Raw genomic sequence first — 227529 nt, 5'->3', positions numbered from 1 at the left:
GACGGATATCCTGACGGGCCGCCTGATCCGGCGACATGACCATCACGCCTTCGTTCGTGAGAACGTCATAGGCGGGCAGGTCAGAAGGGATCTTGATCGGCATGTCGTGTCCTTTGGTCTATGCTCCGCCCGTTCTGGACGGAGTCTTGGCGCTGTGATGTAGAAGGCCTAGCCGCGCGCCTCAAGAGCGCCCGCAATCACATCTGTGAAATCGGCCTCGTTGCGGATGCCCGAAATCTGATCCGCCGTGACCGTCACGCCCCAGTTCTTAGCCATGGCGGCATAGCGGGGCTGGCGATGGGCCAGCGCCTGGGCATAGGTCCAGCGGATGAAGCTGTCAGGGTCCACCTCGTTTTCAGATAGGTGGTTTTCCTTTAGATACTCTTGCCAGACGCGGGCGAGGAAAGCCGGTTCATAGGCCATGGGCTTGGGGGCGCGATCGAACCGGCGGATCAGCTCCTGGGTATGGGCGTCGTCCCCCTTGATCCAGACCATCAGCGTGTGTTTAGCAAGCTCGCTCAGCAGCGGATCGCTTGGATCACTGGCATCGACCCATTCGCAGATGCTGCCGCCGGTGTCGCAGATGAAATTCGGATAGTCATAGAGCCGCTCGGCCCGGTCGATGAAATAACCGGTATCGCGCAGCGCGTTCAGTTCCGCGGTGCGAAACTGGTCCTGGCGGCGGGTATATTCCGCCATTGCCAGCCCGCCCTTGGCCGGATTGCCGGGCTTGCCCAGATAGGAGGCAACGGGTGTCAGGTTTTCAAAGCTGATATTGGAGCCGATATAGATCGAATCCGACAGCAGCAGATCGCGTAGAAACGGCACTTTCATCGCCTCTGCCTTGGCGTTGTCGGCGATATATTCGCCCATGTATCGGGTGCCGATCCGATAATCGATCGAGTAGTGGAACCAGCTGCCCGCGCCGCGCAGAATATTGCTGATATAGGTTTTGCCCAGTCCGGACATGCCAAAGAACAAAACCCGCTTATGCGCCGCATTGCGCCAATCTTCGGCAGACGAATAGAGCATGTGAAATCCGGTCCCTTCTGGTTCCTTGCCTTGCTAATCGCCCCGGGCCTGCGGGTCAATCGGCAGCGCTGGAGGACCTGGGCGCGGCGGCTGGCGATGGACCACGCAAAACCCCCGCACCATAGGATGCGGGGGAGAACTGGTCCTGTACCTGTCTTTGTTCCAGCGCTGCCTGTGGCGCACGCAGGTCTACGCCAGGATCAGAAGTAGTAGCCGAACTTCACGCCAACGCTGACCGCCTTGTTGCCGCTGAAGGAGGCGCGGGCGACATCCGGCGTTCCGGTCTCAGCAAAGGCATCGCCAAGGTCGGTATAGCGCACGCCGCCCGAGATCTTGAACTGATCCTTGGTGTATTGCAGCCCGACTGAGATGCTCTTGTAGCCATTGGTCGGGGCCAGCGGCGACACCAGATTGTCGCTGTCTTCGGCTTCATAGCCGAGGCTGATCGAGCCGACTAGATTTTCGTTGAACCGGCGCGCGACACCCAGCGTGTAGGACACCGAGTCAGACAGGTCGATCAGATCGACATTGGCAGTGCTGGGGCGTAGTTTGACGACACTATGCTCGGCCCAGCGAATACCGGCCAGCAGGAGCGTGTCCTTAGCAATACCGGTCTGGAAATCAACGTTAAGCGACTGAGGAGTCTTGGTTGTCGTCGATCCGTTGAAGGTCGTGCCCGGGACATCCGGCAGACTTTCGGTGGTGGCGAAGGTATGCTCGATCTCAGATTGATAAGTCACAGCCAGGCGCAGGGCGATGTCGGGACGCTCATAGGCACCACCAACCAGCCAGCCAACCGCGCCATCACGCGCTACTCTGACGTTATAACCGTCGAGATCATTGCCGGGTGTCAAGGGGCTGTTGTAGGCAAGCCCTTTCAGGGTGATGTCGCCCTTGATCTGCTGGTAACGAATACCACCGTGCACGCTGAAATTCTCGTTGAACTTGTAGCGAACGATCCCGGTGATTGCTTCTGAATCGGCAATCGCTGTGGTTCCGCCAAGCAGGAAAGAGCCGGGTGTGATCGGGTTGGCATCTGCGCTCGGATACCTGATGTCCGACCCCCACGGCTGGTCAAAAATCATCGAGAACGATACGCGGTCGTTCAGGTCGTATTTGATGCCACCGGAAATCTGGTTGAAGCTCAGTGCGACATTGCCGCTCGGGGTTCCGGCAGGGTTGAGCGTCCGCACGTCCGTGCCGGTTACATCCGGGTTGGTGTGCGAGAACGAGAGCTCTGCGTAGTTCCCTTTTTCAAAGATGATCCCAACGGGCTGGCCGGTGCGGTCAAGACCGCCTGCCATAGCTGCGCCGGAAGCCAGCGCCAGCGCTGCTGACGTTGCAAGATAGCGTTTCATTGTTCCTCCCTGTCCAGACTTGGGCGCCTGGTTTTACATTGCGAAACGCTAGCAAGGGGGATTTTTTCGGTCAATGTTGACGCAAAGGCAATCAACGGCAAGAAAATCAGGCAGAATGACCGTGTCGGCGGGGCGCGCGGAAACGTCCGGCGGCATCCAGAATATTGATGTAGTTTGCGCAGAAAATGACCGCAGCCCCGATCAGTACCCAGAGGTTAAGCGCTTCACCGTAAATCAACATTCCGGCCACGGCGATGGTGGGCAGTCGGGCGAAATCAATCGGCACCACAACGGTGGCCGGGGCAATGGAGAGCGCCTTGGTCATGCAGAAATGCGCCGCAAGCCCGGCGCAGCCGATAATCAGCAGCCAAAGTGCCGTTGCGGCATTTGGGAGAGTGATCTGCCTGTCCCACCCCGATATCACCAGCCCCATGCCGAGTTGCAGCAGCGTGAGCCAGAGCAGAATGGAGCTGATGGGCTCGTGCCGGGTCAGCCTTTTGGTGAAGAGGATGGTCAGCGCAAAGAAGATGGCTGAGGCCGCTGCCGCAAAAACGCCAAGGCTCAGCGTCTCCGGGCTGGGGCGGGCCACGATCAAAATGCCGACAAAGCCTAGCGCGGCGGCCAATACGCGGGGCTTCGTCAGCCGCTCGCCCAGCAGCAGCGGTGACAGCAGCAGCACCCAGAGCGGCGAGGTGAACTCCAGCGCAAAAACCTGTGCAAGCGGGATCAGCGTTACCGCAAGGAACCACAGGTTCTGTCCGGTGAAATGGGCGGCATTGCGGATCAGATGCAGGCCCAGCCGATCACGCCGCACCTGGCCCCAGCTGCCGGTGGCGGTCAGACAGATGACAACAATCACCAGCCCGACGGCGCTGCGATAGGTCATGATCTCAAAGGTGTCGAGGCTCAACCCGGCTTCGCGGCCAGCGATGGCCATCGAGGAAAACGAGACAATCGCCCCGACCATCCAGAGCGCAGCCGTGCCTATTCTTAACTCACCCTGCGCCATGGCCTCCCCTTTGCCCGTTGGTCACGAAGAAGGGCTAATTTAGCAGGCGGGTCAAGTCATCTCTGCGCGGCTGCCGTCGCGGGGCCGGGCCGCGCAGAACAGGCGTTTATTCGGCGGCAACCGTCTGCTTGAGCATTGCCGCGTGGGGCAGTGAGGGGAGGTCCAGCCGGTTCCCGCGCTCGATATACTCCTTCGCTATCGTGTCGGCAGCAAACCCCAACCGTGACAGCAGCGTCTCGATTTCCTCAACCAGCGCATTGGTCGTGGCGCTGCCTTGTGGCGACGCATTGACCTTCTGCGGCAGGATCGCTCCTGCGGTGTGGCCCTGCTCTTGCAGCAGGTTTCGAGCGCCATCCGGCGTCGTGGCCTGCTCCAGCGTGGTTTCGATAAAGTGAAGTTGGTCGCCGTAGAGTTGTTTGTAGTAGGCGTAGCGCACTTCCATCTCCAGCGCATACCAGATCGCCATGCCGATTTCGCCCATTTGCTCGAACGGCGCGGGGTCGAGGATCTTGTGATTGTAGGTCGGATGCAGGTACCATTGCCAAGGTATTGTAATATTGCAAAAATCATTACGGTTCACATAGCTTGCGATTTGTTTGCCAAGGTTGCGGCGCAGGATGATCACGCGGGTTCGCGGCGCTAAACCGTGTTCCACCAGCGCCTCAATCAACCCGCATTTGCCCAATGTATGGTTGCTTTCCGCATAGGGGGCTTGCAGGTTGCCCAGTTTGCCCTCCCAGAAGTCGCAGACATTCGCGTTCATCCCGTAGGTATTGAACCCACGCATGTGTCCAATACTGGGCGTACGAATGCCATAGTCATTCGCGCCAAGCGGCTCATGCACCGACGGTATATTCAGGTTCTCACCCAGAAATTTCGCAAGCCATGCGGTGCCCGTACGTCCGGCAGAGAGGGTGAAGATGAATTCAGGCTTTAAGCGTTGTTGAGCGTTTTCTGACACCTGCGTGGCAAGAGTTGGGACTGCGGCAGCCAGTGCCGGGCGGGTGTAGCCGAACCGGGAAATTTCGCCAACGGCCTCGACCTCGATCACGTCCGCCGCTTCCGGGTGGGCTGTGAAGAGCCTGGTCGCATCAGCGCCAGTATTCGCAGGCATCGGCGCCTTGGCGTTCAGGTTTGAAAGCCGCTCCCAAAGCCCGTCGATATCAAGCGCATTTATATTCTCCTCAAGATGCTCATAGCGCAGCACGACATCTGCGGAATTCGGACCATCCAGTGGTGCAATACGGCGGTTTTCGCTCAACAGGCTGCGGTAGCGCCCGACAAAGATATCAAGCGGAACATCTCTCTGATCCATCGCCTCGTTGTAGTAGCGGGAAACCATAGCATCGTAGGGATCACGCCGGATCGTTACTTTGGTATAGGTCTCCCAGATATCCTGAGGAACTGCGGCGCGGATCTGTCCGGCGGTCATGTGATCGAAGAAAACCTGCGTGCCCTCGTTTCCATCCGGCCAGGTCTGGGTCTGATGGTTCTGAGGACCGGGCTAGCCCAACGCCCTCCGCTTCTCTTCATCCTTTGGGCTGATTGGTGTGATGATGCTGCTTTCATCACAATAGCTGGACAGTGCGATTTCAAACGAGGTTCCACCAACCTTCTTGGTCTTAATGAAAATCAGTTTGAGAGGGTGGCAAATAATCATTCAAATGTGCTTCGTTTCAGACATGTCCGAAACCTCGCAGCCAGAACTGATCAAAACGTTAAAAGTCTAAATGAAACATATGATTACGCGTCGTCGTCGTAGAAAACCCCGGCCAGTTGGCCGGGGTTTCAGGGGCTTAGATCATTCCCACTCGATCGTGCCCGGAGGCTTCGAGGTGATGTCATAGGTGCAACGGTTGATACCCTTGACCTCATTGATGATCCGCGTGGCGGTTTCACCCAGGAATTCGTGGCTGAACGGGTAATAATCGGCAGTCATACCATCGACAGATGTCACCGCGCGCAGGGCACAGGCGTAGTCATAGGTGCGGCCGTCGCCCATCACGCCGACGGTGCGAACGGGCAGGATCGCCACAAAGGCCTGCCAGATTTCATCATAGAGACCATGCTTGCGAATCTGGTCGATATAGATCGCATCCGCCTCGCGCAGGATTTCCAGTTTTTCACGGGTGATTTCGCCGGGGCAGCGGATCGCAAGGCCCGGTCCGGGGAAGGGGTGGCGACCGATGAAGCTTTGCGGCAGGCCCAGTTCGCGGCCAAGCGCGCGGACTTCATCCTTGAATAGCTCGCGCAGCGGCTCGACCAGCTTCAGGCCCATCTTCTCCGGCAGGCCGCCGACGTTGTGGTGCGACTTGATGGTGACAGACGGCCCGCCCGAGAAGGACACGGATTCGATCACATCCGGGTAGAGTGTACCCTGCGCCAGGAAGTCGGCGCCGTCGATCGTGTCGGCGTGTTTCTGGAACACGTCGATGAACAGTTTGCCGATGATTTTGCGCTTGGTTTCCGGGTCGGACTGGCCGTCCAGTTCGCCCAGGAACAGATCGCTTTCATCTGCGTGGATCAGCTGAATATTGTAGTTGTCACGGAACATCGTGACGACCTCTTCGGCCTCGTTCTTGCGCAGCAACCCGTGGTCCACGAACACACAGGTCAGCTGGTCGCCGATGGCCTCGTGGATCAGGATCGCCGCAACCGAGCTGTCAACGCCGCCGGAGAGGCCGCAGATGACTTTCTTGTCGCCCACCTGATCGCGGATCGCCTGGATCGCCTGTTCGCGGTAGGCACCCATGGTCCAGTCGCCGGTGAAACCTGCGATCTTGACAAAGTTCTCATAGAGTTTCGCACCATTGGGGGTGTGATGCACCTCCGGGTGGAACTGAACCGCGTAGAAATTGCGCGACACATCGGCGGTGATGGCAAAAGGCGCGTTGGGCGAGGTGCCGTAGACCTCAAAACCGGGCGCGATTTCGCTGACATGATCACCGTGAGACATCCAGACCTGTTCGCGGTCGCTGTCATCTGCAAACCAGCCATCCAGCAGCGGCAGGCTGCTGACCGTCGGCGTCACATAGGCGCGACCGAACTCAGCGGTGCCATGGCCGGAGAGCACCTTGCCGCCCAGCTGGTGCATCATCACCTGCTGACCATAGCAGATCCCCAGGATCGGCACGCCAAGGTCAAAGATTTCCTGCGGCGCACGGGGGCTGCCTTCGCGGGTCACGCTGTCCGGGCCACCGGAAAAGATCACGGCTTTGGGCGCCATTTCGCGCACAAAATCCATCGTGACATTCTGGTAGGGGTGAATTTCGCAATAGACATTCAGTTCGCGCAGGCGGCGCGCAATCAGCTGCGTGACCTGGCTGCCAAAGTCGATGATGAGAAGGCGGTCGTGGGATGTCTCTGTCATGCACGCGCCATAGGGCAGCGGCGCGAAATTCGCAAGATATTTTCGTGTTTCGGGCCGCGTTTGCACAATCTCTGATCCGGTTGTCGCGCGGCCTCTTACGGCCGATATCGGGCCGCAGGCGCGAGAAACCTGTCGGGAATGTCGCTTTTCAACTTCAATGGCCGTAATCCTGCGGCGGCTTTGGTCTTGGGCGCTATAATCACACCAGCAACGAAATGCCTGTGGTGAGGAACAACCATGACAGAAGCAGCTCCAGCAGCACCGCGCCGTCGCGCTCGTGGAGGCGGCGGTGCCGCCCGTCGCGCAGAACGAACCGGCGTCAAGATTGATACCGCAAAATACATCGAGCGGAATATTCCGAATTTCGAAGTGTTGAGCGAAGAGGCGCTGCAGACCATCGAAGCCAACGCCGAAACCATCCTCGAAGAGGTCGGTGTCAACTTCGTGAACAACCCCGGCGCGTTGGAGCGCTGGCGCGAGGCCGGGGCCACGATTGATGGCGAGCGGGTTCGGATCCCGCGCGGCCTGGCGCGCGAGCTGTGCAAGACGGCGCCGTCCGAATTCACCCAACATGCCCGCAACCCGGAGAAATCCGTGGTCATCGGCGGCAAGAACATGGTGCTGGCACCGGTCTATGGCCCGCCGTTTGTGCGCGATGCCAAGGGCGGGCGCCGTTACGCGACGCTGGATGATTTCCAGAAATTCGTGAAGCTGGGCTATATGTCCAAATGGCTGCACCATTCCGGCGGTACCGTTTGCGAGCCGACCGACGTACCGGTGAACAAACGCCACCTCGACATGCTGATGGCGCATATGACCCTGAGCGACAAGCCGTTCATGGGGTCGGTGACCGAGCCCAGCCGGGCGCAGGATTCCATCGAGATGTGCGAGATCCTTTTTGGCAAGGATTTCGTGCGCGACAACACCGTGATGACCTCGCTGATCAACATCAACTCGCCAATGACCTTTGACGATGTGATGATGGGTGCGCTGGAGGTCTACGCCGCCCACAACCAGGCCTGCATCATCTCGCCCTTTATCGTTGGCGGTGCCATGGCACCGGTCTCGGTTGCCGGTACGCTGACTCAGGTTCTGGCCGAGGTGATGGCAGGCGTGGCCTATAGCCAGCTGATCCGCGCCGGTGCGCCGGTGATCTTCGGCGCCTTTGTCTCCTCGATCGATATGAACTCCGGTGCGCCGACCTTCGGGACGCCGGAAGCCTCGCTGGTGACCTATGGGGCCGGTCAGCTTGCACGCCGGATGAACCTGCCGTTCCGTTCGGCCGGATCGTTCTGTGGCTCCAAGCTGCCCGACGCGCAGGCGGCCTATGAAACCGCCAATTCGCTCAACATGGGCCTGTTGTCGGGCGTGAACTTCCAGCTGCACTCCTGCGGCTGGCTCGAGGGCGGTCTGGTTGCCGATTTCGAGAAGTTCGTGATGGACGCCGATCAGCTGGGCGCGCTGCATGGTCTTGCCAAAGGTGTTGCCGTGGACGAGGAAGCCCAGGCCATGGACGCCATCCGCGAGGTTGGTCCCGGTGGTCACTACCTTGGCTGCGCCCATACGCAGGCGAATTTCAAGACCGCGTTCTGGAAATCCGAGCTGCTGGACTACAAGCCCTTTGAAACCTGGGAAGAAGAAGGTGCGCGTGACACCGTTGCATTGGCCAGCAGCCGGGTGGAAACGCTGCTCGACGCCTATCAGGCGCCGCCGCTCGATCCTGAAGTGCTGAGCAGGCTGGAGGCCTATGTCGCCGAGAAGAAAGCCTCGATGCCCGATGCCTTCATGTAAGACCGGCTGAGATCGGCACTCCGATATATGCCAGCCCGGCTGGCAGGCAGACGGCGGTCCCTCGGGGCCGCCGTTTTGCGTTTCGGGCCGGTGGTCTGCCCTGGGATCCATCCTGTCTGGCGACGGTCTCAGGCGACTTTAAGGGTCGGGCGGCGCAGCCCCTCGGCCTCGCCCATCAGGGCAATCAGCACATCGACATGGCGGGTCAGTGAATACCCGGCATCGCCGGACTCGCGCTGGCGGTTGTAATCGTGTTCGAGATCCAGCAGCCGCATCACCGCAGCGGCCGGTTTCGGCAGGGTGCCATAGCCCAGCACCCGTTTCAAATCGCGCCGCCGGCTATAGTCCCGCGCGCCGATCCGCGCGGTCCGCACCAACAGTCGAGGGCGGCGCAAAGCGGCCAGATGACCAAAGATATCCTGCATCGTCATGTCCTTTCCAGCTCTGTTGATAGCGCTGTGTAACACAACTGAAGCGGGTGTTGCCGAAGGGGCCGGTTCGGCGAACGGTCTATTCGATATTGATTGATGAAAATTTGAAACCAATGATGCTCTGACTGAGACTATCCAGAAAAATCAGGCCAGTACGGTGAATGGTGTCTGTGGATAACACGTAGGCGGCCAGTGGGAGGATAGTTTCGAATGATCACATGTGGGGTGATAAAATGCAAACTATGGCTGTATCCGGCTTGCCGGAATGGGTGCCTGAGGAGGCGTGCCGATATCTTGAACACACCGAAGCGGGCCGTTCGATCCGCAATCTTGCAAAACAGGCGGGCTGCCACCCGTCCACGGTATTGCGACAGGTCCGACGGGTCGAAACCCGACGCGACGATCCGCTGGTCGATGGCGCCTTGGCGTCGCTGGCGGCCCGCCACTACGCCGAAACGATGCCGGGGCCCAGGCCAATGTCGGCCCGTGCTCTGGCCCTGGGCACAGTGCCCGCCTGCGCCGAAGCCTTCGAGAGCGAGGTGGTCGAAATCCTGACCTGTCTGAACCCGCAGGGCGCGGTGCTCGCTGTGGCGGATGGCATGGAGAAAGCGGTTGTCGTGCGGGAGGCGGCAAGCGGTGACAAGAAGGTCGTGGTGGATCGCATCCTGGCCGAGGCCATGGCCCTGCGCGACTGGATCGCCTGTCCGGCGCCGGGGCGGCTCAGCCGCTATCATATCACGCCCGAAGGGCGCACCGCGCTCAGCCAGTTTGTGGCCCGCCGCGAGAACCGCGCCCGTTCCCGACTGGAAAGCGCCAGCCTGGCGACGCGCAAGGTTGGTCGCGGTCCGCGTCGTCCACGCCGGGCGCGCTATGGGCTGGGTGAGACGCCGCTGCATATGCTGGCGCGGCTGACGGATCGTGATGGGACGCCGTTTCTGACCAGCGATCTGGTGCGCGCCGGTGAGCGGCTGCGCGAAGATTTCGAACTGGCGCAGGTCGGCGATCATCTGGCGCAATCGGTGGCGCAGTTTGCCGATGGCGATTGCAGTCCGGCCGCCGCCCGCCGTCGCCGACCCGGACAGGCCGCGGCAGCCGCCAAACGCCGGGCCTCTGCCGCGCTCAACGCGCTTGGCGAGGGGCTGAGCGACATCGTGATGCGCTGTTGCTGCCATCTGGAAGGGCTGGAGGCGGCCGAACGCCAGCTGGGCTGGTCGGCGCGGTCAGGCAAGGTGGTGCTGCGCATCGCGTTGCAACAGCTGAAACTTCACTATGACGCCCAGCAGGCGCAGGATGAGCTTATCGGCTGAACCCATGGCCTGACATAGAAAAACCCGGCGCCATGCGGCACCGGGTTTGCGGATTTTATCTGGCCGGTCCGGACCTGACCGGGGTCGCGCGGATCAGGCGGCGACCTCAGCCTTGGCGGTTTTCAGGTGCTCCAGAACGGTCTCCGGGGAGGAGACGCCATAGGGATCTTCGCCGTGGTTGTCGCACAGGCCCGGCTCTTCGAACCATGCCTCGACAACACCGTTGTTGACGATGGCTGCATAGCGCCAGGACCGGTTGCCAAAGCCCAGGTTATCCTTGGCCACCAGCATACCCATCTTGCGGGTGAATTCGCCCGACCCGTCGGGGATCACGCCAACGTTCTTCAGGTTCTGGGATTCGGCCCATTTGTTCATCACAAAGCTGTCGTTCACCGACATGCAGTAGATCGCATCGATGCCTTCGGCCTGGAAGTCGGCGAAGCCTTTTTCAAAACCGGGCAGCTGATAGGTCGAGCATGTGGGGGTGAAAGCACCGGGCAGGGAGAACAGCACTACGCGCTTGCCCGCGAAATAGTCAGCGGTGGTTTTGTCTTCCCAGCGGAACGGGTTCGGGCCGCCCACGGATTCGTCGCGAACACGGGTGCGGAAGGTCACGTCGGGCAGTTTTACGCCAGCTTTCATCATCGGCTCCTAGTTGATCAATTCGGTGTCGGGCGGTGACTTATAATAGTTCTAAATCGCCCGCAATGGGGTATTCGCGCGCTGGTGCAGCGGTGTCCGGGTGGCGCCGCATCGCTGTGGTCATGCGCCGCTTTCTGACCGACTCGGAGGCGGGTTTGATCCTGCAATAGCGTGGAATGCAAAACCGGCGGGCAGGGTTGTAGATTCTGCATTGCGCGCAAATATCTTAATCAAGACAGATTATTACGGTGCAGAGCTGATCTGTTCTGTCGCCGTCGCCAGGTGCAGAACTGGTCGTGCCAAGCGATTGCAACTATGTTACGAAGACCAAAAGACCATTGCCGCAAGGGAACATCGACGTGCGAGATCTGAAAATCCCCGAGCAACGCCACCCGGAAAAGGCGCATCGTCCTGACAATGCTCAGCCGAAGAAGCCGAGCTGGATCCGGGTCAAGGCGCCAGGGGGAAAAGGCTACGCGGAAACGCATAAGATCATGCGTGAGAACAACCTCGTCACGGTCTGTGAGGAAGCCGGCTGCCCGAATGTTGGCGAATGCTGGAGCCAGGGCCACGCCACCATGATGATCATGGGTGAAATCTGCACCCGCGGCTGTACCTTCTGCAATATCGCCACCGGCCGGCCCGATACGCTGGATGCGTTTGAGCCGGGTCGCGTCGCCCATGCGGTGCAGAAACTTGGCCTCAACCATGTTGTGATCACCTCCGTCGATCGCGACGATCTGGAAGACGGCGGTGCAGACCATTTCGCCCAGACCATTCGCGCGGTCCGCCATCGCAGCCCGACAACCACGATCGAAATCCTGACACCGGATTTCCTGAAATGCGCCCCTGAGGTGCTGGAAACCGTGGTGGAGGCCCGCCCGGATGTGTTCAACCACAATCTGGAAACCGTGCCCGGTCTCTATCCCGGTGTCCGCCCCGGTGCGCGCTATTTCCACTCCCTGCGGCTGTTGCAGCGGGTAAAGGAGCTGGATCCTGCGATCTTCACCAAATCCGGCATCATGGTTGGCCTTGGCGAGAATGCGCAGGAGGTAAAGCAGGTGATGGACGATATGCGCGCCGCAGATATCGATTTCCTGACCATCGGCCAATATCTTCAGCCCACGCCAAAGCACCATGCGGTGGACCGTTTTGTGACGCCGGAAGAATTCGAGAGCTATGAGAAAGCCGCCTATGGCAAGGGCTTTCTGATGGTATCGGCGACGCCGCTGACGCGGTCATCTTATCACGCGGGGGATGATTTTGCCCGGCTGCGTGCGGCACGGAACGCCAAGCTCGGCCAGGCATGACACCGGAGCGTCTGGCGCGGCTGACCGGGCTGCGCCATCGCCTGCACCAGATCCCCGAGGTTTCGGGTGCCGAGGAGAAGACGGCGGAGGTGGTGGCGCGCTATCTGCGCCAATACCAGCCGGACCAGCTGCTGACCGGGCTCGGCGGCCATGGCGTTGCTGCAGTCTATCAGGGCATACAGGCGGGGCCGACCGTCATGATCCGCTGCGAGCTCGATGGCCTGCCAATCGAGGAGCTGTCGGAGCAGCCCTACAGGTCCAGCCATGCCGGGCGTGGCCATCTGTGCGGCCATGACGGCCATATGGTGATGGTCGCCGCGCTGGCAGAGGATCTGGCAGCCCGACGCCCGTCTCGCGGGCGGGTGGTGCTCCTGTTCCAGCCGGCCGAAGAAACCGGCAAGGGGGCAGCTGCGGTGATCGGCGACCCGGCCTTTGCCACTATCGCGCCTGACTACGCGTTTTCATTGCATAATCTGCCGGGGCTGCCGGTTGGGGAGATTGCGCTCTGCGCGGGTGCCGCCAATTGTGCCTCGCGGGGGATGCGGGTGCAGCTGACTGGCCGGACCTCTCACGCGGCGGCGCCGCAGGATGGAATTTCGCCTGCATCTGCCATGGCGCAGCTGCTTCCGGGGCTGGTCGCGCTGGGGGGTGGTGGGGATCTTGGCCCCGATTACGCGCTGGTCACGCTGACCCATGCGCGACTGGGGCAGGCCACGTTTGGCATCGCTCCCGGCGAAGGGGAGGTCTGGGCCACGCTGCGCACGGTGAATGATGCGCGCATGGCGGAGCTGATCACAGCTGCCACGACTTTGGTACAGAGCACCTGCCTTGAGAGCGGCCTTGGCTGTGAGATCAGGTTTGATGATGTGTTCGAGGCCTGCACCAATGACGCCGAGGCGGTGACGCTGCTGCGGCGCGCCTGCACGCGCGCAGGCCATGCCGTTCGGATGCGGGCGCAGCCACAGCGCTGGTCCGAAGATTTTGGCCAGTTTGGCAAGCAGGCCAAGGCAGCTATGTTCTGGCTCGGCTCCGGCATGGATCAGCCGCAGCTGCACAATCCCGATTATGATTTCCCGGATGCGGCAATCCCGGTCGGGGTTGCCATCTTTGCCGAGGTTATCGCCGAGATTTTGAGCGATTAGCGTGTTGCAACAGGCCCTTGCGCGGACCTGTTCAACCCGCTCAGGCGTCAGTTTGTCAGGGCTTCGACCAGTGCGACGGCCCCTACGATTGCCAGCGTGTCACGCACCACCTCATAGATGCGGTCATCCTTGCGCACATAGCGGTGGCCGGGAGCCGGTGGTGCCAGACCCCAACGCGCGTAATCGTCGATATAGATATAGTCGCCGCTGATGCGCTCCCGCGTCTTGTGGCGCTTCTTATACTGTTTCTTGATTTGCCCCGGCGCGTAATGGGCGGCGCTGTTATTATGGCCCGGAGCCCATTTTGGCGGCGCCGCATTGGCGATGGTCGGGGCAAGGGCGGGCGTCAGGCTCAGCGCGGCGGCAGTGGCCGCGGCGGCAAGGTATTTCGTCGTCATGGCGGATCTCCTCGTGATCTCTGCTTTGACCAAGACATGGGGGAGCCTGCCGGTTTTGGCAAATCGCCTGCGCTGCTTTGTGCTGACCGGGGTGCGACAATCGGCAAGGGGCCGCCGGTTCCCTCGCGCATGAAAAAAGGCGCGGTGTCTGCGCGCCTTTCTCGGTGCCCTGTTAGGTGCTCTGATACCGGCCGGGCAGTTCCGTGCGGCGCTCAGGCCTCATCGGTGAGGCGGACCTTGCCGATGAAGGGCAGGTTGCGGTTGCGCTGCGCGTAGTCGATTCCGTAGCCCACCACAAATTCGTCCGGGATCTCAAAGCCGATCCAGTCAGAGCGGAAATCGACCTCACGACGGGAGGGTTTGTCCAGCAACGCGATCGATTTCAGCCGCGCAGGCTGACGGCTGCGCAACAGATGGGTGACATGGTTCAGGGTATGACCGGTGTCGACGATATCTTCGACAACCAGCACGTCGCGCCCTTCAATTGCGCCGCGCAAGTCCTTGAGAATGCGCACCTCCCGGCTGCTTTCCATCGCGTCCCCATAAGAGGACGCCTCGAGGAAATCGACCTCGATCGGCAGGTCAAGTTCCCGCACGAGATCTGCGATAAAGACGAAGCTGCCGCGCAGCAGCCCCACCACCACCAGTTTGTCGGTGCCCTGAAATTCGTCTTGGATCTCGGCGCAAAGCTCTTCGATCCGGGCCGCAATGGCCTTGGCTGAGATCATCACATCGATGACATATGGCCGCTGTGTCATGGGTGCCCCCTTGAAATTCCCGCGCGTTCATATGACATGACGCCGGATGATCATAGCAGGAAATGCGCCACTCATGCCTACCCATTCAGAAACCCGGCCAATGCCCTACACGGCACAGCAGATGTATGATCTGGTGGCTGATGTCGGGGATTATCCGAAGTTTCTGCCCTGGTGTGCGGCGGCGCGGATCCGTAGCCGGGTGCCGCAGGGGGCCGCGGAGGTGATGGAGGCGGATCTGGTGATCTCCTTCAAGGTGTTCCGCGAGCGTTTTGGCAGCCGGGTGACGCTCTACGCCGATGATAAGAAGATCGACACCGAATATCTGGACGGTCCGTTTCGCTATATGAAGTCGAACTGGGCCTTTGCCGACCGTGCGGATGGCGGCTGCGACGTGTCCTTCTTCGTGGATTTTGAGTTCAAGAACGCAGTGTTGCAGGGCATTATTGGTGTGGTCTTCAACGAAGCGATGCAGCGGATCGTGCGGGCGTTTGAGCGGCGCGCGGCGGAGCTGTATGGCTGATCAGGAACGCATTGTAAGTTATTGAAAGAAAACGGGCCCGCGATGCAGGCCCGTTTCTTTTTTATGGCGGATGGTGCTGCGTCCTCAGCTGGTCATATCATAGGCGCGTTCGCCATGGACGGAGATGTCCAAGCCGTTTGTCTCGGTCTCCGGATCGACGCGCAGCGGGGTGATCGCGGCGGTAACCTTGACCAGAACAACAGTCACAACGGCGGTGAAGATACCGACGATCGCAAGACCGCCCAGCTGTGCCAGCCAGGTGCCCTGACCAAAGAGCGCGATCATGATGGTGCCAAAGATGCCGCCGACACCGTGCACGGCAAAGACATCAAGCGTGTCGTCGATCTTGAGCAGGTTTCTGACGACGTTCACGGCTTCCTGACAGAGGATACCCGCGACAGCACCGATCACCAGCGCCTCGACCGGGCCGACAAAGCCGGAGGCAGGCGTGATGGAGGCTAGGCCCGCAATGGTGCCGGTGACCAGACCGACCATGGACGCTTTGCCATATTTGATCTTCTCCCACAGCGCCCAGGTCAGCGAGGCGGTGGCGGCGGAGATATGGGTGACAGTCAGCGCCATCGCCGCGCCACCGTCAGCAGCCAGCTGGGAGCCACCGTTGAAGCCAAACCAACCAACCCAGAGCATGGCCGCGCCGATGAAGACATAGCCGGGGTTGTGCGGCGGTGTGGTACGGTTTTTGCGCGGTCCAAGGAAAACCGCGATGATCAGCGCAGCGAGACCTGCAGTTTCATGCACCACGATGCCACCGGCAAAGTCGCGCACGCCGACCGCGCCAAAGATGCCGCCATCGGCCAGCATGCCACCGCCCCAGATCCAGTGTACGACTGGCGCGTAGCACAAAAGCATCCAGAGGCCGGAAAACACCAGCACAAAGCCAAACCCCACGCGCTCGACATAGGCGCCGACGATCAGCGCGGGCGTGATGATGGCGAAGGTCATCTGGAAGGCAAAAAACAGAACCTCGGGCAGGGTGCCGGAGAGGCTATCGGCGGTGACGCCGGACAGGAACATCTTGTCCAAGCCTCCCCATAGGCCGGAGGTGCCGCTTCCGAAGGCGATGGAATAGCCGAAGGCCAGCCACAGAACGCTCATCAAACAGGCGATGGCGTAGCATTGCATAAACACGCTGAGCACATTTCGGGCGCGGACAAGACCGCCATAAAACAGGGCAAGCCCCGGCAATGTCATGAAGAGGACAAGGGCCGTGGCCACAATAATCCAAGCTGTATCGGCTGCGTTCATCGCCGTTCCTTCCGCATTTCAGGCTGATTTCTATCTGAGGCCTGACAAAGCGGAGTTGCAGCGTTGAAAAAAGCGGCAGGTTTGATGTTGGCGCTAAAAAAGCAGGCTTTTGTCAAAGTGCCGAAAAAATGAGCACAATCGAGGGGGTGCTGCTCAATCTGCGCACAGAATATGAAATTGCGGCAGATGGGCGGTGATTTGCGTCAGCGGGTTCAGAGCACCTGTCGGATCAGTGTCAGCGCATGGTCGCGGGTGGCCCGTCGCACCGCGTCGCGGCCAAGGGCGCCGAAATCGACGGTTTCGACATGGGTGCTGCGGTCCCCGGCTGCCAGCGCAAAACAGACGCGGCCTTCGGGTTTGTGTTCGGAGCCGCCGGGGCCTGCGATCCCGGTCACGGCCACCGCGATATCGACACGGGCGCGGCTGCGGGCGCCTTCTGCCATCTGGATGGCGACCTCCTCGCTGACCGCGCCGAGAGCCTCGAGTGTCGCGGTCTGCACGCCCAACATCTCCTGCTTGGCGCGATTTGAGTAGGTGACATAGCCCCGATCAACCACCGCCGAGGAGCCGGGCACATCGGTGAGCGCAGCGGCGATCATACCGGCGGTGCAGCTCTCTGCGGTGGCGATGGTCAGGCCTTTTGCGCTGGCCTTGCGGATGATGTCGGACGCGTCCATGGACTTACCTCTGCAATTTACAGGCCCAGTACACCATGGGTGAGACCGGCCAGCGCGGCGACACCGATGGCAGCAAGGATGCCTGCGATAATATCATCCATCATCACCCCTGTGGCCCCTTTCTGACGGTCGGCCCAGCCAACGGGGCCGGGTTTCCACACATCAAACAAGCGAAACAGCACAAAGGCGGCAATCCAGCCGGGCCAGAGTGCAGTGATGGCAATGTCATGCGCCCAGGCGGGATAGGAAATCGCCCAGAGGGCAACAAACTGGCCTGCCACCTCATCCAGTACAAATTCGGAAGGATCCATGTTTTCGCGGTTGCGGGTCATCGCCTCCGCCGCCCAGACGCCGACCACCATGCAGATCACGGTTGCCAGCGCCAGCAGGAGGAATCCGCCCAGCTGGTGCAGGACAAAAGCCATGGGCAACGCTGCAAGCGACCCCCAGGTGCCGGGTGCCGGACGCATGTAGCCGATGCCGCCCACGGTGCCGATCAGAAAGGCGAGGCGCGAGCGTTTCATGATTTCACCACGCAGGCGGTGGCGAGGGCGGCGATGCCTTCGCCGCGACCGGTAAAGCCAAGCCGTTCGGAGGTGGTCGCCTTGATCGAGACGCGGGAGATATCAATCGACAGGATCTCGGCCACCGCCGCGCGCATGGCGGGGGCATGGGGCGTGATCTTGGGGAATTCACAGACCAGCGTGCAGTCCACATTGGAGATCTGATAGCCCTTGGAGCGGGTCAGATCGGCGGCGTGGCGCAGAAAGATATCGCTGGCGGCACCTTTCCATTGGGGATCCGAGGGCGGGAAGTGGCGACCGATGTCGCCCTCTGCCAGCGCACCATAGAGGGCATCGGTGATGGCGTGCAGCCCGACGTCGGCGTCGGAATGGCCCTGAAGGCCGCGATCATGGGCCACGGGCACACCGCAGAGCACGACCTCATCCCCCGGTCCGAACCGGTGAACATCATAGCCATTACCAAGCCTTACATCCATGTCGCCCCCTAATATGCGCGCAGCCCGGTCAAAGTCCTCCGGGCGGGTGATTTTGATATTGTCTGGGTCGCCCGGAATGATGGCAACGTCAATCCCTGCCGCGCGGGCCACGGCCACATCGTCTGCAGCGTCGCCGCCGGATGCGGCAAGCTGCTGATGGGCGGCACGGATCTGCGGCAGGTGAAAGCCTTGCGGGGTCTGGGCAGCAAACAGGCCGTCGCGGTTCTCTGTGCCGGTAACCGTCCCACCATCCCCGCGCCACAGCGCATCGGTCACCGCCAGCGCCGGGGCGGCGGCCGGATGGTTATCGAGCGCGGCCATCACATCGCGGATCACCCGTGGAGAGACACAGGGGCGGGCGGCATCATGGATCAGAACCCTGTGGAGCCCGTGCTGATCGAGCAGTTCCACCCCGTTGGCCACCGACTGCGCCCTTGTGTCGCCACCCTTTGTGAGCAGCAGCTCCGCGCGCGATGCAAACTCCTGCCAGTGATCGGTATCCTCAGCAGCGAGCACGAGGGCAATCCGCTGAACGCCTGCGCGTAGGAAGGCATCAATGGTCCAGTCGATTACCCGGCGTCCCATCAGGGGGCGCCATTGTTTTGCCAGACCGCCGCCGGCCCGCAGGCCCTTGCCTGCGGCAACAATCAACGCTGCGGTTTGGTGGGACGCAGGATCAGCTGCGGTGGAAACCGGCGCGGTGGGTAGGGGGGCAGACGGCATGGGATGGCTCTTTCTTGGGTCGCAAATGTTTAGGAGGTGATGCAAGGGGAGGCAATGGCAGCGCGTCACCCTGGGTAAAGTGCCTAAAAATTAGGCAACTGCCAAAAGAAGCAGCCTTGCCGCCAGGGGTTTCATTGTCGCATAGAGGCTGCTTCGGATAGAAACACCACATATGCACAAGGATTAGGCAGTTGTCCTTCACTCTCGGTTCCACCTCTCTGACCCCTCCCATCGCGCTGGCGCCGATGGCTGGAATCACCGATCGGCCGTTTCGCGATCTGGTGCGCAGCTTTGGTGTCGGGCTGATGGTGAGCGAGATGGTTGCCAGTCAGGAAATGGTGCAGGCCAAGCCCGGCGTGCGTGAACGGGCCGAGCTGAGTGCGGATGTGGAGAATACGGCGGTGCAGATTGCCGGGCGCGATGCCTATTGGATGGCAGAGGCCGCGCGGCAGGTGGAAAGCCGGGGCGCAAAGCTGATTGATATCAATATGGGATGCCCGGCCAAGAAGGTGACCAATGGTTATTCCGGCTCGGCCCTGCTGAAGACACCGGATCATGCGCTGTCGCTGATTGAGGCGGTGGTGGCTGCGGTCTCGGTGCCGGTGACGTTGAAGACGCGGCTTGGCTGGGACGACAGCTGTCTGAACGCCGCCAATGTGGCCTATCGCGCGCAGGAGGCCGGGGTGCAGATGGTCACCATCCATGGCCGTACCCGGTGTCAGTTCTACAAGGGCAATGCAGATTGGCAGGCCATTGCAGCAGTGAAAGCTGCGCTAACGGTTCCGCTGCTGGCCAATGGCGATATCGTGGATACGGCCACGGCCCGCAGTGCATTGGCACTCTCGGGTGCGGATGGCGTGATGATTGGGCGCGGGGCGCAGGGCAAGCCCTGGCTGCTGGCTGAGGTGGCGCATGACATCTGGGGCAGTGCAGCCCCAGATGTGCCGACCGGTTCGGATCTGGTTCAGATGGTCAGCGCTCATTACGAGGCGATGATCGCCTTTTACGGCGTGGATCTGGGCCTGCGGGTCGCACGCAAACATCTGGGCTGGTATATGGATGAGGCCGCCACTCCTGCTCAGCTGCGCCGGGAGGTGCTGACAGCCAAGGACCCCAAGACGGTGCTCAGCCTCCTGCCTGCGGCGCTGACCGGGGGCGCTGGGCCGGATCTTGGGCCACAAACCATGGGCGGGCAGGCGGCATGACACAGGCAGAGGGCGGAAAAACCGGCGCCACGCAGGTCGATTGGAACGGTGCAGACAGCGCGCTCTGGGCGTCGCTGCCGATTCCGGCCTTTGTCATAGATCGCGAGGCCCGGATTGCGGATGTGAATTCCGCCGGTGAGGGCTTCCTCAATACCTCGCGCAAGGCGCTGCTGGGCCAGGGCATCTGGCAGCATGTGATCATTGCCCCGGCCATTGACGAGGCGGTGGAGCGCGCCCGCGACAATGGCACGCCGCTGTTTGTGAACGATATCGACGTCGGCACCCCCGGGCGGGCGCCGCTGCAATGCAATGTACAGGTGGCGCGGGTGCAGGGCGTTCAGGGGGGGATGCTGATCCTGCTCTCCCCGCGCGAGCTGGCCGGGCGGTTGACGCAGAACCATTCGGCCAAATCCGCCGCGCAATCCGCAATCGGTATGGCCGAGATGCTGGCCCATGAGATCAAGAACCCGCTGGCAGGGATCACCGGTGCGGCGCAGCTGCTGTCCATGGGGCTGTCGGGGGATGATCTGGAGCTGACCGATCTGATCGTGAGCGAAAGTCGGCGGATCGTGAAACTCTTGGAACAGGTGGAGCAATTCGGCAACCTCTCGGCCCCGGCCTTTCAGGAGGTCAATATCCATGATGTGCTGGACCGGGCGCGCCGCTCTGCGTTGCTCGGGTTTGGTGCGCAGATGACCATCATCGAGGATTACGACCCCTCGCTGCCGATGGCCTGGGGCGATGGGGACCAGCTGTTGCAGGTGGTCCTGAACCTGCTGAAGAACGCAGCAGAGGCCGCCGATCCCGGTGGTGGAACCATTCGCATCCGTACCTTCTATGAGCATTCGTTCCGCCTGCGGCGCAGTGATGGGTCAGGCAAGCTGTTGCCGCTGCAGATTGAGATTTCCGATGACGGTCCGGGTCTGCCTGAGGCGATCCGCGATGATATCTTTGATCCGTTTGTTTCTGGCCGCGAGAATGGCACTGGTCTGGGACTGGCGCTGGTCAGCAAGATCATTGCCGATCATCAGGGCTGGATCTCGGTCAGTTCCGAACCCGGGCAGACGGTGTTTCGCCTGTCGCTGTCGCGCGTGCCGACGGCGCCACGCCCGGCACCGTTTCCACATGATCCCAACCATACCGCAGACGCACCCAAGGAGTAGCACATCATGGACGGCACCGTTCTGGTCGCAGATGACGATCGCACTATCCGCACGGTTTTGACACAGGCCCTGACCCGGGCCGGGTGCAAGGTGCATGCGACCTCCTCTCTGACGACGCTGATGCGCTGGGTTGGCGAGGGCAAGGGTGATGTCGTCATCTCCGACGTGATGATGCCGGATGGCAATGGGCTGGAGATGCTGCCCAAGATCGCCGATGACCGGCCAGGGCTGCCGGTGATCGTGATCTCGGCGCAGAACACCATCATGACAGCGATCAAGGCGGCTGAGGCCGAGGCCTATGATTACCTGCCCAAACCGTTCGACCTGCCGGAGCTGATGAAGCGGACTGCCAAGGCGCTGACGGAGCGGCGACAAGCGCAGGGGCAGGGGCGTTCGACGCCGCAGGGGGAGGGCGCGCGCGATCTCGGCCTTCATAGCGGCGAGACCCATGAGGACCTGCCACTGGTGGGGCGCACCGAGGTGATGCAGACACTTTACCGTCTGGTGGCGCGGGTGATGAACACCGATATCCCGCTGTTGATCACCGGCGAGAGCGGCACTGGAAAATCCCTGATCGCGCGGTCCATGCATGATCTTTCGGATCGGCGCACCCTGCCGTTTGTCAGGGCTGAGGCGGCTGATCTCGCCTCGCTCGATGGTCCGGCGCAGTTGCTGGCGCAGGCCCGTGGCGGCACGCTGCTGCTGGATGAGCTGGCAGATCTCTCCGAGGAGGCACAGGCACGCGTCGTTCGCATGATGGATGCCCCCGGAGACCACCAGCCGCGTTTCATCGCCACCAGCCAGCAGGATCTGACCGCAGCGATGGAGGCCGGACGGCTGCGACAGGATCTCTATTACCGGATCAGCGGCACGGAGCTCCCCGTGCCTGCGCTGCGGGCGCGGGTGGATGACATTCCGCTGCTTTGCGCGCATTTCCTGACGCGGGCCGAAAATGATGGCGCACCGCACCGCCGGTTGAGCGAGGCAGCGCGCGAACCGTTGCGGCAGTTCCCGTGGCCGGGAAATGTGCGCCAGCTGGAGAATGTGATGCGGCGTCTGGCGCTGACCGCCCGCAGCGAGGACATCAGCCTGGATGAAGTCAACGGTGCGCTGGGCGCGCAATCGGGCGGGGAGCCGCTGGCAGCCAGCGGTGCGGCCCTCAGTACCGAGAAACTGTCGGAATCAGTGGCGCGCCATTTGCAGCGCTATTTCGATCTGCACGGCGATATGCTGCCGCCACCCGGCCTATATGCCCGGTTGATGCGGGAGGTTGAGACCCCTTTGATTGAATTATCGCTCGCGATGACCGGCGGAAATCAGGCAAAATGTGCGGATTTACTTGGTATTAACCGCAATACGCTGCGCAAGAAGATCACCGACCTTGATATTGAGGTGACACGCCGTCGCAAACTGATGTAATATAGCCACAGAACCGTGGCAGATCAGCGTTCGCGCTGGTGACGATCACGATATGTGGCGGTCGGCCAGAATGGTCGCACATCAGGATGGGGACGGTACGTGGCGCAGAGGTCACATCTTCGCTCGGCATACGGGCCATTTGCGGCCCTTGACCGCTGGCGCAGAACCCGCAGGGCACGCAATGTCGGCGCGCTTGGGCTGGTTGTTCTGGGACCTGTGCTGGCGCTCTCGACATTTCTGATCATCGGCCCGTTCTCGCAAGGGGTCGCCTCGCTGTCGCTGCGGCTGATCCTGCTGGCTGATCTGATCTATGTGCTGGCTGTCGCGGCACTGGTCCTGACGCAGGTTGGGCGGTTGATCGCAGCCCGACGGGCCAAATCCGCGGGCTCCCGGCTGCATCTGCGGCTGATCGGGGCCTTCGCCTTTCTGGCGCTGACGCCCACCGTGATCGTGGCGCTGTTTGCCGGCCTGACCGTGAACGTGGGCCTTGAGGGCTGGTTTTCGGACCGGGTGCGTCAGGTCGTGGGAAGTTCGCTTGCCGCCGCTGAGGCCTATCAGGAGCAGCAGCAGCGCGACCTGTCGGAGGATGCGGTGGCGCTGGCGCGCTATATCGACAACAGCCGGAACCGCAATTTCTTCATCAGCGACGGGCAGCTGCGCCAGGTGCTGACACAGGGGCAATTGCAGATCCAACGCGGCCTTCAGGAGGCCTATGTGGTGGATGGCGCCGGGGCCATCCGGGCCCGTGGCGAACGCTCCTATGAGTTTGACTTTGAAGAGCCGCGCGCCGCTGACATCAGCAAGGCGTCGTTTAACGGGGTTACGCTGATCCAGGACTGGGAAAACAGCGAACTGCGGGCGCTGGTGCGGCTGGATGCGTTTGTCGACCGCTTCCTGTATGTCAGCCGTGATGTCGACGGTGAGTTGCTGAGCCTCCTGGATGACACCAAGGAAACTGCGCATCTCTACCAGCAGCTGGAGAGCGAACGCGGGCGGGTTCTGTTTGACTTTGTGCTGTTGTACCTCGGGTTTGCGGTGATCCTGATCCTTGCGGCGATGTGGCTGGGCATGTGGTTTGCCGAACGGCTGTCGCGGCCTGTCGGACGGCTGACGATTGCGGCGCGCCGGGTCGGGGCGGGCAACCTCAACGTGCAGGTGCCCGAAGACGACGGCGATGACGAGATTTCGCAGCTGGGGCGCTATTTCAACCAGATGACGCTGGAGCTGCGCGAGCAGCGCGACACGCTGCTTGAAAACACCCGCCAGATCGAACGCCGCCGCCGGTTGTTTGATTCCGTGCTGATGTCGGTGACCTCCGGTGTGGTCGGGCTGGACCCTGAGGGGCGGGTGACCTTTGTGAACCGCTCCGCCGAGCGCCTGCTGGATTGGAATGGCGATCGTCAGTCGCTGGCACTGGCTGTGGCCGTGCCGGAGTTTGGGCCGCTGTTTGTGGAATTGAGCGAAACCGGCGCCGATGTGGTGCAGGATGAGGTCAAGGTGACGCGTCAGGGGCAGCTGGAGAACCTGCTGGTGCGGATGTCGCCACGGCGCAGCGAGGAGGGGCGGCTTGAGGGCTATGTGGTTGCCTTTGACGATGTCACCGACCTGGTCAGCGCCCAGCGGATGGCGGCATGGGGCGATGTAGCCCGTCGGATTGCCCATGAGATCAAGAACCCGCTGACCCCGATCCAGCTGAGTGCCGAGCGTATCAAACGCAAATTCGCGCCCAAGCTGGGTGAGGAGAACAGCGATCTCCTGCAATCCATGACAGATGTGATCGTGCGCCAGACCAATGACTTGCGCCGCATTGTTGATGAGTTCTCAAAATTCGCACGGATGCCGGAGCCGGAGCGCCGCGAAGAGGATCTGGTGAAGCTGTTGCGCGATGCGGTGACCCTGCAACGGGCAGGCCAGCCTGATCTGCGCATCACCGCCGATCTGCCCACCGAACCGATGCTTGCCGATCTGGATGCAACCATGATCGGCCAGGCCTTGACCAATCTGATCAAGAACGCGGGCGAAGCCGTTGAAACCCTGAAGCAAAAAGGTGGCGTGCCGGATCTGGATCCGGAAATTCGCATTGCCGTCACCTCGACGAAAACCGGCTATGAGGTCACCATCGCCGACAATGGCATCGGTCTGCCAGAAGACCGTGCCCGTTTGTTTGAACCCTATGTGACCACCCGTGACGAAGGCACCGGCCTCGGCCTGCCAATCGTCAAGAAGATCATCGAAGAACACGGCGGAACGCTGGTGCTGGAAGACGCACCGGTGTTCGAAGGTCAGGCCCATTATGGCGCCATGGCCGTGATCCGCCTGCCTGCCGCACATGAGGCGGCAGCCCCCAATAAGAGTACAGTGAAAGCAGGTCTGACATGAGTGACATTCTGATTGTTGACGACGAACGCGACATCCGTGAGCTGGTTTCCGATATCCTTGAGGATGAAGGCTATGCAACGCGGAAGGCCGGCAGCTCTGAGGAATGCATGGCCGCGCTCAACGCCGAGCCGCCGGCGCTCCTGATCCTCGATATCTGGCTGAAGGACAGCCAGATGGATGGGATCGACATCCTGAAGGTGGTGAAACGCGACAACCCGGAAATCCCCGTGGTGATTATTTCCGGCCATGGAAATATTGAAATTGCCGTCGCTGCGATCAAGCAGGGCGCGTATGATTTCATCGAAAAACCTTTTAATATCGACCAGTTGCTGGTGGTTATTCGCCGCGCGATGGAGGCTTCGAAGCTGCGCCGCGAAAACTCCGATCTGAAGCGTCAGGATGCCGGCGTGAGCGAGATGATCGGGGCCTCCGCGACCTATCGTGCGCTGATTGGCCAGTTGGACAAGGTGACAAAGTCCAACGGCCGGGTGATGCTGACGGGGCCTGCGGGCAGCGGCAAGGAGATTGCAGCGCGCTATATTCACACCCAGTCCAATCGCGCCTCTGCCCCCTTTGTGACGGTGAACTGCGCCAGTATCGAGCCGGACCGTATGGAAGAGGTGCTGTTTGGTCGGGAAAGCGCCGAACGCGGGGTTGAGCCGGGGCTGCTGGAACAGGCGCATGGCGGCGTGATCTTCTTTGACGAGGTGGCGGATATGCCGCTTGGGACCCAGTCAAAGATCCTGCGGGTGCTGGTGGATCAGCAGTTCCAGCGGGTTGGCGGGGCCGATAAGGTGCGCGTTGACCTGCGGGTTATTTCCGCGACAAACAAGGACTTGGAGCGCGAGATTGAGGCGGATCGCTTCCGTCAGGAACTCTATCACCGCCTGAATGTGGTGCCGATCCCGGTGCCCTCGCTGGCCGACCGGCGCGAGGATATTCCGCTGCTGGCGGATCATTTCATCGCGCATTTCAACCAGAGCCAGGGCCTGCCGCTGCGCAAGCTTAGCGAGGATGCCATTGCCCTGATGCAGACCATGCTGTGGCCGGGCAATGTGCGGCAGTTGAAGAACATGGTGGAACGGGTTCTGATCCTTGGCGAAAGCAGCGGTCCGATTGAGCCAAAGGATCTGCCCCGCGATGAAGAAGCGGTTGATGACCAGAGCCGGGTTGTGCTTTCCGGGGCGCTGGCGACCCTGCCGCTGCGGGAGGCCCGCGAGGCGTTTGAACGCGAATATCTGCTGACCCAGATCAACCGCTTTGGCGGCAATATCAGCCGCACCGCGTCTTTTGTCGGGATGGAACGCTCCGCCTTGCACCGCAAACTGAAATCGCTGGGGGTTGTCACCTCGAACAAGGCAGGCGCGCGGATCGCGCATGTTGAGAAGGAAACCGAAGAGGATATGGTCTGATTCAGGCCATATCCCCTGCTTATCAGTGGGTTGTCAGGGTTTCCTGACTGAAAGCTCGGTACGCCGTGGTTGAGCCTTAGGGCGTCGTCGCCACAATCTGTGGCGACTGACCACGGCGTTCGATCGCACAGGAGGTCTGGCTGAGTTGAGGCAGGGTTGCGGCGCGCCGCGCCCCGACGGCATCCGCCACCGACTGCGGGCAGCGTTTTACGGCGATGTTTTCGTAGCCCTTCGCGGCCATGCAGGACCGCTCGACCCGCTGGCGCAGATCGGCGTTTACGTCCACGGTATAGATGCCGCCATCCTCCCAATAGCCGGCCCGGTGATAGCAACGCCCGTTGCGGCAAACCTCGCCACCGGGGCGAAAGATCGGCGGGTGCTGGCGGATCTGGGTGGCCACCGGGGCGTCGCGCAGGGCGCTGACCTCGCAGGCAAGGAGATCCGCATCGCGCCGGGCCACATCCGCACCGGCGTGGTAATAGACCGGAACCGGGCCACAGGCCGCCAGCGCTGATGTTACCAGCAGTGCGGCAAGCATATGATTTCTTATGGACATCCTTTGATTGTGCGCCAGAACGGGCGGTAAGACAATTGAATTGACCGTTCCGGCGGCTTCTGTCATTCAAAACGCGCGATTTCGCGCAGCAGCGCCCTGAGGAACAAGCACATGAAGGTTATTATCTGTGGCGCAGGTCAGGTCGGCTGGCAGATCGCCCGGCACCTGTCGGGGGAGCACAATGACGTGACCGTGGTGGACAACAATCCCGATCTGGTGCGCCGCGCGACGGATACGCTGGATGTGCAGGGGATTGCCGGGTTTGCCTCCTACCCGGACGTGCTGACCCGCGCCGGTGCCCGTGACGCAGACATGATCATTGCGGCCACACATTCGGATGAGGTCAATATGGTCACCTGCCAGGTGGCTCATTCGGTCTTTTCGATCCAGCGCAAGATCGCGCGACTGCGGTCAAAAAGCTATCTCGAAGCGATTTATTCGGATCTCTACCGCCGCGACCACCTGCCGATTGATGTGGTGATCAGCCCCGAGCGCGAGGTGGCCGCGGCGGCGATGCAGCGTCTTTCGGCGCCTGCCGCCTTTGATACAGAGATGTTCATGGACGGCAAAGCGCAGCTGTTGGGCGTGCAGATTGACGAGGACTGTCCGGTGGTCAACACGCCGCTGCGACAGCTGACGGATCTGTTTTCGACGCTGCGGGCCATCGTTGTGGGCATTCGCCGCGATGGCACTCTGTTTGCGCCAGAGCCGGGAGATCAGCTGTTTGTGGGGGACAGCGCCTATGTGTTTGCCCATGTTGATGACGTGAGCCGCACGATCGAAGTATTTGGCAAACAACAGAAACGTCAGGATCGGGTTGTGATCGTTGGCGGCGGCAATGTCGGGCTTGAGGTGGCCAAGGCGCTGGAGGCCCGGACTGGGCGCACCCGTGCCAAAATGATTGAGCGCAACCGCAAATGTGCCGAACGCGCCGCCGAGACGCTGGAGCGAACCATCGTGCTGAACGGCGATGGTCTGGATCGCAGCCTGATGATCGAGGCGGGGATCGACCGGGCCGACGCCATGCTGGCCGTCACCGATGATGACAAGGTCAATATGCTGGCCGCTGTGCGGGCCAAGGCCGAAGGCTGCCCGCTGGCGATTGCACTGATCAACGATCCGACGCTGGTGCCGCTGATGGCGCCGCTGGGGATCGACGCCTATATCAATCCGCGGGCCACAACGGTGAGCTCGATCCTGCGCCACATCCGCTATGGCCGGGTGCGACAGGTCTATTCCATCGGCGATGCCGAGGCCGAGGTGATCGAGGCCGAGGTGATGTCGACCTCTCCCATGGCCGGGCAGATGATCCGCGACATCGCGTTCCCCGAAGGGGTGCTGGTCGGCGCCGTTAGCAAGAACGGTAAGGTGATGCGGCCGACCGGTGGAATGCGGATCGAGGAGGGCGATGTGATCGCGCTCTTTGCCATGGCTGCGGATGTGCCGGAGGTTGAGCGCCTGATGCAGGTCTCGATTGACTTCTTCTAACATGGCGCGTCATCGCAAACAGCCGATGGAAAAAACAGGCGGCCTGCTGCGTCTGCCGCTCTTTCTGCTGATCCTGATGGTGGCCGCGCTGGCGATGTGGGTGCCTGCCGTTCACGCGCTGATCCTGGATGATCACCAGACCTCGCGCAGTTTCTTCTATTCCGGTGTGCTGGGATTGATGCTGGTTGTGCTGGTCGGGCTGTCGATGGGCAACCGGATGCCACGGTACAGCATGCCGGGGCAGCTCACCTCGCTGCTTGCGAGCTTTGCCGTGTTGCCCGCATTCCTGGCGGTTCCGGTGCAGGATGCCCTGGGCAACACCAGCTATCTCAACGCCTATTTCGATATGGTCAGCGCGATCACCACCACCGGGGCGGATGTATTTGCCGATCCCAACCGCCTGCCGCCGAGCGTGCATCTGTGGCGGGCCATGGTGGGCTGGCTGGGTGGGCTGCTGATGTGGGTTGCGGCCTCGGCCATTCTGGCGCCGCTGTCGCTGGGGGGATTTGAGGTGACCGCGCGGGGGGAGCCGGGACGCGGCACCGAGACGCCGCTCCATATGCAGCGCGCTGATCCACGTCGCAAACTGGTGGTGGTGACCAAAACCCTGGCGCCGCTTTATGCCGGGCTGACGCTGGTTCTGTGGATCCTGTTGATCATCACGGGCGAGACCGCCCTTGTTGCGCTGGGACATGCGATGTCGGTGCTGGCCACCTCCGGTATCTCGGCGGTGGGCGGCGTGGAGAATGGCGCCAGTGGCATCGCCGGGGAAATGGTGATGTTCCTGTTCATGTTCTTTGCCCTGTCGCGGCTGACGTTTTCGACCGATACGGTGACCAGCGGCCATAGCCGGTTGGATCGCGACCCAGAGTTCCGCATCGGCCTGCTGATCGTCTTTGGCGTGCCTCTGCTGTTGTTCCTGCGCCATTGGATCGCCAGTTTTGATGTCGCAACCACCAGTGATCTGATGCAGGGGCTGCACTCATGGTGGGGGGCGACTTTTACCGTGCTGTCGTTCCTGTCGACCACCGGGTTCGAGAGCGCCGACTGGGAAACCGCCCGCCAATGGTCGGGGCTGGATACGCCGGGCATGATCCTACTGGGGCTTGCGGTGATCGGCGGCGGCGTCGCCACCACGGCAGGCGGGGTGAAACTGCTGCGGGTCTATGCGCTTTATCTGAACGGCTTGCGCGAGATGGAACGGCTGGTGCATCCGTCCTCCGTCAGCAACGAGGGCAAGGGCAATCGGCGACTGCAACGCAACGGGGCTTTTGTCGCCTGGGTGTTCTTCATGCTGTTTGCGCTGTCACTGGCGGTGATCAGCATCAGTCTGGCCGCAGTTGGTTCGGATTTCGAACAGGCGCTGATCCTGACCATTGCGACCCTGTCCACAACCGGCCCGTTGACCGAGGTCGCAGGATCCGAACCCATCGCCCTGATCCATCTGACAGCCAGCGCAAAACTGATCCTGTGCTTTGCCATGGTGTTGGGACGGCTGGAAACATTGGCGATCATTGCCCTTATGACACCAAACCTCTGGCGCAGCTGATCAATCATGGTTACCGTGGACGTCATATGAGTAATTTTCGGGTGGAAACTCCGACTATCTGCGTTCATAGTATTCATTAACGGGGCGCTGGTCCGCAGCGCGACAAGAACAAAGGCGAGATAATAATAATGGCTTCGGACAGACAGAATCTTCAGGATGCCTTCCTGAACCACGTTCGTAAAACCAAGGTTCCGGTCACCATCTTTCTGATCAACGGCGTTAAGTTGCAGGGTGTGATCACATGGTTTGACAATTTCTGTGTCCTGCTGCGTCGGGACGGGCAGTCGCAACTGGTTTACAAACACGCCATCTCGACGATCATGCCTGCCCAGCCGATCAGCCTGTATGAAGGTGAAGACGCCTCTTGATGGAGCATGACCGGACGCCCACCCGTGCCTGGGTGGTGCATCCCGATATCAAATCAGACCGCGATCGCCGCGATCCGGTGTCCGCCCTTGCTGAGGGCGTGTCATTGGCCGAGGCTCTGCCCGACATCGAGGTGATCGGATCGGCCGTCGTGCGCCTGCCAAAGGCGCATGCGGGGATGCTGTTTGGATCCGGGAAAATCGAAGAGCTGAAGGCGATGTTCCAGGCCGAAGAGGTGGAGCTGGTCCTGATCGACGGCCCGGTGTCGCCGGTTCAGCAGCGCAATCTTGAGAAGGCCTGGAAGGTCAAAATCCTTGACCGGACCGGGCTGATCCTCGAGATCTTCTCGGACCGGGCGCGCACCCGTGAGGGGGTGTTGCAGGTTGAAATGGCGGCACTCAGCTATCAGCGCACGCGACTGGTGCGGGCCTGGACCCACCTGGAGCGGCAGCGTGGCGGATTGGGATTTGTCGGCGGACCCGGCGAAACCCAGATCGAGGCCGACAGGCGCGCCATTGACGAGCAGCTCGTTCGGCTGCGCCGGCAGTTGGACAAGGTGGTGAAAACCCGGACGCTGCATCGCGCAGCACGGGCCAAGATTCCCTATCCGATTGTGGCGCTGGTGGGCTATACCAACGCCGGAAAATCGACGCTTTTCAACCGGCTGACCGGTGCCGAGGTGATGGCAAAGGACATGCTCTTTGCCACGCTGGATCCGACCATGCGCCGGGTTGAGCTGCCGGATGGGCCGGAAATCATCCTGTCGGATACGGTTGGGTTTATTTCTGATCTGCCGACCGAGCTTGTTGCTGCGTTCCGGGCAACGCTGGAAGAGGTGCTGGCCGCCGATGTGGTCGTGCATGTACGCGATATCAGCCATGACGAGACCCAGAACCAGGCGGCGGACGTCGAGAGCATTCTGACCTCGCTCGGGGTTGATGACAGCCGTGCGCGGATTGAGGTCTGGAACAAGCTTGATCTTCTGGATGAGGAAGAGGCCGAGGCCCGCCGCCAGCGCGCGGAGCGTGAAGATGGCATTCATGCCATCTCTGCGATCACCGGCGAGGGGCTGGATGGGCTGTTGGCGGATATCACCGACAAGCTGCGGCTGATCCGGCACGAGGATGATATCACCCTGACATTCGCGCAAGGAAAGCAGCGTGCCTGGTTGTTTGAACAGGATGTTGTGCAAAGCGAAACCCAGACCGATACCGGGTTTGAACTGACTGTTCTGTGGACCGAGACACAGAAGAATCGCTTCGCGGCGCTCTGATCAGATCGCGCAGTTCGTCTAGAAAATACCCCGCAACCGGACCGGTTGCGGGGTATTTTGTTTTGAAACAGATAGGTTTAGCTGCGGGCGCCGGATCGCCCGCCTCATTCCGCGGGGGCCGCGGGGATCAGCCGGGTGATACCAACGGCTGCTGCCCGGGCCAAATCCTCGTCCAGTGACATCGGGATATATTCGCCGCGCCGCCAGAGCTGGGACATGTCGTCGTAGTGCCGCGACAGGAAATGGCCGGATTGGCCGGTGGCGGTGATGAAAACGGAGCTGTCAGGATCGGCAAAATCATAGACCCCCCGATAGCCGGCGGCGTGAACGTTGCTGAACGGGTGCTCGCCTTTGCCGGAGGTGAGCCCGCGTTGCAGCGTGTTGTCGCCGCCGCTGGTGGACTGACGGATGTTTACAAAAACCCGCAGCAGGGGCACCTCGCCCAGCACTTCGTGGTTCTGGGTGGCCTGATGGGCATCGCCCCAGCGCAAGGATTCCAATGCGGTCCCATAGGTTTCTTCGATCCAGATCAGTGCATCATCAAGGGCCAGGCGGGCCAATTCGGTGCAGCTCTCTGTAGGTGCGCTTTGGCGGATATCGCACCAGACCGAGGCGCCTTCGACATCGCGGAAGACCCGTTCAAGGAACAGCGGGTCGACCTGCGTGAACTCAGCAGCCAGCGGGCCGAGATCGTCAGTGATCAGGCGTTTCTGCAAAGCCCGAACCCAGGCGGCATAGATCAGCGGTTCCGGCAGATGTTCGTTCATCTCACCGTTCCACTCTGACAGCAGGGTCAGGGCGATCTGGCGCTGACGTTCGCGGGTACCCTCGGGGGCGGCCTCTCCCGTGAACCACAGATCGGCACCAATCAGCGGCAGCAGGGTGCGCGCGGTATAGGACACGGTGTCGAGCTGTGCCTCGATAAAGCTGTCACGGGTATGGACCTGGCGGTCCTGCATGAGCTTTTTCCAGCGGTTGATCCGCTGGGTATCGCCCCAGGTGTAGGACACATGGTTGGGGAAGGGGCGGTCCAGTAGCTTGTTGTTGGTATTGCCGAGAATGCCGCCGATGGGCGAGACAAATTCCGGGTTGGCGGCATAGGGTGCGCGGCCCTGCCACTGGTTCTCGGGGCGCCAGCCCTGGCTCGGCATCCGGCCCTGGCTTTGGTGCCGTGCGTCGCGCTGCGGTATGGCGCCCACGGTTTTGAGCGCGACCGTGGTCCTGTCGGCAAGGGTCAGGTTCTGCGAGGGGGCGAAATAGCCTTCGCCGATTTCGATCGCCTCTGCGACCGTATTGGCCCGCATCAGCTCGAGTGCGGCGCTCATCGAGGTGTCTTGCGCGCTAAGGCCGGTCCAGCCGAGGCTGACCACATGACCGGGCGGTGTGATCGACGCAAGATCGAACAGCGAGCGGGGCAGCACCGGGCCATTGTCGGTCCAGCGCAGTGTCAGGGTGACCGGCGTCTCATCCTTGATATTGATGATCGAAGGGCGGCTGGTGAACCGCTTGAAGCCGTCGGCGGTCTTGTATTCCTCGGGATTGTCCGGGTTCAGCTGTTCGATGAACAGATCCTGATCATCCATATAAGAGGAGGTCACCCCCCAGCCGAGCAAGTCCGAGCGGCCGGAGATCACAGCGGGAATGCCGGGAATGGTGGCGCCGATGACACCGCCGGTGCCGAGTTCCAGCCGCGCCAGATACCACAGACCGGGTGCCGTCAGCTCCAGATGCGGATCATTGGCCAGCAGCGTACCGCCCGCCGCCGACCGGCTGGGTGCCGCAGCCCAGGCGTTGGAGGCGCCGGCCAGCCCGCGCGGCGCAATCGGCATGAAGGGCAGCGTCTGGCTGCCATCGGTGCCGGTGCTGGCATGACGGGGCAGCTGGGGAAACAGCGCGGCATATTCCGGCAGGGCCGCCACGCCATTGCCGGGGGCATCGGGCAGGATGTCCTTCAGTCGGCTGGGATCCGGCAGCGCCAGAGAGGTACGGGCGCGTAGGATTTCCTCCTGCATGTGCCCTGATAGCTTGAGGCCCATCAGTTTCATAACCGCGATACTGTCGGCGGGCTGCCAGGGCGCCATGGGCACATTGAACAGGAACATCTCAGGTGCGCCGCGCCCCAGCGCATCCTCGTTGATCTCTTGCAGCCGGGCATTGACCCCTGCGGAATAAGCGCGCAGGGCGGTCATCGTCTCAGGCGTCTGCGCGGCGACCGACTGCTGCGCCAGCCGGTAGATGTCCAGCCGCCGGATCAGCGTGTCGACCTGTACGGTGCGGCTGCCAAAGATCTCCGACAGGCGGCCCATGGCGGTGCGGCGCAGGGTGGTCATCTGCCATAGGCGATCCTGCGCATGGGCATAGCCGAGACCGAAATAGACATCTTCATCGCTGGCGCCATAGCTGCCGAAAATATGCGGCACATTGGCATTGTCACGCACGATCTCCACCGGTGCGAGGAGGCCGGGCAGGGTGATCTCCTTGTCGTAGTCGGGCAGGGATTGCGCGGCGAGGAAATAGACCAGACCAAGCCCCATCACCAGAAGCAGAATCAAAGCGGCGGCAAGGCGCAGGAGCCAGCGAAAGAGAAGTCCCATCGGTGGTGCGTTTCCTCAGGTTTTTGGCGTTATTGGCCCGGTTATGGCGCAGATTGTCGCCCTCGCAGATTGCACCGGGCGGCGCGGCTGCTAGGGTGGCGCCAACATAGGACAAGACGCATCAGGGGGAAAGCAGATGGCGAAGATTGCATTCTTGGGTTTGGGAGTGATGGGCTATCCGATGGCCGGTCATCTGGTGGCCGCCGGTCACGAGGTCACGGTGTATAATCGCACTGCGGCCAAGGCAGAGGCTTGGGCCAAGGAACATGGTGGCCGCGCCGCCGCAACGCCGCGTGCGGCCGCGGCAGGGGCTGAGTTCGTGATGGCCTGCGTTGGCAATGACGATGATCTGCGCAGCGTCTGCTTGGGCGATGACGGTGCCTTTGACGGCATGGACGCGGGGGCGATCTTTGTCGATCACACCACCGTATCGGCGAAGGTCACGCGCGACTTATATGGCGCTGCGGCGGATCTGGATCTGGCTTTTGTCGATGCGCCGATTTCCGGCGGACAGGCGGGGGCGGAGAATGGCGTGCTCTCGGTCATGTGCGGCGGCGATCAGGCCGCCTATGACAAGGCAGAGCCGATCATCGGCGCCTATGCGCGGATCTGCCGCCGGATCGGCGACAGCGGCGCTGGCCAGATGACCAAGATGTGCAACCAGATTGCCATCGCCGGGCTGGTTCAGGGGCTGAGCGAGGCGCTGCATTTCGCCGAGAAGGCGGGGCTGGATGGTCGGGCTGTTGTGGAAGTGATCAGCCAGGGCGCGGCAGGCAGCTGGCAGATGGTCAATCGGCATGAGACCATGCTGGACGATCACTTCGAGCATGGGTTTGCGGTCGATTGGATGCGCAAGGATCTGGGCATTTGTCTGGATGCGGCGGAGGAAACCGGCGCGAGCCTGCCGGTTACGGCGCTGGTCGATCAGTTCTACAAGGATGTCCAGAAATTGGGCGGCGGCCGCTGGGACACCTCCAGCCTGTTCAAACGCCTGAAGGCCTTTGAGTAGGTAGGTATGAAAATGGCCTTTCCTGATGGAAAGGCCATGCCTCCGGCGGGGATATTTCGGGCCAGAAGATAGGCAGCCGCGCGACAGTCGAAACCCTGTTTCATGCTGCGCGCGTTGTCAGCCTGTCTGATCCGCTCCGCCGGGGCGCGCGCGGGCAGGGATCAGGGGATAATGCGGGTGTATTTGGTGCCTTCCAGGGTGGCGCCAAGACGCAGCCCTGCCTGTCCGAAAACCGCTGCCAGGATAGGGCTGTTCAGCGTATTGGTATCGGCGGCCAGCGAGTCGCCTTCGTCGCGGATCACATATTCCAGATCGGCGCCCGCGGCCCAGCCGGAGGAGCGGCGGAAGTTCGACAGTGCTTCCTGGGTCATGAAGAACAGCACATGAGCGTATTGCTGTGCGCCGATCTGCAGGCCTGCATTCCCTTTTACAGTGGAATAATAATCCACCGTTACGCCGTCGATGCGCAGCGCGCCGCGACCGAAGGCACCGCCGACAAGGAAGCCTGCCTCGGTCACCAGTGGCATCACCAGCATGCCGGTTGATTTTTCGGCCAGTGCGACGGCGCCGGGGTATTGGCTGTACATCTGGCTAAGAGTCGCATCGACGCGGGCGTCGATCTTGCTGGCATTGCTGTTGCCGATGCCATTGCCGCAGGCGGCGGTGACACCGGCACCGGCGAGGGCGCCAAGCGCAAAACCGCGCCGGGTCAAACGGGAAGAATAAGAGCTGCTCATCTTGTTTGCCTGTTTTCTGGGGCCGGCGCCGCGCGGGCTGTCATTTCGGCCTGTCACTGTTCAGTTGCGGCCAGTTCTCTGGCTCTGTGGCATGGTATACGCGGAAAGCTGCCGTCTGTCATCACTGCGACCGCCGCAATCAGCGGCTTCCTGCCGTCAATTTTTGGCGATCCGCTGCCCGCGCAATGCACGAAAGCGGCCACCGGTCCGATGCGGATCAGCCGTTCAGCAGCCGCGCCGCAGCCGGGGCGTAATAGCTCAGCACGCCATCGCAGCCCGCCCGTTTGAATGCCATGAGGCTTTCCATCATGATGCGTTCGCCGTCGATCCAGCCATTCTGCGCAGCGGCCTCGATCATCGCGTATTCGCCGGAGACCTGATAGGCAAAGGTGGGTGCGCCAAAGGTGGATTTCACCCGCTGACAGATGTCGAGATAGGCCAGCCCCGGTTTGATCATCACCATATCGGCGCCTTCGCTCAGATCGCGTTCGATCATACGCAGCGCCTCATCGGTATTACCCGGGTCCATTTGATAGGTCTTCTTATCCCCCTTTAGCGCGCCGGAGGCGCCGACGGCATCGCGAAAGGGTCCGTAGAATGCGGAGGCGTATTTGGCCGCATAGGACAGGATGGTGACATTGCGGTGGCCCGCCGCTTCAAGCGCGCGGCGCATGGCGCCGATGCGACCATCCATCATGTCGGAGGGGCCAATGATATCGGCACCGGCATCGGCCTGGGCCACCGTCATCTTAACCAGCGCCTCGACGGTTTCGTCGTTGACGATTTCGCCATCGACGACATAGCCGTCATGGCCGTTGATATTATAGGGATCCAGCGCCACATCGGTCATCACCGCTATATCCGGTGCGGCGGATTTGATGGCGCGGATGGCGCGGTTGACCAGATTGTCGGGGCTCCAGGCTTCTGCGCAATCCTCGGTCTTGAGAGCGGGGTCGGTATAGGGAAACAGACAGATCGCCGGAATACCAAGCGCCTGCGCCTCGACGGCGGCTTCGGCCACCTTGTCGATGCTGCGCCGGGTGACACCAGGCATGGAGGGGATCGGCTCTTCGATCGCCTCGCCGTCGCGGACAAAAACCGGCCAGATCAGATCGTCGCTGGTCAAGGTGGTTTCACGCACCAGATTGCGCAGGGCAGAGGTGCTGCGCAGCCGGCGTGGACGGGCAGCGGGAAATGGGGCGACGGTCGGCTTCATCGGGTCCTCGCAGGTCTTTGGCGCGACCGGGGGCGGTCGCGGTGGTCTCCCTTTGGGTCGCATGGAATGACGGCGGCGACAAGTGACAGATTCGCCGCGCCAAATGTCCCCATCTTATGGCGGCGCGGGGCCACCCCTTGTGCCAGGGCGCCGCGCGGGGGATATAGGGGCGCAAAGACTGGACGAGAGAAGGGCCGCGCAGTGGATCTGTTTCATACCTTGACCGAGCTGATTGATCTGCGGTCCTTTTCCAACCTGTGGTACTGGATCGCGCTGGCCGTTGTCTGGTCCTCTGCCAGCCATTGGGTGATGGGAGTGCCGTTTGACATGGTGTACCGCGCTCGCAAGCAGGGTGGACAGGCAGCGCTGGATCTGGAGGCGATTGCGCGGGTCAATGTGAACCGGATGATGTATATCACCGATGTATCGGGCCACTGGGTGCTGGGCATGACCTGTTTTGTGCTCGCCATGCTGGGGATGCTGGGGTTTTACTACGGTGTTGAATTTGCCCAGGCCGTGTTCCTGCTGGCCTTTCCCATGGGGTTTGTCGGCCTAATTAACTGGAACTCCGCGCGCCGGATCCACCGCGAAGGGCTGGCGGGGGAAACCCTGATCCGGCAGCTGACCCTCAGCCGGCTGTTCATTCAGCTGGTGGGGATGGTGGCGATTTTTGTCACCGCGCTCTGGGGCATGTATCAGAACCTTCAAATCGGGTTCCTCGGCTAATCGCCTGCGGGCAGACGACGAAAGAGAGACGTAGATGGCGCAACGGGCAATCACCGCGGGCGGCGCACCAGAAGGTTTTGATGCGCGGCTGATCCTGAAAGAGGCGGCCAGCAGCAATGGTCCTGTCCTGCATGTGGCGCGCGACGACAAGCGGATGGAAGCGACCCGGGCGGCGCTGGCTTTTTTTGCGCCCGACATGCCGGTGATCAGCTTTCCGGGCTGGGATTGCCTGCCGTATGACCGTGTGTCGCCCAATGCAGATATTGCCGCGGCCCGGATGGCGACGCTGGCGGCGCTTGTGCATCAGATGCCGGGGCAATTTGTGTTGCTCACCACGCTGAATGCGGCGACCCAGCGGGTGCCTGCACGACAGGTTCTGAAGGATTCCGCCTTTACCGCCGAAGTGGACCGTCGCATCGACGAGGAGGCGCTGCGCAGCTACCTCACACGGATGGGATTCACCAAGAGCCCGACGGTGATGGAGCCGGGAGATTTTGCGGTGCGGGGCGGTATCATTGATATCTATCCGCCGGGACAGAGCGGCCCGGTGCGGCTGGATCTCTTTGGGGATGTGCTGGATGGGGCCAGGCGGTTTGATCCCGCCACCCAGCGGACCACCGAAAAGCTGAGCGTGGTTGAATTGGCGCCGGTTTCCGAGGTGATCCTTGATGAGACGGCGGTGACCCGGTTTCGGCAGAACTACCGGATCGAGTTTGGCGCAGCGGGCACGGATGATCCGCTTTACGAGGCGGTTTCAGCCGGGCGAAAATACCAGGGCATCGAGCATTGGTTGCCGTTCTTTCATGAGCGGTTGGAAACGCTGTTTGACTATCTGCCGTCAGCCACGGTGACATTGGACGATCAGGTGACACCGGCTCGGTTGGCGCGTTGGGACAGCATCGCGGACCAATATGAGACGCGCAAGATCGCGATGGCGCAGAAGGGGCGGATGGATACCGTCTATAAACCGGTGCCGCCGGGGCTGCTGTATCTGGATGATGCCGCTTGGGAGGCCGCGATCGCGGATCACCGGGTGATCCAGTTCCATCCGCTGCCACAGGCCAGCGGGCCGGGGGTGATTGATGCCGGTGGGCGGATCGGACGCAATTTCTCGCCGGAGCGACAGCTGGAAAATGTGAGCTTGTTCAGTGCGCTGGCAGATCATATTAAAGCGCGTTTGCAGGTGGGTCCGGTGGTTGTTGCCTCTTATTCAGAGGGCGCCCGAGAGCGTTTGACCGGCCTGATCGAGGATGAGGGCCTGGCCGAGGTGATCGCGATCCGCGATGGCACCCGGATCGGCAAATCTGGGTTGCATCTGGCGGTCTGGGCGCTGGAGCACGGGTTCGAGACCGCCGATCTGACGGTGATTTCCGAACAGGATGTGCTGGGTGACCGGCTGATCCGCGCGCCCAAGAAGCGGCGCAAGGCCGAGAATTTCCTCACCGAAACCCAATCGCTCAGCCCGGGTGATCTGGTGGTGCATGTGGACCATGGGATTGGCCGCTACAAGGGTCTGGAGGTGGTGACCGCCGCTGGCGCGGCGCATGAGTGTATTCTGCTGGAATATGCAGAACAATCAAAGCTGTACCTGCCAGTCGAAAACATTGAACTGCTGTCCAAATACGGCCACGATGAGGGGCTTCTGGATCGGCTCGGCGGCGGTGCCTGGCAGGCCAAGAAGGCCAAGCTAAAGGAACGCATCCGCGAGATGGCGGATCGGCTGATCCGTGTGGCCGCAGAACGGGCGCTGCGCAAGGCGCCGATGATGGATCCGCCGCCGCACGCCTGGGAGGAATTCTCCGCCCGTTTCCCCTATCAAGAGACCGACGACCAGCTGCGTGCCATTGCCGAGGTGATGGAGGATTTGCAGTCCGGCTCGCCCATGGACCGGCTGATTTGCGGCGACGTCGGCTTTGGCAAGACAGAGGTTGCGATGCGCGCGGCCTTTATCGCAGCCATGTCAGGTGTACAGGTGGCGATTGTTGCACCCACGACGTTGCTGGCGCGGCAGCATGCGGCGGCCTTTGCTCAGCGGTTTCGCGGGTTTCCTTTGGAAGTCAGGCAGTTGTCGCGCTTTGTTACAGCAAAGGAAGCTGCCAAAACCCGCGAAGGTATGGCCAAAGGGACGGTTGATATCGTGGTTGGCACCCATGCGCTTTTGGCCAAATCGATTCGGTTTCAGAACCTTGGCCTGCTGATCATCGACGAGGAACAGCATTTCGGGGTCGCGCATAAAGAACGGCTGAAACAGATGCGCAGCGACATTCACGTCCTGACGCTAACCGCGACGCCGATTCCGCGTACGCTTCAGCTGAGCCTCACCGGGGTGCGGGACCTCTCGATCATCGGCACACCGCCGGTGGACCGTCTGGCGATCCGCACCTATGTCAGCGAGTTTGACGCCGTCACCATCCGCGAGGCGCTGCTGCGGGAACATTATCGTGGCGGGCAAAGCTTTTACGTGGTGCCGCGCATCACAGATCTGCCCGATGTCGAAGCCTTCCTGAAGGAGCAGCTGCCCGAGCTGAGCTACGTCATCGCCCACGGCCAGCTGGCCGCCGGGGATCTGGATGACCGGATGAATGCCTTTTACGATGGCAAGTTCGACATTCTGCTGGCGACCACAATCGTGGAGTCCGGCCTGGATATTCCGACCGCCAATACGATGGTCGTGCATCGTGCCGATATGTTTGGTCTGGCGCAGCTCTATCAGATCCGGGGCCGCGTGGGCCGGTCAAAGACGCGCGCCTATGCTTATCTCACCACCAAGCCGCGGGTGCGTCTGACACCCGGAGCCGAGAAACGCCTGCGGGTACTGGGGTCTCTGGATACGCTGGGCGCGGGGTTCTCTCTGGCGTCACAGGATCTGGACATTCGCGGCGCTGGCAACCTCCTGGGCGAGGAGCAATCCGGCCAGATGCGTGATGTGGGCTATGAGCTTTATCAGTCCATGCTGGAAGAGGCGATTGCCAAGATCAAATCTGGTGAGCTGGAAGGGTTGACCGGCAGTGATGATCAATGGGCGCCGCAGATCAACCTAGGGGTGCCGGTCCTGATCCCAGAGGAGTACGTACCCGATCTGGATGTGCGTCTGGGCCTGTATCGTCGGCTTTCCGACCTTAGCACCAAGGTGGAGCTGGAAGGCTTTGCAGCGGAGCTTATCGACCGTTTCGGTCCGCTGCCGAAGGAGGTCAATACGCTGATGCTTGTGGTGCGGATCAAGGCAATGTGCAAACGCGCTGGCATTGCCAAACTGGACGGCGGGCCCAAGGGGGCAACGATCCAGTTCCACAACGATAAATTCGCATCACCCCAGGGGCTGGTGGACTTCATCCAGGCCCAGGATGGGCTGGCCAAGGTGAAAGACAACAAGATTGTCGTCCGTCGGGACTGGAAGAAAGACGGCGACAAGATCAAAGGTGCCTTTGCCATCGCGCGGGATCTGGCGGAAAAAGTGGTTGCCGAGAAGAAGAAGGCCAGGGCCAAAACCAGCTGATCGGCTTGATCTGATCGGCTTGAACTGAGAACGTGAAAAAGCCCCTCCAACATTTTGGAGGGGCTTTGCTTTTCATTCTCTTGGGGGCGGGATTATTCGGCTGCGATCCGGTTCTCAACCCGCGCCATATGCAGCATGATGACAAAGCCTGCGGCGACCATGAGCAGGATCGACCCGGTCAGTGGCGCAATGGAGCCGTCAAACAGAAGCCCGACGGTTGCAGCCGCAGCGGCAGCAAAGACGGTGGAGACCCCCCCGACGATCGAGGCTGCCATACCTGCAATATGACCCATCGGTTCCATCGCCATTGCGTTGAGGTTGCCTAGGGTCAGCCCAGCCATGAAAAAGACGCTTGTCTGCCAGGCCACAAAGAGGCCGAACATCACATCATTCGGCAGGTTCAGCGTGCCCAGGCTCAGCATGATCGCTGACAGCAGGATCTGCCCCCCCAGCGCCCAGGTCACCATGCGCCGCATCCCAAGGCGGACCACAACGGAGGCATTGATCAGGCTGCCGGTGCCAGACATCACGGCAATGAAGCCAAACCAGAAGGGGAAGCTGGCCGCGCGGTCAAAGACCACGTCAAAGATCGGCTGCACCAATGTGATCATGCAAAACAGCATCGCCAGGCACAGGCACTGGACCATCATTGACAGCCGGACGGTCGGGTGCTGGAGCATCTCGGCCACGGCAGCCAGCAGGCTTGGCAGGCGGAACGGACGGCGATTTTCCCGCGGCAGGGGTTCGGGCAGGCGCAGCCCCATCCACAGGATGATGATGATCGCAAATAGCGCAAAGGCCAGGAAGATCGCACGCCAGCTTGTCAGCAGAATAATACCAGCCCCCAGCATCGGCGCGATGGCCGGGACCAGGGTGAAGATCAGCATGGCAATGGACATCATCCGCGCCATTTCCCGGCCGGAATAGAGATCCCGCACGATGGCCAGAGCCACGACACGCGGACCGGCAGCGCCAAGCCCCATGACCACACGGCTGAGCAGCAGCATTTCGATGGAAGAGCTGGCGTAGGCCGCCAGCGCGGCGAGAATATAAAGAGCAGCCGCAGCAAAAATGACCGTCCTGCGCCCAAAGGCATCGGAAAGCGGGCCTGTAAAGAAAGTCCCGATCCCCATGCCAAGCGCAAAGGCGGCAATGACCAGCTGCGCACGGTTGGGGTTGTCAGGGCTGAGCGTCTGACCGATTTCGGGCAGGGCTGGCAGCATGGCGTCGATGGAAAATGCAACGGTTGCGAACATCATCGCAATCAGGGCAATGAACTCAGCTTTTGACATGCTGATGTGATTATCTTTTGTCATTTGAAACCTCTGGTGACACATCAGGAGCCCCGGTAATCGGGCGCTGTCTGGGCGTCACTCTGTCCGCGCTAACATATCCACCGGGATTGGGCCAGAAGCGGGGGCGCACAGAATTATGTGCATCTTTATGCGTCGTAAGCCAGATGCGAAGCGGACCGCCAGAGGTCAGCGATCCAGTTTCATTGTTTTTTATAGTATTTCAGTGTGTTACCGTGCGCCCCTCAGGTCGGCTCCGCATTTGGAGCGGCGTCCTGGTCCAGCTGCGCCTGAATGTCGGCGATAACCTGTTTCCACAGTTCGGGCTGTTGGGCGCCGGGAACGGCGTGCTGATTGGCCACCACAAATGTCGGGACAGATGTGATCCCCATCTTGCGCGAATGGGCATCGCGGCTGCGGATCTCCTCGGCGTCTGTGTCGCCGGACAACAGGCGCAGGGTGACGGCCCGGTCCATGCCGACCGCTTCGGCGATATCGGCGAGGACCTCGGCGTCGCCAATATCCAGCGCTTTGACGAAATAGGCGTCAAACAAAGCATCGACCACGGCGCCCTGTTTGCCTTCGATCCCGGCCCAGTGGATCAGCCGATGGGCGTCCAGCGTGTTGGGGGTGCGCTCCATGGCCTCAAAATTGATCTCCAGACCGGCGGCGCTGGCGTGTTCAACGACCGGGGCATAGGCCCGGACCGCGCCATCCTTGCCGCCGAATTTCGCCTCAAGATAGGCGCGCCGATCCATGCCTTCGCCTGGCATGTCAGGGTTCAGCTGGAACGGATGCCACTCGATGACAAACGGATGATCGCCGACGTCGGCCAGCGCCTTGTCCAGGTGGGTCTTGCCGATATAGCACCAGGGGCAGATCGGGTCGGACAGGATATCCAGCTTAACGAGGCTCATGACGGGGTCCTTTGGTGTCGAATATAGCAATCGGGCAGGGCGCGCCGCAGCAGTTTTCCGTTGGCTCCGCTGGGCAGCGCGTCGAGGCGCAGATAGGCGCGGGGCTGTTTGTATCGTGCCAGCCGGGTCTTGGCAAAAGTCGATAGCGCCTCGGCGGTCACGTCTTTGGCACCGGTGTAGAACGCGACGATAATATGAGTGTCGGGTTTCACCTCGACCGAGGTGACGGCAACCTGTTCCAGATCGGGGTGGGCCATCAGCGCGGCCTCCACCTCCAGCGGGGAGACGCGATAGCCGCCTGCATTCATCACGTCATCATTGCGACCGAGGTAGCGGATCTGGCCATCTCCCATCATTTCGCCAAGGTCACCGGTCAGGAACCAGTCGCCCCTATAGCGGTCCCTGGTCGCCTCGGGCGCGTTGACATAGCCCAGCATTAGCCCGGGATCGTGGCGATCAATGGCAATGACGCCGGGGGTGTCGCGGGGGACCGGGTTGCCGTCAGGATCGAGGATAGCAACCCGTCGCCCCGGCTGCGGCCACCCCAGGGTATCGCCGACCTCAGCCGCATCGCGATCACGCGCCGGATCCGCGGAGATGAAGGTGGAGCACTCAGACATGCCAAAGGCCTCATAGAGCTGCGTGCCGGTGGTCTGATGCCAGCTCCGAGCCACTTGGCCCGATAGCTTTTCCCCGGCGCACAGACCATGGCGCAGGGCCGGAAGATCAGGCAACCCGTCAGCTTGCAGCAGCTTGCGATAGACACCGGGCGCGGCGGCAAAGAGGCTGGCGCGATGCTGACGCAACAGCTCCGGCAGCGCGGTCACTGGCGTTCCCTCCACGGGGATCAGAGCTGTCGCGCCGATACTCCAGGGGTCCATCAGACCGGTGCCGAGGGTGAAGGTCCAGTTGAAGGCCCCGGCATGCAGCAGCCGGTCGTCGGGGCGCAGATCATACCAGTGGCGGATCATCATCTGCCGCGCCCAGATGGCGCGATGGGCATGGGCAACCGCGCGCGGATTTCCGCCGGTCCCGGAGGTATAGACGATATAAGCGGGCCGATCAGGGTCGCCGAGGGGCATCTGAAACCTGTCTTCTGCCGGAGCGTGACGCTGCATTGCCTCAAGTGAGTCGCGGTCAATCTCGTGGGGATGTGGCACCGACCGAACCTCGGGATCGCGCAGCACAGCGGCCGGAGACAGGTCGTCGATAATACGTGCCACCTCCGGTTCGGTCAGCTGCGATGACGTAGGGACCGGCACCAGACCCACGGCAATGGCGCCCAGATAGGCGATCGGAAAGATCGGCGTATTGCCAAGGCGCAGCAACACCCGGTCGCCGGGTTTCAGACCTTGCGCCAGCAATCCCGTACCGGTTCCACGCACAGCGGCCCGCAGGTTTCCATAGGTCCAGGACTGCACCTGGGGGCTTGGCTGCTGCCACGGTGACGTCGACGCTTCGGCGTTTGCCTGAACTGCCAGAACCGCAAGTGCCATGGCATCCGCGGCGGCAGGTTGGGCCGACCCACGTTGATAAAGCACGTGGTCAGCCAGATTGAACGGCGCGGGGCAGGGCGCGAAGGGCCCGCTGTCAAACAGGGATTGCATGTCGATTGGCTAACTTGGCAATCCACGCGTTGCAAGATGGCGCGCCCCGGCCTATAGGAAAAAGCATGACCTCTCGTGATCCAAAATCGCTCATCACTATTGCCCGTGCGTCGGGCGAGGCTGCCGAAACCGAGCCGCTGGATCTGGGCGCCCGTGTGCGTGAGCTGCGCAAGGCGCGGGACTGGACATTGGAACATGCGGCCAATCAGGCCGGCCTGGCCCGATCGACCCTGTCAAAGATCGAAAATGGCCAGATGTCACCGACTTACGAGGCGTTGAAGAAGCTTGCCGTCGGGCTTCAGATCTCGGTTCCACAGCTGTTTACGCAGCCGCAGCGGGATCAGGTGAACGGGCGTCTGACGGTCACAAAGACCGGTCAGGGGTCTGCCCATGCGACCACCACCTACGAACATGAACTCTTGGCCGACAGCCTGACGCGCAAGCGGATGCTGCCTTATCGCGCCCGCGTTCGGGCGCGCTCGATGGACGAGTTTGATGGTTGGGTACGCCACGATGGCGAGGAATTCCTATACGTGCTGACCGGCGTCGTGCGGCTCTATACCGAGTTCTATGAACCGATCGAAATGCGGCGCGGTGACAGCGCCTATTACGATGCGGCGATGGGCCATAACGTGATTTCGCTCAGCGACGAAGACGCCAGTATCCTCTGGGTGACATCCCTGTCCTGATCATCGCAGGCGCAGCGAGGGCCGCGCGCTGCCGGACCATGCTCAGCCTGATGTGGTCAGGATGATTTAGGTTGCAGACGTTCGCGCGCCACCAAGGCAACCGCCATCGCCTGGCGCGTGCCTAAGCCATGCGGGATCAGAGATCAGTTCAGCTGATGCTCCAGCTCGCGGTGCAGGCTTTCCGTGTAGAGAAAATCATCCACTTCCTCACGCGCTTCGGTCAGCGTCAGATGGTGCGTTCGGGCGAGATAAGCCACAAACTTATCCTTGTCGTCGAACAGGGATGGGGCCGAGCGAGTTTGCAGATGCGGAAACCGTTGCTTGAGACGGGGCATCCTGTCGAACCAGCTGGCGCGGGCTGTTTGAACAGGCATGGGGGGGTCCCTCCGGGTCAAAATTGCGCGTGGGTATTTATGCTAGCATTTTTTGCAAAAAAAGAAAGTCCGCGTCAGACGTGCTGCGCCCCGGCGCGGGGTGGACCGGCCGGGGCGCAGCAATAGCAAGAGGCGGCTGACGGGATCGGTACCAATCTCTGCCGGGATCCGGGTTCGCGTCAGGGGCAGGGTCAGCTGGGATGGAACAGGCGCGGCAAGAGGAGATGCGCCAGCCCGACGCCGATCACCTGCATCACGATGAACATCAGGATATGGCCGGGGTAGATCCCGGCGAAGGTGTCGCTGAACCCGCGTGCAATGGTGACCGCCGGATTGGCAAAGCTGGTGGAGGAAGTGAACCAATAGGCACCTGTGATGTAGAAGGCGACCAGCGCCGGCACGGCCTCGGGCCGCGATCGCAACCCGCCGAAGATCACGAAGAGCAATCCAAATGTCGCGAGGATTTCGGAGAACCACTGGGCCATACCGGTTCGGTGCATTGTGCTGGAGCTTTGCAGGATCGACAGATCGAACATCACGTGGCTTGCCCAGACGCCGAGGATGCCCCCTATGATCTGCGCCGCCAGATAGGGCGGAACCGCGCGCCAGCTGTGGTCACCGCGCAGCGCAAAGGCCAGCGTCACAGCCGGATTGAAATGCGCGCCCGAGATCGGTCCCAGCGTGGTGATGATCACATAGAGCATCGCGCCGGTTGCCACCGCATTGGCCAGCAGCGCCAGCCCGACATTTCCGCCCGACAGGGTTTCGGCCATGATGCCGGAGCCCACGACGCCAATCAGCAGGAAACAGGTGCCTAGCCCCTCGGCCATCAGCTTCTGCGTGGTCATGGCAGCTCTCCGATGCGTGTCAGCTCCTGGCGCAGGCTGTCACGATCCAGCGTCTCCAGCGGCAGATCAAGGAAGGCCAGCGCGCGGCGCTCCAGCCGCGCATAGGCGGTCTGAAAGGCAGCGTCCCAATCTGGCTCCGCGGCGGCGGCCGGATCCTCGATACCCCAATGGGCGCGGAGCGGCGCGCCGGGCCAGATCGGGCAGGTTTCGCCTGCGGCGGAGGCGCAGACGGTGATCACAAGGTCCATCTCAGGGACATCGGGGCCTGCAAATTCGTCCCAGCTTTTTGACCGGGCCGCGTCTGTGTCATGGCCTTTCTCATTCAGCAGAACCAATGACTGCGGATGCACTTTTCCGGCGGGTTTGGATCCGGCGGAAAAGGCGCGGACACGGCCATTCCCATGGGTGTTCAGCAGCGTTTCCAGCAGGATAGACCGCGCCGAATTGCCGGTACAGAGGACGAGGATATTCATATGGGAAACCCGTTTCTTAGGAGCGTTCGGTGGCTTTGTGACGGCCGATATCATCCAGATGATGTTGCAACGACAGTCGGTTGAGTGTGTCAAAAGGCAGCGCCGCAAAGGCCCGGATGCGATTGCGCAGCAGCCCGTAGGCCTGTTGATAGGCAAGCTGTTTCTGCGCCTCTGTCCCTTTGGTCATCACGGGATCAGGCAGGCCCCAATGGGCGCTCATGGGCTGACCGGGCCAGGCTGGGCAGGCTTCATTTGCGGCGTGATTGCAGACGGTAAAGACGAAATCCATCTGCGGCGCAGCCTCGCCGGAGACCGCGCTGAGATGTTTGGAGCGCAAGGTGGCGGTGTCATGACCCTTGGCGCGCAGCAGCGCCAGAACTTCGGGTCGTGGGGCTGTCGCGGGCTGGCTGCCAGCAGAATGCGCGATGAAGTGGCCATGCCCCTCCTTGGTCAGGATCGCCTCGGCCATGATCGACCGGGCTGAGTTGCCGGTGCAGATGAAGAGCACATTCAGCGGGCGCTCAGCCGTGGGGATGAGCGCGGTCTCGTGATCCGGCGGGGTGCAGATATCCGGGCGGTTCTGGCAGCAGTCGGACAGCAGCTGATCAAACACCCCGCGCAGACCGTTCAGATGTGCCTGATAGAGCAGAGACGTGCCTTGCCGCTGCGACAGGATCAGCCCCGCCGCGCTGAGCGTTGAAAGATAAGCGGAAACGGTATTGGCCTTCTGCGCCAGCGCCGTCGCGATTTCGCCTGCGGGAACCGCATCGGGATATCGCCGCATCAGCAGACGAAACAGCGCCAGCCGCTGGGGGTGGGCCAAGGCGGAAAGCTGTGATGTAAGCTTTATTTCCATATTTCACGAAATACGGAAGTAGCATTCCTGCGTCAACCGTTTTGGCTCGCCGAAAAAAGCCCGCCACCGATGACCGGGGCGGGCTTCTGTCAGCTTCTGCTGTGGCTTGGTCAGTGGGCCTGATACCACCAGACCTCTGGCATGTAGCTGATACCATCGCCGCTGACGGGCAGACGCTCGGGGAATTTCAACTCCTTGCGATGGGCGATGCGGCCTTCGGCATATTGCCAGACCGGCATCACATAGCGTCCTGCGGTCAGCAGACGGTCAAGCGCGCGGGCGGCGGCGGTGAAATCCTCTTTGCTTTTGGAGGTCAGCATGGCGTCGATCATTGCATCCACGGCAGGGTCCTCGATCCCGATCAGATTGCGCGATCCCGGCTGCTGCGCAGCGTCGCTGCCCCAGTAAAGATATTGCTCGTTGCCGGGGCTGAGCGACATCGAGCGGCGGAAGAAGGTCATGTCGTAGTCGAATTCCTGCTGACGTTCGACAAACTGGGCACTGTCCACCATGTCGGCCTCCAGCGCGATACCGAGACGTTCCAGAGCGCGGGCATAGATTTCCACGACCGAGCGCATCTCGCCTTCGCCCAGATTGCCGGGGGTCAACAGCACCTTGATCTCAAGCGCCTCGCCATCTGCGTTGCGCATGATGCCGTCTTGGACCGTCCATCCGGCCTCCGCCAGCAGTTTGGTTGCGGTGCGCAGGTTCTTGCGATTGCGCTCGCTCCCGTCGCTGACCGGCAGCGTATAGCCCTCCATCACGCCGGGGAGCAGGCTGTCTTTGAACGGGGTCAAGAGCTCGCGCACCTTGCCTTCGGCAGCTCCCGGCTGCATGGCAAGATAGGAGTTCGAGAAATAGGAAGAAATCCGCGGCTGGGTGCCACCTGTCAGCGTTTCGTTCATATATTCGAAGTTGAACGCCTGGATCAGCGCTTCGCGCACCCGCCAATCGTCGAATGGGGCACGGCGGGTATTCACAGCGATACCGGTCATGCCCGAAGGGTTGCCGTTGGGGATGACGGTCTTGATCACCTCACCGGAGGTCACCGCAGGAAAATCATAGGCCTTGTCCCATTTGGCGGCGTTGAATTCGCGGATTGCAGAAATTTCCCCGGCCTTGAAGGCCTCCAGCAGGACGGTCTGGTCGCCATAGAAATCGAGCCGGATCTCATCAAAATTATTGGTGCCGCGCCGCAGCGGCAGATCCTGCCCCCAGTACTCCGGGTTGCGGGAAAAACGGATGAAACGACCGGGTTCGAAATCCGCCACCGTATAGGGGCCGGAGCCGATCGGGGCTTCCTGCAGGCCGGACTCGGCGAAATCCTTGCCTTGCCACTGCGCCTTTTTCAGGATCGGACGCAGCCCGGCGATCAGCGCCAGTTCGCGGTTGTCTTCGTTGAAGGTGATGCGCAGGCTGCGCTCTCCGGTCTGTTCGATGCTGTCGATCTGGGTCCAGAACCGGCGGTAGCGGATATGCCCTTCCTGGCCGAGGGTCTGGTAGGACCAGATGACATCCTCGACCGTGACAGGCGATCCATCGGAGAATCGGGCCTCGGGGCGCAGGGTGAATTCAACCCAGGCGCGATCCTCTGGCACCTCAATCGATTCGGCCAGCAGCCCGTAGAGGGTGAAAGGTTCATCCGCCGAGCGCCCCATCAGGCTCTCATATCCCCAGAAACGGAGCTGCCAGGGCGGGGTGCCTTTTTGGGCAAACGGGTTCAGCGTATCAAAGCCGCCGGTGTTGCCGAAGACCACGGTGCCGCCCTTGGGGGCATCGGCATTTGCATAGGGTAAAGACACAAAATCCGGTGGTAGTGCCGGGTCCCCATACATAGCTATGCCATGCGCTGATTCTGCCTGTGCAAAATTTGCGCATGCGCTGAGGATGATTCCGGCCAAGGCCGGTCGAACTCTAAAGAAAAAATCTGGACGCACTTTTGCAACAATCCCGCTCTGGCCTTATTTTCATGAACACCAACGCTAACGGCGCTGCCGCGTCAATTCAAACTTTTAGCTTGGATGAGCGGGGGAAATTGCTTATAAAGGTCTCACTGCTCGATAGGTTTCTTGCCTGTATGAAACCTGCCTCAATAACTTAACGCCCGCTTCGTGCGGGCGTTTTTTTGTGCGGTGCTTCGCGATATATTTGACGGGCTTGCCGGACGATGGTCGGCCCCGGTGGCGGTGCCCTTTCGGCACACATCTCTTGCACGCGGTTGTTGCATGGGCCAGCATTTGGACCGTTTTGCCGCGGTTTCTCGCAACTTTCCCGCCGGGATTGCCGTTCCCTTTGCAGGTGCAGCATGTCACAGTCGCACCAATCAGGTTTTGCACAGGAAGGGAAGAGCAAGATGACATTGACGGGCAAATGCGCGGTGATTACCGGGTCGAATTCCGGCATCGGGCTTGGGGTCGCGCGGGAAATGGCGCGGGCCGGGGCGGATGTGGTGCTGAATTCCTTTACCGACCGGGATGAGGACCACGCGCTGGCAGCTGGGATCGCCGAAGAATTCGGCGTCAAGGCGCGCTACATTCAGGCCGATATGTCCGATGCAGAGGCCTGCCGGGCATTGATCACCACGGCTGGGCGCTGCGACATTCTGATCAACAATGCGGGCATCCAGCATGTCGCACCTGTTGAGGACTTCCCGATCGACAAATGGAACGCCATCCTGGCGATCAACCTGTCATCGACGTTCCACACGGCGGCGGCAGCGCTGCCGATGATGCGCGCTGCGGGGTGGGGCCGGGTGATCAATATCGCCTCGGCGCATGGGCTGACGGCGTCGCCCTACAAATCCGCCTATGTCGCAGCCAAGCACGGCGTTGTCGGGCTGACGAAGACATTGGCTCTGGAAACCGCAGAAGAGCCGATCACCGCCAATGCAATCTGCCCCGGTTACGTGCTGACCCCGCTGGTCGAGGCGCAGATCCCGGACACCATGGAAAAGTACAATATGGGACGCGAAGAGGTCATCAAGAAGGTGATGCTGGAACGCCAGCCCTCACGCGAGTTTGCGACCGTGGAGCAGCTTGGTGGCACGGCAGTGTTCCTCTGCTCTGATGCGGCAGCCCAGATGACAGGCACCACGCTCAGCGTCGATGGTGGCTGGACCGCGCTGTAGGCCGCGCGGAAACCGGGAAGGGGGCCCGCCCCCTCTTGCCCCTGTTCAGGGCAATTCACCCCCGGAGTATTTTGAGAAAGGTGACACGCAGCGGGCATGGCTCCGCGGCGGGGACGCGCCGATCGGGAGGCAGAGATGACGAAGCGGATCAACCTGGCCCTTCAGGGCGGTGGCGCCCATGGGGCGTTCACCTGGGGGGTGCTGGACCGGCTGCTTGAAAGCGACGAGCTGGAGATTGCTGCCATCACCGGCACCTCTGCTGGAGCGCTCAACGGGGCTGCGTTGAAATCCGGGCTGGTGCATGGCGGTCCTGCCGGTGCGCGCGCGTGTCTCGATCAGCTTTGGCAGCGGATGGGAGCGGTCGGCGATCTGCGCTTTGCCCATTGGCTGGCGGGGCTTGATGCGGCGCCTTTGCTCGGAGCGCTGGACTGGATCGCGCCGTTTTCCCCGCGTGAGGCGATGGGGCAGATCCTGTCGCCTTACAGCTACGGGCCGTTTTATCGCAATCCGTTGACGCCTGTCGTGGAGGCGTTCAATTTTGCCGAGGTCTGCGCGGATCAGGGGCCGCAGCTGTTTATCTGCGCCACTTCGGTGCGCAGCGGAAAGGTGCGGGTTTTTTCCGGTGACGAGGTCACAACCGATGCCATTCTTGCCTCGGCCTGCCTGCCCAACCTGTTTCAGGCGATTGAGATAGAGGACCCCAAGACCGGGCGTCTGGAAGCATATTGGGACGGCGGCTATACCGGCAATCCGGCGCTGTTTCCGCTGTATCGGCCTGAGCTGCCGTCGGATGTGGTGATTGTCAGCATCAACCCGCTGGAGCGCGATGAGCTGCCGCGGACGCCGCAGCAGATCCAGAACCGGGTGAATGAAATCAGCTTCAATTCCTCGCTGCTGCGTGAGTTGCGGGCGATCTCCTTTGTTCAGCGGCTGTTGGCCGACGGGCATCTGGAGCCGGGACAGATGAAGCGGGTGCTGGTGCATATGATCGCTGATGATGATCTGATGCGGCAGCTATCGGTCAATACCAAGCTGATCCCGATCCCGCAGATCCTGGCAAAGCTGAAGGCGGCAGGCCGGGCCGCAGCGGAGCGCTTTCTGGAACAGGATTGCGCCGCCATCGGCGTCTCATCGACAGTGGATCTGGCCGAGATGTTTGGCTAAATGCGGCCGCCCGTCAAGGAAACGGCCGGGGCTTAACTGGAGGCTTAATCTGCGCTGGGGTCGACAGGTTTGGTCGGATCCTTGGCGTTCGGATAGACAAGCCCGGCGGAAATCACCAGTTTTGCAGCTTCTTCCACGCTCATATCCAGCATGATGACGTCTTCTTCGGGGAAGAACAGCAGAAAGCCGGAGGTCGGGTTCGGCGTTGTCGGCACGAAGATCGACAGAAGGTTGCCGCCGGTTTCAGCGCGGTCGGCCACCTCGCCCTTGGCCGTGGTGGAGACAAAGCCGATCGCCCAGATGCCGCGGCGGGGATACTGGATCAGGCAGGCGGTATCAAAGCTGCGCTCGGTCTGGGCAAACACGGTTTCCGAGATCTGCTTGATCCCGGAGTAGATCGAGCGCACCACCGGCATGCGATCCACCAGGCTCTCGGCAAAGCCGATGAGCGAACGGCCGATGATTCCCTTGGCGATCCAGCCAACCACAATGGTGAACAGCAGGAAGATAATCAGCCCGACGCCGCGCAGGTTGATCCCGATATACTGTTCTGGCCGCACGGTATGCGGCACCAGCGGCAGCACAACCCCGTCGATCCAGCCCATCACGGTCCATAGCAGCCAGATGGTCAAGCCAACCGGGGCAATGACCACGATGCCGGTAAAGAAGGACGACCGCAGCCGGGCAAAAAGGCCGGGGCGGCGGGGGGTGTTTTCGTCGTCGAAGGGCGTGGTCATCTGTGCGTTTCACCAAAGAGGAACGTAAGGAAGCTAGGCAGGGAACTGCGCAACCGCAATGGGCAGCTGCGCAGAAAGACCTTTTATTGCTTCAAGTTGACCAATTCCTTGGCGATATCCGCTGCGAGACGGGCATTGTTGCGCACCAGGGCAATATTGGCCGTGAGCGAGCGGCCCTCGGTCAGCTCAAAAATACGCTGCAGCAGGAAGGGGGTTACATCCTTGCCGCTGATGCCTTCCGCGTCCGCTTCGGACTGGGCCTGGGCCAGAACCGGGGCCAGATCCTCGGCTGCGATCTGGTCTGCTGCCGGGATCGGATTCGCGATCAGCTGGCCACCGGGCAGCTCCATCGCCTGACGGGTGGCATGGGCACGGGCGATCTCTGCGGCGCTGTCCATGCGCAGGGGGGCGGCCAGATCCGAGGTTGCGGACCAGAACGCAGGGAAGCTGTCCTGACCATAGGCGATGACCGGCACGCCTTGGGTTTCCAGCACCTCGAGCGTCTTCGGGATGTCGAGGATCGCCTTGGCGCCTGCGGCGACCACGGTTACCGGGGTCTGGGCCAGCTCCATAAGGTCGGCGGAAATGTCAAAGCTGGTCTCGGCGCCTTTGTGGACACCGCCGATGCCACCGGTGGCAAAGACGCTGATCCCGGCCAGCCGTGCGGCAATCATGGTGGCTGCGACGGTTGTTGCCCCGGTGCCGCCTGTGGCGATACAGGCCGGCATATCCGCGCGCGAGATCTTGGCGACGTTCTTTGCCTGGCCAAGCGCCTGCAGCTGATCGGGTTCAAGGCCGATGTGCAGCACGCCCTCGATCACGGCCATGGTGGCAGGCACCGCGCCTGCGGCGCGAATGTCGTCTTCGACCTGAGCGGCGACTTCGACGTTCTGCGGATAGGGCATGCCATGGGTGATGATGGTGCTTTCAAGCGCAACGATGGCCTGGCCGGAGTCGCGGGCGGCGGCGACCTCGGCGGAAAATGTCATATTGATCAAAGGGGTGGTTCTCCTGAAACATAGGTGGCAGCGGCTTTCAATGCCGACGCAAGGGAGGTTTCGCGGTCTTCGCCGCGGGCCTCGGCCGCGATATGAGCGGCCATGAAAGTGTCACCGGCGCCGGTGACGCGCGCCACGGTCACGCGCGGCGGGGCCTGGGTGATCAGGCCGTTGTGGTCGGCTTCGGTGGCGGTGCTACCACCATCGGTGACCAGTACCCGCGCTGCGCCGCGATCCAGCATGGCGCGGGCGGCGGTGGCGCTGTCGGTGAAGTCGTCCTGACAGAGCAGGCCGGCCTCTTCGAGGTTCACATAGAGCGTGCCACAGCTGCGCAGCAGAAAGGGGCGCAGGCGTTCGGCCTTGCCCGGAGAGGCGGGCGCGACGCGCAGATCCGCCTTGGCAAAGATCGGGTCGGCAGTGATGTCGTCCAGCAGCGACAGCGTCAGATTGCCATCAAGCGCGACGGGACCGGTATAGGGCGTTTCCGCACTGCCAAGAGTACCATCGCTGAGCGGTCGCAAGATCTTGGCACCTGCGGCTTCAAGCGAATGGGCATCGGCAATCGCGGCAATCAGCCCGTTGGCACCTTCGACGGCCATATAGCGGTCGGTGGGCAGATCTTCCGAGCGGTAGAGATGATCGGTGATCAGGCCGAGATGGGCACAGGCATGGACCAGCTCGTCACCCTCCGGGTCGCGCCCGATTGCGCTGAGCAGGGCCGGACGCAGACCAAAGCGGGCCAGTGTCATGGCGATATTCATCGCAACACCGCCGGGAAGGCGGCTGATACGTCCGGGCATATCGGATCCGCGCTGCATTTCAGCCGTGCAGCGGCCGATAATGTCCCAGAGGACGGAGCCAATGCAGAGGATGTCTGGCTGATCTGCGGCGGTGCCGTCGCCCAAGGCGGCCGGAGCCTCAGATCTAGGTGAAGCGGGAGAGTGCGGAACCTGTGTCATAAATCCCGTATTGCCGCGTTTTTCCCGCCCCCGCAAGGCGCAACCGATCTACGGAACGGCGAAAGTCAACGCCGCCCAATGGGTTTGCCAGACCGGTATGGGGCCTCTTTTGGTAGCGCCATCATCGGACGCACCCGCCTCGGCGTCCAGACTGCGCAGCACCACGGCGTCGAGCAGGTAGACGTGACCGGATTTGACCGGGATCGTCGCCCGCCCTTGGGAATCGCTGCGGGTCAATGTGACAGCGACATTGCCATCTGGGCTGCGCTCGAACACTTCGATCTGGGCGTCGGGGCGCGCGGCCCCCTCGAACAGCAGCTCAACCGGCAGGCCAGCGGTGAGATCGTCGGTGTAGGGGTTGGCCCGCGCCACGAACTCGGTCAACAGACCGGTTGCGCGATCCGCCCCGGCGCCGCTGCCTACCGAAACCAGCGATTTGGCGTGGCGGGTATAGCGCTCTGCAAAGCCCGCATCCGGCAGGTTGCGCGCGGCATGGCGGGACTTGATATCGGCGAAATCCTTATGGGCCGCAAATTTTGCGAACTCCTCCCAGGTCTTGTAGGTCAGCGTGTCCGGCGTGGTTTCGTGGACCACCAGCAGCAGCCCCTCGGCCGGTGGCTCGAGCTGTAATGCCGGCATATCTCCCATCCGGCCAGCGTAGGGATGGGCACCGAGCTGATCCCAGACCTCGAAGCGGGCGATATTGCGGTCGAAATACGCCAGGCGCGACCCGCTGAAGAACTGCCCATTCCGCAGATCTGCCTTCACCGAGGCGCCTAATTTCACTTGATATTTTTCTGGCGCAATCCAAAACTCATGGGCAAGGGCGCGGCCGCCGATGATATTGGTGGCGAGCGTGAGCAGAATAAGAACAACAGGGTGGACAGAACGCATGGCGCAGATGGGACCTCTGGCTGGGACGCAGGATGACAGAGACGGGCAACGTGCGGCGTCGATGGAGGCTCCGGTGCGACGTCGCAGCCACGCCGGTCGCAGGCTCCCCCAGCTGAGCCGTCTGTTGCTGGTCTGGCTCTTCTGGAGCCTCTCCTACTCTAGTGTTTTTGCGCATGAAGTCACGCCGACGATTGCGGATTTTGAAATTGCCGACGGGCGGCTGAAGATGGACCTGCGTCTGAACGCCGAGGCATTTGTCGCAGGCATCGATCTTGATGGCGTTGACGATACGGATACCGTTGATCAGGCGCGGGACTATGACGACCTGCGCGGGCTTGGCCCGGATGAGCTGAAACCGATGGTTCAGGTCTTTGCCGAAGACTGGCTGCAGGCGCTGCGGATCGAGGCGGGTGGCGATATCGCACTGGAGGTGGTCGGGATCGAGATCCCGGAGCCGGGTGACGTCAGCCTGCCGCGCAGCAGTATCCTGCAGCTGTCGGGCGAGGTTCCCACCGGTGCACGCGGTCTGAAGATCGGCTGGCCCAAGGGATCAGGCGGTGTGGTGTTGCGTCAGAACGGTGTGGAAGGTCCTTATACCGGCTATCTGCAAGGCGGCGAGACCACGCCAACCATTCCGCTGTCCGGCGGGCTGGCCAAGACGCCAAGCGAGGCCTTCGTCGACTATGTGCCGGTCGGGTATACGCATATCCTGCCAAAGGGGCTGGATCATATTCTGTTTGTACTGGGGTTGTTCTTCTTCAGCACCCGGCTGCGGCCGCTGATATGGCAGATCAGTGCCTTTACCGTAGCGCATACAATCACGCTGGCGCTCGGGGCATTGGGGCTGGTGCATATCAACCCGGCCATAGTTGAGCCGCTGATCGCAGGATCCATCGTGTTTGTCGCGGTTGAGAATATCTTTGCCCGCAAGCTGCACAGCTGGCGCACTCTGGTGATCTTTGGCTTTGGCCTGTTGCACGGCTTGGGATTTGCCTCGGTGCTGGGCGAATTCGGCCTGCCTGAGGCGCAGTTTCTGCCGGCACTCCTGGGGTTCAATGTTGGCGTTGAACTGGGGCAGCTGACCGTTGTCGGCGCGGCCTATGGGCTGCTGGGGTTCTGGTTCTGGCGGCATCCGAAATACCGCGGCCGGGTTGCCATCCCCGCCAGTTTCACCATCGCGCTGATTGGCGGATACTGGTGCGTGGAGCGTCTGTTCCTCTGACCGGCGGTGGCGCCGGTCAGCTTCGTTTCCGATATGTGGCCTTGGCCAGACAAAATGGGCGGTCTCAGCCTTCCATTGCGGCCATCAGCTGCCGCAGACTCGCCAGAGGATCTTCCTCGCGCCAGATCTCATCGCCGATACCGAAGAAATCAGTATAGGGTGCCAGATCACGGACCAGATCAACGGTCAGCCCGCCTTCGGCGACCACGGGCACTTCGATCATCTGCGACCACCATTCAAACAGATCTTTCTGCGCCTGATTGCCATCGCCAAGCCCGGAGGTGCCAATCGGGCCAAAGCTGACGTAATCAGCGCCGGCTTCGGCAGCGGTCAGCCCGTCGTGGCGTGAGGCACCGCAGAAACTGCCGACAATGGCATCGGCGCCAAGCGCCTTGCGCGCGGCGCGCACCGGGCGGGCTGAATCGGAGAGATGCACGCCGTCAAGGCCGAGACGCTCGGCGAGAATCTGATGATCGGTGATCACAATCGCCACATCGCGGGCATGGGCGACAGCGCGCAGCGCATCGCCGGCACGGCTCAGCGTGTCCTCATCGCGGCTGGCCAGCTCCAGCCGGACGCAAGCGATCTCCACTTCATCCAGCACCCGCGCCAGCTGGTCGGGAAACCGGCCAAGCTCAAAACTGGGAGGTGTCGTCAGATAGATCTGCGGCGTTTCGGGGGCGTCAGCGGGGCTGTCCATCGGGAGGGCTCCTGTTCAGTGGTTGTCGGTGTTTAGCGCATCTGCCACTGGACGCAAGGATTTGGCGACATCCCGGGTGGGATATTTCCGTGTGATGCTACGCTCATTATGCGGGAATATAGCAGCGTTTGCACAGAAGTCCCGCGACCGAGCCTTGCCCATCAGGCCCGCGCCGATTAGAGCAGAGCAGATTTTTTGGAGAAACGGATGCCCAGCGACACCCCTCAACCCGCTTTTGTCCTCGTGCGCCCGCAGATGGGCGAGAATATCGGCGCCGCCGCCCGGGCGATGTGGAACTTCGGGCTGGACCGGATGCGCATCGTGGCCCCGCGCGATGGCTGGCCGAACCCCAAGGCGGTGGCCATGGCTTCTGGTGCTGGGCGGCTCTTGGATGAGGCGCAGCTGGCCGAAGATCTGGCAGGCGCCATCGCGGATTGCGATTTTGTCTTTGCCACGACGGCGCGCCCGCGTGAGCTGACCAAACCGGTCTACAGCCCCGAGGCGGCGATGAAGCTGGCTGCGGAGAAAATTGCAGCCGGCGAACGGGTGGCCGTGATGTTCGGACCCGAACGGGCGGGCCTTGAGAATGAGGACATCGCCCGAGCCAATGCCATCATATCGGTTCCGGTGAACCCGGATTTCGCCTCGCTCAACCTTGGTCAATGCGTCCTGCTCACCGCTTATGAATGGCGCAGGCAGGTAACTGAGGTGATGCCGGTTGTGACCGACCTTGGCAAATCGGATTGGGCCACTCATGGCGATGTTGATGCGCTGGTCAATCACTACGAGGAACGGCTGGACGAGGCTGGTTTCTTTTTTCCGCCGGACAAGGCCCCAAGCATGAAGACGGTGTTTCGCAACCTGTTCAGCCGGATGCCGCTGACCCGCGCCGATGTGCAGATGCTGCACGGGATCATGCGACAGATGGTCCGCTGGAAAGAAAAACGCGACTGAGACGCGACTTCGGGCCGATTTGCGCCATAGTCGCCCACTGGACGGGGTCGCGTCTGCGGCCTAGCTTGACGGGAAATTGGAAGAGGCAAGCATGAGCAAGCGCAGCATTTTCGAAGAGGTGTCCGGCAATGAGCCGCAGGAGCGCCCGCAGGCGCAACCGGGCGGCATCGACCGTGCCCGCCGTGGCGCAAGGGGGGCAATCCGCGCGTGGCTTGCGGTGCTCTTTGCGCTGGTGGTGGCAATGATCGTGGTGGGCGGGCTGACGCGCCTGACCGACAGCGGTCTGTCGATCACCGAATGGCGGCCGATCACCGGCGCGATCCCCCCCATGACCGAGGCAGACTGGCAGGCGGAGTTCGACAAATACAAGGAAATCGACCAGTGGCGCATTGCCAACCAATGGATGCAGCTGGCCGACTTCAAGGAAATCTACTGGTGGGAATGGGGCCATCGCCAACTGGGCCGCGTTATTGGTCTGGTCTGGGCGCTGGGGTTCCTAGGTTTTGCGCTGGCGCGGCAGATCCCGGTCGGCTGGACCGGACGTCTGGCGCTACTGGGTGTTCTGGGCGGCGTGCAGGGCGCGATCGGCTGGTGGATGGTGGAATCGGGTGTCACGCAGGGTGAAGGCATGACCTCGGTTGCCTCTTACCGGCTGGCGACGCATCTGGGACTCGCCTTTGTCATTCTGGGGTTCATTGCCTGGTATATGTTCCTGCTGGGGCGTGAGGATCGCGATCTGATGCAGGCGCGTCGCGCCAAGGAGGCCAAGCTGTTCGGCCTGTCGACCGGGCTATTGCACTTCAGCTTCTTGCAGATCCTTCTGGGCGCGCTGGTCGCCGGTATTGATGCGGGCCGTTCCTACACCGACTGGCCGCTGATGGGGGGGCAGATCCTGCCGCCGCAGCCCTTCATGCTGGAGCCACTCTGGACCAATTTCTTTGAAAACCCCGGCCTTGTGCAGTTCATTCACCGCGTCAGCGGATATCTCCTGTTGGCCTTTGGCGTTGTTGTCTGGCTGCGGGGCAGGGGCAGCGCCCATCCGCGGACGCGCTTTGCCTTTAACGCGGTCTTTGCGGCGCTGCTGTTGCAAATGGTTCTGGGTATTGTCACCGTGCTCTATGCCGCACCCTGGCAGGTTGCGATCCTGCATCAGCTGATGGCTGTTTGCCTCTGGGTCCTGATCCTCAGGGCGCGGTATCTGTCGGGCTATCCGATTACAACTTCGATTAAGGATCACTGAGAATGAGCGCATTTGACGATTTGATGGCCTACGAGCGTGACACCCAGGCGCTTGGCCAGATTGCCGGCCGTTTGGGCTGGGATCAGGAGACGATGATGCCGCGCGGTGCCGCGCCTCAGCGGGGCGAGGAAATGGCCGCCATCGAGGCTGTGCTGCACGCCCGCCGCTCTGATCCGCAGGTCGCTGACTGGCTGGAGCAGGCCGAGGCGCCCGATGAGATCGGTGCCGCCCAGCTGCGCGAGATCCGCCGCAGCTACGAGCGCGCCGTGAAAGTGCCCGGAGATCTCGCCAAACGTATCGCCCGCGTTACCTCCGAGGCGCAGGGCAAATGGGCGGCTGCCCGTGCCGCCGAGGATGTCGAAGCCTTCCTGCCCGTGCTGGAAGAGGTGGTTGCCCTGAAGCGCGAAGAGGGGCAGGCACTCGCCGCCGGGGGCGATGTTTATGACGCGATGGTTGCGGATTATGAACACGGCACCACAGGGGCGGAAATTGCGACGCTGTTTGATGCCATGCGCCCGCGTCTGGTGGAGCTGCGCGCCCGCGTGCTGGACCGCCCCGCGCCCAAAGGCGTCAGCGGTCATTTCGATGCCGATAAACAGATGGCCCTGACCACCACGCTGGCCGAGACCTTTGGCTACCAGATGCGCCATGGTCGGGTCGACAAGGCGGTGCATCCCTTCTGTTCCGGCAGCGGGCTTGATGTGCGCGTCACCACCCGCACCAGCGATGAGGATCCGTTCAACTGCTTCTACTCGACCATCCATGAAGTGGGCCATGCCGCCTATGAACAGAACATTGACCATGCCTATCTGTTCACGCCGCTGGGGCGTGGCGTGTCGATGGGGGTGCACGAAAGCCAGAGCCGGATCTACGAGAACCAGCTGGGCCGCAGCCGTGCCTTCACCGGCTGGCTGTTCGATCAGATGGTGCTGCAGTTTGGTGATTTCGGCATTGCGGATGCTGATGCCTTCTATGCGGCCGTGAATGCGGTGCATAACGGCTATATCCGCACCGAGGCGGATGAGCTGCAATATAACCTGCATGTGATGATGCGGTTTGATCTGGAACGGGCGCTGATGTCCGGCGATTTGCAGGTTAAGGATCTGGAAGCAGCCTGGAACGACCGTTTTGCCGCTGATTTTGGCTACGCCGTTGATAAGCCATCTAATGGCTGCCTGCAGGACGTGCATTGGTCGGTGGGGCTGTTTGGATATTTCCCGACCTATTCGCTGGGCAATGTCTATGCCGGTTGTCTTTATGACGCGCTGCGTCAGGCAGTGCCGGATCTGGACGCGCAGCTGGCGACGGGTGATACCGTGGCGGCAACCAGCTGGCTGCGGGATAATCTGCAGACCCATGGCGGGTTGCGCAGCCCGGTCGAGACGATCACTCATGCTGCGGGCATGGCGCCGAGCCCGGAGCCGTTGCTGTCCTATCTGGAACAGAAGTTCGGCGCGCTCTACGGGCTGTAAGCGCGCATTGGTTCAAGATCCTGAGCAGTAATTCAAAGCCCTCGCCGGAAACTGGCGGGGGCTTATTTGTCTGTTCCGGCCGGAGTCCTGCCAGTCAGATCAGCGCCATCCGCTCGGCACGTTCGGGATCGGGGAAGGGGCGATAAAGCCCGAAATCAGCCGAGGCGATCAGCGCATTCACATTTGCGTAGAGCCGCTCGACATGCTCGTCCAATTCGCCCAGCACCCGAAACGCCTGATCCAGTTGGGTCATATTGGCGAATTCGATTTCCAGCAGGAAATCCCGGTGCTTGTCGCTGGCGAGGTTCAGCTTGCGGCGCAGCAGGCGCCAGCCCTGGATCACCTCACGCTCGCGCAGATAAGACATCCATTGGTCCACGGCGTTGGCAAAGGCAAGCGCCTTGGCCTCATGATGCAGGTCGATCGAGCAGTGATAGAGGTTCATGGTGCCTCCCTTCGCGATGGCGTTTGTGGGAGGAAGAATGACAGACACTGCTTAGGTTTTGATTAACGAAAACGCCACCCGAGGGTGGCGTTTTCAAGTTTTGGCAGATGATCCCGGGCGGGATCAGGCCTCTGCGCTGGCGGCGGTATCCGCGTCTGGCAGATCGTCGTCATCGTCGGATTGCTCGGCAATCCAGGCAACCGAGACAACCTCTTCGCCCTTGGCAGTGTTGAACACCCGCACGCCACCGGCGGAGCGCGACCGGAAGGAAATGCCATCAACCGGCACCCGGATCGATTGCCCCTTGGAGGTGGCAAGCATGATCTGGTCATCCATCTCAACCGGGAAGGAGGCAACAATGGCACCGCCGCGCATCGCCTTGTCCATTGCGGTGACACCCATGCCACCGCGGCCACGTACCGGGTAATCATGGCTGGAGCTGAGCTTGCCCGAGCCGCCGGAGGTAATGGTCAGGATCAGGTTCTCGGAGGCCGACATCTCGGCATAGCGCTCCTGGCTGATGGCGCCTGCGACGGCCTCTTCCTCGTCACCTTCACCATCATCAGTCAGACCTGCCACCGCGCGGCGCATCTTGAGATAGGCGGCGCGTTCCTCGGGCGAGGCTTCGAAATGGCGGATCACCGACATCGACACCACATGGTCATCACCAGTCAGGCGGATGCCGCGGACACCGGTCGATTCACGTGAGTTGAAGACCCGCACATCAGTGGTGCGGAAGCGGATCGCACGACCGGAGTCGGTGAACAGCATCACGTCATCATCTTCGGAGCAGATCCGGGCATTGACCAGCTTGACCGAACCATCCTCGGGCAGCTTCATCGCAATCTTGCCGTTGCGGCGTACATTGGTGAAATCCGAAAGCCGGTTGCGGCGCACGTCACCGCCGCTGGTGGCAAAGACCACCTGCAGGTTTTCCCATTCATCATCCGGCACATCGACGGGCATGATCGCCGCGATGGACACCCCGGTGGGGATCGGCAGGATATTGACGATTGCCTTGCCTTTTGAGGTACGGCCGCCCTGTGGCAGACGCCAGGTCTTCAGCTTGTAGACCATGCCATCAGTGGTGAAGAACAACAGCTGCGTGTGGGTATTGGCGACAAAGAGGTTAGTGACAACATCCTCTTCCTTTGTCTGCATCCCCGACAGACCCTTGCCGCCGCGCTTTTGCGCGCGGAAATCGGCAAGCGGGGTCCGCTTGATATAGCCGCCACTGGTGATCGTCACGACCATGTCTTCGCGTTCGATCAGATCTTCGTCGTCCATATCACCGGACCAGTCGACGATCTCGGTGCGACGGGGAACCGCGAAATTGTCACGCACTTCGCGCAGCTCGTCGGAGATGATGCCAAGGATCCGCTCACGCGAGGAGAGAATTTCAAGGTATTCCTTGATCTTACCCGCCAGTTGTTCCAGCTCGTCGGTGACTTCCTTGACGCCGATCTGGGTCAGACGCTGCAGCCGCAGTTCCAGAATGGCGCGGGCCTGAACCTCGGAGAGGTTATAGGTCCCATCGTCATTCATCGTATGGGTCGGGTCGTCGATCAGACGGATATAGGGCGCAATATCTGCGGCCGGCCAGCGCCGGGTCATCAGCTTGTGCCGCGCCTCGGCTGCATCCGCAGAGGCACGGATGGTCGCAACCACCTCATCCACATTGGAGACAGCAACCGCCAAGCCACACAGAATATGGCTGCGTTCACGCGCTTTGCGCAGATCATAGGCGGTGCGCCGGGCAATCACATCTTCGCGGAAATCAAGGAAGGAGGTCAGGAACCGGCGCAGCGTCAGCTGCTCGGGACGCCCACCGTTCAGCGCCAGCATGTTGCAGCCGAAATGCGTCTGCATCGGCGTGAACCGGTAGAGCTGGTTCAGCACCACCTCGGCGGTGGCATCGCGTTTCAGTTCCACGACCACACGCACGCCGTTGCGGTCAGATTCGTCCTGCACGTGGGCGACGCCCTCGATCTTCTTCTCGCGAACCTGCTCGGCGATTTTCTCGATCATCGCGGCCTTGTTCACCTGATAGGGAATCTCATCCACGACAATGGCATAGCGGTCCTTGCGGATTTCCTCGACCCGCGTCTTCGCACGGATAATGACGCTGCCGCGCCCCTCAAGATAGGCCTTGCGGGCACCGGAGCGACCCAGCATCAGCGCGCCGGTCGGAAAGTCGGGGCCGGGGATATAATCGATCAGCTGCTCGCTGGTCAGATCGGGATCCTCGATCAGCGCAAGCGTGGCGTCGATTACCTCGCCGAGATTGTGAGGAGGGATATTCGTGGCCATGCCGACGGCAATACCGCCAGCGCCATTGACCAGCATATTCGGGAAACGCGCGGGCAGTACCGTGGGTTCACGGTCCTTGCCATCGTAGTTGTCCTGAAAATCGACGGTCTCTTTTTCGATGTCCGCCAGCAGCGAGGCTGCGGGTTTGTCCATCCGCACCTCGGTGTAACGCATGGCCGCCGGGTTATCGCCGTCCATCGAGCCGAAGTTGCCCTGACCGTCCAGAAGCGGCAGCGACATGGAGAAATCCTGCGCCATTCGCACCAGCGCGTCATAGATCGCGGAGTCACCATGGGGGTGGTATTTACCCATGACATCACCAACCGGACGCGCCGATTTGCGATAGGGTTTGTCATGCGAGTTTCCGACCTCATGCATGGCGTAGAGGATCCGGCGATGAACCGGTTTCAGACCATCGCGCAGGTCGGGAATGGCGCGGCTGACAATAACCGACATCGCATAATCGAGATACGATGTGCGCATCTCGGATTCGATGGACACCGTCGGGCCGTCGTATTTGGGCCTTGCGGGTTTGTTTTCGTCCATGTTTTCAGGAGTTTCCGGCGTATCGTTCACGTTGGCTGCCCGTTGTTATTATTGGGTCTATATATTGTGTCAGCACCTTAACAGACAGGGCATATAAGGCGCAAGCAAGCAGGGGTTTTCACCCGGTCAATGACCGATGTTTTTGGGCAAGGAACTGTATTCGTTCAGAATTAACCCATTGCGTGCTAGTGTGGAATGGGGGGATCCGTAAGGGAGACCTGAAATGAAGGAAAGCGAAACCGAACTGATGCTGAAGGGTTACGGTCTGACCACGGCAGAGATGACCTATCATATGCCGGATCACACCCATGTCCTGAACACCTTTATCTGGCAGGATTATGATCTTGCACCGGACCATCCGCGATTGTTCAAATTCATTGAATTCTGGCACCGTGAGATCGACGGCCCGCTTCATTCTGTCCGATTTACCCATCGCAAGATGATCAGCCCCGGAGAGTGGCGCCACGTCAAAGGCGTGTTGCAGATCCACTGACAGCGCCCCATTGCGCGGTCCCCGGTAACGACGCTGGGGGCTGAGCAGAGCTGAGCCATCTTACCTGCGGCCGCTTTCCAGCTGTGCTGCTGTCACTTCGGCGTGCCGGAGAGCTGTTTTCTTTCACTGACAACTGCTTATACTGGCGCCGAATAGAACTGAAAACAGGTGGGCCCAGCTGGTTGGCGCCCGCTTCTGTGACGGTTTGCGGCCGCGTGCATGTGCCTGAGGCGCATCTCGCCGCGGCGTGGAATCTCAGGGGTGAGAGAAGGCGCATCATGGTTTCTCGTGTTATTCCGGTTCAGGCCTTCGATCTGGTCATATTTGGCGGTACAGGCGATCTGGCGCAGCGCAAGATTCTGCCCGCCTTGTTCCGGCGCCATTGCGCGGGCCAGCTGCCACAGGATGCCCGTATTCTGGGCGCGGCGCGGGGCGACCTTGGCAGTGACGGGTATCGCGATCTGGTCCGCCGCGCTTTGCAGGATGAGAGCGGCGCCACAGATCTGGCGATGCGCGCCGCTGAGCTTGAGCGGTTTCTGGCGCGGCTGGACTATCTTGCCATTGATGCCACGGAGACAGCAGGCTGGCGCGCGCTGGCGCAGCAATTGGGCCGGCCGACGACGGACCGTGTGCGGGTGTTCTACTTTTCCGTCGGGCCAACTCTATTTGCACCGCTGGCCGAACAGATCTGGGCCCATGAACTGGCCGATGATCACACCCGAATCGTGGTGGAAAAGCCGTTCGGGCATGATCTTGCCTCGGCCAAGGCGCTGAACCGTACGCTCGCCAGCCATTTCGATGAAAGCCAGATCTACCGGATTGATCACTACCTGGGCAAAGAGACAGTGCAGAACCTGATGGCGATCCGGTTCGGCAATATGCTTTTTGAGCCTCTGTGGAATAGCCAGTATGTTGATCATATTCAAATCACAGTGGCTGAATCGGTGGGCGTAAGCGGCAGGGAGTCGTATTACGACAAATCCGGCGCGATGCGTGACATGATGCAGAACCATCTGATGCAGTTGCTCTGCCTGATTGCGATGGAGCCTCCGGCGAAGTTTGATCCCGACGCAGTACGTGACGAAAAGCTGAAGGTGATCAGGGCGCTGGAACCGGTGGAGCCGCACCATATCGTGCGCGGCCAATATACCTCTGTTGAGGGGGCGGAGCCGGGCGCGGATCTTTCCTATCGCGAAACCGCCGGTGATCCGCGCTCGACCACCGAAAGCTATGTGGCGCTGAAGGCGCATATCAGCAATTGGCGATGGGCGGGCACGCCGTTCTATCTGCGCACCGGCAAGCGGCTGGTGGCGCGATCCTCGGTGATCAATGTGTTTTTCAAGGATGCTCCACATTCGATCTTTGGTGCTGATGCCGGGCGCCATGCCAATCTGCTGACCATTCGCCTGCAACCGGATGAGGGCATCACCCTCAAGGTGACCATCAAGGAGCCGGGGCCGGGCGGTATGCGGTTGATCGACGTGCCGCTGGATATGAGCTTTGCCCAGGCGCTGGGGGCCGATATCGACGGCGCGCCGGATGCTTACGAGCGGTTGATCACCGATGTGATCCGGGGCAATCAGACGTTGTTCATGCGCGGCGACGAGGTCGAAGCGGCCTGGGCCTGGACCGATCCCATCATTGCGGGCTGGACATCGCGCGGGGATGTGCCAAAACCCTATGATAGCGGTAGCACCGGGCCGGGGGATGCGGATCTTCTGATGCGGCGCGATCAACGGGAATGGCGGGGGATCAACCCATGAATATTATCGAATATGCTGATCGGGACATGCTGGCCATTGATGTGGCCAATCAACTGGCCGGTGACCTGAAAACCCATCTGCTGCATCATGACAGCGCGTCTTTTGCCGTTGCGGGCGGCACCACGCCTGCGCTGATTTTTGACGACCTCTGCGCTGCCGATATTGACTGGGCGCGGGTGCGCCTCATGGCGACAGATGAACGCTGGGTGCCGTCTGACAGCGCGCGTTCCAATGCCCGGATGATCCGTGAACGGCTGTTGGTCAACCGCGCCGCTGCGGCGACGTTTCTGCCGTTCCATGTGCCCGCGCGCGCGCCCGAGGAGGTGCTGGCCGAAGTCGAAAGCCAGATCCAGCCGGATCTGCCGCTGTCGGTGGTGCTGCTTGGTATGGGCGAGGACATGCATACAGCTTCGCTGTTTCCCGGCGTCTCCGGGCTGGCCGAGGCTCTGGCTGCGGATGCGCCGATTTTGGCTGTGATGCGGCCCGACAGCCAGCCCGAACCGCGTGTCAGCCTGTCGGCGCGTGTATTGGACGCTGCGATTGCCAAACATCTGGTGATCTATGGCGATGCCAAGCGTGAGGCATTGGAACGGGCGAAATCTCTGCCGCCCGAAGAGGCACCGATTCAGGCGGTTTTGTCAGAAATGACAGTGCATTGGGCGCCTTAAGTGATGTGACCTTCTGCTGATGGCTCAGGCCTCTGCGACTGCGCCGTCCTGCTCCATCAGGGCGGCGCGCAAACTGTCGGGGAGCGGATAGCCTGCGCGTCCATCTGGCGAGCGCAGCACCATGACTCCTGTCATCCTGGCACGCAGATCGCCTGACCAGATCTGTTGTTCCATGACATATGAAGTGCGCCGGAACGACACCACACGGGCGGTGGCGATATAGCTCTCATCCAGCACCATCTCTTTGACATAATGGACATTGGCGTTGCGCAATACATTGCGTGGCGTGGGCATGCCCGTGAAATGGGGCGCAAAAAACCGATCATAATAGGCCACGCGCAGGGTTTCGAACCAGCTCAGATAGGCCTTGTTATTGACGTGGTGCAGAATGTCCAATTCAGAGAACCGCACCCGATCCGCCATGGCAAGCGGCTGCGGCGTCTCCAGCCCGTGATGGCGTTGCGCTTCGGGGCTGAGCGGGGTGTGAAAAATCAGATCCATGGCCCTGTCGGTAGAAGGAATGGCGGCAGGTCGCAAGTCGACTTGCGGCGTAACTATGTGGGAAACGCCAATCACGCGCCGAAAAATACAGCGAAATATCAATGGCTTGGCGCAGTGTGCTGATCTGGGAGATTTTGGAGCGGGTAACGAGAATCGAACTCGTAACTAAAGCTTGGGAAGCTGCCGTGATACCTTTTCACCATACCCGCGCCAATAAGGGCTGATTACCGGTTTCGCCGGGGAGGGTCAAGCGCACAACCGCCCTCCAACCAGCAAATTTGAACCGTCAACAGACGCTAGCCACGGCGCCGGCGGCGACGGCGTCCGCCGTCGTCACCACTGTCACCGCCGCCACTGTTGAAGTTGACATCCGGCAGGGTGACGATGCTGTTGAGGATCGGGAATGGCTCCATGGAATTGGGGATTGCGGAGGCATTCACGAAATGCTCCTGAAAGCGTGGTTCCACAGCGGTTTCGACCTTCTCGATCTGCTGCACGGTGGCCTCGATCTCGGCGCGGGCAGCGGTGTTGAGCAGCGCGATCCGTGCGCCGGTGCCTGCCGCATTGCCGGCCGAGGTAACCTTGTCGAGCGGGCAATCCGGGATCATGCCCAGAACCATCGCATGTTTTGCCGAGATATGCGCGCCAAAGGCACCGGCAAGGACAACCCGGTCCACCTTGTCTATCCCGAATTTGTCCATCAGCAATCGCGCGCCAGAGTAGAGCGCGGCCTTTGCCATCTGGATGGCGCGGATATCCGGGTTGGTCACGGTGATGGTCGGGCCGCCGTCGGCCGAGCCATCCCACAGGAGATAGGCATTGGTGCGCCCGTCCTGAATGCAGCGCGTGCTGCCGGTCTGTTCGGCAGATCCGATCAGACCGGAGGCATCCAGAATGCCCGCAAGTCGCATCTCGGCAATGGCCTCGATGATGCCGGAGCCACAGATGCCGGTGATCCCGGTCGTGGCGACAGCCGTGGCGAAACCGTCCTCATTGGACCAGAGCTCAGAGCCGATGATGCGAAACCGCGGCTCCTTGGTGGCGGGATCAATCTCGACACGTTCGATCGCACCGGGCGCGGCGCGCTGGCCGCTCGAAATCTGCGCGCCTTCAAAGGCTGGGCCGGTGGGGGAAGAGCAGGCCAGAACCTTTTCCTTGTTGCCCAGTAGGATCTCGGCGTTGGTGCCCACATCGACCACCAGCACCAGATCCTCGGATTTGTCGGGGGCTTCCGACAGCGCCACCGCAGCAGCATCGGCGCCGACATGGCCAGCGATGCACGGCAGCAGGTAGACACGGGCAGCCGGGTGGATGTTCAGCTCCAGCTCGCTTGCGCGCAGAGCCAGCGAATTGGAGGTCGCCAGGGCAAAGGGCGCCTGGCCCAGCTCAAACGGATCAATGCCAAGGAACAGGTGGTGCATCACCGGGTTGCAGACAAAGACCGCATCGACGATCAGCGCCTTGTCAATGCCCGCTTCAGTCGCGATCTGAGTGAACAGCGCATTCATGCCCTCACGCACCGCGCGGGTCATTTCCTGATCGCCGCCTTTGTTCATCATCGAATAGGAGACCCGGCTCATCAGGTCTTCGCCAAAGCGGATCTGCGGGTTCATGATGCCGGAGGAGGCCACGACCTCGCCGGTCTGCAAATCACACAGATGCGCGGCGATGGTGGTGGAACCGAGGTCAACAGCAAGGCCGTAGATCGAGCCTTCGTAGAAGCCGGGCCAGATGTGCATGATCTTGGGCGGGTGGTTCGCATCGCCCAGATGCACGGCCACCGTGACTTTCCAGCCGCCCTTGCGCAGGGCAGGCTGCAACACGCTCAGGATATGCAGGTCGGTTTTGACCCCCTTCAGGTTCCATTGGCTGTCCAGCGCCTCGATCAGCCGCTCCATATCGCCGGTGGGTTTATGCATGTCGGGTTCTTCCACCTCGACATAATAGAGCCGGGTGGAGGGGTTCATGGTGATTTCGCGGGCCTCTGCGCGTTTGCGCACGACCTGGCGGTGGACCTGGCTTTCAGGTGGCACGTCGATCACCACATCGCCCTGCACCTGTGCCTGACAGCCCAGCCGCCGCCCGTCGATCAGCCCGCGTTTGTCCTTGTAGCGCTGTTCGACCTTGTTCCACTCGGTCAGCGCATCATCGGCGACGGTGACTCCATGTTTGGAGAACTCACCATAAGAGGGCGTGATCTGGCATTTCGAGCAGATGCCCCGGCCACCACAGACCGAATCCAGATCGACGCCGAGCTGTCTGGCCGCGGTGAGAACCGGGGTGCCAACCGGAAACCGGCCCCGTTTGCCCGAGGGGGTGAAGACCACCAGCGGATGGGACGCGGGATCAGTTGCGGTCTCGGTCGGGATCTCGGTGACGGGATCGTTTGCCATGCCTGTACCTATCTTGCTTGCGCGGTTTGGGCGGAGCATATGGCGTTTTTTGCGCGAGGGAAGGCGGCGCGCGTCATTTTGCGGTCTCCGGGCGTCATTTCTGAGCGCATTTGCTCAAAACTGGCGCCCCTTTGGCGGCGTCACGGCGATCTAATGGGTCGGTGCCGGAGACTCGCCCGTAGTCGCAGCCAGCCAGCGCAGGATGTCGGCCCGGTCTTCGTCCAGTTTCGGGGCGGGCCTGCGGGTCGTTGCATCGGGCAGCTCGGAGAGTTTGACCGGATTGCCTGCGGCCTTGAACCTCGGTGTGCCGTCTTTGTCGCAGACATCCACCAGCATATTGCGCGCCAGGATCTGCGGGTCCTGCATTACCTCGGCCACCGATTGGATCGGTCCGGTGGGCACACCTGCGCGCTGAAGCAGGTCGATCCAGTGGCTCGCCGGCTGATCCAGCGTGACCGCCTCGATCAACCGTTTGAGGAGACGGGCATTTTCACAGCGCGACTGATTGTCGGCAAAGCGCGGATCATTGGCCAGCGGCAGTTCCAGCGCGGTGCAGAGGGTGGCAAAGAGCGCGTCATTCCCGGCAGCAATCACGAACAAACCGTCGCTGGCGTGAAAGGTTTCAAACGGGGTGATCGACGGATGGCGGGCGCCCGAAGGACGCGGCGGCTGACCCGTTACGGAGGTGATTGCCACTGCATGTTCCAGCAGCGCAAGCTGGCTGTCGAGCATCGAGATATCCACTTTCTGCCCCGGCGCGCCGCCGCGCACCGCATAAAGCGCGGCCAGAACCCCCTGACAGAGAAACATGCCAGCCGCGATATCCCCGATGGAGGCGCCGACGCGAACCGGTTCGCGGTCGCGCTCGCCGGTGATCGACATCACCCCCCCGCGCGCCTGCACCACCATGTCATAGGCCGGGCGCAGCCGGTCCGGCCCGCTATGACCAAAGCCCGAGACGGCGCCATAAACCAGTTTGGGAAACCGGGTGTGCAACGCCTCCCAGCCGTAGCCCAGCCGCTCCATCACGCCGGGGCGAAAGTTCTCGAGGATCACATCGGCCTCGTTCAGCAGCTGATCGAAGATACCGCGATCTTCCTCGGCGCGCAGGTCCAGCGCGATGCTTTCCTTGCCATGGTTGATGGTGGCAAAATAGGCGCTTTCGCCGTCCTTGAAGGGCGGGAATGCACGGGTATCATCACCCAGGCCCGGTCGCTCCACCTTGATGACCCTTGCGCCGAGATCCTTGAGCGTCATCGAGGCATAGGGACCTGCCAGAACATGGGTGAGGTCAAGAACAACAATGCCGGATAGCGGGTAAATCATCGGGGTCTCCTGTTTGCTCTGTCCGCGCGCCCTTGGTGGCGGATTGGCGGCGGGCCTGCCTTGATACAGATCAGCCGGGCGACGGGTGTGCGGATGCGCAGGCGGGGCGTAGAGCCACGCCAAGGGCCGTTCGTCACCGGCAAGAGAAACCCGCGCAATTCTTCCGATTTTCCGGTTCGGCCTCTTTTCCCCCTTCGGCTTCTGTGCCATAGGGTCATCGCCAAACGGGGTTTTGCATGGGGATGACAAATGCAGATTCGTGAGGCTCTCACATTCGACGATGTTCTTCTGGTACCGGCTGCGTCCAGCGTTCTGCCGAGCACTGCGGATACCCGCACGCGGGTGACCGGTGGCATCTCCCTTAACATACCGCTGCTCAGCTCTGCCATGGATACGGTGACGGAGTCGCGTATGGCCATCGCCATGGCGCAGGCCGGCGGCATGGGTGTCATTCACAAGAATCTCGACCTCGAAGAGCAGGCCCGCCAGGTGCGCCGCGTGAAACGCTTCGAGAGCGGCATCGTCTACAACCCGATCACCCTGACCGCCGATCAGACCCTGGCGGATGCCAAGGCTCTGCAGGAGCGCTACCGCGTCACCGGTTTCCCGGTTGTGGACAATGACGGCCGTGTGGTTGGCATCGTGACCAACCGCGATATGCGCTTTGCCACTGACGACAATACGCCGGTTTCGGTGATGATGACTTCTGACAATCTCGCGCTGCTGCATGAGCCGGCCGAGCTGGAAGAGGCCAAGTCGATGATGAAGGCGCGTCGCATCGAAAAGTTGCTGGTCACCGATAAGGCTGGCAAGCTTACAGGTCTGCTGACACTCAAGGATACTGAACAGGCGGTTTTGAACCCCACCGCCTGCAAGGATGATCTGGGGCGCCTGCGTGTCGCGGCGGCCAGCTCGGTCGGCGACAGCGGCTTTGCCCGTTCCGAGGCGCTGATTGATGCAGGTGTTGATATCGTCGTTGTGGATACGGCCCATGGCCATTCGGCAGGCGTCATCGACGCGGTGAAGCGGATCAAGGCGCTGTCCTCCAAGGTGCAGGTCGTGGCAGGCAACGTCGCCACAGCCGCCGCAACCAAAGCGCTGATTGAAGCTGGTGCGGATGCCGTGAAGGTCGGCATTGGTCCCGGCTCCATCTGCACCACACGTATGGTGGCGGGTGTCGGGGTGCCGCAGCTGACCGCGATCATGGATTGCGCAGGCGCTGCCGGTGATATTCCGATCATTGCCGACGGTGGCATCAAATTCTCCGGCGATTTTGCCAAGGCGATCGCGGCAGGGGCGTCCTGCGCGATGGTCGGTTCGATGATTGCGGGCACGGATGAGTCCCCCGGTGAGGTGATCCTGTATCAGGGGCGCTCGTTCAAATCCTATCGCGGGATGGGTTCGCTTGGCGCAATGGCGCGGGGGTCTGCGGATCGCTACTTCCAGAAGGATGCGGCCAGCGACAAGCTGGTGCCGGAGGGCATCGAAGGGCAGGTGGCCTATAAAGGCTCGGCCGGCGCGGTGATCCATCAGCTGGTTGGCGGGTTGCGGGCCGCCATGGGCTACACCGGCTGTGCCACGGTCGACGAGATGCGCAAGAACTGCGAATTTGTTCGCATCACCGGCGCTGGTCTGAAGGAAAGCCACGTTCATGACGTGCAGATCACCCGCGAAAGCCCGAACTACCGTATTGGCTGAGCCAGCCAGGGAGATCCCCCGATGACCATCGTCGCCATGACCAACCGCCATCACCCAGAGGCCGGGGTATGACCCCGGCTGCCCGCCGTCAGGCCGCGATTGAGATCCTTGATCAGATCCTGACGGGACAGCCTGCCGAGAAAGAACTGACGGCCTGGGCGCGGCGGAGCCGGTTTGCGGGGTCCAAGGACCGGGCAGCGGTGCGGGATCATGTTTTTGACGCGCTGCGCAGCCTGCGGTCCTATGCAGCCCTTGGTGGCGGCGGTGGTGCTGCACCTGTCTCTGACGGCAATACGACCGGTCGACAGCTGATGCTGGGGGCTCTGCGCGCAGAAGAGGTTGATCCGGCCGATCTCTTCACTGGCGTGGGCCACGCACCGGCGCCGCTGGACGCTGCCGAACAGGCGCTGTTGCAGACCGCGCCGCAGATGGGGCAGGCCGAAGAACTGAACATGCCCGACTGGCTCTGGCCTGCATTTGAAGCCAGCCTCGGCAGCGCCGCCGAGACTGCGGCACGCGCATTGCAGGAGCGGGCCCCGGTGCATCTGCGCGTCAACCGCAGCCATCCTGATCAGGCCACAGCGATTGCGCGGCTGGCGGAAGAGGGCATCCTTGCTGAGCCACATCCGGCGGCGGCCACGGCCCTCTGTGTGACCGAAGGCGCTCGCAAGCTGCGGAACAGCGATGCCTACACAAACGGATTGGTCGAGTTACAGGACGCTGCCAGCCAGGCGGTGATCGAAGCACTGCCGCTGGCGGATGGCCTGCGCGTCCTTGATTTCTGCGCAGGCGGCGGCGGCAAGAGCCTGGCCATGGCGGCCCGGGCCAGTCTGGATGTCTTTGCCCATGACATCGCGCCTCAGCGGATGAAGGATCTCCCGACCCGTGCTGCGCGTGCCGGAGCCGCCATCACGTTGCTCGCGCCCGGTGACGTGGAAGCCCGCGCGCCCTTTGATCTGGTGCTCTGCGACGCGCCCTGTTCCGGCTCCGGCTCATGGCGGCGTGCGCCCGAGGGCAAGTGGCGGCTCACGCAGGAGAAACTGGATGAGCTCTGCGGGATCCAGGCGCAGATCCTCAGCGATGCCAGCCAGTTGGTCGGCGCTGGCGGTGTGCTGGCCTATGCAACCTGCTCGATGCTGGATGTGGAAAACCGCGCGCAGGTGGATCGGTTTCTGGCCGAGAACCCGGGCTGGCAGTTGCAACAGGATCACGGCTGGCAGGTCCACAATGGAACCGACGGTTTCTATGTTGCCGTGATGGTCCGTTTGGGCGACGATTGACCACGCTATATGCAAGCCATACGCTGCATTCTTAACGCAGTTTTAACTTAATTCGTCTCGATATAAGCAGATCAATTCATCGAGGGAGCCGCAATGAACGGTCGCCAAGCTTCACCCGTTCCCCAATTGCGCGTCTACACGCCAGAACACGCTCGTCTGGCGGCGGTCTTGCTGTTGTCGGCCATGGTCATCACGGCGCCCTGGCTGTTACAGACCCCGGACTGGATCACCCGCGGGCTGGTCACAGTTGGCCTGACGCTGATTGCGGTGGCCCTGATGATGCTGATACAGGCCCGCACACGTCTGCGCGCACGGGCGGTGGCGACAGCGCTTCTTACCGGCTTTATCGACAAGGATGCGACCGCAACCTTCGTTTGTGACGATGACGGTATGATCCATGCTTCGAACGGAGCCGCGCGCAAGCGTTTTGCCGATGTTGATACCGAAACGCTGGCAGGGACGCTGCGATCCATCCTGGCCAATCCTTCGGCCGTGCTCTTTCGGATGCAGAGCCGCGCGCGTGTCGATGGCGCGGCGCGCGAGGATATCGTGACACGACGCGGCCATGTGCGGCTGGCGGTCCATCAGATGCAGGGCGGCAGCTTCCTGTGGCGGGTCGAAGAAATCACCGATCGTCCGACAACCAGCCGTGGCGCCGATGCGGTGCCGATCCCGATGCTGACCATTGGCCGGACCGGCGCCGTCCTGTTCATGAATGAAGCCGCGCGCAGCCTGATCGGGGAACGGGTCAAATCCACTGATCGTCTCTTCCCCTCGCTGCCGGTGCTGTCCGGGCAGATCAACACGATGAGCACCAAAAGCGGGCTGATCGAGGTTCTGGTCTGCGAGAAGAACCGCAGCCAGGGGCGGAGCGAACTGTATTTTCTGCAGCTGGATGCCAGCGAAGCCTCGGTCGGTCAGGCCTCGCTCGAGAGCTTGCCGGTGCCCTTCGTCAAGGTGGACCCCAAGGGAACATTGCTTTCGGCGAATAAGATGGGGATGCACCTGCTTGGTATCAGCTCCTGCGGCAACCTGAATATCGGCCAGCTGATGGATGGACTTGGCCGTCCGATGTCGGACTGGCTGCGCGATACCGCCGAGGGCCAGGCCTCGCATAAATCCGAATTCCTGCGTCTCACCCGCCGTGACAAGGAAGTCTTTGTTCAGGTGACACTCACCCGTGTGATCGAAGAGGGTGAGACCGTTCTGATTGCGGTCTTGAACGATGCCACCGAGCTGAAGACGCTTGAGGCGCAGTTCGTTCAAAGCCAGAAGATGCAGGCGATTGGTCAGTTGGCCGGCGGTGTGGCGCATGATTTCAACAACCTGCTGACAGCCATCTCCGGGCATTGCGACCTGCTGCTGCTGCGGCACGATCAGGGCGACCAGGATTTCGGCGACCTGATCCAGATCCACGAGAATGCCAACCGCGCGGCCGCTCTGGTCAGCCAGCTCCTGGCCTTCTCACGCAAGCAGACGCTGCAGCCCGAAGTGCTGGATGTTCGCGATACCCTGTCGGATCTGACCCATCTTCTGAATCGCTTGGTTGGTGAGAAGGTGACATTGACGCTCAGCCATGATCCGGTGATGCGGTCGATCCGCGCCGACAAACGGCAACTGGAGCAGGTGCTGATGAACCTGGTGGTGAACGCACGTGATGCGATGCCACAGGGCGGCGAGATCCGTATCGAGACCGAAGCGGTGGTTCTGGATGAACCGCTGGAGCGCAACCGTGCGGTGGTTCCCGCCGGTGACTGGGTCACTGTCAAAGTCTCCGACGAGGGTGTCGGTATCGCGCCGGATAAGCTGCAGAAGGTGTTCGAGCCGTTTTATACCACCAAACGGACAGGTGAGGGGACCGGTCTGGGTCTCTCAACCGCCTATGGGATTATCAAACAGACGGGCGGCTACATCTTTGTCGACTCGATCAAGGATCAGGGGACCCAATTCACGCTGTTCTTCCCTGTCAACACGCAGCCCGAACCAGAAGCCACAGTCACCGTGAACCCAGCTGCCAAACCGGTTGCGGCACAGCACGGCGAGGGGGTTGTTCTGCTGGTCGAAGACGAAGCGCCGGTACGGGCCTTTGCCTCGCGGGCTCTGCGGATGCGCGGCTATACGGTTCTCGAAGCCGAATCCGCTGAGGACGCGCTGCGCACGCTCGAAGATCCGGGTCTGACCGTTGATGTCTTTGTCACCGATGTGGTGATGCCGGGAATGGATGGGCCGAGTTGGGTGCGTGAGGCGCTGAAGACACGGCCCGACACCCGCGTCGTCTTTGTCTCGGGCTACGCCGAGGGGGCCTTTGGCGAGGCAGAGCCGTCGGTGCCGAATTCGGTGTTCCTGCCCAAACCCTTCTCGCTGAACCAGCTGACCGAAACCGTCCATGAGCAGCTACACTAGGCAGTCCCCCCGGAGCGGCCCGGGGTGGCGTCTGCCGCCCCTTTTGGCCGGTCGCCCGCGTGTCTTAGGTCAGGCTGTCATAAAGGTCGAACTCCGCCGCGCGTTTACGTCGGACAATTTCCAGCGCCGCCTCGCTTGGGCGTAACTGCGCTTTCGGGCTGACATTCAGTCTGGGCAGGTCGATGCGGGTCTGTAGCCGCTCCTGTAGAAATGACTGCAGAGTCTCTGGGGCCTCGTAGCGAAACAGATGAGTGACCGCGCAGCCATTGGGCTGCGGCTCGAGGAATTTCGCCTGGCTGCCGACGTCGGCATGGGCTGGCGGCTTACCCTTGCAGGCGTCTCGCAGAAAATCGTCAAAACTGATGGTTTGGGTGCTGTTGGGATGATCGCGCAGATCGTCGCGCTGACGAAACCGGTACCAGCTGCCCAGCCAGCTGACAGGTTCACGCATGACGGCAACCAGCTCCATCTCCGCGTCACAGACCTTTGCCAGCATCGGGCGAATCCAGCGATTGTAGCGATAGACCGGCGCGTGTTTCAGCTGCGGCGGATTGGCAAACACCATGTCGGCACGGCTGGCCAGAGCGGCGTGATAGGCGGTTGTCCCGGTTTTGGGCACGCTCAGCAGAGCCAGCCGTTCCTTGAAAAAGATGAGCATAGCGTGAAATTTCCGCAGCAAATGATCGGTGTCTCCCTTGGATAACACTCTCTTAACCCTCTTGGCCACCAGATCGGTATGGGAGTGATCATGTAAGATTTCCGTTGCAATGTTCTCTTTTTGGTCTCATATAGAACAAGAGGCGAACAAAGCAGTGATTGCCGCCCGGTCGCGGGTGTGACACATAGAAAGGGACAAGGGACTATGGCGGATCTTTTGACCATGAAAGACAATAAGAAGAGCGGCGACAAACAAAAGGCGCTGGACAGCGCTCTGGCGCAGATTGAGCGGCAGTTTGGCAAGGGCTCGATCATGAAGCTGGGCGATGGTAATCCCCTGGCCGAGATTGAGGCCTCTTCAACGGGATCGTTGGGGCTGGACATTGCGCTTGGCATTGGCGGTCTGCCGATGGGCCGCATTATCGAGATTTACGGTCCCGAAAGCTCGGGCAAGACAACGCTGACTCTGCACTGCATTGCAGAGCAGCAGAAGAACGGTGGCGTCTGCGCCTTTGTGGATGCGGAACATGCGCTGGACCCGCAATATGCGGCGAAACTGGGCGTTGACCTTGATGAGCTGCTGATCTCGCAGCCCGACACCGGCGAACAGGCCCTGGAAATCACGGACACTCTGGTGCGGTCCGGCGCGGTGAACATGGTGATCGTGGACTCCGTGGCAGCCCTCACTCCGAAATCGGAGCTGGAAGGCGACATGGGCGACAGCAATGTGGGCGTCCAGGCTCGCCTGATGAGCCAGGCGATGCGCAAGCTGACCGGCTCCATCAGCCGCTCCAAATGTATGGTGATCTTCATCAACCAGATCCGCATGAAGATCGGTGTGATGTTCGGCTCGCCGGAAACAACAACCGGTGGTAACGCACTGAAGTTCTACTCCTCGGTGCGTCTGGACATCCGCCGCATCGGCGCGATCAAGGACCGTGACGAGGTGGTCGGCAACGCAACCCGCGTCAAGGTCGTGAAGAACAAGGTGGCGCCTCCGTTCAAACAGGTTGAATTCGACATCATGTATGGCGAAGGCATCTCCAAGATGGGCGAACTGCTGGATCTGGGCGTAGCGGCTGGTGTTGTCGCGAAATCCGGGGCCTGGTTCTCCTATGGCGATGAACGGATCGGGCAGGGGCGTGAAAACGCCAAGACATACCTGCGGGAGAACCCCCATATCGCCTATGATATTGAGGATAAGATCCGCGCGGCGCACGGGCTGGAGTTCCACCGTCCTGACGGCGCAGATGACGATATTCTGGAAGCCTGACACAAGGCTGATGACGCCTCTTGCCGGGTGATGCAAAGGGCAGCGGTTGCTCGATAAACACCGGCGCAGGCTGAAAAATCTGATCAAATCAGGGCGTGGATCACTCCGCGCCCTTTTTCATGGGGGTTTCACGGCGCCTTTCCGCACCGCAGCGCTGGACAGGCTCACTGGGGCCGGATACATCTTCCCGAACCGCTGAGACAGCCAGCCGAGAGATCCCGATTATGCCGACGCTCAATGATATTCGCTCCACCTTCCTGAACTACTTTGCCAAACAGGGGCATGAGGTGGTTGACTCCAGCCCTCTGGTGCCCCGCAACGACCCGACCCTGATGTTCACCAACTCGGGCATGGTGCAGTTCAAGAACTGCTTTACCGGCGTGGAAACCCGCGACTACAAGCGCGCGACCACAGCGCAGAAATGCGTGCGCGCCGGCGGCAAGCACAACGACCTCGACAACGTCGGGTATACCGCGCGCCACCACACGTTTTTCGAGATGCTCGGCAACTTCTCCTTTGGCGACTATTTCAAGCATGAAGCGATCCCCTTTGCTTGGGAGCTGATCACCAAGGAATTCGATATTCCGAAGGACCGGCTCTACACCACCGTCTATCACACCGATGACGAAGCCTTTGAGATCTGGAAAAAGATGGGTGTGCCGGAGGAGCGGATCATCCGCATCGCGACCTCTGACAACTTCTGGCAGATGGGCGACACCGGTCCCTGCGGTCCCTGCACCGAGATCTTCTACGACCACGGCGACCACATCTGGGGCGGCCCTCCGGGCTCGCCGGAGGAAGACGGCGATCGTTTCATCGAGATCTGGAATCTCGTTTTCATGCAGAACGAGAAATTCGCCGATGGCTCAATGGTCGATCTTGAGATGCAGTCCATCGACACCGGTATGGGTTTGGAGCGGATCGCGGCGTTGCTGCAGGGCACCCATGACAACTATGAAACGGATCTGTTCAAGTCGCTGATCGAGGCGTCCGCGAACGCGACGAACACCGACCCATTCGGGGATCACAACGTGCATCACCGGGTTATCGCGGACCACCTGCGCTCCTGCTCCTTCCTGATTGCCGAAGGCGTGCTGCCGTCGAACGAAGGTCGCGGTTACGTGCTGCGCAGGATCATGCGCCGGGCGATGCGTCACGCCTCGCTCCTGGGCGCTACCGATCCGGTGATGCACAAGCTGGTGCCGTCGCTGGTGCAGAAGATGGGTGCCGCCTATCCTGAGCTTGGCCAAGGCCAGGCGCTGATCGAAGAGACCTTCGAGCAGGAGGAAACCCGCTTCCTCAAAACCCTGGACCGTGGCCTGAAACTGCTGGACGAAGCCTCCGTCGATCTGGGCAAGGGCGACGTCCTACCGGGTGAGACCGCGTTCAAGCTCTATGACACTTATGGCTTCCCGCTCGACCTCACTCAGGACGCCCTGCGCGCCAAGGAGATCGAGGTCGATACCGATGGCTTTGATGCGGCGATGAAGGAGCAGAAGGAGAAATCCCGCGCGGGCGGTATTGGCCTGGGCGAAGCGGCGGATGTGAAGGTCTATTTCGACATTGTTGACGCAGTTGGTGCCACCGACTTTCTGGGTTATGAGACCGAGAAGGCTGAAGGCCAGATCATGGCCATGGTCAAGGACGGTGCTCAACTCCAAACCGCCGCTATGGGCGACACGGTGCAGATCATCCTGAACCAGACGCCGTTCTACGGCGAAAGCGGCGGTCAGGTTGGCGACAGTGGCGTCCTGACGGTTGAGGGCGGTGCAGCCCGCATTACCGACACCAAGAAAGTTGAGGGGCTGTTCCTGCACATCGCCGAGGTGACCGAGGGCGACATCGCCGTCGGGCAGGGTGCTGCGATGGAAGTGGATCACGACCGCCGCAGCAAGATCCGCGCCAACCACTCGGCCACCCACCTGCTGCACGAGGCGCTGCGCAATGCCCTTGGCGAGCATGTCGCGCAGAAGGGCTCGCTCAATGCTGCGGACCGGCTGCGCTTCGACTTCAGCCATAACAAGGCGATGAGCGCAGAGGAACTGACCAAAGTCGGCGCCGAGGTGAACGATTTCATTCGTCAGAACACGCCGGTTTCGACCCGGATCATGACCCCGGATGATGCGCGCGCGCTGGGTGCTCAGGCGCTGTTTGGCGAGAAATACGGCGAAGAGGTCCGCGTTGTCTCCATGGGCCGCGCAGCGACGGGTAAGGGTCAGGACGGCGATACCTATTCGATTGAGCTGTGCGGCGGCACCCATGTGAAGCAGACCGGTGACATCGGCACCTTTGTCATTCTGGGCGATAGCGGATCCTCAGCCGGCGTGCGCCGGATCGAGGCGCTGACCGGTGCGGCAGCGGTGCAGCATCTGGAGCGTGAAGCAGGCCGTATGGCCGAGGTTGCAGGCGTCCTGAAGGCCCAGCCGGCCGAAGTCATGGACCGGCTGAAAGCCTTGATGGATGAACGCAAGGCGTTGCAGAACGAGGTGTCCCAGCTGAAACAGCAGGTCGCCATGGGCGGCGGCGCGGCAGGCGGATCCGCAACCAAGGAAATCGGCGGTAAAACCTTCCTCGGGCAGGCGCTGGAAGGCGTCTCTGGCAAGGATCTTCGCGGGTTGATAGATGCCCACAAGCAAAAGATCGGCTCAGGCGTGATCCTGTTGATTGCCAATGATGACGGCAAGGTCGCGGTCGCCGCGGGTGTCACCGACGATCTGACCGGCGAGATCTCTGCTGTAGATGTGCTGAAAGCGGCGGTTCCGGCTGTTGGCGGCAAGGGCGGCGGTGGTCGTCCCGATATGGCGCAGGGCGGCGGCAAGGATTTCTCCGGCGCCGAAGAGGCGATCAAGGCGGCCGAGGCGCTGCTGGCGGGCTGACCAACTGGTCAAAAAAACCTTGGTCTTTCCGGTAATCTGCCTAAGCTGCCGGGAAGATCATCACCAAAGGAGGCTCAGATGCCCGCACTCTGGATTGCGCATGTTACCGTCACCGATGCCGAGGCCTACGGCAAATACGCCGAGCTGGCGGGACCGGCCGTTGCCAAACACGGAGGGCAGTTTATTGCCCGTGGCGGTCGGTTTGTACAGCTGGAAGGCAAGGAACGCCCGCGCAATGTGGTAGCCCGCTTTCCCAGCGTCGATGCGGCGGTGGATTGCTACAACAGCCCAGAATACCAGGAGGCGCTGAGCCATGCGCGCGACGCCTCCGAGCGGGAGCTGATGGTGGTCGAAATCACCGAATGAGCGCGACATACCTGCGCGTCGGATCCCCTAAGGGACGATGCCTCCAGGAACGATGAAAGAGCGGCTTCTGGCCGCTCTTTTTTCATTTGCGCCAGCCCGGCCGGTCGATCAATAGGGATCGCGTGGCGCGCGGTTATCCGACAGCGAGGGCTGGCGCTGCTGAACAAGCTGCTCAATCGCCTCGGCCAGATGGATCTCCTGAATATGGGCGTCCCCTGCAGCCACCCGGACACGATGCGCGGTGATCATCACATCGGCGTGGGAGCATCCCATTGGCGGTTCGAATTTATAGCAGGCAAGCTCGATCAGAAGCCCCATCGGGTCCTTGAAGTAGATCGAATCCATAAATCCCCGATCCTTTGGTCCTGAATGCCCGATGCCGCGTTCGTCCAGCCGCTCGACCGCCTGGGCAAATGTCGCCTTTGAGACGTTGAAAGCCAGATGATGGACGCATCCCGGCTCCGTCGGGGTGCGGCGACGGTCAGCTGTACGGCGCTTGTTGGTGAAGACGGTGATCAGGCGCCCATCGCCGGGATCAAAATAGAGATGCCCCTCGTCCGGGTCATCCAGATTGGGCTGGTCAAAGATGAAGGGCATCCCAAGGACACCTTCCCAGAAATCAATGGATGTCTGCCGGTCAGCGCCGGTCAAGGTGATGTGGTGGACGCCTTGAACCTGTAGCTTGCGCATGCTGTCTCTCCCTGGTTAAACGCCTGATTTTGCAAAGGGTAGCACGCAGGCGACAGATAGCAAAAAGGCCGCCCATATTGCCGGGCGGCCTTTGTTTTTTCCAGCTGAACCGTCAGGATCAGGCGTTGGCGCGAGCCATCCGCTTGCGCTCATGCGGATCCAGGTAGCGTTTGCGCAGACGCACGGAGTTCGGGGTTACCTCTACCAGCTCGTCATCGTCGATATAGGCAATCGCCTCTTCCAGCGAGAGCTTCATCGGCGTGGTCAGACGTACGGCATCATCGGTGCCGGAGGCGCGGACGTTGGTCAGCTTCTTGCCCTTCAGCGGGTTCACTTCCAGATCATTGTCGCGGCTGTGCTCGCCGATGATCATGCCGGTGTAGACGTCTTCCTGTGCGCCGATCATCATCTTGCCGCGCTCTTCGAGGTTCCACAGGGCGTAGGCCACCGAGGTGCCATTCTCCATGGAGATCAGAACACCAGCGCGACGGCCGGGAATGGAGCCTTTGTGCGGGGTCCAGCCGTGGAACACACGGTTCAGAACGCCGGTGCCGCGGGTGTCGGTCAGAAACTCGCCGTGATAGCCGATCAGACCGCGGGAGGGGACATGCGCGATGATGCGGGTCTTGCCAGCGCCTGCGGGCTTCATCTCGACCAGTTCACCCTTGCGGTGGCCGGTGAGTTTCTCGATCACAACGCCGGAGTATTCATCGTCAACGTCGATGGTTGCCTCTTCGACGGGCTCCATGCGAACGCCGTCTTCTTCCTTGAACAGGACCTGAGGGCGCGAGATCGACAGCTCGAAGCCTTCGCGGCGCATGTTTTCGATCAGAACACCCATCTGAAGTTCGCCGCGACCGGCCACCTCAAACGCTTCGCCACCGGGGGTGTCGGAGATCTGGATCGCGACGTTGGATTCTGCTTCCTTCATCAGGCGATCACGGATCACACGGGACTGAACCTTTTTGCCATCGCGACCGGCCAGCGGGCTGTCGTTGATGCCAAAGGTCACGGTGATGGTCGGCGGATCAATCGGCTGGGCGGGCAGCGCCTCCGTCACCGAAGTATCCACCAGCGAGTCGGCGACGGTGGCCTTGGTCATCCCCGCGATGGAGACGATATCGCCGGCCTCCGCCACGTCGATGGCCTGCTGACCTAGGCCACGGAACGCCAGCACTTTTGTGCAGCGGAAGTTCTCGATCAGCTCACCGTCACGGCTCAGCGCCTTGAGGCTGTCGCCAGCCTTCAGGGTGCCGGATTCAACGCGACCGGTCAGAATACGGCCCATGAAAGGATCCGCGCCTAGCGTGGTTGCCAGCATACGGAAAGGCTCGCCTTTTTGCTCGATCTGCTTTGGGGCAGGGACGTGTTTGACGATCAGGTCAAACAGCGCAGAAAGATCCTTGCGCGGGCCGTCCAGCTCCATGTCGGCCCAACCGGCGCGACCGGAGGCATACATGGACGGGAAATCCAGCTGATCATCATCTGCACCAAGGTTGGCAAAGAGGTCGAAACACTGATCCAGCGCGCGGTCAGGCTCGCCGTCGGGCTTGTCGACCTTGTTCACAACCACGATCGGGCGCAGACCAAGGGCCAGCGCCTTGGAGGTCACGAATTTGGTCTGCGGCATCGGGCCTTCGGCGGCGTCAACCAGCAGCACCACCCCGTCGACCATCGACAGGATCCGCTCGACCTCGCCGCCGAAATCGGCGTGGCCGGGAGTGTCGACGATGTTGATCCGGGTGCCGTTCCACTCCACCGAAGTGGCCTTGGCCAGAATTGTGATGCCCCGCTCGCGTTCCAGATCGTTGCTGTCCATGGCGCGTTCCGCCACAGCCTGGTTTTCGCGGAAGGCGCCGGATTGTTTCAGAAGCTCATCAACCAGGGTGGTTTTCCCGTGGTCCACGTGAGCAATGATCGCAATGTTGCGCAGGTCCATGACGTCAGCCTTTGTAAGGAAGTTGACGCGCGCATAGCGTGATCGTTGGCCAAAGACCAGAGGAAATACATCTTTTTGCGCGCGCAGGGGCGATCCGGTGGGTCGTCCGGCGGCGTGCGGCCATTCGGTGACGCGCCGGTTGCGCCGTCAGTGGCCGGTTGTGCTGGAGAACAGATGGATCACCAGAATCCCGGCAAGGATCAACAGCAGCCCCAGAACCGCTGGCAAATCAAGCCGTTGGCCAAAGACGACCCAGCCAATGATGGCGATGAGGAAAATCCCGAGGCCGGACCAGATCGCGTAGACAATCCCGACCGGCATGTGGCGCAGCGTCAGGGCCATCAGATAGAAGGCCAGTCCGTAGCCGACCACCACCAGCAGTGACGGGCCAAGCCGGGTGAATTGCTGACTGGCCTGTAGCGCAGTGGTGCCAATGGTCTCTGCCGCAACCGCCAGCACAAGATAGAGATAATGGAGTGGCATGATCAGGCCTCCGCTGAGGATGGGCTGCGCGCGGAACCAGCCCGCGCAGCGCCGGGGTCAGGCGCTGGTATTTTCGGCAAACCATGGAGCGACAGCGGCGCGCACATGATCCCAGACCGCCGGTGCCCCACGGGCGACCTTGTGGCCGACACGGGCCTCCAGTTGCTCCAGCGTGACATTATACGCGCGCCAGCTGCCGCCGCCTGACATCAGGTTCAGCAGCACAGGTTGTACCCGGTCAATCGCCTTGGCATAGATCGCTTCGGGGCTTTCGGCGGTTTCGAATTCCGTCCAGATACGGTGAAAGACCTCGCCCTGCGCGGCGGGCAACAGGCCGAAAATCCGTTCTGCGGCGGCTTGTTCATTGGCGGCAATCGCGGCCTGTTCAGCCTCCGACAGGGTTGCGTGGATCGGCACATCGCCCGCGTCGATCTCCACGATGTCATGCAGCATCAGCATCTGCAGCACCCTGGCCATGTCGACGGGCGCGTGGCTGTGCTGGGCCAGCACCCAAGCATAGAGCATGATATGCCAGCTGTGCTCGGCCGAGTTTTCGCGGCGGCTGCCATCGGCAAGCGTCGTTGCCCGCAGGACCGTCTTCAGTCCGTCGACCTCATTTAGGAAGCTGAGAGGTGCGGTGAGCGCATCCTGTGGCTGCAAGCCTTCCAGGTGGGCGACGGCGTGGTGAAATACCTCGGGAAAGGCGTCCTGCAGGGCCGCAGCGCGTCCGCCAAAAAGATTGCCGCGCACCACCTCGATATGTGCCGCAGGCACGTCTTCGTTGTAGAGCGTCTGGAAAATCGGCTGGCAGTGGTCAATCCGCTTTGCCCATTGGGCGTCAGGTGTCTGGCTGGCCTCGAACTCGCGCCAGAGCCCATGCAGAAAAGCTGATTGATCGGCTGGCAGGAGCGAGAACAGCCGGGTTGCGGCCACCGCTTCGGCGCTGGCAACCGCCTCCCAGTCGACATCCCCATCAATCGGGTGATCGCCTGCGTCGATCTCGACGAGATCATGCAGCAAAAGCATCTGTACGACCCGTTCAACCGAGACATCAGCAGGCGCAAACGGGGCCAGCACCAGCGCATAAACCGCCAGGTGCCAGCTATGTTCGGCGGAGTTTTCGCAGCGTGAGCCATCCAGGATCAGGTTCTGACGCTCCACGCGGCGCAGCTTGTCCGCCTCCAGCAAGAAACGGAACTGGCTGGCAAGCCGCGTCGATTGGTCAGTCATTCTCTGGGGCCCTGGATGCGATCTTGGCCTTGGCGGCGCTGATCTTGCTGTTGAGAAAGGCACGCGCTTTGCGCTCGGCAAGGCGGACCCGCATTTCAGTGAGGAAGGCTTCCTCAAGCGACTGAGACGCTGCCCCCAGAACCTCGCTCACCTCCATGTAAAGGCGCTCTTCGCCAGTGGCGTCCTGAACCTTTAGCGTGTCGGCGGCCAGTTTCTGGGCCAGCGTCTCGATCGTGCTCATCAGCGGGAGCTTTCTGTCAGCCGCCGTTTCACATAGTCGGAGACATTGCTGATCATCGGATCCATATAGGGGTCCTGGAAGAAGTGATCGGCGCCTTCAACTTCGGTATGGGTTATGGTGATCCCCTTCTGCTCGTGCAGCTTGTTCACCAGGTTTACTGTATCGGCGGGCGGCGCCACGCGGTCTGCGGTGCCATTGATGATCAGACCCGAGGAGGGGCAGGGCGCCAGAAACGAGAAGTCATACATATTGGCTGGCGGTGCCACCGAGATGAAGCCGGTGATTTCCGGGCGGCGCATCAACAGCTGCATACCGATCCAGGCCCCAAAGGAAAAACCGGCGACCCAGCAATGTTTGGAGTTGTTGTTCATCGACTGGAGGTAATCCAGCGCCGATGCCGCGTCGGACAATTCGCCAACACCCTGATCATATTCGCCCTGCGACCGGCCAACGCCGCGGAAATTGAACCGCAGAACCGTAAAGCCCATGTTGTAGAACGCATAATGCAGATTGTAGACGACCTTGTTGTTCATCGTGCCGCCGAACTGCGGATGCGGATGCAGAACGATGGCAATCGGGGCGTCTTTTTCTTTTTGCGGGTGATAGCGGCCTTCCAGGCGGCCTTCGGGTCCGGGGAAAATGACCTCAGGCATGGGTGGGTGGATCCTACTCTTATTTTCGGGGATGCCGACTGGAATACTTGACGAATTCCGTAAGGCACCTTAGAACGGTTCTAATTGATGGCAGAGGTCAAGTTTCGCTGCCGTCTCGCTGAGATACGCATTGCAGCGTTCAAGGTCAATCTTTTCGCTGTGCCGCCTGGGTCGGAGGATTTGAAAATATGAAACTTTCGACCAAGGGACGCTATGCAATGGTGGCGCTGGCAGATATCGCCTTGCAGCCGGAGGGCAGTCTGGTGGTGTTGGGCGATATCTCCAAACGTCAGGATATTTCGCTGCCCTATCTGGAGCAGCTGTTTGTGAAACTGCGTCGGAGCGGGCTTGTAGTCTCTGTGCGCGGTCCGGGTGGGGGCTACCGTCTTGCGCATCCGCCCTCTGACATTCGCATCGTCGATGTGCTGAGCGCAGTTGATGAAACGGTTGATGCGATGCACAAGGGCGCAGGCGCATCCGGTGCCTTGTCCGGGAGTCGCGCGCAATCGCTGACCAACCGCCTCTGGGAAGGGCTGAGCGCCCATGTCTATGTGTTCCTGCATCAGACCCGCCTGTCTGACGTTATCAAGAACGATCTGGCGCCATGTCCGGCGGTGCCCAGCCTGTTTGCGGTGGTCGACGACTGACGGCCCGAGATATCCGCCCTTCTAACCCCGGCGCGGCCTGCGCTGTTTCGTAGATTTAAGAACGCCCTCGTTACAGCATCCTGATGGGTGCGAGGGACAAGACAGAAGGATCCGCACCGCCGATGTCGCGTGTCTATCTTGACCATAACGCCACCACGCCGCTTTGCGATGCTGCAAAGGCCGCGATGGTTGCCGCGATGGAGGTTTGCGGAAATCCTTCTTCCGTTCACGCCGAAGGCCGTGCCGCCAAGGCGCTGATTGAACGCGCGCGGGCGCAGATCGCCTCGGCTTTTGGGGCGGATGGTGTTGATATCGTGTTCACCTCCGGGTCGACAGAAGGGGCCGCGCTGGCAATGAGCGGTCGCGATCTGCATGGTGCAGCAGTTGAGCATGACGCCGTAAGGTCCTGGTCTGTCGAGGATTTGCAGGTTTCACCTGATGGCGCTGTTGCGGTGATTGATCCGCAGCGCTCCTCCGTTCAATTGGCCAATTCTGAAACCGGCGTTATCCAGAAGCTGCCCGAAGGGCTGGCGGTGACCGATGCGACGCAGGCCTTCGGCAAGCTGCCTGTCGCCTTCAATTGGATGGGGGCCACGATGGCGCTGATCTCGGCGCATAAACTGGGCGGGCCAAAGGGCGTGGGCGCGGTGGTCCTGAAACGGGGAACCGATTTGGCGGCGCAGATCACCGGCGGCGGTCAGGAGATGGGGCGTCGCTCCGGCACGGAAAATGTCGTAGGGATCGCGGGGTTCGGAGCGGCCGCGGAAGCTGCGGCAAGGGCGCTGGCGGATGGTGTCTGGGAACGTGTGGCAGAGCTGCGCGACACAATGGAGGCCGCCCTTGCAGCGGGCAGCCCTGACACTATTTTTGTTGGGACATCAGCGGCGCGCCTGCCCAATACCAGTTGTTTTGCCACGCCGGGCTGGAAGGGCGAAACCCAGGTCATGCAGATGGATCTGGCCGGATTTGCCATTAGTGCCGGCAGCGCCTGTTCCAGCGGCAAGGTCCGCGCCAGCGCGGTGCTCACCGCCATGGGATATGACGAGTTAACCGCCCAGAGCGCCGTGCGCGTCTCGCTTGGGCCGAACACAACAGAAACGGATGTGCTGCGCTTTGCCGAAAGCTGGTGCGCCAAACAAAAGAAACATCGCGCCCGGGTGGCGTGAGTGCAGGAGATGACCATGACAGCATTGGATGATGTTCAGGTAAAAGAAGGCGTTGACCAGGAAACGGTCGATGCGGTCCGCGAGGTGGGCGGCGCCTATAAATACGGTTGGGAAACCGATATCGAGATGGAATACGCGCCCAAGGGCCTGACCACCGATATCGTGCGGCTGATCTCGGAAAAGAACGAGGAGCCGGAATGGATGCTGAACTGGCGGCTTGAGGCCTATGATCGCTGGCTTCAGAAGGAAGAGCCGACCTGGGCCATGGTGGATTACCCGGAAATCGATTTCCAGGACCAGTATTACTATGCCCGTCCGAAATCGATGGAGGTGAAGCCGAAATCGCTGGATGAGGTGGACCCAAAACTGCTCGCTACCTACGAAAAGCTCGGTATCCCTTTGAAAGAACAGATGATCCTTGCGGGCGTCGAGGGGGCTGAAAACATGCCCGCCGAAGGTCGCAAGGTCGCAGTTGACGCGGTGTTCGACTCCGTTTCGGTCGGCACCACCTTCCAGGCCGAGCTGAAAAAGGCAGGCGTCATCTTCTGCTCGATCTCCGAAGCGATCCGCGAACACCCTGAGCTGGTAAAGAAATACCTCGGCACCGTGGTTCCGGTCTCCGATAACTTCTATGCCACGCTGAACTCCGCGGTATTCTCTGACGGCTCCTTTGTCTACGTGCCGCCGGGTGTGCGCTGCCCGATGGAACTGTCGACCTATTTCCGCATCAACGCGGAAAACACCGGTCAGTTCGAGCGCACCCTGATCATTGCCGATAAAGGCAGCTATGTCAGCTACTTGGAAGGCTGTACTGCACCGGCCCGCGATATCGCGCAGCTGCACGCAGCCGTCGTGGAGATCATCATCGAAGAAGACGCCGAGGTGAAATATTCCACCGTCCAGAACTGGTATCCCGGTGATGAGAACGGCAAGGGTGGCATCTACAACTTCGTGACCAAACGCGCCGACTGCCGCGGCGACCGCGCCAAGGTGATGTGGACACAGGTGGAAACCGGCTCTGCGGTGACCTGGAAATACCCTTCCTGCATTCTGCGCGGCGAGGAAAGCCAGGGCGAATTCTACTCGATCGCCATCGCCAACAACATGCAGCAGGCCGATACGGGCACCAAGATGATCCATCTGGGCAAAAACACGAAATCCCGCATCGTGTCCAAGGGGATCTCTGCCGGCAAGGCGCAGAACACCTATCGCGGGCTGGTGTCGATGCACCCGAAGGCCAAGAATTCGCGCAACTACACCCAATGCGACAGCTTGCTGATCGGCGACAAATGCGGGGCGCACACGGTTCCCTATATCGAGGTCAAGAACAACTCGTCGCGCGTGGAGCATGAGGCGACCACCTCGAAGGTGGACGACGACCAGCTGTTCTACTGCCGTCAGCGCGGCATGGACGAGGAAGAGGCGGTGGCCCTGGTGGTCAACGGCTTCTGCAAAGACGTGCTGCAGGCGCTGCCGATGGAGTTCGCCATGGAAGCGCAGCAGCTGGTTGCGATCTCGCTGGAAGGGTCTGTCGGGTAATGGCAGGCCCTTGGGCATCATCGCGAGGAAACAATAAAATGATCATCACAACCACACCAAACGTCGAAGGTTACCAGATCGCCGAATACAAGGGCATCGTGGTGGGCGAGGCGATCATGGGCGCCAATGTGGTGCGCGATGTCTTTGCCTCTATCACCGACATCGTCGGCGGCCGCTCCGGTGCCTACGAAAGCAAGCTGCAGGACGCGCGCGAAACCGCGCTGGCAGAGCTGGAAGACCGTGCGCGGGCCAAGGGCGCAAATGCGGTTGTCGGCGTCGACCTCGATTACGAGGTGGTAGGCCAGTCCATGTTGATGGTCTCTGCCAGTGGAACAGCCGTAGTGATCGGCTAAGGAATTCGCCCTTCGGGGCACAGAAACAACCGGGGCGCTGCTCCGAAGAGATATAAACGAGGAAAAAATGCTCGAAATCAAAAACCTGCACGTCAAACTTGAAGAAGAGGACAAACAGATCCTCAAAGGTGTCAACCTGACCGTTGAGGCTGGCAAGGTACATGCCATCATGGGGCCGAACGGCTCTGGCAAATCGACCCTCTCTTATGTGCTGTCTGGTCGCGATGGCTATGAGGTCACCGACGGCGCGGCGACTCTGGCTGGCGAAGATCTGCTGGACATGGAGCCGGAAGAGCGCGCCGCCGCAGGTGTGTTCCTCGCGTTCCAATACCCGGTCGAGATCCCAGGTGTCGGCAATATGACCTTCCTGCGCACTGCCGTAAACGCGCAGCGCAAGGCGCGTGGCGAAGACGAGCTGAGCGCTTCCGACTTTCTGAAGGAAGTGCGGGCCAAGGCAAAGACCCTGAAAATCGACGCCGATATGCTGAAGCGCCCGGTCAACGTCGGCTTCTCCGGCGGCGAGAAAAAGCGTAACGAAATCCTACAGATGGCGATGCTTGAGCCAAAGATGTGCATCCTCGATGAGACCGATTCCGGTCTGGATGTCGATGCGATGAAACTGGTTGCCGAAGGTGTGAACGCCCTGCGCGACGAAGGCCGCGGCTTCTTGGTGATCACCCATTACCAGCGCCTGCTGGACCACATCAAACCCGACGTCGTTCACATCATGGCAGACGGCCGCATCGTAAAAACCGGCGGTCCCGAGCTGGCGCTGGAAGTCGAAAACAACGGGTATGCCGATATTCTGGCAGAGGGTGTGTAAATGGCCGCTCCTGAAAGAAAACAAAGCGAAACCGAGGCACGGTTGGCGGCGCTGACCATGCCGGAGGGGGGCTGTCTGGCGGAGGCGCGCCATGCGGCGTTGTCGCGGGTTCAGACACTGGGCCTGCCGAACCGCCGCGATGAATACTGGAAATACACCCGCCCGGACACGCTGACCGCCGCCGTGGCACCAAAGGCCGCAGTTTTTGATGCTGGCGAAGCACCGATGTTCAACGAATTTGATCGCATCAAGATCGTGTTCGTTGACGGTGTCTTTGATGCCGATGCCTCTGACGATCTGTCGCTGGAGGGCATCAGCATTGATCGCATCGCCGATATCTGTGACAAAGATATCCATTGGGCCAAGGATTTGTACGGCGTTCTTGAAGCGCGCGGACAGACGCCTGTTGCCCGCCCTCTGGCGGCGCTGAACACCGCATTTGCCAGCGATGGTGTCGCCATCCGTGTGACCGGCAGCCCGTCCAAACCGGTCAATCTGATCTACCGTCACGCGGCAGAAGAGTCAGACGCCATCCTGCATCACGTGATCCGTGTTGAAAGCGGGGCATCAGCGACCATTCTGGAAAACGGCCCGGCTGCATCGCGGTTCAACAAATGTATGGAAATCGACGTTGCCGACGGCGGGTCTCTGCATCTGGTGCGGGCGCAGGGGCGTGATCATGAGCGCCGGGCTGCAACGCATCTGTTTGCACGCCTCGGTATTGAATCCGTGTTCAAGGCATTCACCCTCACTGTAAACGGCGTGCTGACGCGCAATGAGGCGGTGATTGAACTGACCGGCGATGATGCGGTCGCGCATATCGCAGGCGCCTGTGTCGGTGATGGTGATTTCCACCACGATGACACCGTCTTCATCACCCATGATGCGGTGAACTGTGAGAGCCGCCAGGTTTTCAAGAAGGTTCTGCGCAACGGGGCAACCGGTGTTTTCCAGGGCAAAATCCTGGTCAAGGAAGGCGCGCAAAAGACTGATGGATATCAGATTTCTCAGTCTCTTCTGCTGGATGACGACAGCCAGTTTCTGGCCAAACCCGAGCTGGAAATCTACGCCGATGATGTGGCCTGTTCGCATGGCTCCACCTCAGGCGCAATTGACGAGGAGGGTCTGTTCTACCTGCGGTCGCGCGGCATTCCTCAGGCTGAAGCAACCGATCTCATGACCCTTGCCTTCCTTGCTGAAGCAGTTGAGGAGATCGAAGACGCCGATGTTGCGGCAAGCGTTGTGGACCGGCTGGAAGGCTGGCTGGCCCGGCGCCGCTGATGTCCGTCAGTCAGGACATCGTCGCCACCTACAGGGGGCCGCGCAGGGTTTATGCGCGGCGTCTTGCCATGGGGTTGCGTGAAGATCGGCTGCTGGCCATGCTCATGGCCGGCTGCGCTCTGGCGTTCATTGCTCAGATGCCAGCTCGGGCGCGTGAGGCGCATCTGAGCGGGCAGGAGCTGAACATGCTGCTGGGCGGCTCGCTGCTGGCGCTGATCTTCATTGCGCCGCTGCTCCTCTACGGGGTGGCCTTTCTGGCGCATGGCGTCGCGCGGATCTTTGGCGGCTCTGGCGACAGCGCGCAGGCACGTCTGGCCTTGTTCTGGGCGTTCCTCGCGGCTGGTCCGCTGATGCTGTTGAACGGGCTTGTCGCGGGATTCATCGGCCCGGGGCTGGAGCTCAATCTGGTTGGCGGGCTATGGTTTGTGCTGTTCCTGTGGTTCTGGGGCAGCGGGATGGTTCAGGCGTATTGGGGCAAAGAATGATCCCTTATCAGTCACTTGCGGGCCTTACCTTCAGCGCTCCCACAGCGGCGGCGCGGGTTCTTCTGTCCGTTGACTGGCCGCGCCGGGTGCTTGTTCTTGCCTTGCTGTTGACGGCGGTTGTCAACACGATGATCCTTCAGCTCGCCGATCTGATCCTTCCGGGCAACATCGCGGTACTGGCCGCCATTCAACCCCTGTACTATGCTGGTGCGGTTTTTGCGCTGCATCTGGCCGTGACGGCGCTTCTGACCTGGACCGGTCGCTGGATTGGCGGCAAGGCGGAGTTCAGCGATATTCTGGCGGTCAATGTCTGGCTGAATGCCGTGCAGATCGCGCTTTTGGTGGCGGTGATGCTGCTGCATCTGGTGCTGCCGCTGGCGGCATCCTTGATCGCCTTGCTCGCGAATTTCATGATGCTGGCAATCTTTCTGCTGTTTATCAAGGAAGCGCATCAGTTTACATCCATCTGGCGGGCCATCGGCTCGGTTCTGATGTCGGCGGTTTTGATCGTCATTCTTCTCTCTCTGCTTTTGGGGGCGCAGGCCCCGGCACTACTGGGGCTTCCCGACCATGTATGACGTCCAAAAAATCCGCGCCGATTTTCCGATCCTGTCTCGTCAGGTGAATGGCAAACCGCTGACCTATCTGGACAATGGCGCATCGGCACAGAAGCCCCAGGTTGTAATTGACGCAATTACGCGCGCCTATTCTGAGGAATACTCAAACGTTCACAGAGGGTTGCACTATCTCTCTAATCTAGCGACCGAGAAATACGAAAGCGTTCGGGGCACCATTGCGCGGTTCCTGAATGCGGGCGACGAAAATACCATCGTCATGAACTCAGGGACCACGGAGGGGATCAACACGATCGCCTACGGCTGGGCCATGCCGCAGCTTCAGGCCGGGGATGAGATCATTCTCAGCGTGATGGAGCATCACGCAAATATCGTTCCCTGGCATTTCCTGCGTGAACGTCAGGGCGTGGTTCTGAAATGGGTGGAGACAGCAGCTGACGGAAGCCTCGATCCGCAGGCCGTGCTGGACGCCATCGGTCCAAAGACAAAGCTTATTGCAGTTACCCAATGTTCCAATGTGTTGGGCACCATCGTTGATGTGAAAACCATCTGCCATGAGGCCCGCCAGCGCGGCGTTGCGGTTCTGGTTGATGGCTCGCAGGGGGCGGTTCATCTGCCCGTGGATGTGCAGGATATGGGCTGTGATTTCTATGCGATTACCGGTCATAAGCTCTACGGGCCGTCCTCCTCCGGTGCCATCTACATTCGCCCGGAGCGCATGGCTGAAATGCGCCCCTTCATGGGTGGCGGCGACATGATCAAGGAGGTTGCCCGCGATCAGGTGATCTACAATGACGCTCCGATGAAATTCGAGGCCGGCACGCCGGGCATCGTACAGATGATCGGACTGGGTGTTGCGTTGGATTACATGATGGCTATCGGCATGGAGAATATCGCAGCCCATGAGGCGGCGATCACCGCCTATGCCAGCGAACGGTTGAACGGTCTGAACTGGGTCAATATCCAAGGTCAAGCCGCTGACAAGGCTGCTATTTTCAGCTTCACACTGGAAGGCGCGGCACATGCACATGACATCTCGACCATTCTCGACAAGAAGGGTGTCGCGGTACGCGCAGGACAACATTGCGCCGGACCGCTGATGGATCACCTTGGCGTTGCGGCGACCTGTCGTGCGTCCTTTGCCATGTATAACACCAAGGACGAGGTCGACGTGCTGATCGACGCCCTGGAACTGGCCCACGATCTATTTGCCTAACAGCGATCTGGTGGTCTGACTGACATAGAGATTTCGATTTTCTAATGTAGCCGTAGCAGTTGATCCGCCCGGTCATGGGCCGGGTGATACATCGAAGTCTATGTGTGTTGATATCTCCCGCACGATCCTACCTTTTGTATCAGAGCCGGATCGTGAACCTCACGTTACGGGTGTGTTCAGTGATGCCTCATAAATCGTTCGAAGAACCTCTTCGAAGTCTTTTGTCCAACCCTTGGTGTCGAATAGCGGGAGTGCGTAGCGGTTTTCACTAAGGTGCCTCTTGAGCCGGTGCATTTCCTCTGGGTCTTGTGCCAGGCTAACGGCCTTGTCGATGAAGTGTTTTTCTGACTTCACAGATAGTTCTGGAAGACCTGCGGCATTTAGTATGCTTGTCGCTACCCGCGCGGAAAACTGTTTTCCGTAGATAGTAAGGATTGGAACACCTGCCCAGAGCGCATCAGACGCAGTTGTGTGAGCATTGTAGCTGAAGCAATCAAGACAAAGATCGACCTGTGAAATCCTGTCCAGATGTTCCGACTGAGGTAACACCGTACAAGGTATTATCCGCTCGGGGCTGACACCAAGAGCGCGCGCTTTGTCGAAAATAGCGGCAGAGTTGTCTTCCTTACCGGTGTAGAATAGCAAAACTGAATCTGGAGCACGTTTCAGGACTTTCATCCAGGCCGAGAACTCGCGAGGGCCAACTTTGTAGGTGTTGTTCAAATTTGCAAAGACGAACTTGTCGTCTGGAAGACCATAGCGTGACCGGCTGTTTTCAGGCTTTGGAACATAGCGGCAATTGCTGTTAGGCTGGTAACAGGTCGGCATTCTAACGATGTCTTCACTGTAAAATTGTTCGTCTTCTTCGGGTACTGTGATGTTATCTGCGATCATATAGTCCATCGTGGCCATTCCAGATGTCCCTGGAAAGCCTAGGAATGACACCTGAGCCGGTGCGGCCCGGACTGCGAATATCTCTTGCTTTGCATCGGCGGTGTCGCCTTTCAGATCAACCGCGACGTCGACGTTATCATCAATCGCCAGCTGAGCGATTTCTTCAGCTGTCAGCCGTGATACATCCCGATATATATCGGCAAATTCCCGTATGAACCTATTTTGCCGCGACCGTTCGCGCGGCTTGATATCGTAGACAAAGAACTGGAATTGATCGCGATTATGGGCTTTGAGCGCTCCTTCGAATAGATGCATCGTTGCATGTTCATGGAAGTCGCTGGAGAAGTAGCCAATTCGTATTTTATCGCCTGGTTGATGCGGTGGCACCGTCTTGCCCGCAGAGTGCGGTGCCCGCGCATAGGCATTTGTTAGCTGGCTCTGTGGGTTATCAATATAGGCGAGCAGCGCCAGAGGATCGAAGGCGTGACCGTTCTGTATAATCCTCAGAATTGTGGACGCCTCTTGCTTATTATCTTCCCAAGATAGAAATTGTCTTCGAAGCCGCATGACCAACGGCAGTGCAATAGGGCTGTTTGCGTCGATAGAAAGGGCGACCTCCAGCATTTCAAGCGCATCCCGGTCAAACCCGCCATCTTTCAAGCGTGACCCAAGTGCGGCTATGAAAACCGAATTTGTCGGCGCGAGTGATAGGGCTTTCCTCTGCAGCTTGATCGCGTCTTGAATGCGCCCGGATTGGGAAGCAACAACTTCCGCAAGATAGTGATAGCTGAGTGCTGTCTGACCCTCGCATTCGATCGAACTGCGCATCAGTGTTTCAGCCTCTGAAAATTCGCCGTTTCTCATCAGCAAGACAGCGCGATTGTATATCGGGCTGTCAAATCCCTTTGGGAATGCAACGGTCACAACGCAACTCCTGCCCTTGCTCTCCCTTGTTTTTATATAAAATTCTTAAGAACCCGTTATGATGGGCGGATTAACGCTCCTCGATCGTGCTGTGGTGTTTTGATGGTGACCGACCGGCATATCTACGTACCACCCCCTGGGAGGCATTGGTCGAGGGCCAATACATGCGGGGTTATCCTGTAAGAACTGCACTATCCCCTTAGAAATTATCGGTTTCATGAATTTCAGGGGAACAATGGCGGAGAGACAGGGATTCGAACCCTGGGTTCCCGTGAAGGAACAACGGTTTTCGAGACCGCCCCGTTCGACCACTCCGGCACCTCTCCGCGGGGGGTGAGGGCCGTTTAAAGTGGAAAGCTTGGGCGCGCAAGGGGGGATTTTGCGCTTTCTGCAGGAAATCGGAATTTTCATTGTCTCGCGCGATAAAACCCTTAGATTTCGTTGTATGAAACAGCTTTCACCCCTCCGAAAACTTGTGATGCAACCGCTCTTGGGCCTTGTTCTTGCATCGTTATTTGCATTCTCCGGCGCGCAGGCGGCGGATCGTGACCGGGTTGTCGCGTTCCTTGAAACAACTGGTTTTGACGTGGCGCTGGACAGTATCGCGCTCTCGGCTGAGATGGCACCGGGTATGCTGGGTGTTGATGCCGGTGATTTTGGCGCAGCCTGGGTAGAGCTGTCGCAGGATGTCTTTGACCGCAGGGAAATGCGCGAGATCGCCCTTGGCATTCTGGAGGAAACGCTTGAGGAGGACGCGCTGTCCCATGCGGCGGAGTTCTACGCCAGCCCGTTGGGCGCACGTCTGGTGAAAGCAGAGAACGCCTCTCACATGGTGGAGGATGACGAAACCAAGCAGCAGGCGGGCATGCGCATTATCTCCGATCTGGTGGCGGACGGCAGTGATCGCCCGCATCTGTTTCAGCGCATGGGGCTGGCGCTGGATTCCGATGGCACCGGGGTGAAGGCGGTGCAGGAGATCCAGTTCCGCTTCCTGATGGCTGCCAGCGCGGCTGGGGTGATTGACCTGCAGCTCGATGCAGATGGGCTGCGTGCATTGATGAAGGAGCAGCAGGCGTCGACGCGGATGGCGATGCAGGCGGCCAATCTGGCAGCCAATGCCTATACCTATCAGGGGTTCAGCGACGCAGAACTGGAGCAATATATCGCCGCGCTGGAGCATCCGTTGATGCAGCGGGTCTATGAGCTGCTGAATGCGGTTACCTTCGAGATCACCGCCAACCGCTTTGAACTTCTGGCCTATCGTCTGAAGGGGCTTGAACCGGCGCAGGATCTGTAAGGGGCAATCCGCGCCCGAAGTGTGAAACATCCCTGCAAAACACGGCGCGACACTGGCCACTGGCGTAGGGGGCAGCGCAGGGTTGACACGCTGCTCAATTCGCCGCATAAGCCCGCATCCCGGCCCGGATTCCCTGTGCCGGGGTTTATTTGTCATACGCCCCCAGGGGGCGCGCTGTTCGAGGTGGCCCACTGGCCGAAACACCGACCGTATCGCAGGATACATCCGGGACCGTAGGACGCGGGTAGAAAAGGAAAGACGCATATGTTTGCGGTCCTCAAAACCGGCGGCAAGCAGTACAAAGTTCAGGCCGGCGATATGCTGCGCGTGGAAAAATTGGCTGCTGATGCTGGCGAAACAATCCAGTTCAACGACATTCTGATGCTCGGTGGTGATGCACCGGTTGTGGGTGCGCCCTTTGTGGATGGTGCTGCGGTTCAGGCCGAAGTCATCGACCAGATCAAAGGCGAGAAGGTCATTCACTTTGTGAAGCGCCGTCGTAAGCACTCCTCCAAGCGCACCAAGGGCCACCGTCAGAAGCTGACCCTGGTCAAGATCACTGAGATCCTGGCCTCCGGCGCTGACAAGTCCGGCGTGAAAGCTGCCAGCGGCCAGGGCTCTGCTCCTGCTGCCAAAGCTGCGCCTGCTGCCAAGAAAGCCGCTCCGGCTGCATCGGGCGACGACCTGACTGCGCTGACCGGTGTTGGTCCGGCTGCTGCCAAGAAACTGGAAGAAGCCGGTCTGACCAGCTTTGCCCAGATCGCGGCCTTGTCGGATGCTGACATTGCTGCTATCGACGCGGTCAAAGTGAAACCCGAATGGGTTGAGCAGGCCAAAGAATTGGCTAAAGGCTAAGGAGATAGACAATGGCACATAAGAAAGCTGGTGGTTCCTCACGTAACGGCCGCGACTCAGCCGGTCGCCGCCTTGGCGTGAAACTCTACGGTGGTCAGTCGGCCATCTCTGGCAACATCATCGTTCGTCAGCGCGGCACCAAGTTCTGGCCGGGTGAAGGCGTAGGTCTGGGCAAAGATCACACAATCTTTGCGACCACCGACGGTGCTGTGACCTTCCACAAGGGCCTCAAGGGCCGCACCTTTATTTCGGTTCTGCCAGTGGCGGAGGCCGCTGAATAAGCCGAACCTGAAAGGTGAGACACAATCAGGGGATCGGCGACACCGCCGGTCCCTTTTTATTTTCCCGGGGGCGCAAACCCTAACCAGTTCTAAACGGCTTTGCTGTATGGCAGAGCGCGTCAGTTTGTTAAGGCCCACTAGGTTTACCCGGCCAGATGGTCGGTTTTGTATTCTTCGAGAGGAGCGAGGGCATGAGTTTGGATCATAAAAGAGCAGAACAGCCTGTGATCGATGCGGGACGTTTTGTCCTGCGCCCGCTGCGTAAATCCGACGAGGGGCTGATTGCCCATTACGTGAGCGACGAACGTGTCGCCCGCATGACCACCGCCATTCCGCATCCGCTGCCGCCCGGCGCGATCGAGGCATTTGTTGCCCGCGCCACCGACGAAGAGCGCGAAGAAGATGTTTGGGCCATCGACGGCACCGCAGATGGTGGCGAAGAACTGAAAGGTATCATCAGCCTCAAGCGGCTTGACCGTGACCAGAGCGAGGTCGGCTATTGGATTGCGCCGGTGTTCTGGAACAATGGTCTGGCCTCCGAGGCGCTGCGGGCTCTGGTCGAGACCAATCCGCAAGGGTGCAGCGCGATGTTTGCCAGCGCTTTTCAGGACAACCCCGCCTCGGCGCGTGTCCTGACCCATTGTGGCTTTGAATATCTCGGTGACGCCGAAACATTCTCGGTCGCCCGCGATGCGACGGTGCCAACCTGGACCTACAGCAGAAAACTGTGATTGGCGCGCCGCGCGCTTTGCGTTAAGTCGGGGCAACAGCCCCCGACAGCGGCGGCACGACCCATCTTCCCTCCGCCTGTGGCGGCAGGTCATCAGCAAGGAGCTGACATGAAATTCCTCGATCTGGCCAAAGTCTACATTCGCTCCGGCGCGGGCGGGAACGGCTGCGTCAGCTTTCGCCGTGAAAAATTTATGGAATATGGCGGCCCCGACGGCGGCGACGGCGGCCGTGGCGGGTCAGTCTGGGTCGAGGTGACCGAGGGGCTGAATACGCTGATTGATTTCCGCTATCAGCAGCACTTTTTTGCCAAGAACGGCCAATCCGGCATGGGGCGCCAGCGCACCGGCAAGGATGGCGATGATATCGTGCTGCGCGTGCCGGTTGGTACGGAGATCATGGATGAGGATCAGGAAACCGTTCTTGCGGATCTGACGGAGGTCGGTGAGCGTTTTCTCCTGGCCAAAGGCGGCAATGGCGGCTTTGGCAACCTGCATTTCAAAAGCGCGACAAATCAGGCGCCGCGCCGGGCCAACTCCGGTCAGGACGGGATTGAGCGGACCATCTGGCTGCGGCTGAAACTGATCGCGGACGTCGGCCTGTTGGGCCTGCCCAACGCCGGCAAATCAACCTTTCTCTCGGCGACATCCAACGCCCGGCCAAAAATCGCGGACTACCCGTTTACCACGCTGCATCCGAATCTCGGCGTTGTTGGCATCGACGGGGTTGAGTTCGTTGTGGCCGATATCCCCGGTCTGATCGCAGGCGCCCATGAGGGGCGCGGGATCGGTGACCGCTTCCTTGGCCATGTTGAGCGCTGTGCCGTTCTGCTGCATTTGGTGGATGGGACATCGGAAACCGTCGCGGAGGATTACCAGACCATCATCAATGAGCTGGAGGCCTATGGCGGCGAGCTGGCGGACAAGCCGCGCATCACTGCGCTGAACAAGGTCGACTCCCTTGATGATGAGGAACGCGCGGAGGCCAAAGCCGAGCTGGAAGCCGCCGTCGGCGGTCCCGTCTTCATGATGTCCGGCGTCAGCCGGGAGGGTCTGAACGAGGTGCTCCGTGCCATGCGTACGCAGATCGACGAAGATCGTCTGCGCCAGAAACCTCAGGGGGAGCAGGGCACGTGGCAACCCTGACCGACGCCCGGCGTATTGTCGTCAAGATCGGGTCAGCCCTGCTGGTGGACCGGAACAGCGGCGCATTGCGGGCGGATTGGTTGCGGGCCTTGGCAGAGGATGTTGCCTGGCTGAAATCCATGGGCAAGGACGTGATCCTTGTATCCTCGGGATCCATCGCCCTGGGGCGTCGCGTGCTCGATCTTGCCGCGCGGGAGCTGCCGCTGGAGCAATCGCAGGCGGCAGCGGCGGTCGGCCAGATCCGTCTCGCGCGCGCCTATGAGGAGGCGCTTGCGCCGCATGAGATCACCACCGGGCAGGTGCTGGTGACACTCGAAGACAGCACCGATCGCCGTCGCTACCTGAATTCTCGTGCGACGCTGGAGACGTTGATCGGCCTTGGCGTGGTGCCCATCGTCAATGAAAACGACACCATTGCCACCGATGAGATCCGCTATGGCGACAACGACCGACTGGCGGCGCAGGTTGCGGTGACCGTCGGAGCTGATGCGCTGATCCTGCTGTCGGACGTTGACGGTTTTTACAGCGCCAATCCGGTGCTGGACCCGACTGCGCAGCGTTATGATCGGATTGACCACATCACAGCCGAGATCGAGGCGATGGCCGGGGATGGCGTCTCTGGCCTCTCCAAGGGCGGGATGATCACCAAATTGCTGGCCGCCAAGATGGCGACAGCGGCTGGCTGCGCCATGGCAATCACTGAAGGGTCGCGACACAACCCTCTGAAATTGCTGGAAGGCGGTGCGCCGTCCACGTGGTTCTCGGCACAGGGTGATCCGCAGGTGGCGCGTAAACGCTGGATTGCAGCGATGAAAACCCGTGGCGTGATCACCATCGACGAAGGCGCCGCACGGGCGCTAGGTCGCGGCAAGAGCCTGCTGCCCGCGGGCATCCGACATATCGAAGGAGACTTCGGCCGCGGTGATCCGCTGGCCATCCTTGGCCCAGACGGGCGAAAACTGGGGCAGGGGCTCAGCCGGTACACAGCTGAGGAAGCTGCCGCCATTCAGGGACGCCAGTCGGCCGAGATTGAAGCGATCCTTGGGTATGCGGGGCGCGCGGCCGTCATCCACCGCGATGATATGGCGCTGTAACCGTGATCTATGTTAGGGCTGACCCCGCCTGACCACCAGATGTGTCAAAGTGGGTCCACAAAAGGTTTCCAGTGATGAATGAGACGCAAGATATTGCTGCGCTGATGGCTGACATCGGCAAACGTGCAAAGCAAGCCGCCGCAAAACTGGCTGTTGCCAGTGCCGAATGCAAAACCGCCGCGCTGAATGCCGCTGCTGATGCGGTTTGGGACAAGCGGGCAGAGATATTGTCCGCCAATGCCAAGGATCTCGATTTCGGCCGCACCAAGGGGCTTTCGCCTGCGATGATGGACCGTCTGGCGCTGGATGAAGACCGGATTGCCGGAATTGTCTCCGGTCTGCGGGCGGTCGCAGCACAGGCCGATCCGGTGGGAGAAGTGCTGGCGGAATGGTCGCAACCCTCTGGGCTTCAGATCCAGCGTGTTCGCACACCGCTTGGCGTGATCGGTGTCATCTACGAAAGCCGCCCGAATGTCACCGCCGATGCCGGCGCGCTCTGCCTGAAGTCGGGGAATGCGGTGATCCTGCGCGGTGGCTCGGAGAGTTTTCACTCGAGCCAGGCCATCCACGCCTGCCTTGTTGCGGGTCTGCGCAGCGCCGATCTGCCGGAGGATGCGGTCCAGCTGGTCCCGACGCGCGACCGTGCAGCGGTGCAGGAACTGCTGACGATGACCGATACGGTCGATGTGATTGTTCCGCGTGGTGGCAAGGGGTTGGTCGGTCTTGTCCAGCGCGAGGCCCGAGTGCCGGTCTTTGCGCATTTGGAGGGGATCGTGCATATTTACCTCGACAAGGCTGCAGATCCGCAAAGGGCGCTGGAGATCGTGTTGAATGCCAAGACGCGCCGCACCGGCATCTGTGGCGCTGCGGAATGCTTGCTCATCCACCGGGATATCGCGGATACGATTGGGCGCGACGTGCTGACCGCGCTGGCCGCCGCCGGTGTGGAAATCCGCGCCGAGGCTGGTCTGCCGGGCCCGGATGGCATGACAGAGGCAACCGAAGCCGATTGGGGCTGCGAATATCTGGATGCGATCATTGCCGCCAAACAGGTCCAGGATCTGGACGCGGCCATCGCCCATATCCGCGCGCATCATTCGCAGCACACCGATTGTATCATCACCGAGGATGACGGCGCCGTTGCGCAGTTCTTTGCTGAGCTGGACAGCGCGATCCTGATGCACAATGCCTCAACCCAGTTTGCGGATGGTGGTGAATTTGGCATGGGGGCCGAGATCGGTATTGCAACCGGGAAGATGCACGCGCGGGGCCCCGTGGGCGCGGCGCAGCTGACCAGCTTCAAATATCTGGTGCGCGGGAACGGTGCGGTCCGCAGCTGACAGCATCCAACCCATCTGACATAATAAAAGCGCTGCAAGTGATTGCGGCGCTTTCATATTTCGGTCGCCTGATGCGGGTTAGAAGTGGATCGTCACCCGCTCCAATGTCTGTTCCACGCGCACGGTGCGCCCCAGATCCTTCGCCGCTTCGGGCAGCATGGCGAATTGGACCAGCGCCGGGGTCACTGTTGCCGAAGAGGTGCCGCCGCTGACGCGCGCCCACAGATCATCGTCGATATTCAGCTTGCTGCCTTCGCCGATGACGGTCCATTTGCCATCCGCGCAGAGGATCTTGACCGTGCCGCCATAGGGCAGGCCGGTTTCGAGGCACAAAGCGGCAAGAAAGGCGAGACGCACCTCGGTCCTGCTCGAGGCCTCCTGCGGCGCCCATTGATATTTCAGCCGCCCGCCCTTGCCGATGTCTTCCAGGACCGACACCACTTCGGCGCGGCTGATCTGCTGTTCGCTGGCTGCGCCAAAGGCAATCCGGAAGAACCGGATACGGGCATTGGCATTGGCCACGCTGTCGGAGATCAGCTCCAGCTCGGGGCCGGACATATCCCCAGACATTCCAAGCAGTTCGAGCCCGTTATTGATCGCGCCGATCGGGCTGATCAGGTCATGACAGATACGCGACCCTATCAAAGCCGCGAGATTAGCGTTATCTACTGACATATCTTTCCTCCGAAGTGGGCCATCACGCATGAACGACCTCAACGCTATACTTGCCCCTGGCATGTTCGTGACCCACCCCAACCACCCGGAATGGGGGACGGGGCAGGTCCAGTCCAACGCCGCCGGCAAGATCACCGTTAACTTTCCCGATCAGGGCAAGGTGGTGTTCAACAGCGCGCAGGTGGCCCTTATTCCAGTCTTTGATCCGTCATAAGCGTTGATGAACGGTTAACGCCTGTTCACCAATTTGAACGAAACTTGCACATGCCGTGCCTTATAGGCTAGCTGCACGCAAGGCAAACCATTGATGAGCAAGCTCATGGGCGGCAGTTCTCCTGCATTTCAGGTCAAACTGGCACAGACATCGGCGGATGTACGCGCGGCGCAGGCGCTCAGATACGACGTTTTTGTCAGTGAGCTTGGCGGGGGCGGCGCGCTGGTGGATCACGAGGCAGGGCTGGAGCAGGATCGTTTCGATGCGTTCTTCGACCATCTGTTGCTCTGGGACCAGACGCGCGATGCGGTGGTTGGCGTCTACCGGGTGCTGCGTGGCGATCAGGCGCTTTTGGCCGGGCAGTTCTATTCCGAGGATGAATATGACCTCTCTAAACTGAGAGCTTCGGGTCGTAAGCTTTTGGAATTGGGGCGTTCCTGCCTGCACCCGGACTATCGGGGCGGAACCGCGATGTTTCACCTGTGGTCCGCGCTGTCAGCCTATGTGGCCGAGCATGAGATCGAGGTGCTGTTTGGTGTTGCCAGTTTTCATGGGACGGAGGTTGCGCCGCTGGCCAATGCGCTGTCATCGCTGCACCACAACCATCTCGCGCCGGAAGATCTGCGGCCGGTTTCGCGCAGCTACCAATCCATGGACCTGATCCCGGCAGGCGATCTGGACCGTCGCCGCGCCATGCTGGACACGCCGGCGCTGATCAAGGCCTACCTGCGGCTTGGCGGCTGCGTGGGCGATGGCGCCTATATCGACCATGATTTCAACACCACCGATATCTGTCTTGTGCTGGACACTGCACGCATGAACGCGCGTCAGCGACGGATCTACGAGGCAGGGCGTAGCGAGCCATGACCACCTGGGAGGGAGAGGACGCGCCGCCTCCGATCAAGATCAGCGCCATTGGATGGGTGTTGATCCTGGGTCGCGGCCTATGTCTGGGCACGCTGGTCTTTGGCGGCTTGCTGCTGCTGCTGCTGGTGCGCCTGATCGAACGGCCGCTTTGTGGTCTCAGCCGACCGGTGACGCCGTTCATCACGCAATGCGTCTGCCGCAATGCCTTTCGTATTCTGGGCATCGGGTTCCGCACTGAAGGTTCATTGATGACGCAACGCGGCGCAGTGGTCGCCAACCATACGTCATGGCTGGATATTTTTGCTCTGAACGCCCGCAAGCGGATCTATTTCGTCTCCAAGGCGGAGGTTGCCTCATGGCCGGGTATTGGCTGGCTGGCACGGGCCACGGGCACGGTGTTCATCAAACGCGACGCAAGGGAAGCGCGCCGACAGACGGCATTGTTCCAGCAGCGCCTGCTGCTGGGGCACAAGCTGCTGTTCTTTCCCGAAGGGACATCGACCGACGGGCTGCGGGTGCTGCCGTTCAAGACAACGCTTTTTGCGGCGTTCTTTCACCCCGAGCTGCGCGATATGATCTCGATCCAGCCGGTTTCGGTGGTGTTCTACCCGCCAAATGGAGAGGATCCGCGGTTTTATGGTTGGTGGGGAGACATGGATTTCGGCTCACATCTGCTGAAGACAATGGCGTCGCTGCGTCAGGGCGAGGTGGTGCTGCACTATCATACTCCGCTGCGGGTGTCCGATTTCGCCGATCGCAAGGCTCTTGCGACCGCCTGCGAAGCCGAGGTCAGCGCCGGACATACCGCGCTTTGGCAGCGCATTGGGCAGGGCGCGCGCTGAAATGGCCGGGGCAGGGCGCGGATATATCTTTTGCCCTTGCGCATCCTTCAGCGCTGGCATATACGCGCGCCATTCAATCCGCAGGTGGGGATTGGCCTGACCGGGGGAGACATCCCTGGCAGACCGCCGGTTGGAGCATCCGCTCTGAGACCCCCGCCGAGGCACGAAACCGGAAAAGGAAAAGATACATGGCTCTTCCCGAGTTCTCCATGCGTCAGCTGCTTGAGGCAGGCGTACACTTTGGTCACCAAACCCAGCGCTGGAACCCGCGCATGTCGCCCTTCATCTATGGCGCACGCAACGGCATCCACATTCTGGACCTGACCCAGACCGTTCCCATGCTGGACGCAGCTCTGAACGCTGTCCGCGACACCGTCGCCAAGGGCGGCCGGATCCTGTTCGTCGGCACCAAGCGTCAGGCGGCTCAGCCGATCGCAGACGCAGCTGAGAAATCCGCTCAGTACTTCATGAACCACCGCTGGCTCGGTGGCACGCTGACCAACTGGAAAACAGTTTCCCAGTCGATCAACCGCCTGAAGGAAATCGACGAGAAAATGGCGTCCGGCGCCGAAGGCCTGACCAAGAAAGAGCGTCTGGGCATGGAGCGTGACCAGCTGAAGCTGGAAGCCTCGCTCGGTGGTATCCGCGAGATGGGTGGCGTTCCTGACCTGCTGTTCGTCATCGACGTGAAAAAAGAAGCGCTGGCCATCGCCGAAGCCAACAAGCTGGGTATCCCGGTTGTGGCCATCGTCGACACCAACTGCTCGCCCGATGGTGTTGACTACATCATCCCCGGCAACGACGACGCGGCCCGCGCCATCGCGCTCTACTGCGATCTGGTTGCCCGCGCTGCTCTGGACGGCATGTCCGCACAGCTCGGCGCCGCAGGCGTTGATCTTGGCGCCCTGGAAGAGGCACCGGCAGAAGAAGCCGTTGCTGAAGACGCCGCCGCTGACGCCTGATCCGTCCTGTCACGGAGTTGACATGCGGGGCAGGCTATCACCTGCCCCATATCCGTTTTTGAATTGAGGAGAGCCTAAGATGGCAATTACTGCATCCATGGTTAAGGAACTGCGCGACAGCACCGGCGCAGGCATGATGGACGCCAAGAAGGCGCTGACCGAAACCAATGGCGACATGGAAGCCGCCGTTGACTGGCTGCGCACCAAGGGTCTGGCAAAAGCGGCCAAGAAATCCGGCCGTACCGCCGCAGAAGGCCTGGTCGCCGTGGTCGTCGAAGGCAACAAAGGTGTTGCCGTCGAAGTGAACTCGGAAACCGACTTTGTCGGCAAAAACGCCGAGTTCCAGGAAATGGTGTCCGGCATTGCCAAGACCGCAGTGAACGCAGCCGATGTCGACGCGCTGCTGGCGGCGGACATGGGCGGCAAAACCGTTGCCGAAACCCTGACCGACAAGATCGCCACCATCGGTGAGAACATGGCCGTGCGCCGTATGGCCTCTCTCGAAGGTGAAACCGTTGTGTCCTATGTGCACAACGCTGCGACCGCAGGCATGGGCAAGATCGGCGTATTGGTTGCCATGAACGGCGGCGACGAAGCGATCGGCAAGCAGATTGCGATGCACATCGCAGCTGTGAACCCCGCCGCGCTGAGCGAAGCGGAGCTGGACGCCTCTGTTGTTGAGAAAGAAAAGCAGGTCCAGATGGACATCGCCCGCGAATCCGGCAAGCCGGAGCAGGTGATCGAGAAGATGATCGTCGGCCGCATGAAGAAATTCGTGGCTGAATCGACCCTGCTGAACCAGCAGTTCGTTGTGAACCCTGACCTGACCGTTGAAGAAGCGGCCAAGGAAGCAGGCGCCACCATCACCGGTTTCGTACGTCTGGAAGTCGGCGAAGGCATCGAAGTTGAAAAAGAAGACTTCGCAGCTGAGGTTGCCAAGGCAGCCCAGGGCTAAGCCCGACGCGGGCTAACGCCCGATCGTAAGGCAATTAAAGGCCGACGAACGCGTTTCGTCGGCCTTTTCCTTTGTGACAATGCAATGTGAGAGGCGCGGCGATCAGGGGCAGGGCGCGTCAGCAGCGCCCAGATGGCAAAGCCCATGGCACATATCATATTGGCAGTCATACCGTCGGAAGAGGGTGAGGGGCCTGTCGCGGGCCCATGTCAGGAAAGACATCGAATGGCCGCAACAAGCCCCTCAGAATATCCCGGCGCTGGCGCGGAACAATACGCGCAGCTACCGGACAGGTTAGAGAGCCTTGCAATCCCAAGGGTCATGCCCTGCGCCGTCCCAGGCCAAAGCCCCACTCACGGAACATGGTAAGTGTGCCTGTAGTTCGCCTATTGGGGAAGTAATGAATTCCATACCCAATTGCAGATAGATTGCGAAAATTGGAAGAAACTCTCTGAATATCAGCTGTAATATTCAATATATATTATAGGGATTATCAGTTCTCCATAATATACATCTGATTGTGAAGTGCCGCTTTGAGTACCGCATGGGCTGTTGTCTCAACGGCCAGTGCCTCGCGTGCCAGGCGCAGGTGTTTTTCGACGGTCGCAGGCGTCAGCCCCATCAGAACCGCTATATCCTGAGTGGTCTTGCCGTCACCAACCCATTCCAACGCTTCTCTCTGGCGTTTTGTCAGGCTGCGGTTTGGCGGGTCATAAGGCATCGTGAGGATCTTCAGATGCGCGACATTGTTCATCAGAACGATATCATGGCCATGCGTTGCCCAGATCTCATCGACCTCATCCTGGCTGAGGGTTTCCTCCGCCGCCAAAGATATCGCGCCCTTGAACCGCTGAGAGGCCGAATAGAAGCTGACGGTGTAGCCCGCCTTTACCCCCATAGCCGTATTGAAATCGATCACTTTCTGCGCCTGTGGTGTCAGGCATTGATTTGCCATCTGCTCCTGCACCATGCGCCAGCTGCCGGCCCCTTCGTTGTTCAGCGCCCATTGCAACATCGGCGCGTCGAAATAGAGGCCGGAGTTTACGAAGCCTTTCACGTATTCGGTGCAGTGATTGGACAGGATCACGAAATCTTCGGGGTCACCGAGCGAGGTTTTGGTCTTGTGACGCGTATAGCCGTAGATCAGCCGGTCAAAACGAAAGGCCTGCATCTGTTTGACGTGTTCCAGCCAAAGCTCCTCAAGCGTCCGCGCCCCGCATAGAAAGTCTATGTAGGCACGCAGCTTCATCCCGGTTTTTCCTGATTCAAATGGCTGTTGAGCGCATCAAGTGCCATCAGATAGCCCTGTGACCCAAATCCGCAGATCTGTCCAAGCGCGGCGCGCGCGATATAGGAGCGATGGCGAAATTCCTCGCGTGCATGGATGTTTGACAGGTGAACTTCAACCACCGGCAGGGCGATGGAAAAAATCGCATCCATCAGCGCGATGGAGGTATGGGTATAGGCGCCTGCATTGAGGATGATCCCGGCGTAGCTGCCGCGGGCCCCATGCAGCGCATCAAGCAGCGCGCCTTCGTGATTGGACTGCTCGCACGTCACCGAAAGCCCGAGTGTCGCGCCATGGTCGATGCAGCGTTGTTCAACCATCGCCAGCGTTTCATGCCCGTAAACCTCAGGCTGGCGCGTTCCCAACAGGTTCAGGTTGGGGCCGTTCAAAACCAGGATGTTGTGCATGTCGATATCCAATAACTCTGTGATGCCCCGATTGCCCGTCTTCCGCCCAATAGAGGACATTTGCCATGGTGCGGGCTCGCCGGGATGGTCGCCAGTCTCCAGCCCTGCCGGCGCGTCGTTGGCTGGCCCAAGTGACAGGCGCAGGATCGGTTGGCCAGCCCATCAGCGCTGCGGCCGCTCCGCCGTAATTCGCTCATATTGATATATATTTTAGAATAATATGCAAGCGAGCTATCGCTAACGTTGTCCTCTAGACGAGCAGTGTCAATCTGGCGTGTTTGTCAGGATGATCTTGCCCAGAACGCTTCTGTTTTGCATTTCTGTCAGGGCAGCAGCGGCTTCGATCATCGGATACTGCGCGTGGATGCGCGGTCGAATGTCACCTTTGCAATAGAGCTCAAACAACTCACCGACATTGGTGCGATGCTGCTCTGGCGCCCGCTGAACGGCGGCGCCCCAGAATACGCCGACGATCTGGCATCCTTTCAGGAGCGGCAGGTTCATCGGCATTTTCGCGATGCCGGCGGCAAAACCGACGACCAGATAGCGGCCCTGCCAGGCCATCGCGCGAAGCGCCGGTTCGGCATAGGGGCCGCCGACCGCATCATAGACCACATCGATCCCGGTTTTCCCCGCCATCGCCTTGAGGTTCTTTCCAAAGGCAATCTGGTCCTCCTTGTCGGGCGCATGGCCGTAGATCACCGTCGCATCCGCGCCGATCTTCTCGCAGAAGGCCGCCTTCTCGGCGGAGGACACCGCAGCGATGACACGCGCCCCTGCGGCCTTGGCGAGTTCGATTGCGGCAGAGCCAACCCCGCCAGCGGCGCCCAGCGCCAGCACGGTCTCTCCCGGTTGCAGCTGGGCCCGTTCTTTCAACGCGTGATGAGATGTGCCGTAGGTAAAGACAAAACCAGCCGCATCGAGATAGGGCATCTGATCGGGAATCTTGATGGCGCTGGCGGCAGGGACGCAGATATGGGTGGCAAACCCGCCATATCCCGTCAGCGCCAGAACCCGGTCGCCGATGTTCAGATTATCGACGTCCTTGCCAAGGGCGATAACCTCGCCCGCGATTTCACCGCCCGGTGCAAAGGGACGCGGTGGTTTGATCTGATAGAGATCCTGTATCATCAGGGTATCAGGATAGTTCACGCTGGCGGCATGGATCGCCACAAGCACATCCCTGGGGCCGGGGACGGGATCGTCCTGTGCGCTCCACTGCAGGGTTTCGGGGCCGCCTGGAGCGGTGGAGAGCATCGCATGCATGAGTGATTATCCTGTCATGGTGGCCGAACCCTGGCCGGTATGACGTCAAGTCTTCTGTGCAGATCTTGCGTTGTCAATGAATTTGCGAAATGCAATTCTGCTCTGCAAACGATCTGTTTTCCAACCGGAAAGCGGCCTGAATTCTGCTGGATAAGGGGCTGGAAATGAAGAAAAATTACCTCACCCAGGGTGGGCAGCCTATGCCCAAAGCCCTGCAGGAGCTTGGGCTGCCGTTGATTGGCGCGCCGCTGTTCATCATATCCGTACCCGACCTCGTCATTGCCCAATGCAAGGCCGGAATCGTTGGATCCTTCCCGGCGCTGAACGCGCGTGAGGCTGAGGGCGAGCCGCCGCTTCTGGAAGCCTGGTTGAAACAGATCACCGAGGCGCTGGACCGCCATAACCAGGACAACCCGGATCATCCGGCGGCACCCTTTGCGGTCAATCAGATTGTTCACCGGTCAAATACCAGGCTGGAGCGTGATCTTGAGATCTGTCATCGCTGGAAGGTGCCGCTGTGGATCACATCACTGGGGGCGCGACCGGAGGTGAATGAGGTGGCTCACGATTGCGGCGGCATCGTGCTGCATGACGTGATCAACAATCGCTTTGCCCATAAGGCCATCGAGAAGGGCGCAGATGGTCTGATCGCGGTTGCCGCCGGGGCAGGCGGCCATGCCGGGCAGCTGTCGCCGCTGGCGCTGATCAGCGAAATCCGCAGCTGGTTTCACGGCCCCCTTGCGCTGTCGGGAGCAATCGCCAATGGCCGCTCTCTGCTGGCGGCCCGGGCGCTGGGGGCCGATTTCGGCTATGCCGGGTCACCTTTTATCGCCACTGAGGAAGCCAATGCGCAGCAGGCGTACAAGCAGATGATCGTCGACAGCAGTGCCGATGATATCGTCTATTCCTCATTGTTTACGGGTGTTTCTGGTAACTACCTGCGTGGTTCCATTCAGAAGGCGGGGCTTGATCCCGACAATCTGGCCAGCGCTGATGCGACGGCGATGAATTTCGCGGGTGGGTCATCCAAGCCCAAGGCCTGGAAGGAGATCTGGGGATCCGGTCAAGGTATCGGGGCGGTCACAGAGGTGCAGCCGGTCGCCACATTGGTTGCGGAGATCGCCGCCGATTACGAGGCCGCGGGCAGAGCGCTGGCGGCAGAGTTTACCACAATCGGAGACGTATAATGGGACGCGGCAGTTCAAACGGCAAAGACCGCAGCGGCTCTGATCGTGAACAAGGCGCAGCGGCGCTGGACTTGCGCGCTATCGAGCATTACATGCGCGGACGGCTGCCGGGCTTTGACGGGCCGATCACAGCCCGCAAATTCCAGAACGGCCAGTCCAATCCCACCTATCTGTTGTCGACCGATGCGGGGCAATATGTGCTGCGGCGTAAACCACCCGGTGTGCTGCTGAAATCCGCCCATGCGGTCGAGCGTGAGTTTCGGGTTCAGACCGCGTTGCGCAACACCGAAGTGCCGGTCGCCATGATGCATCATCTCTGCGAGGATGATAGCGTCATCGGATCGTCTTTTTACCTGATGGAACATGTGGTTGGGCGGAATTTCTCAGACCCGTCACTGCCGGATCTGTCGCCGACCGAGCGTGGCGCGGTGATGGATGAAATGAGCCGCGTTCTGGCGGCGCTACACGGGGTTGATGTCACCGTTGTCGGTCTGTCCGACTACGGGCCCGAGGGCAATTACTTCACGCGTCAGCTGGCGCGGTGGAGCAAGCAGTATCGCGCCAGCGAGGTTGAAACCATTGCCGAAATGGATGATCTGATCGCCGCGCTGGATGCGCAGATGCCTGCGGATGATGGGCAGCGCGGATTGGTGCACGGTGATTACCGCATCGACAATATGATCTTTGCCGCAGCGGGAACCAACTGTCGTGCGGTGCTCGACTGGGAGCTGTCGACGATCGGCCACCCCTATGCAGATCTCGCCGGGGTCATCATGCAGTGGCAGATGCCACCCGGCCGCGAGGGGCGCGGACTGGCCGGGCTTGACCGGCGCGAGCTTGGTCTGCCATCAGATACAGCCTTTATTGCAACCTATTGTAAACGCAGAGATTTGCCCGGAGTTGATAACTTTGGCTATTATCTCTCCTTCAGCTTCTTTCGAATGGCTGCGATCCTGCAGGGTGTGCGCAAAAGAGGGCTTGATGGCAATGCGTCAAACCCCGAACATGCAGCGCGACTGGGCGCATTTGTGCCGGAGTTTGCGCGCGCCGGGCTCGCCGCGTTGACGCGTAGTTTTGACTAGGCCAAGCGGCCAAGGGGACAGGGCATGGACAGCAACCACACAGCGTCAGCGGATGCGGAGAAAGACCGCAATTTTGTCACCGCCTTGGCGCGGGGGTTGGATGTGCTGCGCGCGTTTCGGCGCAATGAGCTGGAGCTGACCAACACTGATCTGGCCGACCGCACAGGCCTGCCAAAGCCGACCGTATCGCGGCTGACCTATACCCTGTGCCAATTGGGCTACCTCGTGCAGGATCCGCAGTCGGGGACGTATCGGTTGGGGGCAGGGGTTCTGCGTCTGGGCTATGGCGTGCTGGCGGGAATGGATATCAGCGACCGTGCCTCGCAAATCCTGCGGGATCTGAGGAATGGAGAAAATTCCTATATTACCAGCGCATTAGGCGAAGCACATCATGCTGACGTCATCTATATCGCGGTGCATCGCTCGCGCGAGGATGTCTCGCTTGCGGCACATGTCGGGATGCGTCTGCCGTTGTTTTTCTCGGCCGTTGGCCGCGCCGTTCTGGCCGGCATGTCACCCGATCAGCGGACGGAGAGCCTGAAGATCGCCGACGCGCTTGACCCTGAGGGAAAACAGGCGCGGCAGGATTGTCTGGGTCGCGCGCAGGAGGAATATGCGGCACGGGGCTTTTGCACCGGCTATGGCGATTGGCGCGAGGATGTGAACGGTATCGCGGTGCCGGTTGTCTCGCTGAACGGGACACGGGTCTACGGGCTGAATGTCGGTGGACCGTCTTTTCACGTAAGCCGTGCCGTTCTGGAACAGCGCTACGCCGATCAGCTGATTTCTGCTGCCGAAACCCTAAGCATGCGCCCCTAGCGGTAACCCTTTGCCAAAGCGGGGGCGATATAGCTTTATGCGTGGTTTTACGTAGGTCAAAATACTCGACCTCAGTCAGCAAACCACGCATGATATCGCAAACAGCTGGCAGCAGATCGCCAGCCCAAAGGGAAGAGGCAGAGATGACACAGAGCGACTGGTTGTTCCGGCAGTCACATGGGGACGGGGTTGTCGAACTCAAACTATCACGGGCCCCGGTCAATGCGTTGTCGCCCGAGTTCCTGATGGATTTCGCCAATGTAATCAAAGAATTCGGAGAAGACCCTTCCGTCCGTGCGATCCTGTTGACCAGCGCGTTCAAGGTGTTCTCGGCAGGCCTCGATCTGAAAGCCGCGAAGGATTTCGATCTGGCAGGTCAGCGGGCTGCCGTGGATGGGCTGAACGAGGCGTTCCTCGCGCTTTACGCCTGTCCCAAGCCGGTGGTTGCGGCTGTTAATGGTGCGGCGATTGCCGGTGGCTTGTTCTTTGTCCTTTGCAGTGATGTGCGTGTAGCCCTGGTTAAATCCAAGTTTGGTCTTGCAGAAGTGCAGGCCGGGGTGGATTTTCCCGTGGCGCCGCTGGAGATCGCCCGGGCAACCCTCAGCCCCAATATTCAGCGGCGTTTGATGCTGACCGGGCAGACCATTGGGCCAATCGCAGCCCGCAACTTCGATATCGTTGATATCATTGCCGATGATGCCGAAGATCTGCTCGGATACGCGCTGAAGGAAGCACGGACACTGGCGGACTTGCCCGCCGGAACCTACGGCGCGATCAAGCAGCAGCTCCGAGGCGAGACGATCGCCAGGATCAAGGCGGCGATGGCAGCGGAATCGGATGATACCCCCTGGTTTACCAGTGAAACTGTGCCAGCGATGACCAGGCTCATCGGCTGAACCTTACCGATATCTGACGACAGGAGCCCCCATGGATGCCGCGCGGCTAGAAAACATCAGAAGATGGCAGCATCGCTATGTCGATCACCGCAAATATGCCGGCAGTTCGCTGCTGATCAACCGCGGCGGCGAAGAATGCTATTTCTACGCGGTTGGTCATCGCAATATCGCCGAAGATCTGCCATTCACCCGCGATACGGTGACACGGATCTATTCCATGACGAAACCGGTCACCTCGCTTGCATTGATGCTGCTGCTGGAACGCGGCCTGTTACATCTGGATGCGCCGGTGTCGGAATTTCTTCCTGAATTCATTGATATGCACTGTCTTATTGAGGGCGCGACCGATATTAACCAGACACAGCCCTGCCGCGCGCCCACGCTGCATGAGCTGCTGACCCATACCAGCGGATTGAGCTACCCGTTCAATCCGGGCTTTCTGGCAGAAGAAATGTCGAAAACGGATCTGATGTTCAAACCGGATCAGGGGCTTCTTGCGACGAAGGTCACGGAACTGGCCTCGCTTCCGCTTGCTTTTGAACCCGGAAAACGATGGGAATACTCGGTTGGCATTGACGTGATTGGCCGGGTGGTTGAGGTTGTAACCGGTGACAGCCTTGCGGCGTTCCTCAAGCGTGAGATATTTGACCCGCTTGGCATGGATCAGACCGCATTTCACACCTTAGCGGAAACCGGTAACCGTCTGGCTTCATTATATTCTCCGCTGAGTGGCGACGCCATGGATTTGAATGGTGCAGAGCAGGGAGACGAAAGCCTGCGGCTGATTGATTGCTACGTCGATACGCCGTTTAGCCGGGCCGAGATGCACTCGGGCGGCGGCGGCCTGCTCAGTACGATTGACGACTATATGCGCTTTGTTGAGTTGATCCGGCTGCGTGGGCGGTTGGGGAAACACCATCTGATCAGTCCACAAATCATTGATTTCATGTGCCAAAACCACCTTCCAGGCGATATTGCGTCGATGGGACCGCAGAGCTTTGCGGAACAGCCGATGGAGGGGATGGGCTTTGGTCTCGGCGGCGCTGTTGTGCTTGATCCGGCGCGGGCGCGATGTCCGGGATCGGTGGGCGATTTCAGCTGGGGCGGTATGGCGTCGACGTTCTTCTGGGTTGACCCGCTGCTGGATCTGAGTGTCGTGTTTTTTACACAGCTGGCACCATCCAGCTCCTATCCGGCACGCGCGGAGCTAAAGGCGCTGGTTCACGGAGCGATAACGGGCTAATCCTGCCTGTCGGCCACGCCATGAGGGCAGGGTGACGCACAGCCGATGACCCGCGCAAAGATCAACAGGACGTAACAAATGCCTGACGCAGCTGAAATTTTGCTCAATCTCCTCGATCTTGAGGAACTGGACCGCAACCTCTATCGCGGAATTGGATCCGGTGGTGAGACGCCGACCCGGATTTACGGTGGTCAGGTTATCGCTCAGGCTTTGATGGCCGCTTATGCGACAGTCCCGGATCGTCTGTGCCATTCGCTGCACGCATATTTCATCCGTCCGGGCGATCCGTCAAAGCCGGTGATTTACGCGGTGGATCCGGCGCGGGATGGCGGCAGCTTTACCACCCGGCGGGTCACCGCCTTGCAGAATGGCAAGCAGATCCTGAATCTCGCGGCGTCCTTTCACATTGATGAACCGGGCTGGGAACATCAGCATGAGATCCCGGAGGTAAAGGCCCCCGATGCGCTGGTATCTCGTGACGTGTTGCTACGTGAGCTAGCCGAAACGCTGGATGGCCGACTGCGCGTAGAATTTTCCCGAGAACGCCCGTTCGAAATCCGCGATGTTGAGCCGCGCGATCCGATCAATCCCGGTAAATGCAGTGATATCAACCATATGTGGGTCAGGATGAAAGCCGCCAAGGACGCCAGCCCGCAGCTGCAACATGTGCTGATGGCCTATGTCTCTGACTATGGCTTGCTGGGCTCGGCGCTGCGTCCGCATGGTCTGAGCTTTGTAAAGGGACAGGCGATGACGGCCAGTCTCGATCACGCGATGTGGTTCCATGGACCGGTGAAATTCGACGACTGGCATCTCTATACGATGGATTCACCCTTTGCCGGAGGCGGCCGCGGCTTCAATCGCGGATCTATCTTCACGCAGGATGGCCGTTTGGTGGCGAGCGTCGCTCAGGAAGGTCTGATGCGGCCCATCGCCAAATCCTGATGCAGCCATTATTCTGAGTTCGGGGCGTCGAACTTGTCGCGCAACCGCTGCATACCGGTAATCCAGCGTCCAGTATCGGCGGCCTTGGCCTGGATGTAGCTTGCCACCGTTGGGTGTGGAAGCACGAGAAATGTTTCGTTCTCAATGGCTTCTACGCAGATCTTTGCGACGTCCTCGGCGGTGATCATACCGTCTACAGCCGCAGCGCTATGTTCCAATCCTTCGGTCATGGCAGTTTTCACCGCTTGCGGACAAACGACGGAAACACCGATCCCTTGGTCGCCATGGGTGATCGCCAGCCATTCTGAAAACCCCACGGCGGCATGTTTGGTAACCCCGTAGCTGGCGGCGCCGATCTGGTTCAGCAAGCCGGCCGCCGAGGCGACATTCAGGAAATAACCGCCGCCACGTTCGAGCATACGTGGCACGAGATGCCGGGCGGCGGAAACATGCGCCATTACGTTTACATCCCAGCTGCGCTGCCAATCCGCAAGGGAGGTCTCCAGGCCGCCGATCCTGAGAATTCCGGCGTTCGAACAGAAAACATCAATCGGGCCGATATCGCGCTCGATCGCCTCGATCATCTGCGCCATGGCCTGGTCTGATCCGACATCCACGGCAAAGGCGCTGCCACCAACATCATCGGCAGTATGCTGGGCACTGGCGCCATCAATATCGGCACAGATGATGTGCCGTGGGCCGTGCTTGGCGATCGTCAGCGCCAAAGCCCGCCCGATACCTGTAGCGGCGCCTGTGATAACAATTGTTTTGCCTTGCAAATCCATTTGGGCCTCAGCTGTCGTTGGAACATATGCTGTGCAACTGTTCGATGTTGCGGCAAGGCCTGCAACAGTGACGCTGCATCATGTAAATTATACATAATACTGATTACAGGTAATATTTGCCGGTCCTACCACCCGTCGTACACCACGGGTATTCTGATTTTACCGCTTGTTCATGGAAGTTGATCCATCTGGCAGATTTGCGCCTGCCAATATGCAGAACTTCATGGACGCTTTGTAGGATTGGCCTGGCCATCGGAGGTTACGCTGGCCCGGGTTTGCATGCCAGCAATGGGATTAACCCGCCGCCAGACGGATTTTGCCCTGATCTGGCATTGGTGTTTTGCAGCGGCGCAGGTCGATGACGGTTATTACCCATTGCAACACCCCTGTGCAAAAATCTCGGTGCGCGCACCCACCTGGTCGCTCTGGACTGCACCGCTTCATGAACGCGTTAACCCACTCGCGCGCGGAGCCCTGTGTTTTGCAACGAAAGACCGGATTTATCACGTCTTGCCCTTTAACCTTTCGGCGTGCGACAGAGGGATGCTCGTCCAGCAAAGAGCGGTCAGAATCTTTGCGCGGATAAAGCGATGTCCATGATTTGCGTTTTTGCAAATCTGCCCTGCAGAAATACCAGTGCCTGGGCGTTGATTAACGCGTGCCTCCAGTCATCTCTGATTTACGATGTTAACGAAAAAGCGCACCGTTGTCAGACAACGATGCGCTTTTTAAACGTTTTGTTATGCGATCTGTTTAGAAAAACGCCTGCAGACCGGTTTGGGCGCGGCCCAGGATCAGGGCGTGGACGTCATGTGTGCCCTCATAGGTATTCACCGTTTCGAGGTTCACCATATGTCGGATGACGCCGAACTCGAGGCTGATGCCATTGCCGCCGTGCATGTCGCGGGCGTTGCGGGCGATCTCAAGCGCCTTGCCGCAGTTGTTGCGCTTGACGATGGAAATCATCTCTGGCGCTGCATTGGCTTCGTCCATCAGGCGGCCAACCCGCAATGAGGCCTGGAGCCCAAGGGTGATTTCGGTCTGCATATTGGCGAGTTTCAGCTGGAACAACTGGGTGTTGGCCAGCGGGCGGCCAAACTGCTTGCGATCCAGACCGTATTGACGGGCGGCGTGCCAGCAGGCCTCTGCCGCACCCATCGCCCCCCAGCTGATGCCGTAGCGCGCGCGGTTCAGACAACCGAACGGACCTTTCAGCCCCTCGACATGCGGCAGCAGCGCGTCGTCGCCGACCTCGACGCCATCCATGACGATTTCGCCGGTGATCGACGCGCGCAGCGACGCCTTGTTGGCGATCTTGGGAGCCGAAAGCCCCTTCATGCCTTTTTCCAGAACAAATCCGCGGATCTTGCCGCCGTGGGCCTCGGACTTGGCCCAGACCACAAAGACATCGGCGATGGGCGCGTTGGAAATCCACATCTTGGACCCGGTCAAACGATACCCGCCATCGGTTTTCTCGGCCCGGGTTTTCATGCCGGCGGGATCCGAGCCCGCATCGGGTTCGGTCAGGCCAAAGCAACCGATCCACTCACCGGAGGAGAGTTTGGGCAGGTATTTCTGGCGCTGTTCTTCGCTGCCATATGCGTAAATGGGATACATCACCAGCGAGCTCTGCACCGACATCATCGAGCGGTAACCGCTGTCAACGCGCTCGACCTCGCGTGCAACCAGACCGTAGGAGACATAGCCTGCACCAAGGCCGCCGTATTGTTCCGGAATGGTGGTGCCGAGCAGACCCATCTCGCCCATCTCGCGGAAGATCTCGGGATCGGTTTCCTCGTTTTCATAGGCACTTAGAACCCGAGGTTGAAGTTTTTCCTGAGCATACGACCGCGCGGAAGCTGCGATCATGCGTTCATCTTCGCCCAGCTGATCATCCAGACGCAGCGGGTCTTCCCAGTTGAACTGGCCGAGATCCGGGGCATCTTTGGCGCGCAATTCGGGTTTTTCGGTCATTTGTCATCACCTTCCTGATCCAAAACTTGCCGCCGACCTTAACCTTGCGGTAAGAGGAATGACAGCGACAGAACCACAAGAAAACATTACAAAAGCTCATAGATGGCCACACCGAGACGCTTTCTCCCCTCAATTGCCGCGCTGCGCGCGCTGGAAGCGCTGGACCGTCTGGGCAGCGCCTCTGCCGCGGCGGATGAATTGGCTCTGACGCAAGGCGCTGTCAGCCGCCAACTGCAGGCGCTGGAACGACAATTGGGCGTGGATCTGGTGCGGCGGGACCAGAAGCGGCTCATGCTCTCGGCAGAAGCGCAGACTTACGCCGCCGAAATACGTCAGGCGCTTAATCAGATCGCGCAATCGACGTTGCGGGTTCAGGCCGCGCCGTTGGCCGGCACGCTCAACCTGGCCATTCTGCCGGCCTTTGGGATGCGCTGGCTGATGCCGCGCCTGCCGGAATTCGCGCGGCTGCACCCGGATGTGACCATCAATATGTCGACCCGGCTTGAACCGTTTAATTTCGTCAGCGAAGGCTTTGATGCGGCGATACATTTTGGCACTGCTGACTGGCCCGGAACTGACGCGCTGCTGCTGAAGCACGAACAGATGTTGCCAGTCTGCGCGCCGGAGCTTCTGAACGGTCGGCAGATCGAGACCGCGGGAGATATCACTGCCCTGCCCCTGTTGCATATCCAGACCCGTCCAAAGGCCTGGCAGCAATGGTTTGAGACCCATGATATCGCGTTGAAGGATGGATTATCCGGCACCATGTATGACCAATTCGCAACCATTACCCAGGCTGCACTGCATGGGCTTGGGGTGGCTTTGATGCCGGATTATCTGGTGGAGCAGGATCTCGCAACGGGGCGTCTGGTGGCGCTCTACCCAACGGCAACCGAGAGCAAGGGCGCCTATTATCTGGTCTGGCCAGAGGCCCGGTCAAAGGATCCCGCCCTGATCAAGTTCCGCAACTGGCTGGCTGGTCAGGCGCAGCCGGAAGACCCGTTGCCGCGATAGATCGGCTGATCAATCCAGCGAAGCGCGGCCCCGGGCAATCCCGTAAGCCGCATATTTTTCAAGTAGTTAGATTGCTACCCTAACGCGTAGCCCGCGCCACGGACCGTCCGCACCGGGTCGGATCCGCCGTGTTGGGTCAGCGCCTTGCGCAGCCGGCCGATATGGACATCGACGGTGCGTGTATCGACATAGATATCGCGCCCCCAGACCCGGTCCAAGAGCTGCTCGCGGCTCCAGACCCGGCCCGGTTTCTCCATGAAGGTGGAGAGCAGGCGAAACTCGGTCGGGCCAAGTTTGAGCGGCGCCTCGGCCCGGCTGACCTTATGAGTCTCGGCGTCCAGCACGATATCGTCAAATTCCAGCCGCACCCCGACGGTCGAGGGGCGCACCCGCCGCAACTGCGTGCGCACGCGGGCCATCAGTTCGATCACCGAATAGGGCTTCACCACGTAATCATCGGCGCCGGTTTCCAGCCCGCGCACCTTGTCGACCTCTTCCGAACGGGCCGAAAGCATGATGATCGGAATGTTCCGGGTTTCGGGGCGCGACTTCAGCCGACGGCAGACTTCGATGCCGCTGAGATTGGGCATCATCCAATCGAGCACGATGATATCGGGCATGTCCTCTTCGACAACCAGCAGCGCCTCTTCGCCATGTTCGGCGCGCAGCACACGAAACCCGTCGGCCTCAAGATTATAGGAAAGAACCTCGCGTTGGGCCAATTCGTCCTCGACCACCAGAACGGTGGGTTGGTCGGCAGCCATGGTCAGACCTCCTGCGGCACAGAGGATGTCGTGTCGGCTTTCTGCCGGTCATCCTCGGGCTTGTCGCCGGTCACCAGATAGACCACCTGTTCGGCAATCGAGGTGACATGATCGCCCATTCGCTCGACGTTCTTGGCGATAAAATGCAGGTGCATACAGGGGGTGATGTTGCGCGGGTCTTCCATCATGAAAGTGAGGAATTCGCGGAACAGCGCGTTGTACATCTGATCGACGTCTTTGTCGCGGGCGATCACGTCCTGCGCCAGTTCCACGTCGCGCTGGATGTAGGAATCCAGCGCGTCCTTCAGCATCAGCTCGACCTCGCGCGCCATACGGCGCATGGCGGCGGCGCTCTCAGAGACGCTGGGTCCCTGCGCCAGAACGGCGGTGCGTTTGGCAATGTTCTTGGCATAATCGCCGATACGTTCGAGATTGCCGGAGATTTTCATCACCGACAGCACCAGCCGCAGATCGACCGCAGCAGGCGCGCGGATGGCGATGACGCGGGCGGCTTCTTCGTTGATCAGCTCTTCCAGCCCGTCGATGGCCTTGTCGCCGTTGCGCACCTGCTGGGCGAGCTCCTCGTCGCGGGTTTCGAGTGCACGAGCGGCGTCCATGATGGCGGCCTCGACAAGGCCCCCCATTTTCATGATCTGCGCCTGAATGGCTTCCAGATCTCGGTCGAAGGCGGATGCGATATGTTGCTCTGGCATGTCTTTGGTCCTCACGATCAGCCGATGCGGCCGGTGATATAGCTTTCGGTGCGGGGATCTTCGGGATTGGTAAAGATCTGGCCGGTCGCGCCAAACTCCACCAGGTTGCCGAGGTGGAAGAAGGCGGTTTTCTGGCTGACGCGCGCGGCCTGCTGCATCGAGTGGGTGACGATCACCACCGAATAGCTGTTGCGCAGCTCGTCGATAAGCTCTTCGATCTGGGCGGTTGCAATCGGGTCCAGCGCCGAACATGGCTCATCCATCAAGAGCACTTCCGGCTCCGTCGCGACGGCGCGCGCAATGCACAGGCGCTGCTGCTGGCCACCGGACAGACCGGTGCCGGGCGCGTCCAGGCGATCCTTCACCTCATCCCAGATGGCGCCACGGCGCAGGGATTTCTCGACGATCTCGTCCAGCTCGGCCTTATTGGCGGCCAGGCCGTGAATGCGCGGGCCATAGGCAACATTGTCGTAGATCGACTTGGGGAACGGGTTCGGCTTCTGGAACACCATGCCAACCTTGGCGCGCAGCTGCACAGGGTCGACGCGATTGTCGTAGATATCCTCGCCGTCGATCGAGATATCACCGGTCACGCGGCAGATGTCGATGGTGTCGTTCATCCGGTTCAGGCAGCGCAGGAACGTGGATTTGCCGCAGCCCGACGGACCGATAAAGGCGGTGACGGTGTTGTCTTCGATCTCGACGTTCACGTCCTTGATCGCGTGGGCCTCGCCGTAATAGACATTCACATTCTTGGCGGCGATCTTGGTTTTTTCTGTGTGCACGTCTTTGTCCAATGCAGTCATCTGGTTCATTTCGGCTGCCCCTCTTACCAGCGGCGTTCAAAGCGGCGGCGCAGGATAACGGCCACTGTGTTCATGGTCACGAGGAAGATCAACAGGATGATGATACCGCCCCAGGCGCGTTCGTAAAATGCCGGATCGGCACGTTTTGCCCATTCGTAGATCTGCGCGGGCATGGCGGAATTTGGCGCCAGCAGGCCGTCGGCAATGGTTTCCGGCGCGTTGGAGGCGATGAAGCCCACCATGCCGATCAGCAGCAGCGGTGCGGTCTCGCCAAGGGCCTGCGCCAGCCCGATGATGGTGCCGGTGAGGATCCCCGGTGCCGCCAGCGGCAGCACATGGTGGAACACCGCCTGCATCCGCGAGGCCCCCACTCCCAGCGCCGCGTCGCGGATCGACGGTGGAACAGCCTTCAATGCGGCGCGGGTTGAGATGATCACCGTCGGCAGGGTCATCAGCGTCAGCACCAGACCGCCGACCAGCGGTGCCGACATCGGCAGGTGCATGTAGTTGATGAACACCGCAAGGCCGAGGATACCGAACACGATGGACGGCACCGCCGCGAGGTTGGAGATATTCACCTCGATCACGTCGGTGAGCCAGTTCTTCGGTGCAAATTCTTCAAGATAGATCGACGCGGCGACGCCAATCGGCAGCGCCAGCGCGAGCACCACCAGCATCATGAACAGCGACCCCATCATCGCAACCCCCATGCCCGCGGCTTCGGGGCGCGCGTCAGACGCATCCGCACCGGTGATGAAATCCAGGTTAAAGGTCTTGGCCACGATCCCCGCCGCAACCAAGGCATCGACCAGATCCAGCTGTTCGGAGGAAATGCTCTTGTCATTGGCGATGCTGTCGCGGCTGACCCGGCCCTTGAGGTAGCCGTCGACACGGCTGGAGGCGAGGAAGCGGAACGCAACCGTTTCGCCAATCTGGTCGGGGTTGGCCAGCACAAAGCTGCGCAGCTGCGCGGCGGCGTCCTTGGACAGGAGGCCCGCCAGTTCCTTGGGCTTGAGACCGGTTTGGATGCCAAGCTCGGCCACCTTGGTTTCCATCGCGTTCTTGATCAGCGGTGCGTAGCCAAAGGTGGTCACCTTCTTGATGGCCTCCAGATCACGGGTGCCGGATTTGTCGAGCTTGCTTTCCAGCAGCTCTACCTCAAGCGTGATGAAAGTCTGTTGAAAGGCACCGGTGCCCCGGCTGACGATGGTGAACACCAGCACAGCGAGCATCAGCAGGCCAACCGCGATTGCGGCCATGCCATAGCCGCGAAAGCGGCGCTCGGCGGCGTTGCGCTTGCGGGTGCGATCCGATTGCTGCAACAGCGAGCCTGCATGGCGCCGTTCGGCACCAGCGTTTGGCCCAGGAGTGTTTCCCGGAGTGTTTTGGCTGATATCGGTCATTAGTCGTACTGCTCCCGGTATTTGCGCACGATATAGAGCGCCAGGACATTCAGGCCGAGGGTCAGCACGAACAGCGTGAGCCCCAGGGCAAAGGCAACCAGCGTTTCGGGGCTGGCAAAATCCGTATCACCCGTCAGCTGGCTGACAATACGGGTGGTGATCGTGGTCATTGATTCCAGCGGGTTGAGCGAGAACTTGGCAATCGCCCCTGCCCCCATCACGACGATCATCGTCTCGCCAATGGCGCGTGAGGCCGCCAGCAGCACCGCGCCGACGATGCCCGGCAGCGCCGCCGGCAGGACCACCTGGCGGATGGTTTCCGATTTGGTGGCGCCAAGCCCGAGCGAGCCATCACGCATCGCCTGCGGCACTGCGTTGATAATGTCGTCAGAGAGCGAGGAGACAAAGGGGATCAGCATGATGCCCATCACCAGTCCGGCGGTCAGCACCGAGGTCGCACCACTCATCCATTCGACGCCGAGCAGACCATCCTCACCCTGGCCAAAGACCTTGACCAGCAGCGGACCAACCGTCAGCAGCGCAAACAGGCCGTAAACGATGGTCGGAATGCCTGCGAGGATTTCCAGCAGCGGTTTGGCAAATGCGCGCGTGGTGCTGCCTGCGTATTCTGAGAGGTAGATGGCGGCAAACAGGCCCACAGGCACCGCCACAGCAAGGGCGATTGCAGAGATATAAAGCGTGCCCCACAGCAGCGGCAGGATCGACAGATCGCTGTCGCCGCGGAAATTCGGCGCCCATGTGGTGCCAAAGAAGAAATCTGACCAGGCGTGAAGGCCAAAGAAGTTGATGCTCTCAAACAGCATCGAGAAAACGATACCGACCGTGGTCAGGATCGCGAGGCTGGCCGCCAGAACCAGCAGTGCCATGATCCCCTGTTCCACCACATTGCGGGCGCGGAAATCCTTATGCGTGCGGCCATAGGCCCAGGCAAAGCCGACAATCGCCAGAAGACCGACGATCACCGACATGATGATCTGGCCTTTGTTTGACTGGCTGCGATAGCTCTGGGCCGCGCTCAGAACCTCCGGGCGGACTTCAGACCCGAGGGCGACGCCGATGTCGCCGAGGCGGGCACGAATATCCGTTTCACCGCTGTCGAGGCTGCGCGCCTCATCCGGCGAGAGCAGCCCCTGCGCCACCGCCTGATCCAGCCCGTCGGCAAGACGGCGCACGTCGCTCATCACCAGACCCAGAGTGGAGTTCTCCGGCACCATCTCGGCGGGGATCATCGCCGAGACGCGATTTTCGATCACCATGGGCTGGGCCAATGTCCAGATCGCCAACACGGCAAGGGCAGGCACCAGCGCGCTGAAGGCCACGTTGTGACCATAGTAGGCCGGCAGGGAATGCAACGCCTTGGCGTCGCCCCCGGCCGAAGCAAGCGCACGCTTGCGCCCAAGCACAAAGCCCAGCCCCGAAAGGGCGATCAGGGCAATAACCAGCCAGACTGTCGGCATCAGCTACTCCGTTTGAGTGGGGCGGAAACTCCGCTCCTGCGGCGTCGGACGCGCCGACATGCAGGGGTATTTCATTTGGTGGTCGTGAAATGGGCCGGGGCAACCCTAGATGCCCCGGCCCGTTGTCTCATTCTGGCCGAGCGATCAGGAATTGCCGCCCATGACCTCTTCTTCGGAAACCACGGCTTGTGTCTTGCTCAGCTCGGGGTCGGCAACCAGACCGTATTCCGCCAGCGGGCCATCGGGACCGGCCACTTCATCGGCGACGAAGAATTCAGCATATTCCTTCAGGCCGGGGATCACGCCGATATGGGCTTTCTTCACGTAGAAGAACAGCGGACGCGATACCGGGTATTCCCCTTCGGCAATGCTCTCGGTGGTGGGAACCACGCCGGACATGGTGGCAACCTGCAGCTTGTCGGTGTTGTTCTCGTAGAACGCCAGGCCAAAGACCCCGATACCGTCCTTGTTGGATTCGATCCGCGCCAGGGTCTCGGTGTAGTCGCCGTCGATGTCCACCGACACGCCATCGGTGCGCAGCGAGATGCAGGCTTTCTCGGCGGCTTTCTTCTTGGCCTTGTCGCTGTCGCCTTCGGCGTGGGCCAGCAGGTGTTCGAATGCGCCGGTGGCTTCACAGCCCGCCAGGATCACCTTGTCTTCGAAGACTTCACGGGTGCCGTGCTTGGTGCCGGGGATGAAGGCCTGGATGTTCTGTGCCGGGAAGGCGCTGTTGACGTCGGCCCAGGTCTTGTTCGGGTTGGCGACCATTTTGCCATCAACCAGGATTTCGTCGGAGAGCGCCAGGAACCAGTCGGTCGGCGTGTATTCAAAGGCGTTGCCCTTAATGTCATTGGCAAACACGATGCCGTCATAGCCGATCTGAACTTCGATGATATCGGTCACGCCGTTTTCGGCGCAGGCCTTGATTTCCTTGTCCTTGATGCGGCGCGATGCGTTGGCCACGTCGATGGTGTTTTCACCAACACCTTCGCAGAACCGCTTGAGGCCAGCCGAGGACCCACCGGATTCGACAACCGGTGTCGGGAATTCGAAGTTCTCGCCGAAGGCTTCGGCCACGATGGAGGCATAGGGCAGAACGGTCGAAGAACCGGCAACCTGAACCTGATCGCGCGCTGCCGCAGCAGTGGCAGAAACAGCCGAAATGGCCAGGGCGGATGCGGTGAGTTTCACAAAGGACATCTGTGTCTCCTTGGGTGTCAATTTTCAGGATCATCCCGTGATGATCTTGCGCCCTCACCTAAGGGCGGCGCGTGAGCCTTTTGTGACAGCTATGTAACAGCTGTATGACAAACCCGGATTTCTGGCGGATTTTTGTGACAAAACGCTCCGGGTGCCCCGGCTTTTGTTAATCGCTGGCGGCTGTTGGCGCGGCTTAGGCCACATCGGCGCCCCGGTGGCCGGCTCAGCGCGGCAGGATGACGGTAAAGACGGTGCCAGTGGCGGCGCTGCTTTCAACCCGCAGGCGGCCGCGATGGCGGTTGACGATATGTTTGACAATCGCCAGCCCCAGACCGGTGCCGCCTTGCTCTCGGGATCGGTGGGTATCCACCCTGTAGAACCGTTCGGTCAGGCGCGGCAGATGCACGGGGTCGATCCCGCTGCCATTGTCGATTACCTCGACCCTGACCGCAGCGGCGCGGACCGCTGGATCACGATCACGGGTCCGCAACCGCAGCGTGACGTGATCGCCGCCATATTTGATCGCGTTCTCAACCAGATTGGTGAAGACCTGCTGCAACTGGTCTGGATCGCCGGTAACGGCGGTTGGCGTCTCCGGTATGTCGAGCGTCAGCTGCACCTCGGCGGCCTCTGCAACCGGCTCCAGCGATTTCAGGGTCGAGGCCAGATGAGCGCCCAGATCCAGTTGTTCGCGCGGGCGCACCCGCTCCTCGCTTTCGACCCGGTTCAGCGACAGAAGATCACCAACCAGCCGGTTCATCCGATTGGCTTCATCCTGCATGATCTGCAAAAACCGATCCCGTGCCGCAGCATCATCGCGTGCAGGGCCGCGCAGCGTTTCGATAAACCCCATAAGCGCAGTGAGCGGCGTACGCAGTTCATGGCTGACATTGGCGACAAAATCACGCCGCATCTGGCTCGCCTGCTCGCGCTCGGTGATATCCGTGAGGCTGATCAGCGCCGCGCCGCCATTCACGGCGCCGATGCCCGGCACATAGCGCAGGGCCACCTCAAACGTGGTGTCCTGTGCGCCATCATTGGACAGGTGACGTGCGGTTTTGGCGCTGCGGTCGTAAAGGCAACTTTCGATCGCCGTGGCCACATTGGGCTGGCGCAGGATGGTGGCGAAATGGCGCCCGACCAGATTGGCGCCCAGCAGCGTGGTCGCCGCCGCATTTGCGGCGATGAACCTTTCGCTTTGATCGACCAGCACAGCTGGCAAGGGGATGGCCTCCATGAAACCGTTAATCAGATCGTCAGTCATGTGCCCCTCGGGTTTTAGCTGTGCCGGCCGTGTTACAAATCAATTGTAACTATGACATGGCAGCCGCGACCGCTTCGGTGAAGACAGCGCAGAGCGTTGCCGGATCCTCAAGCCCGACCGAGACGCGGAAGAACCCTTCGCTCAGCCCCAGTTTGGCGCGATCCTCCGCGCTGAGGGCGCGGTGCGAGGAAGAGGCCGGATGCGACAGCGTTGTGCCCACATCGCCAAGGGTCGGGGCAAAGTTCAGCCCATCTGCCGCTCGGGTAAAGGCATTGGCGGCAGCGCGCCCGCCCTCAAGCTCGAAGCTGACCATATTGCAGCCCCTGCCCTCCAACAGCGCCATTGCGCGCTCGTGATCGGGATGATCCTTGCGGGTCGGGTAGATCACCCGCTTCACCCCCGGCAGCCCCGCCAGATGGTCCGCCAGCGTCACCGCCGTGGCCTGGGCGCGTTCAAACCGCAGCTCGAACGAGAGCATACCGCGTTCGGCGAGCCAGCAGTCGAACGGGCTGGGCGTCATGCCGGTAGTCACCACATAGACGCTGAGACGGGTGTTGATCTCAGGATCCTTGGCCACGACATAACCGAGCATCACATCGGAATGGCCGGCCAGCAGCTTGGTGATTGAATGGATGACGATATCGGCGCCGTGGTCAAAGGGACGAAAGCCCCGCGGCGTGGTAAAGGTATTGTCCACCACCAAGAGAATATCGCGATCCTTGCAGAGCTGGGCCAGCCCGTCGATATCGGCGACGGCAAGCGTCGGGTTTGACACCGCCTCGACCAGGATCATCTTGGTTTCGGGGCGGATCGCGGCCTCCACTGCGGCCACATCACCGGGATTGGCCAAAGTGGTTTCAATGCCCAGACGCGGCAGATCCTCGGCCATCAGGCGCATCGACCGCCCGTAGAGCTGATTGCCGCCAATCACGTGATCGCCGGTTTTCAGCAGGCCCAGCAGAACGGCCGAAACCGCCGCCATGCCGGAGCCGGTCACGACACCGCCGGGCATACCTTCCATCGCATCCAGCCGCTTGGCGACCACATCGGCATTGGGATGACCTTCGCGGGAGTAGGTATAGCCGTGCACCCGCCCTTCGTACTGGTCATCAAGCGCATCCGGCGTTTCGCTGGCATAGACCACCGACGGGCTGAGCGGTGTCACAACCGGATGGCTCGCGCTGAAGGGCAAGGGATCTGGCCGCATCAGCGACCCTTTGGAATTTCTCACGTGTCAGACCTCTGTCAGTTCGTCGCGAAAACGACGCATGTTTTCCTGGTAGTGCTCAGCGCTCTGGCGCAGCGACTGCACCAGAGCCTCGTCAACATCCCGGACAATCTTGCCGGGTGCGCCCATGACCAGAGAGTTATCTGGGATTTCTTTATTCTCTGTGATCAGGGCGCCCGCACCAATCAGGCAGTTCTTGCCGATCCTGGCACCGTTCAGAATGGTCGCACCCATTCCGATCAGGGAGTTGTCGCCGATGGTGCAGCCATGCAGCATTACCTTATGGCCGATGGTGCAGTTTTCACCAATGGTCAGCGGGTAACCTGCGTCAATGTGCATGACGCAGTTTTCCTGCACGTTGGAGCCGCGACCGATACGGATCTCTTCGTGATCGGCCCGGATGGTGGTGCCAAACCAGACCGAGGCCCCCTCCTCCAGCACCACAAGGCCAATCAGGTTGGCGTCGGGCGCGACCCAGGTGTCGGCGTGGATGTTCGGGGTCTTGTCGCCCAGGGCATAGATGGTCATGACAGCTCCTCAAATTCGCTTTGCAGGCCGCGCACGTGGTCCATCAGATGGGGCTGCTGGATCCGGCGCAGGCGGGTGGCGGTGATAATTGTCTTCAGCTGTGTCTCGGTCGCGTCGAGGTCATCGTTGATCAGCACGTGGTCATAGCTGCCCCAGTGGCTGATCTCGTCCCAGCTTTTCTCCATCCGGCGGGTGATCGTAGCGGCATCGTCCTGCGCCCGGCTTTCCAGACGACGGCGCAACTCCAAGATCGAGGGGGGCAGCAGAAAGATCGACAGCGTGTGCTGGCCCAGATCCGAGTTGCGGATCTGCTGGGCGCCCTGCCAGTCGATATCAAAAAGCACGTCGCGCCCGCTATCAATCGCCGCCTTTACCGGCCCCTTGGGCGAGCCGTAGAAATTGCCGAACACATGAGCGTGTTCCAGCATGTCGCCTTCGCTCACCGCAGTTTTGAAGGCATCGGTGGTGATAAAATGATAGTCCTGCCCATCCACCTCGCCCGGGCGCGGGTTGCGCGTGGTGGCGGAGACGGAGAATTCGATGCTGGGATCCCAGGACCGCAGTCGTTTTGCCAATGTGGATTTCCCGGCCCCCGAGGGCGAAGAAAGGATGATCAACAGGCCGCGCCGATCTGCCATGGCGTGCTCTCCTTATGTCTTATGACGTTGTTGTTATTCTGTGTCGTTATTCGATGTTCTGGACCTGCTCGCGCATCTGGTCGATCACCGCCTTCAGCTCAAGCCCGACCGCCGTCAGATCGCTGTTCTGCGCTTTTGCGCAGAGTGTGTTGGCCTCGCGGTTGAATTCCTGCATCAGGAAATCCAGTTTGCGCCCGACCGCCCCGCCCTTGGCCAGAAGGTCACGCGCTGCCGCAACATGGGCGGTGAGCCGGTCCAATTCTTCGGTGACGTCGGATTTCACCGCCAGAAGCGCCAGTTCCTGTGCCAGACGGGTTTCATCGACGCCGTCGCTGTTGTCCAGAACCCGCGCAAGATTGGTCCGCAGGTTTGCGGCAACCTCATCCTTGCGCGCCTCGGCGCGGCGTGCGGCCTCATCGCGCAGCGTGCTGATCTGGTCCAGTTGGTCCATCAGCACGGTTTTCAGCGCGGCGCCCTCGCTGGCGCGCATGTTAACAAAGTCGGACAGGATTGCGGCGAAATCTGCGCTCAGTGCCGCCACGATCGGGGCGGGATCATCGGCACTGCTGGCCTGCTCCAACACGCCGCGCTGCGCCAGAAGATCGGCCGCCGTGGTCTGTGCCAGCACGATGCCCGCCGCATCGGCCTGACGCTCCACCTCGGCAATCGCCTGCAATAGCGATGCCAGCGCCGGCTGGTTGATCTCAAGCGCGCTTGCGGCGGCTTCGCTGCGGCTGATGCGCAGGGTCATGGAGACGTTGCCGCGCGACAGCGCCTTGCTCAATTGGCCACGCAGGTTGGTCTCAAGCCCCTCCAGCCAGTCCGGAATGCGCAGCCGCAGATCCAGCCCCTTGGCGTTGACCGAGCGCAATTCGCACGACCAGCTATGGGCGCCGATGCTGCCCTGTCCCGCTGCAAAGCTCGTCATTGAATGGATGGTCATGTCCTGCTGCCCTCCGAGGCGCCCAAGGCGCAGTTTTGCGTGGTCAAAGGTTTACAAACGGGCAGCCGACAAGTCCATAAGCGCGCGGTCCTATCCTAAAGTGTTAACCATTGATTAAAGAAGTAGTCCAAAATTGAATAAGATTGTGGCATGTTAACTTCAGGATAACCAATTCGGCATTAATCGTTAGGCAACCAACTTTAGCTTGGCGCATGACCCAGCCGGATCCAGCGAGGATGACAGCGATGTTTTTTGGCGGCCGCAAAGATAACGATCAGACCGATGGTCAAACTAAGGTTGTGGCAATGGACCGGTTCCGTGCTGCAGGATCGCTGTCGCCCATGCGTCAGGCGGAGGCCTATTGGACTGCCCTGCGCCGGGGTGATGACATTCCCAGCCGGTCGCAGATTGACCCGCGCGGGCTGGAGAACATCCTGCCCCAGACCTTTATTCTGGAACGGATCGCGCCCGGTATCGCCCGGTTCCGTCTTGCCGGACAGCGGGTGAATGAAATGGCTGGCATGGAAGTGCGCGGCATGCCGATCACCGCTTTCTTCACACCGGAGGCGCGCAAACAGATGAGCGCGGCAATGGAAACCATGTTCGACACGCCCGCCATCATCGAACTGACGCTTCAGACCGAAAACAACCGTCTGCGCGGCGCACGTGAGGCGCGGATGCTGCTGCTGCCGCTACGCAGCGATCTGGGCGACATCAGCCGTGCGCTGGGTGTTTTCATCTCCGAAGGCAATCCGACCGGTACGTCACAGCGGTTCTCCATCACCGAAACACAGATCCGTCAGGTCAGCCACAAGGGCGACACGCCCTTTAAGGCCAAGCCTCGCGCCGCTGATCCGGTTGCACCCCAGCGTAAACCGCAGGATGTCAACACACCCAATCCAGGATTTGCCGAGACGCAGGCGCGGTTTGAGGCAGAGCCGAGCGTGATGACCGAAGCGCGTTCGCTGATTGAGCGCAGCCGCCAGATGTCGAGCGCGAAGGACGTGGCGCCAAAGGCCGAAAAACAGCCCGCCAAGAAGCGCGGCAGCCACCTCCGACTGGTGGTCAGCAAAGACTGAGGCCTGAGACGGCACAGCATATTCCCGAGATACTTTCGCGCTACTGGACATAGCTAGAAAGCAGACGCCCCGCGACAGAAGGTCCGGGGCGTTTCCCTTTTGTCAGATGCGCAAACGACCCTGTCGCCATGTCCAAGGTGCTGCGCCCACGGGGCTGGTGGCGTCTTGCGGATCGCTGCCGAAACTCTGGCTAAGGTGCATCAGCAACTTCTCCCAACCCTTTGAATAAAAAGACCCTCACCCGGATGGGGTGAGGGTCCATTGCTAGGTGCCATCCTGATGATCAGGGTGGATCTGTGGGTGATCAGCCAGTTTGACGCTCCGCGGTGCGGGCGCGCAGCTGCGAGACTTCTTCCGCAACGAGGAAGGCCAGTTCGAGCGACTGACTGGCGTTCAGGCGCGGGTCGCAGGCCGTGTGATAACGGTCGCTGAGATCCTCATCGGTGACGGCGCGCACGCCGCCGGTGCATTCGGTAACGTCCTGACCGGTCATCTCGAAATGCACGCCGCCCGGGATGGTGCCCTCTGCGGTGTGGATCGCAAAGAAGTCGCGAACCTCGCGCAGGACGCTCTCAAACGGGCGGGTCTTGTAGCCGGTGGAGGATTTGATGGTGTTGCCGTGCATCGGGTCGCAGACCCAGGTCACCTTGGCGCCCTCTTCCTGAACCGCCTTGATCAGGCGTGGCAGGTGTTCGCCGGCTTTGCCTGCGCCAAAGCGTGCGATCAGGGTCAGACGACCTTCCTCATTCTCCGGGTTCAGCTTGGCCATCAGAACCTTCAGATCCTCGGCCGTTGTGGTCGGACCACATTTCAGACCAATCGGGTTCAGCACGCCGCTGCAGAATTCCACGTGTGCGCCATCCGGTTGACGGGTCCGGTCGCCGATCCACAGCATGTGGCCGGAGCCAGCCAGCCATTTGCCGGAGGTCGAATCCAGACGGGTCAGCGCCTCTTCATACTCCAGCAGCAAACCTTCGTGACTGGTGTAGAAGTCAACCGACTGCAAGGTGTGCGCGGTATCATTGTTGATGCCGGCCGCCTTCATGAAGTCGAGCGTATCGGTGATGCGATTCGCCATTTCACGATAGCTTTCGGCCTTCTCGCCCTCGGTAAAGCCCAGCGTCCAGGCGTGGACCTGGTTCACATCGGCATAACCGCCGGTTGAGAACGCCCGGATCAGGTTCAGCGTCGCGGCGGCCTGAGTATAGGCCTGTAGCATCCGCTGCGGGTCCGGCACGCGGGAGGCCTCGGTGAAGGCCAGATCGTTGATGATGTCACCGCGGTAGCTGGGCAACTCGACGCCATTCACGGTCTCTGTCGGTGCGCTGCGGGGTTTGGCGAACTGGCCCGCCATGCGGCCGACCTTGATCACCGGCACCTTGGCACCGTAGGTTAGCACCATCGCCATCTGCAACATCACCTTGAAGGTATCGCGGATCGCATCGGCGCTGAACTGGTCGAAGCTTTCGGCGCAGTCGCCGCCCTGAAGCAGGAATGCCTCGCCCCGGCCGGCAGCGCCGAGGTGTTGTTTCAGCCGTCGCGCCTCACCGGCAAATACCAGCGGCGGATATTTTGACAGCTGAGCCTCAACAGCCGACAGCGCGTCGGCGTTGGTATATTCTGGCATTTGCACCCGCGGCTTTTGGCGCCAGGTCGATTTTTGCCACTCACTCATAGCTGTGTCTCCGCATAAGAGGTCTCAAAGTTAACGAACGCCATCTATACGAAATCACACTCCGGCTGACCAGTTTAGATTTGCAAAGTCTTGACGACACCGCGAAGCTATGAACACGGTGCCCGAATTTCGCAAAATCCGCCCTTGCGAAGAACAGAAATATTGAATGAGGACGCTGGCCATGCAGACGCAGAGCAAGCCAACACCAAGCCCGACCAAAGGGCCCCAATCCCGGCGTTATGCCTTTGTTTTGCTTGACCGTTTTACGATGCTGTCTTTTGCCTCGGCGCTGGAATGTCTGCGAATTGCCAACCGGATGATTGGCCGCGAGGTCTACACCTGGATGCTCTTGGCCGAAGGCGGCGGCACGGTCAGCTGTTCGGCCGGAACATCCTTTCAGGTGGATGATGACCTGATCGAACTCCAGCGCGATGACACAATTCTGTTGTGCTCCGGTATTTCGGTGCAGGAAGCCACCACAAAAAAACTGCTGTCCTGGCTGCGTCGCGAAGCGCGCAAGGGGTTGAAGGTTGGTGGGCTGTGCACGGCGTCATATGCGCTGGCGCGCGCGGGCCTGCTGGATGGCAGACGCGCCACGATTCACTGGGAGAATGCCGACAGTTTCAACGAGGAGTTTGACGAGGTCGAGCTGACCAAATCGGTCTTTGTCATCGACGGCAACCGGATGTCGACAGCCGGCGGTACCTCCTCCATCGACCTGATGCTGAAGCTGATTGCCAATGATCACGGCGAGGATATCGCCAATTCGGTGGCCGATCAGCTCATCTATTCATCGATTCGGACCGATCAGGACACGCAGCGCCTGTCGATCCCGACCCGGATCGGGGTGCGCCACCCAAAATTGTCTATGGTGATCCAGATGATGGAAGCCAATATCGAGGAGCCGATCAGCCCCTCCATTCTGGCGCAGAATGTCGGCATGTCGACCCGCCAGCTGGAGCGGCTGTTCCGTCGCTATCTCAACCGATCTCCCAAACGCTATTATATGGAACTGCGGTTGCAGAAGGCGCGCAACCTGTTGATGCAGACCGATATGAGTGTGATCAATGTGGCGCTTGCCTGCGGGTTTGCATCACCTTCGCATTTCTCCAAATGCTACCGGGCGCATTACGACACGACGCCTTATCGCGAACGCGGCAGCAAATCGGCCCCGCCGACGTTGTGACCCGCGCCCCTGTCGGATCAGGCCTATGCCGGATCGGCCCGGGGTCCGGTTCGCGCCGGTTCAGCGCGACAGGCGGTAGAGCGCGCCATTGGTCTCGGACAGGAACCAGATGCTACCGTCCGGGGCCTCGCGCAGGTCCCGGATGCGTCCTGTCTCATCGCCCCTGATCTGCTCAACCTCCGCCAGTGGTTGCCCGGAGAGCCGCGCGATATAGCCGAACTTGAGCGAGCCGACAAAGATATCACCGCGCCAGTCCGGCCACATGCTGCCGGAATACACCAGCAGGTTTGAGGGCGCCATCGAGGGGTCCCAATAGTGGGCCGGCTGCTTCAAGCCCGGCTTTGTGGTCCCTTCGCCGATTTTCAGCCCTGAATAATGCCGGCCGTAGGCGATGACCGGCCAGCCGTAATTTGCGCCTTTCTCGATCAGATTGACCTCATCCCCGCCACGGGCGCCATGTTCAACAGACCAGAGCTGGCCATCGGCGGCAAAGGTCAGTCCCTGGGGGTTGCGATGCCCGTAGGACCAGATTTCCGGCTGCGCCCCTTTCTGTTTGGTAAAGGGGTTGTCGCGCGGGACGGATCCGTCGGGATTCAAACGCAGAATGCTGCCCTGATGTGAGGTGAGGGATTGGGCAGATGGCCGGTCGCCGCGATCACCCAGAGTGACATAGAGAGTTCCGTCAGGCCCTTCTGCCAGCCGCGATCCGAAATGGCGCCCACTGTCGGCGGGTGGCGCGGCGACGAAGATGTCCCGCAGCCCCTCAAGCTGGGTGTTGCGCCGGGCGAGCTGCCCGGTGGCCACCGCAGTGGCAGAGCCTCTTCCAAGCCGTTTCGAATAAGAGAGATATATCCGCCGGGTTCTGTCAAAATTGCGCGGAATCAATACGTCCAGCAGCCCGCCCTGCCCCTGATCGAGCACTTTCGGAGTGCCTTTGACGCGGGTCAGACGGCCCGCCGCCAGGTGCAACAGGTCACCGTCTTTTTCAGTGATCAGCACCGAGCCATCAGGCAGGAAATCAAAAGCCCATGGGATATCCAGCCCGTGGGCCATTCGCTCTATCTTCAACACTCCCTGATCGCTGCTCAGCGTCTGTGCCGAGACCGCAGTGCCAACGGTGGCCAGCAGGGTTAATGCGATAAAGCGCTGTGCCAGGGATGCCAGCATCGGCCGGATCTGTCGCGTCTGGCCGGTCGGTCTTTCCGGCTGACAAGCCGACGATTGCCGTCGCCGGGGTCGCATCGCCTGACACGATGGGTTGACTTGGAGTACTCTAATAACAGACCTCCCCATATGCATGACGCCTCCTGCGCAATTCCGTGATCAGACCCTGGGGGGAGCGGTCCAATGGCTCATATTCATGCTATTCGACCGAATTTAGCGCGAATTTTCTATTTGGCCAGCTTTTGCGCCGCCCGGCATGAAATGCGACGCGGATCTGGGGACTTGCGACGAGCGCTGCGGTGAGCTGATCCCTGATGCCCAAGGGGCGAGCGGCCGTTGGGTCATCTACCCCATTGGGAACATTCCATTCTCCGTAACCGGGGCGAAAAAACCTGCGACATGTTGGCGCTAGAGGACTTCCCTTTTTTACCACGCTTGCCTAGGGTCCGATTTGAACAAATATGTTCCAACAAATGGGAGTTCACAAAAATGAAAAAAATGATGATGGCGACAGCCGCCGCTGCCCTGACTGCTGGCACTGCGTTTGCGGGTGGCCACGCCAAGGAAGTGAAGCTGGGTGTGCTTCTCGGCTTTACTGGGCCGATCGAATCCCTCGCCCCGGCCATGGGTTCCGGCGCTGAGCTGGCGATGGAGGAAGTGACCAAATCCGGCAAGCTGCTTGATGCGGCGACTGTCATTCCGGTGCGCGCGGACACCGGCTGTATCGACAATGGTCTGGCGACGGCAAACGGCGAGAAGCTGGTTGCTGACGGTGTCAACGGCATCATCGGCGGTGACTGCTCCGGCGTGACCGGCGCGATCCTGCAGAACGTCGCGATCCCGAACGGCATGGTGATGATCTCGCCATCGGCCACCTCGCCCGGCCTGTCGACCATGGAAGACAACGACCTGTTCTTCCGCACCTCGCCCTCCGATGCCCGCGAAGGCCAGGTGATGGCCGAAGTGCTGAAAGAGCGCGGCGTCAACTCCATCGCCCTGACCTATACCAACAACGACTACGGCAAAGGTCTGGCCGACGCGATCAAAACCTCCTTTGAGGAAGTCGGCGGCGAAGTCACCATCGTGACCGCGCATGAAGACGGCAAGGGCGACTATTCCGCAGAAGTCGCCGCACTGGCGTCCGCTGGCGGCGATATTCTGGTTGTTGCCGGCTACCTGGATCAGGGCGGCCTGGGCATCATTCAGGCCTCGCTCGACTCCGGTGCCTATGACACCTTCGGTCTGCCCGGTGGCATGATCGGTGACACCCTGCCCAAGAACATCGGCCCGGATCTTGATGGCTCCTTTGGCCAGATTGCCGGTTCCGATAGCGAAGGTGCGGCGATCTATGCTGAGCTGGCCAAAGCCGCAGGTTTCGACGGCACCTCCGCCTATTCCCCGGAGAGCTATGACGCTGCCGCGCTGTTCATGCTGGCAATGCAGGCCGCAAACTCCAAGGATCCGGCCGACTATGGCTCCAAGATCCTTGAAGTAGCCAATGCGCCCGGTGAGAAGATCAACCCCGGCGAGCTGGGCAAGGCCCTGGAAATCCTCGCGAATGGCGGCGACATCGACTATGAGGGTGCGACTGGCGTAGAACTGATCGGCCCCGGTGAGAGCGCAGGCTCCTACCGCGAGATCGAAGTCAAGGACGGCGCCAACGCCACCGTGAAATTCCGCTGATCCCGTAAAATCGGATCGAACCAAGATGATCAGCCCGGGTTTTGCCCGGGCTGTTCCAAATTCAAAAGCCGTCAAAAAGACGGTGGGGGATGAAATGACATGATCGTCGTCGAGGACTTGCACAAGCACTTCGGCGGGTTCCATGCGGTTGATGGCGCGTCGCTGGAAATCGCTAAGGGCTCCATAACCGGTTTGATCGGGCCAAACGGCGCCGGAAAAACCACTCTTTTCAACGTGATTGCAGGCGTGCTTGAACCGACCTCTGGCCGGGTCACCATGGACGGTGAGGACATCACCGGCCTGCCGCCGCATGAGCTGTTCCACAAGGGGCTGCTGCGGACGTTCCAGATCGCGCATGAATTTGCGTCGATGACCTGCCGCGAGAACCTGATGATGGTGCCAAGTGCGCAGTCGGGTGAGACGCTGTGGAACACCTGGTTCGGCCGCAAGCGCATTGCGGATGAGGAACGCGCGCTGCGGGCCAAGGCAGATGAGGTTCTGGAATTCCTGACCATCAGCCATATCGCTGATCTGAAGGCCGGTCAGGTCTCGGGCGGGCAGAAGAAACTGCTTGAGCTGGGCCGAACCATGATGGTGGACGCCAAGATCGTCTTCCTCGATGAGGTGGGCGCAGGTGTGAACCGGACCCTGCTCTATACCATTGCCGATGCCATCAAGCGCCTCAACGAGGAGCGCGGCTATACCTTCGTCGTGATCGAGCACGACATGGAGTTCATCGGGCGCCTCTGCGACCCGGTTATCTGCATGGCCGAGGGCAAGAAACTGGCTGAAGGCACGCTGGATCAGATCAAGGCCAACGAGCAGGTGATCGAAGCCTATCTCGGCACCGGCCTGAAAAACAAAGATAAACTGGAGGCTGGAGCATGAGCGACAATCCCTACCAGAACGATCACGGCAATCGTGATGCCTCGATCACCAATCCGCATGGTGTCGGAACGATGCAGCCTGCCCACAGCAAAAGCGGCCCCACACGCAAGGTGGACGGTGGTCCCTTTCTGATCGGTGACACGATGACCGGCGGCTACGGCAAAGGGCCGGATATCCTGCACGACTGCACCATTGCCGTCGATAAGGGCGAGATCGCCGTTATCGTTGGCCCCAATGGTGCCGGGAAATCCACCGCGATGAAAGCTGTGTTCGGGATGCTCGATGTCCGCGCAGGTGCCGTGCGTCTGGACGGCGAGGATATCACCCTGCTGACCCCCCAGGACCGGGTGATCAAGGGCATGGGGTTTGTGCCCCAGACCAGCAATATCTTCACCTCGATGACGGTTGAGGAAAACCTGGAAATGGGTGCCTTCATCCGCACCGATGATTTCCGCGATACCATGGAGCAGGTCTATGAGCTGTTTCCGATACTGCGTGAAAAACGTAACCAGCCGGCGGGCGAACTCTCCGGGGGTCAGCGCCAGCAGGTGGCCGTTGGCCGCGCGCTGATGACCAAGCCGAAGGTTCTGATGCTGGACGAGCCGACAGCAGGTGTGTCGCCCATCGTCATGGACGAGCTGTTCGACCGTATCATCGAGGTGGCCCGCACCGGCCTGCCGATCCTGATGGTCGAACAAAACGCCAAACAAGCGCTTGAGATCGCGGACAAAGGTTACGTTCTGGTACAGGGCCGCAATGCCTACACCGGCACCGGCCAGGAACTGCTCGCCGATCCCGAAGTGCGCAAATCTTTCTTGGGGGGCTAAGAGATGGACTTCCTCAACGCCCTTGTGGCGCTTACAAATTTTGTCGGGGTTCCGGCAATCGCTTACGGCAGTCAACTGGCGCTTGGTGCGCTGGGTGTGACGCTGATTTATTCGGTGCTGCGGTTTTCGAATTTTGCCCATGGCGACACTATGGCCTTTGGCACGATGGTGACCATCATGGTGACCTGGTGGTTGCAGTCGATGGGCATCAGCTTTGGCCCGCTGCCGACTGCGCTGCTGGCGCTGCCGCTTGGCATCGTGAGCTGTATGCTTCTGATGCTGGTCACCGACCGCACCGTTTATCGGTTCTACCGGACACAGAAAGCCAAGCCGGTGATTTTTGTCATGGTGTCGCTGGGCGTTATGTTCATGATGAATGGCCTTGTGCGATTTGTCATCGGGCCGGGCGATCAGCGGTTTGCTGACGGCGAACGCTTTCTGATTTCCGCGCGGGATTTCAAGGCGATGACCGGCCTGAGTGAGGGGCTGGCGATCAAGACCACGCAAGGCATCACCGTGATCACCGCAGTGGTGGTTGTCGCGCTGCTGTTCTGGTTCCTGAACAAGACCCGCACCGGTAAATCCATGCGCGCCTATTCCGACAACGAAGATCTGGCGCTGCTCTCGGGCATCAACCCGGAGCGGGTGGTGATGTATACCTGGCTGATCGTTGCGACCCTCGCGACCATTGCCGGCGTGCTTTATGGTTTGGACAAATCTTTCAAACCCTTCACCTATTTCCAGCTGCTGCTGCCGATCTTTGCCGCCGCTATCGTTGGTGGTCTGGGCAGCCCGGTCGGGGCCATCGCTGGTGGGTTCATCATCGCGTTCTCCGAGGTGACCATCACCTATGCCTGGAAGAAAGTGCTGACCTACGTGGTTCCGGAGTCGTTCGAGCCTGATGGCCTCGTCCAGCTTCTGAGCACGGATTACAAATTCGCCGTGTCCTTTGCGATCCTCGTGGTCGTGCTTCTGTTCAAGCCCACGGGCCTTTTCAAAGGAAAAGTGGTATGAGCGAGACAGTCAAAACCTCCCTGCTGTTTCTGTTTGTTGGCATTCTGATCCTGCTTGAGGGCAGCACAAGCTTTCTGTTTTTCTCCGGATCCTGGAACTCGGCTCTGGTGATCCTCAACATGGGGTTGGTCTCTGCGATCATGGCGATTGGCGTCAATCTTCAGTGGGGCTTTGCCGGTTTGTTCAATGTCGGCATCATGGGCTTTGTGGCGCTTGGTGGTCTGGCCGTTGTGCTGGTCTCTACCGCGCCAACACCGGGCGCGTGGAGCCAGGGCGGTGTCGGGATCATCATGGCACTGGCCATGGGGGCGATGACGCTGGTCGCGGCCGTTGCAACCATGCGGATGGTGCCTGCCGGTAAGCTGCGCGTTGCGGTGCTGCTGGCGGTGCTGATCCTCGGCTTTGTGGTGTATCGCGCAATCTTCGATCCGGCGGTTGCCGGGGTCGAGGCGATCAACCCGGCGCTGGAGGGCAACCTAGGCGGGCTGGGTCTGCCGGTGCTTCTGGCCTGGCCTGCGGGCGGTCTGCTGGCGGCCGGCGTTGCCTGGCTGATCGGCAAGACGGCCCTCGGTCTGCGGTCTGATTATCTGGCGATTGCGACGCTTGGCATTGCCGAGATCATCATCTCGGTGCTGAAGAACGAGGACTGGCTGTCGCGCGGCGTGAAAAACGTCGTCGGACTGCCCCGGCCCCTGCCCTATGAGGTCGATCTGCAGAATGATGCGGAGTTTGTCGCCAAGGCGGCGGACTATGGTCTGGATCCGGTTCTGGCCTCCACGCTCTATGTCAAGCTGGGCTACTCGCTGCTGTTCACCGTCGTGCTGCTGGTGCTGCTGTGGATGGCGCAGATGGCATTGAAGAGCCCCTGGGGCCGGATGATGCGCGCCATTCGCGACAATGAGGTGGCAGCCGAGGCGATGGGCAAGGATGTGACCCGCCGCCATCTGCAAATCTTCATCCTTGGCTCTGCGATCTGTGGCATTGCCGGGGCTATGATGACCACGCTCGACAGCCAGCTGACGCCGGGCACGTATAATCCCTTGCGCTTCACCTTCCTGATCTGGGTGATGGTAATTGTCGGTGGCTCCGGCAATAACTTTGGCGCGGTGCTGGGAGGTCTGCTGATCTGGTTCCTGTGGATCAAGGTTGAGCCGATGGGCATCCTGCTGATCGAGACCCTGACCGCAGGCATGGCCGACACCAATGCGCTGAAGGTTCATCTGCTGGAAAGCGCGTCGCATATGCGTCTGCTGACCATGGGGCTGATCCTGCTGCTGGTGCTGCGTTTCAGCCCCCGTGGCCTGATCCCCGAGCGCTGAGGTCGCAGATCCGCGACCGGTCTGACAATCGGACCTATGGAAACGCGAAACGCCGCCCGTGGATATGCTCCCCGGGCGGCGTTTTGTTTTGCTCTGACAGGTCGGGCCGGCTCACCGCCCCTTGAACAGACCGCCGAGGATGCCGCGCACAAGCCTTCGACCGGTGGTTCCTTTCAATTCCTTGATGACCGCCTCGGACATGGCTGAGGCAAAACTGTCGCGTGGTTTTACCCGCCGCGCGGAGGACCGGCTGACCCGGCTGCCTGAATAGCGCCGCCCGGCGTTATATTCGCGTGCCATCGGTTCGGGTGCCGCTTCGGCGTAATCTTCTGCGGCCTCAGCCTCGGCGGCGGCTTTTGCGGCGCGTTCCGCAAGGATTTCATAGGCGGACCGCCGGTCGGTGGTCTGGTCATATTTCCCGGCCATGTCCGAGCTCTGCAAGATTGCCCTGCGGTCCTCAGCGGTGATCGGGCCGAGTTGAGAACTGGGCGGGCGGATCAGCGTGCGCTCAACAACGCCGGGGACACCTTTTTTCTGCAACATCGAGGTAACCGCCTCACCGACGCCGACCTCGCGGATCGCCTCCTCGGTTGAGAACCGTGGATTCTCACGGTAGGTTTCGGCCGCCATGCGCAGGTTTCTCCGGTCGCGCGCGGTAAATGCCCGCAGCGCGTGCTGGATGCGGTTGCCAAGCTGGCCAAGGATGTCTTCCGGCACGTCAGCCGGGTTCTGCGTGATAAAATAGATCCCGACCCCTTTGGAACGGATCAGACGCGCCACCTGTTCCACCTTGTCTATGAGCGCCTTGGGGGCATCATCAAAGAGCAGATGCGCCTCGTCGAAGAAAAACACCAGCCGGGGCTTTTCAGGATCGCCAACCTCTGGCAGCTCCTCGAACAGCTCGCTCAGCAGCCAGAGCAGGAATGTTGCGTATAGTCCCGGCGCCGCCATCAGTTTGTCAGCGGCGAGGATATTGACCATGCCACGCCCGTCAGCGGTGCCGCGCATCAGGTCGCTCAGCGCCAGGGCCGGCTCGCCAAAGAGCTGCGCCCCGCCCTGGTTCTCCAGCACCAGCAGCCGCCGCTGGATTGCCCCGATTGAGGCTGTGGAGACATTGCCGTAGCGCAGCGATAGCTGCGCGCGGTTTTCACCCACCCAGACCAGCAGCGCCTGTAGATCCTTCAGGTCCAGCAGCGCCAGACCTTCCTCATCCGCGAGACGGAAGGCGATGTTCAGGATGCCCTCCTGTGCCTCGCTCAGTTCCAACAGCCGCGCCAGCAGCAATGGCCCCATCTCGGCCACGGTCGTCCTGACCGGATGCCCCTGCTCACCGTAGAGATCCCAGAAGGTGACCGGGCAGGCATGGTAGCGGTAGTCGTCAAAGCCGATCTTGGTCGCCCGGCTGGTAAAGGCATCATGTAGCTTATGGTCGGCGCTGCCGGATTTCGCCAGGCCGGACAGATCGCCCTTCACATCCGACAGGATTACCGGCACGCCGGCATTGGAGAAACTCTCGGCGAGGATCTGTAGCGTGACCGTCTTGCCCGTGCCGGTTGCTCCGGCGATCAACCCGTGACGATTGGCATATTTCAGCGCCAGCGCCTGTGGATCGGCATAGGCTTCGCCACCGCCGCCGATAAAGAGTTTGTCCTGCATGATCTGCCCCTGACTGTTGTGATCCCGCGAAAAATGCGATCGGTCTCAAATGAAAATACAAAATTAACCTTTGAATGCGAGAGTGATAATTGCCCGTCGACCATCATGCGGTTGTGTCGGCGGACATTTCCTCCCTGTCAGACTGGGCCGTGCTTCGGGCACGGCCTTTTTTTTTGCGCTCGCGGCCGGCCCGTGGCGATCAGCTGCGCCTTGTGGGCAGGTGTTTTGTGCATATTGCGCGCGCTATGGGCGTAGGCGTCAATTATTCCACCAACTGCGACATTTTTTTCTCTTTCCATGTTGACCGATGGCCGACCCTTTCGTAACGTCCTCCCAATAACTAAGTCGGCCAGTCCGACGGGGAGAAAAAATACGAAAAAGGGGGCAGTTATGCTCCCTTTTTTGTTTTGTTCCAAGTGCTTCCAGTCGTGACGCGCGATCCGGTCAATTCCCCGCCAGTGAAGCGGGCAAACATGGTTATTGGCCTGACACCGGGGTTCGGCCATGCTACATCGAATCCGACACCACAGGATAGATGAGGCAATCATGATCAAGTCCCTGACCCCGATGACCCTGGCCGCGCTGATGGCGCTGCCGCTGCCGCTGATGGCGCAGGAGACCGCCGGGGCGGCCGAGACCGAAGAGAGCCAGCCCGCCGCAGATGCCACAGCCACGGAGGCACCAAAAGCCGACGAGGTTCTGGATCTTGGCCAGCCCGTACAGGATGGCCCCAAGCTGGGGCAGCGCTATTCCAAAGAAACCCATGGCGATTGGGATCTGGCCTGCGTCAAGACCGAGGAAGAAACCGATCCCTGTTCGCTGTTGCAGATCATGTCCGACGACAACGGCAATCCGATGGCGGAGTTTTCGCTGTTCCGGATTGATCAGGAAGGCAGCCAGGCTGTCGCCGGTGCGACGGTGATCGTGCCGCTTGAAACCTTGCTGCCGGCCGCGCTGACCATTTCCATCGATGGCGCCCCCGGCAAGCGGTATAATTATTCCTTCTGTAGCCCAATGGGCTGCGTCGCCCAGATCGGGCTGACCGAGACCGATATCGCCGCGTTCAAAAAAGGCAAGATCGCCACGCTGAGCCTGCGCCCCGCACCAGCGCCGGATCAGGTGATCAATATGGAGCTGTCGCTCAGCGGATTTACCGCCGGTTACAATGTCGTGGACGTTGTGAAGCAATAAACATCCGGTGCGGCAAACAGAAAGCCGCTGTCCAGAAAACGATCACCGCCGCACCCTGGATCAGGATGCGGCGGTTTTTTTCGGCTCTGCGGCTGGCGATCGCTCAGATCTTGCGCAGGGCAAGCACCGCGTTCAGCCCGCCAAAGGCAAAGGCATTGCTGAGGGCGACGGTCACATTGGCCTGCCGTGCCTCATTCGGAACCACGTCCAGCGCGCATTCCGGATCAGGTTCCTCATAACCGATGGTTGGCGCAACGATACCGTCACGCAGCGCCATGATGCAGGCCAGCAGTTCGACCGCTCCGGTGCCGCCGATCAGATGGCCGTGCATGGATTTGGTCGAGGACATCATCAGATTATCCGCATGGGGCCCAAAGACATCCGCCACGGCCGCGCATTCCGTTTTGTCGTTGGCGGCGGTTCCGGTGCCATGGGCGTTGACGTAGCCGACGTCCTCGGGGTTGACCTTTGCGTCCTGCAGCGCGCCGGCAATGGCGCGCGCGGCGCCCTGTTTGCTGGGCATGACGATATCTGCCGCATCCGAGGACATGGCAAAGCCGATGACCTCGCAGATGATATCGGCGCCGCGGGCGCGGGCGTGATCATAGTTTTCAAAAACGAAGATCCCGGCCCCCTCGCCCTGCACCATGCCGTTGCGGTTGGCACTGAATGGGCGGCAGGCATCCCGTGACATGACCCGCAGCCCTTCCCAGGCTTTGACGCCGCCAAAGCAGAGCATCGATTCAGATCCACCGGTGATCATCACCGGCGCCATCCCGGAGCGGACCATCTGAAACGCCTGGGCCATGGCATGATTTGAAGAGGCGCAGGCTGTCGAGACGGTAAAGCTCGGCCCCTTCAGATTATGTTCCATCGAGACATGGCTGGCTGCGGCATTGTTCATAAGCTTGGGCACGACAAAGGGGTGGACCCGGTTTTTGCCGTCCTCGTAAACCGAGCGATAATTGTCGTCCCAGGTCGAGACCCCGCCGCCGGCCGTCCCAAGCACCACGCCGGATTTCTGAGACAGCTCGCCGTGAAACTCCAACCCCGACTGCTCAATCGCCTCTTTTGCGGCGGTCAGCGTGAATTGGGTGAAACGATCATAAAGGCTCATCTGTTGCCGGTTGAACCGGCCCTCGGCCTCAAACCCGCGCACCTGTCCGCCGATGCGGATCGACAGGCGGTCAACGTCGCGAAAATCGAGTTCTCCGATGCCACAGCGACCTTCGGCCATTGAGGCCAGCGTGTCGGCCACCGTATGGCCAAGGGCATTGATTGTCCCCATGCCAGTGATGACAACCCGGTTCATCTTGTGCCTCCAACCCCGCTGAACATCGTTATTTTTCGGCGATCAGCTTATCAATGCCGACGATGATCGCAGCGACATTGGAGATGTCGAAATCGCTCTTGTCCGGTTCATTTGCGTTGAAGGGGATGGTGATGTCGAACTCTTCCTCAATGGCAAAGATACTCTCGACAAGGCCAAGGCTATCGATACCGAGGTCTTCCAATGTGCTGTCGAGTGTCACATCCGATGGTTCCAGCACAGCCTGTTCGGCGATGATGGCGATGACCTTGTCCTGCGTGCTCATGAGGGATCCCTGATCAGTGGTATTTTGCGTCATGTAAGTGGTGCGCCGTTATTTGAAAACCGCCTTCTTCAGCGCCTCGATGTCGCGCATCAGACGGCCCAGACGCCGCTGCCCCTTATACATCTCGGTATGTGTCTCCATTTTGACAGCGGGATAGCCCATCACCACACGGCCTGCGGGCACGTTTGACAGGATCTTGGTTCCGCCCCCGGCAATCACCCCGTCACCGATAAAGATATTGTCGGCAACCCCGGTCTGACCGCCCAGAACCACGTTGTTGCCAATATCGACGGAGCCTGAAATCCCGGTCTGACCACAAAGCAGACAGTCCCGGCCGACACGGGTGTTATGGCCAATATGAACGAGGTTATCGAGCTTGCTGCCGCTGCCGATCACGGTGTTGCGGATGGTGCCATTATCAATGGTGCAATTGGTGCCGAGTTCGACGTCATCGCCAATCTCGACTGCGCCGAGCGAATGGATCCGCAGCCAGCTCTGCGCCTTGCTATCGCCTTGATCGCCCATGGTTTTGCGCGCGGTTTCCACTCCGGAGACCTCCGGTGTCACATAGGAAAACCCGTCGCCGCCAATCCGTGCGCCGGGCTGGGCGCGAAAGCGATCACCGATGGTGGCACGGGCACCAATGCTGACAGCTTCGCGCAGCTGCGCCTCGGTGCCGATGGTGACATCCGCCCCGATGTAGCACTGCGGGCCAATCACTGACCCTGCGCCGATCCGCGCACCCGCGGCGATCACCGCCAGAGGGCCGACGGAGACATTCTCGCCCAGTTCTGCGGAGGGGTCGATCACAGCGCTGGGGTGAATTTCATCGCCAAAGCCCTGTCCCTGGTCCAGCAGCCGGGTCACACCGCCCATCGCGAGGCGCGGGCGCGGGGCAAAGATGGCGGCCTTCAGCCCCATCGCCTGCCAGTCGGCGCCCTCCCAGACCAATCCGACGCGGGCGCTGCCTTCGTTCAGGGTTTCGGCGTATTTCGGGGCCATGGCCATGGCCAGATCATCGGGGCCTGCATCCTGCGGTTCAGCGGCGCGCTGCACCACCAGGTCCAGATCTCCTGCGGCCTCTGCCTGAAGAGAGGCGGCGATTTCGCGGACTGTAAACATGTCGGGCCCTTCCGGTCTGTTGCCTTTGGGCCCGAGGATTACCCTTGTACGCCCGGCAACACCACCCCTGCCCGTTCCAACGCGGCCCATACCTTGGCGTCACGACCGTAGATGTCGCGACGGTATTCGGGCTGCCCTTTTGAGGACACAAAGGCGGTCCGATAGATAATATGCACCGGAACCTTCTGATCAAGGACCACCTTGGTCTCCTTGCCGCTGTTCAGAATACGGTGAAAGAAATCCTTTGGGTTTTCAGTCTGGCGAGCCAGCAAAGCGTAAGCAAATTCAAATGGTTGCGCGAGCCGGATGCAGCCATGCGAGAAGGCGCGGACCTCACGCTGGAACAGGCTCTTCTGCGGTGTGTCATGCAGATAGATATTGTATTTGTTCGGGAACATGAACTTCACCAGCCCCAGCGCGTTCTTGCTGCTGGGCGGCTGGCGCATGGCAAAGGGGAAGGTGCGCGCGGTATATTTGGAGAAATCAGCGGTTGCGCGATTCACCTTGCGGCCCCGACTGTCGGTGATTTCGATATGGCTCACCGCGTTGGGGTTGCTGCGCAGCTTGGGCAGATATTCCTTGGTCACGATGGACCGGGGCACGTACCAGCTGGGATTGATCACCATATGCTCCATCTCGTCAGAGAATTCCGGCGAGCGTCGGTCGGCATTGTCCTTGCCGATGACAGAGCGGGTCACAAAGGTCACTTCGCCATTGTCGATGATCTTTGCGGTGAAATCGGTCTGATTGACCAGAATATGACGGTTGCCGCGATCCGGGGTCAGCCAGCGTTCGCGCTCCATCGCTACCAGAACGGATTTGAGCCGGTCCGAAACCGGTTTGTTGATTTCCGCGATTGTCCCGCCACCGGCGACCCCATCGGCGGTCAGCCCGTGATCGGATTGGAACGCCTGCACGGCCTGCTCCAGCGCGCCATCATAGCTGCGCGCTGCGCTGCGTGGCAGATACCCCATCGCAATAAGACGATTGCGCAGGGCAATCACCGCCGGGCCATTGTCGCCACGTTCCAGTTTCTGTGCCGCAACCCGTGGGCCCCAGCCGCCGGCCGCCTGCAGCTTTTCCAGTCGCATCTTCTCACGCAGCAGCGCCTGATACTGGGCGCTTTGCGGCGCCAGGCTGCGCAGATAGGCCACAGGAGACTGATCACGGATCCCGATCAGATAGGCGGCGAAATCCGGTTGGTGCTTCTCGCGGACGATACCATCGTCGATCCGGCGCGGTTCAAGCAGACCAGTTTGCAGGTCGCTGGCATAGCCCACTAGCGCGCGGCTCATCGCGACTTCGGCACGACCGAGGTCACGGGTGGTCCGAACCTGGCTCAGCAGCTCCATCAGCGCATCTATTTCGGCGCTGCGATCCGGAAGCCCGTGAACCGGGGCCTCCTGCAGGGCGCGAAACAGCGCTGCGCGCCGGATGCGCGCGGCATCATCGCTGCCGGTCCAGATCGCAGCATAGCCCGTTTCGCGGTAAAACGCTGCAACCGGGTCGCTTGCTGAGGCCGCTTCGGCAACCGCCTGTTTGAACGCCGTCACCTCTGCCCTGGCACCGGAGGGCATGGCAAAGGCAACCCCGCCCAGTGCAAGTGCAAAAACTCCCGCCTTCAGCGTCGGGCCAACGGTCGAAATGGCACGGGTCATCAACACAGGCGACATATGGGTACGGTCCTCAAATGAATTGCTTTTCACAGTCTGCAGTTGCCTACATGAAATCCTGGTGAACGCCAGCCCCCGCTGTCCATTCACATTTTAAACAGAGCAAACAGGCAACAGGCACCTGCGTCTTATCGGTCTCAATTACGGCCACTCGGGCCGTGATCGCCACGACACATTGAGGGGAAATTAACCATTTATTTCCCTTTTGCGCAAAAAATTGCCGAAAATCACAGTTCATGTCGAGCTGCAACATTCAAAACTTGGCGCGCGATTCTGTATGTGCAATACAGTTCTCGCGTGGAAACAGGACCACACCCTGTCCGTAACATCGGGCACAGGCAGAGACATCAGGCGTACGGGACAGCGCAGTGACAATGGCTAAAACTGAAAAATCGGGTTTCTCCCGTCGTGCTCTATTGGGTGCGTTCGCGGCAACAACCATGGTCGCCGCTCCGACCTTCTCCAATGCAGCGGGCTTCCTGCGCGGCGCAGGCGATATCCGGCGGATCCGGATGTACTCAGGCCGCACCGGTGAGCGGATCGACATGGTGTATTGGATCGACGGCAAATACATCAAGGATGCGATCAAGGAAGTGAACCACTTCATGCGCGACTGGCGCAACGATCAGGTCAAGGAAATCGACCTGCGTACGATCGACATCATGGCCGCCTCCCACAATCTTCTTGATGTGAATGAACCCTATATGATGCTGTCGGGCTACCGCAGCCCGAAAACCAACGCGATGCTGCGCAGCCGCTCGCGCGGGGTTGCGAAGAACTCGCTTCACATGCGCGGCCAGGCCGCTGACCTGCGGCTCTCCTCGCGCTCCGTATCGCAGATGGCGAAAGCCGCAATGGCCTGCCGTGCCGGTGGCGTTGGCAAATACAGCGGCTCGAATTTCGTTCATATGGACTGCGGTGTTGTCCGCAGCTGGAACGGCTAAACAGCCTGCCTCGCCTGTTCTCGTGTCCCGAGCCTTTGCAAGCCCATGTTGCCCGACAACATGGGTTTTTTGCTGTGCTCTGACGTCTGAATTCAGCGAGTTCCCCGCGCGCACCATAGTCTGCCCAATGTCCATTCGCTGCATAATCATACAGATCACAAACGCCTGAATTGAATTATGGTTCCCATGTTTTTTGCCATTGCAGAGCCACCGCGCGGCAGCTATACGACGCATATAGGCACCTGTAGCTCAGCTGGATAGAGCGCTGCCCTCCGAAGGCAGAGGCCAGAGGTTCGAATCCTCTCAGGTGCGCCATCTCTCACACCATATTTCACATATGCACCGATGCCGCTGGCGACTGTGTGCTGTGCTTGTGTTGCGCGGGCTGTGTGGCAAGGGCTTGCCGGTCCAAGGGCCATAAGTGGACGCTGTTGCGCCCTCGCACTATTATTGGTTAATCCCGACAAATCCGGGGCGGGAGAGAGCGGCCTGCGTCCATTCAGGAATGGTTTTACCCGTGGGTCGCTCGTTTTAGCGCCAATCGGGACGCCGCAGCCCCGCGCCAGACAGCTTGCGAAACAACTGGATTTCCAGGCAAAAAAAAGAGGCCAGACCAGTGGTCTGACCTCTCGTAGCTTGTATGGGCGGCGAGTCAGGCGCGACGGCGACGGCTGCCGGCGCGACCACCGCGACCACGGCTTTCCTCGCCCTCTTTTGCCGGCTCTTTGTTGGCCTTGATCCATTCACCACCGTGAGGATCGTTGTTGGTCAGCAGGTTGGCGGCGCGGATCGCTTCCATCTCCTTGCCCGGACGTGGCTTGGTGGATCCAAGACCGAACATCTGAACAAAGGCCTCGTCTTCCATGCCCTCGGGCAGGATGATCCCGGCGGCCTCCACTTCGGCTCTCTTTTCGGCAATCTTCTTCTGGGTTACCGGCAGTGCCACTGGGTTCATGATCGCAGAGGTCATCCCCGCGCCCATCGCCATCGGCAGGAAGGCATTGTTGATGCCGTGACGGTTCGGCAGGCCAAAGGAGACGTTCGAGGCACCACAGGTGGTGTTCACGCCCAGTTCTTCACGCAGACGGCGAACCAGTGCAAAGACTTGCTGGCCTGCGGTTGCCATCGCACCAATCGGCATCACCAGCGGGTCAACCACGATGTCATGGGCAGGAATGCCGAAATCTGCGGCGCGCTCGACGATCTTCTTGGCGACGGCAAAGCGGACGTCGGGATCTTCGGAGATGCCGGTGTCGTCGTTGGAAATGGCCACGACCGGCACGTTGTACTTTTTGACCAGCGGCAGCACGTGCTCCAGGCGCTCTTCCTCGCCGGTGACCGAGTTCAGCAGCGGACGGCCCTCGGCGGCCTGCAGACCGGCTTCAAGCGCGCCGGGCACCGAGGAGTCGATGCAGAGCGGCGTGTCGGTAAGACCTTGCACCAGCTGGACGATCTTGGTCATCAGCGGCGGTTCGGTCTCGTTCGGGTTCGGGTTGGAGTTGTAGACAACGCCCGCGTTGATATCGAGGATGTTGGCGCCGGCCATCACCTGCGCAATCGCGTCTTGTTCAACGGTGGAGAAATCGCCGGCTTCCAACTCGGCCGCGAGTTTCTTGCGGCCTGTGGGGTTGATCCGTTCGCCGATCACACAGAACGGCTCATCAAATCCCAGGATTGCGGTTTTTGTCTTAGATTCTACGACGGTACGGGTCATTTTTTATCCTTGGGAATTGACCGGCTGCGCTGCTGCGCCGCCGTTGTTGATGGCCCAGGTGGCGTTGGTCTTAATGCCACCCAGCGGGAAGAAATGCACATTGGTGATGTTGAAATCGGGGTTGGCGGCCTTGTGGGCGGCCAGCTCGGCAATCACATCTGTCGGCTCATAGGGCAGCAGCAGCTTGGAGACATCCATCGCGCGCTTTTGCAGCACCTTGAGGGACGGTCCAACACCGCAGGCGATGGCGAATTTGATCAGCGTCTGCAGTTTGGCCGGGCCGGCAATGCCGATATGGATCGGCAGATCTACGCCTGCGGCCTTGATGCTGTCGGCCCATTCGATGATCGGCTTCGCCTCAAAGGCGAACTGGGTTGCCAGCGCCATCTTCGCATCGGTGCGTTCGGAGAATTTCTGTTTCCACAGAAGCGCATCCGAGACGTTCTTCATGCTGCCGTCAGGATCGATATCCTTGTTGCCTTCGGGGTGGCCCGCAACATGCAGGTTGGTGAACCCGGCCTTGTCGAACAATCCTGTTTCCAAGAGCTGCATGGAGCTGTCAAAGGCACCATGAGGTTTGGCAACACCACCGGCCAGCAACAGCGCCTGCTTGACATCGGCCTCCCCCTGATAGCGGGCGATCCAGTCGGCCAGCGTGGCCTCGTCCTGGATGATCCGCGCGGGAAAATGCGGCATCACCGGGTAGCCTTCGGCATTGAGCCGCTTGGCGGTTTCCACCATTTCCTCGATCGGCGTACCTTCGATATGGGCGATGTAGACGCGGGTGCCTGCGGGCAGCAGATCGCGGAAGCTCTCGACCTTGGCCGCGGTACGGGGCATCACCTCGATCGAGTAGTTTTCCAGAAAGGCCTCGACCTCGGGGCTGCTGGGCTGCGCTACGCCAGCATCGCGTTTCTTGAAGTTCAACAAAGCCATCGTGGCCTCCCAAAAAGATGTCAGGCTCATGCCCATCCGTCGTTAGCGATCAGTGTCTTGAGCCGGTCCTGATCATAATCCGCTTCCAGACGCTTGGCCTCGGCCTCGGCGATATCGGCCGGTTCACCATCCATGGCGTAGGGCGCAGCCTTGCGCCATTCCGCGAGATAGGCGTCGGCGTCCTTCGCGTTCACCTTCATTGCCGCACGGTCGATGGCTTGTTCAAACCGCTCTTCCAATTGACGTTTGGCCCCGCGACGGCCTTTGCCGACGATGATCTGTGCTGGGATGTCGCGCCAATATACGATGGTGACGTCGGGCATTGCCTGAGCTTCCTTTGCGTCTGTGTAGTTGCGTTTCTAGTGTGGCATCGCCGGGCGCGTTCGTCGGATTTCGACCTGACATTGGTTCTGAGCGACCTTTTCCGGGTCGCTTCTGGATAGCAACGGCGGGCCGGGCTGGCTACCGGTCAGCGCCCTCATAATATTCAACAGCTTTATGAATTTGATCGGCAAAGCGCTCAAAACCGTTCAAGAAACGTCAATTCGTCAATCGGCAAATCGTCATCGGGGCATTCGGGCCACCTTGCACGTGGCGGTCAGCCCACATATGCTTGGATCAACACGATTATCGGAGGGCGTGAATCATGGCGCCCAGGCGTTCCAAAGGTGCGGGCGCATTTCCCCGAGTGGTAGAGAGCCCTGCACCGGCCCGCCCAGATCCTGATGCGCTCTATGCGGCGCTCGATCTGGGGACAAATAGCTGCCGGATGCTGATTGCCCAACCCAAGGGCAGCGGCTTCCATGTGGTGGACAGCTTTTCAAAATCGGTGCAACTTGGCGCCGGTTTGGAGCGGACCGGGCGCTTGTCGCGCGCGTCGATGGCGCGCACTATCCAGGCTCTGCGTATCTGTCAGCAAAAGCTCAAACGTAACCGGGTGAAACGGATGCGGCTGGTCGCGACTGAGGCCTGTCGTCGGGCGAAGAACGCGCGAGAGTTCATTCGTCAGGTGCGCCGCGAGACCGGTCTGACGCTGGAGATCATCCAACCCGAGGAAGAAGCGCGTCTGGCAGTGATTTCCTGCGCGCCGCTGGTGTCGACGAAGACGGATCAGCTGCTGGTGGTCGATATTGGCGGCGGCTCCACCGAACTGGTCTGGATCGACATCTCCTCGATCCCGCGCCGTGACCGGCCATCCGCCATCATGCGGCTGCACGCAGGGTTTCATCCCGTTGAAAGCCCCTTTCCCGCGGCCAAGGTTGTTGACTGGATCTCAGTACCACTTGGGGTCGCGACGCTGCGCGATCAGTTCCACGACGTCGAGGATGACGCGGCCCGTTTTGCCCTGATGAGCTGGTTCTTTGAAGAGAACCTCGCCGATTTTGCGCCCTATAAGGACGAGCAGACCCGACAGGGCTTTCAGATCGTTGGCACCTCTGGCACCGTCACCACCGTTGCCGCCTCGCATCTGGGGCTGAAACGCTATGACCGGACCAAGGTGGACGGGCTGCGCATGACCAGCGATCAGATTGACAAGGTTATCCGCTCTTATTTAGAACTCGGCCCTCAGGGACGCCGCAGCGACCCGCGTATTGGCGAAGACCGTCAGGCGCTGATCATGTCGGGGGCGGCAATTCTACAGGCGCTCTTGCGGTGCTGGCCGACGGACAGGTTGTCCGTTGCGGACCGGGGCCTGCGCGAAGGCCTGCTTTATGCACAGATGAGCGCCGATGGCGTTCTGGAAGACGGGCCGTTCTGACGGCCACACACAGGATTTGAGCGTCCGACAGTTGGCCCCGATGCGGCCACGGACGACAGGGAACAGCAAATATGGCAAAGACACCCACGGGAAAAACACCCACTGGCAAGAACACCTCCGGGCGCGGACAGCGTGACCTGAAGGTCAAGGTCAAGACTGCCCGTGGGCGTAAACTCAGCTCCACCCGCTGGTTGCAGCGGCAGTTGAACGACCCTTATGTGAAACGCGCCCAGGCAGAAGGCTACCGTGGGCGCGCAGCCTATAAGATCATGGAAGTCGACGATAAATTCCGCTTCCTTGTGAATGGCGCGCGGGTGGTCGACCTGGGCTGCGCCCCGGGCGGCTGGGCGCAGGTAGCGGTGAAGCGGATCAATGCGCTGGGGGAAAAGCCGGGTAAGGCGGTAGGCCGCATCATCGGCGTTGATCTGCAGGAGGTCGAGCCGCTTGCGGGTGCCGAGTTCCACCAGCTGGATTTCATGGACGAAGGGGCCGACGACAAGGTCAAGGAATGGCTTGGTGGCAAGGCAGATGTGGTGATGTCGGATATGGCAGCTGCCAGTTCCGGTCACAAGCAGACCGACCATTTGCGGATTATCTCGCTTTGTGAAACCGCGGCCTATTTTGCCTTCGACGTTCTGGAAGAAGGCGGCACCTTCGTGGCCAAGGTATTGGCCGGCGGGGCCGAGGGTGATCTGCAAAAGCTGCTGAAGCAGAAATTCACCAAGGTTTTCCACGTCAAACCGCCATCGTCACGTTCGGACAGTTCGGAAAAATTCGTGGTTGCAACCGGGTTTCGCGGTGAGCCTTCGGATGCGTCTGACGATTGATCTCCAACCGGGCTGTGGCCGGGCGCATGGCAACCGCCGCCCTGCCCCGGCTTTCAGGTCTGGGCGATCAGCTGCCGCGCTGAGCAGTGCTGGAAAACGACCGCAGCGCCAGCGCCTGCAAGGCGATGGTTTCCAGTGAGGTGCCTTCAGCGCGCAGCGTCACGCGCGGGCTGTCCTTCTCGATGCGATGAGGCGCCGCGACAGGCTGTTTCAGCAGGCGTTGCACCAATTGGCGGGGCGGAAGTTTGCTTTGCAAAAGACGCATCAGTTCCTCGTACCGTATGAGCGTTCGGGCTGTTCTCATCGAAGAATAGACCGGCCACTGGGCCGCATCGTGGCTCAATCGTGGCAGAACTGCCTTATTGTTGCGATTTTCGAAACAATTTCACTTCAGGCACGGGCTGGTGCACTCGGACGGTTGCAAACGCCTGCGACAGGTCAGGAGGTTGGATGCAGCAGCACCCCATTGAGTTCCGCGCCAAGGATCAGAATGGCTGAGTTCAGATAGAGAAAGATCAGCGCCGCCATAGCCCCCGCCAGCCCCGCATAGGTGGCCGAATAGGCCGCAAAACTGCTGATGTAGATGGCAAAGGCGAGGCCGGCCGCCCACCACAGCACCACTGTCAGCAGCACCCCCGGCAGCACCTGTGAGAGCCGGTGACGCTTCGCCGGGAGCAGCATGTGGAAGGCAAACACAGCAACGAGCGGGATCACCGCAACCAGAACCCCGTTCAGACCGCCCTCCCAGTTGCCTTTCAGCGGGACTTGCGGGAAGAAACTGGCCAGATGGCGCGCATAAAGCGGCAGGATCAGCTCAAACACCGCCGCCGCCATAATGCCCGCCCCCCCCAGGATCACCAGACCAATGCACAGGCTCCGGGTCTTCCAGAACGGCCTGGTATCGCGTTCATGATAGGCCTGCACCATTGCCAGACGCACCGCATCCACTCCATTGGAGGCAAAGTAGATAGCGATGACACCACCCAGCGTGACCACCCCGGTGGAAGATGTGGCAAGCACCGAATAGACCTCCCGCACGATGGGATCCGAGACGCTTTCCGGCCAGGAGCCAAAGACCAGCTCGACCAGGTTTTCCAGATCAACCCCGCCCGACAGTGACCCCGCCACCGCACCGGTGAGCGCCACGGTAAAAAGGATAAAGGGAAACAAGGCGAGCATCAGCGACATGGCGATATGGCTGCTCAGCACCCAGCCGTTCTTGTCGTTGAACCGCTTGGCGGCCAGATACAACGCATAGGCGCCGGGTTTCACATAGGGTCGGATGCTCATGGCCTGACGGTCTCATAGCTCGCGTCTAAAAACCAGCCCTTTCAGGGAGATATAGCCAAGCCCATCCGCCGGATGTAGGTTTGGCCAGAAGATATGCGACAGGGAGCGCGGCGATGGCCTGGATTGCGATAAGCACATCGGCTGTACTGATGATGTGGGTGCTTGCGGGTCTGGCCTCTTTGAAGGCGGCCCGCACCGCCCGCACGCCGCAAGGGGCAATCGGCTGGGTGGTATTTTTGCTGTCCGCTCCGCTGGTGGCGCTGCCGCTCTATCTGTTTTTCGGGCAACGCCGGTTTTCGAGGTATCGCGCCACCCGGCGCGAGGCGGAGCGGGTCCTGAACGCGCTGCGCGTCTACTCAGATCTTCACACACAGGACCGCGATCAACTGGCCGCGAACCAGGCCCCCTTCGAACGGCTGGCCGGTTATCCGGTTTGCCGGGGCAACGGGTTTGAGCTGCTCAAAAACGGCGCTGAAATCGCCGATGCGATTATCGAGGCCATTGATGCGGCAGAGGATTACGTTCTGGTCCATTTCTACATCGTGCGCGATGACAAGATCGGACAGCGGTTCAAGACCGCCTTGCTTGACGCACGCGCGCGCGGCGTTGCTGTCTGGTTCATGACGGATGCGGTAGGCAGTCACGGGCTGTCAAACCGATACCGCGAGGCGTTGGAGGCGGCAGGTGTCAATCAGGTTGACCCCAGCACCCGCCCCGGCCCGAAACATCGGTTTCACCTGAACTTCAGGAACCATCGCAAGACGGTCATCGTCGATGGGCGTGTCGGCTTTACGGGCGGAATGAATATCGGCGATGAATACATGGGGCGCGACCCGGCCTTTGGCGCTTGGCGCGATACGCAGGTGCGGTTGACCGGTCCGGTCGTGCAGCAGCTACAGCTGGGCTATGCGGAGGATTGGTTCTGGTTGACCGAGGATCCGATCCTTGACCTGCTGACCTGGGACTGCGCCCCGGTTGAGGGCACAGGCAAACCCGCGCTGGTGGTCGAAACCGGGCCGGGAGACAGTACGATCAACGGCTCGATGCTGTATTTCTCTGCCATCTCCGCAGCGCGTTCCCGGATCTGGCTTGCCTCGCCTTATTTCGTGCCGGATCAGGATGTTGTGGCTGCGTTGAAGAACGCCGCCATGCGCGGGGTCGATGTGCGTATCCTTTTGCCCGAGACTGCGGATCACTACGCACCCTGGCTGGCTGCCTACGCTTATTTTGACGACCTGCGCGAGGTTGGTGTCAAAATCTATCGGTATCAGGCCGGATTTGTGCACCAGAAGGTTTTTGTCGTGGATGATACCATTGCGGCGGTGGGCACGATGAACCTCGACAACCGTTCTTTCCGGCTGAATTTTGAGAGTATGGCGCTGTGCTTTGATGCGGAAACGGCAGAACAGGTGGCGCAGATGCTGGATGAGGACATGGCATCGTCAACGCTGCTGGAGACGGATCTGGACGCGCAACCGGTGACCATCCGCTTTGGTGCGCCTGTCGCGCGCCTGCTGGCGCCAATCCTGTAGGGCACCACGCCCGAGGTGACGGGTCAGCGTACTCTCACCGGCGCGGTATCTTCCAGCAGGAACACCTCTCGCAATGCAGCCACCAGAAACGCCGTGCTGATGCCAAAGGCAAAGAGCCCGGTAACCGCGCCGAACGCGGCAAAGATCCGCATCCCCTCGCCAAGGACGATATCGCCGTAGCCGAGGGTGGTATAGGTCGCGAGCGAGAAATAAATCGCAGTATTCCAGTCGCCTATGGCACCAGAGAAAATCAGCGCCGTGGCCCAGATCCAGACCTGCAGCGTATGGGCAAAGACGATCAGCCCGATGGCAACCGCCAGCACTGCGCTCATCTGCACAAAGCGCCGCCCACGTTGCAGCACGCCAAGCCGTCTGCGCAGAACATGGATGCAGAACACCAGCAACCCAGCCTCCACGACAAGGCAGATCCCAAGGTACAGGCTGCCGAGCAGCAGCTGCTGGATGAGTGTCATGTCCCTGCCCTCATTCGTTGACCTTGCGCCGATGGATCTGTCGATCAGCCGCGATCGGCTCGGCTCACGGCTCCGGTTTTGGCGCAGTCTACGAAATCAGCGCTGCGACATGCAATCGCGATAGTACTGTTTGACCAGCCGCTTGCGCTGCGCCTCGGGCGTGTTGAAGTAATCATCGCGGTCCTCGGCTTCGGAACCGCTGCGTGATCTCGCGCGGCGCAGCTTGCCCTCCTGCACACTGATCCCGATCCGAACTGTCCCGGAGAAAGTGATCCCGGCACGATCATTGCCCAGCCGCAGACCGTCAGGGGCATCACTGCGCGGCGCGCCGGCGTAGGCCTCCGCCCGGCTGCGGCAGAGCGCTTCGCGGCTGCCGGACGCCGTTTGCGCCACGGCGACCTCCGTCAGCGGCACCGCTGCCAGAGCGGCCAGAATGGCAGGTGCCAGACCTCGTGATGACCAGCGGAATGGCAGTGAGAACAGCGACATGGCATAGCCTTTGTTGAGCCCAGCCCCATTATTGCATGGGCAAGCTTCAAATGGGGCCTACATCAGGGCGCGTCAATGTTATCTGTTGTCTTGGGCCGGGATCCCCGGAAAGGTCAGCCTGCAAGATCAGCCTGTCTGGTCGCCGGATGTATCGCGGCGAAGTCGGACAAACCATAACAACCGCAAAAGGTTATACGTCGATGCTAATCATTGAGGAGGTCAGCAAGTCCTATTCGGGGCCGTCCGGCGCTGTTCGGGTTCTGGACCGTGTCTCGCTGGATCTGGCCACCGGGTGCAGCCTCGCACTCACCGGAGACAGCGGATCCGGCAAAAGCACGTTGCTGCATCTGGCGGCCGCGCTGGATCAGTTCGACCGCGGCCGCATAGTGGTGGATGATGTGCCCCTCGCCGAGCTGGATGACACAGGGCGCGCGGCGCTGCGGCGACGACATGTGTCCCTGGTGTTTCAGCAGTTCAACCTGATCCCGGCCCTGACAGTTGGTCAGAACATCAGCCTGCATGCCCGGCTGGCCGACACGGTTGATGCCAGTTGGATCGAGGCATTGACCCGTCGGCTGGGGCTGGCCGAACTACAGGGGCGCTACCCCGAACAGCTGTCTGGCGGACAGCAGCAGCGGGTCGCTATTGCCCGCGCGCTGGCGCTGCGCCCAAAGCTGCTGCTGGCGGATGAGCCGACGGGTAATCTGGACGAAACGTCAAGTGCTTCGGTCATGGAGCTGATGCTGGATCTGGTGCGGGAAACTGGCGCGGCGCTGCTGCTCGTGACCCATTCGCAGGCCATTGCGGGCTTGCTAGACAGGCAAATCCACCTCAGCAATGGCCGCCTGCGTGAGGCCGGGACATGAGAGCGGCTGCATTCTCCGCGATCCTGTCTCACTGGCGTCAGCACCCGCTGCAATTGGCCATGCTGATCACCGGTCTTGCGCTGGCCACCGCGCTCTGGTCTGCGGTGCAGGCGATCAATGCCGAGGCGCGTGCAAGCTATGCCGAAGCCGCAGCGCGCATCTCCCCGTCCGGACAAAGCTATCTCGTAAACCCAGAGGGAGATATTAATATTTCCCAATATGTTGCGCTGCGACGTGAAGGTTGGCAGCTCTCGCCGATACTGATCGGTGACCTCACAAACCAACAAAAAGGCCCCGACCGAAGGCGCCTTGAGATGGTGGGCATTGATATCCTCTCGCATCCGATGATGGAACGGCTGAGCGAAGCCGGAACCGCAACGGAATCCGACGGCGACACATCTGTGGCGCTTTCCCCGGCGGATCTGCTGCTGGCACCTGGTCACCTGTTCTTGCACCCCGAGACGGATGTGACCGGCCTCGATCTTGATCTGCCTCCGACAACGCGCAGCACAGCGGTTCCCCGAGACGTTTTGATCAGTGACATAGCGACTGCGGCGCGACTGCTCGCGCGACCGGATGCGATCAGCCGCCTGATGGTGCTGGATGCGCAACCCAGCGGGCTCAGATCGCTGGGCGAACTGGTGCCTGACCTGCGTTTGCAGAGCGCATCAACCGGCGCGGATACGGCGCAGCTCACCCGCAGTTTTCACCTCAACCTCACCGCCTTTGGGCTGCTGTCCTTTGCGGTGGGCCTGTTCATCGTGCAGGGCACCATCGCATTGGGGATTGAGCAGAGACGCGGCATGTTCCGCAGCCTGCGCAGTTTAGGGTTACCGCTCAACACTCTGGTCTGGCTTGTTTTTGCTGAACTATTGGCAATCACGCTTGTGGCGGCGTTGCTTGGCCTGATCCTTGGCTATCTGATCGCGGCGGCTCTCCTTCCCGGTGTCAGCGCAACCCTTTCGGGGCTATATGGCGCCTCGGTCGATGGCAGCCTGAACCTGCGTCCGGGCTGGGTGCTTTCTGGCCTTGCGATGGCCTTGGCAGGCATGATGCTGGCCGGTGGTCAAAGCTGGTACAGCCTGTCGCGATTGCCCATTCTTGCAGCGCCAGCTGCAACCGCGCGCGGTCAGCAGGCGCTGCGTGGCCATCGGCTCTCTGCTGCGACCGGTGCGCTGATGGTGCTGGCGGCGGCAGCAATACCGGTGCTGTTCGACGGGCTGCTGGCTGGCTTTGTCTTTCTCGGCTGTCTGATGCTGGGGGCCGCGCTGCTGCTGCCGCTTGCGCTATCGCGGCTGGCCTTGGTCGGAACCCGAATGGCGCGTGGCCCGGTGACGCTCTGGTTATGGGCGGACATGCGCGCGCAGCTGCCGGGTCTGTCGCTGGCGCTGATGGCACTCCTTCTGGCGCTGGCGACAAATATCGGTGTTGGCACAATGGTTTCCAGCTTTCGCCTCACCTTCCTTGGCTGGTTGGATCAACGGCTGGCCTCGGAGCTCTATATGACGCTTCCGCGCGACGAGATGGCCGATGAGGTGCTGCCCTGGCTGGCGGAGAGGGGCATCCGCGCCCTGCCCATCCGCCACAGTGATGAGCGCTACAGCGGCGCCCCGATGGACGTTTACGGTGTGGTCGATGATGCCACCTATCGCGACAACTGGCCGCTGTTGCAGGCCGATGCAACCGTCTGGCAGCAGGTGGCCGACGGCAGCGGCGCGCTGATCAACGAACAGCTGGCGCGCCGTGGCGACCTGGAAACCGGAGATCTGCTGCAGATTGCACCGGAATGGCACATGCGTATTGCAGGCGTCTATTCCGACTATGGTAACCCCAACCCGCAGGCGATTGTCGGTCTCGCCACCCTGCTGGAGCATCGCCCGCTGATCGAGAACCGCCGTTTCGGCCTGCGTCTGCCGGTTGAGGACGTGGCGCGCCTGCGCCGTCAGCTGCAACAGGATTTCGATCTGCCGTCCAGTGCCTTCATCGACCAGAGCGCGCTTAAACGGCAGTCGCTGGCGATTTTTGACCGTACTTTTGTCGTGACCGGAGCGCTGAACCTGCTGACCTTCGGCGTCGCTGGCTTTGCAATGCTGACCAGCCTGCTGACGCTCTGGAGCCAACGTCTGCCGCAGCTGGCGCCGATCTGGGCGATGGGGCTGACACGCCGTCAACTGGCCAGATATGAACTTCTGCGCAGCGTGATCCTGGCCGGGCTGACGGCCCTGCTTGCCCTGCCTCTCGGCCTGCTGCTGGGCTGGGCATTGCTCGCGGTTGTCAATGTCGAAGCCTTCGGCTGGCGCCTGCCGATGTTTCTGTTTCCGCTGGACTGGCTAAGGCTGTTCCTGATGGCGCTGGCGGCGGCCGCGCTGGCGGCGGCCCTGCCGGCACGGCGGCTGTCAAAGCTGAAACCCGCCGATCTGCTGAGGGTCTTTGCCAATGAACGCTAAGCCTGCTCTCCAAGCGATTTTCTGCGGCCTTGTCGCGCTGCTGGTGCTGCTCATCCGGCTTGCCGGTCCGGCTGCGGCGCAGGGATATGCCGGGCTCGGAACCGAGGTGGACGGGTTTGCAGTACCTGCACGCGGCACCCAGCTGGTTTTCCCGCGTGATCACGGCGCGCACCCCGAGTTCCGCATCGAGTGGTGGTATCTGACCGCCAATCTGACCGGAGATGACGGGCGTGACTACGGGGTTCAGTGGACGCTGTTCCGGTCTGCCCTGCAACCGGGTGATGCCCGTTCGATGCCGACCGCATCCGCCTGGGAAGACCCCCAGATCTGGATGGGCCACGCCGGTCTGACGACGCCCGATGCCCATTTTCACGCCGAGCGGCTGGCGCGGGGTGGCATTGGGCAGGCCGGTGTCACCACCGCTCCGTTTGAGGCCTATATCGACGATTGGTTCATGCGCGGCCGCGATGCCGGTCTGGATGCGCTGAGCCTGCGCGCGACCGGGCAGGATTTTCGCTATGATCTCTCTCTCTCAGCCAATGGTCCCTTGGTCTTGCAGGGGGATGGCGGCTATTCGGTGAAATCGGCGGATGGACAGGCCAGCTACTATTATTCCCAGCCGCACTATCAGCTGAGCGGCACATTGCAGCTGCCCGGCGGCCCGGTGCAGGTGACCGGAGAAGGCTGGCTGGACCGTGAATGGTCAAGCCAGCCCCTGTCTGAGGATCAGAGCGGCTGGGACTGGTTTTCGCTGCGCTTTGATAGTGGCGAAAAGCTGATGGGGTTTCAGTTGCGGGGCAGCAGCCTGTTCACCTCAGGCACATGGATCGCAGCCGATGGCACGCCCTCTCCGCTGGAGCCGGGGCATCTTCAGGCGACGCCGCGCGGGCTGACACAGGTTGCCGGTCGCGCGGTCCCAACGGAGTGGAACCTGCGCCTGCCCGAACGCGGCCTCGATATCGAAGTCACCGCGCTGAACCCGCAGGCCTGGATGGCGATGTCCTTTCCCTATTGGGAGGGACCGGTGCGGATCACCGGCAGCCACAGCGGTAAGGGATATCTGGAGATGACAGGTTACGCGCCGCCTCCCGACTAAAGGCAGACCGGGCGCATGGGCGACGGAAAAAGGGGCGCCCCTTAAATACGGAGATATGCGGTTAGAATGCCTGCGGATCAGCGCACCACATAGACCGAACAGGTGGAATGGCGGATCACCCGCGCCGCATTGGGTCCCAGCAGATAATCCGACAGCTCCGGCTTATGCGCGCCGATCACGATCAGATCGGTTCCCGCCTTGTCCGCGACCTTCAGGATTTCCTGATAGGCTTTGCCGGTGGCCACCAGATGCCGCACCTTGGCGTTGCGTTCGGCGCCGAGGACCTCCTCGCAGAGCTTGCCCAGATGATCTGCAGTTTCCTTTACCGCGCGTTCATGGTGGTGCTCTTCGAAGAACCCCGAGACCCAGCTTTCGCCAAAATCGGGCAGCACATTGACGACATCCAGCTGCGCGCCATCCAGATCGGCCAGTCGGGCCGCCTCTGCCAGCACCTTGCGGTCCGTCGTGTCGCCGTTCAGTTCCAGCGCGCAGAGAACAGATTTACTCATGCCATTGCCTCCTCTTTGCGGGCACGGCCCGTCTGCATCAGGGCAACAAGCCCCAGCAGCAGCAGCGCCGGGATAAAGATCAGCTCCTTGGGCAGCTGATCCGACGGCACCTGCACCGAGGTCAAGGATACCGGGTCATCCAGATAGAAATCAAACCCGTCCAGCATCGGCTGCGCCGGGGTGCCGAACATCGGCTCTTCCAGTTTGACAATGCCGTCTTCTTCCAGCGGCAGCAGTCCGAACTGATCGAGGCTTGTCTGCCCGCCCTCTGCGCCGACGGTCAGAACCAAAGTGGTTTCGGTCATCTCGCCAGTGTCGAAATCGGGACCCGCCACTTTCACGCGCACTTCGGTGCCTTCGGGGACATCGTCGAGCGCGGTGACCAGCTCGGCCGGCTCCACCTGCGTGAACGGCGGCTGGATGTAATCCATGAAGAAGCCGGGACGGAAGATTGCAAAGGCAATCGCCACCAGCGCCACGCTTTCATAGATCCGGCTGCGGGTCAGAAAATATCCCATGGTGCCGGCAGTAAAGACAAGGATCGCAATGGTGGCGGTCACCGCAACCAGTATCCCCTCAGCCCAGGTGACATCAATCAGGAGAAGATCGGTGTTGAAGATGAACACAAACGGCAGCGCCACGGTACGCAGGCTGTAGAAGAAGGCGATGAAGCCGGTACGGATCGCATCGCCCCCGGAGACAGCCGCCGCGGCAAAGCTCGCAAGGCCCACAGGCGGTGTCACATCCGCCATGATGCCGAAGTAGAACACAAATAGATGCACCGCGATCAGCGGCACGATCAGACCGGATTGCGCCCCCAGTTCCACCACAACGCCCGCCATCAGCGAGCTGACAACGATGTAGTTCGCCGTCGTGGGCAGACCCATGCCGAGGATCAGGGACAACAGCCCTACCATCACCAGCATCAGGATCAGGTTGCCGCCCGACAGGAACTCAACCAGATCGGCCATGACCTGACCAACACCGGTGAGGGTCACCGTGCCTACGATCACGCCGGCTGTTGCTGTTGCCAGCGCGATACCGATCATGTTGCGCGCACCATCCACCATGCCGTGCCACAGGTCGTTGAGCCCATCCATAAAGTTGTGCAGCAGGTTGCTCTGCCCGCGGAACAGCGCCTTAAGCGGTTTCTGGGTGAGCAGGATCACGAATAGCAAGGCGGTCGCCCAGAAAGCCGACAGTCCCGGCGATTTCTGTTCGATCATCAGGAAGTAGACCAGCACGATGATCGGCAGCAGGTAATGCAGACCGGCCTTGTAGATCTCGCCAACCTCGGGCAGTTCGATGTCCTTGGCGTTGGGATCATCGGGTTCAAGGTCGGGAACCTGCGCTGCCATATAGACCAGCGCGACATAGACCAATGCAACCAGACAGGTGATGATCAGGCCGGCTGCGCTTGGTGCGACGGCTTCGATCGCATCAACCGGGAATTGGGTGCCATAGCACAGCCCCGCAAACACCAGGAAGAAGCTCAGCATACCCAGCGCCGTGCGCATCAGGTTTACTTCGCGGTTGCCCAGGGTCGGCATCTTCCGCTTTACGGCTTCCAGATGCACGATGTAGATCAGCGCGATATAGGAGATCGTCGCCGGCAGGAACGCATGGGTGATCACCTCGACATAAGAAATACCGACATATTCCACCATGAGAAACGCAGCCGCGCCCATAACCGGCGGCATGATCTGGCCATTGACAGAGGAGGCAACCTCTACCGAACCGGCCTGCTCCGAGGTGAAGCCAACCCGCTTCATCAGCGGAATGGTAAAGGTGCCGGTGGTCACGACATTGGCAATCGAGGAGCCGGAGATCAGACCGGTTGCGGCCGAGCCGACCACCGCCGCCTTTGCCGGGCCACCGCGCAGGTGACCAAGCGCGCCAAAGGCCATCTTGATAAAGTAATTGCCGGCACCCGCCTTATCCAGAAGTGCACCGAACAGCACGAAGAGAAACACGAATTTCGTCGACACCCCCAGCGCGATGCCAAACACACCTTCCGAGGTGATCCACATCTGCTCCATCGCGCGGTCCAGCGATGCGCCTTTCCAGCGGATCACATCGGGGACCAGCTCGGATGAGCCGAAGAAAACATACAGCAGGAACACAGAAGCCACGATTGCCATCGCCGGGCCAAGGGCGCGGCGCGCGCCCTCAAACAGCAGCACAAGACCGATCGCAGCAAAGACCGTGTCGATGTCATCACCCTTGCCACCGGCATTCACGATCTTCTCGTAGAAGATATAGCCATAAAGTGCGGTAAATGTGCCCATCAGCGCCAGGATCCAGTCCTGAACCGGGATCCGGTCCGTCGGGCTGCTCTTCAGCGCGGGATAGGCCGCATAGGCGAGAAAAATGGCAAAGGCCAGATGGATCTGGCGCGCATTGTTTACGACGCTGCCCGGTAGCACGAGATTGGCAACCGGAGAGGCCAGCAGCACCTGAAAGACCGACCAGATGCAGGCCACAATGGCCAGGAACAGCCCTACGCTGCCAATCGGGTTGCGGGCGCCGGAGTCTGATGAGGCAACAAGAGCCTGAAGCTCTTCCTCCGACAGCGGACCTTTGCCCTGTGTTTCACTTGTCATGATGGTTCCCCTCGAAAGCTCGTACCGCTTGGGTGCAGGTACTGCTCCACTTGTTCTTGACACCCCGGTCAGCGGACGTGGAGACCGCAGGTGCAAAACGGGGCGCCATGGCGCCCCGTTCGATCAATCGGTCTGGTTATTCAACCCAGCCCTGTTCTTTGTAGTACTTCGCCGCGCCGGGATGCAGCGGTGCGGACAGGCCCGCAGTCGCCATTTCCTCAGGCTTCAGGTTGGCGAAGGCCGGGTGCAGTTTTTTGAAGTCTTCGAAGTTTTCAAAGACCGCTTTTACCACGGTGTAGACCGCCTCGTCCGAGACCTGATCAGAGGTCACGAAGGTCGCGCCAACGCCGAATGTGCTCACATTCGCGTCGGAGCCACGGTACATGCCGCCGGGAATGGTTGCAGTCCGGTAGAAGGAGTTGTCAGCGATCAGCTTTTCAACCGCTTCGCCATCCACGGTCACCAGGACGGAGTCGCAGGCGGTGGTGGCTTCCTGGATCGAGCCGGAGGGGTGGCCAACGGTGTAGACCATGGCGTCGATCTGGTTGTCGCAGAGCGCTGCGGACTGTTCGGCGGCCTTCAGCTCGGTTGCCAGCGCAAAGCTGTCCATGCCCCAGCCTTTGGCTTCCAGCAGCACTTCCATGGTGCCGCGCTGACCGGAACCGGGGTTGCCGATGTTGACGCGCTTGCCCTGGAGGTCGTCGAAATTGGTGATGCCGGCATCGGCACGCGCCACAACGGTAAAGGGCTCCGGGTGAACGGAGAACACGGCACGCAGACCTTCAAAGGCGCCCTGCTCTTCGAATTTGGAGGTGCCGTTATAGGCGTGGTACTGCCAGTCGGACTGCGCCACACCGAATTCCAGCTCACCATCACGGATGGTGTTGATGTTGTAGACGGAGCCACCGGTGGATTCCACGGAGCAGCGGATACCGTGCTCTTTGCGGGTCTTGTTGACCAGACGGCAGATCGCGCCACCGGTCGGGTAGTACACGCCGGTCACACCGCCGGTACCGATTGTGATGAATTCTTCTGCCATCGCGGCAGGTGCCATGAAGGCGGTAGCCACAAGGGCGCTAACGGCCAGCTTGGTGTTGGTCATATGTAGTGTTCTCCCACGTTTTTGTCTTCGAAACCGTAGAGCCGCACACGGCGCGGCTGGGGTCGTTGAACCCTTGGGGACATGTAGACGCCAGGTGTGTTTTGTCGCGCGTTCTGGCAACAATTTCCGGCAGGTCCAGCGGTTAAAGCGTTTCAGGCGCATCAGACCAAGTCAAGGCTTACGATCTGCCCGTGGCCCCGCAGGCACGAGGTTTCAGCGTATCTGATACCAATCCCGGAATATTCCCCCACATCCACATCCATTGGATTCGGCGCACTGTGGCAGATTGTCACACCTGTGTGCAACCCAACTTTGCCATTCAAACCCCTTTGATGGCGATATTTTCTAGAAGATTTCTGGAATTGCCGCCGCCATAAAAGACTGGATCCGACACCGCAAGGGGCAAAAGCGCAATACCCTCCCCGTTTATGGGCCCCTGCCACCTAAGCGCGCCCTCGGTCGTTGCCCGGTGTGGTATGTGAACATCACTGCCGATTGTGCTTTGCGAGCGTGAGATTTCACGCCTATGTCCGAAACCGGCTGCGATGGCGGCTTGCCGAAGACTGCGCAAGGACGCAAGATACCGAAAAGCGCACCGCCTTGGCCCGCGGCCAGGCATATGCGTCGAGACAGCCCGCAGCGCATTCCATGCCCCGGACATCCGGACCCACCCATCAGCCACCTGCAGCAGGCCAGCAAAAGGACAGTCCCAATGAACTATCACCGACCAACCAGCTTTGCCGAAGCGGCGGAGCTGGCGGCTTCAGCATCGGGGGTTACCCGTGTTCTGGCCGGCGGCACCGATGTGCTGGTGCAGATGCGCGCCGATATCGTCACGCCGGATACGCTGATCGACATCAAGGCGATTGATGGCGTCCGCGACATCCGCAAGGAAAGCGATGGCAGCTGGACCATCGGCGCCGCGGTGGCCGGAGCCGAAATGTCCGAACATGATGACCTGTCGGCCGCATGGCCGGGCGTGGTCGAGGCGATGGACCTGATCGGATCCACCCAGGTGCAGGGCCGGGCCACGCTTGTCGGCAACCTCTGCAATGCCTCCCCTGCCGCCGACAGCGTGCCGGCTATGGTTGCGGCAGGTGCATCGGTCAGCATCACCGGACCTGACGGCAATCGCCGCGCCGCGGTCGTGGATATTCCGGCAGCTCCCGGCAAGACCACGCTGAAGCCCGGCGAGTTGATCACGGCGGTGCATCTGCCGCCCGCCGTGCCCGGTCAGGGCGACGCCTATCTGCGGTTTATCCCGCGAACCGAGATGGACATCGCCGTGGTCGGCTGTGGTGTCTGGCTTCGGCTGGAGGGCGACACCGTCGCGGATGCCCGCGTTGCCCTCGGAGCTGTCGCGCCCACGGTACTGATGGTGCAGGCCTGTGCCGATGCCCTGATCGGCTCCAGGCTGGACGACGCGGCCTTGGGGCGACTGGCCACCGCTGCCTCTGATGCCTGCTCACCGATCACCGACAAACGCGGCACCATTGCCTTTCGCACGCAGGTGGCGGGCGTGATGGCCCGCCGCGCCGCAGAAACCGCCTATGCCCGCGCCAAGGGAGACAAAGCATGAGCACGAAGATCCACGTCTCGGCCACCGTCAACGGCGATGCCGTCGATTACCTCTGCGATCCGCGCGAAACGCTACTTGATGTGCTGCGCGACCGTTTGAACCTCACCGGTGCCAAGGAAGGCTGCGGCACCGGCGACTGTGGCGCCTGTTCGATCACTCTCAACGGGCGGCTGGTCTGTTCCTGTCTGGTGCTCGGCGTCGAAGCCGCAGGCCAGGAAATCGCCACCGTCGAAGGCATCGCTGCTGGCGAAACACTGCATCCGCTGCAACAGAAGTTCATCGACCACGCCGCGCTGCAATGCGGTATCTGCACGCCGGGCATTCTGGTCGCGGCCAAGGCGCTGCTGGAGAAGAACCCCAACCCCAGCGAGACCGAAGTGCGCTATTGGCTGGCGGGCAATCTGTGCCGCTGTACCGGCTATGACAAGATCATTCGCGCCGTCATGGACGCGGCGGCAGAGATGCGGGAGGCATCATAATGGCTCTGGATCAACGCAAGACCGATTTCACCCAGGTGGGCACCCGTCCCAACCGCCCCGATGGTCTGGATAAGGTCACGGGCAAGGCGCGCTTTGGCGCCGATATCACGGCACCGGGAATGCTCTTCGGGGCCATCCTGCGCAGCCCTCACGCCCATGCCCGGATCAAACATATCGACACCAGCAAGGCCGAGGCGCTGAGCGATGTGAAGGCGATTGTCACCCGTGCCGATTTCTCGGACGCCATCAAACCCGCGCCGGGGCTGGAAGGCGAACAATGGAATGTGCTGGAAAACGTGATGGCGGGCGATACCGCGCTCTATGATGGCCATGCCATCGCGGCTGTGGCGGCCACCTCGGCCCTCGCCGCTCGTGACGCGCTGAAGCTGATCGAGGTAGAGTATGAGGTGCTGCCCCATGTGACCGATGTCGATAAGGCGATGGCCAAGGATGCACCGGTGATCCGCGAGGGCGCTGCCGATTACTCTGTGCCGGAGGGGATGCACCCAAACGTGGTGCGCTACCACGAAAGCGGCCATGGCGATGTCGAGGCGGGCTTTGCAAAGGCCGATCTGGTGGTCGAGGAGCATTTTGTCACCGAGGCCACGCATCAGGGCTATATCGAACCCCATGCCTGCCTTGCACAGCTGGGACAGGACGGCAAGGGTGAACTGTGGTGCTGTACGCAGGGCCACTGGTATGTGCAGAAGAACTGCGCGGCGCTGTTGGGGATTGAGACATCGCAGCTGCGCGTCACCGCCTCGGAAATCGGCGGCGGCTTTGGCGGCAAGACCACGGTGTTCATCGAACCTGTCGCACTGGCCCTGTCGCGCAAGTCCAATCGCCCGGTCAAACTGGTGATGAGCCGCCCCGAGGTGTTCCGGGCCACCGGCCCCACCGCCTCGACCTCCATGGATATCAAGATCGGCATGACCGCTGATGGTATCATTACCGCAGCACAGGGCACCTTCCGCCTACAGGGCGGTGCCTTTCCGGGTGCGCCTGCGGATATGACCGCAATGTGTGCCTTTGCGCCCTATGATCTGAAGAACGTCCAGCAGATTGGCTATGACGTCATGAGCAACCGCCCCAAACAGGCGGCCTATCGCGCGCCCGGCTCGCCGATGGCGGCCTACGCGGTGGAATCTGTGATTGACGAGCTCTGCCGTAAACTGGATCTCGACCCGATCGAAGTGCGCCTGAAAAATGCCGCGCGCGAGGGCACCAAAGCCTCCTACGGGCCAAAGTTCGAACGCATTGGTCTGGTCGAAACGCTCGAGGCTGCCAAGGCGCATCCCCACTACAATGCCCCGCTGAAGCCCGGTCAGGGGCGCGGGATCTCCTGCGGCTTCTGGTTCAACCATGGTGGCGAAACCTCTGTTTCGCTGTCGCTGTCAGAGGATGGCACCTGTCAGATTTCTGTTGGCACGCCCGATATCGGCGGCTCCCGCGCCTCCATGGCGCTGATGGCGGCAGAGGTTCTGGGCATTCCCTATGAGAGCATCCGCGTCACCATCGCCGATACTGCCACGCTTGGTTATAATGACGTCTCCCACGGCAGCCGGGTGACCTATGCCAGCGGCCTTGCCACGATCAAGGCGGCAGAGGATGCCGTGGCCAAGCTCAGCAAACGTGCCGCGACCAAATGGGGTATCCCCGAGGATGCTGTGAAATGGGAGGACGGCCATGCCGTGCCCTCCGGTCCCAATGCGGGCAACTTCGACCCGATGCCGCTGGCGGAGATTACCCGCGACATGGGCAAGACCGGTGGACCGATCTCCGGCCATTTCGAGGCGACGCCCGAAGGGGCCGGCGTCTCCTTTGCCACCCATATCGTCGATGCGGAGGTGGATCCCGAAACCGGCAAGACCGCTGTGACGCGCTATACGGTCATTCAGGATGCGGGCAAGGCGATCCATCCCACCTATGTCGAAGGTCAGTTTCAGGGCGGTGCCGCACAGGGCATCGGCTGGGCGCTGAATGAGGAATATATCTACGGCGAGGACGGGCGGTTGCAGAATGCGGTGTTCCTCGACTATCGGATCCCCGTCGCCTCGGACCTGCCAATGATCGACACGGTGATTGTCGAGGTGCCGAACCCCGGTCATCCCTTTGGCGTGCGCGGTGTCGGCGAAACCTCGATCTGTCCGCCTCTCGCGGCCATCGCCAATGCAGTCTCTGCGGCGGCGGGGGTGCGGTTGCATGCGCTGCCGATGTCGCCACCGCGCATTCTGGCCGCCCTGGATCAGCAGCGCGCCAAGACGGGCTGAGGCGCCGCAATGGCACCTGAGTACAGCACCACAGGTCAGGGCGCGGGTACACCGCGCCTGACCGTACACCTCTGGTCGGGCCTGCGACGGTTTGCAGATGGGCAGGACGCAGTGGAGGTTCAGGCCGCCACAATCGGCGCGATGATCGCAGCACTCAAATCTGCCTATCCCGCCCTTGCACCGGCTCTCGACGCAGGCGTATCCGTTGCGGTGGACGGCCGGATCATTGCTGCCAGCCTTGATGAACCGCTCCGGCCCCAGAATGAAATCTACCTCATGCAGAGGTTGCGCGGCGGCTAGCCGCGCAAGAGGATTGCACTTTACCGCCAATGCGCTAGGACGGCATCAGCGGCGGCGCTGGGCCAGCCATCAACGGAGGACACCGCAGTGAAGGTCAACGGCACACATTATCGCTCGCTCTGGTGGGACGAGGATCAATCGGTTCTGATGATTATCGACCAGCGTTGGCTGCCCCATGAGTTTCGCATTCAGCCGGTTGCAACACTGGATGATTTCGCGACCGCCATCGTCGAGATGCGGGTGCGTGGCGCGCCGCTGATCGGAGCCACCGCCGCCTATGGCATGGCGCTGGCGGCCGAGCTTGATCCTTCGGACGGTGCGCTGGAGGTCGCTTGGGAGCAGCTCAATGCGACCCGCCCCACTGCGATCAACCTGCGCTGGGCGCTAAACCGCTGCATGGAGGTCCTGCGTCCCCTGCCCGAGGATGAGCGTGCTGACGCCGCACTGAAACTGGCCCATGCAATCGCCGATGAGGATGTTGAAATCAACCGGCGCATCGGCACTTACGGGCTGACCCTGATCCGTGAGATCGCACAGAAGAAACCCGCAGGTGAGCCGGTGCGGCTACTCACCCATTGCAATGCAGGCTGGATCGCCACGGTTGACTGGGGCACCGCCACCAGCCCGATGTATCAGGCCCATGATGCCGGAATTCCGATCCATGTCTGGGTCGATGAGACCCGCCCGCGCAATCAGGGCGCGCTGACCGCCTGGGAACTGGGCAGCCATGGTATTAGCCACAGCTACATCACCGACAATGCCGGCGGTCATCTGATGCAGCACGGACAGGTCGACCTGGTGATCACCGGCACCGACCGCACCACGCGTCAGGGTGATGTCTGCAACAAGATCGGCACCTATCTGAAGGCACTGGCAGCCCATGACAACGGGGTACCCTTCTACGTTGCCCTGCCCTCGCCGACCATCGACTGGACGGTGACCGATGGCGTTGCAGAGATCCCGATCGAGGACCGCGACAGCTGCGAGGTAAGCCATGTGCAGGGCGTGCTTGATAGCGGTGACATCGGGCTTGCGCGTGTGACACCGGACGGCACGGTCTGCGGCAACCCGGCCTTTGACGTGACCCCCAATCGGCTGGTCACCGGGCTGATCACAGAGCGCGGCATCTGCGATGCCTCTGCCGAGGGGCTGGCGGCGCTGTTCCCCGATCTTATCCGCAAGGCCGGGTGACCGCGCCATGATCAGACCCGCCCCGGATGACAGCCGCGCCCTGCGTCAGTCCATCATTGATGCCTGCCTGGAGATGAACCGGACCGGCATCAATCAGGGCACCTCCGGCAATATCTCCCTGCGGATCGCCGGGGGTGACATGCTGATCACCCCGTCCGGCATCCCTTATGAGGCGATGAGCCCGGAGATGATCGTCCGAATGCCGCTTGCGGGCGGGCCTGATCCCGAGGATGCACAGCCGGCCCCGTCGTCGGAGTGGCAGTTTCATCAGGCGCTGCTTGCGGCGAAGCCGGAGGCGATGGCGGTCGTCCATGCCCATCCGGCGCATTGCTGCGCTCTCGCCGTGAACCACATGACGATCCCGGCCTGCCACTATATGGTCGCGGCCTTTGGCGGAGATGACGTGCCGCTGGCGGATTACGCGCTGTTCGGTACGGCTGAATTGTCGGATCATGTCGTTCACGCCATGGCCGACCGCCACGCCTGCCTGATGGCAAACCATGGGGCCCTCGTGACCGGTGATACGCTGGCGCGGGCGATGTGGCGCATGGTGGAGCTGGAGAGTCTGGCGCGGACGTACATACTGGCCCGCAGCATCGGCACACCAAAACTGCTAAGCACGGCGCAGATGGAGGAGGCGCTTGCTGCCTTCGCCACCTACGGGCTGAAACAGGCCTGACCAGCCGAGTCGCCATTGCGCGATAATCGAACATCTTCCCGGCCCGGTCGAACGACCAGCGGGCAAGATGACCGCTGTCACGCCATTCCTCCCAGTTAGATGGCAGTTTTTGGACCTTCGTCCGTCTTATCCCGGAAACGGGCGTAAATTCCCTTGCGTTAGCGCAAAAGATACGACCTCATATCAGGGAATTAGGAAGAAATATGACTGACCCTCTGATTTTCGACGGCCACAACGATGTTTTGCTGCGATTGCACAATCGCGATATTTCATCCGGCGTGGACGGGTTCCAAGGCAACGGCGGGCGCCAAATTGATCTGGCCAAAGCGCGCACGGGCGGCTTTGGCGGCGGCTTCTTTGCGATCTATATTCCGGATGGCCACAGTCTGGATAGCGAAGACGAGATGATGGCAGACAGCTATGATATGCCGCTGTCGGCGGCGATCAGCTGGGCCGATGCCGCCCCTGTCGCGCTGTCGCAGGCGTCCCTGCTGTTTCAGCTGGAAAGCGACGGCGCGCTGAAGGTCTGCCGCACAACCGAAGATATTCGCGACTGCCTCTCGACCGGGATGATGGCGGCGGTGCTGCATATGGAGGGCGCGGAGGCAATTGATCCGGATTTCCACATGCTCGACCTGCTTTATCAGGCCGGGCTTCGCTCAATCGGTCCGGTGTGGAGCCGCCCGACAAGGTTCGGCCATGGCGTGCCCTTCCGGTTTCCGGGATCACCCGATACCGGTCCGGGGCTGACGGAGGATGGCAAACGGCTGATCCGGCGCTGCAATGATCTGGGTGTTATGATCGACCTGTCGCATCTGAACGAGGCCGGTTTCTGGGATGTCGCCAAGCTGAGCGCAGCGCCGCTGGTGGCCACCCATTCCAATGCCCATGCGTTGACGCCGCACAGCCGCAACCTGACCGACCGCCAACTGCACGCGATCCGCGACAGTGACGGGATGGTCGGCCTGAACTTTGCGGTCGCCTTTCTGCGCGAAGATGGTCGGATGGACGAAAACACCCCGATTGACCGGATGCTGCGCCATATCGACCACCTGATCAGCCAGCTCGGCGAGGATCGGGTTGGTTTCGGCTCGGATTTCGACGGGGCCACCGTGCCGCGGGAGATCAGGACCGTTGCAGGCCTGCCCGCGCTTCGCGCCGCTCTGCGTCACCACGGTGTGGATGAGACGTTGATGAAAAAACTATGTCACGACAACTGGCTGCGGGTTCTGGATGCCACCTGGCGCAGCCCGAAAACGGAGGCGCGCAGCTGACCGGTGCGCGCTCCGGTTCAGACCCACACAACAACAAGACGCTGACAACAGCGCGATATTCCAAGATCAAAAACACAATAGGGAGTTAAAGATGAAAACCATTCATACCCTTCTTGGCACCGCCGCGCTGGGGCTGGCGATTGGCCTCACTCCGATGGCGACCATGGCTGAGACGCCCGCCAATATGCTGGTTATTGCCAACCGCATTGACGATATCACCACGCTGGATCCGGCGCAGAGCTTTGAATTTGCGGGTGCCGATGTGATCCGCAACATCTATGGTAAGCTGGTCAACTTTGACCCCTCCGATCTGGATGCAGGCTATCAGCCCGATCTGGCCGAAAGCTGGACAGTCTCCGAGGATGGCCGCACCATCACCTTTACCATGCGCGAAGGCGTGACCTTCCAGTCCGGCAACCCGGTCCGGGCCGAGGATGCGGCGTTTTCGCTGAAGCGCGCGGTCATTCTGAACAAGACGCCGTCCTTCATCATCACGCAGTTTGGCTTTACGCCCGAAAACGTCGATGAAACCATCAAGGTTGATGGCAATACGCTGTCTATCACCACCGACAAACGCTATGCGACCTCCTTTGTTCTGAACTGCCTTACGGCGACCATCGGCGCCATCGTCGACAAGGAACTGGTCATGGCCAATGAGGTCGATGGCGATATGGGCAACAATTGGCTGACCACCAATTCTGCGGGCTCCGGCCCCTACAGCCTGGCCAGCTGGAAGCCGAAGGAAAGTGTCACCCTGAGCGCAAACCCCTCGTATTATGGCGGTGAGCCAGAAATGAAGCGCGTCATCGTGCGCCACGTTCAGGAAAGCGCAACCCAGCGCCTGATGCTGGAACGCGGTGATATCGACGTGGCCCGCGATCTGACGCCCTCGGATGTGGACGGTCTGGCCGGTGTTGAGGGTGTCGAGGTGCTGCGCGAAATGCGCGGCCGCCTGATGTATGTCTCCTTCAACCAGAAACACCCGGAACTGTCGAAGCCGCAGGTCCGTCAGGCGCTGAAATATCTCATCGACTATGACGGTATGGAAAACAGCTTCCTGAAGAACTGGTATGTCGGTCACCAGAACTTCCTGCCGAAGACCTATCTGGGCGCTGTGGACGAAAACCCCTTCTCGCTCGATGTGGAAAAGGCCAAGGCGCTGCTGGCAGAGGCCGGTGTCGAGAATCTGGAGCTGACGGTCGGTGTGCGCGAGGCGCAGGAACGGCTGGAAATTGCACAGTCGCTGCAAAACACCTTTGCACAGGCCGGGATCACGCTGAACCTTGAGGTTGGCACCGGCAAGCAGATCCTGGGCAAATACCGCGCACGCGAGTTGGATATCTATCTGGGCGCATGGGGCCCGGATTATCCTGATCCGCATACCAATGCGGGGACCTTTGCCTATAACCCGGATAACTCGGACGAAGCCAATGCAACCGGTCTTCTGGCCTGGCGCAACGGCTGGGACACCGGCGGGCTGACGGAAAAGGTTGCCGCCGCCGTGGTCGAGGGCGACACCGACAAGCGCGCCGAGATGTACCACGAAATTCAGGCAGAGTTCCGCGACACAGCCCCTTTTGCCATCATGTTCCAGCTGATCGAACAGGCTGGCATGGCCGACAATGTCGAAGGGCTGAGCCTCGGCGGGGCGATCACCTCCGTCGCCTACTGGGACGTGACCAAGTAAAATGGCGAATTTCGCAACAGAAACGGAGCGGCGGCCTTGGCTGCCTCTCCCCCCTTGGGCGCGCGGCACACTGGTGACGCTGTCGTCCATCGCAGTCACCATGCTGGGCCTCTTGTTCGTGACCTTCCTGATTGGTCGCGTGATGCCCATTGATCCGGTGCTGGCCATCGTGGGCGAACGCGCCACCGAGGAGCAGTATAATGCCGCCTACCGTGAGCTGGGTCTGGACCGGTCGCTGGCTATTCAGTTTTTCTACTATGTCACCGATGTGCTCCGCGGTGATTTCGGAACCTCGCTGCTGACCGCGCGGGATGTCTCCTCTGATATAGCACGCGTGTTTCCGGCGACCTTTGAACTTGCCACTATTGGCATTCTCTTCGGATGCATTCTGGGCGTGCCGCTGGGGGTCATCGCCGCCGTACGCCGGGGCAGCTGGATCGACCAGATTGCCCGCGTGATTGCACTTGTGGGCTATTCCATGCCGATCTTCTGGCTCGGACTGATGGGGCTCTTGCTGTTCTACGGCATTCTGGGCTGGGTCGGCGGCCCCGGACGTCAGGGTGTTTTCTACGAGGATATGATCCCGTCGGTCACAGGCATGATCCTGGTGGACTCGCTGATTGCAGGTGACTGGGGCGCGTTTCGCGACGCGTTTTCTCATATCGTGCTGCCCGCCGCGCTGCTCGGCTATTACAGCCTTGCCTATATCAGCCGCATGACGCGCTCGTTCATGCTCGAACAGCTCTCGGCGGAATATATCACCACCGCCCGCGTCAAAGGCATGAGTGAATGGGCCGTGGTCTGGACGCACGCATTTCGCAATATCCGCGTGCAGCTGATCACCGTGATCGCCCTCAGCTATGCCAATCTGCTTGAGGGATCGGTTCTGACCGAAATCATCTTTTCCTGGCCGGGGATCGGCAGCTATATCACCACCGCACTTTTGTCGGCTGACATGAATGCGGTACTGGGCGGTACAGTTGTTGTGGGGCTCGTGTTCATCTGCCTCAATATCTTCTCCGATCTTCTCTACAAAGTCTTCGATCCGAGGTCGAAATGAGCCTGTCATCGCAAACCCCGGCCCCTCAGCAGGGCCTGCGCGCCTGGCTGCTGACCGACACGCCGAGATCGCGGCGTCAGGCCCGGCTGGCGGCACTCTATCAGGGCTGGCTGTCGCTGAAGCAGAACCATATGGCGATGGTCGGGCTGGCCATCCTGATTTTGTTGATCTCCATCGCGCTGCTGGCGCCGGTGATCGCGCCCCATGACCCATATGTGCAGAATCTCGCCAATCGGCTGCAACCGTTGGGCAGCGAGGGGCATATTCTGGGCACGGATTCCCTTGGTCGTGATATCCTCAGCCGGTTGATCCATGGCGCCCGCATCACCCTCTATATCGTGGCGCTGGTGGCGCTGATTGCACCGGTTGCGGGCCTTCTGGTTGGCACCGTCTCCGGCTACGTCGGCGGCTGGGCCGATATCATTCTGATGCGGATCACCGATATTTTCCTGGCGTTTCCACGGCTGGTGCTGGCGCTGGCCTTTGTCGCTGCTCTTGGCGCCGGGATCGAAAACGCGGTGCTGGCGATCTCGCTCACTGCCTGGCCGCCCTATGCACGGATGGCGCGGGCCGAGACGCTGACGATCCGCTCCTCCGACTATATCAGCGCGATCCGCCTGCAAGGCGCAGGCCCGCTCAGGATCATCATCAAACATATCTGGCCACTCTGCATCTCCTCGCTGATCGTTCGGGTGACGCTCGATATGGCAGGCATCATTCTGGCCGCCGCTGGTCTGGGCTTCCTCGGCCTTGGCGCCCAGCCACCAAGCCCGGAATGGGGCGCGATGATCTCCGAAGGGCGCCGGTTCATCCTCGATCACTGGTGGGTGGCCACCATGCCCGGTCTTGCCATTTTTGCCGTTTCGCTGGCGTTCAACCTGCTGGGAGATGGCCTGCGCGACGTATTGGACCCAAAGGACAGCGCCTCATGAGCCCGCTTCTGGATATCGAAAACCTCTGGGTGCGGTTTCCCACCCGCAATGGCATCTTTGACGCAGTGCGCGGTGTGTCCTTCTCGCTCGGCCGTGAACGGCTCGGCATCGTTGGGGAAAGCGGCTCCGGCAAGTCAATGACCGGTCGCGCCATCCTACGACTGATCCGGCCTCCCGGCATCGTCGAAGCGGATCACATCAATCTGCACGGCGAGAACCTGCTGGCAAAATCGGAGCGCGAGATGCGCAAGGTTCGCGGCGAACAGATCTCCATGGTGATGCAGGATCCCAAATTCTCGCTCAACCCGGTGATGACCATCGGCGATCAACTGATCGAAGCCCACCGCCTGCACAGCAAATCCACCAAGACCGAGGCCTATGCCAAGGCCTTGGAAATGCTGGAGGCTGTGTCGATCCGCGACCCGGAGCGCGTGATGACCGCCTACCCGCATGAGATGTCGGGTGGCATGGGGCAACGGATCATGATTGCCATGATGCTGATCCCAAACCCGGAAATCCTGATCGCGGATGAGCCGACCTCGGCGCTGGATGTCTCGGTGCAAGGACAGGTGCTGTCGATCATGGATCGGCTGGTGAAGGAACGCGGCATGGGGCTGATCTTTATCAGCCACGATCTCAATCTGGTGTCGCAGTTCTGTGATCGGGTGCTGATCATGTATGCAGGCCGCATCGTCGAGGTCTGCGACGCCGATCAGCTGCACGAAGCGCAGCACCCTTATACACGAGGTCTGCTCGGCAGCCTGCCCCGATTTGATGCTCCGCGTCCTCGGCTTGAGGTGCTGCAACGTGATCCCGCCTGGCGGGATGCGCCCAGCGTGGAGGGTCGCAGATGACAATGGCGCTGGAAATCAATAACTTAAACGTCTATTTCGGCGACCGTGGCGCATTGGTCCATGCCGTGAAATCGGCGTCTCTGGCGGTCGAGACCGGCGCCAGTTTCGGCCTCGTCGGCGAAAGCGGCTCAGGAAAATCCACTATCCTGAAAGCCATCACCGGTCTCGCGCCGCAGTGGAATGGTGAGATATCGGTTGAGGGCAAACGGCTTGGACCGACCCGTGACCGCGCATTTTACAAGACCGTTCAGATGGTGTTTCAGGATCCCTATGCCTCGCTGCACCCGCGTCAATCCGTGGATCAGGTGCTGTCGGAGACACTGCATCTGCACGGGTTCCGCGACATCGATGCACGGGTGGAACAGCTGCTGCAGGATGTCGGCCTTGGGCCGTCGTTCCGCTTTCGCTATCCGCACCAGCTGTCCGGTGGTCAGCGGCAGCGCGTCGCCATCGCCCGCGCGCTGGCCCCACGGCCGGATATCCTGCTGCTGGACGAGCCGACCTCGGCGCTGGATGTCTCGGTACAAGCGGAGATCCTGAACCTTCTCAGCGATTTACGTGCCGCGCATGGGCTGACCTTTGTGATGGTGTCTCATGACCTCGCGGTCGTTGCGCATATGTGTGATGCGGCGGCGGTGATGCAGCATGGCGAGATTGTAGAGGTGCTCAGCATTGATGCCATGCGCGCCGGGCAGACACAGCACCCCTATACACAAACGCTGCTGCGGGCCTCCGCCAATCGGGTGGCCTGAAATGGGGCTGTCAGGGGTCTGACAGAGAGCTGCCAAGCGGGCGACGCCCCTCGGAATGCGCCGCGCACGGGACGGTAACCTGAGATTAAGGCCAAGATAGTAGGCTTGACGCGCGTTTGAACAAGGATGCGTGTCATGGTGGCCACGCCGACCCCCTATTCGCTGTCCGGACCGGGTCCGGGGATGACGGTTGCGACCGTCTCCTCTGGTGTCCTGCATGGCGTGACCTACCCAAAGGTTGGCGGCCAGACCGTCCAGCTAGGCGAACTCCTCGGCGCGCTCAGCCACGCGCTTGATCTTACAGAAGGCCAGCCAGAGGGTCATTGCGTAAGATGCTGCTGGATCGGCATGCAGGTCGCCGATTACCTCGATCTGTCGCAGGAGGATCGCGCTGATCTCTACTTTACCCTGCTTCTGAAGGATCTCGGCTGTAGCTCTAACGCCGCCCGCATCTGCGCGCTCTACCGCACGGATGATCTGACCTTCAAACGCAATTTCAAATTCGTAGACGGAACCACCCGGCAGAAGCTCGAATTTGTCCTGCGCCATACCGGCCAGGGCGACAGCCGGTTGAAGCGGTTGAAAACAGTGACCGGCGTGATTGGCCGCAGCGGTAGTCTGGCGACTGAGCTGATCCAGACCCGCTGCGATCGTGGCGCGGAGATCGCCCGGCTGATGCGGTTCTCCGAACAGGTCGCAGAAGGGATCGCAGGGCTGGACGAGCATTGGAACGGCGGCGGCCACCCGGCCGGCATCAGCGGTGACGAGATTCCGCTGTTCTCACGCATTGCGCTGATGGCTCAGGTCACCGATGTGTTCACGCTGCAGATGGGCTCAAAAGCCGCCGCTACCGAGCTGGAGGAGCGTGCCGGAAGCTGGTTCGATCCCGATCTCGTTCCGGTGTTTACCCGGGTGATCCGATCCCCCGGTTTCTATGACGCATTGACCAGCAGTCGACTGGAAGCGAGCGTGTTCTCGGATCGCTCCGCCCGGGCGACCCTCACGGTTGATGAAACCTATCTCGATGAAATTTCCTACGCTTTTTCAAAGGTTATCGACGCAAAAAGCCCCTTTACCTACGGCCATTCCGAACGGGTCGCCCATTACACGGACATGATCTGTGAACAGTTGGGCCATGATCTGGTGCATCGTCGCTGGATGGTGCGGGCCGGACTTCTGCATGATCTGGGAAAGCTGGGGGTATCCAATGCAATCCTCGACAAACCGGGCAAGCTTACGGAGGAAGAGTTCGCCTGCATGAAGCTGCATCCCGTGCTGGGACACGACGTTCTGCGGCGGATTTCAGTCTTTGAAGACGTGGCGGAGGTGGCAGCGGCCCATCATGAACGGCTCGATGGGAAAGGCTACCCGTATGGGCTTGCAGCCGCCGATCTCACCACTGACATGCGCGTGCTGACGGTTGCTGACATCTTTGACGCGCTGACCGCGGACCGGCCCTATCGCTCGGCACTGCCGCTGGAAAAGGCCTTTGAGATAATGGATGATATGCAGGGAACGGCCATAGATCCGGCGATATATCAGGCCCTGAAGGATGCCATAGCCGCCAGCCCCTGGCCTGCCCGCGAAGAGCGGCCATTCTCACCAAAACTCTAGCACCCCAGATGCTTATCTGGCGTTTGTCAGCAGTCCACCGGATGCAGGCAAAACGGCGCTGGAGACAACAAAAAAGCAGAGAGGCAGCAATCGCGCTCTCTGCTTTTCATGGTACCCAAGGCCGGACTCGAACCGGCACGCCCGCAAAGGCGGGGGATTTTGAATCCCCTGCGTCTACCATTCCGCCACTTGGGCCTCTGCCCCGTTCCTACCCAAGCCAAAGGCCGAGGTCCATAGGCAAATCGCGCGGCTGGCGGCAAAAAAACATCTGCCTGCCGACGGCTGTGTAGCGGGCAACCATCGTGGTTGACCTGCTCATCCCGACGTGGCACCGCTCAGGGCGGATTGCCAGGGAGAGCTTCACAGGATGCTGCGTGCGCTATATCATCGAACGATGGCCTTGGCCGACCACCCAAAGGCGCTGTGGTGGCTGGCCGGCGTTGCCTTCATCGAAAGCTCGGTCTTTCCCATCCCGCCGGATGTTCTGATGATCCCGATGATCCTCGCGCGCCCATCACGTGCCTGGCTGGTTGCGCTGGTGGCTCTGGTCGCCTCCGTGGCTGGCGGATTGCTCGGCTACGCCATTGGCGCATTTTTCTACGACAGCATCGGCCAGCCGGTGCTGGCCGCGATGGGCAAGGCAGATGCCATGGTCGAATTCAACAGCCGCTTCAATGATTTTGGGTTCTGGGCGGTGCTGATCGCCGGGATCACGCCTTTTCCGTATAAGGTCATCACAATCATGTCAGGCTGGACCGGGATGCCAATCGCAACCTTCGTGGTGACCTCCATTCTGGCCCGTGCGCTGCGGTTTTTTGTGGTTGCGGGCTTGCTGTGGCAGTTTGGCGCGCCGATCCGCGATTTCATCGAACGTCGGCTGGGGCTTGTCTTTACGGTCTTTGTGGTGTTGTTGTTCGGCGGGTTTCTTGCAGTGAAGGTATTGTAAACATGAGCCGAATTCTCATCCTGATTGCCAGCGCCGGATCTGCTGCACTGCTGCTTGGTGCCTTTGGATTTCAATACATCGGCGAGATGGCCCCCTGCAAACTGTGCATCTGGCAGCGCTATCCGCATGGCGCAGCTGTCGTCATCGGTGCTCTGGCGCTGGCGGCACCGCTGCTGATCCTGCCCTACCTTGGCGCGCTGGCCGCGCTGGCGACTGCCGCCATCGGTGCCTATCATACCGGGGTTGAGCGTGGCTGGTGGGAAGGTCCGAACTCTTGCACCTCCGGCCCGATCGGCAATCTGAGCTCCGAAGATCTGATGCAGCAGATCATGTCGGCACCGCTCGTGCGCTGCGACGAGGTCCCGTGGGAGCTGTTCAGCCTGTCGATGGCCAGCTGGAATGCGATTGCCTCGCTGCTGCTGGCGGTGATCTGGATTGCCGCAGCCAACCACATGCGCAAAAACCGGATCTGATCCCGACGCAGCCAGTCACCGGGAGCCGACGCACAGGGCCCCGGCCGCAGCTCTCCACGCGGCGATCTATCCTTTTCAGCTGTCTTTCTTTGTGGCGAGCAGAAGATTGGTCTCGCTGCTGACCACACCTTCAAAGGTACGGACCTTTGCCAGCGCGGCATCCAGCGTTTCCAGCGTTTCGGTGCCCAGCTCGACGATCAGGTCCCAGCGTCCGTTGGTGGTATGGATCGCCCGCACCTCGGGCAGCCCCTGAAGCTGGCGGGTGATGCGGCTGGTGCCGCGCCCCTCGATACCGATCATCATCAGACCGCGAACCGGGTCTCGCAGCACATCCTCTTTCAGCACTACGGAAAAGCCAAGGATATCGCCCTTGGTCTGCAGCCGCTCGATCCGTGCCCGGACGGTGGTCCGCGACAGGTTCAGCTGCAAGGCAAGATCGGAGAGTGAGGCGCGTGCGTTATGGCGCAGGGCGGCAATCAGCCGTTCATCCGTTTTGTCCAATCTGATCTCCATCTTGACGATTTGCCCTACTATATGAGCGAAATGATTGCTGGATTCCACCTCAAATCGGAGCTTTCTAAGAGTATTCACTTTTCGCAGAGGAGATATGCGCGTGACATCCAAGACCTGTATTCTGATCGGCGCTCCCGTAGACAGTGGCAAGCGGCGTGCAGGGTGCCTGATGGGGCCGGATGCCTATCGCACCGCCGGTCTGGGACGTGCCATCGAAAGCCTGGGTCACAAGGTGATTGATCAGGGCAACCTGCGTCCGGCCAGCCATGAGGCCGACCACAATGACGGTCTTGTCTTTGCCCGCAATGAAACCATTGGCTGGACCAACCGCCTGATCCGCGCTGCGGAAGAAGCGATGAAGGACGGCCTGCCGATTTTCCTGGGCGGAGACCATTCCCTGTCGCTCGGATCCGTTGTCGGTGTTGCCAACCACGCCGCCAAGGAAGGCCGTCCGCAATTCGTGCTGTGGCTCGACGCCCATACAGATTTCCACACGCCGGCCACCTCCGACAGTGGCAACCTGCATGGCACGCCGGTGGGGTATTTCACCGGCCGTCCGGATTTTGCGGGCTTTCCGAAGGTGCAGAACCCGGTGCCGCAGGAAAACGTCTGTATGATCGGTCTACGGTCGGTCGACACCCCGGAGCGGCTGGCGCTGGAGGCGAGCAACATTCATCGTCACGACATGCGCGAGATTGACGAGAACGGCATTGCAGGTCCGCTCTCGGCCTTTCTCAACCGCGTGGCCGAGGTCAACGGCATGTTGCATGTCTCGCTGGATGTCGATTTCCTCGACCCCTCCGTGGCGCCGGCTGTCGGCACCACCGTCCCCGGCGGCGCCACTGTCCGTGAGGGGCATCTGGTCTGCGAGATGCTGCATGATTCCGGGTTGATGACCTCGCTCGATCTGGTCGAGCTGAACCCGTTTCTGGACGAACGCGGGCGCACGGCCCATCTGATGGTCGATCTCTGTGCCTCAGCCCTGGGTCGGCGCGTGTTTGATCGCCCGACGCGAAGCTATCAATGAGCCAGCATCAGGCTGCGCCCGCTGAGTACGGCACGCCCCTGCGGCGCGCCATTCCAACAACTGAAACCGCTGGCGGGTCAATGCGCTGCATGCTGGCAGGCATCCACCTTAGCCCCCGTGAAAGGACCCGGTCATGACCCAACCTTCGGACAAGGCGCTTGTGCCTTTTGTAAGCGTCGACAACATGATGCGCCTCATTCACTCGATCGGTATCGACACCGTGATGAGGGACCTCGCCGATTACATCGAAGAGGATTTCAAACGCTGGGAGCTGTTTGACAAAACGCCGCGGGTTGCCAGCCATTCCGACGTCGGCGTGATCGAGCTGATGCCGACCTCTGATGGCGAAGCCTATGGCTTCAAATACGTCAACGGCCATCCGAAGAACACCTCAGAGGGGTTGCAGACGGTGACCGCCTTTGGCCTGCTCGCCGATGTCTACACAGGCTATCCCGTGCTGCTGACCGAGATGACCATCCTGACCGCGCTGCGTACTGCCGCGACCTCTGCGATGGTTGCAAAACATCTGGCCCCGAAGGGCGCCACAACAATGGCGATGATTGGCAATGGCGCGCAGTCGGAGTTCCAGTCGCTCGCCATGCAGGCAATCTGCGGGCTGAAATCGGTTCGCCTCTACGATATCGACCCGGCGGCGACCGCGAAATGTGCCGCCAACCTTGCTGGCAGCGGCCTCACCGTGGTGTCCTGCGCAACCCCCGAAGAAGCGATTGAAGGCGCGCAGATCCTGACCACCTGCACCGCTGACAAGCAATATGCCACCATCCTCACTGACAACATGGTCGGCAGCGGCGTCCATATCAACGCCATCGGCGGTGATTGCCCCGGCAAAACCGAATTGGCACCGGGTATCCTGACCCGCTCCGATGTCTTTGTGGAATTCCCGCCGCAAACCCGCGTCGAGGGCGAGATCCAGCAGATGCCGGAGGATTTTGAGGTGACGGAACTCTGGCAGGTGATCCTTGGCCAGAAACCCGGTCGCCGGGATGACAAGCAGATCACCCTGTTTGACAGTGTCGGCTTTGCAATCGAGGATTTCTCGGCCCTGCGCTACATCCGCGACCGGATCAAGGACACGGATTTCTTTTTGGAGCTGGACATGCTCGCCGACCCGGACGACCCGCGCGATCTCTTCGGCATGGTGCAGCGCGCCAAGGGCTGAAATCGGGATCGTCTCTCGCAGCTATTCTAAGGAAAAAGGCCCCGCCTGTCCGGTCGGGGCCTTAGTTTATTTTTGAACGACTGATGAGATTCAGCTGTCCAGTTCGCTATCCCAATAGAGAAAATCCATCCAGGTTTGATGCAATTCAGGCTTCGGACGGGGCAGACGGCGGGCGATGGCATCCAGCTCATGCGGACTGGGGGCAAAGGGTTTGCGGCGCAGTTTCAGTCCGACCTGCTGCGGTTTCAGATTGCCCTTGCGCAGATTATCGGCGCTGCAACAGGCCACGATATTGGTCCAGGACGAGGCCCCGCCCTTGCTGCGAGGGATCACGTGATCAAACGTCAGATCCTTCGCCGCAAAGCGCTTGCCACAATATTGACAGCAGAATTCATCACGCAGAAAGACATTATAGCGGGTAAAGGCCACTTTCTTGCGCTTGCGATACCGCTTGAGGGCGACCACGGCGGGAACTTCAAAGGAGGCAGAGGCCGAATGAACCGCCACATTTTCGTAGGTTTTGACCTGTATGACCCGCTCCTGATGGACGGCGACAAAAGCATCCTGCCAATTGCAGACGGATAGCGGCGCCCAGCTGAGTGGCTGCATATCTGCGTTCAGAATCAATGTTCTGAGATTACCAACGGCGACGGTCATACTGCACCTCCTCGTTTCAACAGCGGTGGCCTGCGCCCGGACCAACGCGGTTGCCCAGGGCGGCGCAGCAGTCTGTTTCCAGCCTGCCGGATCGTCCCGGTATTGAAAAAAACAAAAGCGCGTGGAGCCCACGCGCTTGTCTTCAAATCAGGTTTCTTGCTGCCAGTGCTCCGCAGGGATACCGACAGATGGCACGGGTAAGGCCAGACAGGTATTCGCAGCCCGGTCTGCGGCCGCGTCCTCACCCCGGTGTCATTCTGCGGCGCAACAGGACCACGGATTGCAGTCCACGCCGGAGGCGCGACATATGCTGTCATCTCTTGCTGATGGATCTGCATGTTCTGCAACGGCTCAACCGCCCTGTCTGCCTGCGTTTCGACACCAGAGCGGGGAGCCCGCCCCTGCTTTGATTTAACTATATATCGTGTCAGTCAGCTGGCAAGCCCCCATTATCAATGATCGCAACGGGGCACTGACCTCGCTTCGCCTCAAGCGGTAGGATGATTCCGTGACAGCGGCATGACAGCTGCTGGCGGGTCGGCGGTCGCGAAATCCCCTATGCGAAATCACTGCCGGCAACGCCGCTGCCCTTGCCAGCCTGCCGGGGGCTGCCTATTGCAGACTGATGACCAGATTGATCCGTTTCAACAAACCCTTCGATGTTTTGCCCCAGTTCACCGACCGCGGCAGCGAGGGCAGCCCGCGCGCCACGCTGAGCGACTGGATTGACCTGCCCGGTGTCTATCCCGCCGGGCGACTGGATCGCGACAGCGAGGGGTTGATGCTGCTGACCGACCAGGGACGCTTGCAGGCGTGGATCTCGGATCCGCAGCACAAGATGCCGAAAACCTATTGGGTGCAGGTCGAGGGGACACCGGATGCGGCCGCCATTCAGGCGCTTGCAGAGGGTGTTGAGCTGAAAGATGGGCTCACCCGACCTGCCAAGGCCGCATTGATCGACGAACCGGAGGGAATCTGGGCGCGGACCCCACCAATCCGGGTGCGCAAATCCGTACCCGACAGTTGGATCGCCCTCACCCTTCGCGAAGGCCGCAACCGGCAGGTACGGCGGATGACAGCGGCAGTGGGCCATCCGACACTGCGCCTGATCCGGGCGGCCATCGGCATCTGGACTCTTGACGGGCTCAGCCCCGGCACCTGGGAAGATCTGGAGGTGCCCAGCATCCCCGGTCCGCCAAAACCCAAACCCGCCCCGAACCGGCAGGCGATTGCCCGGCGCAAGGCGGCAGGCGCAAAAACAACCCCGTCAGACCCGCAAAAGCCGCCCCGCAAACCACGAAAGCCGCCCCGCAAACCACGAAAGCCGCGCAAGCGCTAGGCTGCACGGCTTTCGACGGCGTTTTGTCTGGCAAACCGCTCCGGCGGATCAGAGGCTCAGCTTGTCGCGCATGAAGGCCAGCGCCACGCTCAGACCGTCGGGCGCGATGCCGTGGCCTGTGCCCTTCATGATATGGGCAAAGACGTCCTGAAATCCGGCCTCCCCCAGAGCTTCAGCTGCCTCTGGCAGAGATTGCGGCGGCACCACGTCATCGGCGTCGCCATGCACCAGCAATACCGGCATCTTCGAGACAACTTCGTCCTTCAGCGTTTCGGGCGACAGCAGCCGGCCGGAGAAGGCAACGATTCCAGCCACCGCATCTTCGCGACGCGGGGCCACATGCAGGCTCATCATGGTGCCCTGGGAGAATCCAAACAGCACCACCTGTTCCGGCAGCACATCCTCATCCACCATCAGCGCATCCAGAAAGGCATTCAGATCTTCGATGGAGGCCATCATGCCGCGCATCGATTCCTCTTCGGAGGAGCCGTCGATCCAAGGGATCGGGAACCACTGGAAACCAAAGGGCGTGCCTGCGCAGCGCTCCGGGGCGTCCGGGGCCACAAACAGCGTATCCGGCAGATGTTCCCCCAACGGGTCCGCCAGCCCCAGCAGATCGGCCCCATTGGCGCCATAGCCATGCAGAAACACCACCACAGATCGGGTCTGCCCCGACAGGGGCGCCTTGCGTTCAGCTGTCAATACTCGTGTCATCGGATCCCTTCCCTGTCCTTTGCCACCCGGTAATAGGCCCAGAGCACGCGCGCCGCAACCGACCGCCAGGGTGACCAGGCTTCAGCTATGCGGCGCATCTCGGCGGGTTTTGGCCGCTGCGGCAGATCGAGCAGGATCCGCGCCCCCTCTTGCAGGGCCAGATCACCATGGGCAAAGACATCCGCCCGACCAAGCGAAAACATCGCATAGATCTCTGCGGTCCATGTGCCAATACCGGACACTTGTGTCAGGATTTTGATCACCTCGGCATCGGGGAGCTGGCGCAGCGCGTCAAAATCAAGTCCCGCTGCCGCAAGAGCATGGGCATAGCGGATCTTCTGACGGCTGAGGCCAACCGCGCGCAGGTCGTCCTCGCTGGCGGCGGAAACAGCAGGCGCAGTGTCCAACCCGGCTCCGACCATCCGGCCCCAGATCGCATTGGCGGAGGCAACGCTCACCTGCTGGCTGACAATCGCGCTGAGCAGTTCGGCAAAACCCTCCGGTTTGCGGCGCAGCGGCAGGGGGCCGCAGAGGTCGATCGCGCGGGCAAAGCGCGGGTCGCTTGCGGCCAGCCATTGGGCGCCCTCACGCACACAGGCATCGCTGGTGATGATCCGCCCGATTGCGGCCGACCGGGCGTCACCCCCAAACTGACCGACCGGAGTTTGCGATCCTGTCATTTTACCGCTCCTTTGCGTCTTTTTCGCGCGCATAGCGCACCGATGCAGCATCAATCTTGCCCTGTCGGATTTTCGGGGATACGCATCTGCCATGACAGACAGCCTCCCCCTCCCCGACGACCGCATCGCCAAGCGCAATGTTGTCATTCTCGTGCTCGCGCAGGCCTTTCTGGGTGCGCAGATGCCGATGATCTTCACCATTGGTGGTCTCGCAGGTCAATCGCTTGCCAGCAATGCCTGTTTCGCAACGCTGCCGATTTCGCTGATTGTGGCCGGTTCCATGCTGGCGGCAACGCCGATTTCGGCGATCATGCAGCGCTACGGACGCAAGGCGGGTTTTTTTGTTGGCGCCGCTGGTGGCACATTGGGTGGGGTCATCGGGGCTTATGGGCTCTACCTCGGCTCGTTTCCGATCTTTCTCCTCGGCAGTTTCCTCACCGGCATCTACATGAGTGCACAGGGATTTTACCGTTTTGCCGCCACCGATACCGCCTCTGATGCGTTCCGGCCCAAGGCAATTTCCTATGTGATGGCTGGCGGTCTGCTCTCCGCGATCATCGGCCCGCAAATCGTGAAGGCGACAAGCCAGGCCTTTGTGATCCCTTTCCTTGGCACCTATATGGCCGTGGTCGCCGTCAATGTGCTGGGCGCAGTCCTGTTCCTGTTCCTGAAGATCCCGAAACCGCCGGTGCCTAGCGAAGATGCGCCCCGGGGGCGCAGCCGGATGGAGCTGTTGCGCAACCCCACCATCGCGGTTGCAGTGATCTGCGCCATGGTGTCCTACGCGCTGATGAACCTGGTGATGACCTCGACACCGCTGGCCGTTGTTGGCTGCGGCTTCAGCGAAGGCAGCGCGGCGGATGTCGTCACCGCCCATGTGCTGGCGATGTATGTACCGTCCTTCTTTACCGGGCATCTGATCGCGCGTTTCGGTGTCGAAAAAATCGTCGGCGCGGGCCTTGTGATCCTGGGCGGAGCTGGCGCTGTTGCCCTGCAAGGCGTTGATCTGGAAAATTTCTTTGTCGCGCTGGTCCTGCTGGGTATCGGTTGGAACTTTGGCTTCATCGGCGCAACCACGATGCTGGCGGGTGCTCATGAAAGCTATGAACGCGGCCGGATGCAGGGGCTCAACGATCTGCTGGTCTTTGGCGGTGTCACCTTTGCCTCGCTGGCTTCGGGCGGGTTGATGAATTGCTCTGGTGGCAGTCCGGTCGAAGGCTGGACCGCAGTCAATATGGCGATGGCACCCTTCCTGGTGCTGGCGGGCGGCGCGCTGTTGTGGTTGGTGCTGAAACCGCGTCCTGTTCACGGTCACTGATCTCCGGCGAGCCGAGACCGCACGACATGAAAAGACGCCTGACGGGGAGCCGCAGGCGTCTTTCTTATCTGGTCCAATCCGGCGTCTGATGCCTTACCAGCGCCCGGTGGAAACCCGGTAGATCAGGCTGGCACGGCGGCGGAACTCACTGGTGCCCAGGGTCCCGTCGGCCACCCGCCGAGGCTCCGCCACCGCCTGTTGCAGGATCGCGCTGGCCTGCCAGCCCGGCAGCAGTGCGGGCAAGGCGGATTTTGCGATTGCAGCACGATTGGAGCGAGCGTCCTTCAGCGCTGCAAGACCGCTCTCCGCCAGCGCGCGCACCCCCTCCGGCGTGCCATCCAGCAGCGGGACGCGTTTCTCGGCAACCAGCTTCGGAATTGCCCGCAGCCAGTTGGCGACGCCCACGCCATAGGCGAAGCGGCGCACAAGCGTCTCATCCCGCGCGCCCAGTGTCGCCGCTGCCATCCACATGAGCGCGCCCGTCGTCTTGTCGATGTGATCCGCCAGCGCAGCCTCATCCTCGAAGGGGTCGCGGTAGATGTCCCAGCGCCGCGCCTCTGCCATGGCATCAATATGCACCGCAAGGTCAGGCCGCAGCACCGCCCCCAGTGGCGTTGCGACGTAATGCCGTCGCACCGGGCCACCGGCCGCAATCTCTGTCCCGACATCGCGCCACCACTGCACGCGCATCTCGGCAATCATCGACTCCGCCGAGGCCCAGGGCGCCCGCGCCAGTTCAAGGTTGAAGGCGTAGAGCGTAAACAGCGCCGCCCGCGCTTCAACCGGCGCAGCCATCACCGTGGCAAAGCGATCCGGGTCGCCCTTCTGCACCAGATCGGCGCAGGCGGTCACATCATCGTCAAATGCAAGCATCAAGCCGCGCCGCCCGCCCTGTCGGTGTCCCGCAGCAGCTTCCAGCGGATCGCATCCAGCAGCGCTTCAAAGGAGGCGTCGATTATGTTGGCACTGACGCCGACCGTCGACCAGCGCCGCCCCTTGCTGTCTTCGCTGTCGATAATGACCCGCGTGACAGCCTCGGTGCCGCCCTGGGTGATCCGCACCTTGAAATCGACCAGCCGCATGTCATCCAGCGCCTTGGAATACTGGCCGAGATCCTTGGTCAGCGCTTTTGCCAGCGCGTTGACCGGCCCGCGGTCGCTGCCGGTCTCATCGAGGGATTCACTGACCGACAACAGCTTCTGGCCGTCCACTTTCACAACAACAACCGCCTCGGAGAGCGACACCATGCGGTTGTATTTGTTCTTGCGCCGCTCGACCGTCACCTTGTAGCGCTTCACCTCAAAGAAACTGGGCAATTGCCCCAGTTCCTCGCGCGCCAGGATCTCAAACGAGGCCTGCGCGGTATCATAGGAGTAGCCCTCGGCCTCACGGGTTTTGATCCGCTCCAGAATACGCGCGAGGGCCGGGTTGCCGGTCTCGACGCTCAGGCCTGCCTCGGACAGGCGCCGGCGCAGGTTCGACTGACCTGCCTGATTGGACATCGGGATGATGCGCGTATTGCCGACCAGCGCCGGGTCGATATGCTCATAGGTGCTTGGATCTTTCAGGATCGCGCTGGCATGCAGCCCCGCCTTATGCGCAAAGGCCGACGCCCCGACATAGGCGGCCTGTTTCGTCGGCACCCGGTTCAGGATCTCGTCCAGCATCCGGCTGAGCGCCGTCAGAGTGCTCAGCGCCTCCCGGCTGACACCGATGTCATAGCGATCGGCATAGGGCTGCTTCAACAACAGCGTCGGGATCAGCGTTGTCAGATTGGCATTGCCGCAGCGCTCCCCCAGACCGTTGAGTGTGCCCTGAATCTGCCGCGCCCCGGCGTCGACTGCCGCCAGCGAACAGGCCACCGCATTTTCGGTGTCATTATGGGTGTGGATCCCCAGACGCTCCCCCGGCAACCCTGCCGCGATCACCTCCTTGACGATGCGGCCCACATCCGCCGGAAGGGTGCCGCCGTTGGTGTCACAGAGCACAACCCAACGCGCGCCGGCCTCAAGCGCTGTGCGACAGGCCGCAAGCGCATAGTCCGGATTGTCCCGGTATCCGTCAAAGAAATGTTCGGCATCAAACAGCGCCTCGCGCCCCTCGGCCACCAGATGGGCGACGGAGGCGCGGATATTGTCGAGGTTTTCCTCAAGATCGATCCCCAGCGCATGGGTCACGTGGTAATCATGGCTCTTGCCGACCAGACAGACCGCAGCGGTGTCGGCGTTCAGCACCGCCGCCAGCACATCATCATTTGCCGCCGAACGCCCGGACCGTTTGGTCATGCCAAAAGCGGTCATGGTGGCCCGCGTTCCGGGGGCGGTTTCAAAGAAGCCGCTGTCCGTCGGATTGGCCCCCGGCCAGCCGCCTTCGATGTAATCCACCCCAAGCCCATCCAGTGCGGTTGCGATCCGAACTTTCTCAGCGGTGGAAAACTGCACGCCCTGCGTCTGCTGCCCATCGCGCAGCGTGGTGTCATAAAGGTAAAGACGGTCTTTGGTCATGGCTGGCCTCATGGCTTGGCAAAGTATGGTCGTTGCCCCGTCATGAGGGCCTCTGCTGTCTGTTGGATCTGGCGCAGGCGGGCCCGGCGCCCACCTGCGAGGATCCGTATCGGGGGCTAGATCGCGCCGAGTTTTTCGGGGTCGAAATCCGGCCCCGGCACCAGCTGGACCCCCTCCTTGGACATCCGCACCTCGACGCCTGCGGTAAGATAGGCGGTCTTCAACCGGTCGACCTCGGCGAAATCCTTGGTTTTCATTGCGATCTCTCGCGCCTCGAAAAGCGCTTTTTCATAGGCGCTTAAATCAATATCTTCACCTGCCGCCCAGGCCCCCATCTCATCACTCAGCAAGCCCATCAGTTTGGCCGATGCAAGTAGATCCGCCGCGGCACCAGCCGAGGCCAGCCTGTGCAACTCCGCAAGTGCACCTGCTGTATTCAGATCGTCCGACAGCGCCTCCAGAACCGCGGCAGCAGCGGTGGGTGCGGGCTCGATGCCCGCGGTCAGCGCCCGCCATTTGCGCAGCGTTGCCTCCGCTTCCTTTGCCTTCTTGTCGGTCCAATCCATCGGTTTTCGATAATGGGTTTGCAGGAATACAAGGCGGATCACCTCGCCCGGATAGCCCTGATCCAACAGGTCGCGCACGGTGAAGAAGTTGCCCAGTGATTTGGACATCTTCTTGCCCTCGACCTGCAACATCTCATTGTGCAGCCAGATTCTTGCAAAATCGCCCTCGGGATGGGCGCAGCAGCTTTGCGCAATTTCATTCTCATGATGCGGGAACATCAGATCATTGCCGCCACCGTGAATGTCGAAACTCGCGCCAAACAGCTCGTGGCTCATGGCGGAGCATTCGATATGCCAACCCGGGCGGCCCCGCCCCCAGGGGCTGTCCCAGCCCGGCAACTCATCGGTGGAGGGCTTCCACAGTACGAAATCCATCGGATCGCGCTTGTTATCCGCCACTTCAACCCGGGCGCCCGCGATCATGTCATCCACTGAGCGACCGGAGAGCGCGCCGTAATCCTTGTAGCTCTTGACCGAGAACAACACATGGCCTGCCCCGTCGGCATAGGCATGGCCCTTGGCAATCAGCGCTTCGATCATGTCAATCATCTGCGGGATATAGGCGGTTGCCCGCGGCATGTGATCCGGTTCAAGCGCCCCGAGTTCAGCCATATCCGCCAGATACCAGCTGATGGTTTCCTCGGTCCGCTGCTGCACCAGCTCTTCCAGCGTACCCGGCGCACCTGCTTCCTTGCGGGCCAGCGCGGTTGCGTTGATCTTGTCGTCCACATCAGTGAAGTTGCGCGCGTAACTCACGTGGTTTGCACCATAGACATGACGCAACAGACGATAGAGCACATCGAACACCACCACCGGGCGCGCATTGCCCAGGTGGGCGCGGTCATAGACTGTCGGCCCGCAGAGATAGAGGCGTATATCGTCGGGATTGATCGGGTTCAGCACCTCTTTGCCGCGGGTGCGTGTGTTGTGCAGCTTGATCGTCGTCATCACAAATCCTTCGTCTGACCGGAACGCAAGGGCGCCTCAGGCCAATCTCCCAACGGGTGCCGCAGATCAGCGGCGCGCAGCGCGGGCTTAGCAACTTGTTCAAAAGAAGGGAACGACAGAAACCAGCCCGCTGAGTTTTTCAGCAGGTAATGCAGCAGGTAATAATGTTGCACAGCCGGTTCATAGGATTTGCATAACACAAGGCAATAGCTCCGCCAAGCCTGCAAATCGACCAAAGGAGGACACCGCGGGTATGGGGGGATCCGGGCGGGGTATCTGCACATGAAAACGGCGCGCCCACCGAAATGGACGCGCCGCTATCATCCCCGAGGGGATAACATCAGAACTGGTAGGAGGCGCGCAGCGACACGGTGGTCGCATCGGCGCTGATGCCGGTGCTGCCCAGGTTGTCGAAGTCATGCTCCAGAACTTCACCGCCGACGGTCCATTGATCGGTGACACGATAGGCCACGCCAATGCCGTAGAATTCACCGGTTTCATCACCGACGGAGGTATCAACCTGCGCCACACCGCCGGTCACATAGGCCAGCACCGGGCCGAAATCATAGCCGGCCTTGACCTTGCCGCGCATCACCGAGTCCACAGTGGCAGCGCCGCCGCCCAGATCCACATCGGTGGCGTCATAGTCGATTTCCCCACCCAGCACGAAGCGGCCGAAGTCATAGTTGTAACCGGCATGAACACCGTAAGAGACGTCATCTCCCGACAGGCCATTGCTGGTGTCTGCGTCCAGCTGCCCAATTTGGCCACCGATATAGGCACCGGTCCAGTCACCACCGTCATTGGCAACCACAACGGGCGGTGCGGCAGGTGCTGGTGCCACGACGGGCTCTTCCAGATTGCCGGCAAAGGCCGGAGTGCTCAGTGCGGCGGCGATAGCGGCCATGGATACGATACGAGTCATCTCGACTTCTCCTTGTCTGTCTTTCGACATCTGTCTTTGCTTGGACGCGCTACTCTCGCGTCTGCCTCACCTAAAGAAGATTGCCGGCCGCTTTGTTCCAGCCCCCTGCTGATTTTTTGGAGATCTTGCGCGCCTATTGGCCCAAAATCAGGGCTCAGGGCAGGTTCCTGCCGATAGGATTGAGGCGCGGATCTGCCGACTGGCAAGACTGCGCCCGCCCAACCGCCAACGGGCCAATTGCCGCTCATGCCCGAAAAGGCGTCATCCTGATCGACAAGGGTGGATTTTGCCGCGCCGAACCTGACGAGATCAGGAACCGCCGCGGCGCGGAAACACGATGGGCGTGGTGCGGCGGGTGTCAGCCGCTAGAATTGAAATGACGCGCGGATCGACAGGATATCACGCGCTGGTGCCTGAAGCGCCGCGCCGTCATTGGCGTCCTGATGCAGGTATTCGCCGCTCAACCGCAGCGCCCGGTTGAGAGAATAGCTGACGCCAAGCCCGTAGACCGCGCCATTGTCGCTGTCTGTCGCTGTTTCGCGACGTGCCGATCCGATGGTGACATAGCCAAGTGTTTCGCCCATGTCATATCCGGCCCGCAGCTTGATCCGGTGTGTCTGATCCTCTGCCAGGCTGTCGCCTGCCCCACCGCTGCGATCAACCTCGACCTCTCCCCCCAGGATGACGCGGCCAAAGTCGTGATCATACCCCAGATGCAGACCGGGCGCGCTGGTGGTACCGCCGTCAGACGCGACACCGGTCACCCGAGCCATGGAGGCACCCAGAAAGAACCCGCTCCAATCGCCAGCGTCAACCGGCCCCGCCATGCCGATGCTTAGCACCAGACCAGCGGCTGCCCCACGCCACAGATGGCCAGAACCATCCGACCGGCGTGCCGGACCCGCTGACAGGCGGTTCTTCAACGTGGTGCGTAATATGGCCGGTATCATCGGCGCTGCCCTTTTCTGGCTGCGCGCTGCTTCAGCGCGCGTGACGACCCATCTGCGACCAGTATCCTCCAGAATGTTTAACACTCGGTTCAGTATGATCCTGTCCTGAGATTGCCCGAAATCACGCCTTTGGTGCAGATGAAAACCGCATCGCAATCTCATTGATTAATTAGATTTTTTCCAAACCCGCCCGCAGCTGCCAGCGGTCAGGAATTCCAGACCTGCGTGAAATTTCTGTCGCAAATTTCACATTGGTCGCAAATGGAACAGAATCGCCCCCCTTCTGTGCAACGATGTCCAGAGTGAAGCGGAGTGTCGACATGACAGGCATCCAGATGGAACCACAGTCAGGCGAGCGATGGATCATCAGCCTGATCGGCCGCACGATCGGGGCGGCTCGCGGGCGTGCGGCACGGGGGCGGCCACAGCGGATCTGAACCCATCAGATCCGACCCCAAAACCTGAGAGACCCCAATGACAGATCAATCGAACTCCCCTCGTGCGGCCCGTAGCGGCGGACGCGCTGCCCGTCGTGCCGCCCGTGCCGCGCCGCTTGCCGATCACCTGCGCCCGGTCCGCCCCGGACTGGAAGGCGGGCAGTACCGCCCCCTCAGCGATGCCGGCATCGAACGCATTCATCAGGCGGCCCTGGACGCGCTGGAACAGATCGGGCTGGCAGATGCACCACCAACCGGTGTGGCCTATCTGACTGCCGCAGGATGTATCCAGGGCGAGGACGGCCGCATCCGGTTTCCGCGCGCTCTGGTGGAAGATACCATTCGCAACGCCAATCGCAGCGTGACCCTCTATGGTCGCGACCCGAAGAACGACCTGCATCTCTCTGGCAACAAAGTACATTATGGCACTGCGGGTGCGGCGGTCCATCTGGTCGAGATCGACGGGCGAAACTACCGCGAATGCACCGTTCAGGATCTGCACGATGCCGCCCGTATCTGCGACAGGATGGACAATATCCACTTCCTGCAACGGCCCATGGTGGCGCGCGATATCACCGATAACCTCGAGATGGATCTGAACACCATCTACGCCTGCTGCTCCGGCACGACCAAACATGTGGGGACGTCGTTCTCGGATCCCGCCTTTGTTGCGCCGGCGATGGAGATGCTGCACATGATCGCGGGCGGAGAGGCGGCCTGGCGCGAACGGCCTTTTGTCTCCAATTCCAACTGCTTTGTTGTGCCGCCAATGAAATTCGCCACCGAAAGCTGTCAGGCGATGGAGGCCGTGATCCTTGCAGGTATGCCGGTTCTGCTGCTGTCTGCCGGACAGGCCGGCGCCACCGCGCCTGCGCCGATAGCCGGCGCCATTGTTCAGGCGGTTGCCGAATGCCTCGCCGGGCTGGTTTACGTCAACGCGGTAAAGCCCGGCGCGCCCGCGATTTTCGGAACCTGGCCCTTTGTCTCCGACCTGCGCACCGGCGCGATGTCCGGCGGCTCCGGCGAACAGGCACTGCTATCGGCGGGCTGTGCACAGATGCACGCCTTCTACGGGCTGCCCGGTGGCGCAGCAGCGGGTATTGCCGATGCCAAGATGCCGGATATGCAGGCCGGCTGGGAGCAGATGTGCTCCAACGTTCTGGCCGGATTGTCAGGACTGAACATGGTTTACGAGGCCGCCGGAATGCACGCCTCTCTGCTCGGCTTCTGCCTGGAGTCGCTGATCCTCGGGGATGATCTGATCGGGCAAGCCCTGCGCTGCGTCCGCGGCATCGAGGTTGACGAAGATTCGGTCAGCCTGGAGACAATCCGCGCCACCTGTATCGGCGGGCCGGGGCATTATCTGGGGTCGGACCAGACATTGGGACGTATGCAGACCGACTATATCTACCCGGCTCTGGCTGATCGCACATCGCCAAAGGAATGGGTGGAGATCGACAAACCTGATCTCGTGGCCAAGGCCATTGCGCGCAAGCTTGAGATCCTCGCGGAGCCATCGCAGGCACAGTTCGATCCGGTTCTGGACAAGGCGATACGTGAGCAGTTCAACATTCACCTTCCCCGCTAAGTCATTGAGATAATTGACGGGCAAAGGCCGATTTGCCCGTCACCCCATGCCTTGGATTACAGCGCCTTCAGACGCTGCCGCAGATACTCTAGCCAGCCGCGCAGCGTGGTGCTGCGGGCAAATTTCCGGGCGACGTAGCGCAGTTCCTTCTGTCGCAGTGCCTTGCTGACAGAGGCGCTGACCTGCCCGTCGTGCATGCGATTTGCAATGATGGTCCCCTGCACAATGACCGGGTCGCCGTAGGTGTCCCACAACCGTTTATACAGGTCGACATCCATCAGCCAGATCAGCTGTTCGTCAAACTCCAGCGCCGAAGCGCGGCGCATTGCGAGCACCGAGGGGCTTGAGACGGTATTCTTGCCAAAATGCAAACGCGTGCTCAGACGGGGCACCATCGGGCGCAGGATGCTGCTGCCATCCCGCGTCACACCAGAGCCGCAAAGACACCAGTCAGCGCCCTGCCCCATTGCATCATGAATATGGGACAATCCATTGGGATCAATAATCAAATCATCCTGAAACAACACTTTGATCACCTCACCCGTGGCATGGGCCATAGCGTTGTTCACATTGGCGGAGGCCTGCCGCAACCCCTCGCGGTTCCACAGATGCGTGATCGACAGACGATCCTCGTAGGATCGACAAACATCCTCTACCGCGGTGTCTTCGGATTGATCGGAGACGACGATATCAAAGTCGGTAAAACTCTGATTGCAAAGGTGCTCAAATGAGTCCTGAAGGTAGCGCGCACCGTCGCCGCCCATTGCGTAGGCCGGAATGCAGAGGGTGATGGCGGGCATGTCAGGCTCCTTGGCCGGGGATTTTGCCCTGCCTAGCAAAGCCAGATCACAAGTCCAAGCCGCGGCAGCGCCTAGACGCCCAGATAGCGGTCTTTCAAGTCGGGCGTCAGCGCGGCCATGCCGCCGGTCCAGACCGTCACCCCCTTGTTCAGGATCACCGCGCGATCCGCCACGGCCGCCAGTTCGCGCAGGGTCTTGTCCACCACCAGGATTGCAAGGCCGCTATCGCGTTTCAGTCGGGCAATGGCCGCCCAGATCTCCTGACGGACCACCGGGGCCAGACCTTCGGTTGCCTCATCCAGTATCAATAGTCTTGGGTTGATCATCAGCGCGCGTCCGATGGCCAGCATCTGCTGCTCTCCGCCCGACAGGGAGGAAGCCGTCTGATCGCGACGCTCCGCCAAACGGGGGAAAAGATCCGCAACCATGGAAAAATCCCATGGGCCCGGACGCGCCGCGGCGGTCAGGTTCTCCTCCACTGTCAGCGGTGCAAAGCATCGCCGCCCCTCCGGCACCAGACCAACGCCGAGCCTAGCAATTTTGTGCGACGGCAGTTTGCGCAGGTTCTGTCCGGCGAAGGACAGCGTCCCGTCGCTTGCGGGCAACATTCCACAGATGGTCTTGATCGTGGTTGATTTGCCCATCCCATTGCGCCCCATCAGCGCGACAACCTCACCTTCGCCGATCTCCAGATCGACCCCAAACAAGGCCTGAGACGGACCATAAGAGGCCGTGACGTTCTTAAGCGATAACAGCGTCATACCGCCTCCTCCTCACCCAGATATGCGCGGCGGACTTCGGGGTGGTTGCGGATCTCATCGGTGGTGCCGGTTGCGATCACCTCGCCGTAGACCAGGACGCTGATCCGATCAGCAAGCGCAAAAACCGCATCCATATCGTGTTCCACCAACAGGATTGGCGCCTCCTGTCGCAGCTGGTCGAGAAACCCGGTAAGCGCCTGTGATCCGCCAGCCCCAAGCCCGGCCATGGGTTCATCCATCAAAAACAGCTTAGGCGCCATAGTGAGCGCAACGGCCACCTCCAGCTGGCGGCGCTGCCCATGAGAGAGATCTGCCGTGCGCCGCGCCGCCTCATTGCTCAGTCCGACACGGTCCAATGCGTGCTCTGCCTGTGCCACCAGCGCCTTGTCCTTCATGACATTGCCCAGGAACCGGAACACGCCGCCGCGCGCGCCCAATGCGCCAAGCACCGCGTTTTGCAGCACCGTGAACTCCATCGCGAGGGCCGAAATCTGAAAGGTCCGGCCCAGCCCCATCCGCGCCCGCGCCACGCGATCCAGTTCGTCAACCGGCTGGCCTAGCAGGGTGATTGATCCGCTATCCGGTCGAAGTTCACCGGATATCTGTTTGATAAGTGTGGATTTCCCTGCTCCATTTGGACCGATCAGCGCATGAATTTCCCCCGCCCGAAGATCAAGCGATATGTTCTTGCTCGCCTGCAATGCGCCGAAGGATTTGCTGAGATTGCTGACCTTCAGAACCTGCTCTGACCTCTGCACCTCAGTCATGGGCGACCTCCCGTCCGCTGATTGCGCCGATCACGCCGCCGCGGGCATATAGCACGATGATGAGCAACAGACCGCCAAGGTAGATCTGCCAATAATCGCTGATCCCGCCGAGGAAGTGTTCAAGCAGGATGAACAGCGCCGCGCCGATGACCGGACCAAACAGGCGGCCAACCCCGCCGATGATGACAAAGATCATGATCTCGCCGCTGGTGTGCCAGCTGAGCATGGTCGGGCTGACAAAGCGGTTCAGATCCGCAAATAGCGCCCCCGCCAGACCGGTGATCGCGCCAGAGATGACAAAAGCCGTCAGCCGCAGTTTGTAGGGCGTAATCCCGACCGTCTCCACCCGCGCCTCGCATTGCCGCGCAGCTGCCAGCGCCAGACCAAAAGGCGCCCGCGCCAGACGCGACGCAAACCACAGCGCAGCACATAAGATCACATAGCAGACCAGAAAGAACTGCAAGGGAACCAATGTGTTGAGGCCGGGGAATTCATTGCGCACCCAGATCGACAGACCATCCTCGCCACCATAGGCGGTCCAGCTGATGGCGAAGTAATACAGCATCTGACCAAAGGCCAAGGTGATCATAATGAAATAGACACCCGATGTGCGCAGGCTAAGCGCACCAATGACCAATGCAGCAAAGGCACTGACAAGAACCGCGACCAGCCAAATGACCGGCATCTGGTTGGTGCCTTCTATCAGCATCGGCCACTGTGCCAGCGGCTCGTAGTTCTGCGCATGGGCGGCAAGGATCCCCATCGCATAGCCGCCAATTCCAAAGAACGCCGCGTGGCCCAGGCTGACCAGCCCGCCGATGCCAAGTGCGATGTTCAACCCGACGCCTGCCAGCGCCAGGATTGCCACCTTGGTGGCGAGCGTGATCACAAAGGGGTCGCCGGCGAAATGCGCCCAGAGCGGAATTCCCAACAGCAGCAGGATCACCGCCGCGTTCAACAGTTTTTCGTGCGCCATCAATGCTGTCCCCCATATAGACCGGATGGGCGCACCAACAGGATTGCGGCCATCAGGATGTAGATCAGCATCGACGCAAGCGATGCTCCGAAGGATGTCGCGCTTGCAGGTTCCATGAAAAGGCCAAAGAACTGCGGCAGGAACACCCCGCCAAGTGTATCCGTCAGCCCGACGAGAAGCGCGCCGACCAGCGCCCCCTTGATCGAGCCGATGCCGCCAATGACAATCACCACAAAGGCCAGGATCAGCACGGGCTCTCCCATGCCGACCTGGACCGACTGGATGGCCCCGACCAATGCGCCGGCGAGGCCCGCAAGCGCCGCCCCGAGCGCGAAGACCAGCGTGTAGAGCTTTGAAATATCTACACCAAGTGCGGCGATCATCTCGCGATCATTCTCACCTGCACGGATCTGAATGCCGATGCGCGTGCGCGCGATCAGCCAGAACAGACCAGCCGCCACCACCAGCCCGATCAGAATGATCGTCAGCCGGTAGAGTGGATATTGAATACCGCCCGGCAGGGTGACGGGCCCCGACAGGTAGCTTGGCACATCGAGGAACAGTGGAAAGGAGCCAAAGACCCAGCGTGTGCCTTCGGAAAATATGAGGATCAGCGCAAAGGTCGCCAGCACCTGATCCAGATGATCCCGATCATAAAGCTTGCGGATCACCAGAAGTTCGACCAGCGCGCCGGCGGCTGCGGCGGCAGCGAGACTGGCCACCAGCGCAAGCACAAAGGAACCGGTCCAGCCCGCGACAATGGCAGCGGCAAAGGCGCCAACCATATAAAGCGCACCATGCGCCAGATTGATCAGCCCCATGACGCCGAAGACCAGCGTCAGGCCAGCCGCCATGAGGAAGAGCATCACCCCGAACTGCAATCCGTTCAGGATCTGCTCTAATATTAGAATGAGGGACATGTGACAGTTCCACCAAGGCAGAGGCAGCGTGCCTCCGCAACAACTGGGTTTGTGATATGCGGGCCGGTGTCCTCCACTGGCCCGCATCACTCAGATGGTTTTACATCTTGCAGTCTGCCGCATAGGCGTCGGCGTGATTTTCCAGACCTGTTGCGATGATCTTGTTGGTGTAGACATCGCCTTCCTGAATGACTTCACGAACATAAATGTTCTGGATCGGGTGATGGTTGTCGCCGAATTTGAAATCTCCCCGGACGGAGTCGAACTCTGCCGCCTTCAGCGCGGCGCGGAAGGCGTCTTTGTCATCGACACTTGCCTTGTCCAGCGCGCTCAGGATGAGGTTGGCAGTGTCATAGCCCTGGCTTGCATAGAGCGACGGCAGACGCTCGTATTTCTGCTGAAAGGCCGCAACAAAGGCCGTGTTGGCCGGGTTGTCGAGATCCTTGTTCCACTGCGAGGTGTTCTTGATCCCAAGCGCGGCGCCGCCGACTGCCTGCAGGATCCCCTGATCAAAGCTGAAGGCCGGACCTACAACGGGCAGATCGACACCGCTGTCGGCGTATTGCTTGAGGAATGAAATCCCCATGCCACCGGGCAGGAAGAAATAGACGCTGTCGGCACCGGATGCGCGGATCTGGGCAATCTCTGCGGCATAGTCGGTCTGGCCAAGCTTGGTGTAGGTCTCGCCCGCCAATTCGCCTTTATACATGCGCTTGTAGCCGGTCAGCGCGTCCTGACCTGCGGGGTAATTCGGGGCGAGGATGTAGCTGTTTTTCAGGCCCGCGTCATTGGCATAGGCACCTGCTGCCTCGTGCAGGTTGTCATTCTGCCAGGCGACGTTGAAATAATTCTCATGGCAGCGCTTGCCCGCCAACGCGGAGGGGCCTGCATTGGGCGACAGGTAGAACACGCCCTGAGCCGTCGCCGCGGGCACCACTGCCATTGCGAGGTTGGACCAGATGATCCCGGTCATGATGTCAACCTTTTCGGACTGGATCATGCGGTCGGCTATCTGTACGGCGCTTTCTGGTTTGCGCTGATCATCCTCGATGACCACCTCGATGTCGTCGCGGCCGGCCTGTTCCATTGCCAGCATGAAGCCGTCGCGCACGTCGACACCCAGTCCTGCACCACCGCCGGATAGCGTTGTGATCATGCCAATCTTTGTCTCGGCGCCGGCGGCCAAGGCCAGCGTCGAAACCGCTGCGGCAAGCGCCATGGTCTTAAGTGTCGTCATTGGTCCATCTCCCTGATCTATCTGAGCAATGAAGGTCACTTCTGTGGTGACTCTTCGCTGCTTACTCTTTCCGATTGGACCGCGCGGCGCCAGCATTTTGCGGGGATGTATGGAATTGTCACGATGACAGCGGTCAGCATATGGCTGCCGTCCAGTTCCCTCACACCCATCGGGCTGCGCTCCGTCCATCGGCCGTTGCACCGGCCGCTTTGGCAAGCCTAGGCCGAAGTGGATATTTATTTCAAGATTAAAATATCTAACCTTAAAACTTATCGAAGCTGACGCGCCTCCTGACGAGACACGTCCATGCAAGCGAGGCATTCGCTCCGCCCTTGGGGAGAAGGCCTGTGGTCAACGCAGGCGCCCCGCCCCCGCATTGCCATGAAAACAGGCTGTTGAACCGCCCGATAAGAACGGCTGAATACAACCCTGTCAGGCAATTCACTCAACCGGCCTTTCGTCTCCGCTCGTTTGGTAAGGCATTATATTCAGCGGTGGAATCCATTGCACCTAGATCCGCAAGCAGAGCAGCCACCATGACGATTGACGCCAGGTATCAGAAGATGTGGAGCCATCATTTGCAGCGACATTGCGGGATTAACGCCCCTTGCGGTGCAAGTGTCAGCCGGAGCTGAGCTGACGCAGTTGCTTTGGCGCGGGTTCTGGGGCGGTGCAGCTGTTGCGCTGCCGTTCCAACCCGTCTGTATAGCGCTTCACCAGTTCGATCTGGAAGCGAATCTCATGGACACGATCCGCAAGCTGCCGGCTGAGCGAGCCGATTGCGGTTTCGGCATCGACCAGACCCGCCTCGGTCGCCGAAAGGACATTCAGCAATGGCAGCGCAAGATCGGTGAGCACCTGTGCGCTCACCTCACGCGTCAGATCTTCAAGCCCGGCACCAAAGCCCACGTCGGGGCGGAACGCATAGCCAATACCGCCAAGGCTGATCCGGAACCTGATAATAATGGACTGGCTGCCGTCATCGTCGACCGTTGTCAGGATATGCGCCCCGGCAAGGACGAGCCCCGGAACTTCAAGTATCAGCGAGGGCAGCGAAATAACCTGTGTCTCGCCCGACAGCATCTTAACGCAGTCGTTCAACCCCTCGGCGATGGAGTCGCAAAACACCTCCTCCAGCGCCAGTGATTTGACGAAGGATGTGCGATTGCGGAATGTCGGGCTGACCACCTCGCAAGAGCGGACAAAGGGCAGCTGCCCCTTCTGAGCCATAAGGTTCACGATGAACCTGCGCTGATCCTCTCCAGCATCCATATTGTCAGTCATGGCAACAACGTTCATTACACCCAACCTGTATAACTGGAGATGTCTTTAATATGTAGTTAGGAGTAGTTTACAAACCGTTTAAGCAGCGTAGTTTGGAGTAACATTCCACGTCAAGCTTTATACAACCATTAATTGCATTATGTTGCCTCCTCGATTGCTCATCCGTGACGGTAGACACATCGTCCGGTCAAAACCTCAGTCCGATCGGGATTTGCCATGGACCTGACATCGATCTAGAGGATAAGAGGTTTACATATGGTAGACGATAGGCACGCATATGACAACGCAAACGAAGAATGACCTGACAATCATCGGAATCGGGTCGTCCGCTGGTGGACTGGAAGCCATCCGAGAGCTTGTCGCGACTCTCCCGGTGGATGCGCCTGCCGCCTATGTTGTTGTGCAACACATGTCACCACACCACAAAAGCCTGATGACCGAGCTGGTCGCGCGGCAGACCCAGCTGAAAGTTGGCACCATCGAAAACGGCACCGTGCCGGAAGCGAATGTCGTGTATATCACGCCGCCCAAAAGCGATGTCATCTTCTCCGAAGGCCGTCTGCATCTCTTGCAGGATCCGAATGCCGAACCCGGCACCCCGCGCCCCTCGGTCGACCGCTTTCTGGTCAGCCTGGCGGAGCAGAACGGCGACAACTCTATGGCGATCATCCTGTCCGGCACCGGCAGCGATGGGGCCTATGGTGTGCAGGCCATCCGCGAGGCTGGCGGCATCACCATTGCACAGGACGCCGAAAGCGCGAAATACGACGGCATGCCGGTAGCAGCGGTGCAGACCGGCTGCGTTGATCTGGTGCTGCGGCCGCAGGATATTGGCACCAATCTACAGAAGATCCTTTCCTCACCGCGTGACTTTTCCTCGTTTCGCCACGAAAACAGTCTGAGGGATTCACCGGTTTCGGATCTGTTGCAGATCCTTCTTGCGCGCACCCGTGTCGATTTCCGCGACTACAAGCAGACAACAATCAGCCGTCGTATCGAGCGGCGGATGATCGCCCTGGGGATCGAAACCCAGGAGGAATACACGCAGTTCTGCCGCAACAACCCCCATGCGGTGGATGCGCTGTTCAAGGATCTCCTGATCTCCGTCACCCGGTTCTTTCGTGATCGCGAGGAATTCGAGCTTCTGAAGACTCTGCTGCCGCAGTTGATCAAGGATCGCGGCCCCGGCCCCCTGCGGATCTGGGTTGCGGGTTGCGCCACCGGCGAGGAAGCCTATTCCATCGCCATGGTCGTGTCAGAGGCGCTCGGCAATCCGACCAACCAGCTGAAGTCACGGGTCCAGATCTTTGCCACGGATATCGACAAGGACGCGCTGAAGACGGCCCGTAAGGGAGTCTATAGCCTCGCCGCACTCAACGACATCCCCTCGGAGCTGGCTGACAAATACCTTATCCGGCAGACCGATGGTGTCCGGGTGGTCGATAATCTGCGCAATGCGGTTCTGTTTTCGGACCACAACGTCTGCCAGGACCCGCCATTTCAGAAGGTGGACCTGATCTGCTGTCGGAACCTACTGATCTATTTTGGCAATCCGCTTCAGCAAAAGGTCATGTCGCGCTTCCACTACGCTATGTCACCGCATGGTCTGCTGTTCCTCGGCACCGCAGAAAGCGTCGCCGGATCGGATGAGCTTTTTGTGCAGGACCGCTCAGCCAGTCATGTCTATCGCAAACGCTCCCTGCGTGCCCATCAGTCGCAGCAGCCCTATAACATGCCGTCGATCCCGATGATGGTGCAGCGTCCAACCATCAAGCCGCCATCGCAGCAGGCGCCATCAACCGATCGCCAGCTGTTCGAGGCGCTGGCGCAGTCGCTGGGCAAGAATTCCCTGCTGGTGACCGAAGATTTCTCCATCGCGCGTGTCTATGGCTCGGTCAGCCAGTTCATTGAGGTGAACGAGACCAGTTCACTGCGGATGCACCTTGATCTGCTGCGCAGCCCGCTGCGCGAAGAAGCCCGCAGCCTGATCACCATCGCGTTGAAGAACGGCTCCCATAAGGGCGGTGTCCGCCACCTTCTTGCCGAGACTGACGATGAGGAAATCCGGCTCGACGTCTACCCGATCGTGGCCAAGGAGATCAGCGAACGTGCGGCGCTGGTGGTGTTCACCCCGGTGACCGTAGACCGGTCCAAGATCGATCAGGCTCCGTTCGTCGGCGAGGAAGGTGACGCGACATTTGAGCGGATCCGCAATCTGGAGAATGAGGTTGCAACCACCCGCGAAGCACTGCAGCAGACCATCGAGGAGCTTGAAACCTCGAATGAGGAGCTGCAATCGCTGAACGAAGAACTGCAATCCACCAATGAAGAGTTGCAGGCCACCAACGAAGAGTTGGAAACCTCCAACGAGGAGCTCCAGTCCACCAACGAGGAGCTGATCACCGTCAACGAGGAATTGCAGGTGACGGCGTCCGAGCTGAGCGGACGCACCGGCGAGCTGATTTCGGTGCTCGAAAGCACGCCCTTGGCGATCGTTGTGGCCGACAGTGCGCTTCAGATCACTCAGGCGACTTTGGCGGCGACCCGGATGTTCAACATCCGGCGGCCCATCTCCAGCCCGCACATCAGCCAATGCGCCCTGCCAGAAGGATTCCCGATCCTGGCACCGATCTGTAGCGAGGCGCTGCGCCTTGGCCAGACCGTCACCGAGGAGTTCACTTCGCGCGGCACCCGTATCCGGCTGACCTGCTCGCCCTACTTCGATGTCAACGGGCAGATCCTTGGCGTCACCATGGTGGTGTCGGAATTCCCCGGCATGGCGCATGAGATGGAGATGATCCTCGACAATTCGAAACTGCTGCTGCTGAACCGGACCCGCAGCGGTGAAATCCTGCGCATCAGTGAGGCCTATGCTGAGCTGCTGGGCCTCAGCCGTGACAAGGCATTGTCGAAAAATGTGTTTTCACTCATCAAAGACAATGACGCGGGCAAGGAGATGTTCGAGCAGGACGACGCGGTCCTAGACGAGCCCGAAGGCTTTGACAGTGAATTGCGTCAGGTGACACTGGCCGATGGCGGCGAAGAGCGCTGGATCAACATGGACCGGCATCGCTTCCCGCACCATATCACCGGAGAGCCGACGGTTTTCACCATCGGCACCGATGTCACCGAAACCGTCGAGGCCCGCCAGCGCGCCGAGGCGCTGCTGGCACAGGCCGAACTGGTACAGGAGATGGTCGGGATCGGTTTCTGGTCCATCGATTCCGGTTCTCAGGCCCCTTATTGGTCACCGAAGGTCTATGAGATCCACGGTGTGACGCCAGAGAACTATGTGCCGGATATCGACAGCGCGATTGCCTTCTTCCATCCCGATGATCGCGAGGACGTCAAACGCAATGTCGCCGAAGCCATCGAAAGCGGTGAAGGCTTCCGCTTTGTCAAACGCCTGATCCGCAAGGACGGCGTCGAGATCCGCGTCGAAAGCAAAGGCATGGCGATCCGCGATGACAACGGGGACGTCACCAAACTGGTCGGCATCTTTCGCGAGGTCGATGCCGACGCCAGCTGACGGCAGTTCATGACACTCCCGCAGAGCCAATCACCGGCTCTTGGCGTCGTGGCCACACCATCTGCGACGAAAAGATCAAAAGCCCGGAGCGCATCTTGCGGTCCGGGCTTTGTGTTATCCAAATCAACACCGGCTTTTCGTGAAGGATGCTGCGTATTCCTCAGCGGCGGTTGTGGGCCCGTTTTGACCGTTTCTGCGCTCCGTCCCAAAGCCCGTTATCCGGCAGAACCCTGTCGTTCATCAGGCAGCCGGTGTAAAGTCCATCGTCCAGTTGGTTTCCCATGTGGTTCCATCGTCGGTTGAAAACGCCTGCTCCCATCGCGGCACCGGCCCTTTTTTCCAAAGAAATCTGACTATTATAGGCTGCCCATTCAACACGTCATTCGCGCGAAATTCGCCGATATCTCCTGTAAATGCACCTTTTACCGGTGTATCAAGCATGTGGGGCGATCTACCGTCGAGCCACCAGATTGCCCACACCCCTGAACCAGGATCGAAGCTTCGCAACGCAATCGCGCGATAAGGCTGCCCAGGAAACCCGACAAAGTTGTCTTCAATATTTCCATTGCCTGCAAGAATTGGCTGAGTTTGCGAAAGGCCATCGAAAACCTCCCAATCATCGCAGCCGGTTAGCCGCTCCTTCAAGCGTCTGTGCTTTACAGTCCAAGACCCGAACATGAAGTCAAAATCATTCTCAACAGCGGTTGTCGCCGTGGGGTCGCGATCGGTGTGCATGGTGTCTCCCTTATCTTTCGTGACAAGAGTGCTTATGAACGACATAACATGACACTTCGTGTCATGTTTTTGAGAGAGCAGATGAAATCTTCGCGTTTACTGTCAATTTTGTTGCTTCTCCAAACCCGCGGCCTGATGACGGCACAGCAATTGGCCGATGAGTTTGAGGTCAGCTTGCGCACGATCCACAGGGACATCGATCAGCTGAGCTATGCAGGTGTCCCGGTTTTCGCCGAGCGGGGACGAGGCGGCGGGTATCGGTTGATGGATGGATACCAGACCCGTTTGACAGGCCTTGATGCGGATGAAGCACGCAGCCTGCTGCTGGCTGGGCTTGGTTCTGCATTGGATGATCTGGGTTTGCTGAAAGCTGCGAGCCAAACAGAGCTAAAAGTCATGGCTTCGCTCTCTGGTCCCGCGCGCGATCAGGCCATTGTTGTTTCCGAGCGGTTTTTGTTGGATCCGCAGGGTTGGTATCGAAAGAAGGACACTGCTCCATTTGTGTCGGAGGTTGCCTCTGCGGTGTGGAATGAACGGCGACTGTCGATAGAATACGAGAGCTGGAAAGGCGTCGTGGACCGCGTTGTATCGCCCCTGGCGATTGTCCTGAAAGCCGGTAGCTGGTATCTCGTTGCGCTCGTCGAAACCCCACGTGTCTACAAGATTGCAAATATCCGGAGCATCAAGGTTCTTGACGACACGTTCTCACGCCCGACGACTTTTGATGTCAGCGCCTTTTGGAACAGCTGGATCGCAGATTTCGAGCACCGGCTGAAGTCTCAATCCGTTGCACTTCATGTCAGTTCAACTGGTCTGCGCATGTTGAACGAAATGGGTTTTGCACCGCAGTCCCCTGTTCTGATCCCGAAACGAAAAGGATGGTTCTGCGTAAACGTACAAATGGAGGTTGGCGTAAAGGCCATCCGTGACGTTCTATCTCTGGGCGCTGAGGCCGAGGTCCATGGGCCAGCGGCATTTCGCGAAGAGGTGATCGCTGAGGCCCGCAAAGTTATCGATCTATACGTATCGTGATTTCGCCGAGGCCCACGTAGTGCAGATAGGGGGCACCCTATGCGACGGCACCGAACTCCCGCTTGGCCCGCCTGCCGACCTTCAGCACATACGGCTCCCGAAGATCACTTCGGGAGCCGTTATTATATTGGCCTCTCAATCCCTGCGGGCGGTGGCGGGGCCTGCGCGACGGGATGCGCGGGGGCGCACGGATGCCTGCCGCTTTCCTACCTTTGCCAATCGGTCAGGGCTGGCGCTGCATTGGGTCGAGGTTGCTATACGACCTTCAGCCGTCTGCCTGCGGTCAGCCCATCGGCCGCTTCGGTGATCGCCTGCGCATCAATGCCGAAGTGGCGATAGAGATCGGCGATGGTGCCGGTCTGACCGAAATGCTCGACCCCCAGCGGAATGCTCTGATGGCCCTGCACACTGCCCAGCCAGCTCAGCGTCGCCGGGTGGCCGTCGATCACCGTGATCAGTTTACAGTGACGCGGCAGCTCCGCCAGCAATGCCTCGATATGGCTTTGTGCCTGCGGCACACCGCGCGCCCGGGCCCGCTGCGCAGCAGTCCAGCCTGCGTTCAGCCGGTCGGCCGAGGTCACCGCCAGAACGCCGACATCGCGGCGTCCCTCGCCGATGGCGGCAGCGGCCTTGATCGCCTCCGGCGCAACCGCCCCCTGATAGGCAATCACCACATCGCAGTTCGGCCCCGGCTGCTTCAGCCAATAGGCGCCATCAATCGCGCCCTGACGGAAGGCGTCATCAACCCGCTTGCCCGGCTGTTCAATCGGGTTGGTGGTCAGGCGCAGATAGACGGAACCGCCGGTCTCATCCCGGAGCCAGGTGCGTTCATCCGGATCGCCCTCGCCGTCGCGCTGAAGATAATCAAAGGCCCATTCCATGATCACCGCCAGCTCATCCACAAAAGCCGGCTCAAAGGCGGCCAGCCCGTCCTGGCTCATCCCGATGAGAGGTGAGCCGATGGATTGATGCGCACCGCCTTCCGGCGCCAGGGTCACGCCGGAAGGCGTGCCCACGATCATGAAGCGGGCGTCCTGATAACAGGCGTAGTTCAGCGCATCGAGGCCACGCGCCACAAAGGGATCATAGACCGTGCCGATAGGGATCAGCCGCTTGCCAAACAGCGATTGCGACAGGCCGGCAGCCCCCAGCAGCAGGAACAGGTTCATTTCGGCGATGCCCAGCTCGATATGCTGGCCTTCTGGCGTGAACTCCCACTTCGCGGTTGAGGGGATCTTGTGTTCGATAAAGGCATCCGCCTGCGCCTTACGTGCAAAGAGCTTGCGCCGGTTCACCCAGGGGCCAAGGTTGGTGGTCCCCGTCACATCCGGCGACATGGTCACAATGCGCGCGGCAAGGTCGCTGTCACCTTTGGAGAGATCATCGAGGATCTTGCCAAAGCCCATCTGGGTCGACATCTCGCGGTCGGTTTTCACCTCGACTGTCGGCACCGGCAGGCGGGCATCGTGATAACGCCGCGCCCCGTTTGCAAAAAACGGCACCTGATCCAGAAAGCTCTGCAATGCAGCGGGGTTTTGCACGGTCGCAAAGGGCTCCCACTCCTGCCCCTCGGCAACCCCCATATAGCGCTGCCATTCGGCCATCTGGGTCTTGTTCATCAGCCCGCCGTGATTGTCCTTGTGGCCGGCAATGGGTGTACCCCAGCCCTTGACCGTATAGGCGAGGAAACAGACCGGGCGGTCATGGTCGATGGCGGCAAATGTCTCGGCCATGGTCGCAACGCAGTTGCCGCCGAGGTTCTCCATCAAGGCTGCCAGCTCTGCATCGGAGCGGCGCTCGATCAGCGCGCTGACGTCGCCCTGATCGCCCAGATCATCCAGCAGATGCTGACGCCAGACAGCACCACCCATGAAGGTCAGCGCCGAATAGGTCTGATTGGGACAGTCATCAATCCACTGGCGCAGCTTGTCACCGCCCGGCTCCTCAAAGGCGGCGCGCTGCAAGGCGCCGTATTTCACCTTCACCACATCCCAGCCGAAGGCGTCGAAGATCTTCTCGATCCGCTGAAACAGCCCTTCGCGCACGATCCCATCCAGCGACTGGCGATTATAGTCGATGATCCACCAGGTGTTGCGCAGGTCGTTCTTCCATCCCTCCTGAAGGCATTCGTAAACATTGCCCTCGTCCAGTTCGGCATCGCCGACAAGCGCGACCATCCGCCCCTTTGGCGCATCGGATCCCCAGGATTTCGCGGTAACATAATCCTGGACCATCGACGCAAAGGAGGTGATCGCCACCCCAAGCCCCACGGAGCCGGTTGAGAAATCCACGTCATCAATATCCTTCGTGCGGCTCGGATAGCTCTGAACGCCACCAAAGCCGCGGAAGTTTTCCATCTTCTCGCGGGTCTGGTTACCCATCAGATACTGGATCGCATGAAAGATCGGCGAGGCATGGGGTTTCACCGCCACCCGGTCCTCTGGCCGCAGCGCGCTGAAGTAGAGCGCGGTCATGATCGACACCATCGAAGCCGAGCTGGCCTGATGACCGCCAACCTTGATGCCGTCCGCCTTGGGGCGCAGGTGGTTGGCATTGTGGATCATCCAGTGGGACAGCCACAATAGCCGCTGCTCGATCGTCTTGAGCGTTTCGGAGGAAGGTATCGGCGCGGCCACTGAAGAGGTCATGGGTCAACTCATTGATTAGGTGAAGATACTCTCCCTCCCGCACGAATGCGGAGGGGACCTGTCAAATCTGGCGGAATGAAACACCCCACCAGGGGCCGCCATACTCAGGCGGCGGCGTAAGCGTTATGCGAGGACAGCGCCTGCATCAGATCGTCGATGATATCATCGACACCTTCAAGCCCAACTGACATCCGCAGCAGCCCCTCGGCGATGCCATGTTCTGCACGCTCTTCGGGGGTATAGGTCGAATGGGTCATGCTGGCCGGGTGCTGGATCAGCGTTTCGGCGTCGCCCAGCGACACCGCGCGCTGGACCAGCTCCAGCCGGTTCATCATGGCGATACCGCCAGCCTTGCCACCAACAACCTCAAAGGGGATCATGCCGCCAAAGCCCGACATCTGCCGCGCGGCCAGTTCATTCTGTGCAAAGCCGTCAAGGCCCGGGTAATAGACCCGCTCCACCGCCGGGTGGGATTGCAGCGCCTCAGCCACCTTGCGGGCGGATTTGCAGTGACGCTCCATCCGCAGTTCAAGCGTCTTCAAACCGCGCATCAACAGCATCGCACTAAAGGGTGACATCACCGCACCGGTCATATCCTTCAGCCCGACAAGACGGATCTGGGTGACGTCCTCCTTTGAGCCGACAACCAGACCGGCGATCACATCGCCATGGCCGCTGATGAATTTCGTTGCCGAATGCACCACGATATCGGCGCCCAGTTCGATCGGGCGTGTGATCACCGGCGTGGCAAAGGTGTTGTCGACAACCACCTTTGCACCAGCTTTATGCGCGATCTCGGAAATCGCCGCGATGTCGATCAGGCGATTGTTGGGATTTGCCGGGGTTTCGAAATAGACCAGTTTGGTTTTCGGGCTGATCGCCTCTGCCAGATTTGAGGGATCTGTCATATCGACCAGACGCACATTGACGCCAAATCGTGGCAGCCCGTGGGTCATGAAGGAAAACGTGCAGCCATATAGTGTCTTGTCTAGGATGATTTCATCCCCGGCCGCTAGAAACGACCATAGGGTCGAGGTGATTGCGCCCATGCCGGAAGCGGTCGCAAGCCCGGCTTCGCCGCCCTCAAGATTGGCGATGCGCTGCTCCAGATGGTCCAGTGTCGGGTTGGAAATGCGGCTGTAGAAATGCCCCTCACGCTCACCGGTGAACATCTCGCCGCCCGCCTCGGCGGAGTCGAAGGTAAAGGTCGAGGTCAGATAAAGCGGCGGGTTCAACGCCCCCTGCTGCGACTGCGAGTCATAGCCATGGTGGATTGCACGTGTCGAAAAGCTGGAGTCGGTCTTTTTCATGGAAATCACCCTAATGTGTTTCCAGCATCTTAGGATGGTCAGCTGGGCGATTAGTTGCTAGTTTACCTTCAGACAGCATAAGGATTGGCATAATATGCCAGAGAAGCCAAAATTGGACGCGACGGACAGACGCATCATACGGGCCTTGCAACGCAATGGGCGGATGACGAATCTCGATCTCGCGGCGGAGGTCAACCTCTCACCCTCTCCCTGCCTGCGCCGGCTGCGCATTCTTGAAAGCAGCAATGTCATTCAGGGCTATAGCATCGACGTTGATGCCAAGGTCTATGGCCTGCCGGTCACGGTCTTTGTGCGGGTCAGCCTGGAGAACCATACCGAAAGCGTGGTGGCCAACTTTGAACGCCAGATCCGTGGCACGCCTGAGGTTCTGGAATGTTTCGTGATGACTGGCCTTGCCGATTATCTGCTGCGTGTGGTGGTGGCCGATCTGGAAGATTACGAACGCTTCGTACGCGCGCGCCTGCATCCCATCGGCGGCATCAGTTCGATTGACACCAGTTTCGTCTACGGAGTGGTGAAAAAGACCGCCGTCTACCCTGAGGTTGATAGCTCTCAAAGCTGATCATCCGGCAGGGTGCCCATTTCGCAGATAGCTGGCAAAGATGTGCAAACCGCCGGTCTACATTCTTTAAAAATCGCGACCGTTCGATATACTGCCCCCCTACTGGCGGCAGGACATCATCCATGCAAAGGCCCATCCCAACAACGTTTCCAAAGATCTCGACGCGACTGACAGCTTTCGCCTTTGCCGATGTGGCAGACTACACACGGCATATGGAGATCAGCACAACTGAGACTGTCCGTCGCTGGTGCGAGCTGCGCGACACCGTGCTGCTGGATGAGCTGAAACGCTATGGCGGCGTGCGTCGGTCGGATGCCGGGGATGCGCTGCTGGTCGAATTCACCAGCGCCACGGATGCCGTGCTCTGGGCGATGGCTGTTCAGGATCGGTTGCGCCAGCAGGTCGCCGAAGAGAACCCGATGGAAATCCGTATCGGTGTCAATATCGACGATGTGATCGACGATGAGGGGACCGTGCAGTCCGACGGTGTTGTCATCGCCTCGCGCATTCATCAGCTCGCCAATCCGGGCACCGTGGTGGTCACCAAAATGGTCCGCGATATCGTCCGCGGGAAGCTGTCGCTCAGGTTTCACGACCTCGGCGCGCCGCTGTTGAAGAATATTGACCGGCCCGTCCACGTCTATCAGGTCCTCAGCAGCAGCGGCGACAGTGTTCTGCTACATCCTCATGCTGACTGGAAAAACCGCCCGACGCTGGCGGTCCTGCCGTTTCAGGATCGCGGTGCGCAGGCCGAGGAACAGTATTTCGGCGATGGCATCACCGAGGAGATCATCTCCGGCGTCTCCCGCAGCCGCACCATGTTCGTCATGGCGCGCACCTCGACGCTGCAATTCCGCAGTAGCAAGGAAAACCCTGCCAAGATCGGCCGCAATCTAGGCGTCGCCTATCTGCTGACCGGCTCCGTCGACCAGCATGGCGACCAGCTCCGCATCTTTGTCGAATTGATGGATGTTCTGCGCAACCGGGCGATCTGGGCTCAGACCTATCGCGGTGACCTACAGGATCTTTTTGCCTTTCAGGATGAAATCGCCTCCAGCATTCTGGCCATGCTGGAACCCAAGGTGCTGTCGACCGAGGCGGAGCATATCAGCGCACGCAGCACAGAGAGCCTGGACGCCTATAAATGTGTCCTGCGGGCGCTGGCGCGGCTCTATCAGCTGGATGACTACAGCTATGAAGAGGCCATCGCTCTGTTGAAGCGCGCCGTGTCTCTCGACCCTAATTACCCCCAGGCTCACGCCTATCTGGCCTGGTGCATGAATTTCTTTCTGGCAGAAGGGTATTCCCACAACCCGCGCGACGATATTCTGACCATGATCAACCATTCCCGCCGCGCGGTCGAGCTGGACCCCGATGACGCGCTGACCCTGTCGATCCGCGCCCATGTGCTCAGCCTGCATGAGAACAGCCCCGAGGATGCGCTGGAACTCTTCGAGGATGCGCTGGCCCATAACATGAACCTGCCGCTGGCCTGGGGGCTGAGTGCGACGACATATGCCTATCTTGGCGACGGCGCCGAGGCCCGTGAACGGTTGCTCAATGTCTGGCGACTGGCACCCTATGATCCGTTGAGCTTCTTCTTCCTGACTGCTGCGGGCCTTGCTGAATTTGTCGATGGCAACTTGCCTGAAGCGATCCGGTTCCTGAAGAACGCCCGCCGCAACAAACCGCGGTTCATGGCCAGCCTCCGGCTGCTCGCCGCCGCCTTTGCGCTCAGCGGGCAAACCGAGAGCGCCCGCAAGGTGGGCCGGGAAATAATCGAACTGGATCCGGGATTTTCGGTATCGAAATTTGCGACCTGGTATCCGCTGAAATCAAAGGAAGCCCTGGGTCGTCTGACCGATGGTCTGACACGCGCAGGGCTGCCTGATTAGGATTTGGAACAACAATGATCGGGGCAACCCGACAAGCAGGAAGGACATCAAGAGGCAGACCGGCAGAGCACCGACACGCGCAGTCACACAGTTTGTTTTTAACACGTATTCAACGGTTTAAGGGGGATTACTGATGGCTGGACATGGCAACTCGCAAGCGTCGTCGAACGGGCTTGGTCTGGGACTTGGGCTCGGTCTTGGTTTGGGCAATGGTCTTGGGCTTGGCAACGGCCTCGGCTTGGGCAATGGTCTGGGGCTGGGTAACGGCCTGGGATTAGGGCTTGGTAACGGTCTGGGTTTGGGCGCAGGTCAAGGACTTGGCCTGGGTCTCGGCAATGGTCTGGGCCTCGGCAACGGTCTGGGGCTTGGCGCGGGTCTGGGATTAGGGATTGAGGATAACGGCTATCTTCTGGGCAATGGCGCAGACGCCGGCATCGGCATTCTGCGCAGCTACTACGCAACGCCCAAAGAGCTGGGCCTCCTGCCCTGGACGCTGGATTTCAGCCCGGACAACAACGGTGGCGATCCCTTCCCGCTGTCGATGATCATCACACCCTATCAGATCCCAAAGGACAAAGGCACACCGCCGCAACCGCAATACCCTATCGCGCTGGAATGGATCACCGAGGACTGGGATCCTGCTCTGCGGTTCTGGGCGCTGCCATTTGACCCGAACCTTGGGGAATGGCTGCGTGCGGCGGATAGATCCGAACCCGGCACCATGGCAGCACTGGAATTCGCATCGCAATACCAGAACTGGCATCCTGCCCATGTCGGCGACCGCTGGCTGGAACAAAACGATCTGCGTTGGCGCTATGTCCAAACCGGAACCCCAACGGACTCTCAGGACGCCGCCAAGGAGGCCTTTGAGATCATCGTCGCCGAGCTGGAAGTGCTCAAGATGTATATGGAGGATGATCGTCAGCAATATATGGTCGAATGCGACATTCAGGCCGATGGCCTGCCGGCCTATCTGATCCATTTTTTGGGGGCCAACAGCTTTGATCACCCCTTCACGCTGAAGCTTATTGATCTGGGACTGGCGGTCGGCAATGTCGCCTATATGAGCTACAAAGCCCATTACAAGCGGGTCCGCCCCTCAATTCTGCGTCCGGGGCTAACGGTGCCATTTGGTCCGCCTGCCCATCCTGCCTTTCCCAGCGGCCACGCCTTTCTCGCCCATTTCCTGTCGCTGCTACTGCTGGAGGTTCCGGGCATCGCACAGCGATTTGGCGTGGTGAGGGGCTATGAGTCCGATGGCACGGGAACCAATATCCAGATCCCGGCAGGCACTCTGCTGCGCAAGCCGACCTATGACGATCTGCTTGGCACCAACGTTGTCGCCTCGCCGCTGCTGACCATGGCCAACCGGATCGCGGTGAACCGCGAGCGGATCGGCGTGCACTACCCGTCGGATTCAACCGCGGGCCGCCATATCGCGGCGGGGATCTGGTATTGCATGATGGACCGCGCGCCGGTTGATCCGAACGCCGGGCCAGTCCCCTGGGCACATCTCAATGTTCCGACGCTGCACCGTATCCTTGACAAGGCCAAGACAGAATGGCCGACACCGTGGATTTCGAGCGAAATCGCCTGAGCTCCGGGACCTCTTGGCTCCCGACCCTAGCCGATCATGTGCAGGCCCAGATTGTTGTCACAGGCGACCAGATCGACAAGGGCCTGCACCGTCTGTGGCGGGGTTTCGCCTGCGCCGATCTGCGGCGCCAGTCCCGCTGCGGGGTCGGTGTTGGCGCGGTCATTCACATGGGTCAGCTCATAGAAAAACACCAGCTGCAGCCCTGCGGGTGCTGCATTGCGCGTATCTTTACAGAGCTGCGTGATCTGCTGCGCGTCATTCTGCGTCAGATCCGATACCGCCTGCTGATCCGGGCCGATGTCACAAGGCCCCAGCGCAAGCGGATGCGGACTCCAGAGGATGCTTCGGTCCATAACCTGCGAGATCGGTTTATCGTTCAGGACCCAGCCGCCCCAGACGCGCAGCCCTGCACCCTGCGCCGCGACCGTTCCCCGGTTACCGAGCTTCGGCACCAGTCCCGGAATCACCCAATCAGCATCCTGCGCCCAGTGCAAAGAGACCGGCAGATAGCTGCCGCGCCCCACTGTCACCGGGCCATCACCAGTTGGAAAAACATCGGCGCGGCGATCGCGGATGTATATATCCACCACCGGGGCCGCTCCCGCCTTGCTGCTGATCTTCTCCGGGTTCGCCGGAAACATTCCCATGGTTTCAAAGGCCCATCGTGTAACCTTGTGCGAGGTTGCCGGCTGCCACTCCGCCCCGCCTCTGGGCAGCGGAACCAACGCCGGGGCACCCCAGCCTGCGGCTTCCATCCCAACCTCCAGCATTTCAGCGCGCGACGGCGATTGCGCCAGACCTGCCATTGCCTGCAGCAGCAGATACAGCGTCATATCGGAGGCGCGGGTGCGTTGCCCCCAATCGGCGTCGCTACCTGCCAGCGTATCGCCGCCAAGCGCGCGGTAAAGCAGGAAACATGACGACGACAGGATCTGCTCCGTCAGATAGGCCTTATGCTCGGTGCCGGACTTGGGCGGATCCTCAACAACCGAGCGGTTCAGCAGACCGTACCAGCCCCAGCCCATGGCCGGGGTGCGATCATGCCGCCGTGGCGCAAAGACAAACGGGAAGGTCCAGCCCCGCATCCGTGCATCGCCCGGATAGGCCGGGCTGGACAGATCCGACAACGGGTCAAAGAAAACCGCCGCCACGGAATCGCCGGCGCTATGGGCGAAATCGAACTCAAGCTGCCCGATCCGCGCCGCCAGCAGGTAATGACCGAATTCATGCAGCATCCAGCGCCCGCTGCTGGCGATGCCCAGCGGCTCCAGCTGGCTATCTGGCGTCCCCGGCTTGACCCTGGCCCAGCGGTTGAGATTGGCCAGCGCCAGATGCATGTCGATGCTCGGCTTGCTCTGCTGGGCGGCATCCGGCGCCACGTCGTAACGCACCTGCGCGTTGATTGTCCGACCGCTTCTGCCGGGTCCGGGCACGATGCCCGAGCGGTAATGCACGGCCAGCGGTCCGTCCGCCGTCGCAACATAGGCATCCGGTGCCAAACCCAGCCCGCTCATGCTGTCAAAGAACACCGTGCTATGCCAATAGGCGCTGATTGCGGTGGACAGGTTGCGGCGTGGCGGCACATCTGACACATCCATCGGCGGCAGCGGCTTGGGCAGATCGCCGTGACCATCACCCGGCACAAAACGCGGGCAATTGCGCACCACATAGGCCGGTCGCTGCATCTTCATCCCCAAATCCAGCTTAATCGCGCGATTTTCGCGGAACAGGTCAAGGATCTTGTCCGGCCGCGTGGGGCGGCGCCAGGACAAGGGCGGCGCCGGGTGCCCGCGCCAATCCGGTGGCGGCACCGGGAACACCCGCACAAATGGCTCCAGCTCCGGCACCCGGGGGCCACCACCTGCCACTGCATGGCTCACCAGCGGCACCCGCGTCACCGACACGACTTCGACGCTGTTCTGAGCGAGGTCCTGTAACCGCAGACGCACCGTCAGTCGATAGCTGAGCGGCGCGCCACGCGTTGTCTCCTGCCCGCGCGCCAGCAGGACCAGCGTCATCTCCCAGGCCCCCGCAGCGACATTATCCTGTTCCGCCGAAAACTGGATATCCTGCAACAACAGCGACCGCGCCTCCACCCCGGCCTGTTTGGCGATAGTTTCCTCAAGCATCGACATCATGCGCGGCGCGGATACGACCGGGGGCGCCGCGCCGCCCGTGTCGCTGTCCGCAGCATCATCGGTGGTCGATGCCGTCGGCAAATCGCCGGTCTCCGTGGCGGCCTGCGGTTCAGCCGTTGCAGGATCATCTGCCGCCTGAAACCCGATCGGAACGCTTGACAACGGCTGCGCCAACCGGCTCAGAATGGACTGTTTTTCGTCAGCACTGCTGTTGGCCAGGATCGCCGACAGCGCGCGATTTGCACCGCCCGGGAATTCAGCTGTCAGACCACGGATGATCAGATCAAAGCCGCGTGTTGTCTGGCGCACCTCAACCGGCACCCGAAATCCTGCTGAGGGAAACCGCATCAGGAACGACGAGAGCAATGGGTTCTCGATCCCCTCGGTCGCGACCAGGATCACGGTGCCCGGCATCGCGCCCTTCGGATTGCGAGACATGTTCCAACTGGCAATCTGCCCTTTCAACCGGGTCGACGGCCCATCAATTTCCGGCCAGATATCGCACCAGTGAAGCAGGCTTCCAGCGGAGGCGACACCTGCAATCAGGTCCAGCATCGGGTCCGCCGCGCCCAGAGGCGGAGTTGTCGCGTTCACATAGGCTCTCAGGTGTTTCAGGTAATCGGCCGCCGCGCCGGTCAGCGCAGCCCGATTGATCGGCCCGTCAGCTGCCCCGACGGTGGCCTCTGCGACATAGGGGGCCGTCGGATGTGAAATCAGCCGCGACGGGCGGCGCGAACCCGGATACTGCCGCTCGTACCGCAGCCAGGCCTTCACCGTGCTGCTGGCAAGATTTGCCGACGGCGGCCAACGTCCCGGAAATGTCACTTTCGCCATGTTGTCCCCCTTCGAGCACACGCCCTTGGCGATGCTCTGTCTGTGTCAAAATTATCGCTCGACACCCTCAGGGATGGCCCATTTGCGGGGAAACACCGCCGCACTCAGCCGCGCGGTCCCGCCTCTTCGGCTCTGGTATTTTCGATCTCGTCTCTCCTGCCGAGATTGGCTTGTCCAGCCGCGTCTCCCGACACCCGCCGCGCCGGTCGCTTTGCAAGATCGAAAGATCCCCATCCGGTAAGCCTACCACAGTTTCGATGCAGAAAGTAGCCGCGCGGCAGCACGCCCCGTATCGTCGGGCGACGGAATATTGCTGGACATCACGCGGCGCAGACCGCCAATCGCCCCAGCCCCGCCACGGCCAAAAACACTGCGCGATCGAGCTGTCAAAAAAATGCAGCCGAGGGCATTTTTTCTCTGGACGCGCCAGAATGCACGCCATATATCAGCCCCACATTCCGGCGTAGCTCAGCGGTAGAGCAGTTGACTGTTAATCAATTGGTCGTAGGTTCGATCCCTACCGCCGGAGCCAAAGTTTCCAAGGGCTTAGCGTTCATTCGCTAAGCCCTTATTTGGTTGATGTCGGGATTTTTTACGGTGTCATCGCGTCGATATTTCGCGATAATGTCGGCCGCCTTGCGACGCCCGGCGCAGGTACAGTCCGGGCCGAGCGGGGCTCACCAATGTCCGGGCCAAAGCACCGCCTTAGCGGCACACGGATGGGTGATCGGACCGGTTTTTCAGGTGCGCGCCGTACTCAGGACAACAGCGGTGTCGGCAATTGTTTCAACCCTGACACATGGCCCAACTGCAAGGCGCCCATTGGCAAAAGACAGGCCTGAAGCGCGTGGTAGATATCCGGCTTGCCGGTAAAAATCGTCTGCGTCACCTGCCCCGCCTGGTCAATCTCGGGATACCAGCCACCGCGCTCTTCATCAATGAAATGGGCCTGTGCAAAGCTCCAGAGGCGGCGATACCACAGCTCGTCCTCGGCCCGGGCGTCCAGCCTGATCAAAGCGGCAACCGCGCCAATGGCCTCGGTTACCGGCCACCAGAAGCGGTTGGTCATCGCAACCTTACCCTCAAAGTCAAGCGTATAGGCAAACCCGCCATCCGGCAGCCAGGCGTCCGCCAGGGCCCGCTCGATCAGCTTCCGGGCGCGGCACGGAACGCCTGGATCCTGCCGTCCGGCCAGATCCCAGTGCTGCAACAGCAGCCGCCCCATCTCAAAGGAATGGCCCGGCGTGGTGCCCGCAGGCCGAAACATCGGATCACCGGCATAGGCGCGATCAATCTGCCACTCCTCGGTATAGTGCTCTGGCAGTCTCCAGCCGTCCTGCCCGGCGATATCACCGACAAAAAAAGCCAGGATATGCCCCGCTCGCTCCAGGAACATCGACTCGCCGGTGGCTTCGTAGGCTGTCAGCAGCGCCTCGACCCCGTGCATATTGGCGTTCATGCCGCGATAGGATGAAAACGGCGTCCAGTCCCGGTTCCATTCATCAGCAAAGCGCTGCGCCTGCGGTTCCCAGAATCTGTGGTCCAGCACCTCGGCGACATCCGACAGCAACGCATCCGCACCTGGATGCCCGGCTAGCTTGGCAGTGGAGGCCGCCAGCAGCACGAAGACATGCCCATAGGCCAGTTTGCGATCATCAGCGACCGTGTCGCCCTTCATCGCCCAAAGATACCCGCCATGGACGGGATCGCGATGATGACTGTTGAGATAGGCGATGCCATGGTCAATGATCCGGTCAGCACCGGCATAGCCACAGATATGCGCCAGCCCGTAGGAATGCACCATACGCGTGGTTGTGTGCAGCTCCTGTGTGTTGTCCGGCAATGGCTGACCGGCGGCATCAAGGGTATGGAAGCCCGGTCCCTTGCCGAGACTCGCAGAAAAGAAACCCAGTTGCCGACGAGCATCCACTATCAGAAAAGCGCGGTGATCCGGGTCGTCCAGCCAGAAACCGGCTGCATCCAGCGCTCCGGCAGGGTTCGGCGTGACCATGGCTACTCTCCTTTGTGTCGCACGTCAGGCAGCGGGCCGGATGGCCCTGCCATTTGCGTTGAAGATATGAGCATTCTGCCGCTGCACCCGCAATCCCAGCCGATCCCCGTTTCGGACCGGGATATTGCCATGTTTGCGCACGAGAATCGGCCCCAGCCCATCGACATTGGCATAGATGTTTGTGTCCGATCCCAGACGTTCAACCACATCTGCAACCGCAGTCAGATCCCCCTCACCCGGTGCCACCACATCCAGATGCTCCGGTCGGATGCCAAGATCCACAGCTGCGGCGGTGTCGCGCAGATGATCCAGCGTCAGCATCATGCCATTGCGGGCCATCACCCCGCTATCGGCCCCGGATACCGGCAATATGTTCATCGTGGGAGAGCCGATGAACTGCGCCACGAACTTATTGGCGGGCCGCTCATAGAGATCGAGCGGCGATCCGACCTGCTGAATATCGCCTCCATTCAACACCACAATGCGGTCCGCCAGCGTCAGCGCCTCGACCTGATCATGGGTCACATAGATCATCGTAGCGCCCAGTTGCTTGTGCAGCCGAGCAATCTCCAGCCGCATCTCCACACGCAGCGCCGCGTCCAGATTGGACAGCGGCTCATCAAACAGGAACGCGCGCGGATCGCGGATGATGGCGCGCCCCATGGCAACGCGCTGGCGCTGCCCGCCCGATAGCGCCTTGGGCAAGCGATCCACCAGTTTCGACAGGCCTAGGGTTTCGGCGGCCTTGGCGACGCGCGATCTGCGCTCCTCTGCCGGTTCCTTGCGGATCTCCATGGAAAACCCCATGTTCCGCGCCACATCCATATGCGGATAAAGCGCGTAGGACTGGAACACCATGGCAATGTCGCGATCCCGTGGCCGCACGTCATTCATGCGCTGCCCGTCGATCTCGAAATCGCCAGACGTGATCGGCTCCAACCCTGCGATCATCCGCAGAAGGGTAGATTTGCCGCAGCCTGATGGCCCGACCAGAACGATGAATTCACCGTCCTGAATATCAAGATTGATATCGCGCAGCACCTCAACGGCGCCATAGCGTTTCGCAACATCTCTGAGTTCGATCCGTGCCATGATCCGGCCCCCTATCCTTTGACCGCGCCGGACGTGAGGCCCTGCACCAGGTAGCGTTGTATGAAAATGAAGAACAGGCAGCTTGGCACCAGCGCCAGCACGCCAGCCGCCATCATCTGCCCCCAGTCCACCGAGAATTTCGACACGAAGGTCAGCAGCCCGACCGGGAAGGTCAT

General features: G+C 60.7%; 202 protein-coding genes and 5 tRNA genes (2 of these 207 only partly in view). 103 read left to right on the top strand and 104 right to left on the bottom strand.

Annotation, left to right across the window (positions count from 1 at the left end; all coding sequences use genetic code 11):
- From metA to guaA, 6 genes are all read right to left on the bottom strand, one after another.
- On the bottom strand, nt 1–103 hold the start of the coding sequence (gene metA, locus VWY60_RS07925) for a homoserine O-acetyltransferase MetA (RefSeq protein WP_340545472.1). The gene continues 815 nt to the left of window position 1, outside the view; 103 of the gene's 918 nt are visible here — the first part of the coding sequence; the start codon lies at nt 101–103; the stop codon falls past the left edge of the window.
- Between the two features lie 65 nt (nt 104–168).
- A complete protein-coding gene (locus tag VWY60_RS07920) occupies nt 169–1032 on the bottom strand; it encodes an ATPase (protein WP_416540226.1) in 864 nt (287 codons plus the stop codon).
- Nucleotides 1033–1232: 200 nt separating this feature from the next.
- Nucleotides 1233–2390 carry an OmpP1/FadL family transporter gene (locus tag VWY60_RS07915; RefSeq protein ID WP_416540225.1) on the bottom strand — a complete coding sequence of 386 codons (1158 nt, stop codon included), beginning with the start codon at nt 2388–2390 and terminating at the stop codon, nt 1233–1235.
- A gap of 106 nt (nt 2391–2496) precedes the next feature.
- The gene (locus VWY60_RS07910) at nt 2497–3399 is read right to left on the bottom strand and encodes a DMT family transporter (RefSeq protein WP_416540224.1); all 903 of its coding nucleotides are present in this window, start codon (nt 3397–3399) and stop codon (nt 2497–2499) included.
- A 106-nt stretch (nt 3400–3505) separates the two neighbouring features.
- Nucleotides 3506–4831: a hypothetical protein gene (locus VWY60_RS07905; protein WP_416540223.1), complete on the bottom strand. Its 1326-nt coding sequence runs from the start codon at nt 4829–4831 to the stop codon at nt 3506–3508.
- A 369-nt stretch (nt 4832–5200) separates the two neighbouring features.
- Nucleotides 5201–6769, bottom strand: a complete 1569-nt coding sequence (gene guaA / locus VWY60_RS07900) for a glutamine-hydrolyzing GMP synthase (RefSeq protein WP_340545477.1) — start codon at nt 6767–6769, stop codon at nt 5201–5203.
- A 237-nt stretch (nt 6770–7006) separates the two neighbouring features.
- On the opposite strand from guaA, the gene VWY60_RS07895 reads away from it, so the two are divergent.
- Complete coding sequence (locus VWY60_RS07895) at nt 7007–8560, top strand: trimethylamine methyltransferase family protein (protein WP_416535996.1); 1554 nt, start codon at nt 7007–7009, stop codon at nt 8558–8560.
- A gap of 128 nt (nt 8561–8688) precedes the next feature.
- Here VWY60_RS07895 and VWY60_RS07890 read toward each other — a convergent pair whose 3' ends face one another.
- Nucleotides 8689–8985 (bottom strand): DUF6477 family protein, encoded by a 297-nt coding sequence (locus tag VWY60_RS07890; protein WP_340545479.1) that lies wholly within the window; start codon nt 8983–8985, stop codon nt 8689–8691.
- Between the two features lie 239 nt (nt 8986–9224).
- Between VWY60_RS07890 and VWY60_RS07885 the strand changes: the two genes are divergently transcribed.
- On the top strand, nt 9225–10298 hold the full coding sequence (locus tag VWY60_RS07885) for a DUF6456 domain-containing protein (RefSeq protein ID WP_340545480.1): 1074 nt from the start codon (nt 9225–9227) through the stop codon (nt 10296–10298).
- A gap of 93 nt (nt 10299–10391) precedes the next feature.
- Here VWY60_RS07885 and VWY60_RS07880 read toward each other — a convergent pair whose 3' ends face one another.
- Complete coding sequence (locus VWY60_RS07880) at nt 10392–10940, bottom strand: peroxiredoxin (protein WP_416540222.1); 549 nt, start codon at nt 10938–10940, stop codon at nt 10392–10394.
- A 359-nt stretch (nt 10941–11299) separates the two neighbouring features.
- Between VWY60_RS07880 and lipA the strand changes: the two genes are divergently transcribed.
- Nucleotides 11300–12250, top strand: a complete 951-nt coding sequence (gene lipA / locus VWY60_RS07875) for a lipoyl synthase (RefSeq protein ID WP_340545482.1) — start codon at nt 11300–11302, stop codon at nt 12248–12250.
- Nucleotides 12247–13392 (top strand): amidohydrolase, encoded by a 1146-nt coding sequence (locus VWY60_RS07870; protein WP_416540221.1) that lies wholly within the window; start codon nt 12247–12249, stop codon nt 13390–13392. The genes lipA and VWY60_RS07870 overlap by 4 nt, the downstream gene beginning before the upstream one ends.
- 47 nt (nt 13393–13439) lie before the next feature.
- Here the strand turns inward: VWY60_RS07870 and VWY60_RS07865 are convergent, their stop codons facing one another.
- A complete protein-coding gene (locus VWY60_RS07865; protein WP_416540220.1) occupies nt 13440–13790 on the bottom strand; it encodes a hypothetical protein in 351 nt (116 codons plus the stop codon).
- Between the two features lie 212 nt (nt 13791–14002).
- Complete coding sequence (gene hpt / locus VWY60_RS07860; protein WP_416540219.1) at nt 14003–14548, bottom strand: hypoxanthine phosphoribosyltransferase; 546 nt, start codon at nt 14546–14548, stop codon at nt 14003–14005.
- Between the two features lie 73 nt (nt 14549–14621).
- Here hpt and VWY60_RS07855 point away from each other — a divergent pair, with 73 nt between their 5' ends.
- Nucleotides 14622–15068: a type II toxin-antitoxin system RatA family toxin gene (locus tag VWY60_RS07855; RefSeq protein ID WP_416540218.1), complete on the top strand. Its 447-nt coding sequence runs from the start codon at nt 14622–14624 to the stop codon at nt 15066–15068.
- An 84-nt stretch (nt 15069–15152) separates the two neighbouring features.
- Here the strand turns inward: VWY60_RS07855 and VWY60_RS07850 are convergent, their stop codons facing one another.
- The 4 genes from VWY60_RS07850 to VWY60_RS07835 all read right to left on the bottom strand — a co-directional run bounded on the left by VWY60_RS07850 (nt 15153) and on the right by VWY60_RS07835 (nt 18734).
- Nucleotides 15153–16334 (bottom strand): ammonium transporter, encoded by a 1182-nt coding sequence (locus VWY60_RS07850; RefSeq protein ID WP_416540217.1) that lies wholly within the window; start codon nt 16332–16334, stop codon nt 15153–15155.
- 212 nt (nt 16335–16546) lie between these two features.
- Entirely contained in the window at nt 16547–17011 is a 465-nt protein-coding gene (locus VWY60_RS07845; protein ID WP_416540216.1) for a CinA family protein, read from the bottom strand.
- A gap of 17 nt (nt 17012–17028) precedes the next feature.
- Nucleotides 17029–17535, bottom strand: a complete 507-nt coding sequence (locus VWY60_RS07840) for a phosphatidylglycerophosphatase A (protein ID WP_340545489.1) — start codon at nt 17533–17535, stop codon at nt 17029–17031.
- Complete coding sequence (locus tag VWY60_RS07835; RefSeq protein ID WP_416540215.1) at nt 17532–18734, bottom strand: bifunctional 2-C-methyl-D-erythritol 4-phosphate cytidylyltransferase/2-C-methyl-D-erythritol 2,4-cyclodiphosphate synthase; 1203 nt, start codon at nt 18732–18734, stop codon at nt 17532–17534. Before VWY60_RS07835 ends, VWY60_RS07840 begins: the two co-directional genes overlap by 4 nt.
- Before the next feature lie 191 nt (nt 18735–18925).
- On the opposite strand from VWY60_RS07835, the gene dusB reads away from it, so the two are divergent.
- The 5 genes from dusB to VWY60_RS07810 all read left to right on the top strand — a co-directional run bounded on the left by dusB (nt 18926) and on the right by VWY60_RS07810 (nt 26312).
- On the top strand, nt 18926–19939 hold the full coding sequence (gene dusB, locus VWY60_RS07830) for a tRNA dihydrouridine synthase DusB (protein ID WP_416535985.1): 1014 nt from the start codon (nt 18926–18928) through the stop codon (nt 19937–19939).
- Nucleotides 19936–21102: a two-component system sensor histidine kinase NtrB gene (locus tag VWY60_RS07825; RefSeq protein WP_416535983.1), complete on the top strand. Its 1167-nt coding sequence runs from the start codon at nt 19936–19938 to the stop codon at nt 21100–21102. Before dusB ends, VWY60_RS07825 begins: the two co-directional genes overlap by 4 nt.
- Nucleotides 21103–21108: 6 nt before the next feature.
- Entirely contained in the window at nt 21109–22521 is a 1413-nt protein-coding gene (locus VWY60_RS07820) for a response regulator (RefSeq protein WP_416540214.1), read from the top strand.
- Nucleotides 22522–22620: 99 nt separating this feature from the next.
- A complete protein-coding gene (locus VWY60_RS07815) occupies nt 22621–24900 on the top strand; it encodes a sensor histidine kinase NtrY-like (RefSeq protein WP_340545494.1) in 2280 nt (759 codons plus the stop codon).
- A complete protein-coding gene (locus VWY60_RS07810) occupies nt 24897–26312 on the top strand; it encodes a sigma-54-dependent transcriptional regulator (RefSeq protein WP_416540213.1) in 1416 nt (471 codons plus the stop codon). Before VWY60_RS07815 ends, VWY60_RS07810 begins: the two co-directional genes overlap by 4 nt.
- Before the next feature lie 76 nt (nt 26313–26388).
- Here VWY60_RS07810 and VWY60_RS07805 read toward each other — a convergent pair whose 3' ends face one another.
- A complete protein-coding gene (locus tag VWY60_RS07805) occupies nt 26389–26850 on the bottom strand; it encodes a hypothetical protein (RefSeq protein ID WP_416540212.1) in 462 nt (153 codons plus the stop codon).
- Nucleotides 26851–26979: 129 nt separating this feature from the next.
- On the opposite strand from VWY60_RS07805, the gene trkA reads away from it, so the two are divergent.
- From trkA to hflX, 4 genes are all read left to right on the top strand, one after another.
- Complete coding sequence (gene trkA, locus VWY60_RS07800; RefSeq protein WP_340545497.1) at nt 26980–28356, top strand: Trk system potassium transporter TrkA; 1377 nt, start codon at nt 26980–26982, stop codon at nt 28354–28356.
- Between the two features lies 1 nt (nt 28357).
- A complete protein-coding gene (locus VWY60_RS07795; protein ID WP_340546316.1) occupies nt 28358–29905 on the top strand; it encodes a TrkH family potassium uptake protein in 1548 nt (515 codons plus the stop codon).
- A gap of 128 nt (nt 29906–30033) precedes the next feature.
- Nucleotides 30034–30273: an RNA chaperone Hfq gene (gene hfq / locus VWY60_RS07790; RefSeq protein ID WP_008204623.1), complete on the top strand. Its 240-nt coding sequence runs from the start codon at nt 30034–30036 to the stop codon at nt 30271–30273.
- Nucleotides 30273–31544, top strand: a complete 1272-nt coding sequence (gene hflX, locus VWY60_RS07785; protein WP_416538718.1) for a GTPase HflX — start codon at nt 30273–30275, stop codon at nt 31542–31544. Before hfq ends, hflX begins: the two co-directional genes overlap by 1 nt.
- 104 nt (nt 31545–31648) lie before the next feature.
- Here the strand turns inward: hflX and VWY60_RS07780 are convergent, their stop codons facing one another.
- Complete coding sequence (locus tag VWY60_RS07780; protein ID WP_416540211.1) at nt 31649–34138, bottom strand: penicillin acylase family protein; 2490 nt, start codon at nt 34136–34138, stop codon at nt 31649–31651.
- A 136-nt stretch (nt 34139–34274) separates the two neighbouring features.
- On the opposite strand from VWY60_RS07780, the gene VWY60_RS07775 reads away from it, so the two are divergent.
- Nucleotides 34275–35147 (top strand): NAD(P)-dependent oxidoreductase, encoded by an 873-nt coding sequence (locus tag VWY60_RS07775; RefSeq protein WP_416540210.1) that lies wholly within the window; start codon nt 34275–34277, stop codon nt 35145–35147.
- A 161-nt stretch (nt 35148–35308) separates the two neighbouring features.
- On the opposite strand, the gene VWY60_RS07770 is transcribed toward VWY60_RS07775, so the two are convergent.
- Nucleotides 35309–35884: a YSC84-related protein gene (locus VWY60_RS07770; RefSeq protein WP_340545501.1), complete on the bottom strand. Its 576-nt coding sequence runs from the start codon at nt 35882–35884 to the stop codon at nt 35309–35311.
- A 217-nt stretch (nt 35885–36101) separates the two neighbouring features.
- Nucleotides 36102–37100, bottom strand: a complete 999-nt coding sequence (gene hemB / locus VWY60_RS07765; protein ID WP_340545502.1) for a porphobilinogen synthase — start codon at nt 37098–37100, stop codon at nt 36102–36104.
- Nucleotides 37101–37301: 201 nt separating this feature from the next.
- On the opposite strand from hemB, the gene VWY60_RS07760 reads away from it, so the two are divergent.
- Together VWY60_RS07760 and mfd are read left to right on the top strand one after the other, a co-directional pair.
- Nucleotides 37302–37826 (top strand): component of SufBCD complex, encoded by a 525-nt coding sequence (locus VWY60_RS07760; protein ID WP_340545503.1) that lies wholly within the window; start codon nt 37302–37304, stop codon nt 37824–37826.
- A gap of 34 nt (nt 37827–37860) precedes the next feature.
- The gene (mfd, locus tag VWY60_RS07755) at nt 37861–41322 is read left to right on the top strand and encodes a transcription-repair coupling factor (protein WP_416540209.1); all 3462 of its coding nucleotides are present in this window, start codon (nt 37861–37863) and stop codon (nt 41320–41322) included.
- A gap of 92 nt (nt 41323–41414) precedes the next feature.
- On the opposite strand, the gene VWY60_RS07750 is transcribed toward mfd, so the two are convergent.
- The 3 genes from VWY60_RS07750 to VWY60_RS07740 form a co-directional block, all read right to left on the bottom strand.
- Nucleotides 41415–42638: an MFS transporter gene (locus tag VWY60_RS07750; protein ID WP_416540208.1), complete on the bottom strand. Its 1224-nt coding sequence runs from the start codon at nt 42636–42638 to the stop codon at nt 41415–41417.
- A 221-nt stretch (nt 42639–42859) separates the two neighbouring features.
- On the bottom strand, nt 42860–43531 hold the full coding sequence (locus VWY60_RS07745; RefSeq protein WP_416540207.1) for a DsbA family oxidoreductase: 672 nt from the start codon (nt 43529–43531) through the stop codon (nt 42860–42862).
- Nucleotides 43528–45138, bottom strand: a complete 1611-nt coding sequence (locus tag VWY60_RS07740) for a class I adenylate-forming enzyme family protein (protein WP_416540206.1) — start codon at nt 45136–45138, stop codon at nt 43528–43530. The genes VWY60_RS07745 and VWY60_RS07740 overlap by 4 nt, the downstream gene beginning before the upstream one ends.
- A 65-nt stretch (nt 45139–45203) precedes the next feature.
- On the opposite strand from VWY60_RS07740, the gene VWY60_RS07735 reads away from it, so the two are divergent.
- A complete protein-coding gene (locus VWY60_RS07735) occupies nt 45204–45827 on the top strand; it encodes a helix-turn-helix domain-containing protein (protein ID WP_340545508.1) in 624 nt (207 codons plus the stop codon).
- Nucleotides 45828–45970: 143 nt separating this feature from the next.
- Here the strand turns inward: VWY60_RS07735 and VWY60_RS07730 are convergent, their stop codons facing one another.
- From VWY60_RS07730 to VWY60_RS07710, 5 genes are all read right to left on the bottom strand, one after another.
- Nucleotides 45971–46201 carry a hypothetical protein gene (locus VWY60_RS07730; RefSeq protein ID WP_014874610.1) on the bottom strand — a complete coding sequence of 77 codons (231 nt, stop codon included), beginning with the start codon at nt 46199–46201 and terminating at the stop codon, nt 45971–45973.
- Between the two features lie 191 nt (nt 46202–46392).
- On the bottom strand, nt 46393–47049 hold the full coding sequence (locus VWY60_RS07725; protein WP_416540205.1) for an aquaporin: 657 nt from the start codon (nt 47047–47049) through the stop codon (nt 46393–46395).
- Nucleotides 47046–47522 carry an arsenate reductase ArsC gene (locus VWY60_RS07720; RefSeq protein ID WP_416540204.1) on the bottom strand — a complete coding sequence of 159 codons (477 nt, stop codon included), beginning with the start codon at nt 47520–47522 and terminating at the stop codon, nt 47046–47048. The genes VWY60_RS07725 and VWY60_RS07720 overlap by 4 nt, the downstream gene beginning before the upstream one ends.
- A gap of 16 nt (nt 47523–47538) precedes the next feature.
- Complete coding sequence (locus tag VWY60_RS07715; protein WP_416540203.1) at nt 47539–48378, bottom strand: helix-turn-helix domain-containing protein; 840 nt, start codon at nt 48376–48378, stop codon at nt 47539–47541.
- A 110-nt stretch (nt 48379–48488) separates the two neighbouring features.
- Complete coding sequence (locus tag VWY60_RS07710) at nt 48489–50315, bottom strand: extracellular solute-binding protein (RefSeq protein WP_416540202.1); 1827 nt, start codon at nt 50313–50315, stop codon at nt 48489–48491.
- A gap of 416 nt (nt 50316–50731) precedes the next feature.
- Between VWY60_RS07710 and VWY60_RS07705 the strand changes: the two genes are divergently transcribed.
- Nucleotides 50732–51505: a 3-hydroxybutyrate dehydrogenase gene (locus VWY60_RS07705; protein WP_416540201.1), complete on the top strand. Its 774-nt coding sequence runs from the start codon at nt 50732–50734 to the stop codon at nt 51503–51505.
- A gap of 135 nt (nt 51506–51640) precedes the next feature.
- Complete coding sequence (locus tag VWY60_RS07700; protein ID WP_416540200.1) at nt 51641–52669, top strand: patatin-like phospholipase family protein; 1029 nt, start codon at nt 51641–51643, stop codon at nt 52667–52669.
- A 44-nt stretch (nt 52670–52713) separates the two neighbouring features.
- Here the strand turns inward: VWY60_RS07700 and VWY60_RS07695 are convergent, their stop codons facing one another.
- From VWY60_RS07695 to VWY60_RS07680, 4 genes are all read right to left on the bottom strand, one after another.
- The gene (locus VWY60_RS07695) at nt 52714–53406 is read right to left on the bottom strand and encodes a DUF502 domain-containing protein (protein ID WP_416540199.1); all 693 of its coding nucleotides are present in this window, start codon (nt 53404–53406) and stop codon (nt 52714–52716) included.
- Nucleotides 53407–53489: 83 nt separating this feature from the next.
- Nucleotides 53490–54404 carry a pseudouridine-5'-phosphate glycosidase gene (locus VWY60_RS07690; protein ID WP_416540198.1) on the bottom strand — a complete coding sequence of 305 codons (915 nt, stop codon included), beginning with the start codon at nt 54402–54404 and terminating at the stop codon, nt 53490–53492.
- Nucleotides 54401–55363: a PfkB family carbohydrate kinase gene (locus VWY60_RS07685; RefSeq protein ID WP_340545517.1), complete on the bottom strand. Its 963-nt coding sequence runs from the start codon at nt 55361–55363 to the stop codon at nt 54401–54403. Before VWY60_RS07685 ends, VWY60_RS07690 begins: the two co-directional genes overlap by 4 nt.
- 48 nt (nt 55364–55411) lie before the next feature.
- The gene (locus tag VWY60_RS07680; protein WP_416540197.1) at nt 55412–56257 is read right to left on the bottom strand and encodes a DUF4198 domain-containing protein; all 846 of its coding nucleotides are present in this window, start codon (nt 56255–56257) and stop codon (nt 55412–55414) included.
- Here VWY60_RS07680 and VWY60_RS07675 point away from each other — a divergent pair.
- Nucleotides 56256–57479 carry a HupE/UreJ family protein gene (locus VWY60_RS07675; RefSeq protein ID WP_416535962.1) on the top strand — a complete coding sequence of 408 codons (1224 nt, stop codon included), beginning with the start codon at nt 56256–56258 and terminating at the stop codon, nt 57477–57479. The genes VWY60_RS07680 and VWY60_RS07675 overlap by 2 nt on opposite strands.
- 64 nt (nt 57480–57543) lie before the next feature.
- On the opposite strand, the gene VWY60_RS07670 is transcribed toward VWY60_RS07675, so the two are convergent.
- A complete protein-coding gene (locus VWY60_RS07670) occupies nt 57544–58179 on the bottom strand; it encodes a thiamine phosphate synthase (protein ID WP_340545520.1) in 636 nt (211 codons plus the stop codon).
- Nucleotides 58180–58386: 207 nt separating this feature from the next.
- On the opposite strand from VWY60_RS07670, the gene VWY60_RS07665 reads away from it, so the two are divergent.
- The 3 genes from VWY60_RS07665 (at nt 58387) to VWY60_RS07655 (ending at nt 61845) form a co-directional block, all read left to right on the top strand.
- Nucleotides 58387–59133, top strand: a complete 747-nt coding sequence (locus VWY60_RS07665) for an RNA methyltransferase (protein WP_340545521.1) — start codon at nt 58387–58389, stop codon at nt 59131–59133.
- A gap of 91 nt (nt 59134–59224) precedes the next feature.
- Complete coding sequence (gene ctaA / locus VWY60_RS07660) at nt 59225–60373, top strand: heme A synthase (RefSeq protein ID WP_416540196.1); 1149 nt, start codon at nt 59225–59227, stop codon at nt 60371–60373.
- Nucleotides 60374–60375: 2 nt separating this feature from the next.
- A complete protein-coding gene (locus VWY60_RS07655; protein ID WP_416540195.1) occupies nt 60376–61845 on the top strand; it encodes a carboxypeptidase M32 in 1470 nt (489 codons plus the stop codon).
- A gap of 94 nt (nt 61846–61939) precedes the next feature.
- On the opposite strand, the gene VWY60_RS07650 is transcribed toward VWY60_RS07655, so the two are convergent.
- Together VWY60_RS07650 and gyrA are read right to left on the bottom strand one after the other, a co-directional pair.
- Nucleotides 61940–62290: a DUF6614 family protein gene (locus VWY60_RS07650; RefSeq protein ID WP_340545524.1), complete on the bottom strand. Its 351-nt coding sequence runs from the start codon at nt 62288–62290 to the stop codon at nt 61940–61942.
- A 123-nt stretch (nt 62291–62413) separates the two neighbouring features.
- Nucleotides 62414–65146: a DNA gyrase subunit A gene (gyrA, locus tag VWY60_RS07645; RefSeq protein WP_416536301.1), complete on the bottom strand. Its 2733-nt coding sequence runs from the start codon at nt 65144–65146 to the stop codon at nt 62414–62416.
- A gap of 223 nt (nt 65147–65369) precedes the next feature.
- Here gyrA and VWY60_RS07640 point away from each other — a divergent pair, with 223 nt between their 5' ends.
- From VWY60_RS07640 to pgl, 3 genes are all read left to right on the top strand, one after another.
- Nucleotides 65370–65639: an usg protein gene (locus tag VWY60_RS07640; protein WP_340545525.1), complete on the top strand. Its 270-nt coding sequence runs from the start codon at nt 65370–65372 to the stop codon at nt 65637–65639.
- 278 nt (nt 65640–65917) lie between these two features.
- The gene (gene zwf, locus VWY60_RS07635) at nt 65918–67402 is read left to right on the top strand and encodes a glucose-6-phosphate dehydrogenase (protein ID WP_340545526.1); all 1485 of its coding nucleotides are present in this window, start codon (nt 65918–65920) and stop codon (nt 67400–67402) included.
- Entirely contained in the window at nt 67399–68070 is a 672-nt protein-coding gene (gene pgl / locus VWY60_RS07630) for a 6-phosphogluconolactonase (protein ID WP_416540194.1), read from the top strand. Before zwf ends, pgl begins: the two co-directional genes overlap by 4 nt.
- Nucleotides 68071–68094: 24 nt before the next feature.
- Here the strand turns inward: pgl and VWY60_RS07625 are convergent, their stop codons facing one another.
- From VWY60_RS07625 to VWY60_RS07610, 4 genes are all read right to left on the bottom strand, one after another.
- Nucleotides 68095–68571: an acyl-CoA thioesterase gene (locus VWY60_RS07625; RefSeq protein WP_416540193.1), complete on the bottom strand. Its 477-nt coding sequence runs from the start codon at nt 68569–68571 to the stop codon at nt 68095–68097.
- A 135-nt stretch (nt 68572–68706) separates the two neighbouring features.
- Nucleotides 68707–68780 (bottom strand) — tRNA-Gly (locus VWY60_RS07620).
- A gap of 87 nt (nt 68781–68867) precedes the next feature.
- Nucleotides 68868–70964 (bottom strand): ASKHA domain-containing protein, encoded by a 2097-nt coding sequence (locus VWY60_RS07615; RefSeq protein WP_416540192.1) that lies wholly within the window; start codon nt 70962–70964, stop codon nt 68868–68870.
- Between the two features lie 150 nt (nt 70965–71114).
- Complete coding sequence (locus VWY60_RS07610; protein ID WP_416540191.1) at nt 71115–72290, bottom strand: CaiB/BaiF CoA transferase family protein; 1176 nt, start codon at nt 72288–72290, stop codon at nt 71115–71117.
- Between the two features lie 249 nt (nt 72291–72539).
- Between VWY60_RS07610 and guaB the strand changes: the two genes are divergently transcribed.
- The 3 genes from guaB (at nt 72540) to VWY60_RS07595 (ending at nt 77671) form a co-directional block, all read left to right on the top strand.
- Entirely contained in the window at nt 72540–73988 is a 1449-nt protein-coding gene (gene guaB, locus VWY60_RS07605) for an IMP dehydrogenase (protein WP_416540190.1), read from the top strand.
- A 68-nt stretch (nt 73989–74056) separates the two neighbouring features.
- Nucleotides 74057–75268 carry an RsmB/NOP family class I SAM-dependent RNA methyltransferase gene (locus VWY60_RS07600; RefSeq protein WP_416540189.1) on the top strand — a complete coding sequence of 404 codons (1212 nt, stop codon included), beginning with the start codon at nt 74057–74059 and terminating at the stop codon, nt 75266–75268.
- A gap of 93 nt (nt 75269–75361) precedes the next feature.
- Complete coding sequence (locus tag VWY60_RS07595; protein WP_340545533.1) at nt 75362–77671, top strand: ATP-binding protein; 2310 nt, start codon at nt 75362–75364, stop codon at nt 77669–77671.
- A 64-nt stretch (nt 77672–77735) separates the two neighbouring features.
- Here the strand turns inward: VWY60_RS07595 and VWY60_RS07590 are convergent, their stop codons facing one another.
- Nucleotides 77736–78329, bottom strand: coding sequence for a gamma-glutamyl kinase (locus VWY60_RS07590; RefSeq protein WP_416540188.1), 594 nt, complete (start codon nt 78327–78329; stop codon nt 77736–77738).
- Nucleotides 78330–78533: 204 nt separating this feature from the next.
- Here VWY60_RS07590 and recA point away from each other — a divergent pair, with 204 nt between their 5' ends.
- The 3 genes from recA to VWY60_RS07575 all read left to right on the top strand — a co-directional run bounded on the left by recA (nt 78534) and on the right by VWY60_RS07575 (nt 82843).
- Complete coding sequence (recA, locus tag VWY60_RS07585; RefSeq protein ID WP_340545535.1) at nt 78534–79601, top strand: recombinase RecA; 1068 nt, start codon at nt 78534–78536, stop codon at nt 79599–79601.
- 224 nt (nt 79602–79825) lie between these two features.
- The gene (gene alaS / locus VWY60_RS07580) at nt 79826–82477 is read left to right on the top strand and encodes an alanine--tRNA ligase (RefSeq protein WP_416540187.1); all 2652 of its coding nucleotides are present in this window, start codon (nt 79826–79828) and stop codon (nt 82475–82477) included.
- A 78-nt stretch (nt 82478–82555) separates the two neighbouring features.
- Nucleotides 82556–82843 (top strand): DUF1330 domain-containing protein, encoded by a 288-nt coding sequence (locus VWY60_RS07575; protein ID WP_340545537.1) that lies wholly within the window; start codon nt 82556–82558, stop codon nt 82841–82843.
- 108 nt (nt 82844–82951) lie between these two features.
- Here the strand turns inward: VWY60_RS07575 and VWY60_RS07570 are convergent, their stop codons facing one another.
- The 6 genes from VWY60_RS07570 to VWY60_RS07545 form a co-directional block, all read right to left on the bottom strand.
- Nucleotides 82952–83533 carry a VOC family protein gene (locus VWY60_RS07570; RefSeq protein WP_416535950.1) on the bottom strand — a complete coding sequence of 194 codons (582 nt, stop codon included), beginning with the start codon at nt 83531–83533 and terminating at the stop codon, nt 82952–82954.
- 118 nt (nt 83534–83651) lie between these two features.
- Nucleotides 83652–85472, bottom strand: a complete 1821-nt coding sequence (typA, locus tag VWY60_RS07565; RefSeq protein WP_340545539.1) for a translational GTPase TypA — start codon at nt 85470–85472, stop codon at nt 83652–83654.
- 147 nt (nt 85473–85619) lie between these two features.
- Nucleotides 85620–85955, bottom strand: a complete 336-nt coding sequence (locus VWY60_RS07560) for a DMT family transporter (RefSeq protein WP_340545540.1) — start codon at nt 85953–85955, stop codon at nt 85620–85622.
- Between the two features lie 57 nt (nt 85956–86012).
- Nucleotides 86013–87185: an HD domain-containing protein gene (locus tag VWY60_RS07555; protein ID WP_416540186.1), complete on the bottom strand. Its 1173-nt coding sequence runs from the start codon at nt 87183–87185 to the stop codon at nt 86013–86015.
- A complete protein-coding gene (locus VWY60_RS07550) occupies nt 87178–87426 on the bottom strand; it encodes a hypothetical protein (protein ID WP_416535948.1) in 249 nt (82 codons plus the stop codon). Before VWY60_RS07550 ends, VWY60_RS07555 begins: the two co-directional genes overlap by 8 nt.
- Nucleotides 87426–88079: an alpha/beta hydrolase gene (locus tag VWY60_RS07545; protein ID WP_340545543.1), complete on the bottom strand. Its 654-nt coding sequence runs from the start codon at nt 88077–88079 to the stop codon at nt 87426–87428. Before VWY60_RS07545 ends, VWY60_RS07550 begins: the two co-directional genes overlap by 1 nt.
- A gap of 188 nt (nt 88080–88267) precedes the next feature.
- On the opposite strand from VWY60_RS07545, the gene VWY60_RS07540 reads away from it, so the two are divergent.
- The 9 genes from VWY60_RS07540 (at nt 88268) to VWY60_RS07500 (ending at nt 96164) form a co-directional block, all read left to right on the top strand.
- On the top strand, nt 88268–88726 hold the full coding sequence (locus VWY60_RS07540) for an Rrf2 family transcriptional regulator (RefSeq protein ID WP_340545544.1): 459 nt from the start codon (nt 88268–88270) through the stop codon (nt 88724–88726).
- 122 nt (nt 88727–88848) lie between these two features.
- Nucleotides 88849–89892 (top strand): cysteine desulfurase family protein, encoded by a 1044-nt coding sequence (locus tag VWY60_RS07535; RefSeq protein WP_416540185.1) that lies wholly within the window; start codon nt 88849–88851, stop codon nt 89890–89892.
- Between the two features lie 15 nt (nt 89893–89907).
- Nucleotides 89908–91431, top strand: a complete 1524-nt coding sequence (gene sufB / locus VWY60_RS07530; RefSeq protein ID WP_340545546.1) for a Fe-S cluster assembly protein SufB — start codon at nt 89908–89910, stop codon at nt 91429–91431.
- Between the two features lie 38 nt (nt 91432–91469).
- Nucleotides 91470–91784 (top strand): heavy metal-binding domain-containing protein, encoded by a 315-nt coding sequence (locus VWY60_RS07525; protein WP_014874650.1) that lies wholly within the window; start codon nt 91470–91472, stop codon nt 91782–91784.
- A 67-nt stretch (nt 91785–91851) separates the two neighbouring features.
- Complete coding sequence (gene sufC, locus VWY60_RS07520) at nt 91852–92607, top strand: Fe-S cluster assembly ATPase SufC (RefSeq protein WP_340545548.1); 756 nt, start codon at nt 91852–91854, stop codon at nt 92605–92607.
- Nucleotides 92608–93888, top strand: a complete 1281-nt coding sequence (locus tag VWY60_RS07515; protein ID WP_416540184.1) for a SufB/SufD family protein — start codon at nt 92608–92610, stop codon at nt 93886–93888.
- Nucleotides 93888–94373 carry a YIP1 family protein gene (locus VWY60_RS07510; protein WP_340545550.1) on the top strand — a complete coding sequence of 162 codons (486 nt, stop codon included), beginning with the start codon at nt 93888–93890 and terminating at the stop codon, nt 94371–94373. Before VWY60_RS07515 ends, VWY60_RS07510 begins: the two co-directional genes overlap by 1 nt.
- Nucleotides 94370–94951, top strand: coding sequence for a YIP1 family protein (locus tag VWY60_RS07505; protein WP_340545551.1), 582 nt, complete (start codon nt 94370–94372; stop codon nt 94949–94951). Before VWY60_RS07510 ends, VWY60_RS07505 begins: the two co-directional genes overlap by 4 nt.
- Entirely contained in the window at nt 94944–96164 is a 1221-nt protein-coding gene (locus VWY60_RS07500) for a cysteine desulfurase (RefSeq protein WP_416540183.1), read from the top strand. Before VWY60_RS07505 ends, VWY60_RS07500 begins: the two co-directional genes overlap by 8 nt.
- Before the next feature lie 159 nt (nt 96165–96323).
- Here the strand turns inward: VWY60_RS07500 and VWY60_RS07495 are convergent, their stop codons facing one another.
- Both VWY60_RS07495 and VWY60_RS07490 read right to left on the bottom strand, forming a co-directional pair.
- On the bottom strand, nt 96324–97982 hold the full coding sequence (locus tag VWY60_RS07495) for a UDP-N-acetylglucosamine-peptide N-acetylglucosaminyltransferase (RefSeq protein ID WP_416540182.1): 1659 nt from the start codon (nt 97980–97982) through the stop codon (nt 96324–96326).
- A 236-nt stretch (nt 97983–98218) separates the two neighbouring features.
- Nucleotides 98219–98308, bottom strand: a tRNA-Ser gene (locus tag VWY60_RS07490).
- A 119-nt stretch (nt 98309–98427) separates the two neighbouring features.
- Here VWY60_RS07490 and VWY60_RS07485 point away from each other — a divergent pair.
- The 7 genes from VWY60_RS07485 (at nt 98428) to VWY60_RS07455 (ending at nt 104723) form a co-directional block, all read left to right on the top strand.
- Complete coding sequence (locus VWY60_RS07485; RefSeq protein WP_416538745.1) at nt 98428–99279, top strand: DUF2059 domain-containing protein; 852 nt, start codon at nt 98428–98430, stop codon at nt 99277–99279.
- 264 nt (nt 99280–99543) lie between these two features.
- A complete protein-coding gene (locus VWY60_RS07480; RefSeq protein WP_340545554.1) occupies nt 99544–100134 on the top strand; it encodes a 50S ribosomal protein L21 in 591 nt (196 codons plus the stop codon).
- A gap of 11 nt (nt 100135–100145) precedes the next feature.
- Nucleotides 100146–100415, top strand: coding sequence for a 50S ribosomal protein L27 (rpmA, locus tag VWY60_RS07475; protein WP_340545555.1), 270 nt, complete (start codon nt 100146–100148; stop codon nt 100413–100415).
- A gap of 191 nt (nt 100416–100606) precedes the next feature.
- Nucleotides 100607–101146: a GNAT family N-acetyltransferase gene (locus tag VWY60_RS07470; protein ID WP_340545556.1), complete on the top strand. Its 540-nt coding sequence runs from the start codon at nt 100607–100609 to the stop codon at nt 101144–101146.
- Between the two features lie 108 nt (nt 101147–101254).
- Nucleotides 101255–102289, top strand: a complete 1035-nt coding sequence (gene obgE / locus VWY60_RS07465) for a GTPase ObgE (RefSeq protein ID WP_340545557.1) — start codon at nt 101255–101257, stop codon at nt 102287–102289.
- Nucleotides 102277–103383: a glutamate 5-kinase gene (gene proB / locus VWY60_RS07460; protein WP_416540181.1), complete on the top strand. Its 1107-nt coding sequence runs from the start codon at nt 102277–102279 to the stop codon at nt 103381–103383. The genes obgE and proB overlap by 13 nt, the downstream gene beginning before the upstream one ends.
- Nucleotides 103384–103457: 74 nt before the next feature.
- Nucleotides 103458–104723 (top strand): glutamate-5-semialdehyde dehydrogenase, encoded by a 1266-nt coding sequence (locus tag VWY60_RS07455; RefSeq protein ID WP_416540180.1) that lies wholly within the window; start codon nt 103458–103460, stop codon nt 104721–104723.
- 78 nt (nt 104724–104801) lie between these two features.
- Here the strand turns inward: VWY60_RS07455 and VWY60_RS07450 are convergent, their stop codons facing one another.
- Complete coding sequence (locus VWY60_RS07450) at nt 104802–105398, bottom strand: histidine phosphotransferase family protein (protein WP_340545560.1); 597 nt, start codon at nt 105396–105398, stop codon at nt 104802–104804.
- Between the two features lie 28 nt (nt 105399–105426).
- Here VWY60_RS07450 and VWY60_RS07445 point away from each other — a divergent pair, with 28 nt between their 5' ends.
- The 5 genes from VWY60_RS07445 to tsf all read left to right on the top strand — a co-directional run bounded on the left by VWY60_RS07445 (nt 105427) and on the right by tsf (nt 109238).
- Nucleotides 105427–105612 carry a DUF3553 domain-containing protein gene (locus VWY60_RS07445; protein WP_061049281.1) on the top strand — a complete coding sequence of 62 codons (186 nt, stop codon included), beginning with the start codon at nt 105427–105429 and terminating at the stop codon, nt 105610–105612.
- A 105-nt stretch (nt 105613–105717) separates the two neighbouring features.
- Nucleotides 105718–106479 carry a GNAT family N-acetyltransferase gene (locus VWY60_RS07440; protein WP_416540783.1) on the top strand — a complete coding sequence of 254 codons (762 nt, stop codon included), beginning with the start codon at nt 105718–105720 and terminating at the stop codon, nt 106477–106479.
- Nucleotides 106476–107321: a lysophospholipid acyltransferase family protein gene (locus VWY60_RS07435; RefSeq protein WP_416540179.1), complete on the top strand. Its 846-nt coding sequence runs from the start codon at nt 106476–106478 to the stop codon at nt 107319–107321. The genes VWY60_RS07440 and VWY60_RS07435 overlap by 4 nt, the downstream gene beginning before the upstream one ends.
- A gap of 188 nt (nt 107322–107509) precedes the next feature.
- Nucleotides 107510–108283 (top strand): 30S ribosomal protein S2, encoded by a 774-nt coding sequence (gene rpsB, locus VWY60_RS07430; RefSeq protein WP_340545562.1) that lies wholly within the window; start codon nt 107510–107512, stop codon nt 108281–108283.
- A 79-nt stretch (nt 108284–108362) separates the two neighbouring features.
- Complete coding sequence (tsf, locus tag VWY60_RS07425; RefSeq protein ID WP_340545563.1) at nt 108363–109238, top strand: translation elongation factor Ts; 876 nt, start codon at nt 108363–108365, stop codon at nt 109236–109238.
- 493 nt (nt 109239–109731) lie between these two features.
- Here tsf and VWY60_RS07420 read toward each other — a convergent pair whose 3' ends face one another.
- The 3 genes from VWY60_RS07420 to VWY60_RS07410 form a co-directional block, all read right to left on the bottom strand.
- A complete protein-coding gene (locus VWY60_RS07420; protein WP_416534941.1) occupies nt 109732–110487 on the bottom strand; it encodes a helix-turn-helix transcriptional regulator in 756 nt (251 codons plus the stop codon).
- Nucleotides 110484–110933: a type II 3-dehydroquinate dehydratase gene (aroQ, locus tag VWY60_RS07415; protein WP_416540178.1), complete on the bottom strand. Its 450-nt coding sequence runs from the start codon at nt 110931–110933 to the stop codon at nt 110484–110486. The genes VWY60_RS07420 and aroQ overlap by 4 nt, the downstream gene beginning before the upstream one ends.
- A gap of 264 nt (nt 110934–111197) precedes the next feature.
- The gene (locus tag VWY60_RS07410; RefSeq protein WP_416540177.1) at nt 111198–112199 is read right to left on the bottom strand and encodes an NADPH:quinone oxidoreductase family protein; all 1002 of its coding nucleotides are present in this window, start codon (nt 112197–112199) and stop codon (nt 111198–111200) included.
- 164 nt (nt 112200–112363) lie between these two features.
- Here VWY60_RS07410 and VWY60_RS07405 point away from each other — a divergent pair, with 164 nt between their 5' ends.
- The 6 genes from VWY60_RS07405 to VWY60_RS07380 all read left to right on the top strand — a co-directional run bounded on the left by VWY60_RS07405 (nt 112364) and on the right by VWY60_RS07380 (nt 118371).
- On the top strand, nt 112364–113386 hold the full coding sequence (locus tag VWY60_RS07405; RefSeq protein WP_416540176.1) for an NAD(P)H-dependent flavin oxidoreductase: 1023 nt from the start codon (nt 112364–112366) through the stop codon (nt 113384–113386).
- A 92-nt stretch (nt 113387–113478) separates the two neighbouring features.
- Nucleotides 113479–114468 carry a phosphotransferase family protein gene (locus VWY60_RS07400; protein ID WP_416540782.1) on the top strand — a complete coding sequence of 330 codons (990 nt, stop codon included), beginning with the start codon at nt 113479–113481 and terminating at the stop codon, nt 114466–114468.
- Nucleotides 114469–114492: 24 nt separating this feature from the next.
- Nucleotides 114493–115287: an IclR family transcriptional regulator gene (locus VWY60_RS07395; protein ID WP_416540175.1), complete on the top strand. Its 795-nt coding sequence runs from the start codon at nt 114493–114495 to the stop codon at nt 115285–115287.
- 143 nt (nt 115288–115430) lie between these two features.
- Nucleotides 115431–116183, top strand: a complete 753-nt coding sequence (locus VWY60_RS07390; RefSeq protein ID WP_340545569.1) for an enoyl-CoA hydratase/isomerase family protein — start codon at nt 115431–115433, stop codon at nt 116181–116183.
- Nucleotides 116184–116214: 31 nt separating this feature from the next.
- Nucleotides 116215–117426, top strand: coding sequence for a serine hydrolase domain-containing protein (locus VWY60_RS07385; protein WP_416540174.1), 1212 nt, complete (start codon nt 116215–116217; stop codon nt 117424–117426).
- Between the two features lie 78 nt (nt 117427–117504).
- Entirely contained in the window at nt 117505–118371 is an 867-nt protein-coding gene (locus tag VWY60_RS07380; protein ID WP_340545571.1) for an acyl-CoA thioesterase, read from the top strand.
- A gap of 8 nt (nt 118372–118379) precedes the next feature.
- Here VWY60_RS07380 and VWY60_RS07375 read toward each other — a convergent pair whose 3' ends face one another.
- Together VWY60_RS07375 and VWY60_RS07370 are read right to left on the bottom strand one after the other, a co-directional pair.
- A complete protein-coding gene (locus tag VWY60_RS07375) occupies nt 118380–119156 on the bottom strand; it encodes an SDR family oxidoreductase (protein ID WP_416540173.1) in 777 nt (258 codons plus the stop codon).
- A gap of 753 nt (nt 119157–119909) precedes the next feature.
- A complete protein-coding gene (locus VWY60_RS07370; protein WP_416540172.1) occupies nt 119910–121130 on the bottom strand; it encodes an acyl-CoA dehydrogenase in 1221 nt (406 codons plus the stop codon).
- 102 nt (nt 121131–121232) lie between these two features.
- On the opposite strand from VWY60_RS07370, the gene VWY60_RS07365 reads away from it, so the two are divergent.
- Nucleotides 121233–122144 (top strand): LysR substrate-binding domain-containing protein, encoded by a 912-nt coding sequence (locus VWY60_RS07365; RefSeq protein WP_061049308.1) that lies wholly within the window; start codon nt 121233–121235, stop codon nt 122142–122144.
- Nucleotides 122145–122218: 74 nt separating this feature from the next.
- Here the strand turns inward: VWY60_RS07365 and phoB are convergent, their stop codons facing one another.
- The 11 genes from phoB to VWY60_RS07310 all read right to left on the bottom strand — a co-directional run bounded on the left by phoB (nt 122219) and on the right by VWY60_RS07310 (nt 133109).
- A complete protein-coding gene (gene phoB, locus VWY60_RS07360) occupies nt 122219–122908 on the bottom strand; it encodes a phosphate regulon transcriptional regulator PhoB (protein WP_061049309.1) in 690 nt (229 codons plus the stop codon).
- Nucleotides 122909–122910: 2 nt separating this feature from the next.
- Nucleotides 122911–123621, bottom strand: a complete 711-nt coding sequence (phoU, locus tag VWY60_RS07355) for a phosphate signaling complex protein PhoU (RefSeq protein WP_061049310.1) — start codon at nt 123619–123621, stop codon at nt 122911–122913.
- Between the two features lie 17 nt (nt 123622–123638).
- The gene (gene pstB, locus VWY60_RS07350; protein ID WP_061049311.1) at nt 123639–124436 is read right to left on the bottom strand and encodes a phosphate ABC transporter ATP-binding protein PstB; all 798 of its coding nucleotides are present in this window, start codon (nt 124434–124436) and stop codon (nt 123639–123641) included.
- 14 nt (nt 124437–124450) lie between these two features.
- Nucleotides 124451–125830 (bottom strand): phosphate ABC transporter permease PstA, encoded by a 1380-nt coding sequence (pstA, locus tag VWY60_RS07345; RefSeq protein WP_416540171.1) that lies wholly within the window; start codon nt 125828–125830, stop codon nt 124451–124453.
- Nucleotides 125830–127308 (bottom strand): phosphate ABC transporter permease subunit PstC, encoded by a 1479-nt coding sequence (gene pstC, locus VWY60_RS07340; protein WP_340545575.1) that lies wholly within the window; start codon nt 127306–127308, stop codon nt 125830–125832. The genes pstA and pstC overlap by 1 nt, the downstream gene beginning before the upstream one ends.
- A gap of 144 nt (nt 127309–127452) precedes the next feature.
- The gene (locus VWY60_RS07335; protein WP_416540170.1) at nt 127453–128508 is read right to left on the bottom strand and encodes a substrate-binding domain-containing protein; all 1056 of its coding nucleotides are present in this window, start codon (nt 128506–128508) and stop codon (nt 127453–127455) included.
- 223 nt (nt 128509–128731) lie between these two features.
- The gene (locus VWY60_RS07330; protein WP_340545577.1) at nt 128732–129772 is read right to left on the bottom strand and encodes a sensor histidine kinase; all 1041 of its coding nucleotides are present in this window, start codon (nt 129770–129772) and stop codon (nt 128732–128734) included.
- A gap of 49 nt (nt 129773–129821) precedes the next feature.
- On the bottom strand, nt 129822–130979 hold the full coding sequence (locus tag VWY60_RS07325) for a trans-sulfuration enzyme family protein (RefSeq protein WP_340545578.1): 1158 nt from the start codon (nt 130977–130979) through the stop codon (nt 129822–129824).
- 27 nt (nt 130980–131006) lie between these two features.
- The gene (locus VWY60_RS07320; RefSeq protein ID WP_340545579.1) at nt 131007–131528 is read right to left on the bottom strand and encodes a gamma carbonic anhydrase family protein; all 522 of its coding nucleotides are present in this window, start codon (nt 131526–131528) and stop codon (nt 131007–131009) included.
- On the bottom strand, nt 131525–132166 hold the full coding sequence (gmk, locus tag VWY60_RS07315; protein ID WP_416534934.1) for a guanylate kinase: 642 nt from the start codon (nt 132164–132166) through the stop codon (nt 131525–131527). Before gmk ends, VWY60_RS07320 begins: the two co-directional genes overlap by 4 nt.
- 46 nt (nt 132167–132212) lie before the next feature.
- Entirely contained in the window at nt 132213–133109 is an 897-nt protein-coding gene (locus tag VWY60_RS07310; RefSeq protein ID WP_340545581.1) for a YicC/YloC family endoribonuclease, read from the bottom strand.
- A gap of 245 nt (nt 133110–133354) precedes the next feature.
- Here VWY60_RS07310 and VWY60_RS07305 point away from each other — a divergent pair, with 245 nt between their 5' ends.
- Entirely contained in the window at nt 133355–134188 is an 834-nt protein-coding gene (locus VWY60_RS07305; protein ID WP_416540781.1) for a PAS domain-containing protein, read from the top strand.
- Nucleotides 134189–134492: 304 nt separating this feature from the next.
- Here VWY60_RS07305 and VWY60_RS07300 read toward each other — a convergent pair whose 3' ends face one another.
- Nucleotides 134493–135863: a class II 3-deoxy-7-phosphoheptulonate synthase gene (locus VWY60_RS07300; protein WP_416540169.1), complete on the bottom strand. Its 1371-nt coding sequence runs from the start codon at nt 135861–135863 to the stop codon at nt 134493–134495.
- A gap of 181 nt (nt 135864–136044) precedes the next feature.
- Here VWY60_RS07300 and VWY60_RS07295 point away from each other — a divergent pair, with 181 nt between their 5' ends.
- Nucleotides 136045–137049 carry a GlxA family transcriptional regulator gene (locus tag VWY60_RS07295; RefSeq protein ID WP_340545583.1) on the top strand — a complete coding sequence of 335 codons (1005 nt, stop codon included), beginning with the start codon at nt 136045–136047 and terminating at the stop codon, nt 137047–137049.
- A 60-nt stretch (nt 137050–137109) separates the two neighbouring features.
- On the opposite strand, the gene VWY60_RS07290 is transcribed toward VWY60_RS07295, so the two are convergent.
- Nucleotides 137110–138216 carry a PQQ-dependent sugar dehydrogenase gene (locus tag VWY60_RS07290; protein ID WP_416534930.1) on the bottom strand — a complete coding sequence of 369 codons (1107 nt, stop codon included), beginning with the start codon at nt 138214–138216 and terminating at the stop codon, nt 137110–137112.
- A 486-nt stretch (nt 138217–138702) separates the two neighbouring features.
- Between VWY60_RS07290 and VWY60_RS07285 the strand changes: the two genes are divergently transcribed.
- From VWY60_RS07285 to VWY60_RS07265, 5 genes are all read left to right on the top strand, one after another.
- Nucleotides 138703–139896 (top strand): ABC transporter substrate-binding protein, encoded by a 1194-nt coding sequence (locus tag VWY60_RS07285; protein WP_416534929.1) that lies wholly within the window; start codon nt 138703–138705, stop codon nt 139894–139896.
- A gap of 99 nt (nt 139897–139995) precedes the next feature.
- Nucleotides 139996–140784: an ABC transporter ATP-binding protein gene (locus VWY60_RS07280; RefSeq protein ID WP_340545586.1), complete on the top strand. Its 789-nt coding sequence runs from the start codon at nt 139996–139998 to the stop codon at nt 140782–140784.
- Entirely contained in the window at nt 140781–141611 is an 831-nt protein-coding gene (locus VWY60_RS07275) for an ABC transporter ATP-binding protein (protein WP_340545587.1), read from the top strand. The genes VWY60_RS07280 and VWY60_RS07275 overlap by 4 nt, the downstream gene beginning before the upstream one ends.
- Before the next feature lie 3 nt (nt 141612–141614).
- Nucleotides 141615–142625, top strand: a complete 1011-nt coding sequence (locus VWY60_RS07270; protein WP_416540168.1) for a branched-chain amino acid ABC transporter permease — start codon at nt 141615–141617, stop codon at nt 142623–142625.
- On the top strand, nt 142622–143944 hold the full coding sequence (locus tag VWY60_RS07265) for a branched-chain amino acid ABC transporter permease (RefSeq protein ID WP_416540167.1): 1323 nt from the start codon (nt 142622–142624) through the stop codon (nt 143942–143944). The genes VWY60_RS07270 and VWY60_RS07265 overlap by 4 nt, the downstream gene beginning before the upstream one ends.
- 111 nt (nt 143945–144055) lie before the next feature.
- Here VWY60_RS07265 and VWY60_RS07260 read toward each other — a convergent pair whose 3' ends face one another.
- The gene (locus VWY60_RS07260) at nt 144056–145600 is read right to left on the bottom strand and encodes a helicase HerA-like domain-containing protein (RefSeq protein ID WP_416540166.1); all 1545 of its coding nucleotides are present in this window, start codon (nt 145598–145600) and stop codon (nt 144056–144058) included.
- Nucleotides 145601–146146: 546 nt separating this feature from the next.
- Here VWY60_RS07260 and VWY60_RS07255 point away from each other — a divergent pair.
- Nucleotides 146147–146791, top strand: coding sequence for an invasion associated locus B family protein (locus VWY60_RS07255; RefSeq protein ID WP_416540165.1), 645 nt, complete (start codon nt 146147–146149; stop codon nt 146789–146791).
- Nucleotides 146792–146894: 103 nt separating this feature from the next.
- Here VWY60_RS07255 and VWY60_RS07250 read toward each other — a convergent pair whose 3' ends face one another.
- The 4 genes from VWY60_RS07250 to VWY60_RS07235 are packed head-to-tail and all read right to left on the bottom strand — an operon-like array spanning nt 146895 to nt 151181.
- Nucleotides 146895–148103 (bottom strand): beta-ketoacyl-[acyl-carrier-protein] synthase family protein, encoded by a 1209-nt coding sequence (locus tag VWY60_RS07250; RefSeq protein WP_340545592.1) that lies wholly within the window; start codon nt 148101–148103, stop codon nt 146895–146897.
- A 28-nt stretch (nt 148104–148131) separates the two neighbouring features.
- Nucleotides 148132–148386 (bottom strand): acyl carrier protein, encoded by a 255-nt coding sequence (locus VWY60_RS07245; RefSeq protein ID WP_340545593.1) that lies wholly within the window; start codon nt 148384–148386, stop codon nt 148132–148134.
- A gap of 48 nt (nt 148387–148434) precedes the next feature.
- Nucleotides 148435–149508: a UDP-3-O-(3-hydroxymyristoyl)glucosamine N-acyltransferase gene (gene lpxD / locus VWY60_RS07240; RefSeq protein WP_416538758.1), complete on the bottom strand. Its 1074-nt coding sequence runs from the start codon at nt 149506–149508 to the stop codon at nt 148435–148437.
- A 38-nt stretch (nt 149509–149546) separates the two neighbouring features.
- Nucleotides 149547–151181, bottom strand: a complete 1635-nt coding sequence (locus VWY60_RS07235; protein WP_416540164.1) for a L,D-transpeptidase family protein — start codon at nt 151179–151181, stop codon at nt 149547–149549.
- 374 nt (nt 151182–151555) lie between these two features.
- On the opposite strand from VWY60_RS07235, the gene VWY60_RS07230 reads away from it, so the two are divergent.
- Nucleotides 151556–152125, top strand: coding sequence for a YcbK family protein (locus VWY60_RS07230; protein ID WP_340545596.1), 570 nt, complete (start codon nt 151556–151558; stop codon nt 152123–152125).
- A gap of 238 nt (nt 152126–152363) precedes the next feature.
- Nucleotides 152364–152440: transfer RNA gene (locus tag VWY60_RS07225), tRNA-Arg, on the top strand.
- Between the two features lie 337 nt (nt 152441–152777).
- Here VWY60_RS07225 and VWY60_RS07220 read toward each other — a convergent pair.
- From VWY60_RS07220 to VWY60_RS07210, 3 genes are read right to left on the bottom strand one after another with little or no spacing between them, the layout of a single operon-like run.
- Nucleotides 152778–153839: a methyltetrahydrofolate cobalamin methyltransferase gene (locus tag VWY60_RS07220; protein WP_340545597.1), complete on the bottom strand. Its 1062-nt coding sequence runs from the start codon at nt 153837–153839 to the stop codon at nt 152778–152780.
- A 3-nt stretch (nt 153840–153842) separates the two neighbouring features.
- Nucleotides 153843–154775 carry a methylenetetrahydrofolate reductase gene (locus tag VWY60_RS07215; RefSeq protein WP_340545598.1) on the bottom strand — a complete coding sequence of 311 codons (933 nt, stop codon included), beginning with the start codon at nt 154773–154775 and terminating at the stop codon, nt 153843–153845.
- Nucleotides 154776–154801: 26 nt separating this feature from the next.
- Entirely contained in the window at nt 154802–155098 is a 297-nt protein-coding gene (locus VWY60_RS07210) for a virulence factor (RefSeq protein WP_340545599.1), read from the bottom strand.
- A 323-nt stretch (nt 155099–155421) separates the two neighbouring features.
- Here VWY60_RS07210 and VWY60_RS07205 point away from each other — a divergent pair, with 323 nt between their 5' ends.
- Together VWY60_RS07205 and VWY60_RS07200 are read left to right on the top strand one after the other, a co-directional pair.
- Nucleotides 155422–156534 (top strand): Ppx/GppA phosphatase family protein, encoded by a 1113-nt coding sequence (locus VWY60_RS07205; protein WP_340545600.1) that lies wholly within the window; start codon nt 155422–155424, stop codon nt 156532–156534.
- A gap of 71 nt (nt 156535–156605) precedes the next feature.
- Nucleotides 156606–157361 carry an RlmE family RNA methyltransferase gene (locus tag VWY60_RS07200; protein WP_340545601.1) on the top strand — a complete coding sequence of 252 codons (756 nt, stop codon included), beginning with the start codon at nt 156606–156608 and terminating at the stop codon, nt 157359–157361.
- Between the two features lie 67 nt (nt 157362–157428).
- On the opposite strand, the gene VWY60_RS07195 is transcribed toward VWY60_RS07200, so the two are convergent.
- Complete coding sequence (locus VWY60_RS07195; RefSeq protein ID WP_340545602.1) at nt 157429–157626, bottom strand: hypothetical protein; 198 nt, start codon at nt 157624–157626, stop codon at nt 157429–157431.
- 173 nt (nt 157627–157799) lie between these two features.
- Nucleotides 157800–158651, bottom strand: coding sequence for a YihY/virulence factor BrkB family protein (locus tag VWY60_RS07190; protein ID WP_416540163.1), 852 nt, complete (start codon nt 158649–158651; stop codon nt 157800–157802).
- A gap of 113 nt (nt 158652–158764) precedes the next feature.
- On the opposite strand from VWY60_RS07190, the gene cls reads away from it, so the two are divergent.
- Complete coding sequence (cls, locus tag VWY60_RS07185) at nt 158765–160183, top strand: cardiolipin synthase (protein WP_416540162.1); 1419 nt, start codon at nt 158765–158767, stop codon at nt 160181–160183.
- A 23-nt stretch (nt 160184–160206) separates the two neighbouring features.
- On the opposite strand, the gene VWY60_RS07180 is transcribed toward cls, so the two are convergent.
- Together VWY60_RS07180 and VWY60_RS07175 are read right to left on the bottom strand one after the other, a co-directional pair.
- A complete protein-coding gene (locus VWY60_RS07180) occupies nt 160207–160656 on the bottom strand; it encodes a potassium channel family protein (RefSeq protein WP_340545605.1) in 450 nt (149 codons plus the stop codon).
- A 96-nt stretch (nt 160657–160752) separates the two neighbouring features.
- Nucleotides 160753–161145: a hypothetical protein gene (locus VWY60_RS07175; RefSeq protein WP_340545606.1), complete on the bottom strand. Its 393-nt coding sequence runs from the start codon at nt 161143–161145 to the stop codon at nt 160753–160755.
- A 200-nt stretch (nt 161146–161345) separates the two neighbouring features.
- Here VWY60_RS07175 and VWY60_RS07170 point away from each other — a divergent pair, with 200 nt between their 5' ends.
- The 3 genes from VWY60_RS07170 to VWY60_RS07160 are packed head-to-tail and all read left to right on the top strand — an operon-like array spanning nt 161346 to nt 165554.
- Nucleotides 161346–162011 (top strand): ABC transporter ATP-binding protein, encoded by a 666-nt coding sequence (locus VWY60_RS07170; protein WP_416540161.1) that lies wholly within the window; start codon nt 161346–161348, stop codon nt 162009–162011.
- Nucleotides 162008–164458 (top strand): FtsX-like permease family protein, encoded by a 2451-nt coding sequence (locus VWY60_RS07165; protein WP_416540160.1) that lies wholly within the window; start codon nt 162008–162010, stop codon nt 164456–164458. Before VWY60_RS07170 ends, VWY60_RS07165 begins: the two co-directional genes overlap by 4 nt.
- On the top strand, nt 164448–165554 hold the full coding sequence (locus VWY60_RS07160; protein WP_416540159.1) for a lipocalin-like domain-containing protein: 1107 nt from the start codon (nt 164448–164450) through the stop codon (nt 165552–165554). The genes VWY60_RS07165 and VWY60_RS07160 overlap by 11 nt, the downstream gene beginning before the upstream one ends.
- A 77-nt stretch (nt 165555–165631) precedes the next feature.
- Here the strand turns inward: VWY60_RS07160 and VWY60_RS07155 are convergent, their stop codons facing one another.
- The 3 genes from VWY60_RS07155 to VWY60_RS07145 form a co-directional block, all read right to left on the bottom strand.
- Complete coding sequence (locus tag VWY60_RS07155; protein WP_340545610.1) at nt 165632–166063, bottom strand: universal stress protein; 432 nt, start codon at nt 166061–166063, stop codon at nt 165632–165634.
- Nucleotides 166060–168666 (bottom strand): TRAP transporter permease, encoded by a 2607-nt coding sequence (locus tag VWY60_RS07150; protein ID WP_340545611.1) that lies wholly within the window; start codon nt 168664–168666, stop codon nt 166060–166062. Before VWY60_RS07150 ends, VWY60_RS07155 begins: the two co-directional genes overlap by 4 nt.
- Before the next feature lie 136 nt (nt 168667–168802).
- Complete coding sequence (locus VWY60_RS07145; protein WP_416540158.1) at nt 168803–169768, bottom strand: TAXI family TRAP transporter solute-binding subunit; 966 nt, start codon at nt 169766–169768, stop codon at nt 168803–168805.
- A gap of 712 nt (nt 169769–170480) precedes the next feature.
- Between VWY60_RS07145 and VWY60_RS07140 the strand changes: the two genes are divergently transcribed.
- The 13 genes from VWY60_RS07140 to VWY60_RS07080 all read left to right on the top strand — a co-directional run bounded on the left by VWY60_RS07140 (nt 170481) and on the right by VWY60_RS07080 (nt 184439).
- Complete coding sequence (locus tag VWY60_RS07140; RefSeq protein WP_416540157.1) at nt 170481–171347, top strand: FAD binding domain-containing protein; 867 nt, start codon at nt 170481–170483, stop codon at nt 171345–171347.
- Nucleotides 171344–171826 (top strand): (2Fe-2S)-binding protein, encoded by a 483-nt coding sequence (locus tag VWY60_RS07135; RefSeq protein ID WP_416540156.1) that lies wholly within the window; start codon nt 171344–171346, stop codon nt 171824–171826. Before VWY60_RS07140 ends, VWY60_RS07135 begins: the two co-directional genes overlap by 4 nt.
- Nucleotides 171826–174096: a xanthine dehydrogenase family protein molybdopterin-binding subunit gene (locus tag VWY60_RS07130; RefSeq protein WP_416540155.1), complete on the top strand. Its 2271-nt coding sequence runs from the start codon at nt 171826–171828 to the stop codon at nt 174094–174096. The genes VWY60_RS07135 and VWY60_RS07130 overlap by 1 nt, the downstream gene beginning before the upstream one ends.
- A gap of 9 nt (nt 174097–174105) precedes the next feature.
- Nucleotides 174106–174396, top strand: a complete 291-nt coding sequence (locus VWY60_RS07125; protein ID WP_416540154.1) for a MoaD/ThiS family protein — start codon at nt 174106–174108, stop codon at nt 174394–174396.
- Nucleotides 174397–174483: 87 nt separating this feature from the next.
- Nucleotides 174484–175587, top strand: a complete 1104-nt coding sequence (gene mtnA / locus VWY60_RS07120; RefSeq protein WP_416540153.1) for an S-methyl-5-thioribose-1-phosphate isomerase — start codon at nt 174484–174486, stop codon at nt 175585–175587.
- A 7-nt stretch (nt 175588–175594) separates the two neighbouring features.
- Nucleotides 175595–176266 (top strand): class II aldolase/adducin family protein, encoded by a 672-nt coding sequence (locus VWY60_RS07115; protein WP_340545618.1) that lies wholly within the window; start codon nt 175595–175597, stop codon nt 176264–176266.
- Nucleotides 176267–176469: 203 nt separating this feature from the next.
- Entirely contained in the window at nt 176470–177540 is a 1071-nt protein-coding gene (locus tag VWY60_RS07110; RefSeq protein ID WP_416534907.1) for a dipeptidase, read from the top strand.
- A 91-nt stretch (nt 177541–177631) separates the two neighbouring features.
- A complete protein-coding gene (locus tag VWY60_RS07105) occupies nt 177632–179227 on the top strand; it encodes an ABC transporter substrate-binding protein (RefSeq protein WP_340545620.1) in 1596 nt (531 codons plus the stop codon).
- Nucleotide 179228: 1 nt separating this feature from the next.
- Complete coding sequence (locus VWY60_RS07100) at nt 179229–180287, top strand: ABC transporter permease (protein ID WP_416540152.1); 1059 nt, start codon at nt 179229–179231, stop codon at nt 180285–180287.
- On the top strand, nt 180284–181219 hold the full coding sequence (gene nikC / locus VWY60_RS07095) for a nickel transporter permease (protein ID WP_340545622.1): 936 nt from the start codon (nt 180284–180286) through the stop codon (nt 181217–181219). Before VWY60_RS07100 ends, nikC begins: the two co-directional genes overlap by 4 nt.
- Nucleotides 181216–182073 carry an ABC transporter ATP-binding protein gene (locus VWY60_RS07090; protein ID WP_340545623.1) on the top strand — a complete coding sequence of 286 codons (858 nt, stop codon included), beginning with the start codon at nt 181216–181218 and terminating at the stop codon, nt 182071–182073. The genes nikC and VWY60_RS07090 overlap by 4 nt, the downstream gene beginning before the upstream one ends.
- On the top strand, nt 182070–182825 hold the full coding sequence (locus VWY60_RS07085) for an ABC transporter ATP-binding protein (RefSeq protein WP_340545624.1): 756 nt from the start codon (nt 182070–182072) through the stop codon (nt 182823–182825). Before VWY60_RS07090 ends, VWY60_RS07085 begins: the two co-directional genes overlap by 4 nt.
- A 135-nt stretch (nt 182826–182960) precedes the next feature.
- Entirely contained in the window at nt 182961–184439 is a 1479-nt protein-coding gene (locus VWY60_RS07080; protein ID WP_416540151.1) for an HD-GYP domain-containing protein, read from the top strand.
- Between the two features lie 109 nt (nt 184440–184548).
- Here the strand turns inward: VWY60_RS07080 and VWY60_RS07075 are convergent.
- Nucleotides 184549–184634, bottom strand: a tRNA-Leu gene (locus VWY60_RS07075).
- A 172-nt stretch (nt 184635–184806) separates the two neighbouring features.
- On the opposite strand from VWY60_RS07075, the gene VWY60_RS07070 reads away from it, so the two are divergent.
- Nucleotides 184807–185385: a YqaA family protein gene (locus tag VWY60_RS07070; RefSeq protein ID WP_340545640.1), complete on the top strand. Its 579-nt coding sequence runs from the start codon at nt 184807–184809 to the stop codon at nt 185383–185385.
- 2 nt (nt 185386–185387) lie between these two features.
- Entirely contained in the window at nt 185388–185858 is a 471-nt protein-coding gene (locus VWY60_RS07065; protein WP_416540150.1) for a disulfide bond formation protein B, read from the top strand.
- 75 nt (nt 185859–185933) lie between these two features.
- On the opposite strand, the gene VWY60_RS07060 is transcribed toward VWY60_RS07065, so the two are convergent.
- Nucleotides 185934–186359 (bottom strand): Lrp/AsnC family transcriptional regulator, encoded by a 426-nt coding sequence (locus VWY60_RS07060; RefSeq protein ID WP_416540149.1) that lies wholly within the window; start codon nt 186357–186359, stop codon nt 185934–185936.
- A gap of 112 nt (nt 186360–186471) precedes the next feature.
- Between VWY60_RS07060 and rocF the strand changes: the two genes are divergently transcribed.
- Together rocF and VWY60_RS07050 are read left to right on the top strand one after the other, a co-directional pair.
- Nucleotides 186472–187398 (top strand): arginase, encoded by a 927-nt coding sequence (rocF, locus tag VWY60_RS07055; protein WP_416534902.1) that lies wholly within the window; start codon nt 186472–186474, stop codon nt 187396–187398.
- Nucleotides 187399–187531: 133 nt separating this feature from the next.
- Nucleotides 187532–188578, top strand: a complete 1047-nt coding sequence (locus VWY60_RS07050; RefSeq protein ID WP_416534901.1) for an ornithine cyclodeaminase — start codon at nt 187532–187534, stop codon at nt 188576–188578.
- A gap of 90 nt (nt 188579–188668) precedes the next feature.
- Here VWY60_RS07050 and VWY60_RS07045 read toward each other — a convergent pair whose 3' ends face one another.
- Complete coding sequence (locus VWY60_RS07045; protein ID WP_416540148.1) at nt 188669–189235, bottom strand: HNH endonuclease; 567 nt, start codon at nt 189233–189235, stop codon at nt 188669–188671.
- Nucleotides 189236–189860: 625 nt separating this feature from the next.
- On the opposite strand from VWY60_RS07045, the gene VWY60_RS07040 reads away from it, so the two are divergent.
- A complete protein-coding gene (locus VWY60_RS07040; protein WP_416540147.1) occupies nt 189861–190574 on the top strand; it encodes a pseudouridine synthase in 714 nt (237 codons plus the stop codon).
- Nucleotides 190575–190622: 48 nt separating this feature from the next.
- On the opposite strand, the gene VWY60_RS07035 is transcribed toward VWY60_RS07040, so the two are convergent.
- Together VWY60_RS07035 and VWY60_RS07030 are read right to left on the bottom strand one after the other, a co-directional pair.
- On the bottom strand, nt 190623–191288 hold the full coding sequence (locus tag VWY60_RS07035) for an alpha/beta hydrolase (protein WP_340545647.1): 666 nt from the start codon (nt 191286–191288) through the stop codon (nt 190623–190625).
- Nucleotides 191285–191968 carry a DNA-3-methyladenine glycosylase family protein gene (locus VWY60_RS07030; RefSeq protein ID WP_340545648.1) on the bottom strand — a complete coding sequence of 228 codons (684 nt, stop codon included), beginning with the start codon at nt 191966–191968 and terminating at the stop codon, nt 191285–191287. The genes VWY60_RS07035 and VWY60_RS07030 overlap by 4 nt, the downstream gene beginning before the upstream one ends.
- Before the next feature lie 91 nt (nt 191969–192059).
- Between VWY60_RS07030 and VWY60_RS07025 the strand changes: the two genes are divergently transcribed.
- On the top strand, nt 192060–193286 hold the full coding sequence (locus VWY60_RS07025) for an MFS transporter (RefSeq protein WP_416538780.1): 1227 nt from the start codon (nt 192060–192062) through the stop codon (nt 193284–193286).
- A gap of 93 nt (nt 193287–193379) precedes the next feature.
- Here VWY60_RS07025 and VWY60_RS07020 read toward each other — a convergent pair whose 3' ends face one another.
- The 5 genes from VWY60_RS07020 to VWY60_RS07000 form a co-directional block, all read right to left on the bottom strand.
- Complete coding sequence (locus tag VWY60_RS07020; protein ID WP_340545650.1) at nt 193380–194159, bottom strand: squalene/phytoene synthase family protein; 780 nt, start codon at nt 194157–194159, stop codon at nt 193380–193382.
- Nucleotides 194159–195790 carry a citramalate synthase gene (gene cimA / locus VWY60_RS07015; RefSeq protein ID WP_416540146.1) on the bottom strand — a complete coding sequence of 544 codons (1632 nt, stop codon included), beginning with the start codon at nt 195788–195790 and terminating at the stop codon, nt 194159–194161. The genes VWY60_RS07020 and cimA overlap by 1 nt, the downstream gene beginning before the upstream one ends.
- A gap of 116 nt (nt 195791–195906) precedes the next feature.
- Nucleotides 195907–197304, bottom strand: coding sequence for a cysteine--tRNA ligase (cysS, locus tag VWY60_RS07010; RefSeq protein WP_416540145.1), 1398 nt, complete (start codon nt 197302–197304; stop codon nt 195907–195909).
- A 340-nt stretch (nt 197305–197644) separates the two neighbouring features.
- Nucleotides 197645–198229 carry an outer membrane protein gene (locus VWY60_RS07005; RefSeq protein ID WP_340545653.1) on the bottom strand — a complete coding sequence of 195 codons (585 nt, stop codon included), beginning with the start codon at nt 198227–198229 and terminating at the stop codon, nt 197645–197647.
- A 365-nt stretch (nt 198230–198594) separates the two neighbouring features.
- On the bottom strand, nt 198595–199179 hold the full coding sequence (locus VWY60_RS07000; RefSeq protein WP_416540144.1) for an outer membrane protein: 585 nt from the start codon (nt 199177–199179) through the stop codon (nt 198595–198597).
- A gap of 474 nt (nt 199180–199653) precedes the next feature.
- Here VWY60_RS07000 and VWY60_RS06995 point away from each other — a divergent pair, with 474 nt between their 5' ends.
- Nucleotides 199654–201204, top strand: a complete 1551-nt coding sequence (locus VWY60_RS06995; protein ID WP_416540143.1) for a trimethylamine methyltransferase family protein — start codon at nt 199654–199656, stop codon at nt 201202–201204.
- A 56-nt stretch (nt 201205–201260) separates the two neighbouring features.
- On the opposite strand, the gene VWY60_RS06990 is transcribed toward VWY60_RS06995, so the two are convergent.
- From VWY60_RS06990 to VWY60_RS06960, 7 genes are all read right to left on the bottom strand, one after another.
- A complete protein-coding gene (locus tag VWY60_RS06990) occupies nt 201261–202004 on the bottom strand; it encodes a glycosyltransferase family 2 protein (RefSeq protein WP_416540142.1) in 744 nt (247 codons plus the stop codon).
- Between the two features lie 71 nt (nt 202005–202075).
- Nucleotides 202076–202765 carry an ABC transporter ATP-binding protein gene (locus tag VWY60_RS06985; RefSeq protein WP_340545657.1) on the bottom strand — a complete coding sequence of 230 codons (690 nt, stop codon included), beginning with the start codon at nt 202763–202765 and terminating at the stop codon, nt 202076–202078.
- Nucleotides 202762–203532 (bottom strand): ABC transporter ATP-binding protein, encoded by a 771-nt coding sequence (locus VWY60_RS06980; protein WP_416540141.1) that lies wholly within the window; start codon nt 203530–203532, stop codon nt 202762–202764. The genes VWY60_RS06985 and VWY60_RS06980 overlap by 4 nt, the downstream gene beginning before the upstream one ends.
- Complete coding sequence (locus VWY60_RS06975; protein ID WP_416538786.1) at nt 203525–204508, bottom strand: branched-chain amino acid ABC transporter permease; 984 nt, start codon at nt 204506–204508, stop codon at nt 203525–203527. The genes VWY60_RS06980 and VWY60_RS06975 overlap by 8 nt, the downstream gene beginning before the upstream one ends.
- Nucleotides 204508–205428: a branched-chain amino acid ABC transporter permease gene (locus tag VWY60_RS06970; protein ID WP_416540140.1), complete on the bottom strand. Its 921-nt coding sequence runs from the start codon at nt 205426–205428 to the stop codon at nt 204508–204510. The genes VWY60_RS06975 and VWY60_RS06970 overlap by 1 nt, the downstream gene beginning before the upstream one ends.
- Before the next feature lie 100 nt (nt 205429–205528).
- Nucleotides 205529–206665: an ABC transporter substrate-binding protein gene (locus VWY60_RS06965; RefSeq protein ID WP_416534892.1), complete on the bottom strand. Its 1137-nt coding sequence runs from the start codon at nt 206663–206665 to the stop codon at nt 205529–205531.
- A 621-nt stretch (nt 206666–207286) separates the two neighbouring features.
- Nucleotides 207287–207964, bottom strand: coding sequence for a hypothetical protein (locus tag VWY60_RS06960; protein ID WP_416540139.1), 678 nt, complete (start codon nt 207962–207964; stop codon nt 207287–207289).
- Nucleotides 207965–208226: 262 nt separating this feature from the next.
- Between VWY60_RS06960 and VWY60_RS06955 the strand changes: the two genes are divergently transcribed.
- Nucleotides 208227–211478, top strand: coding sequence for a chemotaxis protein CheB (locus VWY60_RS06955; protein ID WP_416540138.1), 3252 nt, complete (start codon nt 208227–208229; stop codon nt 211476–211478).
- A gap of 240 nt (nt 211479–211718) precedes the next feature.
- Here VWY60_RS06955 and VWY60_RS06950 read toward each other — a convergent pair whose 3' ends face one another.
- Nucleotides 211719–212213, bottom strand: coding sequence for a DUF1579 domain-containing protein (locus VWY60_RS06950; RefSeq protein ID WP_340545664.1), 495 nt, complete (start codon nt 212211–212213; stop codon nt 211719–211721).
- 48 nt (nt 212214–212261) lie between these two features.
- Between VWY60_RS06950 and VWY60_RS06945 the strand changes: the two genes are divergently transcribed.
- Nucleotides 212262–213245, top strand: coding sequence for a helix-turn-helix transcriptional regulator (locus tag VWY60_RS06945; protein ID WP_416540137.1), 984 nt, complete (start codon nt 212262–212264; stop codon nt 213243–213245).
- A gap of 254 nt (nt 213246–213499) precedes the next feature.
- Here the strand turns inward: VWY60_RS06945 and VWY60_RS06940 are convergent, their stop codons facing one another.
- Complete coding sequence (locus VWY60_RS06940; RefSeq protein ID WP_416538793.1) at nt 213500–215893, bottom strand: 1-deoxy-D-xylulose-5-phosphate synthase N-terminal domain-containing protein; 2394 nt, start codon at nt 215891–215893, stop codon at nt 213500–213502.
- Nucleotides 215894–215997: 104 nt separating this feature from the next.
- Nucleotides 215998–217203: a methionine gamma-lyase gene (locus VWY60_RS06935; RefSeq protein WP_416538794.1), complete on the bottom strand. Its 1206-nt coding sequence runs from the start codon at nt 217201–217203 to the stop codon at nt 215998–216000.
- A 94-nt stretch (nt 217204–217297) separates the two neighbouring features.
- Between VWY60_RS06935 and VWY60_RS06930 the strand changes: the two genes are divergently transcribed.
- The 3 genes from VWY60_RS06930 (at nt 217298) to VWY60_RS06920 (ending at nt 221278) form a co-directional block, all read left to right on the top strand.
- Nucleotides 217298–217786, top strand: coding sequence for an Lrp/AsnC family transcriptional regulator (locus tag VWY60_RS06930; RefSeq protein WP_340545668.1), 489 nt, complete (start codon nt 217298–217300; stop codon nt 217784–217786).
- A 122-nt stretch (nt 217787–217908) separates the two neighbouring features.
- Nucleotides 217909–219681, top strand: coding sequence for an adenylate/guanylate cyclase domain-containing protein (locus VWY60_RS06925; RefSeq protein WP_340545669.1), 1773 nt, complete (start codon nt 217909–217911; stop codon nt 219679–219681).
- Nucleotides 219682–219814: 133 nt separating this feature from the next.
- Nucleotides 219815–221278, top strand: a complete 1464-nt coding sequence (locus VWY60_RS06920; RefSeq protein WP_416540136.1) for a phosphatase PAP2 family protein — start codon at nt 219815–219817, stop codon at nt 221276–221278.
- A 26-nt stretch (nt 221279–221304) separates the two neighbouring features.
- On the opposite strand, the gene VWY60_RS06915 is transcribed toward VWY60_RS06920, so the two are convergent.
- On the bottom strand, nt 221305–224250 hold the full coding sequence (locus VWY60_RS06915) for a hypothetical protein (protein ID WP_416540135.1): 2946 nt from the start codon (nt 224248–224250) through the stop codon (nt 221305–221307).
- 457 nt (nt 224251–224707) lie between these two features.
- Here VWY60_RS06915 and VWY60_RS06910 point away from each other — a divergent pair.
- Nucleotides 224708–224782, top strand: a tRNA-Asn gene (locus VWY60_RS06910).
- A gap of 225 nt (nt 224783–225007) precedes the next feature.
- Here VWY60_RS06910 and VWY60_RS06905 read toward each other — a convergent pair.
- The 3 genes in view from VWY60_RS06905 to VWY60_RS06895 are tightly spaced (at most 24 nt apart) and all read right to left on the bottom strand, a layout consistent with a single transcriptional unit that may run on beyond the window.
- The gene (locus VWY60_RS06905; RefSeq protein ID WP_416540134.1) at nt 225008–226261 is read right to left on the bottom strand and encodes an AGE family epimerase/isomerase; all 1254 of its coding nucleotides are present in this window, start codon (nt 226259–226261) and stop codon (nt 225008–225010) included.
- A gap of 24 nt (nt 226262–226285) precedes the next feature.
- Nucleotides 226286–227353 carry an ABC transporter ATP-binding protein gene (locus VWY60_RS06900; protein ID WP_416540133.1) on the bottom strand — a complete coding sequence of 356 codons (1068 nt, stop codon included), beginning with the start codon at nt 227351–227353 and terminating at the stop codon, nt 226286–226288.
- A gap of 11 nt (nt 227354–227364) precedes the next feature.
- A protein-coding gene (locus VWY60_RS06895) for a carbohydrate ABC transporter permease (protein WP_416534881.1) crosses the window boundary here: on the bottom strand, nt 227365–227529 show its 3' portion. The gene runs 687 nt beyond the window's last position; 165 of the gene's 852 nt are visible here — the last part of the coding sequence; its start codon lies off the right edge, out of view; its stop codon occupies nt 227365–227367.

This window comes from Phaeobacter sp. JH20_26 (assembly GCF_048056275.1).
Taxonomy (GTDB): domain Bacteria; phylum Pseudomonadota; class Alphaproteobacteria; order Rhodobacterales; family Rhodobacteraceae; genus Phaeobacter; species Phaeobacter bryozoorum.
The sequence above is the reverse complement of the archived record's forward strand: the minus strand, read 5'-3'. Positions and strand labels throughout refer to the sequence as shown.

What these genes read in the sequence shown, in the direction of transcription:
- VWY60_RS07090 (WP_340545623.1), top strand. Translation starts at nt 181,216, where the DNA reads ATGAGCCCGCTTCTGGATATCGAAAACCTCTGGGTGCGGTTTCCCACC.
- VWY60_RS07515 (WP_416540184.1), top strand. Translation starts at nt 92,608, where the DNA reads ATGGCCGCTCCTGAAAGAAAACAAAGCGAAACCGAGGCACGGTTGGCG.
- VWY60_RS07275 (WP_340545587.1), top strand. Translation starts at nt 140,781, where the DNA reads ATGAGCGACAATCCCTACCAGAACGATCACGGCAATCGTGATGCCTCG.
- VWY60_RS07845 (WP_416540216.1), bottom strand. Translation starts at nt 17,011, where the DNA reads ATGGACGCGTCCGACATCATCCGCAAGGCCAGCGCAAAAGGCCTGACC.
- VWY60_RS07365 (WP_061049308.1), top strand. Translation starts at nt 121,233, where the DNA reads ATGGCCACACCGAGACGCTTTCTCCCCTCAATTGCCGCGCTGCGCGCG.
- VWY60_RS07735 (WP_340545508.1), top strand. Translation starts at nt 45,204, where the DNA reads ATGACCTCTCGTGATCCAAAATCGCTCATCACTATTGCCCGTGCGTCG.
- VWY60_RS06945 (WP_416540137.1), top strand. Translation starts at nt 212,262, where the DNA reads ATGACACTTCGTGTCATGTTTTTGAGAGAGCAGATGAAATCTTCGCGT.
- sufC (WP_340545548.1), top strand. Translation starts at nt 91,852, where the DNA reads ATGCTCGAAATCAAAAACCTGCACGTCAAACTTGAAGAAGAGGACAAA.
- alaS (WP_416540187.1), top strand. Translation starts at nt 79,826, where the DNA reads ATGCCGACGCTCAATGATATTCGCTCCACCTTCCTGAACTACTTTGCC.
- VWY60_RS07085 (WP_340545624.1), top strand. Translation starts at nt 182,070, where the DNA reads ATGACAATGGCGCTGGAAATCAATAACTTAAACGTCTATTTCGGCGAC.
- VWY60_RS07230 (WP_340545596.1), top strand. Translation starts at nt 151,556, where the DNA reads ATGGCTAAAACTGAAAAATCGGGTTTCTCCCGTCGTGCTCTATTGGGT.
- VWY60_RS07370 (WP_416540172.1), bottom strand. Translation starts at nt 121,130, where the DNA reads ATGACCGAAAAACCCGAATTGCGCGCCAAAGATGCCCCGGATCTCGGC.
- VWY60_RS07405 (WP_416540176.1), top strand. Translation starts at nt 112,364, where the DNA reads ATGAAGAAAAATTACCTCACCCAGGGTGGGCAGCCTATGCCCAAAGCC.
- VWY60_RS07505 (WP_340545551.1), top strand. Translation starts at nt 94,370, where the DNA reads ATGATCCCTTATCAGTCACTTGCGGGCCTTACCTTCAGCGCTCCCACA.
- VWY60_RS07920 (WP_416540226.1), bottom strand. Translation starts at nt 1,032, where the DNA reads ATGCTCTATTCGTCTGCCGAAGATTGGCGCAATGCGGCGCATAAGCGG.
- VWY60_RS07165 (WP_416540160.1), top strand. Translation starts at nt 162,008, where the DNA reads ATGAGAGCGGCTGCATTCTCCGCGATCCTGTCTCACTGGCGTCAGCAC.
- VWY60_RS07535 (WP_416540185.1), top strand. Translation starts at nt 88,849, where the DNA reads ATGTCGCGTGTCTATCTTGACCATAACGCCACCACGCCGCTTTGCGAT.
- VWY60_RS07150 (WP_340545611.1), bottom strand. Translation starts at nt 168,666, where the DNA reads ATGACAAGTGAAACACAGGGCAAAGGTCCGCTGTCGGAGGAAGAGCTT.
- VWY60_RS07745 (WP_416540207.1), bottom strand. Translation starts at nt 43,531, where the DNA reads ATGAGCCTCGTTAAGCTGGATATCCTGTCCGACCCGATCTGCCCCTGG.
- VWY60_RS07155 (WP_340545610.1), bottom strand. Translation starts at nt 166,063, where the DNA reads ATGAGTAAATCTGTTCTCTGCGCGCTGGAACTGAACGGCGACACGACG.
- VWY60_RS06990 (WP_416540142.1), bottom strand. Translation starts at nt 202,004, where the DNA reads ATGCCCGCCATCACCCTCTGCATTCCGGCCTACGCAATGGGCGGCGAC.
- VWY60_RS07285 (WP_416534929.1), top strand. Translation starts at nt 138,703, where the DNA reads ATGAAAAAAATGATGATGGCGACAGCCGCCGCTGCCCTGACTGCTGGC.
- VWY60_RS07395 (WP_416540175.1), top strand. Translation starts at nt 114,493, where the DNA reads ATGGACAGCAACCACACAGCGTCAGCGGATGCGGAGAAAGACCGCAAT.
- VWY60_RS06960 (WP_416540139.1), bottom strand. Translation starts at nt 207,964, where the DNA reads ATGAACGTTGTTGCCATGACTGACAATATGGATGCTGGAGAGGATCAG.
- VWY60_RS07205 (WP_340545600.1), top strand. Translation starts at nt 155,422, where the DNA reads ATGGCGCCCAGGCGTTCCAAAGGTGCGGGCGCATTTCCCCGAGTGGTA.
- VWY60_RS07290 (WP_416534930.1), bottom strand. Translation starts at nt 138,216, where the DNA reads ATGCTGGCATCCCTGGCACAGCGCTTTATCGCATTAACCCTGCTGGCC.
- VWY60_RS07595 (WP_340545533.1), top strand. Translation starts at nt 75,362, where the DNA reads ATGAACGGTCGCCAAGCTTCACCCGTTCCCCAATTGCGCGTCTACACG.
- VWY60_RS07540 (WP_340545544.1), top strand. Translation starts at nt 88,268, where the DNA reads ATGAAACTTTCGACCAAGGGACGCTATGCAATGGTGGCGCTGGCAGAT.
- VWY60_RS07025 (WP_416538780.1), top strand. Translation starts at nt 192,060, where the DNA reads ATGACAGACAGCCTCCCCCTCCCCGACGACCGCATCGCCAAGCGCAAT.
- VWY60_RS07655 (WP_416540195.1), top strand. Translation starts at nt 60,376, where the DNA reads ATGAGCGCATTTGACGATTTGATGGCCTACGAGCGTGACACCCAGGCG.
- VWY60_RS06985 (WP_340545657.1), bottom strand. Translation starts at nt 202,765, where the DNA reads ATGACGCTGTTATCGCTTAAGAACGTCACGGCCTCTTATGGTCCGTCT.
- gyrA (WP_416536301.1), bottom strand. Translation starts at nt 65,146, where the DNA reads ATGGACGAAAACAAACCCGCAAGGCCCAAATACGACGGCCCGACGGTG.
- VWY60_RS07045 (WP_416540148.1), bottom strand. Translation starts at nt 189,235, where the DNA reads ATGACCGTCGCCGTTGGTAATCTCAGAACATTGATTCTGAACGCAGAT.
- VWY60_RS07680 (WP_416540197.1), bottom strand. Translation starts at nt 56,257, where the DNA reads ATGCGTTCTGTCCACCCTGTTGTTCTTATTCTGCTCACGCTCGCCACC.
- VWY60_RS07770 (WP_340545501.1), bottom strand. Translation starts at nt 35,884, where the DNA reads ATGAGCAGCTCTTATTCTTCCCGTTTGACCCGGCGCGGTTTTGCGCTT.
- VWY60_RS07400 (WP_416540782.1), top strand. Translation starts at nt 113,479, where the DNA reads ATGCGCGGACGGCTGCCGGGCTTTGACGGGCCGATCACAGCCCGCAAA.
- VWY60_RS07720 (WP_416540204.1), bottom strand. Translation starts at nt 47,522, where the DNA reads ATGAATATCCTCGTCCTCTGTACCGGCAATTCGGCGCGGTCTATCCTG.
- hpt (WP_416540219.1), bottom strand. Translation starts at nt 14,548, where the DNA reads ATGACACAGCGGCCATATGTCATCGATGTGATGATCTCAGCCAAGGCC.
- VWY60_RS07080 (WP_416540151.1), top strand. Translation starts at nt 182,961, where the DNA reads ATGGTGGCCACGCCGACCCCCTATTCGCTGTCCGGACCGGGTCCGGGG.
- VWY60_RS07265 (WP_416540167.1), top strand. Translation starts at nt 142,622, where the DNA reads ATGAGCGAGACAGTCAAAACCTCCCTGCTGTTTCTGTTTGTTGGCATT.
- VWY60_RS07575 (WP_340545537.1), top strand. Translation starts at nt 82,556, where the DNA reads ATGCCCGCACTCTGGATTGCGCATGTTACCGTCACCGATGCCGAGGCC.
- VWY60_RS07610 (WP_416540191.1), bottom strand. Translation starts at nt 72,290, where the DNA reads ATGATTTACCCGCTATCCGGCATTGTTGTTCTTGACCTCACCCATGTT.
- VWY60_RS07260 (WP_416540166.1), bottom strand. Translation starts at nt 145,600, where the DNA reads ATGCAGGACAAACTCTTTATCGGCGGCGGTGGCGAAGCCTATGCCGAT.
- VWY60_RS07835 (WP_416540215.1), bottom strand. Translation starts at nt 18,734, where the DNA reads ATGCCGTCTGCCCCCCTACCCACCGCGCCGGTTTCCACCGCAGCTGAT.
- VWY60_RS07825 (WP_416535983.1), top strand. Translation starts at nt 19,936, where the DNA reads ATGACACAGGCAGAGGGCGGAAAAACCGGCGCCACGCAGGTCGATTGG.
- VWY60_RS07550 (WP_416535948.1), bottom strand. Translation starts at nt 87,426, where the DNA reads ATGAGCACGATCGAGACGCTGGCCCAGAAACTGGCCGCCGACACGCTA.
- VWY60_RS07020 (WP_340545650.1), bottom strand. Translation starts at nt 194,159, where the DNA reads ATGCTTGCATTTGACGATGATGTGACCGCCTGCGCCGATCTGGTGCAG.
- VWY60_RS07115 (WP_340545618.1), top strand. Translation starts at nt 175,595, where the DNA reads ATGATCAGACCCGCCCCGGATGACAGCCGCGCCCTGCGTCAGTCCATC.
- hemB (WP_340545502.1), bottom strand. Translation starts at nt 37,100, where the DNA reads ATGAAGCCGACCGTCGCCCCATTTCCCGCTGCCCGTCCACGCCGGCTG.
- rpmA (WP_340545555.1), top strand. Translation starts at nt 100,146, where the DNA reads ATGGCACATAAGAAAGCTGGTGGTTCCTCACGTAACGGCCGCGACTCA.
- VWY60_RS07560 (WP_340545540.1), bottom strand. Translation starts at nt 85,955, where the DNA reads ATGCCACTCCATTATCTCTATCTTGTGCTGGCGGTTGCGGCAGAGACC.
- VWY60_RS07035 (WP_340545647.1), bottom strand. Translation starts at nt 191,288, where the DNA reads ATGACACGAGTATTGACAGCTGAACGCAAGGCGCCCCTGTCGGGGCAG.
- pstB (WP_061049311.1), bottom strand. Translation starts at nt 124,436, where the DNA reads ATGAACCAGATGACTGCATTGGACAAAGACGTGCACACAGAAAAAACC.
- VWY60_RS07820 (WP_416540214.1), top strand. Translation starts at nt 21,109, where the DNA reads ATGGACGGCACCGTTCTGGTCGCAGATGACGATCGCACTATCCGCACG.
- VWY60_RS07805 (WP_416540212.1), bottom strand. Translation starts at nt 26,850, where the DNA reads ATGCTTGCCGCACTGCTGGTAACATCAGCGCTGGCGGCCTGTGGCCCG.
- VWY60_RS07305 (WP_416540781.1), top strand. Translation starts at nt 133,355, where the DNA reads ATGTTTTTTGGCGGCCGCAAAGATAACGATCAGACCGATGGTCAAACT.
- VWY60_RS07485 (WP_416538745.1), top strand. Translation starts at nt 98,428, where the DNA reads ATGAAACAGCTTTCACCCCTCCGAAAACTTGTGATGCAACCGCTCTTG.
- hflX (WP_416538718.1), top strand. Translation starts at nt 30,273, where the DNA reads ATGGAGCATGACCGGACGCCCACCCGTGCCTGGGTGGTGCATCCCGAT.
- VWY60_RS07905 (WP_416540223.1), bottom strand. Translation starts at nt 4,831, where the DNA reads ATGACCGCCGGACAGATCCGCGCCGCAGTTCCTCAGGATATCTGGGAG.
- VWY60_RS07270 (WP_416540168.1), top strand. Translation starts at nt 141,615, where the DNA reads ATGGACTTCCTCAACGCCCTTGTGGCGCTTACAAATTTTGTCGGGGTT.
- pstA (WP_416540171.1), bottom strand. Translation starts at nt 125,830, where the DNA reads ATGACCGATATCAGCCAAAACACTCCGGGAAACACTCCTGGGCCAAAC.
- VWY60_RS07705 (WP_416540201.1), top strand. Translation starts at nt 50,732, where the DNA reads ATGACATTGACGGGCAAATGCGCGGTGATTACCGGGTCGAATTCCGGC.
- VWY60_RS07600 (WP_416540189.1), top strand. Translation starts at nt 74,057, where the DNA reads ATGACCCCGGCTGCCCGCCGTCAGGCCGCGATTGAGATCCTTGATCAG.
- VWY60_RS06905 (WP_416540134.1), bottom strand. Translation starts at nt 226,261, where the DNA reads ATGGTCACGCCGAACCCTGCCGGAGCGCTGGATGCAGCCGGTTTCTGG.
- VWY60_RS07110 (WP_416534907.1), top strand. Translation starts at nt 176,470, where the DNA reads ATGACTGACCCTCTGATTTTCGACGGCCACAACGATGTTTTGCTGCGA.
- VWY60_RS07885 (WP_340545480.1), top strand. Translation starts at nt 9,225, where the DNA reads ATGCAAACTATGGCTGTATCCGGCTTGCCGGAATGGGTGCCTGAGGAG.
- VWY60_RS07480 (WP_340545554.1), top strand. Translation starts at nt 99,544, where the DNA reads ATGTTTGCGGTCCTCAAAACCGGCGGCAAGCAGTACAAAGTTCAGGCC.
- VWY60_RS07865 (WP_416540220.1), bottom strand. Translation starts at nt 13,790, where the DNA reads ATGACGACGAAATACCTTGCCGCCGCGGCCACTGCCGCCGCGCTGAGC.
- VWY60_RS07250 (WP_340545592.1), bottom strand. Translation starts at nt 148,103, where the DNA reads ATGAACCGGGTTGTCATCACTGGCATGGGGACAATCAATGCCCTTGGC.
- VWY60_RS07670 (WP_340545520.1), bottom strand. Translation starts at nt 58,179, where the DNA reads ATGGACAGCCCCGCTGACGCCCCCGAAACGCCGCAGATCTATCTGACG.
- VWY60_RS07145 (WP_416540158.1), bottom strand. Translation starts at nt 169,768, where the DNA reads ATGACCAACACCAAGCTGGCCGTTAGCGCCCTTGTGGCTACCGCCTTC.
- VWY60_RS07195 (WP_340545602.1), bottom strand. Translation starts at nt 157,626, where the DNA reads ATGCGTCTTTTGCAAAGCAAACTTCCGCCCCGCCAATTGGTGCAACGC.
- VWY60_RS07890 (WP_340545479.1), bottom strand. Translation starts at nt 8,985, where the DNA reads ATGCAGGATATCTTTGGTCATCTGGCCGCTTTGCGCCGCCCTCGACTG.
- VWY60_RS06980 (WP_416540141.1), bottom strand. Translation starts at nt 203,532, where the DNA reads ATGACTGAGGTGCAGAGGTCAGAGCAGGTTCTGAAGGTCAGCAATCTC.
- VWY60_RS07220 (WP_340545597.1), bottom strand. Translation starts at nt 153,839, where the DNA reads ATGACCCGTACCGTCGTAGAATCTAAGACAAAAACCGCAATCCTGGGA.
- VWY60_RS06935 (WP_416538794.1), bottom strand. Translation starts at nt 217,203, where the DNA reads ATGAAAAAGACCGACTCCAGCTTTTCGACACGTGCAATCCACCATGGC.
- VWY60_RS07050 (WP_416534901.1), top strand. Translation starts at nt 187,532, where the DNA reads ATGACCCAACCTTCGGACAAGGCGCTTGTGCCTTTTGTAAGCGTCGAC.
- VWY60_RS07295 (WP_340545583.1), top strand. Translation starts at nt 136,045, where the DNA reads ATGCAGACGCAGAGCAAGCCAACACCAAGCCCGACCAAAGGGCCCCAA.
- nikC (WP_340545622.1), top strand. Translation starts at nt 180,284, where the DNA reads ATGAGCCTGTCATCGCAAACCCCGGCCCCTCAGCAGGGCCTGCGCGCC.
- VWY60_RS07180 (WP_340545605.1), bottom strand. Translation starts at nt 160,656, where the DNA reads ATGACACTCATCCAGCAGCTGCTGCTCGGCAGCCTGTACCTTGGGATC.
- hfq (WP_008204623.1), top strand. Translation starts at nt 30,034, where the DNA reads ATGGCTTCGGACAGACAGAATCTTCAGGATGCCTTCCTGAACCACGTT.
- lpxD (WP_416538758.1), bottom strand. Translation starts at nt 149,508, where the DNA reads ATGTTTACAGTCCGCGAAATCGCCGCCTCTCTTCAGGCAGAGGCCGCA.
- zwf (WP_340545526.1), top strand. Translation starts at nt 65,918, where the DNA reads ATGGTTTCTCGTGTTATTCCGGTTCAGGCCTTCGATCTGGTCATATTT.
- VWY60_RS07870 (WP_416540221.1), top strand. Translation starts at nt 12,247, where the DNA reads ATGACACCGGAGCGTCTGGCGCGGCTGACCGGGCTGCGCCATCGCCTG.
- VWY60_RS07210 (WP_340545599.1), bottom strand. Translation starts at nt 155,098, where the DNA reads ATGCCCGACGTCACCATCGTATATTGGCGCGACATCCCAGCACAGATC.
- cimA (WP_416540146.1), bottom strand. Translation starts at nt 195,790, where the DNA reads ATGACCAAAGACCGTCTTTACCTTTATGACACCACGCTGCGCGATGGG.
- guaB (WP_416540190.1), top strand. Translation starts at nt 72,540, where the DNA reads ATGCAGATTCGTGAGGCTCTCACATTCGACGATGTTCTTCTGGTACCG.
- VWY60_RS07880 (WP_416540222.1), bottom strand. Translation starts at nt 10,940, where the DNA reads ATGAAAGCTGGCGTAAAACTGCCCGACGTGACCTTCCGCACCCGTGTT.
- VWY60_RS07590 (WP_416540188.1), bottom strand. Translation starts at nt 78,329, where the DNA reads ATGCTCATCTTTTTCAAGGAACGGCTGGCTCTGCTGAGCGTGCCCAAA.
- VWY60_RS07410 (WP_416540177.1), bottom strand. Translation starts at nt 112,199, where the DNA reads ATGCATGCGATGCTCTCCACCGCTCCAGGCGGCCCCGAAACCCTGCAG.
- VWY60_RS07445 (WP_061049281.1), top strand. Translation starts at nt 105,427, where the DNA reads ATGAACGACCTCAACGCTATACTTGCCCCTGGCATGTTCGTGACCCAC.
- VWY60_RS07160 (WP_416540159.1), top strand. Translation starts at nt 164,448, where the DNA reads ATGAACGCTAAGCCTGCTCTCCAAGCGATTTTCTGCGGCCTTGTCGCG.
- VWY60_RS06925 (WP_340545669.1), top strand. Translation starts at nt 217,909, where the DNA reads ATGCAAAGGCCCATCCCAACAACGTTTCCAAAGATCTCGACGCGACTG.
- VWY60_RS07280 (WP_340545586.1), top strand. Translation starts at nt 139,996, where the DNA reads ATGATCGTCGTCGAGGACTTGCACAAGCACTTCGGCGGGTTCCATGCG.
- VWY60_RS07695 (WP_416540199.1), bottom strand. Translation starts at nt 53,406, where the DNA reads ATGACCACGCCCTTCGACGACGAAAACACCCCCCGCCGCCCCGGCCTT.
- tsf (WP_340545563.1), top strand. Translation starts at nt 108,363, where the DNA reads ATGGCAATTACTGCATCCATGGTTAAGGAACTGCGCGACAGCACCGGC.
- VWY60_RS07555 (WP_416540186.1), bottom strand. Translation starts at nt 87,185, where the DNA reads ATGACTGACCAATCGACGCGGCTTGCCAGCCAGTTCCGTTTCTTGCTG.
- VWY60_RS07725 (WP_416540205.1), bottom strand. Translation starts at nt 47,049, where the DNA reads ATGACCACGCAGAAGCTGATGGCCGAGGGGCTAGGCACCTGTTTCCTG.
- recA (WP_340545535.1), top strand. Translation starts at nt 78,534, where the DNA reads ATGGCGGATCTTTTGACCATGAAAGACAATAAGAAGAGCGGCGACAAA.
- VWY60_RS06975 (WP_416538786.1), bottom strand. Translation starts at nt 204,508, where the DNA reads ATGGCGCACGAAAAACTGTTGAACGCGGCGGTGATCCTGCTGCTGTTG.
- VWY60_RS07030 (WP_340545648.1), bottom strand. Translation starts at nt 191,968, where the DNA reads ATGACAGGATCGCAAACTCCGGTCGGTCAGTTTGGGGGTGACGCCCGG.
- VWY60_RS07510 (WP_340545550.1), top strand. Translation starts at nt 93,888, where the DNA reads ATGTCCGTCAGTCAGGACATCGTCGCCACCTACAGGGGGCCGCGCAGG.
- VWY60_RS07125 (WP_416540154.1), top strand. Translation starts at nt 174,106, where the DNA reads ATGGCACCTGAGTACAGCACCACAGGTCAGGGCGCGGGTACACCGCGC.
- VWY60_RS07455 (WP_416540180.1), top strand. Translation starts at nt 103,458, where the DNA reads ATGAATGAGACGCAAGATATTGCTGCGCTGATGGCTGACATCGGCAAA.
- VWY60_RS07700 (WP_416540200.1), top strand. Translation starts at nt 51,641, where the DNA reads ATGACGAAGCGGATCAACCTGGCCCTTCAGGGCGGTGGCGCCCATGGG.
- VWY60_RS07235 (WP_416540164.1), bottom strand. Translation starts at nt 151,181, where the DNA reads ATGTCGCCTGTGTTGATGACCCGTGCCATTTCGACCGTTGGCCCGACG.
- VWY60_RS07780 (WP_416540211.1), bottom strand. Translation starts at nt 34,138, where the DNA reads ATGGGACTTCTCTTTCGCTGGCTCCTGCGCCTTGCCGCCGCTTTGATT.
- VWY60_RS07810 (WP_416540213.1), top strand. Translation starts at nt 24,897, where the DNA reads ATGAGTGACATTCTGATTGTTGACGACGAACGCGACATCCGTGAGCTG.
- VWY60_RS07740 (WP_416540206.1), bottom strand. Translation starts at nt 45,138, where the DNA reads ATGCAATCCCTGTTTGACAGCGGGCCCTTCGCGCCCTGCCCCGCGCCG.
- VWY60_RS07750 (WP_416540208.1), bottom strand. Translation starts at nt 42,638, where the DNA reads ATGACAAAAGATAATCACATCAGCATGTCAAAAGCTGAGTTCATTGCC.
- VWY60_RS07140 (WP_416540157.1), top strand. Translation starts at nt 170,481, where the DNA reads ATGAACTATCACCGACCAACCAGCTTTGCCGAAGCGGCGGAGCTGGCG.
- VWY60_RS07615 (WP_416540192.1), bottom strand. Translation starts at nt 70,964, where the DNA reads ATGGCAAACGATCCCGTCACCGAGATCCCGACCGAGACCGCAACTGAT.
- VWY60_RS07440 (WP_416540783.1), top strand. Translation starts at nt 105,718, where the DNA reads ATGGGCGGCAGTTCTCCTGCATTTCAGGTCAAACTGGCACAGACATCG.
- VWY60_RS07730 (WP_014874610.1), bottom strand. Translation starts at nt 46,201, where the DNA reads ATGCCTGTTCAAACAGCCCGCGCCAGCTGGTTCGACAGGATGCCCCGT.
- VWY60_RS07665 (WP_340545521.1), top strand. Translation starts at nt 58,387, where the DNA reads ATGCCCAGCGACACCCCTCAACCCGCTTTTGTCCTCGTGCGCCCGCAG.
- VWY60_RS06900 (WP_416540133.1), bottom strand. Translation starts at nt 227,353, where the DNA reads ATGGCACGGATCGAACTCAGAGATGTTGCGAAACGCTATGGCGCCGTT.
- VWY60_RS07000 (WP_416540144.1), bottom strand. Translation starts at nt 199,179, where the DNA reads ATGATACCGGCCATATTACGCACCACGTTGAAGAACCGCCTGTCAGCG.
- VWY60_RS07070 (WP_340545640.1), top strand. Translation starts at nt 184,807, where the DNA reads ATGCTGCGTGCGCTATATCATCGAACGATGGCCTTGGCCGACCACCCA.
- pgl (WP_416540194.1), top strand. Translation starts at nt 67,399, where the DNA reads ATGAATATTATCGAATATGCTGATCGGGACATGCTGGCCATTGATGTG.
- VWY60_RS07625 (WP_416540193.1), bottom strand. Translation starts at nt 68,571, where the DNA reads ATGGATCTGATTTTTCACACCCCGCTCAGCCCCGAAGCGCAACGCCAT.
- phoB (WP_061049309.1), bottom strand. Translation starts at nt 122,908, where the DNA reads ATGGCTGCCGACCAACCCACCGTTCTGGTGGTCGAGGACGAATTGGCC.
- VWY60_RS07470 (WP_340545556.1), top strand. Translation starts at nt 100,607, where the DNA reads ATGAGTTTGGATCATAAAAGAGCAGAACAGCCTGTGATCGATGCGGGA.
- obgE (WP_340545557.1), top strand. Translation starts at nt 101,255, where the DNA reads ATGAAATTCCTCGATCTGGCCAAAGTCTACATTCGCTCCGGCGCGGGC.
- gmk (WP_416534934.1), bottom strand. Translation starts at nt 132,166, where the DNA reads ATGGCAGATCGGCGCGGCCTGTTGATCATCCTTTCTTCGCCCTCGGGG.
- VWY60_RS07255 (WP_416540165.1), top strand. Translation starts at nt 146,147, where the DNA reads ATGATCAAGTCCCTGACCCCGATGACCCTGGCCGCGCTGATGGCGCTG.
- mfd (WP_416540209.1), top strand. Translation starts at nt 37,861, where the DNA reads ATGGCGCAACGGGCAATCACCGCGGGCGGCGCACCAGAAGGTTTTGAT.
- VWY60_RS07330 (WP_340545577.1), bottom strand. Translation starts at nt 129,772, where the DNA reads ATGACTGACGATCTGATTAACGGTTTCATGGAGGCCATCCCCTTGCCA.
- VWY60_RS06955 (WP_416540138.1), top strand. Translation starts at nt 208,227, where the DNA reads ATGACAACGCAAACGAAGAATGACCTGACAATCATCGGAATCGGGTCG.
- VWY60_RS07675 (WP_416535962.1), top strand. Translation starts at nt 56,256, where the DNA reads ATGGCGCAGATGGGACCTCTGGCTGGGACGCAGGATGACAGAGACGGG.
- VWY60_RS07640 (WP_340545525.1), top strand. Translation starts at nt 65,370, where the DNA reads ATGAAGGAAAGCGAAACCGAACTGATGCTGAAGGGTTACGGTCTGACC.
- VWY60_RS07435 (WP_416540179.1), top strand. Translation starts at nt 106,476, where the DNA reads ATGACCACCTGGGAGGGAGAGGACGCGCCGCCTCCGATCAAGATCAGC.
- VWY60_RS07855 (WP_416540218.1), top strand. Translation starts at nt 14,622, where the DNA reads ATGCCTACCCATTCAGAAACCCGGCCAATGCCCTACACGGCACAGCAG.
- VWY60_RS07040 (WP_416540147.1), top strand. Translation starts at nt 189,861, where the DNA reads ATGACCAGATTGATCCGTTTCAACAAACCCTTCGATGTTTTGCCCCAG.
- VWY60_RS07390 (WP_340545569.1), top strand. Translation starts at nt 115,431, where the DNA reads ATGACACAGAGCGACTGGTTGTTCCGGCAGTCACATGGGGACGGGGTT.
- VWY60_RS07715 (WP_416540203.1), bottom strand. Translation starts at nt 48,378, where the DNA reads ATGGAAATAAAGCTTACATCACAGCTTTCCGCCTTGGCCCACCCCCAG.
- VWY60_RS07335 (WP_416540170.1), bottom strand. Translation starts at nt 128,508, where the DNA reads ATGTCCTTTGTGAAACTCACCGCATCCGCCCTGGCCATTTCGGCTGTT.
- VWY60_RS07915 (WP_416540225.1), bottom strand. Translation starts at nt 2,390, where the DNA reads ATGAAACGCTATCTTGCAACGTCAGCAGCGCTGGCGCTGGCTTCCGGC.
- aroQ (WP_416540178.1), bottom strand. Translation starts at nt 110,933, where the DNA reads ATGCACAACATCCTGGTTTTGAACGGCCCCAACCTGAACCTGTTGGGA.
- VWY60_RS06915 (WP_416540135.1), bottom strand. Translation starts at nt 224,250, where the DNA reads ATGGCGAAAGTGACATTTCCGGGACGTTGGCCGCCGTCGGCAAATCTT.
- VWY60_RS07570 (WP_416535950.1), bottom strand. Translation starts at nt 83,533, where the DNA reads ATGCGCAAGCTACAGGTTCAAGGCGTCCACCACATCACCTTGACCGGC.
- VWY60_RS07500 (WP_416540183.1), top strand. Translation starts at nt 94,944, where the DNA reads ATGTATGACGTCCAAAAAATCCGCGCCGATTTTCCGATCCTGTCTCGT.
- rpsB (WP_340545562.1), top strand. Translation starts at nt 107,510, where the DNA reads ATGGCTCTTCCCGAGTTCTCCATGCGTCAGCTGCTTGAGGCAGGCGTA.
- VWY60_RS06920 (WP_416540136.1), top strand. Translation starts at nt 219,815, where the DNA reads ATGGCTGGACATGGCAACTCGCAAGCGTCGTCGAACGGGCTTGGTCTG.
- VWY60_RS07100 (WP_416540152.1), top strand. Translation starts at nt 179,229, where the DNA reads ATGGCGAATTTCGCAACAGAAACGGAGCGGCGGCCTTGGCTGCCTCTC.
- VWY60_RS07005 (WP_340545653.1), bottom strand. Translation starts at nt 198,229, where the DNA reads ATGACTCGTATCGTATCCATGGCCGCTATCGCCGCCGCACTGAGCACT.
- ctaA (WP_416540196.1), top strand. Translation starts at nt 59,225, where the DNA reads ATGAGCAAGCGCAGCATTTTCGAAGAGGTGTCCGGCAATGAGCCGCAG.
- VWY60_RS07200 (WP_340545601.1), top strand. Translation starts at nt 156,606, where the DNA reads ATGGCAAAGACACCCACGGGAAAAACACCCACTGGCAAGAACACCTCC.
- VWY60_RS07380 (WP_340545571.1), top strand. Translation starts at nt 117,505, where the DNA reads ATGCCTGACGCAGCTGAAATTTTGCTCAATCTCCTCGATCTTGAGGAA.
- phoU (WP_061049310.1), bottom strand. Translation starts at nt 123,621, where the DNA reads ATGCCAGAGCAACATATCGCATCCGCCTTCGACCGAGATCTGGAAGCC.
- VWY60_RS07190 (WP_416540163.1), bottom strand. Translation starts at nt 158,651, where the DNA reads ATGAGCATCCGACCCTATGTGAAACCCGGCGCCTATGCGTTGTATCTG.
- pstC (WP_340545575.1), bottom strand. Translation starts at nt 127,308, where the DNA reads ATGCCGACAGTCTGGCTGGTTATTGCCCTGATCGCCCTTTCGGGGCTG.
- VWY60_RS07320 (WP_340545579.1), bottom strand. Translation starts at nt 131,528, where the DNA reads ATGACCATCTATGCCCTGGGCGACAAGACCCCGAACATCCACGCCGAC.
- VWY60_RS07065 (WP_416540150.1), top strand. Translation starts at nt 185,388, where the DNA reads ATGAGCCGAATTCTCATCCTGATTGCCAGCGCCGGATCTGCTGCACTG.
- trkA (WP_340545497.1), top strand. Translation starts at nt 26,980, where the DNA reads ATGAAGGTTATTATCTGTGGCGCAGGTCAGGTCGGCTGGCAGATCGCC.
- VWY60_RS07795 (WP_340546316.1), top strand. Translation starts at nt 28,358, where the DNA reads ATGGCGCGTCATCGCAAACAGCCGATGGAAAAAACAGGCGGCCTGCTG.
- cls (WP_416540162.1), top strand. Translation starts at nt 158,765, where the DNA reads ATGGCCTGGATTGCGATAAGCACATCGGCTGTACTGATGATGTGGGTG.
- VWY60_RS07650 (WP_340545524.1), bottom strand. Translation starts at nt 62,290, where the DNA reads ATGAACCTCTATCACTGCTCGATCGACCTGCATCATGAGGCCAAGGCG.
- VWY60_RS07215 (WP_340545598.1), bottom strand. Translation starts at nt 154,775, where the DNA reads ATGGCTTTGTTGAACTTCAAGAAACGCGATGCTGGCGTAGCGCAGCCC.
- VWY60_RS07245 (WP_340545593.1), bottom strand. Translation starts at nt 148,386, where the DNA reads ATGAGCACGCAGGACAAGGTCATCGCCATCATCGCCGAACAGGCTGTG.
- VWY60_RS07375 (WP_416540173.1), bottom strand. Translation starts at nt 119,156, where the DNA reads ATGGATTTGCAAGGCAAAACAATTGTTATCACAGGCGCCGCTACAGGT.
- VWY60_RS07840 (WP_340545489.1), bottom strand. Translation starts at nt 17,535, where the DNA reads ATGAAACGCTCGCGCCTCGCCTTTCTGATCGGCACCGTGGGCGGCATC.
- VWY60_RS07385 (WP_416540174.1), top strand. Translation starts at nt 116,215, where the DNA reads ATGGATGCCGCGCGGCTAGAAAACATCAGAAGATGGCAGCATCGCTAT.
- guaA (WP_340545477.1), bottom strand. Translation starts at nt 6,769, where the DNA reads ATGACAGAGACATCCCACGACCGCCTTCTCATCATCGACTTTGGCAGC.
- VWY60_RS07775 (WP_416540210.1), top strand. Translation starts at nt 34,275, where the DNA reads ATGGCGAAGATTGCATTCTTGGGTTTGGGAGTGATGGGCTATCCGATG.
- VWY60_RS06940 (WP_416538793.1), bottom strand. Translation starts at nt 215,893, where the DNA reads ATGACCTCTTCAGTGGCCGCGCCGATACCTTCCTCCGAAACGCTCAAG.
- VWY60_RS07105 (WP_340545620.1), top strand. Translation starts at nt 177,632, where the DNA reads ATGAAAACCATTCATACCCTTCTTGGCACCGCCGCGCTGGGGCTGGCG.
- VWY60_RS07170 (WP_416540161.1), top strand. Translation starts at nt 161,346, where the DNA reads ATGCTAATCATTGAGGAGGTCAGCAAGTCCTATTCGGGGCCGTCCGGC.
- VWY60_RS06950 (WP_340545664.1), bottom strand. Translation starts at nt 212,213, where the DNA reads ATGCACACCGATCGCGACCCCACGGCGACAACCGCTGTTGAGAATGAT.
- VWY60_RS06930 (WP_340545668.1), top strand. Translation starts at nt 217,298, where the DNA reads ATGCCAGAGAAGCCAAAATTGGACGCGACGGACAGACGCATCATACGG.
- VWY60_RS07450 (WP_340545560.1), bottom strand. Translation starts at nt 105,398, where the DNA reads ATGTCAGTAGATAACGCTAATCTCGCGGCTTTGATAGGGTCGCGTATC.
- VWY60_RS07895 (WP_416535996.1), top strand. Translation starts at nt 7,007, where the DNA reads ATGACAGAAGCAGCTCCAGCAGCACCGCGCCGTCGCGCTCGTGGAGGC.
- VWY60_RS07685 (WP_340545517.1), bottom strand. Translation starts at nt 55,363, where the DNA reads ATGACACAGGTTCCGCACTCTCCCGCTTCACCTAGATCTGAGGCTCCG.
- VWY60_RS07420 (WP_416534941.1), bottom strand. Translation starts at nt 110,487, where the DNA reads ATGAAGCTGCGTGCCTACATAGACTTTCTATGCGGGGCGCGGACGCTT.
- VWY60_RS07525 (WP_014874650.1), top strand. Translation starts at nt 91,470, where the DNA reads ATGATCATCACAACCACACCAAACGTCGAAGGTTACCAGATCGCCGAA.
- VWY60_RS07300 (WP_416540169.1), bottom strand. Translation starts at nt 135,863, where the DNA reads ATGAGTGAGTGGCAAAAATCGACCTGGCGCCAAAAGCCGCGGGTGCAA.
- VWY60_RS07910 (WP_416540224.1), bottom strand. Translation starts at nt 3,399, where the DNA reads ATGGCGCAGGGTGAGTTAAGAATAGGCACGGCTGCGCTCTGGATGGTC.
- typA (WP_340545539.1), bottom strand. Translation starts at nt 85,472, where the DNA reads ATGGACCTGCGCAACATTGCGATCATTGCTCACGTGGACCACGGGAAA.
- VWY60_RS07325 (WP_340545578.1), bottom strand. Translation starts at nt 130,979, where the DNA reads ATGCGGCCAGATCCCTTGCCCTTCAGCGCGAGCCATCCGGTTGTGACA.
- VWY60_RS07175 (WP_340545606.1), bottom strand. Translation starts at nt 161,145, where the DNA reads ATGTCGCTGTTCTCACTGCCATTCCGCTGGTCATCACGAGGTCTGGCA.
- VWY60_RS06965 (WP_416534892.1), bottom strand. Translation starts at nt 206,665, where the DNA reads ATGACGACACTTAAGACCATGGCGCTTGCCGCAGCGGTTTCGACGCTG.
- VWY60_RS07545 (WP_340545543.1), bottom strand. Translation starts at nt 88,079, where the DNA reads ATGCCTGAGGTCATTTTCCCCGGACCCGAAGGCCGCCTGGAAGGCCGC.
- VWY60_RS06995 (WP_416540143.1), top strand. Translation starts at nt 199,654, where the DNA reads ATGACAGATCAATCGAACTCCCCTCGTGCGGCCCGTAGCGGCGGACGC.
- VWY60_RS07135 (WP_416540156.1), top strand. Translation starts at nt 171,344, where the DNA reads ATGAGCACGAAGATCCACGTCTCGGCCACCGTCAACGGCGATGCCGTC.
- VWY60_RS07310 (WP_340545581.1), bottom strand. Translation starts at nt 133,109, where the DNA reads ATGACCATCCATTCAATGACGAGCTTTGCAGCGGGACAGGGCAGCATC.
- VWY60_RS07130 (WP_416540155.1), top strand. Translation starts at nt 171,826, where the DNA reads ATGGCTCTGGATCAACGCAAGACCGATTTCACCCAGGTGGGCACCCGT.
- sufB (WP_340545546.1), top strand. Translation starts at nt 89,908, where the DNA reads ATGACAGCATTGGATGATGTTCAGGTAAAAGAAGGCGTTGACCAGGAA.
- VWY60_RS06970 (WP_416540140.1), bottom strand. Translation starts at nt 205,428, where the DNA reads ATGTCCCTCATTCTAATATTAGAGCAGATCCTGAACGGATTGCAGTTC.
- VWY60_RS07850 (WP_416540217.1), bottom strand. Translation starts at nt 16,334, where the DNA reads ATGAACGCAGCCGATACAGCTTGGATTATTGTGGCCACGGCCCTTGTC.
- cysS (WP_416540145.1), bottom strand. Translation starts at nt 197,304, where the DNA reads ATGACGACGATCAAGCTGCACAACACACGCACCCGCGGCAAAGAGGTG.